The following is a 218,556-nucleotide window of genomic DNA, read 5'->3' on the forward strand; positions in this document are numbered from 1 at the left end:
CGTTTAATCTGTCTTGATGGCCTGATGGTTAACGATTGAAAGGTCTCTGTTGCTGCCGGATCGACTTTCAACTGGCAGGCCATTGCGTCTTGTTGTTCTGCAGACGTATGGGCTACGATCAGGGCACAGAGCCCGTCCAGAATTTCTTCTACATCCCATTCCGGAGATGAACTTTGATAGTAGAGTTTTGCTTGCTTAAAGATTTTCGGGTCAGAGGCTCTGGCCAGTGGCCAGAGGTTCTGCTTTACAAACTCTCTGTTTAACTGCGGGGCACTATTGATGACTTCATTTAACTGGTCCGGATCTACCGAGGCAGTTTGATCCTCATCCGGCTTCCTGTGAGCATCTGGCGTCCTATCCGGTAACAACTGCCAACAAACCACCTTCATAAAATCACGGACGGACGGATTCTGCCGGGTGCCATGGGTGATGACACTATTGATGGCCTTGCGCCAGTGGCGGGGCAGGAACTCTGGGGACTGGTCAACCTGCTGTGCCCGTCGGGCCGCCAGTATCAGGTTATTCAATAACCCTTCGGTTATTTCAGGCAAAGGGTTACACAGGTGGGCGGGTACGGTTTTAAAGGCTTCGTAAAGTTCATTAAGTGCTTGTTCAGGCAGTTCAGTCCGCGGTATCTCATACCTGGAGGCAGTGATATCCCAGAGATCGATCTCGGGGCAGGGCTTACCTGTGGCAAGCATCAAGTTCAATACTGAAGAGGGGCTTTTTGCAGACTCAGGCCAGAGCAATGTGACGCGAGCTTTTGGGTAGGCCTGTAATTGACCATTCACCAACAGAGGTTGTCCCACAACCAGAGGTTCCAGCAGTTGCTGAAGCGCTGGACTACGCTCGAGTCCCAGGAATACCACAGGCTCGCCAGCGGTTAATGCCTCCTGCAATTTACTCTGGCGTCGTCCAAAATACGCCTTTTGTTCCGAGGTGATATGGATATTATCAAATAGCTGGCTGAAGCCTGTCTGTTCATTGACCTGGATGACCAGAGGTGTTTGCGGCTGCTGATTGATCCAGTGTCTGACCTGGGCATGTTGCTGATAAGTAAAGGTGTCAATGGCTGCCTGATCGCTGACTTTTTTCGGTAACTGAACGCTCCCGGGTATAGGGTGCTCAACGTTTTCTATCAATCCCAGGGCTTTTGGCTGCCGTCCTGAATGAGCCACCCGAAGTCGGGGCTCCAGGCCAGTGGTTTCGCGAATAGTCTGCAGTGAGCCCAGCAAACGAAACCAGTTTTCCTCATTGAGGGGAGACGTAACAGCGACGGCACCGCCCGCCTGAACCTGTTCCAACAGACAGCTGTTAGGGACTGCATAACCCTCCGGGGCGATGGCAATCGGGCTCAGCCATTCGCTGATATTACTCTCGTTAATGATGACCGGATTTTGTGGTGGTTGCTCTTGATCAAGTCCATTGGCGCCTTGTTTGTCATTTTGTTTTTCAAAAGAGCAGGACAGGCTTTGAAACAGTGAACTAAGCTCGTCATTCCCTACCGGCATCTGATAAAAGTGAACATTGTCGGGTAGCCGACAGACCTTGCCATTGCTCTCAAAGCATTGCTGCGCCAGCATTTGCCGAATCGTCTGTTCAAAGGCCAGATCCTGCCAGTTGGCCCCTTTCAGAATCACCCGTTGACCGACCTTCAATAACTCGAGCCTGCCGGGGAGGTGCTGGATTCGTCCCTGTTTATCTACGCCAGGGCCACCCAGCAGCAACTGTCGCCAGTGACTGTGCAGATGACAGTTGATAACAAGGGTATTGCCATCATCCATGGCGCTTTCAGCGGAGAGTTCCGCCAATACCGGAGGCACCTGGTCGATGTCCATTGCCGAAGCATTGCCGGTCTGTGCGTCGAACTGCCAGGTATTGCCCGGGCGATTAATTCGCCGCCAGAAATCAGCACCGGGTGCATCTTCGCGTTGGCCAACCGATGCCAACTGTTCAGGATCTGCCACCACCATTAGAGCAACATGTTCGCCCAGAGTGCGTTTCTGCTGGCTGACTTTGTCGTACAGACAGGGGTTATCAGGGTCCAGCAGGTCGTTAAATTTTGGCAGATCCTCGCTGTTGAGATTTCGGATATCCAGCACCAGAGTCATGGGCTGTGAACCTTCAAACAGCTTGCCCGAACCCAGCGTGTGGCCACCGTCGCCGGAAATGCTCAAGCGGGTCACCAGGTTAGCCTGTGACAGGTCATCGGGGTGGGAAATAAGGGTGACATCCCGATGTTCATTGCAGGTCCGGGCAACCAGAAGCTGTCGAATCTCATCATCACTGGCGACAAAACGAAAATCGAAGGAACGAGAAGCCTTTTGGAGCGAGGAATCCGTTGAGGATACGGTTCTCACCTGATGAGGCGACGAAATCAGTGGTGACGATACCTTGAGCCTGGCAGTGACATCAGGGCAGACTCCTGCAATCTCCGACGTTGATGCATCCCGCTTTGCTTTCTTGGCCGGTACGCCACAATCAAGAAAGGTTTTTTTTATCTCAGAACCATCAATCCGACCGTCCATAGTCAATATCTCTCCTGCCATCTGCATGACTGCATTGAAGTTGTTTGGTCATTTGACCTTCAGACAGGAGGAAAGTTCGATTTCAATGGTTACCCGTGACCATTGAAGGGAATACCGATCTCGAAAAACTTACTATGGTCAGGCTGTTATCGCGTATCTAATGAGTTATAAAGCGAATTCAAATTCATGCTGTTCAAAAACTCTTTGGCAATTTTTGTCAGTTCAGCGTTTTTGAGCACCAGAGCGTTGCTGGCGTCCTGTGCCTGTTTTAAGTAGGCATCATTAACAGAGCGCTGAAAATCGGAAGAGCTTGAAATAGCAGACATCATGGTATATAGCTCTTCTGGTGAGGACGGTTCGTGAGAGCCAAAGGCTTGATTGCTGACAAGCTCACTCACCCCGTTAGCATCGCCCCAACAATAGGTTAAGCGACCACCTTTTGAGTGTGTCAATTCATAGAGGTAATGACTAAAGGCCTGCCGAATCAATTGATTGCAGTTACTTTTTAAAGTAACCCCAAATTCCACACCCTTTTTCAACTCTTTAACAGAGTCTTTTATGTTTTTGTATCTCATTTCGATATCAGATGTTTTTTCGTTATAGACTTCTTCTGCAAGCCGACGTTTTTCATGAAGAGGTAATGAACCAGTGCAACCTGCAGGATCATCTGCAGTATGCAATGCTTTCATATATTCGTCTTTCAATTTTCGCAGTGCTTTCTCTCTGGATGCACTGAGCTCTTGCAGTTCATCGTCGAACTGTTCTAACCTGGCCCTAGATATACTGACTATTTCTAATAACTGCTTTAAGTACGGGGTGTTCTCAACTTTTAGTTGAAACAGTTCTTCGGCCTTCTCCTCAACCAGTGTGTTGCTCCAGACAGGTTGCCCCAGGATAATCACCGGACGGTGATTATCCTTGCCCGAGGCTAATTTCGGAAACGCAGGCTGGTGCACCAGCATTCGTTCTATATTCGGCGTGCCGTCAGGTTGGTTTGTCCAGGCATTCTTTAACGATGTGCAGAGAATGTTAGCTTCCAGAAATGGCGAAAACCCATCATGGCTATGGGTGGCGAAAAAGTCATTGCCTTTTATTATATGGTGGTATTTACAAGCCGACTGCCAGAACTGAATATTTTTTTCTCTGGACAATAACTGCTTATAAAACTTTTTCAGACAATGGGTGGCTTTGGCCCTCAGCTCATCGACATCTTTCAGACGCATCAATAGCTCATAATGATCTGTGGCCGATACAATAATAGTTTCGTATTCTGGCATTGGATCCAACCAGCCCGATGCCAGTGCTTCATGGGCAAAGCGAACAACCGAAGCTCTGTGAAAGTTACATTTTGCCAGTATATCCACTATCGAACCCAACCATTGTCGAGAGTCTGCTCCGGCCTGATCAATCATTTTTGAGTACAATAATTTGAGTTGCTGAGCGACCTGATCTCCTTCACCGTAGTAGTTCAACATCGTACATACTGCCTCCGACATCGGTTTACGAAGCCATCGACCATCGAACACTGTTCCGATTAAACTCTTCTCCTCTTCGCCCAATGCTTCTGTGTCCATCGACACTAACATTGAGACACCCATGGAAAAAGGGCCTAAAGTTTTTATCTTCCAGAGCTCCAGTACCCTTTCATAAGGACTTGGATCGGTTTCTGGCAATGCACTCTTTGTCTCAAGTGTGTTGTACTGTTCTCTGGAGTTCACAACAGAGGCCTCAGCCAGAGTTGGCTGTTTTGCTAAATCAGCACCTTTAAGGAGATTCTTGACCGTTTCTAACTCAGTGTCGGGGGCACCCACCTTCCTGTTGTGTTGGAAGTCAGGTCTGATTTCTATTGGCAGCACTGGAGCTCCGCCCAAATCCGCTGATTGCCAGGTTTGGCGGCCATCCAGGGAGTACTCGGCAAAGCTGTGGATGAGGTTATTAATTTGTCGGCATGGAATTCCGAAATAACGGCAAAGAGCCACAAAAACAGGCACACGATGACGACAGCTACCTTGCCGCTTTTTTACCAGAAATTGAAAGAAGTTTTCACTGGGCGCTGGTTTAGCCTTACCGGAAAACTGTAGACAATAGTCCTTAATCGCTTTAACTCGTTGCGTCCTGTTTTCTGCGTTTTTTATTGTCTCCAAAGGCTGCTGTATTTCAGATGGCTGGTCTTCAATGGTCATAAACATTTTTTTTAGTACGGTTTTCATACCTTCTGAGCAGTGGGCATCAAAACGTACTGATCGATCTGATCCTTCTGATTGGGGTTCTTCAGCCGTTGTTTTTTTCCCCGGTTTTTTGGGTTCTACGACATAAGCACACAGAATTTTCTGGTTGGCTTTGGCTTCTGGAATAGTCAGTGTGTGAAGTCCGGTATATCGGTCCCTGACCAGGGTAAATAGCATATTCGGTTCTATGCGCAGGGCCACGATATAGTCGTCAGGCGTCAGGCTGGGCAATGCATATTGGCCATTCTTCGATGACAATTCATAGGTCGCCAGTGTTTGATTTGTGGCTAATGTTACTGACTGTTCACGCCCCGGTAACGGGGCCGGTGTGAGGGCTTCGAACCCCTGAATGTGTCGATCATTAATAACGAACTGATTGATCTCACCCTCGGCAGTGACATCAAAATCACTTGCCCAGAAGCGATACATTCTGGAAGTAATGTACTTCGTATCAAAAATTTTACAATCGTTGACCTGTGGCTTCTTCAGGCCCTCGTAGCCGGTCCTCCGATCCAATGTCTTGGTCTGTTTCCCTTCGTTAACGTAGTTGTCCAACCCACGTTTCGGCAGATCACTTATCTGATGCCAAAACGCACGACACCATTTAACTGAATTGGAGTTCCATAACCCTATCTGTCGATCAGCCTCCCGAAGATAAGGCTGGGAAGCGGGTGTTTTCAGCATTTGTCTCTCTTCTTTGGTCAGGGGGAAGACGCTATTGACGTCTACCCCCGTCCGTCCATACACACGATTAAACCAGCCTTGCTGCCAGTGTCGGTAAAGTGTCCGGGTGAGAATATCGTCCGACTGATTCGGCTTGAGAGAAAGGCCGGATGCCTGCCACCCGGTCTGAGCCATCATCTTGATGATTTCCGTTTTGGTTTCCTCTTTAGTCAAGCCAGGTTCAAAACGAATTTCATGGTGTTTTTCATCAATACTGTTGCCATCACCGGGTCGTATCAACCACGGACGACTAATGTCCGATACCGTCAGGTTGAACCATTTGCAAAGCCCGGAATCCAGCTCACTTTTATCCATGGCAAGAGCCGATGATTCTGGCAGTTTCTCCAGGGATAGGTCGGCTGCCATCAGGTAAAGCCGGTAGTGCTTACCGAGGCATTGATTAAGGCTGTCTTCGCCAAAATCGCCTTCTCTGATAACAGCCCTGGCAACATTCTGCAGATCAAGGCTGGTCGGCTGCAACGGCAGGTTTTTTCGTTGCAGGTAAGCCCTTAAGCGACAGTGTTTCTGAGTCAGCTTTTCAGCCGCAGCTTTCCCTTCTGGAGTCAGTGGCAACACTTTCTCGGCAATGGTCTGCAATTCGGTCTGGTTGTACTGCCGGATCGGCAAATGTCTGAAACGCCCTTTCAAAGCCGGTGATAAGGGTTTTCGCCCGCTGTATTCTGGCGGGTTGATGGTGGCGAACAGGTGGAAGCCCGGATGAGCATCGCCGGCCAGAATATCGTTCAACTCACCTTCCAGATGCTGGCTGTCGATCAGGTTCATTTCTGAAATCACCACGATGCCGCCTTCCACTTTTGCTTTCCGGATCGCTTCACACACTTTATCCCAGGAACAATCACAGGCATTCAGGAGAAATATCTCTGGCATGGTTTCTCCCTTTGTCTCAGCCTGCTGTTTGACACTGTTGATCATCAGATTCAGCGTCGCATCCTTACCCCGTCCAGCCGGGCCTTCAATCAGCGTTGCCTGACGGCCGCCGTGTTTTATCTCGCGATGATTAGCCTGCTGACAGCGACTTAAATCCTGTCCCAGCCCTTGTACCAGCTCAATGACTGCTGATCCGGAGGTATCAAACTCAGGTCGGAATTCTTTGGTGAATGCTTCGAAGTCCCGCTGAATATCTGGCAAGGTGTGGTTATGAACTTTGTCACGCAGGGTGTTGTCCAGTTTGTAACGGGCGGCAAACCAGATTTCCAGTGCCGAAAGGGCATCCTGTTGAGTCTCGCTGATTTCGGGACCCAGTACATCCCGGAAACTTTGCCGGATCAAACTGTTCATTTGCTCACAGCTAACACTCTCTCCTTCGGATAACGCACGATCCAGATACCAGCCCACCCAACTGCAGATATCGGTTAAATCCCTGGGAGTAAACTCATGCTCGGGCAACAGTTCCTGATAATATTGCCACAGTGCCATCACGCTCCCGGTAGCATCGGGTAGAATTTTGTTTATTTGAGGTCCTGTCAGATGCCGTTGTAACTGATTGAGCAGCGCCGGTTCCACCACTCTGTCCCGAAGGAAAGCCTGGTCCAGACGAGGGTAGTAAGCTCTGGGCAGTTTCTCCTTCAGCGCCGGGTCAAGCTGGCGCCCGGAGTAATGATCCGGGTTGCCGGTGAGAATTACCCGGTGTTTTGCGCTGACTTTGACAGGATGAGCATTCACATAAATGCAGGGTTCCGGTTCCCACAAGCCGTTCAATGACGACAGCAATCCGGCTCTGGCCAGGTTAGCCTCATCCAGCACCAGGGTTATGTATTCTCCATCTTTGTCGGATTCGGTATTGGCCCATTCCATCAACGTCCGGTTTTGCTGCACCATAGAGCGGTCGCCATCGGCGTGTTCTTGCCACTGCCAGCGTTTCATCAGGGTCTCTTCACTGTCAGAAGGTCCGAGGGAAATGACTGAAGCTGGTCCTGAAGCCTTCGCCATTTTGGCGGAAAAGTAACTTTTCCCGGTGCCGGTTTCGCCCTGCAGAAAGATAACGGGAGAGTCGCTAAGCCGGTCGTGGAGTCGGGATAATCGACGGCTTTCACGATCCTTTTGACTCATTTCGCCGTGATAAAGATCCCTGGCCAGTGCTGACAGGGGTTGATCAGTGCAACCCGGCCATTTCAGTGATTCAGACAGACGATTTTCTATGCGTTCAATGCGTTCTGCGACGGGATTCTCTGTGACATATTCTCCCCTGGCAATGTGGAAACAATCGCTGGCCAGAGCGTGAATGGCGTCGGATCGGGTCTGACCTGATGGAAGCTTTAGCTGCCAGCCAGAAGCCAGTGCATCCTGCAAACGTTTAATCTGACTTGCTCGCCTGATGGCTAACGCTTGATACTGCTCTGCCGCCGCCGAATCAACTTTCAACTGGTACGCTATCGCCTGCCTTTGTGCTTCAGGCGCATGGGCCACAATTATGGCGCAAAGCCTGTCCAGAACTTCTTTTTCAGCCCGCAGTGACAATGGATTTTCATAGGACAGTTTTAATTCGGTGCCTTTAAATACTGCCGGGTCAAAGGCTCGGGCCAGTAGCCACAGATTCTGCTTCACAAACTTTCTATCCAACCGCCGGGAACGGTTGATGATGACAGTTAACCGGTCCGGGTCTACCGAGGCGGCTTGATCCTTATCCGGTAACAAGTGCCAACAAGCCACTTTCATAAAATCACGCACGGGCGGACTCTGCCGGGTGCCGTGCGTGACGACGCTATTGATGGCCTTGCGCCAGTGGCAGGGCAGGAGCTGCAGGGAATGGTCAACCCGCTGTGCTTGTTGGGCAGCCAGGATCAGGTTATTCAGCAAACCTTCGGTCATTTCTGGCAGGGGGTTACAAAGACCGCCAGGTACGGTTTTAAACGCTTCGTAAAGTTTATTAAGTGCTTGTTCTGGCAACTCAGTCCGAGGGATATCATGCTTGCGGGCATTGATATCCCAGAGATCAACTTCAGGACAAGGCTTCCCTGTGGCGACCATCAAACGAAATACTGGCGATGGGCTCTTCGCAGACTCAGGCCAGAAAAGAGTGACATGAGCCTGCGGATAGGCCTGTAATTGGCCATTCACCAACAGATGCTGACCAATAGCCAGGGGTTCCAGAAGTTGCTGAAGTGTTGGATTGCTCTCCAGCCCCAGAAATACAACCGGTTTGCCAGCGATTAATGCCTTCTGCAACTCGCTCTGACTTCGTTCAAAATGGGCCTTTTGTTCCGAGGTGATATGGATATTATCAAACAGCTGGCTGAAGCTGGTCTGGTCATTGACCTGAATGACCAAAGGGGCTTCCAGGTGATCTTTGATCCAATGACTTACCTGGGCATGTTGCTGATAAGTGACGATACTAAAGGAGGTCTGGTCCCTGTCTTTTTTATCTTGCTGATGGCTCCCGGGCAGAGGGCACTCATTATTTTCTGTCAGTCCCAGCGCTTTCGGCTGCTGTCTTGAATGAGTCACCTGAAGCCGGGGCACCAGACCTGTCGTCTTGTGAATAGTCTGCAGTAAACCCAGCAAACGAAACCAAAGTACATCATTGAGGGGGGACGTTATGGTGATGACACCACCCGCCCGAACCCGTTCCAACAGACAGTTGTCAGGGACGACATAACCTTCCGGGTTAATGGCAATCGGGCTCAGCCATTCCCTGATATTACTCTGGTTAATGATGACCGGGTTTGGTGGTACGTTGTGGGAAAGTCCTTCTGCATCAGAGTGGGACAGACTTTGAAACAGTGAATGAAGCTCGTCATTCCTTACCGGCATCCGATAAAACTCAACATCGTCCGGTAACTGACAGACTTTCCCGTTACTCTCAAAACACCTTTGCGCCAGCATCTGTCGAATCGTTTGTTCAAAGGCCAGGTCCTTCCAGTTGGCCCCTTTCAGAATCACCTGTTGGCCGGGCCTCAATGACTCAAGCCTGCCGGGTATGTGCTGGATACGTCCCTGTTTATCGACTCCGGGGCCACCCAGCAGTAACTGTCGCCAGTGACTGTGCAAGTGGCAGTCAATTAAAACGGTATTGTCGCCATCCTCAGCACTTTCGGCACAGGAGAGTTCAGGCACTACCGGAGCAACCTCGGCGACGCTCATTAATGAGTCATTGCCGGTCTGTGCGTCGAACTGCCAGGTATTGCCCGGTCGATTAATTCGCCGCCAGAAATCAGCTCCTGGTGCCTCATGATTGCTGCCAACCAATGCCAACTGTGCCGGGTCTGCCAGAACCAATAGAGAAACATGCTTGCCCAGAGGGCGTTTTTTCTGGCTGACTCTGTCGTACAGACAGGGGGTATCCGGGTCCAGCAGATCGTTAAATTTTGACAGTTCAGCACTGGTGAGTTTTCGGATATCCAGCACCAGGGTCAATGGCTTCGAACCTTCAAACAGTTTGCCCGGATAAAGCGCGTGCTGACCCTCTTCGGAAATGCTCAACCGGCTCATCAGATTAGCCTGTGAGAGGTCATCGGGATGGGAAATAAGGGTGACATCCCGATGTTCATCGCAGGTCCGGGCAACCAGAAGCTGTCGAATCTCATCATCACTGGCGACAAAACGAAAATCGAAGTCACCAGGAGCCCCGGAGAGCGAGGAATTCGTTGAGGAGACGGTTCTCGCCTGGTGAGGCGACGAAATCAGTGGTGACGATACCTTGAGCCTGGCAGTGACATCAGAGCAGATCTCGACATCATTTGCCGGTAATGCCAGCTTTGGATTTTTGGCTGGTACGATATTGTCAGACGCGCCACTATCAAGAACCGATTTGTTTATTTCCCTGATCTGAACATCCACTATTAATCTCCTTTCCTGATGTCCCTTGAAGGATTGCATTGAAACTGATTAATCGTTTGACCTTAGGATGAGATTAAAGTTCCATTTTAACTGTTACCCGTCTGCAGGGTTGTCCAGCCTGATGTTCGCGAAGGAAGTCGTCATTCCCGCGAAGGAGGGTGTCGCAAAACTCTGATTCCCATGCTCTGAGGTCGTCATTCCCGCGAAGGCGGGAATCCAGCGCCAACGGTGGATCTCTGTCTTCTTGGGGATGACAAGGCCAGGGGGGCATCGGGCAGTATGGTTCTGGTGGTGAGTCACTGTGGATTCCCGCCTTCGCGGGTGTCGCAAAAGGTCAATTAAAACGCTTCAAGCTTCAAACCGTCATCTCCGCGAAGGCGGAGATCCACTGTTCGTGGTGGGTTCCCGCCTGCGCGGGAACGACGATCTTGATATATCCTGCTGACCATACCCTTTTGCGACAGCCTCCTTCGCGGGAATGACGAGAATGAAGCCGGGAGTGTCGGGAGTGAAGCACTCAACATGACCAAACGGTTATCAGGTATCCAAAGCATCACAAAGCGAACTCAAATTCAGGCTGTTTAAAAACTCTTCGACAATTTTTGTCAGTTCATTGGTTTTGAGAATCAGGGCGTTACTGACGTTATGTGTTTGCCGCAAGTGGTCATCCCTAATAGCTTCCTGCGACCAGTCAGAGCTCTTGATTAAAGACATCATGGCATACAGTTCTTCTGGTGAGGATGGAGCATGAGCACCACAGTGGCCATCATCGTCTTCCGCCAGGATGAAAGCATCGGCCCAACAATAGGTTAAGCCCCCCCCTTTCGAATGTGTCATTTCATACAAGTAATAAATGAAGGCCTGTTGAATTGCTTTCCGGCATTGGTTTTTTAAGTCAAACACCAGGACTTTGTCCCTGGATGGTACCTCAAGGGACTTCAGGGTGGATTGGTACTTGCTGATGATATCAAGCCTTTCTTTCTGACTATCCGTTGCTTTCAGAGCATTAAAGCATCGTCGATCCATTGCTTCATATTGATTGATTTTTTCCAATATCTGCCTCAAGTACGGGTTGTTCTCAAGTTTCCGTTGAAGTAGGGCTTCGGCCTTTTCATTAATCACTTTGCTGTTCAGTGAGATGTTCCCCAGGATAATCACCGGACGGTAGTTGCCTTTGCCCGAGTTTAACTGCACAAAGGCAGGGTTGTGCAACAGCAGTCGTTCTATATTCGGAACGCCCTCGGGTTTGTCCGTCCAGGCAATCTCGACGGATGGACTGGCCATTATATTTTTAAGGAATGGCGAATGCCCGTTATGAGGATCAGTGATGAAGAAGGCATTCTCTTTTCCCTCCTGGAAGGTTTCATAAGCCGATTGCCATTGCTGGTTATTTTTTTCCCCGGACATCACTTCCTCATACCACTTTTTCAAGCAATGAGCGGCTTTAATGTTCAGTTCATCGACAGCTTCCAGACGCATCAATAATTTATGATGTTCAACGGTCGTCATAACATATTTGCCATAGGTCGGCACTGGATCCAGCCAACCCGATTCCAGGGCTTCACGGGCAAAGTGAATAACTGAAGGACGGGTCAAATCACTGTTTGCCAATACGTCCACTATTGAGCACAACCACTGGTCAGGGCTTGTTCCGGCCTGGTCGATCATTTTTGAATGGAGTGACTTGAGTAGTTCAGTGACCTGATCTTCATCACTGTTGGACAATATTGGTTTGAGTGCCTCCGACATTGGTTTATAGGGGGGTCTTCCGCCTCCAATCACTTTACCGACCAATGCCTTATCGTCCTCGCTCAATACTTCTGTCTCCAGCGACTGCAAGATTGAGACGCCCATGGCAAAACCGGTTAACTCTTTTTCCTCCCAGAGGTTCTTTACTATTTCGAAAGTACTCAGATTTTTTTTTGGCAAGGCATGGTCTGTCTCAAGGGTTTTGTTCAGTTCCTCGAGGCTTATACCATAGGCTTTGGCCAGAGTTTGTAGTTGTGCTAAATCAGCGTCTTTCAGGACATTCTTAAGGAGGTCCCTGCTCTTCTTCAACTCAGTGCCAGAACCTCTGAGCCGACGGGTGAGCTGGAATGCAGATGTGTGTTTTGTTGTATCGGCAGGCGCCCCGCCCAAGTCCACTGACTCCCAGGTTTGGCCTTGATCCGGGGAATACTCCGCAAAGGTGTGGAGAAGATTAGATATTGTTCGACATGGAATGCCAAAATAACGACAAAAAGCCATAAAAACAGGCGCACGATGACGACAGCGCCCTTGTCGCTGTGTGACGAGAAAGTGAAAGAAATTTTTATTGTGCTCTGCTGGTATGGCAACACCGGTGAACCCTCGGCAATAGTCCCTGATTGCTTCAATGCGTTGCGTCGTGTCTATAGCACTTTTTATTCTCTGCAATGGCTCCTGCACTTCGTGTGGTTGTTCTTTAATGTTCGTGAGCACTTCCTCCAGTACTGTTTTCATACCTTTTGAACAGCGAGCGTCAGAACGTTTTGACTGTGCTGGTTGGGCTTCTTCAGCAGGTTTTTTTTTGCTCGCTTTTCTGGACTCTACGACATAGGCAAATTTAATACTCTGATTGGCTCTGCACTCTGGAACAGACACTGTATGAAGACCGGTATAGCGATCCCTGAGCAGAACAAAGGACAACCTGGATTCCATGCGCAGGGCTACGATATAGTCGTTGACCGTGAGGCTGGGTAAAGCATACAGACCATTGTTTGGTGTCACCACCAAGGTCGCCAGTGTTTGATCGCTAGCTAATGTTACTTCCTGGTCATCCTGTGGCAATCGGGCAGGTATGAGAACTTCGACCCCCTGTACGTGTTGATAATTAATAATGGTCCGTTCGATATTGCCTTCGGGAGAGATATAAATATCCCTTGCCAACCAGCGGTAATTCCAGGAAGGAAAGTTCTGGTTATCAAAAACTCTATAATCGTGAAAGTGTCGCTTCTCATGGTTTTCATAATCTGTTTCCCAGTCCAATGCCCTGGCCGACTCTGGCTTATGGTTCTTTCTCTGAGCCAATGCTGGTGCCTGTTTCTCGTGGACTTTTGGCAGGGATTGCCCGGGAGCCATATCACCAGCAACCACTGAGGTTTTGTTAATATAATCGCTAACAAAATGGTTTGGCAGATCCCTGATCTGATGCCAGAACTCAGGCCAACACCGAACGTCATCGGCTTTCCACGCCCTTATCCGCAGATCAGCCTCCTGAAGATAAGGCTGGTTAATTGATATTTTCAGCGTGTGTATCTCTTCTTCGGTCGGGGAAAATACGCTACTGGCTTCCACACCCATCTGGCCAAACACACGATCAAACCAGCATTGTTGCCAGTGTCGGTAAAGTGCCCGGTTGAGAATATCGTCCGACTTATTGGGGTTCAGGGAAAGACCGGATGCCTGCCACCTTGCCTTAGCCACCATCCTGATTATTTCCGTTTTGGCTTCCTCTTCAATCAGATCAGTGTCGATATGAATTTCATGTTTTTTTTCATCAACACTGTTGCGATCACTGCTTCTTATCAACCATGGACGACTAATACCAGGTACCACCTGGTTGAACCATTGGCAAAGCCCGGAATGAATTGCTCCTTTGCTCATGGCAAGAGCCGTTGACTCGGGCAGTTCCTTCAGCGATAGGTTGGCGGCCATCAGGTAAAGCCGGTAGTGCTGAGTAAGACATTGATGAACGGCTTTTTCGGTAAAATTACCCCCTCTGTTGATAGCCCTGGCAACATTCTGTAAATCGAGGCTGGTGGGCTGCAATGGCAGGTTTTTCCGTTGCAGGTAAGCCCTTAAACGACAATGTTTTTCAGTCAACATTTTAGCCACGGTTTTTCCCTGCTCGTTCTCTGGCAAGACTTTTTCGGCAATGGTCTGCAATTCGGTCGAGCTGTACTGCCGGATCGGCACATGTCGAAAACGTCCTTTCAGTGCCGGTGATAAGGGTTTTCGCCCGCTGTACTCAGGCGGGTTAATGGTGGCAAACAGGTGGAAGCCCGGATGGGCGTCTCCGGCCAGAATATCGTTTAACTCCCCTTCCAGGTGCTGGCTGTCCATCAGATTCATTTCTGAAATGATTACGATGCCGCCATCGACTTTTGCTTTCTGGATCGCTTCACACAGTTGCTCCCAGGAACAATCACAGGCATTCAGGGGAAAGACCTCTGGCATGGTTTCTCCCCGTTCTTGAGCTTGCTGTTTAACACTTTTGATCAGCAGGTTCAGCGTGGCATCCTTACCGCGCCCAGCCGGGCCTTCAATCAGCGTTGCCTGACGACCGCCGTGTTTTATCTTGTGATGATAAGCCTGCTGACAGCGGCTTAAATCCTGTCCCAGCCGTTGCACCAGCTCAATGACTGCCGAACCAGAGGTGTCAAACTCAGGTCGGAATTCTTTGGTGAATGCTTCGAAGTCCCGCTGTATATCTGGCAGGGTGTGGTTATGAACTTTATCGCGCAGGGTGTTGTTCGGGTGGTAGCGCGCAGCAAACCAGATTTCCAGTGCCGAAAGGGCATCCTGTTGAGTCTCGCTGATTTCGGGACCCAACAGATCCCGGAAACTTTGCTGGATCAAACTGTTCACTTGCTCACAGCTAACACTGTCGCCTCTGGGTAACGCACGATCCAGATACCAGCCCACCCAGCTGCAGATATCGGTTAAATCCCTGGGGGTAAACTCATGCCCGGGCAACAGCTCCTGATAATATTGCCACAGTGCCATCACACTCTTGCTGGCCCTGTGTGCAATGTCGTTTATTTGCTGCTCCGGCAAATGCCGATGTAAATGCCTGACCAGAGCGGGTTCCACCACCCTGTCCCGAAGGAATGCCTGGTCCAGGCGTGGGTAGTAAGCTCTGGGCAGTTTCTCTTTCAGGGCCGGGTCCATTTGGCGCCCGGAGTAATGATCGGGATTGCCGGTGAGAATCACCCGGTGTTTTTCGCTGACCTTGACAGGATGGCCATTCACATAGATGCAGGGTTGCGGTTCCCATAAGCCGTTCAATGATGCCAGTAATCCGGCTTTGGCCAGATTGGCTTCATCGAGAACCAAGGTTATGTATTCTCCGTCTTTGTTGGATTCGGTACTGGCCCATTCCATCAGCGCCCGGTTTTGCAGGGCCATAGAGCGGTCGCCATCGGTGTGCTCCAGCCACTGCCAGCGATTCATCAGGGTTTGTTCGCTGTCACAAGGCCCAAGGCAAATGACCGAAGTCGGTCCTGAAGTTTTCGCCACTCTGGCGGAAAAGTAGCTTTTCCCTGTGCCGGTTTCCCCTTGCAGGAAGATAACGGGAGAGTCTGTAAGCCGGTCGTGGAGTCGGGATAATCGACGACTTTCACGATCCTTCTGACTTATCTCGCCGTGATAAAGATCCCGGGCCAGTGCTGACAAAGGCATATCAGCGGAACCCTGCCATTTCAGTGATTCAGACAGTCGGTGTTTTATATGTTCAATGGGTTCTGCCTCAGAATTCGCTGTTCTGGCCCTGTGAAAACATTCGCTGGCCAGCGCGTGAATAGCATCGGATCGGGTCTGCCCCGGTGACAGAGGTAAATGCCAGCCAGAAGCCAGTGCGTCTTGCAAACGTCTGATCTGTCCTGTTGGCCTGATAGCTAACGATTGATAGAGCTCTGCTGCCGCCAGATCGACTTTCAACTGATACGCTAAAGCATCTCGTTGTTCTTCAGGGCCATGGATCACGACTATGGCACAGAGTCTGTCCATAACGGCTTTTTTCCCCCGCTTTGGAAACGGACTTTCATAGGACAGTTGTAATTCGATACCTTTAAAGACTGCCGGGTCAAAGGCCCGGGCCAGTGGCCACAGGTTCCGCTTCACGAACTTTCTATCCAGTCGCGGGGCACTATTGATGATGGCAGCTAACTGATTCGGGTCTACCGTGGCGGTATGATCCTCATCCGTTGTCTTATCCGGTAACAAGTGCCAACAGGCCACTTTCATAAAATCACGCACGGACGGATTCTGCCGGGTGCCATGGGTGATGACGCTATTGATGGCTTTGCGCCAGTGGCGGGGTAAAAGCTGTGAGGAATGGTCAACCTGCTGTGCTCGTCGGGCAGCCAGTATCAGGTTATTCAATAACTCTGCGGTTATTTCCGGCAGGGGTTTACACAGGTAGCCAGGTAAGGTATCGAAGGCTTTGTAAAGTGAGTGAAGTGATTGTTCTGGCAGCTCAGTACGGGCGATATCATACTTGCGGGCATTGATATCCCAGAGATCGACCTCAGGACAGGGCTTACCTGTGGCGACCGTCGAATGAAATATCGAAGATGAGCTTTCCGTCGACTCAGGCCAGAGTAATTTGATATGAGCTTGTGGATAGGCCTGCAACTGGCCATTCACCAACAGAGGTTGCCCAATAATCAGGGGTTCCAGAAGCTGCTGCAGCGTTGGATTACTCTCCAGCCCCCGGAATACGACCGGCTTGCCAGCGGTTAATGCCTCCTGCAACGCAGTCTTGCGATGTCCGAAATGAGCCTTTTGTTCCGAGGTGATATGGATATTATCAAATAGCTGGCTGAAGCGGGTCTGTTCACTGACCTGAATGACCAGAGGTGAATCCAGCTGCTTATTGATCCAATGACTGGCCTGGGCAGATTGCTGATAAGTGAGGGTACTGAAGGCGATCTGATCTTTGTTTTTTTCCTGTGGGCAGGACAGAGAGACTTCATCGTTTTCTGTCAATCCCAGGACTTTCGGCTGATGTTTTGAATCAGTCACCTGAAGTCGGGGCTCCAGGCCGGTGGTCTCGCGAATCGCCTGCAGTGAACCCAGCAAGCGAAACCAGAGCGCCTCAGTGAGGGGAGACGTTACGGTAACTGATCCCCCCGCCCGAACCTGTTCCAACAGACAGGTGTTAGGGACTGCATAGCCTTCCGGGCTAATGGCAATGGGACTCAGCCATTGGGCAATATTACTCTGGTTGATGATGATGGGGTTGCGTGATGCTTGTTCTTTGTCAAGTGAAGGGTACAGACTTTGGAACAGTGAACGAAGCTCGTTATTCCCTACCGGCATCTGATAAAACTGAACATTGTCGGGTAATGGACAGGTCTTGTCATTGCTCTCAAAACGCTTCTGCGCCAGCATTTGTCGAATCGTCTGTTCAAAGGCCAGATCTTCCCAGTTGGCTCCTTTCAGAATCACCCGCTGTCCGGCCCTTAATGATTCAAGCTTGCCGGGGATGTGCTGGATTCGCCCCTGTTTATCTACCCCGGGACCACCCAGCAGCAACTGTCGCCAGTGACTGTGCAGGTGGCAGTCAATTAAAACGGTGTTGTCGTCTTCCGTAGTACTTTTGGCACGGGTGAATTCAGGCACTACTGGAGGAACCTCGTCGATGCTCATTGATGAGTTATTGCCGGTCTGAGTGTCAAACTGCCAGGTATTGTCCGGTCGATTAATTCGTCGCCAGAAATCAGCGCCAGGCGCGTCGTCACGCCTGCCAACCGATGTCAGCTGTGCAGGGTCTGCCACGACCAGCAGAGAAACATGTTCACCCAGAGGGCGTTTCTCCCGGTTGACTTTGTCGAACAGACAGGGGTTATCCGGGTCCAGCAGATCGTTAAATTTGGGCAGTTCATTGCCGGTGAGTTTTCGGATATCAATGACCAGGGTCAGTGGCTTTGAACTTTCAAAGAGCTTACCTGAACGCAGACTGTGGTGACCCTCTTTGGAAATGCTCAACCGGGTCACCAGATTAGCCTGTGAGAGGTCATCGGGGTGGGAAATAAGGGTGATATCCCGATTTTTATCGCTGGTCTGGGCAACTAAAAGCTGTCGAATCTCATCATCACTGGCGACAAAACGAAAATCAAAGGCATAAGGGGTCTTTGGGAGCGAGGAATCTGTTGCGGAAACGATTCTTGCTTTGTCTGGAAAGGTTGTCGAAGGTAATGATTTATTGAGTTTGGAGGCGATACCAGGGTAGACCTTTACAACCTTTAACGGTAAATCCTGCTCTGCTTTCCTGGCTGGCTCGACACTCTTTTCGTCGCTCTTTTCGCCGCTCTCAGACACGGCAATACCAAGAAAAGAGTTGTTGTCAATTTTCTCACCAATACGACCATCCATAGCCAATCTCCCAACTGCCATCTGAAGAACTGAATTGAAGTTGTTTGGTAGTTTGACCTTTAGACAATACGAAAGTTCACTTTTGACAGTCAGCTGTGATCATTGAAGGAAATCACCGATCTCGAAAAACTCATCATGACCAGATTACTATCAGGTTCACAACGCGTAAGAAAGTGAAACCAAATCCACGCTTTTCAAAAACTCTTCGGCAATCTTTGTCAGCTCACCGGCACTGAGCACCAGTGCGTTACCGGCGTTCAGTGCCTGCCGTAGGTAGTCTTCCTTTGGGTCCACAGACAATTCAGAGTCCTTAATTTCAGACATCATGGCATACAGTTCTTCTGGTGAAGATGGGTCATGAGCACCATAGGAGTGAAGCTCGCCGCAACATTGGATGGAAGCATCGCTCCAACAATAGGTTAAGCAGCCGCCTTTTGTGTGTGTCAATTTATACAGATAATGACAGAAGGCCAGCTGAATCGCCTGCGTGCATTTGTTTTCTAAATCCTCCACATCTATCTGCTGTTCAGGTTTCAAAATGTCACCATATTTAGCTTGAAACAGGAGTTCGGCCTTTATGTCAATCCATGTGTACTCCCAATCAGGTGCTCCCAGGATAATCAACCGACGGTGGTTGCCACTGCCCGAGATTAACCTCGGAAAAGCAGGCTGCTGCGCCAGCATTCGTTCTATATTGGGAATGCCCTCAGGCTCGTCTGTCCACGCGTTCTGTAATAATTGATTGGTAATTTCATACTCAAGGGATGATGAAAAACCGTCATAACAATGACTGACGAACGAGGTATCACCTTCTCTCTGTTGGAATCTTTCATAGGCCTCCTGCCATAACTGACTATTTTTTTCCCTGAACAACTGCGTATACCACTTTTTCAGGCAATGAGTGGCTTCAACCCTGAGCTCATCAACGCTTTCCAGACGCACCAATAGCGTATGATGTTCATCGGCTTCTTCTATATATTCCTCATCGTTCAGTACTGGATCCACCCAACCCGATTTCAGGACTTCAAGGGCAAAGCGAATAACCGATGGCTTGGTCAGGTCACTGTCTTCCAGTATTTCTACCATTGAACAACACCAATGGTGAGCGCTCAGGTCATCCTGATTAATTATTTTTGAATGGAGTAACTTGAGTTGTTCAATGACCTGCCCTTCATCACCGTCGGACAATATTTTTACCACTGCCTCCATTATCGGTTCAAGTTGCTTCTTGTAATCGCCCGATGCTTCTTTCCCCTGCGACACGATGATTGAGACGGCCAGGGAAAAACTGATTAAATCTCCTTTCTCCCAAAGGTTCCCGATTATGTTGGAAATAATTAGCTTGGCTTCTGGCAATGCACTGTCTGTCTCAAGGGCATTTTTCAGTTCCTCAAGGCTCATACCACAGGCTTCAGCCAGAGTTTGCTGTTGTGACCAATCAGCACCTTTCATGAGATCTTTCAGGAAAGCCTTATGCTTCTTTAACTCAGTGCTGGAATGACTGGCATTTATGGTGGGCTGAAAATAAGATTGGATGTCTGTTGACGAGACAGGCGCCCCGCCCAGATCCACTGACACCCAGGTTTGGCCTTCATCCACAGAATATTCAGCAAAGCTGTGGATTTTGCTATTCACTATCCGGGATGGAATCCCGAAATAACGACAGAAAGCAACAAAAACAGGCGTACGATGAGCGCAGCTCCCCTGACGTCGTGTTACCAGAAATTTAAAGAAATTGTTATGGCTCTTTGGTTTGGCTTTACCGGAAAACTGTCGGCAATAGTCCATGATTGCCTCAATTCGTTGCTCTGTGCCTTTGGCGTCTTTTATTTTCTGCAAAGGCACCTGTATTTCGGTCGGTTGTTTTTCAATGGTCTTGAACAGCTTGTCCAGTACGGTTTTCATACCTTTTGAACACTGGGCGTCAAGCTGTGTTAATCGTTGTGGCCGGGCTTCTTCAGGAGGTGTTTTTCTGTTCGGTTTTCTGTGTTCTACGACATAAGTATATGTAAAAACCTGATTGTCTTTGGCCTTCGGAATAAAGACTGTGTGAAGCCCGGTATATCGATCCCTGACCAGTATAAATGGCAAAGCGGGTGTTATACGCAGGGCAACGATATAGTCATTAAACGTCAGGCTGGGCAATCGATTTAGACGACCATCCAACAATGTCATTGAACAGTTTGCCAGCGTTTGATTGCTGGCTAAGGTCACTTGCTGTTCATGCTCTGGTAACGGGTCCGGTATGAGGGTTTCAACCCCCCCAATGCATTCAGTCTCCAGATTGCTCAGTTCGACGTCACCCCAGGCAGTCACATTAATATCCCGCGTCTCACAGCGATACATAGAGGAAGGATGGTGATCCGTCTTAAAAATTTTAAAATCATTAACTTGTTGCAGCTCCAGATTTTCATAGTTCGTTCCCCGGTCCAATACCTCGGAATAAAACTGGTTGATAGGAAGATTACTACTCACCGGGCCTTTATTGTTCGTTTTCTGGCCCAATGCCTGACGATCAGTCCGATTGCTGGAAGGCGTTTTGCTGACCGGGCCTATATGGCTTTTTCTCCATTTCAATGCCTTAGCCAGCTTCGAGCGGATTTTCGGACGGTATTTTTCAGGAGCGTTATCATTACCAACCGCTAAAGCTTCGTTACTATGATCGTTAACCTGATGGCTCAGTAGATTACTTATCTGATGCCAGAACGCAGGCCACAATTGAACTGCATCGGAGTTCCATGCTTCTATCCGCCGATCCGCCTCTTGAAGATAAGGCTGGGAAGCCGTTAATTTCAGGGTTTGTTGCTGTTCTTCCGTCAGTGGAAATACGCTATTAGCGTCCATGCTCATCTCGCAAAACTTATGCGCAAACCAGCGTTGCTGCCAGTGCCGATACAGTGCCTGGATGAGCAAATCGTCCGACTCATCCGGCTTCAGGGAAAGACCGGATGCCTGCCATCTGGCCTGAGCCATCCTTTTGATGATTTCCGCTTTGACGTCCGCTTTATTCGGACGAGCCTTAACACGAATTTCATGGTTTTTTTCATCAATACTGTCGAGGTCACCGGCTCTTATCAACCAGGGACGATCAATGTTCGGTACCGTTTTGTTGAACCATTTACAAAGTCGGGAATCAAGTGCTCCTTTAGCCATGGCAAGAGTCGATGATTCGGGCAGTTCCTCCAGGGACAGGTTGGCGGCCATCAGGTAAAGCCGGTAGTGCTGATTGAAGCATTGATGAAGGGCTTTTTCGCTAAAATCGCCTCCTGTTTTGACAGCCATGGCGACATCCTGTAAATCGCGACTGGTGGGCTGTAACGGCAGGTCTTTCCGTTGCAGGCAGGCTCTTAAACGACAATGTTTTTCAGTCAGCTGTTTGGCGACGGATTTCCCTTTTGGGGAGTCTGGCAACACTTTCCCGGCAATGGTCTGCAATTCTGCCGAGTTATACTGGCGGATCGGCAAATGTCGAAAACGTCCTTTCAGCGCCGGTGATAAGGGTTTTCGCCCGCTGTACTCAGGCGGGTTAATGGTGGCAAACAGGTGGAAGCCCGGATGAGCGTCTCCGGCCAGAATATCATTTAACTCACCTTCCAGATGCTGGCTGTCGATCAGGTTCATTTCCGAAATCACTACGATGCCGCCCTTTACTTTTGCTTTCTGGATCACTTCACACAGTTGCTCCCAGGAACAATCACAGGCATTCAGGGGAAAGACCTCTGGCATGGTTTTTCCCCGTTGCTTAGCCTGCTTTCTGACACTTTCAATCAACAGGTTCAGCGTGGCATCTTTACCCCGTCCGGCCGGGCCTTCAATCAGCGTTGCCTGACGACCGCCGTGTTTTATATCGCGATGATAAGCCTGCTGACAGCGGCTTAAATCCTGTCCCAGCCGTTGCACCAGCTCAATGACTGCCGATCCGGAGGTATCAAACTCAGGTCGGAATTCTTTGGTGAATGCTTCGAAGTCCCGCTGTATATCTGGCAGGGTGTGGTTATGAACTTTGTCGCGCAGGGTGTTGTCCGGGTGGTAGTGGGCAGCAAACCAGATTTCCAGTGCCGCAAGTGCATCCTGTTGAGTCTCGCTGATTTCGGGACCCAACACATCCCGAAAACTTTGCTGGATCAAACTGTTGATTTGCTCAGGAGTAACACTGCCAACTGCTGGCTGAGCACAATCAAGATACCAACCCACCCAACTGCAAATGTCTGTTAAATCCCTGGGGGTAAACTCATGCTCGGGCAACAGCTCCTGATAATATTGCCAGAGTGCCATCACACTCTTGCTGGCACTGTGTGCAATGTCGTTTATTTGATGCCGTTGTAACTGATTGAGCAAAGCGGGTTCCACTACTCTGTCTCTAAGGAAAGCCTGATCCAGACGTGGGTAGTAAGCCCTGGGCAGTTTCTCTTTCAGGGCCGGGGCCATTTGGCGCCCGGCGTAATGATCGGGGTTGCCAGTGAGAATCACCCGGTGTTTTTCGCTGACCCTGACAGGATGACCATTCACATAGATGCAGGGTTGCGGTTCCCATAAGCCGTTCAGTGATGCCAGCAATCCGGCTTCGGCCAGGTTAGCCTCATCCAGAACCAGGGTTACGTATTCTCCGTCTTTGTCGGATTTGGTATTGGCCCATTCCATCAGCGCCCGGTTTTGTTCCGCCATAGAGCGGTCGCCATCGGCGTGGTAATGCCACTGCCAGCGTTTCATCAGGGTCTGTTCGCTGTCGGAAGGTCCAAGGGAAATGACTGAAGCTTGTCCCGAAGCCCTGGCCATCTTCGCTGAAAAATAACTTTTCCCGGTGCCGGTTTCTCCCTGCAGGAAGATAACGGGAGAGTCCATAAGCCGGTCGTGGAGCCGGGATAAACGACGGCTTTCACGATCTTCCTGACTCATCTCGCCATGATAAAGATCCCTGGCCAATGCAGACAGGGGCTCATCAGCGGAACCCTGCCATTTCAGTGATTCAGACAGCTGATTTTTTATACGTTCAATGCCTTCTGTCTCAGAACCCGCTGTTCTGGCCCTATGAAAACAATCGCTGGCCAGGCCGTGGATGGCATCGGATCGGGTTTGCCCTGAGTGCAAAGGTAACTGCCAGCCACAAGCCAGTGCATCTTGTAAGCGTTTAATCTGTCTGGCTGGCTCGATAGCTAAGGATTGCCAAGGCTTTGTTGCCGCCGGATCGACTGCCAGCTGATAGGCTATAGCATCCCGTTGTTTTTCAGGCGCATGGGCCAGGATCATGGCACAGAGCCTGTCCATAACGTCTTTTTCACCTTGCTCTGGAAATGGACTTTTATAGGACAGTTGTAATTCGATACCTTTAAAGACTGCCGGGTCAAAGGCTCGGGCCAGTGGCCACAGGTTCTGTTCCACAAACACTCTATTCAATGGCAGGGCACTGTTGATGATGGCGTTTAACCGATCCGGGTCTACCGAGGCGGCTTGATCCTGGTCCGGCGTCTTATCCGGTAACAGGTGCCAACAGGCTACTTTCATAAAATCCCGCACTGAAGGATGCTGTCGGGTGCCATGGGTGATGACGCTATTGATGGCCTTGCGCCAGTGGCGGGGCAGGAGCTGCAGGGAGTGGTCAACCTGCTGTGCCCGGCGGGCAGCCATTATCAGGTTATTCAGCAAACCTGCGGTCATTTCAGGCAGAGGGCTGCAAAGATGGGCAGGTACAGTTTTAAAGGCTTTGTAAAGCTGTTTAAGCGCATGCTCTGGCAGCTCAGTACGGGCGATATCATACTTGCGGGCATTGATATCCCAGAGATCGACCTCAGGACAGGGCTTACCTGTGGCGACCGTCGAATGAAATATCGAAGATGAGCTTTCCGTCGACTCAGGCCAGAGTAATTTGATATGAGCTTGTGGATAGGCCTGCAACTGGCCATTCACCAACAGAGGTTGCCCAATAATCAGGGGTTCCAGAAGCTGCTGCAGCGTTGGATTACTCTCCAGCCCCCGGAATACGACCGGCTTGCCAGCGGTTAATGCCTCCTGCAACGCAGTCTTGCGATGTCCGAAATGAGCCTTTTGTTCCGAGGTGATATGGATATTATCAAATAGCTGGCTGAAGCGGGTCTGTTCATTGACCTGAATGACCAGAGGTGAATCCGGCTGCTTATTGATCCAATGACTGGCCTGGGCAGATTGCTGATAAGTGAGGGTACTGAAGGCGATCTGATCTTTGTTTTTTTCCTGTGGGCAGGACAGAGAGACTTCATCGTTTTCTGTCAATCCCAGGACTTTCGGCTGATGTTTTGAATCAGCCACCTGAAGTCGGGGCTCCAGGCCGGTGGTCTTACGAATCGCCTGCAGTGAACCCAGCAAGCGAAACCAGAGCGCCTCAGTGAGGGGAGACGTTACGGTGACTGATCCCCCCGCCCGAATCTGTTCCAACAGACAGGTGTTAGGGGTTGCATAGCCTTCCGGGGTAATGGCAATGGGACTCAGCCATTGGGTAATATTACTCTGGTTGATGATGATGGGGTTGCGTGATGCTTGTTCTTTGTCAAGTGAAGGGTACAGACTTTGGAACAGTGAACGAAGCTCGTTATTCCCTACCGGCATCTGATAAAACTGAACATTGTCGGGTAATGGACAGGTCTTGTCATTGCTCTCAAAACGCTTCTGCGCCAGCATTTGTCGAATCGTCTGTTCAAAGGCCAGATCTTCCCAGTTGGCTCCTTTCAGAATCACCCGCTGTCCGGCCCTTAATGATTCAAGCTTGCCGGGGATGTGCTGGATTCGCCCCTGTTTGTCGACTCCGGGGCCACCCAGCAGTAATTGTCGCCAGTGACTGTGCAAGTGGCAGTCAATTAAAACGGTATTGTCGTCATTCATAGCACTTTCGGCACCCGTGAATTCAGGCACTACTGGAGGAACCTCGTCGATGCTCATTGATGAGTCATTGCCGGTCTGTGCGTCAAACTGCCAAGTATTGCCCGGTCGATTAATTCGTCGCCAGAAATCAGCCCCCGGTGCATCGGCTGCGGGCACATCTTCATGCTGGCCAGCCGATGCCAGCTGTTTAGGGTCTGCCACGACTAATAGGGAAACATGCTCTCCCAGAGGGCGTTTCTTCTGGCTGACTTTGTCGTACAGGCAGGGGTTATCCGGGTCCAGCAGATCGTTAAATCTGGGCAGTTCATCACTGGTGAGGTTTCGGATATCTATCATCAGGGTTAATGGCTTTGAACTTTCAAAGAGCTTGCCTGAACGCAGAGTGTGGCGACCCTCTTCGGAAATGCTTAACCGGGTCACCAGATTAGCCTGTGAGAGGTCATCGGGGTGGGAAATAAGGGTGACATCCCGAGTATCACCGCCGGTCTGGGCAACTAAAAGCTGACGAACTTCATCATCACTGGCGACAAAACGGAAATCGAAGGCATGAGAGACCTTTTGGTGTGATGAATCTATTGGGGATACGCTTCTCGCTCTGTCGGGCAACGTCCTCGAAGGAAAGGATTTATTGAGTCCGGGAGTTACAACAGAACAGGTTTTTGTTTTCTTTGACGATGAATCCAGCTCTGCTTTCCTGATTGGCACGCTGCTCTTTTCACCGCTCTCAGACAGGGCAAAACCAGGAACAGGGTTGTTGTCTATTTTCTCACCAATACGACCATCCATAGTCAATCTCCCAACTGCTATCTGAAGAGCTGAATTCAAGTTGTTTAATTATTAGACCTTTAGATAGTACGAAAGTTCCTTTTTGACGGTCAGCCGTGACGCTTGAAGGCAATCACCGATCTCGAAAAATTCATACTAAATCCACGCTGTCCAAAAACTCTTTGGCAATGGTTGTCAGCTCACGGGATTTGAGCACCAGTGCGTTATCGGCGTTGAGTGCCTGCCGTAAGTAGTCATCCTTTAGAGAGTTCTCAAGAGATTCAGAGCTCTGAATTTCAAACATCATGGCATAGAGTTCTTCTGGTGAAGATGGATCATGAGCACCATAGGAGTGTGGCTCTTTGCAACAGTCGATGAAAGCTTCGGTCCAACAATAGGTTAAGCAGCCGCCTTTTGTGTGTGTCAATTGATACAGATAATGACTGAAGGCCAGCTTAATCAACTCCAGGCATTTGTTTTCTAAATACTCCAGAGCTCCTGATTCTAATCCACTACGTCTCAACATTTGCGCATATCGATTATAAAACAGCTCTGAGGCCTTTTTTTTAATCGATGTGCACTTCCAGGAAGGTTTCCCCAGGATAATCACCGGACGATGGTTCCCCCTGCCAGAGACTGACCTCGGAAAAGCGGGCTGCTGCGCCAGCATTCGTTCTATATTGGGAATGCCTTCAGGTTCGTCCGTCCAGGCGTTCTTTAAGAGTCGATGGGTAATTTCATATTCAAGGAATGATGAAAACCCATCGTAATGATCGACGAACGAGGTGCCTTCTCTGCGTTGGAAGTCTTCATAAGCCTTCTGCCATAACTGAGTATTTTTTTCCCTGAAGAACAACTGCTTATACCATTTTTTCAGGCAATGAGTGGCTTCAACCCTGAGCTCATCGACGCTTTTCAGACGGACCAATAGGTCATGATGTTGGGCGCATATAATGGAGTACTCATCGGTCAGCATTGGATCCAGCCAACCCGATTTCAGGACTTCAAGGGCAAAGCGATTAAACGATGGCCTGGTCAGGTCACTGTCTTTCAGTATTCCTATCATTGAAGAAAACCAATAGTGAGCGCTCAGGTCGTCCTGATTAATTATTTTTGGATGGAGTAGTTTGAGTTGTTCAATGACCTGCCCTTCATCACCGTCGGACAATATTTTTTTTACTGGCTCCGATATCGGTTCAAGTTGCTTCTTGTAATCGCCCGATGCTTCTTTCCCCAGCGACACGATGATTGAGACGGCCAGGGAAAAACTGATTAAATCTCTTTTCTCCCAAAGGTTCCCGATTATGTTGGAAATAATTAGCTTAGCTTCTGGCAATGCACTGTCTGTCTCAAGGGCCTGGTTCAGTTCCTCACGGCTCATATCGCAGACTTCAGCCAGAGTTTGCTGTTGTGACAAATCAGCACCTTTCATGAGATCTTTCAGGAAAGCCTTATGCTTCTTTAACTCAGTGCTGGAATGACTGACATTTGTGATGGTCTGGTAGACAAACTCGATCTCTGTTTGCTCGACGGGCGCACCGCCGAGATCCACAGGCACCCAGGTTTGACCTTCATCCACGGAATATTCAGCAAAGCTGTGGATATCACTATTCACTATCCGGGATGGAATCCCGAAATAACGACAGAAAGCAACAAAAACAGGCGTACGATGACGGCAGCTCCCCTGCCGTTGTGTTACCAGAAATTTAAAGAAATTCTTATGGCCCGCTGGTGTGGTTTTACCGGAAAACTGTTGGCAATACTCCGTGATCGCCTCAATTCGTTGCTCTGTGCCTTCGGCGCCTTTTATTTTCTGCAAAGGCACCTGTATTTCGGTCGGTTGTTTTTTAATGGTCTTAAACAGTTTGTTCAGTACGGTTTTCATACCTTCTGAACACCGGGCATCAAGGTTTGTTAATCGTTCTGGCCGGGCTTCTTCAGGAGGTGTTTTTTTGCCCGGATCTCTGTGTTCTACGACATAAGTAAAGTTAAAGTGTTGCCTGTCTTCGGCCTGCGGAATCAATAATATGTGAAGCCCGGTATATCGATCCCTGACCAGGGTAAATGACAAACCGGGTAATATACGCAAGGCAACGATATAGTCGTTAAACGTCAGGCCGGGCAATACAATTAGACGATCCTTCATCAATGGTCCTCCAAAGGCTGCCAGCGCTTGATTGCTGGCTAAGGTCACTTCCTGGTCGCACTCTGTTAATGGATCCGGACTGAGAGTTTCGACACCCTCAATGTATTGAACCTCAAGAAAGGTCAGTTCGACATCACCCCAGGCAGTCACTTTGACATCCCACACCGCCGAGCGATACATATGGGAAGGCTGGTTATGCGGTTTAAAAATTTTATAATCGTTAACTTGTCGCAGCCCCAGATTCTCATAGTTCGTTATCTGGTCCAATACCGCAGGAGAAGACTGGTCGGTTGGAGGAGTGCTGCTCACCCGGCCTTTATCGTTCGTTCTCCGGTCCAATGCCTGAGGATCAGGCTGTCTGATGGGAGATGTTCTGCTCACCAGACCTTTATTGTTCGTTCTCTGTTTCAATGCCTGGGGATCAGACTCTTTGATGGGAGGCGTTCCGCTTACCGGGCCTTTATGGCCTTTTCTCCGTTTTAATACCTGAGGATCAGGCTGTCTGATGGGAGATGTTCCGCTCACCGGGCCTTTATGGCCTTTTCTCCGTTTTAATACCTTAGCCAGTTTCGAGCGGGCTTTCAGACGGTATTTTTCGGGAGCGTTATCATTACCAACCGCTAAAGCTTCGTTACTTTGATCGTCAACCTGCTGGCTCGACAGATTACTTATCTGATGCCAGAACGCAGGCCACAATTGAACTGCATCGGAGTTCCATGCCTCTATCCGCTGATCGGCTTCCTGAAGATAAGGCTGGGAAGCCGGTAATTTCAGTGTTTGTTGCTGTTCTTCCGTCAGTGGAAATACGCTATTAGCATCCACGCCTGTCTCGCAAAACTTATGTGCAAACCAGCGTTGCTGCCAGTGTCGGTAGAGTGCCTGGATGAGTACATCGTCCGACTCATCCGGCCTCAGGGAAAGACCGGATGCCTGCCACTTGGCCTGAGCCACCCTCTTGATGATTTCCGCTTTGACTTCCTCTTTATTCGGACGAGCCTTAACACGAATTTCATGGTTTTTTTCATCAATACTGTCGAGGTTACCGGGTCGTATCAACCAGGGACGATCAATGTCCGGTAGCGTTTTGTTGAACCATTTGCAAAGTCCGGCATCAAGTGCTCCTTTAGCCATGGCAAGAGTCGATGATTCGGGCAGTTCCTCCAGCGACAGGTTGGTGGCCATCAGGTAAAGCCGGTAGTGCTGATTGAGGCATTGATGAAGTGCTTTTTCGCTAAAATCGCCTCCTTTTTTGACAGCCATGGCGACATTCTGTAAATCGCGACTGGTGGGCTGTAACGGCAGGCCTTTCCGTTGCAGGCAGGCCCTTAAACGACAATGTTTTTCAGTCAGCTGTTTGGCGACGAATTTCCCTTTTGGGGAGTCTGGCAACACTTTCCCGGCAATAGTCTGCAATTCTACCGAGTTATACTGGCGGATCGGCAAATGCCGAAAACGTCCTTTCAGCGCCGGTGATAAGGGTTTTCGACCGCTGTACTCAGGCGGGTTGATGGTGGCAAACAGGTGGAAGCCCGGATGAGCGTCACCGGCCAGAATATCGTTTAACTCACCTTCCAGGTGCTGGCTGTCGATCAGGTTCATTTCCGAAATCACTACGATGCCGCCCTCTACTTTTGCTTTCTGGATCGCTTCACACACTTTGTCCCAGGAACAATCACAGGCATTCAGGGGAAAAACTTCCGGCATGGACTCTCCCCGTTGCTTAGCCTGCTTTCTGACACTTTCAATCAACAGGTTCAGCGTGGCATCCTTACCCCGTCCAGCCGGGCCTTCAATCAGCGTTGCCTGACGGCCGCCGTGTTTTATCTTGCGATGATAAGCCTGCTGACAGCGGCTCAAATCCTGTCCCAGATGTTGCACCAGATCAATGACTGCCGATCCGGAGGTATCAAACTCAGGTCGGAATTCTTTGGTGAATGCTTTGAAGTCCCGCTGAATATCTGGCAGGGTGTGGTTATGAACTTTGTCGCGCAGGGTGTTGTCCAGTTCGTAACGGGCAGCAAACCAGATTTCCAGTGCTGAAAGGGCATCCTGTTGAGTTTCGCTGATTTCGGGACCCAACACATCCCGGAAACTTTGCTGGATTAAACTGTTCACTTGCTCACAGCTAACACGGTCGCCTTCGGACAACGCTCGATCCAGATACCAGCCCACCCAGCTACAGATATCGGTTAAATCCCTGGGAGTAAACTCATGCTCGGGCAACAGCTCCTGATAATATTGCCACAGTGCCATGACACTCTTGCTGGCCTTATGTGCAATACCGTTTATTTGATGCCGTTGTAAATGATTGAGCAAAGCCGGTTCCACCACCCTGTCCCGAAGGAAAGCCTGATCCAGACGTGGGTAGTAAGCCCTGGGCAGTTTCTCTTTCAGGGTCGGGTCCATTTGGCGCCCGGCGTAATGATCCGGGTTACCGGTGAGAATCACCCGGTGTTTTTCGCTGACCTTAACAGGATGACCATTCACATAGATGCAGGGTTGCGGTTCCCATAAGCCGTTCAATGACGCCAGCAATCCGGCTTCGGCCAGGTTAGCCTCATCCAGCACCAGGGTGATGTATTCTCCGTCTTTGTGAGATTCGCTATTGGCCCATTCCATCAATGCCCGGTTTTGCTGCACCATGGAGCGGTCGCCGTCGGCGTGTTGTTGCCACTGCCAGCGTTTCATCAGGGTCTGTTCGCTGTCAGAAGGTCCAAGAGAAATGACCGCAGACTGTCCTGAAGCCTTTGCCATCTTCGCTGAAAAGTAGCTTTTCCCGGTGCCGGTTTCCCCCTCAAGGAATATAACGGGAGAGTCTGTCAGCCGGTCGTGGAGTCGGGATAATCGACGGCTTTCACGATCCTCCTGACCCATCTCGCCGTGATAAAGATCCCGGGCCATTGCTGACAATGGCCTATCAGCAGAACCCGGCCATTGCAGTGAATCAGACAGTCGATTTTCTATGCGGTCAATGCGTTCTGCGGCAGAATTTTCTGTGACATATTCTCCTCTGGCAATGTGAAAACAATCGGTAGCCAGGGCGTGAATGGCATCGGATCGGGTGGCCTGCCCCGGTAGCAAAGGTAACCGCCAGCCACAAGCCAGTGCATCTTGCAAACGTTTAATCTGTTCTCTTGGCTCAATGGCTAAGGATTGCCAGGGCTTTGTTGCCGCCGGATCGACGGCCAACTGATAGGCTATAGCATCTCGTTGTTTTTCAGACGCGTGGGCCAGAATCATGGCACAGAGTCTGTCCATAATTTTTTTTTCACCCCGCTCTGGAAACGGACTTTCATAAGACAGCTGTAATTCGGCATCTTTAAACACGGCCGGGTCAAAGGCTCGGGCCAGTGGCCACAGGTTCTGCCTGACAAACTTTCTATCCAAAGGTTGGGCGCTATTGATGATGGCAGCTAACTGATCCGGGTCTACCGAGGCGGCTTGATCCTCGTTCGGCGTCTTATCCGGTAACAAGTGCCAACAAGCTACTTTCATAAAATCCCGCACTGAAGGATGCTGTCGGGTGCCGTGGGTGATGACGCTATTGATGGCCTTGCGCCAGTGGCGGGGCAGGAGCTGCAGGGAGTGGTCAACCTGCTGTGCCCGGCGGGCAGCCATTATGAGGTTATTCAGCAAACCTGCGGTCATTTCAGGCAGAGGGCTACAAAGGTGGGCAGGTACGGTTTTAAAGGCTTTGTAAAGCTGTTTAAACGCTTGTTCTGGCAGCTCAGTCCGGGCGATATCATACTTGCGGGCATTGATATCCCAGAGATCGACCTCAGGACACGGCTCACCCATGGCGACCCTCCCATGAAATATTGAAGAGGGGCTTTTCACAGGTTCAGGCCAGAGTATTGTCACACGAGCTTGTGGATAGTTTTGCAACTGGCCATTCACCAACAGAGGTTGCCCAACAATCAGGGGTTCCAGAAGCTGCTGAAGCGTTGGATTACTCTCCAGCCCCCGGAATACGACCGGCTTGCCAGCGGTTAATGCCTCCTGCAACGCAGTTTGACGGTGTCCAAAATGGGCCTTTTGTTCCGAGGTGATATGGATATTATCAAATAGCTGGCTGAAGCGGGTCTGTTCATTGACCTGAATGACCAGAGGTGATTCCGGCTGCTTATTGATCCAGTGACTGGCCTGGACAGATTGCTGATAAGTGAGGGTACTGAACGCGATCTGATCTTTGTTTTTTTCCTGTGGGCAGGACAGAGAGACCTCATCGCTTTCTGTCAATCCCAGGACTTTCGGCTGACGTTTTGAATCAGTCACCTGAAGTCGGGGCTCCAGGCCGGTGGTCTCGCGAATCGCCTGCAGTGAACCCAGCAAGCGAAACCAGAGCGCCTCAGTGAGGGGAGACGTTACGGTGACTGATCCCCCCGCCCGAATCTGTTCCAACAGACAGGTGTTAGGGGTTGCATAGCCTTCCGGGGTAATGGCAATGGGACTCAGCCATTGGGCAATATTACTCTGGTTGATGATGATGGGGTTGCGTGATGCTTGTTCTTTGTCAAGTGAAGGGTACAGACTTTGGAACAGTGAACGAAGCTCGTTATTCCCTACCGGCATCTGATAAAACTGAACATTGTCGGGTAATGGACAGATCTTGCCATTGCTCTCAAAGCACTTCTGCGCCAGCATTTGTCGAATCGTCTGTTCAAAGGCCAGATCTTCCCAGTTGGCTCCTTTCAGAATGACCCGTTGATCGGCCCTTAATGACTCAAGCCTGCCGGGGATGTGCTGGATTCGCCCCTGTTTGTCCACTCCGGGTCCACCCAGCAGTAACTGTCGCCAGTGACTGTGCAAGTGGCAATCAATTAAAATGCTATTGTCGTCTTCCATAGCACTTTTGGCACTGGTGAATTCAGGCAATAAGGGAGGAACCTTGTCGATCTCCATCGATGGGTTATTGCCGGTCTGAGTGTCGAACTGCCAGGTATTGCCCGGTCGATTAATTCGTCGCCAGAAATCAGCGCCCGGAGCGCCGGCTGCGGGCGCATCTTCACGTCGGCCAACGAATTCCAACTGTGCAGGGTCTGCCACGACTAATAGAGAAACATGCTCTCCCAGAGGGCGTTTCTTCTGGCTGACTTTGTCGTACAGGCAGGGGTTATCAGGGTCCAGCAGATCGTTAAATTTGGGCAGTTCATCACCGGTGAGGTTTCGGATATCTATCATCAGGGTTAATGGCTTTGAACTTTCAAAGAGCTTGCCTGAACGCAGAGTGTGGCGACCCTCTCTGGAAATGCTCAACCGGGTCACCAGATTAGCCTGTGAGAGGTCATCGGGATGGGAAATAAGGGTGACATCCCGATTTTTATCGCTGATCTGGGCAACTAAAAGCTGTCGAATCTCATCATCACTGGCGACAAAACGAAAATCGAAGGCATAAGGGGTCTTTTGGAGCGAGGAATCTGTTGCGGAAACGATTCTTGCTTTGTCTGGAAAGGTTGTCGAAGGTGACGATTTATTGAGTTTGGAGGTGATACCAGAGCTGACCTTTGTAATCTTTAACGGTAAACCCTGCTCTGCTCTAATGGCTGGCATGTCACTCTTTTCAGCACTCTCAGACAGGCCAATATCAAAAACAGGGTTGTTGTCAATTTTCTCACCAATACGACCATCCACAGCCAATCTCCCAACTGTCATCTGAAGAACTGAATTGAAGTTGTTTGGTAGTTTGACCTTTAGATAGTATGAAAGTTCATTTTTGACAGTCAGCCGTGACGCTTGAAGGCAATTACCGATCTCGAAAAATTCATCATGAACAGACTACTACCAGAAATCCATCACGCCTCAAAGCGAATCAAAATTAGCGCTGTTCAAAAACTCTTCGGCAATGATTGTCAGCTCATCGGATTTGAGCACCAGTGCGTTATCGGCGTTGAGTGCCTGCCGTAAATAGTCACCCTTTAGAGAGTCCACAAACAATCTGGATGGAGAGTCCATAAACCATTTAGAGCCGTCAATTTCAGACATCATGACATACAGCTCTTCTGGTGAGGATGGATCATGAGCACCATAGGAGTATCTCTCGTTGCAACATTTGATGTAAGCATCGGCCCAACAATAGGTTAAGCAGCCGCCTTTTGAGTGTGTCAATTGATACAGATAATGACTGAAGGCCTTTTGAATCAAATCCTCGAATTCTTTATTTAAAAGCAGCGGGTCTTTTATCCCATTACGTTTCAAAATGACCGCATATTGACTTTGCAAGAAATCTTCGGCCTTTTTGTAAATCGATGTGAACTCCCAGGAAGGTTTCCCCAGGATAATCACCGGACGATGGTTCCCCCTGCCAGAGATTGACCTCGGAAAAGCGGGCTGCTGCGCCAGCATTCGTTCTATATTGGGAATGCCCTCAGGTTCGTCTGTCCAGGCGTTCTTTAAGAGTCGATGGGTAATTTCATATTCAAGGAATGATGAAAACCCATCATAACAATGATCGACGAACGAGGTACCTTTTCTCCGTTGGAAGTCTTCATAAGTCTTCTGCCATAACTGACTATTTTTTTCCCTGAAGAACAACTGCTTATACCACTTTTTCAGGCAATGAGTGGCTTCAACCCTGAGCTCATCGACGCTTTTCAGACGCACCAATAGCCTATGATGTTTATCGGCGTTTTTTATATATGTCTCATCGTTCAGGATTGGATCCAGCCAACCCGATTTCAGGACTTCAAGGGCAAAGCGAATAACCGATGGCTTGGTCAGGTCGCTACCTTCCAGTATTCCTGCCATTGAGGAACACCAATGGTGAGCGCTCAGGTCATCCTGATTAATTATTTTTGAATGGAGTAACTTGAGTTGTTCAATGACACGCTGTTTATCATCGCGGTACAATATTATTCGTTTCACTGCCTTCGATATCGGTTCAAGTTGCTTCTTGTAATCGCCCGATGCTTCTTTCCCCAGCGACACGATGATTGAGACGGCCAGGGAAAAACTGATTAAATCTCTTTGTTCCCAAAGGTTCCCGATTATGTTGGAAATAATTAGCTTAGCTTCTGGCAATGCACTGTCTGTCTCAAGGGCCTGGTTCAGTTCCTCACGGCTCATATCGCAGACTTCAGCCAGAGTTTGCTGTTGTGACAAATCAGCACCTTTCATGAGATCTTTCAGGAAAGCCTTATGCTTCTTTAACTCAGTGCAGGAATGACTGACATTTGTGATGGTCTGGTAGACAGACTCGATCTCTGTTTGCTCGACGGGCGCACCGCCGAGATCCACAGGCACCCAGGTTTGACCTTCATCCACGGAATATTCAGCAAAGCTGTGGATATCACTATTCACTATCCGGGATGGAATCCCGAAATAACGACAGAAAGCAACAAAAACAGGCGTACGGTGACGGCAGCTCCCTTGCCGTTGAGTTACCAGAAATTTAAAGAAATTCTTATGGCTCGCTGGTGTGGTTTTACCGGAAAAGTGTTGGCAATACTCCGTGATCGCCTCAATTCGTTGCTCTGTGTCTTTGGCGTTTTTTATTTTCTGCAAAGGCACCTGTATTTCGGTCGGTTGTTTTTTAATGGTCATAAACATTTTGCCCAGTACGTTTTTCATACCTTCTGAACACCGGGCGTCAAGGTTTGTTAATCGTTCTGGCCGGGCTTCTTCAGGAAGTGTTTTTCTGCCCGGTTCTCTGTGTTCTACGACGTAATCAAAGGCAAAACTCTGGTTGGCTTCGGCCTCCGGAATCCATAATATGTGAAGCCCGGTATATTGATCCCTGACCAGCGTAAATGACAATCCGGGTTTTATACGCAAGGCAACGATATAGTCGTTAAACGTCAGGCTGGGCAATACTGCCAGACGATCCTTACACAATGATACCGAAAATCTTGCCAGCGTTTGATTGCTGGCTAAGGTCACTTCCTGGTCGCAATCTGTTAATGGATCCGGTCTGAGAGTTTCGACACCCTCAATGTATTTAACCTCAAGAAAGGTCAGTTCGACATCACCCCAGGCATTCACTTTGACATCCCACACCGCCGAGCGATACATATGGGAAGGCTGGTTTTGCGGTTTAAAAATTTTATAACGATTAACTTGTCGCAGCTCCAGATTCTCATAGTTCGTTCTTTTGTCCAGTACCCCAGGAGGAGACTGGTCGGTTGGAGGAGTGCTGCTCATCGGGCCTTTATCGTTCGTTCTCTGTTTCAATGCCTGAGGATCAGGCTCTTTGATGGGAGATGTTTTGCTCACCAGACCTTTGCCGTTCGTTCCCTGTTTCAATGCCTGAGGATCAGGCTCTTTGATGGGAGATGTTTTGCTCACCAGACCTTTGCCGTTCGTTCCCTGTTTCAATGCCTGAGGATCAGGCTGTCTGACGGGAGATGTTTTGCTCACCGGGCCTTTATTGTTCTTTCTCTGTTTCAATGCCTGAGGATCAGACTTTTTGATGGGAGGCGTTCTGCTCTCCGGACCTTTAAGGCTTTTTCTCCGTTTTAATAACTTAGCCAGTTTCGAGCGGGCTTTCAGACGGTATTTTTCAGGAGCCTTATCACTACCAACCGCTAAAGCTTCGTTACTATGATCCTCAACCTGTTGGCTCGACAGATTACTTATCTGATGCCAGAACGCAGGCCACAATTGAACTGCATCGGAGTTCCATGCCTCTATCCGCTGATCGGCTTCCTGAAGATAAGGCTGGGAAGCCGGTAATTTCAATGTTTGTTGCTGTTCTTCCGTCAGTGGAAATACGCTATTAGCATCCACGCCTGTCTCGCAAAACTTATGTGCAAACCAGCGTTGCTGCCAGTGCCGATACAGTGCCTGGATGAGCAAATCGTCCGACTCATCCGGCTTCAGGGAAAGACCGGATGCCTGCCACTTGGTCTGAGCCATCCTTTTGATGATTTCCGCTTTGATTTCCTCTTTATTCGGACGATCCTTAACACGAATTTCATGGTTTTTTTCATCAATACTGTCGAGGTTACCGGATCGTATCAACCAAGGACGATCAATGTCCGGTACTGCCTGATTGAACCATTTGCAAAGTCCGGCATCAAGTGCTCCTTTACCCATGGCAAGAGTCGATGACTCCGGCAGTTCCTCCAGCGACAGGTTGGCGGCCATCAGGTAAAGCCGGTAGTGCTGATTGAGGCATTGATGAAGTGCTTTTTCGCTAAAATCGCCTCCTTTTTTGACAGCCATGGCGACATTCTGTAAATCGCGACTGGTGGGCTGTAACGGCAGGTTTTTCCGTTGCAGGCAGGCTCTTAAACGACAATGTTTTTCAGTCAGCTGTTTGGCGACGGATTTCCCTTTTGGGGAGTCTGGCAACACTTTCCCGGCAATGGTCTGCAATTCTGCCGAGTTATACTGGCGGATCGGCAAATGTCGAAAACGTCCTTTCAGCGCCGGTGATAAGGGTTTTCGCCCGCTGTACTCAGGTGGGTTAATGGTGGCGAACAGGTGGAAACCCGGATGAGCGTCTCCGGCCAGAATATCATTTAACTCACCTTCCAGATGCTGGCTGTCGATCAGGTTCATTTCCGAAATAACTACGATGCCGCCCTTTACTTTTGCTTTCTGGATCACTTCACACAGTTGCTCCCAGGAACAATCACAGGCATTCAGGGGAAAGACCTCTGGCATGGTTTTTCCCCGTTCTTCAGCTTGCTGTTTAACACTTTTGATCAGCAGGTTCAGCGTGGCATCCTTACCCCGCCCAGCCGGGCCTTCAATCAGCGTTGCCTGACGGCCGCCGTGTTTTCTGTCGTGATGATAAGCCTGCTGACAGCGGCTTAAATCCTGTCCCAGCCGTTGCACCAGATCAATGACTGCCGATCCGGAGGTATCAAACTCAGGTCGGAATTCTTTGGTGAATGCTTCGAAGTCCCGCTGTATATCCGGCAAGGTGTGGTTATGAACTCTGTCGCGCAGGGTGTGGTCCGGTTGGTAGCGGGCAGCAAACCAGATTTCCAGTGCCGAAAGGGCATCCTGTTGAGTCTCGCTGATTTCGGGACCCAGTAGATCCCGGAAACTTTGCTGGATCAAACTGTTCACTTGCTCACAGCTGGCACTGTCGCCTTCGGACAACGCTCGATCCAGATACCAACCCACCCAGCTGCAGATATCGGTTAAATCCCTGGGGGTAAACTCATGGTCGGGCAACAGCTCCTGATAATATTGCCACAGTGCCATCACACTTTTGCTGGCCCTGTGTGCAATGTCGTTTATTTTGTGGCGCTGTAAATGATTGAGCAAAGCCGGTTCTACTACTCTGTCCCGAAGGAAAGCCTGATCCAGACGTGGGTAGTAAGCCTTGGGCAGTTTCTCTTTCAGGGTCGGGTCCATTTGGCGCCCGGAGTAATGATCGGGGTTGCCGGTGAGAATTACCCGGTGTTTTTCGCTGACTTTGACAGGATGACCATTCACGTAGATGCAGGGTTCCGGTTCCCATAAGCCGTTCAGTGACGCCAGCAATCCGGCTTCGGCCAAGTTAGCCTCATCCAGCACCAGGGTAATGTATTCTCCGTCTTTGTCGGATTTGGTATTGGCCCATTCCATCAATGCCCGGTTTTGTTCCGCCATAGAGCGGTCGCCATCGCCGTGTTGTTGCCACTGCCAGCGTTTCATCAGGGTCTGTTCGCTGTCGGAAGGTCCAAGGGAAATGACTGAAGCTTGTCCCGAAGCCTTGGCCAATTTGGCAGAAAAGTAACTTTTCCCTGTGCCGGTTTCCCCCTGCAGGAATATAACGGGAGAGTCTGTCATCCGGTCATGGAGCCGGGATAAACGACGGCTTTCACGATCTTCCTGACTCATCTCGCCATAATAAAGATCCCTGGCCAGTGCAGACAGGGGCTCATCAGCGGAACCCTGCCATTTCAGTAATTCAGAGAGTCGATGTTTTATACGTTCAATGCCTTCTGCCTCCGCATTCGCTGTTTTGGATATGTGAAAACAATCGGTGGCCAGCGCGTGAATGGTATTGGATCGGGTCTGCCCCGATGGCAGAAGTAACTGCCAGCCAGAAGCCAGTGCATCTTGCAAACGTTTAATCTGTCTGGTTGGCTTGATGGCCAGGGATTGCCAGGGCTTTGTTGCCGCCGGATCGACTGCCAGCTGATAGGCTATAGCATCCCGTTGTTTTTCAGGCGCGTGGGCCAGGATCATGGCACAGAGCCTGTCCATAACGTCTTTTTTCCCCTGCTTTGGAAACGGACTTTCATAGGACAGTTGTAATTCGGCATCTTTAAACACTGCCGGGTCAAAGGCTCGGGCCAGTGGCCACAGGTTCTGCCTGACAAACTTTCTATCCAAACGTTGGGCGCTATTGATGATGGCAGCTAACTGATCCGGGTCTACCGAGGCGGTTTGATCCTCATCCAGCGTCTTATCCCGTAACAAGTGCCAACAAGCCACTTTCATAAAATCCCGCACGGACGGATGCTGTCGGGTGCCATGGGTGATGACGCTATTGATGGCCTTGCGCCAGTGGCGGGGCAGGAGCTGCAGGGAGTGGTCAACCTGCTGTGCCTGCCGGGCAGCCAGTATCAGATTATTCAACAGCCCTTCGGTCATTTCTGGCAGAGGGCTACAAAGGTTGCCAGGTACGGTTTTAAAGGCTTCGTAAAGGGAGTGAAGTACTTGTTTCGGCAGATCAGCCTGTGAGATACGATGCTTGCGGGCATTGATATCCCAGATATCGAACGCAGGACAGGATTTTCCCCTGGCAACCATCGAGCTCCATACAGAAGATGAGCTTTTTGCAGACTCAGGCCAGAGTATTGTCACACGAGCTTTTGGATAGTCTTGCAACTGGCCATTCACCAGCAGAGGTTGCCCAATAATCAGGGGTTCCAGAAGCTGCTGCAGCGTTGGATTACTCTCCAGCCCCCGGAATACGACCGGCTTGCCAGCGGTTAATGCCTCCTGCAACGCAGTCTTGCGATGTCCAAAATGGGCCTTTTGTTCCGAGGTGATATGGATATTATCAAATAGCTGGCTGAATCGGGTCTGTTCATTGACCTGAATGACCAGAGGTGAGTCCGGCTGCTTATTGATCCAATGACTGGCCTGGGCAGATTGCTGATAAGTGAGGGTGCTGAACCCGATCTGATCTTTGTTTTTTTCCTGTGGGCAGGACAGAGAGACCTCATCGTTTTCTGTCAATCCCAGGACTTTCGGCTGATGTTTTGAATCAGCCACCTGAAGTCGGGGCTGCAGGCCGGTGGTCTTACGAATTGTCTGCAGTGAACCCAGCAAGCGAAACCAGAGTGCCTCAGTGAGGGGAGACGTTACGGTGACTGATCCCCCCGCCCGAATCTGTTCCAACAGACAGGTGTTAGGGGTTGCATAGCCTTCCGGGGTAATGGCAATGGGGCTCAGCCATTGGGCAATATTACTCTGGTTAATAATAATGGGGTTGCGTGATGCTTGTTCTTTTTCAAGAGAAGGGGACAGACTGAAAAACAGTGAACGAAGCTCGTTATCCCCAATCGGCATCTGATAAAACTGAACATTGTCGGGTAATGGACAGATCTTGCCATTGCTCTCAAAACACTTATGCGCCAGCATCTGTCGAATCGTCTGTTCAAAGGCCAGATCTTCCCAGTTGGCTCCTTTCAGAATCACCCGCTGTCCGGCCCTTAATGATTCAAGCCTGCCGGGAATGTGCTGGATTCGCCCCTGTTTGTCCACTCCGGGGCCACCCAGCAGTAACTGTCGCCAGTGACTGTGCAAGTGGCAATCAATTAAAATGCTATTGTCGTCTTCCATAGCACTTTTGGCACTGGTGAATTCAGGCAATAAGGGGGGAACCTTGTCGATCTCCATCGATGGGCTATTGCCGGTCTGAGTGTCGAACTGCCAGGTATTGCCCGGTCGATTAATTCGTCGCCAGAAATCAGCACCCGGAGCGCGGGCTGCGGGCGCATCTTCACGTCGGCCAGCGAATTTCAACTGTGCAGGGTCTGCCACGACTAATAGAGAAACATGCTCACCCAGAGGGCGTTTCTTCTGGCTGACTTTGTCGTACAGGCAGGGGTTATCCGGGTCCAGCAGATCGTTAAATTTGGGCAGTTCATCACCGGTGAGTTTTCGGATATCCATGACCAGGGTCAGTGGCTTTGAACTTTCAAAGAGCTTACCTGAACGCAGAGTATGGCGACCCGCTTTGGAAATGCTCAACCGGGTCACCAGATTAGCCTGTGAGAGGTCATCGGGATGGGAAATAAGGGTGACATCCCGATTTTTATCGCTGGTCTGGGCAACTAAAAGTTGTCGAACCTCATCATCACTGGCGACAAAACGAAAATCGAAGGCATGAGGGGCCTTTTGGAGTGATGAATCTATTGGGGATACGCTTCTCGCTTTGTCAGGCAACGTGCTCGAAGGAAAGGGGTTATTGAGTTCGGGAGTTACAACAGAACAGGCTTTTGCTTTCTTTGATGATGAATCCAGCTCTGCTTTCCTGATTGGCACGCTGCTCTTTTCACCACTCTCAGACAGGGCAAAACCAGGAACAGGGTTGTTGTCTATTTTCTCACCAATACGACCATCCATAGTCAATCTCCCAACTGCTATCTGAAGAACTGAATTGAAGCTGTTTAATTATTAGACTTTTAGATAGTACGAAAGTTCCTTTTTGACAGTCAGCCGTGACCCTTGAAGGCAATCACCGATCTCGAAAAATTCATCATGACCGGACAGCAATCAGATTTTCAACAGGTTACAAAGCGAAAACAAATCCACACTGCGCAAAAACTCTTTGGCAATAGTTGTCAGCTCACGGGATCTGAGCACCAGTGCGTTATCGGCGTTGAGTGCCTGTCGTAAGTAGTCATCATTCAGAGAGTTCTCAAAGTCTTCAGAGCTCTGAATTTCAGACATCATGGCATAGAGTTCTTCTGGTGAGGATGGGTCATGAGCACCATAGGAGTGTCGCTCGTAGCACGATTCGAAGGAAGCCTCGGCCCAACAATAGGTTAAGCAGCCGCCATTTGTGTTTGTCAATTGATACAGATAATGAGTGAAGGCCTTCTGGATCGCCAGCGCGGATTGGTTGCGTAAAGAATCACGTTTTCTCCGACTTAATTCCCGATTGCCCCTGTCCCTGGTTTTTTGATCAATCATGAATCCGGCATGTCTATTAATCTGTGCGCACTGCCAGGAAGGTTTCCCCAGGATAATCAACGGACGGTGGTTCCCCCTGCCTGAGGTTACACTCGGAAAAGCGGGCTGGTGCGCCAGCATTCGTTCTATATTGGGAATGCCCTCAGGCGTGTCGGTCCAGGCGTTCTGTAAGAGTCGATTGGTGATTTCATATTCAAGGAATGATGAGAAGCCATCATAACAATGATCGACGAACGAGGTACCTTCTTTCCGTTGGAAGTCTTCATAAGCTTTCTGCCATAACTGACTATTTTTTTCCCTGAAAAATAACTGTTTATACCACTTTTTCTGGCAATGAGTGGCTTCAACCTTGAGTTCATCGACGCTTTTCAGACGCACCAATAGGTTATGATTTTGGGCGTACATAGAAGAGTACTCATCGGCCAGCATTGGATCCAGCCAACCCAATTTCAGGACTTCAAGGGCAAAGCGAATAACCGATGACTTGGTCAGGTCACTATCTTTCAGTATTTCTACCATTGAAAAAAACCAACTTATAGCGTCCAGTTCGTCCTCATTAATTATTTTTGGATGGAGTAACTTGAGTTGTTCAATGACCTGCCCTTCATCACCGTCGTACAATATTTCTTTCACCGCCTCCGATATTTGTTTAAGTTGTTGCCCTTGGCAATTGTCCAATACCTCTTTCCCCAGCGACACTATTATTGAGACAGCCAGGGAAAAACTGATTAAATCTCTTTGCTCCCAAAGGTTCCCGGTTATGTTGGAAATAATTAGCCTGGCTTCTGGCAATGCGCTGTTTTTATCAAGGGCTTTGTTCAGTTCCTCAAGGCTCATATCACAGGCTTTAGCCAGAGTTTGCTGTTGTGACAAATCAGCACCTTTCAGGAAATCTTTCAGGAAAGCCTTATGCTTCTTTAACTCAGTGCTGGTACTACTGACATTGGTACTGGGCTGGACGTCAGGTTTGAAATCTATTCTCTCGACAGGCGCCCCGCCCAGATTCACTGACACCCAGGTTTGGCCTTCATCAACGGAATATTCAGCAAAGGCGTGGATTTGGCTATTCACTTGCCGGGATGGAATCCCGAAATAACGACAAAAAGCAACAAAAACAGGCGCACGATGACGGCAGCCCCCTTGCCGTTGTGTTACCAGAAATTTAAAGAAATTCTCATGTCTCGATGGTTTAGCCTTACCGGAAAACTGTCGGCAATATTCCCTGATCGCCTCAATTCGTTGCTCAGTGTTTTTGGCGTCTTTTATTTTCTGCAAAGGCTCTTGTATTTCGGTCGGTTGTTTTTTAATGGTCATAAACAGTGGGTCCAGTATGGTTTTCATACCTTCTGAACACCGGGCGTCAAGCTGTGTTGGTCGTTCTGGTCGGGTTGATTGCGGAGCTGTTTTTCTGCCCGGTTTTCTGGTTTCTACGACATAATCAAATTTAATTTTCTGGTGGGCTTTGGCCTTTGGAATCAGCACTATGTGAAGCCCGGTATATCGATCCCTGAACAGGGTGAATGGCAAATCGGTTGATATACGCAGGGCAACGACGTAGTCGTTAAACGTCAGGCTGGGCAATGAAAAAAGATTAGCTTTCGATGATAACAAAATGCTTGCCATCGTTTGATTGCTGGCTAGTGTCATGTGGTAACGTCCTGGTAACGGGTCCGGTGTGAGGGTTTCGAACCCCTCAAGGCATTGCACCCCAAGAAAGGCCTTTTCGACATTACCCTTGGCAGTCACATCAATATTCAATACTTCCCAGCGATGCATAAAGGAAGGATACTTCTGTGTATTAAAAACGTTATAGTCTTTAACTTCTGGCAGCTTCAGCTTCTCATAATTCGTTGTACGGTCCAATACCAGAAGATCAGACTGACCGGACGCTCTGTTCAGCGGGCCCTTATCGATAGTTCTCCGGTCCAATGTCTGATGATCAGGCTGGCTGACAGGAGATGTTCCACTCACAGGGCCTCTATTGTTTGTTCTCCGGTCTAATGCCTGATGATCAGGCCGGTTCCTGGAAGGTGGGTCTATATAGCTTTTTATCCATTTCAATGTGTTAGCCAGGTTCGAGCGGGCTTTCGGACGGTATTTTTCAGGAGCGTTATCATTACCAACCGCTAAAGCTTCTTTACTATGATCGTCAACCTGATGGCTCGGCAGATTACTTATCTGATGCCAGAACGCAGGCCATAGTTGAACTGCGTCAGAGTTCCATGCCTCTATCCGCCGATCCGCCTCTCGAAGATAAGGCTGGGAAGCCGGTAATTTCAACGCTTGTTCCTGTGCTTGCGTCAGTGGAAATACGCTATTAGCATCCACACCCGTCTCGCAAAACTTATGTGCAAACCAGCGTTGCTGCCAGTGTCGGTAGATTGCCTGGATGAGCAGATCGTCCGACTCATCCGGCCTCAGGGAAAGACCGGATGCCTGCCATCTGGCCTGAGCCACCTTCTTGATGATTTCCGCTTTGACTTCCTCTTTATTCGGACGAGCCTTAACACGAATTTCATGGTTTTTTTCATCAATACTGTCGAGGTTACCGGGTCGTATCAACCACGGACGATCAATGTCCGGTAGCGTTTTGTTGAACCATTTGCAAAGTCCGGAATCAAGTGCCCTTTTATCCATGGCAAGAGTCGATGATTCGGGCAGTTCCTCCAGCGACAGGTTGGCGGCCATCAGGTAAAGCCGGTAGTGCTGATTGAGGCATTGATGAAGTGCTTTTTCGCTAAAATCGCCTCCTTTTTTGACAGCCATGGCCACATTCTGTAAATCGCGACTGGTGGGCTGTAACGGCAGGCCTTTCCGTTGCAGGCAGGCCCTTAAACGACAATGCTTTTCAGTCAGCTGTTTAGCGACGAATTTCCCTTTTGGGGAGTCTGGCAACACTTTCCCGGCAATGGTCTGCAATTCTGCCGAGTTATACTGGCGGATCGGCAAATGCCGAAAACGTCCTTTCAGCGCCGGTGATAAGGGTTTTCGCGCGCTGTATTCAGGCGGGTTGATGGTGGCAAACAGGTGGAAGCCCGGATGAGCGTCACCGGCCAGAATATCGTTTAACTCACCTTCCAGGTGTTGACTGTCGATCAGGTTCATTTCCGAAATAACTACGATGCCGCCATCGACTTTTGCTTTCTGGATCACTTCACACAGTTGCTCCCAGGAACAATCACAGGCATTCAGGGGAAAGACCTCTGGCATGGTTTTTCCCCGTTCTTCAGCTTGCTGTTTAACACTTTTGATCAGCAGGTTCAGCGTGGCATCCTTACCCCGTCCAGCCGGGCCTTCAATCAGCGTTGCCTGACGGCCGCCGTGTTTTCTGTCGTGATGATAAGCCTGCTGACAGCGGCTTAAATCCTGTCCCAGATGTTGCACCAGATCAATGACTGCCGATCCGGAGGTATCAAACTCAGGTCGGAATTCTTTGGTGAATGCTTCGAAGTCCCGCTGAATATCCGGCAAGGTATGGTTATGAACTCTGTCGCGCAGGGTGTGGTCCGGTTGGTAGCGGGCAGCAAACCAGATTTCCAGTGCCGAAAGGGCATCCTGTTGAGTCTCGCTGATTTCGGGACCCAGTAGATCCCGGAAACTTTGCTGGATCAAACTGTTCACTTGCTCACAGCTGGCACTGTCGCCTTCGGACAACGCTCGATCCAGATACCAACCCACCCAGCTGCAGATATCGGTTAAATCCCTGGGGGTAAACTCATGGTCGGGCAACAGCTCCTGATAATATTGCCACAGTGCCATCACACTTTTGCTGGCCCTGTGTGCAATGTCGTTTATTTTGTGGCGCTGTAAATGATTGAGCAAAGCCGGTTCTACTACTCTGTCCCGAAGGAAAGCCTGATCCAGACGCGGGTAGTAAGCCTTGGGCAGTTTCTCTTTCAGGGCCGGGTCCATTTGGCGCCCGGAGTAATGATCGGGGTTGCCGGTGAGAATTACCCGGTGTTTTTCGCTGACTTTGACAGGATGACCATTTACGTAGATGCAGGGTTCCGGTTCCCATAAGCCGTTCAGTGACGCCAGCAATCCGGCCTGGGCCAGGTTAGCCTCATCCAGCACCAGGGTAATGTATTCTCCGCCTTTGTCGGATTTGGTATTGACCCATTCCATCAATGCCCGGTTTTGCTGCGCCATAGAGCGGTCGCCGTTGTCTTGTTGTTGCCACTGCCAGCGTTTCATCAGGGTCTGTTCACTGTCAGAAGGTCCAAGGGAAATGACCGCAGACTGTCCTGAAGCCTTTGCCATTTTGGCGGAAAAGTAACTTTTCCCGGTGCCGGTTTCTCCCTGCAGGAAGATAACGGGAGAGTCTGTCAGCCGGTCATGGAGCCGGGATAAACGACGGCTTTCACGATCTTCCTGACTCATCTCGCCATAATAAAGATCCCTGGCCAGTGCAGACAGGGGCTCATCAGCGGAACCCTGCCATTTCAGTAATTCAGAGAGTCGATGTTTTATACGTTCAATGCCTTCTGCCTCCGCATTCGCTGTTTTGGATATGTGAAAACAATCGGTGGCCAGCGCGTGAATGGTATTGGATCGGGTCTGCCCCGATGGCAGAAGTAACTGCCAGCCAGAAGCCAGTGCATCTTGCAAACGTTTAATCTGTCTGGTTGGCTTGATGGCCAGGGATTGCCAGGGCTTTGTTGCCGCCGGATCGACTGCCAGCTGATAGGCTATGGCATCCCGTTGTTTTTCAGGCGCGTGGGCCAGGATCATGGCACAGAGCCTGTCCATAGCTTCTTTTTCAACTTGCTCTGGAAATGGACTTTTGTAGGACAGTTGTAATTCGATACCTTTAAAGACTGCCGGGTCAAAGGCTCGGGCCAGTGGCCACAGGTTCTGCCTGACAAACTTTCTATCCAATTGCGGGGCGCTACTGATGATCGCAGCTAACTGATCCGGGTCTAACGAGGCGGCTTGATCCCTGTCCGGTAACAAGTGCCAACAGGCCACTTTCATAAAATCACGCACGGACGGATGTTGTCGGGTGCCATGGGTGATGACGCTATTGATGGCCTTGCGCCAGTGGCAGGGCAGGAGCTGTAGGGAGTGGTCAACCTGCTGTGCCTGCCGGGCAGCCAGTATCAGATTATTCAACAGCCCTTCGGTCATTTCTGGCAGAGGGCTACAAAGGTTGCCAGGTATGGTTTTAAAAGCTTGGTAAAGTGAATGAAGCGCTTGTTCTGGCAGGTCAGTCCGGGCGATACCATACTTGCTGGCATTGATTTCCCAGAGATCGACCTCAGGGCACGGCTCACCCCTGGCGACCATCGAATGAAATATTGAGGATATGCTTTTTGCAGACTCAGGCCAGAGTATTTTGATATGAGCTTTTGGATAGGCCTGCAATTGGCCATTCACCAACAGAGGTTGCCTGATAATCAGGGGTTCCAGAAGCTGATGAAGCGTTGGATTACTCTCCAGCCCACGGAATACGACCGGCTTGCCAGCGGTTAATGCCTCCTGCAACCCAGTCTGACGATGTCCAAAATGGGCCCTTTGTTCCGAGGTGATATGGATATTATCAAATAGCTGGCTGAAGCTGGTCTGTTCATTGACCTGAATGACCAGAGGTGAGTCCGGCTGCTTCCTGATCCAATGACTGGCCTGGGCAGGTTGCTGATAAGTGACGGTACTCACCGGGGCGTGATCTCTGGTTTTTTCCTGTGGGCAGGACAGAGAGACCTCATCCTTTTCTACCAAACCCAGGGCCTTCGGCTGATGTTTTGAATCAGTCACCCGGAGTCGGGGCTCCAGGCCGGTGGTCTCGTGAATCATCTGCAGTGAGCCGAGCAAGCGAAACCAGAGTGCCTCAGTAAGGGGTGACGTTACGGTGACTGATCCCCCCGTCCGAATCTGTTCCAACAGTCGGGTGTTAGGGACTGCATAGCCTTCCGGGGCAATGGCAATAGGGCTCAGCCATTGGGCAATATTACTCTGGTTAATGATGATGGGTTTGCGTAATGCGTGCTCTTTGTTACCTTCTTTGTCAAGAGCACGGGATAGACTTTGGAACAGCGAATAAAGCTCGTTATACCCAACCGGCATCTGATAAAACTGAACATCGTCGGGTAACGGACAGACCTTGCCATTGCTCTCAAAACACTTCTGCGCCAGCATTTGTCGAATCGTCTGTTCAAAGGCCAGATCTTCCCAGTTGGCTCCTTTCAGAATGACCCGTTGTCCGGCCTTCAATGATTCAAGCTTGCCGGGGATGTGCTGGATTCGTCCCTGTTTATCGACTCCGGGGCCACCCAGCAGCAACTGTCGCCAGTGACTGTGCAAGTGGCAGTCAATTAAAATGCTATTGTCGTCTTCCATAGTACTTTTGGCACTGGTGAATTCAGGCAATAAGGGAGCAACCTTGTCGATCTTCATTGATGGGTTATTACCGGCCTGTGCGTCAAACTGCCAGGTATTGCCCGGTCGATTAACTCGTCGCCAGAAATCAGCACCCGGTGCGTCGGCCCCCGGTGCGCCGACTGCGGGCGCATCTTCATGCTGGCCAACCGATGCCAGCTGTTTAGGCTCTGCCAGGACTAACAAAGAAACATGCTCTCCCAGAGGGCGTTTCATCTGGCTGACTTTGTCGTACAGGCAGGGGTTATCCGGGTCCAGCAGATCGTTAAATTTGGGCAGATTCTCGCTGGTGATTTTTCGGATATCTATCACCAGGGTTAATGGCTTTGAACCTTCAAAGAGCTTACCTGAACGCAGAGTGTGACGACCCTCTTCGGAAATGCTTAACCGGCTCACCAGATTAGCCTGTGAGAGGTCATCGGGATGGGAAATAACAGTGACCTCCCGATGTTCATCGCCGGTCTGGGCGACTAAAAGCTGTCGAACTTCATCATCACTGGCGACAAAACGGAAATCGAAGGCATGAGTGACCTTTTGGAGTGATGAATCTATTGGGGATACGCTTCTCGCTCTGTCAGGCAACGTCCTCGGAGGAAAGGGTTTATTGAGTTCAGGAGTTACAAAAGAACAAGCTTTTGCTTTCTTTGATGATGAATCCAGCTCTGCTTTCCTGGCTGGCACGCCGCTCTTTTCACCACTCTCAGACAGGGCAAAACCAGGAACGGGGTTGTTGTTTATTTTCTCACCGATACGACCATCCATAACCAATCTCCCAACTGCCATCTGCAGAACTGAATTGAAGTTGTTTAGTTATTTGACCTTTAGATAGTACGGAAGTTCCTTTTTGGCGGTCAGCCGTGACGATTAAACGCTGTCAACGATTGCCAACAGTGGTGGTGAGTCAGTGTGGATTTGCGCCTTCGCGAGAATGACGGGGGTGAAGGCGGGAACCAGAGCTTTGCCACACCCTCCTTCGAGGGTGTTGGGGAGGGTGTCAACATGGTCATCAACATGGTCAAACGGTTATCATGTATCCAATGCGTCACTCATCGAATTCAAGTCCAGGCTGTTCAAAAACTCTTCGGCAATTTTTGTCAGCTCATCGGATTTGAGCACCAGAGCTTTGCTGACGTTGAGTGCCTGCCGCAAGTAGTCATCCTTAATGGATTTCTCAAACAAGGGAGCGTGATTCGTTTCAGACATCATGGTATCCAGCTCTTCGGGTGAGGAGGGATCATGAGCGCCATAATTGCCTCTACTAAAATAGATATCCCAGAAGTTTGAATTGGCCCAACAATACGATAAACAACCCCCTTTCGAGTGTGTCAATTCGTACAGAAAATAACTGAAGGCCTGCGTAATTGCTTCCTCGCACTTGTGTTTTAAATTATCCACAAGTTTTTCCTCCTCCTCTGATATTTTATGGGACTCTGCAATGGATTTGTATTCGCTATTAAGCTCAGCCTCTTTTTGCTCAATTAGATTGTTAATTGCCTCTGGAGTTAATAGGCGACCGGAAAGAAAAAGCGTCTTCATCTGATTTTGCACATCATTCAGAAATTGCTTGCGATGGTGGGTTTCTTCTTTTTTGAGCGCTTCATATTGATTGATTTTTTTCGATAACTGCTTCAAGCCCGGGCTATTCTCCATTTTATGTTGGAGCAGGGCTTGGGTCTTTTCAGCAAATGCTGTGTCGTCCCAGAGAGGTTTCCCAATGACAATTACCGGACGGTGGTTCGCCTGGCCCGAGATTAGCTGCTTAAATGCAGGGTTGTGCAACAGCATTCGTTCTATATCCGGAATGCCCTCAGGTTCGTCCGTCCAGGCTTCCTGTAAAGATGAATCGGCAATATTACGTTTAAGGAATGACGAACATCCATCATAACCCTGAGTGATGAAAAAGTTAGTGGTACCACTTCTTGCCTTTTGTAACCCTTTATAAAACAACTGCCATTCCTGGCTATTTTTTTCCCTGGACAAGAACTCCGTATACCACTTTTTCCGGCAGTGGGCGGCTTTGACCTTCAGTTCATCGACGTCTTCCAGACGCACCAATAGCTGATGAAGCTCACGGGGCAGCGAAAAGTTCTTCTTATCGATTGGCAGTGGGTCCAGCCAACCCAATTCCATGGCTTCACGGGCAAAGTGAATAAACGAAGGTTTGGTTAGGTCACTGTCTTCCAGTATTTTCACTATGAATCTGTGCCACTGGTGTGGGTTTGCTCCGGCCTGATCAATCATTTTTGAGTGGAGCGACCTGAGCGGTTCAGTGATCTGATCTTCATCGCTGTTGGACAATATCTGTTTGGCCGTCTCTGACATCGATTGATAAATATACCAATCGTTGTCAATCACATTAAGGTCCCACGGCTTCTCGAAATAGCTCAGTGCGTCTGTCCCCAGCAGCTCTATCAAGGAGACTCCCATGGAAAAGCCGGTTAAATCATTTCTCTCCCAGAGGTTCCTGATGATGTTGGAGAAACTCAGATTTGCTTCTGGCCAGGCACTGAGGTTATCAAGGTTTTTTTTCAGTTCCCCGAGGCTCATAACACAAGCCTTAGCCAGAGCTTGCTGGTGTGCTGAATCAGCACCTTTCAGGAGAGCTTTCAGATGTCCTTTAATCTTTCTTGAAACAGCGCCGGGATCATCGACCTGCCTGGTGAGCTGGAAATTATAGGTGATTTTTGTCGTAACCCCTTTTGCCCCGCCCAGAGACACCGATTCCCAAGTTTGGCCTTTATTCAGGGAATACTCGGCAAAGCCGTGAGTGTAGTTTCTAACATACCGACATGGAATTCCGAAATAACGACAAAGAGCTACAAAAACAGCCGTACGATGACTACAGCGACCTTGCCGCTGTGTTACCAGGAATCGAAAGAAATTTTCATTTTCCTCTGGTCTGGCCTTACCGGAAAACTGTTTGCAATACTCCTTGATTGCCTTAATGCGTTGTTTCGTGTCATGGGCGTCCGCTATTTTCCGCAATGGTTCACGTATTTCGGATGGTTGTTGGTCAATGGCCGTAAACACTCCGTGCAGTACTTTTTTCATTCCTTCTGAACAGTGGGTGTCAAACCTTGTTGGTGGATCTCTCAGGGCTTCTTTAACCGATGATTTTTTGTCCGGTTCTCTGGTTTCTACGACATAAGCCACCTCAATTCTCTGGTTGGCTCTGGCCTCCGGAACGTACAGTGTGTGAAGTCCGGTATAGCCACCCCTGACCAGAGTAAATGCCATATCGCCTTCGATACGCAGGGCGACGATATAGTCGTCAGGTGTCAGGCTGGGCAATGCAAATTCGCCATTCTTCGATGACCATTTAAAAGTCGCCAGCGTTTGATTGCTGGCTAATGTCACTTCCTGATTATGTCCCGGCAACCTTGCAGGCATGAGGGTTTCAATCCTCTGCATCTGTTGATCACTGATCTCGAGCTTTTCGATGTCGCCCTTGGCGGTCACATTAATATCATCTAACCAAAAGCGATACATATCGGAAGAAGTTTTCTCCGTGTCAAAAACTATATGGTCTTCATGATGTCTTGGCTCGCAGTTTTCATAGTCCGTGTCCCAGTTCAACGGTGAAACGTGTTTCCAGTAGACTGCCGGATCGTATTCTTCAGAATCGTCAACCCTGTGGTTCCGCTGACCACTTATCTGATTCCAAAACGCAGGCCACAATTGAACGACATCGGATTTCCATTTGCTTATCCACTGATCAGCCTTTTGAAGATAAGGCTGGGAAGCGGGTAATTTCAGCGTTTGTTCTTCTTCTGTCAGGAGAAATACGCTATTGGCGTCAATGCCAATCTGGTCAAACTCATGAACAAACCAGCCTTGCTGCCAGTGTCGGTAAAGTGCCCGGGTGAGAACATCGTCCGACTGATCGGGGTTCAGGGGAAGGCCGGATGCCTTCCACCTGGCCTGGGCCACCCTCTTGATGATTTCCGTTTTCGCTTCCTCTTTGTCCAGAAGCCTGTTAATGCGAATTTCATGGCGTTTTTCATTAATGCTGTTGCGGTCACTTTGTCGTATCAACCAAGGACGATCAATGCCCGATACCGTTTGGTAGAACCATTCGCTCAGCTCAGGATCAAGCGCTCCTTTAGCCATGACAGGAGCCGATGATTCTGGCAGTTCCTCCAGCGAGATATTGGCGGCCATCAGGTAAAGCCGGTAGTGCTGATTAAAGTATTGATGAACGGCTTTTTCGCTAAGGTCACCACCTCGGTTGATAGCTCTGGCAACATTCTGTAAATCAAGGCTGGTGGGCTGCAACGGCAGCTTTTTGCCTTGCAGGTGAGCCCTTAAAAGACAATGTTTTTCTGTCAGCTTTTTAGCGACGAATATCCCTTGTGAGGACTCTGGCAACACTTTTTCGGCAATGGTCTGTAATTCTGCCGGGTTGTACTGCCGGATCGGCAAATGTCTAAAACGCCCTTTCAGCGCCGGTGATAGGGGTTTTCGCCCGCTGTACTCAGGCGGGTTGATGGTGGCGAACAGGTGGAAGCCGGGATGGGCGTCACCGGCCAGAATATCGTTTAACTCTCCTTCCAGATGTTGGCTGTCGATCAGATTCATTTCTGAAATCACCACGATGCCGCCTTTAATTTTTGCCGTCTGTATCTTTTCGCACAGTTTGTCCCAGGAACAATCACAGGCATTCAGGTAATAGACTTCCGGCATGGACTCTCCCCGTCGCCTGGCCTCCTTTCTGACACTTTCAATCACCAGGTTCAGCGTGGCATCCTTACCTCGTCCGGCTGGGCCTTCAATCAGTGTCGCCTGACGACCGCCGTGTTTCCTGTCGTGATGACAAGCCTGCTGACAGCGGTTTAAATCCTGCTCAACCTGCTGCGCCAGTTCACGGACTGCCGATCCGGAGGTATCAAAGTCTGGTCGGATTTTTCTGCTGACTGTTCCGAAGGTCTGCTGAATATCTGACAGGGTCTTGTTGCGAACGCTTTCGCTCAGAGTGTTCTTCAGGTCGTAACGGGCAGCAAACCAGATTTCCAGTGCTGACAGGGCATCCTGATGAGTTTCGGCGATTTCGGGACCCAGTACATCCCGAAAACTTTGCTGGATCAAACTGTTTATTTGCGCACAGGTCACACTGCCGCGTGCGGGCTGAGCACGATCCAGATACCAACCCACCCAGCTGCAGATATCGGTTAAATCCCTGGGGGTAAACTCATGGTCGGGCAAGAGTTCCTGATAATACTGCCAGAGTGCCATCACACTTTTGCTGGCAATGTGTGCAATGTCGTTTATTTGATGCCGTTGTAAATGCTCGAGCAAAGCCGACTCCACCACTCTGTCGCGAAGAAAAGCCTGGTCCAGTTTTGGGTAGTAAGCTCTGGGCAGTCTCTCCTTCAGGGCCGGGTCCATGTGGCGCCCGGCGTAATGATCCGGGTTGCCGGTGAGAATCACCCGGTGTTTTGGGCCGACCTTGACAGGATGACCATTCACGTAAATACAGGGCTCCGGTTCCCATAAGCCGTTCAATGATGCCAGCAATCCGGTTTTAGCCAGGTTGGCTTCATCCAGAACCAGGGTGACATAGTGTCCATCCTCGTTGGACGGAGTCTTGGCCCATTCCATCAACGCCCGGTTTTGCTGCACCATAGAGCGGTCGCCATCAGCGTGTTGTCGCCACTGCCAGCGTTTCATCAGGGTCTGTTCGCTGTCGGAAGGACCAAGGGAAATCACTGAAGCTTGTCCCGAAGCCTTCGCCAATTTGGCGGAAAAGTAACTTTTCCCGGTGCCGGTTTCCCCCTCAAGGAATATAACGGGAGAGTCTGTCAGCCGGTCATGGAGTCGGGATAAACGACGGCTTTCACGATCTTCCTGACTCATCTCGCCATAATAAAGATCCCTGGCCAGTGCAGACAGGGGCTTATCAGCGGAACCCGTCCATTTCAGTGATTCAGACAGGCGATGTTCTATGCGTTCAATGCCTTCTGCTTTAGAGTTTGCTGTTCTGGCTATGTGAAAACAATCGCTGGCCAGGCCGTGGATGGCATCGGATCGGGTCTGCTCTGAGTGCAAAGGTAACTGCCAGCCGCAAGCCAGTGCATCTTGCAAACGTTTAATCTGTCTTGTTGGCTCAATGGCTAAGGATTGCCAGGGCTTTGTTGCCGCCGGATCAACTGCCAACCGATACGCTATAGCATCTCGTTGTTTTTCAGGCGCGTGGGCCAGGATCATGGCACAGAGCCTGTCCATAACGTCTTTTTCACCTTGCTCTGAAAATGGATTTTCATAGGACAGTTGTAATTCGGCATCTTTAAACACTGCCGGATCAAAGGCCCGGGCCAGTGACCACAGATTCTGCTTCACAAACGTTCTATCTAACTGCGGGGCGCTATTGATGATGGCAGCTAACTGATCCGGGTCTACCGAGGCGGCTCGATTCCTGTCAGGTAACAAGTGCCAACAAGCCACTTTCATAAAATCCCGTACTGACGGATGCTGCCGGGTGCCATGGGTGATGACGCTATTGATAGCCTTGCGCCAGTGGCAGGGCAGGAGCTGTGGGGAGTGGTCAACCTGCTGTGCCCGCCGGGCAGCCAGTATCAGGTTGTTCATCAACCCTTCCGTCATTTCTGGTAGCGGGTTACAAAGGCCGGCAGGTACAGTTTTAAACGCTTCGTAAAGTTTATGAAGCGCCTGTTCTGGCCGATCAGCCCAGGAGATATTATGCCTGACGGTACTGATACCCCAGAGACCGACTTCACCACAGGTCTCACCGGTGGCAATCATCGAATGAAATACTGAAGATGGGCTTTTTGCAGACTCAGGCCAGAGTATTTTCATACGGGCTTTCGGGTAGGCTTGTAATTGGCCATTCACCAGCAGAGGTTGCCCGGCAAACAGAGGTTCCAGAAGTTGCTGAAGGGTTGGATTCGTTTCCAGCCCCCGGAATACCACCGGCCTGCCAGAAATCAATGCCTTCTGAAAGTCACTCTGACATCGTCCAAAATGCGCCTTTTGTTCCGAGGCGATATGGATATTATCAAATAGCTGGCTGAAGCGGGTCTGTTCATTGACCTGAATGACCAGACGTGTGTTCCAGTAACGATAAACCCAATAATTTGCCTCGTCAGGTTGCTGATAAATGAGGGTATTAATGTCAGTTTGAGCCCTGATTTTTTCCTCCAGGTGACGTTTACTGGCCAGAGAGTCTTCATCGTTTTCTGCCAATCCCAAGGCTTTCGGCTGCTGTTTTGAATGAGCTACCTGAAGTCGGGGCTCCAGGCCGGTGGTCTCGCGAATCGTCTGCAATGAACCCAGCAAACGAAACCAGAGAGCCTCAGTAAGGGGAGACGTCACGGTGACGGCAGCACCGGCCCGAACCTGTTCCAGCAGGGAGGTATTGGGTACTGCATGGCCTTCCGGGGCGATGGCAATCGGGCTCAGCCATTGGCCAATATTACTTTGGTTAATAATGATCGGGTTGCCAGGTGCCTGTTCTTTATCAGATTTTGTGACACCCTGTTGTTCACGAGGGTGAGACAGGCTTTGAAACAGTGAATGAAGCTCGTCATTCCCTACCGGCATCTGATAAAACTGAACAGCGTCCGGTAACTGACAGATCTTGCCATTGCTCTCAAAGCACTGTTGCGCCAACATCTGTCGTATTGTCTGTTCAAAGGCCAGATCTTGCCAGTCGGCCCCTTTCAGAATCACCCGTTGTCCGCTTCTTAATGACTCAAGCCTGCCGGGGATATGCTGTATGCGTCCCTGTTTATTCACGCCGGGGCCGCCCAGCAGCAACTGCCGCCAGTTGTTGTGCAAATGACAGTCAATAAGAAGGGTATTGTCGTCGTCCATTGCGCTTTCGGCATAAGGGAGTTCAGCCAGTAGCGGAGGAACTTCGTCGATTTCCATCGCTGGGTCATTGCCGGTTTTTGCGTCGAACTGCCAGGTATTGTCCGGGCGATTAATTCGCCGCCAGAAGTCAGCCCCCGGTACGCCGGCCGCCGATGCGTCGTCAGGGCTGCCAACCGATCTCAACTGTTCAGGGTCTGCCAGCACCAACAGAGCAACATGCTTGCCCAGAGGCCGCTTCTCCTGGCTGACTTTGTCGTACAGACAGGGATTATCCGGGTCCAACAGGTCGTTAAATCTGGGCAGATCCTCGCTGGTGAGATTTCGGATATCGATCACCAGAGTTAATGGCTGTGAACCTTCAAACAGTTTGCCCGGATAAAGGGTGTGGCGACCCTCTTCGGAAATGCTCAGCCGGCTCACCAGGTTAGCCTGTGAGAGTTCATCGGGATGGGAAATAAGGGTGACATCCCGACGTTCATCGCAGGTCTGGGCAACTAAAAGCTGACGAACCTCATTATCACAGGTGACAAAACGAAAATCGAAGGCATGAGGGTTTTTGTGGAGTGAGGAATCCGTTGCGGATACGGTCCTCGCCCGGTCAGGTGACTTAATCCGGGGTGAGGATACATTGAGTCTGGCAATGACATCGGAGCAGATCTCGACATCATTTGCCGGTAATTCCAGCTTTGGTTTTTTGGCTGGTACAACATCGTCAGACGCGCCACTATCAAGAACCGATTTGTTTATTTCCCTGATCCGACCATCCATAGTCAATCTCCTTTCCTGATGTCCCTTGGAGGACTGTATTGAAATTACTTAATTATTTGACCTTGGGATGGGTTTAAAGTTCCATTTTAACTGTTACCCCTCTGCAGGGTTGTCCAGCCTGCTGTTCGGCTGCACTGAATCAGGTGCTCAGTTAATGTTTCCATTCCCGCGAAGGAGCTCGTCATTCCCGCGAAGGAACTCGTCATTCCCGCGAAGGCGGGAATCCAGGGCCAACAGTGGGACACCGCCTTCTCGAGGATGACAAGGCCAGGGCGAGTGCCGGGCAGTACGGTTCTGGTGGAGAGTCAGTGTGGATTCCCGCCTTCGCGGGAATGACGGGAGTGAAGCCGGTAATCATTCAGATATCAAATGCGTCACGGAGCGAATTCAAATTCACACTGTTCAAAAACTCTTCGGCAATTTTTGTCAGCTCATCAGATCTGAGCACCAGAGCGTTACTGACGTTGAGTGTCTGCCGCAAGTAGTCATCCTTAATGGATTTCTCAAACAAGGGATCGTTTATCGTTTGAGACATCATAGTATGCAGTTCTTCTGGTGAGGAGGGATCATGAGCGCCATAATTGCCTCTATGATGAAGATCTCCCCAGAGGCAGGAATTGGCCCAACAATACGATAAACAACTCCCTTTCGAGTGAGTCAATTCGTACAGAAAATAACTGAAGGCCTGCTTGATTTTTTTCTCGCACTGGTGTTTTAAATTATCAACAAGTTTTTTCTCCTCCTCTGATATTTCATGGGACTCTGCATTGGATTTGTAGTCTCTAAAGAGACCATTCTGTTTTTGCTCAACCATATTCATTATTGCGTCTGGAGTTGATGGGCCACCGGAAAGAAAAAGTGTGTTCAGCTGATTTTGCAAATCATTAAAAAATTGCTCACAACGGAGGTTATTTTCTTTTTTGAGCGCCTCATATTGATTGATTTTTTTCGATAACTGCTTCAAGCCCGGGCTATTCTCCATTTTATGTTGAAGCAGGGCTCGGGTCTTTTCATACATTGCTGTGTCATTCCAGAGAGGTTTCCCCATGACAATTACCGGACGGTGGTTCGCCTGGCCCGAGATTAGCTGCTTAAATGCAGGGTTGTGCAACAGCATTCGTTCTATATTCGGAATGCCGTCAGGCTCTTCCGTCCAGGCTTCCTGTAAAGATGAATCGGCCATTTTACGTTTAAGGAATGGCGAACATCCATCATGGCCCTGAGTGATGAAAACGCCATAGTTACCACTTCTTGCCCCTTGTAAGGTTTTATAATACAACTGCCAATCCTGACTATTTTTTTCCCTGGACAAGAACTCCTGATACCACTTTTTCTGGCAATGGGCGGCTCTAACCTTCAGTTCATCGACGTCTTCCAGACGCACCAATAGCTGATGAAGCTCACGGGGCAGTGAAGAGATGTACTCATTGATCGGCAGTGGGTCCAGCCAACCCGATTCCATGGCTTCACGGGCGAAGTTAATGACCGAAGGTTTGGTTAAGTCACTGTCTTCCAGTATCTTCACTATTGATCTCAGCCACTGGTGGGGGTTTGCTCCGGCCCGATCAATCATTTTTGAGTGGATCGACCTGAGCGGTTCAGTGACCTGATCTTCATCACTGTTGGACAATATTTGTTTGACCGCCTCCGACATCGATTGATAAATATGCCATTCGTTGTCAGTCACATTATCGCGCCATGGCTTCTCGAAATAGCTCAGTGCGTCTGTCCCCAGCAACTCTATCAACGAGACGCCCATGGAAAAACCGGTTAAATCATTTCTCTCCCAGAGGTTCCTGATGATGTTGGAGAAACTCAGATTCGCTTCTGGCCAGGCAGTGTGCGTATCAAGGTTTTTTTTCAGTTCCCCGGGGCTCATAACACAAGCCTTAGCCAGAGCTTGCTGTTGTGTTGAATCAGCACCTTTCAGGAGGGCTTTCAGGTGTCCTTTAATCTTCCTTGAAACAGTGCCGGGATCATCGAGCTGGATGATGGGCTGGAAATTGTAGGTGATTTCTGTTTTCTTTGATTTTGACCCGCCCAAAGACACCGACTCCCAGGTTCGGCCTTTATCCAGGGAATACTCGGCAAAGCTGTGAATATAGTTTCTAACTTTCCGACATGGAATCCCAAAATATCGACAAAGGGCTACAAAAACAGCCGCACGATGACTACAGTCACCTTGCCGCTGTGTTACCAGGAATTGAAAGAAATTTTCTGTGCGCTTTGGTTTAGATTTACCGGAAAACTGTTTGCAATACTCAGTGATTGCCTCAATGCGTTGTTTCGTGCCATGGGCGTCTGCTATTTTCCGCAATGGCTCACGTATTTCGGATGGTTGTTCGTCAATGGCCGTAAACACTCCGTCCAGTACTTTTTTCATCCCTTCTGAACAGTGGGTGTCAAACCTTACTGATCGTTCTCTTCGGGCTTCTTTAACCGATGATTTTTTGTCCGGTTCTCTGGTTTCTACGACATAAGCCACCTCAATACTCTGGTTGGCTCTGGCCTCCGGAATATAGAGTGTGTGAAGCCCGGTATAGCCACCCCTGACAAGGGTAAATGCCAAATCGGATTCGATACGCAGGGCGACGATATGGTCGTTAGGCGTCAGGCTGGGCAATGCAAATTCGCCATTCTTCGATGGCCATTTAAAAGTCGCTAGTATTTGATTGCTGGCTAATGTGACTTCCTGGCCATACTCCGGCAACTTTGCAGGCATGAGGGTTTCAACCCTCTGTAGCTGTTGATCACTGATCTCTAACAGTTCGATGTCACCCTCAGCAGTCACATTAATATCATCTAACCAAACGCGATACATAGTGGAAGAAAGTTTCTTCGTAGCAAAAACTATATGGTTTTCATGATGTCTTGGCTCGCAGTTCTCATAGTTCGTGTTCCACTTCAATGTAAAAACATCTTTCCAGTGGACTGCCGACTGGTATTCTTCAGCATAATCAACCCTGCGGTTCGGCTGAACACTTATCTGATTCCAAAACGCTGGCCACAATTGAACGACATCGGATTTCCATTTGTTTATGCGCTTCCTAGCCTCCTGAAGATAAGGCTGGGAAGCGGGCAATTTCAGCGTTTGTTCCTCTTCTTCCGTCAGGGGAAATACGCTATTGGCGTCAATGCCAGTCTGGTCAAACTCATGAACAAACCAGCTTTGCTGCCAGTGTCGGTAAAGTGCCCGGGTGAGAACATCGTCCGACTGATCCGGGTTCAGGGGAAGGCCGGATGCCTTCCACCTGGCCTGGGCCACCCTCTTGATAACTTCTGTTTTGGCTTCCTCTTTATCCAGAAGGGTATTGACACGAATTTCATGGCGTTTTTCATTAATGCTGTTGTGATCACTTTGACGTATCAACCACGGACGATCAATGCTCGATACCGTTTCGTAGAACCATTGACTCAGCTCAGTTTCAAGCGCTCCTTTACCCATGACAGGAACCGATGATTCTGGCAGTTCCTCCAGCGAGATATTGGCGGCCATCAGGTAAAGCCGGTAGTACTGATTGAGGCATTGATGGAGTGCTTGTTCGCTAAAGTCGCCACCTCGGTTGATAGCCCTGGCAACATTCTGTAAATCGAGGCTGGTGGGCTGCAACGGCAGCTTTTTGCCTTGCAGGTGTGCCCTTAAAAGACAATGTTTTTCTGTCAGCTTTTTAGCGACGAATGTCCCTTGTGAGGACTCTGGCAACACTTTTTCGGCAATGGTCTGTAATTCTGCCGGATTGTACTGCCGGATCGGCAAATGTCGAAAACGCCCTTTCAGCGCCGGTGATAGGGGTTTTCGCCCGCTGTACTCAGGTGGATTGATGGTGGCGAACAGGTGGAAGCCGGGATGGGCGTCGCCGGCCAGAATATCGTTTAACTCTCCTTCCAGATGTTGGCTGTCGATCAGATTCATTTCTGAAATCACCACGATGCCGCCTTTAATTTTTGCCGTCTGTATCTTTTCGCACAGTTTGTCCCAGGAACAATCACAGGCATTCAGGTAATAGACTTCCGGCATGGACTCACACCGTCGTTTAGCCTCCTCTCTGACAGTTTCAATCAACAGGTTCAGCGTCGCATCCTTGCCCCTTCCCGCCGGGCCTTCAATCAGTGTTGCCTGACGGCCGCCGTGTTTTTTGTCGTGATGATTAGCCTGCTGGCAGCGGCTTAAATCCTGCCCAAGCCGTTGCGCCAGTTCACGAACTGCCGATCCGGAGGTATCAAAGTCTGGTCGGATTTTTTCGCTGACTGTTCCGAATGTCTGCTGAATATCTGACAGGGTCTTGTTACGAACTCTGTCGCTCAGGGTGTTCTCCGGTTGGTAACGGGCAGCAAACCAGATTTCCAGTGCCGACAGGGCATCCTGATGAGTTTCAGTGATTTCCGGCCCCAGTAGGTCCCGAAAACTATGTTGGATCAAACTGTTTATTTGCGCACAGGTCACACTGCCGCGTGCGGGCTGAGCACGATCCAGATACCAACCCACCCAACTGCAGATATCGGTTAAATCTCTGGGAGTAAACTCATGGTCGGGCAAGAGTTCCTGATAATATTGCCAGAGCGCCATCACACTTTTGCTGGCACTGTGTGCAATGTCGTTTATTTGCTGCTCCAGCAGATGCCGTTGTAAATGATTGGCCAGAGCGGGTTCCACTACCCTGTCCCGAAGGAATGCCTGATCCAGGCGGGGGTAGTAAGCTCTGGGCAGTTTCTCTTTCAGGGCCGGGTCCATTCGGCGCCCGGCGTAATGATCCGGGTTACCGGTGAGAATCACCCGGTGTTTTGGGCCGACCTTGACAGGATGACCATTCACGTAAATGCAGGGTTCTGGTTCCCACAAGCCGTTTAATGATGCCAGTAATCCGGTTTTGGCCAGGTTGGCCTCATCCAGAACCAGAGTGACATAGTGTCCATCCTCGTAGGATGGAGTGTTGGCCCATTCCATCAACGCCCGGTTTTGCTGAAACATAGAGCGGTCGCCATCGGCGTGTTGTTGCCACTGCCAGCGTTCCATCAGGGTTTGTTCGCTGTCAGATGGTCCAAGAGAAATGACCGCAGCCTGTCCTGAAGCCTTCGCCATTTTGGCGGAAAAGTAACTTTTCCCAGTGCCGGTTTCTCCCTGGAGGAAGATAACGGGAGAGTCCGCAAACCGGTCATGGAGTCGGGATAAGCGACGACTTTCACGATCGTTCTGACTTATCTCGCCGTGATAAAGATCCTGGGCCAGTGCTGACAAAGGCATATCAGCGGAGCCCTCCCATGCCAGTGATTCAGACAGTCGATGTTTTATGCGTTCAATGCCTTCTGCCTCAGAATTCGCTGGTCTGGCCTTGCGAAAACAATCGCTGGCAAGGGCGAGGATGGCATCGGATCGAGTTTGCCCCAATGGCAGAGTTAACTGCCAGCCAGAAGCCAGTGCCGCGTGCAAACGCTTAATCTGTGCCGTTGGGCGGATGGCCAAACAGGGCGTTGCTGCTGCCGGATCGATTTCCAACTGATAGGCTATTGCCTCTCGATGTTCTTCAGGTGCATGGGCCATGATTATGGCACAGAGCTTGTCCAGAGCTTTTTCTTCAACCCATCCTTGAAACGGACTTTTATAGGACAGCTGTAATTCGGTACCTTTAAATACTGCCGGGTCAAAGGCTCTGGCCAATGACCACAGGTTTTGTTCCACAAACGCTCTATCCAACGGCAGGGCACTATTAATAATGGCATTTAACCGATCGGGGTCTACCGAGGCGACTTGATTCTCATCCGGCGTCTTATCCGGAAACAAGTGCCAACAGGCCACTTTCATAAAATCCCGTACTGATGGATTCTGCCGGGTGCCATGGGTGATGACGCTATTGACAGCTTTGCGCCAGTGGCAGGGCAGGAGTCGTAAGGACTGGTCAACCTGCTGTGCCCGCCGGGCAGCCAGTATCAGGTTGTTCATCAACCCTTCCGTCATTTCTGGTAGCGGGTTACAAAGGCCGGCAGGTACAGTTTTAAACGCTTCGTAAAGTTTATGAAGCGCCTGTTCTGGCCGATCAGCCCAGGAGATATTATGCCTGACGGTACTGATACCCCAGAGACCGACTTCACCACAGGTCTCACCGGTGGCAATCATCGAATGAAATACTGAAGATGGGCTTTTTGCAGACTCAGGCCAGAGTATTTTCATACGGGCTTTCGGGTAGGCTTGTAATTGGCCATTCACCAGCAGAGGTTGCCCGGCAAACAGAGGTTCCAGAAGTTGCTGAAGGGTTGGATTAGTTTCCAGCCCCCGGAATACCACCGGCCTGCCAGAAATCAATGCCTTCTGAAAGTCACTCTGACATCGTCCAAAATGCGCCTTTTGTTCCGAGGCGATATGGATATTATCAAATAGCTGGCTGAAGCGGGTCTGTTCATTGACCTGAATGACCAGACGTGTGTTCCAGTAACGATAAACCCAATAATTTGCCTCGTCAGGTTGCTGATAAATGAGGGTATTAATGTCAGTTTGAGCCCTGATTTTTTCCTCCAGGTGACGTTTACTGGCCAGAGAGTCTTCATCGTTTTCTGCCAATCCCAAGGCTTTCGGCTGTTGTTTTGAATGAGCTACCTGAAGTCGGGGCTCCAGGCCGGTGGTCTCGCGAATCGTCTGCAATGAACCCAGCAAACGAAACCAGAGAGCCTCAGTAAGGGGAGACGTCACGGTGACGGCAGCACCGGCCCGAACCTGTTCCAGCAGGGAGGTATTGGGTACTGCATGGCCTTCCGGGGCGATGGCAATCGGGCTCAGCCATTGGGCAATATTACTTTGGTTAATGATGATCGGGTTGCCAGGTGCCTGTTCTTTATCAGATTTTGTGACACCCTCTTGTTCACGAGGGTGAGACAGGCTTTGAAACAGTGAATGAAGCTCGTCATTCCCTACCGGCATCTGATAAAACTGAACAGCGTCCGGTAACTGACAGATCTTGCCATTGCTCTCAAAGCACTGTTGCGCCAGCAGCTGTCGTATTGTCTGTTCAAAGGCCAGATCTTGCCAGTCGGCCCCTTTCAGAATCACCCGTTGTCCGCTTCTTAATGACTCAAGCCTGCCGGGGATATGCTGTATGCGTCCCTGTTTATTCACGCCGGGGCCGCCCAGCAGCAACTGCCGCCAGTTGTTGTGCAAATGACAGTCAATAAGAAGGGTATTGTCGTCGTCCATTGCGCTTTCGGCATAAGGGAGTTCAGCCAGTAGCGGAGGAACTTCGTCGATTTCCATCGCTGGGTCATTGACGGTTTTTGCGTCGAACTGCCAGGTATTGTCCGGGCGATTAATTCGCCGCCAGAAGTCAGCCCCCGGTACGCCGGCCGCCGATGCGTCGTCAGGGCTGCCAACCGATCTCAACTGTTCAGGGTCTGCCAGGGCCAGCAGAGCAACATGCTCGCCCAGGGGGCGCTTCTTCTTGCTGACTTTGTCGAACAGACAGGGGTTATCCGGGTCCAGCAGGTCGTTAAATCTGGGCAGATCCTCGCTGGTGAGATTTCGGATATCGATCACCAGGGTCAATGGCTGTGAACCTTCAAACAGTTTGCCCGGATAAAGGGTGTGGCGACCCTCTTGGGAAATGCTCAGCCGGCTCACCAGGTTAGCCTGTGAGAGTTCATCGGGATGGGAAATAAGGGTGACATTCCGACGTTCATCGCAGGTCTGGGCAACTAAAAGCTGACGAACCTCATTATCATTGGTGACAAAACGAAAATCGAAGGCATGAGAGTTTTTGCGGACTGAGGAATCCGTTAAAGATACAGTTCTGGCACGGTCAGGTGACTTAATCCGGGGTGACGATACATTGAGTTTGACAATGACATCGGAGCAGATCTCGACATCATTTGCTGGTAATTCCAGCTTTGGTTTTTTGGCTGGTACGATAGCGTCAGACTCGCCACTATCAAGAACCGATTTGTTTATTTCCCTGATCCGACCATCCATAGTCAATCTCCTTTCCTGATGTCCCTTGGGGGACTGTATTGAAATTACTTAATCATTTGACCTTGGGATGGGTTTAAAGTTCCATTTTAACGGTTACCCCTCTGTAGGGTTGTCCAGCCTCCTTTGCGGGAATGACGGGAGTGAAGCCGGGAATCATTCAGATATCAAATGCGTCACAGAGCGAATTTAAATTCATGCTGTTTAAAAACTCTTCGGCAATTTTTGTCAGCTCATTGGATTGGAGTATCAGAGCGTTAGTGGCGTTGAATGCCTGCTTCAGGTAGGTAACCTCAATACATTCATGTATGAGGGAATTGGCATCTATTTCTGACATCATGGTGTAGAGCTCTCCCGGTGAAGAGGGATCGTGAGCGCCATGGTTGCCTCTGTCCAGGGTCCCCCATTTGAAAGCATTGATCCAGCAATACGTTAAACTACCGCCTTTCGAGTGCGTTAATTCATACAGATAATGACTGAAGGCCTGCTGAATCGCTTGCCTGCACTTGTTTAAATTATCCATAGGTGTTTCCTTCTCTAGCGGCTGCAAGTCTGGGCGTTTATTAACTTTTTGTTTAAGAAGAGCTTCGACCTTGTAATGGATCACGTTGTTGTACCACTCAGGTTTTCCTATGATAATCACCGGACGATGGTTTGCCTTGCCGGAAATGAACTGCGCAAATGCAGGGTTGTGTACCAGCATTCGTTCTATATTCGGAATGCCCTCAGGTTCATTCGTCCAGTGCGTCTCTAAAGAGGAGTTGGCAATTTTACCTTCAAGGAATGACGAAAACCCTTCATGACCGTGAGTGATGAAAAGGGTAGCGGTATCACTTCTTTTCTCTTGTAAGCTTTTATAAAAGAATTGCCATGACTGGCTGTTTTTTTCCCTGGACAAGAACGCCTGATACCACTTTTTCAGGCAATGGGCGGCTTCAACTTTCAGTTCATCGATGCCTTTCAGATGCACCAATAGCCGATGAAGATCAGAATCCAGATGAGAATAATTCTTATCGTTCGGCAGTGGGTCCAGCCAACCCGATACCATGGCTTCACGGGCAAAGCGAATAACCGAAGGTCCGGTTAAGTTGGTATTCAATATATTCAGCATTGACCTCAGCCATTGGTGTGGGCTCACTCCGCTCTGAACAATCATTTTTGAGTGTAATGATTTGAGTGATTCAGTGACCTGATCTCCATCATTGTTGGACAATATTGCTTTTACTGCTTCCCACATCTGACTTCTGGTAAATAAGTTTTCAGACCCGGAACAGGCCAATGCTTTCTCGTCAGCGCCTAATTCTTCTGTATCCAACGACTCCACCATTAACACGCCCATGGAAAAACCGGCTAAATCTTTTTGCTTAAAAAGTTTACTTACCATTTCGGAAACAGTCAGATTGGCTTGCGGTAATGCACGATTTGTCTCAAGGGATTTTTTCAGTTCCTCAAGGTTCATCTCAAGGGCCCTGGCCAGAGCTTGCTGTTGGGCTAAATCAGCACTTTTCAGGAGATCCTTAAGCTTCTCTGATTTAATGCTCCAATCATTGAGCTTCCTGTAGCGAGGTATAATTACTGTTGCCTCCACGGGCGCCCCGCCCAAATCCACTGACTCCCAGGATTGGCCTCCATCCACGGAATACTCGGCAAAGACGTGCGTGAGGCTCTCTATTTGCCGACTGGGAATCCCGAAATAGCGACAAAAAGCAACAAAAACAGGCGCACGATGACGACAGCTACCTTGCCGCTTTGTTACCAGGAATCGAAAGAAATTTTCACTCTCTTCCGGTTTAGCTGCACCGGAGAACTGTTTGCAGTATTCCGTGATTGCGCTAATTCGTTGCCTGACGTCTTTAGCGTTTATTATTGTGTGCAACGGTGCCTGTATTTCGGCGGGTTGTTCGTTGATGTTATCAAACAGCTCCTTCAGTACGGACTTCATGCCTTCTGAACACTGGACGTCAAAAAGGGCTTTTTTAGCACCCGTTTTACCGCTCGGCTTTGCGGGTTCTACGACATAAGTACATTGAAAACTCTGGCCGACTGCGGCCAGAGGAATAAACAGTGTATGAAGCCCGGTATACTGGTCCCTGATCAGTTTAAATGGTAAACAGGGTTCTATATGCAGGGCCACGATAGAGTCACTGGCCGTCAGGCTGGGCAATGGACATTGACCGTTCTTTGGTGATATCTCAAGGGTTGCCAGCGTTTGATTTCTGGTTAATGTCACTTTCCTGTCATTCCCTGGCAACCGCCCAGGTGTGAGGGTTTCGACTCCCAGAAGGTGCTTACCATCAAGATTGATCTCTTTGATTTCACCCCTGGCAGTGACACGAATATCCCATGCCTCCCAGCGATACATCTTAGGGTGATGCAGCGAATCAAAAATTTTACAATATTCAACCTTTGTTATCTCCTTATCCTCATAGTTCGTGCTTCGGTCCAATGCCGGGGCTTTTTGTTCCTCGACTTCCGGGTCGTATGGTTCAGGAGCGTCGTCACCGCTAATAGCGGATGCTTTGTTAATAAAATCGTTTACCCAACGGTTCGGCAGATCACTGATCTGATGCCAAAATGCGGGCCAGCATTCAACGTCATGGGCATTCCATACCTGTATCTGCTTATCGGCCTCCTGAAAATGACGCTGGTAAGTCGGCATTTTCAGCGTTTGCGCCTGCTCTTTCGTCAGGGGAAATACGCTATTAGCGTCCACGTTCGTAAGGTCAAACACACAAGCGAACCAGCATTGCTGCCAGTGTCTGTAAAGTGCCTGTGTGAAAATATCGTCCGACTCACGCGGCTTCAGGGAAAGACCGGATGCCTGCCATCTGGTCTGGGCCACCCTCTTGATAAGTTCTGTTTTTGCGTCCTCTTTATCCAGAAGGGTATTAATACGAATTTCATGGCGCTTTTCATTAATGCTGTTGAGGTCACTTTGTCGTATCAACCAGGGACGATCAACGCCCGATACCGTTTGGTAGAACCATTCGCTCAGCTCAGGATCAAGCGATCCTTTGCCTATGGCAAGAGCCGATGATTTTGGCAGTTCCTCCAGAGAGATGTTGGCGGCCATCAGATAAAGCCGGTAGTGCTGATTGAGGTATTGATGGAGTGCTTTATCGCTAAAATCCCCCCCTCTGTTAACCGCTCTGGTGACATTCTGTAGATCAAGGCTGGTTGGTTGCAACGGCAGTTTTCTCCGTTGCAGGTAAGCTCTTAGACGACAATGTTTCTCAGTCAACCATTTAGCCGCGATTTTTCCCCGCGGTTCCTGTGGCAACACTTTCTCAGCAATGGCCTGCAATTCTGCCGGGTTATACTGCCGGATCGGCAAATGCCGAAAACGCCCTTTCAGTGCCGGTGATAAGGGTTTTCGCCCGCTGTACTCAGGCGGGTTGATGGTGGCAAACAGGTGAAAACCCGGATGGGCGTCACCGGCCAGAATATCGTTTAACTCACCTTCCAGATGCTGGCTGTCGATCAGGTTCATTTCCGAAATCACCACGATGCCGCCTTCAATTTTTGCCGTCTGTATCTTTTCGCACACTTTGTCCCAGGAACAATCGCAGGCATTCAGGTAAAAGACTTTCGGCATAGACTCTCCCCGTCGTCTGGCCTCCTGTCTGACACTTTCAATTACCAGGTTCAGCGTGGCATCCTTGCCCCGTCCCGCCGGGCCTTCAATCAGTGTCGCCTGACGACCGCCGTGTTTTCTGTTGAGATGATAAGCCTGCTGACAGCGGCTTAAATCCTGTCCAAGCCATTGCACCAGCTCACAGACTGCCGATCCGGAGGTATCAAAGTCTGGTCGGAATTCTCTGGTAACTGTACAGAAGGTCTGCTGAATATCTGACAGGGTCTTGTTACGTACTCTGTTGCTCAGGGTGTTCTCCGGTTGGTAACGGGCAGCAAACCAGATTTCCAGTGCTGACAGGGCATCCTGATGAGTTTCGGTGATTTCCGGTCCCAGTACATCCCGAAAACTGTGTTGGATCAAACTGTTTATTTGCTCACAGGTCACACTGCCGCGAGCGGGCAGGGCTCGATCCAGATACCAGCCCACCCAACTGCAGATATCCGTTAAATCCCTGGGGGTAAACTCATGGTCGGACAAGAGTTCCTGATAATATTGCCAGAGCGCCATCAAGCTGTTGCTGGCTCTGTGTGCAATGTCGTTTATTTGATGCTCCAGCAGGTGCCGTTGTAAATGCTTGACGAGAGCTGGTTCCACCACTCTGTCCCGAAGGAATGCCTGGTCCAGGCGAGGGTAGTAAGCTGTCGGCAGTTTCTCTTTCAGTGCCGGGTCCATTTGGCGCCCGGCGTAATGATCGGGGTTACCGGTGAGAATCACCCGGTGTTTTGGGCTGACCTTGGCAGGATGACCATTCACATAGATGCAGGGTTGCGGTTCCCATAAACCGTTCAATGATGCCAGCAATCCGGCTTGGGCCAGGTTGGCTTCATCCAGAACCAAACTAATGTATTCAGCGTCTTTGTCGGATTCGGTATTGGCCCATTCCATCAACGCCCGGTTTTGCTGCACCATAAAGCGGTCGCCATCGGCGTGTTGTTGCCACTGCCAGCGTTTCATCAGGGTTTGTTCGCTGTCGGAAGGTCCCAGGGATAGCAACGAAGCCTGCCCTGAAGCCTTTGCCAGCTTCGCTGAAAAGTAACTTTTCCCGGTGCCGGTTTCCCCCTGCAGGAAGATAACGGGAGAGTCCTTAAGTCGGCCATGGAGTCGGGATAATCGACGGCTTTCACGATCCTCCTGACCCATCTTGCCATGATAAAGATCATGGGCCAGTGCTGACAGAGACTGATCAGCGGAACCCTGAGATTTCATTGATTCAGACAGTCGATTTTCTATGCGTTCAATGCGTTCTGAGTCAGAATTTTCTGCAACATATTCTCTTCTGGCAATGTGAAAACAATCGGTGGCCAGGGCGTGAATGGCATCGGATCGGGCGGTCTGCTCTGGTAGCGAAAATAACTGCCAGCCAGAAGCCAGTGCATCTTGCAAACGTTTAATCTGTCTTGATGGCCTGATGGCTAAGGATTGCCAGGGCTTTGTTGCCGTCGGATCGGCTGTCAACTGATACGCTATAGCCTCCCGTTTTTCTTCATGTGCATGGGCTACGATCATGGCACAGAGCCTGTCGAGAACGTTTTCTTCGCCCCATGCTGGAAATGGATGTTCATAGGCCAGTTGTAATTCGATGCCTTTAAATACTGCCTGATCAAAGGCTCTGGCCAGTTGCCAAAGGTTCTGCCTGACAAACTTTCTATCCAACCGCCGGGAACTGTTGATGATGGCATTTAAACGATCCGGGTCCACCGAAGCCGTTTGATCCTCATCTGGCGTTTTATCCGGTAACAAGTGCCAGCAGGCCACTTTCATAAAATCCCGTACTGATGGGTTCTGCCGGGTGCCATGGGTGAGGATGCTATCGATGGCCTTGCGCCAGTGGCGGGGTAAAAGCTGTAAGGACTGGTCAACCTGCTGTGCCCGCCGGGCAGCCAGTATCAGGTTATGCAACAACCCTTCGGTCATTTCTGGTAGCGGGTTACAAAGGTCAGCAGGTACGGTTTCAAACGCCTGGTAAAGTTTATTAAGCGCCTGTTCTGGCAGCTCAGCCCGGGAGATTTTATGCTTGACGGCATTGATCTCCCAGAGATCCACCTCAGGACAGGGCTTACCCTTGGCAACCATCGAACGAAATATTGAAGATGGACTTTTTACAGACTCAGGCCAGAGCATTGTGACATGAGCTTGTGGATAAGCCTGTAACTGCCCATTGACCAACAGAGGTTGGCCAGCAACCAGAGGCTCCAGAAGCTGCTGAAGAATTGGATTGGTTTCCAGCCCCCGCAATACCACTGGCTGGCCAGCGGTCAATGCCTCCTGCAATTTACTCTGACGGCGTCCGAAATAGGCCTTTTGTTCCGAGCTGATATGGATATTATCAAATAGCTGGCTGAAACTGGTCTGTTCATTGACCCGAATCACCAGAGGGGCTTCCGGATGATTATTGAGCCAGTGACTGGCCTGGGCAGCTTGCTGATAGGTAAAGGTATTAAAGGCGGAGCGAGCCCTCATTTTTTCCTGCAGGTAAGACAGAGGCTGCTCATTATTTTCTGCCAATCCCAGAGCTTTCGGCTGACGTTTTGAATGAACTACCTGAAGCAGCGGCTCTTCGCCGGTTGTTTCGCGAATCGTCTTTAATGAACCCAGCAAACGAAACCAGAGAGCCTCAGTCAGGGGAGAGGTGACGGTAACTGCACCACCAGCCCGAACCTGTTCCAGCAGGCTGCTATTGGGAACTGCAATGCCTTCCGGGTGAATGGCAATGGGGCTCAGCCAGTCCCTGATATTATTCCGGTTAATGATGATCGGGTTTTGAGGTGCGTGCTTTTTATCAAGTTCTTTTTCACAGTTTTTTTCATGAGAGTGTGACAGGTTTTGGAACAGTGAATAAAGCTCGTCATCGCCAACCGGCATCTGATAAAACTGAACATCGTCGGGTAATGGACAGATCTCCCCATTACTCTCAAAGCACTGGTGCGCCAGCATCTGTCGAATGGTCTGTTCAAAGGCCAGGTCTCCCCAGTCGGCCCCTTTCAGAATCACCCGCTGTCCGCTCCTCAATGACTCAAGCCTGCCGGGGATATGCCGGATTCGCCCCTGTTTATCCACACCGGGGCCGCCCAGCAGCAACTGTCGCCAGTGATTGTGCAAGTGGCAGTTAATTAGAAAGGTATTGTCGTCCATGGCAGTTTCGGCAGAGGGGAGTTCAGCCAGTAGCGGTGGAACCTCGTTGATCTCCAACGATGGGTCATTGCCGGTTTTTGCGTCCAACTGCCAGGTATTGTCCGGTCGATTAATTCGCCGCCAGAAGTCAGCCCCCGGTGCGTCGTCAAGCCTGCCAACCGACCTCAACTGTTCAGGGTCTGCCAGCACCAGCAGAGCAACATGCTCGCCCAGGGGGCGCTTCTCCTTGCTGACTCTGTCGTACAGACAGGGGTTATCCGGGTCCAGCAGGTCGTTAAATTTGGGCAGATCCTCGCTGGTGAGCTTTCGGATATCGATCACCAGGGTGAGTGGCTGCGAACCTTCAAACAGTTTGCCCGGATAAAGGGTGTGGCGACCCTCGTCGGAAATGCTCAAACGGCTCACCAGGTTAGCCTGTGAGAGGTCATCGGGATGGGAAATAAGGGTGACATCCCGATGTTCATCGCAGGTCCGGGCCACTAAAAGCCGACGAACGTCATCATCATTGGTGACAAAACGAAAATCGAAGGCATGAGAGGTCTTGCAGAATGAGGAATCCGTTGAGGATACGGTTCTTGCCGTGTCAGGTGACTGAATCTGAGGTGATGATACATTGAGTTTGGCCATGACATCAGAGCAGATCCCGACATCATTTGCTGATAATTCCAGCTTTGGTTTCTTGGATGGTACGCCAGTATCAGAGCCACTATCAAAAACCGATTTGTTTATTTCCCTTATTCCACCATCCATGGTCAATCTCCCTTCCTGATGTCTTTTGAAGAACTGTATTGAAACTGATTGATTGTTTGACCTTAGGATGGGATTAAAGTTCGATTTTGACTGTTACCCCTCTATAGGGTTGCCCAGCCTGCTGTTCGGCTGTACTGAATCAGGTGAGGCCGTCGCATCTGCCATGGTTGCGGCTCTCTATTTAAATGGAACTTACGTTTAATCTTAAGGTCAAATTATATAACAACTTCAACTTGGTTCTTCAGATCGCAGTAAGGAGATTGACTATGGATGGTCAGATTGATGAAGGTACAAAAAAACACGCTCTGGATCCTAACCTTCTTGATCATGGCGGGCATGGCGTGGCAGCCAAGAGAGCAAAGCTGGATTTATTATCAGAACAAGAGAAGACTGTAAGAAGCTGCTCTGAAGTAAGGTCCAAACTAAAAAGATCGCCATCTTTGGAGACGGTGCCTGACAAAGTCAGAACCGTTTCTTTAACGGATTCCTCGCTGCCAAAGGCGACTCATTCCTTCGATTTTCGTTTTGTCGCCAGTGATGATGAAGTTCGGCAGCTTTTGACTGCCATAACCTGTAATGAAGATGTTACTGTTATTTCCCACCCCGATGACCTCTCACAGGCTAACCTGGTGAGTCGGCTGAGCATTTCCGAAGAGGGTCGTCATACTTTGCGCTCGGGCAAGCTGTTTGAAGGTTCACAGCCATTCACTCTGGTGATGGATATCCGACAGCTCACCAACGAAGAACTGCCCAAATTCAACGATTTACTGGACCCGGATACCCCCTGTCTGTACGACAAAATCAGCCAGAAAAAACACCCCCTTGGCGGGCATGTTTCTCTATTGGTCCTGGCAGACCCTGAACAGTTGAGGTCGGTTGGCAGGCTTGACGGCGCATCGGCGGCCGGCGCTCCGGGTGCCGATTTCTGGCGGCGAATTAATCGTCCGGGAAATACCTGGCAGTTCAAGGCACAGACCGGCAATGATCCATCGATGGATATCGATAAAGTTCCTCCGGTATTGACTGAACTCCCCTCTGCCGAAAGTGCTATGGAAGACGACAATACCGTTTTAATTGACTGTCATTTACACGGTCACTGGCGACAGTTGCTCCTGGGCGGTCCCGGAGTGGATCAAGAGGGGCGAATCCGGCACATCCCCGGCAGGCTTGAGTGTTTGAAAGCTGGACAACGGGTGATTCTGAAAGGGGCCAACTGCCGTGATCTGGCCTTTGAACAGACGATTCGGCAGATGCTGGCGAAAAAGTGTTTTGAAAGCAATGGCAAGATCTGTCCGTTACCCGACGATGTTCAGTTTTATCAAATGCCGGTAGGAAATGACGAGCTTCATTCACTGTTCCAAAGTCTGTCCCACTCTCGTATCAGAGAAGGCGCCAAAGAAGATGACAATAGAGAGAACGCACCAGGAAAACCGATCATTATTAACCAGAGTAATATTGCCCAATGGCTGAACCCCATTGCCATTGCCCCGGAAGGCTATGCAGTACCTAACACCTGTCTGTTGGAACAGGTTCGAGCGGGTGGTGTCGTCACCGTAACCTCTCCCCTCACTGAGGCACTCTGGTTTCGTTTACTGGGCTCATTGGCGACTATTCGCGCGACCACCGGCCTGAAGCCCGGACTTGAGGTAGCCCACTGGAAACAGCAGCCGAAAGCCCTGGGATTGACAGAACAAGATGAGCGCCCTTGGTCCGGGAGCCAACAGCAACAGAAAAAAATCAAAAATCATGATGCCTTTGAAGCAGTCACTTATCGGCAACATGCCGAGGCAAGCCAATGGATCAATGATCACCGGGGAGCACCTCTGGTCATCCGGGTCAATGAACAGACTTGCTTAAGTCAGCTATTTGATAATCTCTATATCACCTCAGAACAAAAGGCGTATTTTGAACGACGCCAGAGTAACTTGCAGAAGGCATTAATTGCTGGCAAGCCAGTGGCATTCCTGGGGCTCGAACAAAATCCATCCCTGGCGCAGCTGTTGGAACCTCTGATGATGGGGCAGCCTCTGCTGGTCAATGGCCAATTACAGGCCTACCCCCGGGCTCATGTCACCCTGCTCTGGCCTGAGTCTGCGATAAGCCCATCGCCAGTATTTCGTTCGCTGGTTGCTGCGGGTAAGCCGTGTCCCGAGGTCGATCTCTGGGATATCAATGCCCACAAGCATGGTATCTCTCGGACTGAACTGCCAGAACAAGCGCTTAAGCAACTTTACCAAGCGTTTGAAACCGTCCCTTGCGGCCTTTGTAACCCTTTGCCTGAAATGACCAAAGGGTTGTTGAATAACCTGATACTGGCAGCCCAACGAGCACAGCAGGTTGACCATGCCTCACAGCTTTTACCTCGCCACTGGCGCAAGGCCATCGATAGCGTCGTCACCCATGGCACCCGCCAGCATCAGTCCGTGCGTGATTTTATGAAAGTGGCCTGCTGGCAGTTGTTACCGGATAAGATGCCGGATGCTGATGAGAAACCGGATAAGGATCAAACCGCCTCGGTAGACCCGGATCGGTTAAACGCCATCATCAACAGTGCCCTGCCATTGAATAGAGTGTTTGTGGAACAGAACCTGTGGTCACTGGCCAGAGCCTTTGACCCGGCAGTATTTAAAGGTAACGAATTACGACTGTCCTATAAAAGTCCATTTCCAGAGTGGAGTGAAGCAGACGTTCTCGACAGGCTCTCTGCCATAATTCTGGCCCATGTGCCCGAACATCAACGAGATGCCATAGCGTATCAGTTGGAAATAAGTCCGGCGGCAGCAAAGCCCTGGCAATCGTTGGCCATCAGGCCAGCAAGGCAGATTAAACGTTTGCAAGATGCACTGGCTTGCGGCTGGCACTTACCTTTACTACCGGGGCAGACCCGATCCGATGCCATTCACGCCCTGGCCATCGATTGTTTCCACATTGCCAGAGGAGAATATGTCACAGAGAATCCCGCAGAACGCATTGAACGCATAGAAAATCGACTGTCCGATTCGCTACAGCCGGGTTTTGCTTATAGGCCATTGTCAGCACTGGCCCAGGATCTTTATCACGGCGAGATGAGTCAGGAGGATCGTGAAATCCGTCGATTATCCCGGCTCCATGACCGGCTTACGGACTCTCCCGTTCTATTCCTTGAGGGAGAAACCGGCACCGGGAAAAGCTACTTTTCCGCCAAAATGGCAAAGGCCTCAGGACAGGCTGCGGTCATTTCCCTTGGACCTTCCGACAGCGAACAGACCCTGATGAAACACTGGTACTGGAAAAAGTACGCCGATGGCGATCGTTCTATGGCACAGCAAAACCGGGCTCTGATGGAATGGGCCAATACCCCGTCCGACAAAGACGGACACTATGTCACCCTGGTACTGGATGAAGCCAACCTGGCCAAAGCAGGGTTGCTGGCATCATTGAATGGCTTATGGGAACCAGAACCCTGTATCTATATAGACGGTCAACCTGTCAAGGTCGGCCCAAAACACCGGGTGATTCTCACCGGTAACCCGAATCATTACGCCGGGCGCCAGCTCGACCCGGCCCTGAAAGAGAAACTGTCCAGGGCTTACTATCCCCGCCTGGACCAGGCTTTCCTTCGGGACAGAGTAGTGGAACCGGCTCTGGTCAGGCGGCTACAACGGCATCTGCAGGACTACGACCAAATCAACAAGATTGCACATGAAGCCACCGAGAGTGTGATGGCACTTTGGCGGTACTATCAGGAACTGTTGCCCGAGCATGAGTTTACCCCCAGGGATTTAACGGATATCTGCAGTTGGGTGGGCTGGTATCTGGACCGTGGATTATCTAAAGGAGACAGTGTTAGCTGTAAGCAAGTGAACAGTCTGATCCGGCAAAGTTTTCGGGATGTGCTGGGTCCTGAAATCACCGAGACTCATCAGGATGCCCTTTTGGCACTGGAAATCTGGTTTGCTGCCCGTTATCAACTGGACAACACCCTGAACGACAAAGTTCGTACACAGAACCTGAATGATATACAGCAGCCCTTCATGGAATACACCGACAAAAACCGACCTGAGTTTGATACCTCCGGATCGGCAGTCATTGAACTGGCGCAACAGCTTGGACAGGATTTAAGTCGCTGTCAGCAGGCTTATCATCGCAAGATAAAACACGACGGCCGTCAGGCGACCCTGATTGAAGGCCCGGCCGGACGGGGTAAGGATGCCACGCTGAACCTGGTGATTGAAAGCGCCAAACAGCGGGCCAGACTAAGGCAAGAACCCATGCCAGAGGTCCATCTACTGAATGCCTGTGATTGTTCCTGGGAGCAACTGTGTGAAGTAATCCAGAAAGCAAAACTGGAAGGCGGCATCGTGGTGATTTCAGAAATGAACCTGATCGACAGCCAACATCTGGAAGGTGAGTTAAACGATATTCTGGCCGGTGATGCCCATCCGGGCTTCCACCTGTTCGCCACCATCAACCCGCCAGAATACAGCGGGCGAAAACCCTTATCACCGGCGCTGAAAGGGCGTTTTCGACATTTGCCCATCCGGCAATACAACCCGGCAGAATTACAAACCATCGCCGGGAAAGTGTTGCCAGAGTCCTCAGAAGGGACATCCGCCGCTAAAAAGCTAACAGAAAAACATTGTCTTTTAAGGGCTCATCTGCAAGGCAGAAAACTGCCATTGCAGCCGACCAGCCTCGATTTACAAAATGTCGCCAGGGCCGTCCTCGCAGGAGGCGATTTTAGCGAAAAAGCCGTTCATCAATGCCTCAATCAGCACTACCGGCTTTACCTGATGGCCGCCGATATATCACTGGAGAAACTGCACGAGTCACCGGCTCTTGCCATGGAGAAAAGTGAATTTAGTTCCGGACTTTGCCGTTGGTTCAATCAAACGGTATCGGGCATTAGTCGTCCGTGGCTGATACGAAAAAGTGATTGCAACAGTATTGATGAAAAAAACCATGAAATTCGTATTAAGACCCAACTGACTCCGGAGGAAGCCAAAACGGAAATCATCAAGGGGATAGCTCAGGCAAAATGGCAGGCATCCGGTCTTTCCCTGAAGCCGGACGAGTCGGACGACATTCTCACCCGGGCACTTTACCGACACTGGCAGCAATGCTGGTTTGATCGTCAGTTTGGCCAGTCGGGCGTGGACGCCAGTAGCCTATTCCCCCTGACGGAAGAAGAGTCACAAACGCTGAAATTGTCTATTAACCAGCCTTATCTTCAGACAGCTGATCAGCGGATAGAAGCATGGGAAGCCGGTGAAGTTCAATGGTGGCCTGCATTCTGGCGTCAAATCAGTGGTCTGCTGAACCATTTGGTAGACGATTTTATTAACGAAACTCCAGCTGTTAGCGCTTATAAAGCGCCTGAACAAAACTTGCCAAAAATTCAGGAGCAACAGGCTTCGGCACTGGATCAGAGAACGAACCGTGAGCCACAACCCGTTAATGAAGTATCGACTATCAGCTCTGATAAAGCGCCTGAACAAAACATGCCAAAAGTTCAGGAGCAACAGGCTCCGGCACTGGATCAGAGAACGAACCATGAACCACAACCTGTTAACAAAACGTTGGCTGCCAGCGCTGATAAAACTCCTGAAAAATACCTTCCAGAGGCCCACCTGGAAAAGGCTCCGAAATTGGACCAGAAAACGAATTATGAGAACCAGGAAAGGCCAACCGTTAAGGAATATAAAATTTTTGATACGACGCAGTTTCCTTCCGCAATGATGCGCCTGTGGGCAGAGGATGTTTATGTGTCTCCTGAGGGCAATGTCAAACAGATCAGTATTAATGATCAACACATACAGGGAGCCGAAGTCCTCGTACCTGCAAGGTTGCCAGAGCCTGACCAGGAAGTGATATTGGCCAGAGATCAAACGCTGGCAACTTTTACCTGGCCATCAAAGAATGGTCAACTTAAATTGCCCAGCCTGACGACTAAAGACTATATCGTGGCCCTGCGTATAAAACCCGGTTTTTCATATACCCTGCTCAGGGATCGATATACCGGACTTCACACACTGTTTATTCCGGAAGCCAAAGACAACCAGAATATTGAATTGGCTTATATCGTAGAATCCAGAAAAGCGGGCAAAAAAACACCTGTTGAAGAAGTCCGACCCGCACAATCAACACGTTTTGACACCCGCTGTTCAGAAGGGATGAGAAGCGTACTGAAGGAAGTGTTTGATAACATTAAGGGGCAACCAACCGAAGTACAGATACCTTTGCAGAACATAAAAGACGCCAAAAATACAAAGCAACGCATTAAGGCGATCAGGGACTATTGTAAACAGTTTTCCGGTAAGGCTGAGCCGAAAAAAACGGAAAATTACTTTCACTTCCTGGTAACACAACGGCAGGGGCGCTGTCGTCATCGTGTGCCTGTGTTTGTTGCTCTTTGTCGTTATTTTGGGATTCCATGTCGGAAAATTGAAAGCTATACCCATGCCTTTGCAGAGTTTTCCGCAGATAGAGGCCAAACCTGGGAGTCAGTGGATTTGGGCGGAGCGCCTACTCGGGATATAAACATCCTGTCCAAGTTCCAGCCTCGCAGGCAGGTCAGTGGTTCTGGCACTCAGTCGAAGAAAATCAAGGATATCCTGAAAGATGCTGATTTAGCACAAAAGGCAGCTCTGGCTCAAGCCATTGGTTTGAGCCCTGAGGAATTGAGCAAAGCCCTTGAGCAAGACACTACATTGCCGGTATCCCAACTAGACACTCTCGAAGTACTAAAGGAACTTTGGAGGCGAAAAGATTTAGCCAGTTTTTCATTGGGCGTCGCAATGATTGAGTCGCTGGATACAAAAGAATTGAGCGATGTCAAGCATGAATTGCTCAGTAGTGAGACTCACCCCAATCGCAAGAATGGATTTCCCGATAGTAAGCCTTGGTTCGACTACGACGATAAATCTCTCATTAATAGTCTTTGGACTGGTCACGAGGATCTGCCTCCCAGTCATATTATTCGCGGCGATAGGCATAACCCTAAACCTGTGTCAGAAGCAGTAAAAAGATTATTGATCTACAGGCATGAAGATCAGGTCACTGAACCACTCAAGTCACTCCATTCAAAATTGATTGATCAGGCCGGAGTAAGCCCACAAAAGTGGTTGAGTGCAATAGTGGATATACTGAAATTCCCTTGTATAAATAGTTCGACTATTCGCCTTGCCCATGAAGCGCTGACATTGGGTTGGCTGGATCCACTGCCGACCGATATGGTGGGGGCTCATGAACATCACGATCTGTTGGTGCGTCTGCAAAATATCGATGCACTGAAGGTTAAAGCCACCCGTTGCCTGAAAAAGTGGTATCAGGAACTTTTGTCCAGGGAAAAAAATAACCAGGTATGGCAGTTAGCTTATAAAGACTTCCTGGAGAGAGAAGGTGATGTCATGTTCGTCGAACATCGTCATGGCGGGTTTTCGCGACTGCTTGAAAAGAACATTGCCAGTCAATCTGTAAAAAGTGCCTGGACGGAACAACCTGAGGGAGTTCCTGATATAGAACGAATGCTGGCGCAACAACCCGCATTTTCGAAGTTCATCTCAGGGCAGACAAACCACCGTCCGGTAATTATCCTGGGGCAACCTTCCTGGCGAGACAGTGTGAGTAATGAAAAAATCGAAGCCCTGTTTCAACTAAAAATCAAGAACACCCCCGATTTGAAGGCGGCATTGGAAAGAATCAATAAAAATCATGCAAACCGTGATCAATGCGCCCATAACCTGCAAGCATTGGGCAAAGCATTCAGGGAAGCTGGGGGCAATACGCAATCTCAGGCTCAAAAAGAGGAATATGAGAAAAAACGGGATGAACTCATGGATAAATACACCCTTAGCTTAAAGACCCTTAATTCGTCATCAAAGGACGAAGAACTTTTGAATCATTTAAAAGACAAATGCAAGAAAGCGATTCAACAGGCCTTCTGTCATTACCTGTATGGAGTAACACACTCGAAAGGCAGTAGCTTAATGTATTGTTGGGCCGAAGCTCGCGTAGGGTCTGAGACTCAGGAGAGCGACAACTATGGCACTCATGCTCCATCCTCACCAAAAGAGCTATACGCCATGATGTCTGAAATTGATAGCTCTCGCGAATGTGAGCACAGGTTTAAAGATGCCTACTTAAGGCAAGCACTCAACGTCAGTAATGCTCTGGTGCTCAAACCCAGTAAGCTGGAAGCCATCGCCAAAGAATTTTTGAGCAGCGTGAATTTGATCTCGCTTTATGAGTCATTAGAGACCTGATAAAGAAAAAAAGAGAAAAAAAGACACCCATAATAAAATAAAAAAAGACACCCATAAATTTTTTTTACCATCAACCTGGTCTACTTTTTCACCCATCACTGATTTTTTACCCAGACAGGTGAGTTCATGGCTCAGGCCCGCAATACTCTGATTGACCCCGGCTCAACGCCTTATTACCACTGCATGGCAAGATGTGTTCGTCAGGCTTACCTCTGTGGAGAGAACCACCTGACTGGCAAGAACTACGAGCATCGCCGCCAATGGGTGGTGGATAAACTCCGGGAGTTGGTTTCAGTCTTTGCTATCGAAGTCTGCGCTTACGCTGTCATGTCGAATCATTATCACGTGGTTTTGCACATCAATCAGTCATCTGCCAGGAGCTGGTCACGGAATGAAGTGCTGCATCGTTGGACGACCTTGTTCAGAGGTCCACTTCTGGTGCAAAGGCATCTGGCCGCTGACAAACTGGGCAGCGCTGAATTGGCCCGTATTGATGAATATGCTGAGGAATACCGGCGTCGTTTAACGGATATCAGCTGGTTTATGCGCTGCCTGAATGAACATCTTGCTCGTGAGGCCAACAAAGAAGACCAGTGTAAAGGACGCTTCTGGGAAGGTCGTTTTAAAAGCCAGGCATTGCTGGACGAAGCAGCCTTACTGACCTGCATGACCTATGTTGACTTGAATCCGATTCGGGCTGGAAAGGTGGAAACACCGGAAGAATCAGACTACACGTCGATTCAGGAACGCGTGGAGCAGGTTACACATTCTGAGACTAAAAAGCAGCCGCTGACCCTGAAACCTTTTTGTTCGCAGGGCCAGAATACGGACGTTGCCCTTCCCTACCTTCTTCACGACTATCTGGAACTGGTTGACTGGAGTGGCCGCATTGTCAGGACAGATAAGAAAGATTCCATCCCGTCGCATATCCCTCGTATTCTTGAAAGACTGGAAATTGATCCGGATGAGTGGCTGAAAACCATGCAATGGAATAATCGTTTTTATCGGGCAGTTGGCCGTCTGGAGGCGATGAAGGCTTATGCATTTGAAGCCGGAAAGAAGTGGCTTCGAGGTTTAAATGTCTGTAGTCGTTTGTACCTGACAGGTTAGTGTAGAAGGCAGTTAAGAAATTAAACACTTTCTCTTCATCTCTCTTCGACTTTAAGTCGGAATAGGTTTGTGTTGTCTGAATCATGGCCTGAGCAGCCTCTGTTCTTGGGATGCTTCTGTATGGCTCGCTGATAGGCTATTCGAAGATAGGTTTTTAGATCCTTTTTTGGGAATACAGTTTTTAGATGTCTTAATTATTTAATGGGTGTCTTTTTTTTTTCATTCTTTTTGGGTGTCTTTTTTTTCGTGGGTGTCTTATTTTTTTTGAACTCTCATCCTGTCTGAAGGTCGAATGATATAACAATTTCGATGCAGTCCTTAATTTGACAGGAGGGAGTTTGACTATGGATGGTTATCCTATTGATAGAAAAATTGATGCCAATGCTCTAAAAATTAGCGAAATTAGCGTGCCAGCCAAGAAAACAAAAAAGCTGGTTGATTCATCTTCAAAGATAATAGCCATCTGCTCTGGTCTCAATGAGCAACTCAATATATCGTCAACTCAAATGATGAAGCCAGAGAAAGCGAGAACCGTATCCTTGACGGATTCCTCGCTGCAAAAGGCTTCCCATGCCTTCGATTTTCGTTTTGTCGCCAGTGATGATGAGGTTCGACGACTTTTAGTTACCCAAACCTGCGATGAACATCGGGATGTCACCCTTATTTCCCATCCCGATGACCTTTCGCAGGCTAATCTGCTGAGCCGGTTGAGCATTTTCGACGATGGCCGCCAGGTTCTGGGTTCAGGCAAGCTGTTTGAAGGTTCCCAGCCACTCACTCTGGTGATCGATATTCGAAAGCTCACCAGCGAGGAGTTGCCAAAATTTAACGATCTACTGGACCCGGCTAACCCCTGTCTTTACGACAAAGTCAGCCAGAAAAAGCGCCCTCTGGGAGAACATGTTGCTCTGCTGGTCGTGGCAGATCACAGACAGCTGGCATTGGTTGGCCAGCGTGATGACGCCTCGGGGACCAATGCTCCGGGCGCTGATTTCTGGCGGCGAATCAATCGACCTGGAAATACCTGGCAGTTCGACACAAAGACCGGCAATGATCCATCGATGAAAATTGACAAAGTTTCCCCGGTATTGACTGAACTGCCCTGCTCTGAAAGCGCCATGGATGACAAGAATACGGTTCTTATTGACTGCCACTTGCACAGTCACTGGCGACAGTTACTTCTGGGCGGCCCCGGTGTGGATCAACAGGGGCGAATCCGGCACATCGCCGGCAGGCTTGAATCTCTGAGGGCCGGACAGCGGGTGATTCTGAAAGGGGCCAATTGGAAGGACCTGACCTTTGAACAGACGATTCGGCAGATGCTGGCGCAACAGTCCTTTGAGAGCAATGGGAAGATTTGCCCGTTACCCGATGATGTTCAGTTTTACCGGATGCCAGTGAGGAATGACGAGCTTTATTCACTGTTCCAAAGTCTGTCTCACTCTTCTGACAAAGAAAGTGACAAAGAACTTGATAAAAAGCAGGCACACGCAAACCCGATCATCATTAACCGCTGTAATATCTCGCAATGGCTGAGCCCTATTGCTATTGCCCCGGAAGGCTATGCAGTCCCTAACACCTGCCTGTTGAAGCAGGTTCGGGCGGGGGGGGCAGTCACCGTAACGTCTCCCCTCACTGAGGCACATTGGTTTCGTTTGCTGGGTTCATTGCAGACTATTCGCGAGACGACAGGCCTGAACCCGCAACTGCTGGTGGCTTATTCAAGACGGCAGCCGAAAGCCCTGGGATTGGCAGAAAACCATGAGCAATCTCTGTTCAAGAGCCTTCAGCTACAGAAAAAAGTCAGAGATCACGCAGCCTTTGATACTGTCACTTATCAGCAACATGTCGAGGCAAGTTATTGGCTAAATAATCAGCAGGAAGCACCTCTGGTGATTCGGGTCAGTGAACAGACCGGCTTTAGCCAACTCTTTGATAATATCCATATCACCTCGGAACAAAAGGCACATTTTGAACGCAGTCAGAGTGCGTTGCAGAAGGCATTGACCGCTGGCAAGCCGGTTGTATTCCTGGGACTGGAGACTAATCCAACGCTTCAGCAGCTTCTGGAGCCTCTGTTTGTTGGCGAACCTCTGTTAGTGAATGGCCAATTGCAGGCGTACCCACAAGCTCATGTCACAATACTCTGGCCGAGGTCTGCGAGAAGTCGATCTTCAATAGTTAATTCGATGGTTGAAACGGGCAACCCGTGTCCTGAGGTTGGTGTCTGGGATATCAATGTCCTCAGGCATGATATCCCCCGGGCCAAGCTGCCAGAACAAGCGCTTCACACACTTTATAAAGCATTTGAAACCGTACCTGCCGACCTTTGTAAACCCTTGCCTGAAATAACCGAAGGGTTGTTGAATAACCTGATACTGGCTGCCCGGCAGGCACAACAGGTTGACCATTCGCCACAACTCCGCCCCTGCCACTGGCGCAAGGCTATCAATAGCGTCATCACCCACGGCACCCGGCAGTGTCCACCAGTGCGGGATTTTATGAAAGTGGCTTGTTTGCTCTTGTTGCCGGATAAGACGCCGGATGCCCATAACAAGCCGGATAAGGATCAAGCCGCCTCGGTAGATCCGGATCGCTTAACTGCCATCATCAACAGTGCCTTGTGGGTGGATAGAGGCTTTGTAATACAGAACCTCTGGCAACTGGCCAGAGCTTTTGACGTGGGATTATTTAATGAAGAATTAGAGTTGTCCTATGAAAGTCCATTCCCGGAGTTTGGTGCAGAAGAATTTCTGAACAGGCTCTGTGCCATGATCACGGCCCATGCACCTGAAAAACGACGAGATGCCATAGCCTATCAGTTGCAAGTCGATCTGGAATCAACAGAGCCTTACTCACTATCAGCCATCAGGCCATCAAGACAGATTAAACGTTTGCAGGATGCACTGGCTTCTGGCTGGCAGTTACTTTTGCCATCCGGGCAGACCCGATCCGAGGTCATTCACGCTCTGGCCACTGATTGTTTTTATAGAGCCAGAACAGCGAATTCTGAGGCAGAAGGCATTGAACGCATAGAACACCGATTGGCTGAATCACTGCAATGGCAGGGTTCTATCAGTTCGCCCTTGTCAGCACTGGCCCGGGATCTTTATCACGGTTTGATAAGTCAGAAGGATCGTGAAAGTCGCCGATTATCCCGACTCCACGAACGGCTCGCGGACTCTCCCGTTATATTCCTGCAGGGAGAAACCGGCACCGGGAAAAGTTACTTTTCCGCCAAAATGGCAAGAGCTTCAGGACAAGCTTCAGTCATTTCTCTTGGACCTTCCGACAGCGAACAGACCCTGATGAAACGTTGGCAGTGGCAAGAACACGCCGATGGCGACCGCTCTATGGTGCAGCAAAACCGGGTGCTGATGGAATGGGCCAAGACCGAATCCGACAAAGACAGAGGCTGTATTGGAGGAGAGTACATAACTCTGGTTCTGGATGAAGCCAACCTGGCCCAGACCGGATTGCTGGCTTCATTGAATGGCTTATGGGAACCGAAACCCTGCGTTTATGTGAATGGTCATCCTGTCAAGGTCGGCCCGAAACACCGGGTGATTCTCACCGGTAACGGGGGTCATTACACCGGGCGCCAAATGGACCCGGCCCTGAAAGAGAAACTGCCCAGAGTTTACTACCCCCGCCTGGATCAGGCATTCCTTCGGGACAGGGTGGTGGAACCGGCTCTGGCCAAGCATTTACAACGGCATCTGCTGGAGCAGCAAATAAACGACATTGCACACAGTGCCACCAAAGCTGTGATGACACTCTGGCAATATTATCAGGAACTGCTGCCCGAGCATGAGTTTACTCCCAGGGATTTAACCGATATCTGCAGTTGGGTGGGTTGGTATCTGGATCGTGCCCTGCCCGCTTGCGGCAGTGTGACCTGTAAGCAAATAAACAGTTTGATTCAACACAGTTTTCGGGATGTACTGGGGCCGGAAATCACCGAAACTCATCAGGAGGCCCTGTCGGCACTGGAAACCTGGTTTGCTACCCGTTACGAACCGGAGAACACCCTGAGCGACAGAGTTCATAACAAGACCCTGTCAGATATTCAGCAAACCTTCAGTGCAGTCACCAGAGAAATCCGACCAGACTTTGATACCTCGGGATCGGCAGTCCGTGAACTGGCACAACGGCTTGGGCAGGATTTAAACCGCTGTCAGCAGGCTTATCATCTCAAAATAAAACACGGCGGTCGTCAGGCGACACTGATTGAAGGTCCGGCCGGACGGGGCAAGGATGCCACGCTGAACCTGGTGATTGAAAGTGTCAGACAGCAGGCTGAAAAACGGCAAGAATCCATGCCGGAAGTCTTTTACCTGAATGCCTGTGATTGTTCCTGGGACAAAGTGTGTGAAGTGATCCAGAAGGCAAAGCTGGAAGGCGGCATAGTGGTGATTTCAGAAATGAATCTGATCGACAGCCAGCATCTGGAAGGTGAATTGAACGATATTCTGGCCGGTGAAGCCCATCCGGGTTTCCACCTGTTTGCCACCATCAACCCGCCTGAGTACAGCGGGCGAAAACCCTTATCACCGGCACTGAAAGGGCGTTTTCGACATTTGCCCATCCGGCAGTACAACGCGACCGAATTACAGACCATTGCCGAAAAAGTGTTGCCAGAGTCCTCACAAGGGACATTCGCCGCCAAGATTCTAACAGAAAAACATTGTCGTTTAAGGGCTCACCTGCAACTCAAAAAACTGCCATTGCAACCGACCAGCCTTGATTTACAGAATGTTGCCAGGGCTATCACCAGAGGAGGCGATTTTAGCGAAAAAGCCGTTCATCAATGCCTCAATGAGCACTACCGGCTTTACCTGATGGCAGCAGACCTGTCGCTGGAGAAACTGCCAGAGCCATCGGCTCTGACCACAGGTAAAGGAGAGCCTGCTTCTGAACTTTGCAATTGGTTCAACCAGACAGTAAAGGGAATTAACCGCCCGTGGTTGATACGAAACTCTGATCACAAAAGCATTGATGAAGAGCGCCATGAAATAAGTATTGAGGCCAATCTGAATGAAGCCGAAGCCAAAACAGAAATTATCGGGATGGTGGCTCAGGCAAAATGGCTGGCATCCGGTTTTTCCCTGGAGCCAGACAAGTCGGACGATATTCTCACCCGGGCACTGTACCGACACTGGCAGCAAAGCTGGTTTGATCGTGAGTTTGGCCGGACGGGCGTGAAAGCTAATCTTATATTTCCCCTGACGAAAGAAGAGGAACAAACCCTGAAAATGCCGGCTTGCCAGCCTTATCTGCGCGAGACTGATAAGCAGATAACGGCATGGAAAGCCGATGAAGTTCAATGGTGGCCTGCGTTCTGGCATCAGATAAGTGATCTGCCAAACCATTGGATGGACAATTCTGAAAAATACAATCCAGAAGTCCTCGAGAAAGAGGCTAAGACACTGGACCAGATAACAAACTATGAATGTCTGGAGAAACCAAAAGTTGACGTTTATGAGGTTTTTAATTCGCGCTGCCATTCTGCTGCGATGTATCGCTGGCGGGCAGTGGATACCTACGTAACTGCTGAGGGTAATATCAAACAGATCAGTCTTGATGGTATACACATTCTGGGGGTCGAAACCCTCATACCTGCGCGGTTACCGGGGCCTGACAAGGAAGTGACATTAACCAGCAAGCAAACGCTGGCGACCTTTACCCTGTCATCAAAGAATGGCCAATTTGCATTGCCCAGCCTGACGCCCAACGACCATATCGTGGCCCTTCGTATAGAATCCGATTTGCCATATACCCTGATCAGAGACCGATATAACGGGCTACACACACTGTTTGTTTCCGGGATGTCTGTTTCCGGGATTAATGCTGAACAGAGTATTCAATTTGCTTATATCGTAGAACCCAGAGAACCGGGTAGAAAAGAAGCCCGGCCAGAACAATCAACATGGTTAGACACCCACTGTTCAGAAGGTATGATTACTGTACTGGAGAAACTGTTTAAGAGCATTGAACAACAACCAATCGAAATACAGGAGCCTTTGCGGTCAATAGAAAATGCTGGAGACACCAGGCAACGCATTGAGGCAATCACTGAGTATTGCCGACAGTTTTCCGGTGCGTCTCAACCAGAGAGTGCTAAAAATTTCTTTGCATTCCTCGTAACACACCGGCAAGGTAGCTGCCGTCATCGTGTGCCTGTTTTTATTGCTTTTTGTCGTTATTTCGGGATTCCATGTCGGCAAATTAATAACCGTATCCACTGCTTTGCCGAGTACTCGGTGGATGAACGCCAAACCTGGGAATCAGTGGATTTAGGCGGAGCGCCAATACGGCCAAAAGCAATCACTCCTCAATTCCAGCTCATCAGGAAGGTCCGTAGTGCCAGCACTGCATCAAAGAAGATTAAGAATCTCCTGAAAGGAGCTGATTTAGCACAACAGCAAACGTTGGCTGCAGCCTCTGGAATAAGCCTTGAGGAACTGAAAAAAAACCTTGAGACAGACAGTGCATTGCCAGAAAGCAATCCAGGTATTCCCGAATTATTAAATAACCTTTTTAAGGAAAAAAGTTTATCCGCTTTTTCCATGGCTGCCTCAGTGATCGAGTCACTGGGGAGAGAAGAGTTGGATCATTTCAATTTGAAATTTAAACCCATATCGGAGGCAATCCATCAAATATTGTCCAACAGTGATGAAGATCAGGTCAGTGAACAACTCAAGTCACTCCATTCAAAAATTATTCTTCAGGTCGGCCTCCCCCCTTACAATTGGCTGACTACAATGGTTCATCTACTTCATGAAAGTGACCTGACCAGGCCTTCGATTCTTCAATTGACCCGTAAAGCCATGGCATGGGGTTGGCTGGATCCTGTGCCGGACTACGATAGCAAGATTATGGGAGCCAATATACACCACGACCTTTTGGTGCGTCTGGAAGGTATCGATGAATTGCAGGTCGGCGCCACCCATTGCCTGAAAAAGTTGTATAAGCAGTTATTTTCGTTGAAAAAAAATAGCCAGAAGTGGCGGATGGCTTATCAACGCTACCAGGAAAAAAATGGTAATGCCTTCTTGTCCATCACTCATTGTTATGAAGGTTTTTCAGCATTTCTGGAAGATAAAATTGTCAGCTCATCTCTACAGAACGCCTGGACAGACGAACCTGAGGGCATTCCGAATATAGAACGAATGCTGGTGCATCATCCTGCGTTTGTGAAGCTAACCTCAGGCAAGGCGAACCACCGTCCGGTGATTATCATGGGGCAACCTCGCTGGGGCAATACGGTGTTTAATGAAAAGGCTGATACCCTGTATCAACGAATAATCAATAACAGCCCTTACCTGAAACCGTTATTGGAAGAAATCAAACTAAATCCCCACGGGGTGTCGTGGGATGACCAAAAGCTTCTGGATGATATAAAAACTAAATCCAAGCCCATGATTGAGCAGGCTTTCATTCAATACCTGTATTCAGTAACACACTCGAAAGGTGGTTGTTTAACCTATTGTTGGGGAGATGCTCTCTTCGGGGACTGCGAGGATCAACGTTACTATGGCGCTCATGATCCGTCTTCACCAGCAGAGCTGTTAGTCATGATGTGTAGTTTTCATAGCTCTTTAACGTTTCAGAATTCTGTTAAGGATGCCTACCTGCGGCAGGCACTCAACGCCAATAACGCTCTGATACTCAAATCCGCTGAGCTGACAGCCATTGCCGAAGAGTTTTTGAACAGCGTGAATTTGAATTCACTCTCTGAGTCACTGGATACCTGATAACCGTTTGGTCATGATCAGTTTTTCGAGATCGTTAAAATGGAACTTTAATCACACCTTAAGGTCTAACCACTAAACAATTTCAATAACTTCAAATGACAGTTGAGAGGGAGATTGACTATGGATGGCCAGATTGCTGGAAGTACCAAAAAACGCGTTTCTGATCCTGGCCTGCTTGATGATGGCATGGCAGCCAAGATGGCAAAGCTGGATGTATCGTCAAAGGAAAAGCAGGATGTAGAAATCTGCTCTGAAGTAAGGTCCAGACTAAAGAGATCGTCCTCTTCGGAGACTTTGCCTGACAAAGTGAGAACCATCTCTGCGGATTCCTCGCTCCAAAAGGCGACTCATTCCTTCGATTTTCGTTTTGTCGACAGTGATGACGAGGTTCGACAGCTTTTGGTTGCCAGAACCTGCGATGAACATCAGGATGTTACGGTTATTTCTCACCCCGACGACCTCTCACAGGCCAACCTGGTGAGCCGGTTGAGCATTTCCGAAGAGGGCCGCCACACTCTGAGTCCGGGCAAGCTCTTTGAAAGTTCACAGCCATTGACCCTGGTGATCGATATCCGAAAGCTCACCAGTGAGGAACTGCCTAAACTTAACGATCTACTGGACCCGGATAACCCCTGTCTGTTCGATAATGTCAGCCAGAAGAAACGCCCTCTGGGCGAACACGTTGCTCTGCTGGTGTTGGCAGACCCTGAACAGTTGGCATTGGTTGGCCGGCGTGAAGACGCACCCGGTGCTGATTTCTGGCGGCGAATTAATCGACCGGGCAATACCTGGCAGTTCGAAGCACAGACCGACTATGACTCATCGATAGAGATCGACGAGCTTCCTTCGCTATTGGCTGAACTCCCCTCTGCTGAAAGTACCACGGATGACGACAATACCGTTCTTATTGACTGCCACCTGCACAGTCACTGGCGACCGTTGCTGCTCGGCGGCCCTGGCGTGGATAAACAGGGGCGAATCCGGCACATCCCCGGCAGGCTTGAGTCATTGAAGACCGGGCAACGGGTGATTCTGAAGGGGGCTGACTGGAAAGATCTGGCCTTTGAACAGAGCATTCGTCAGATGCTGGCGCAACAGTGCTTTGAGAGCAATGGGAAGATCTGTCCGTTACCCGACGATGTTCAGTTTTATCAGATGCCGGTAGGGGATAACGAGCTTCATTCACTGTTCCAAAGTCTGTCCCACTCTTCTGTCAAAGAGGGTGACGATAGCGAGTGCACATCAGAAAAACCGATCATTATTAACCAGAGTAATATCAGGGACTGGCTGAGCCCGATTGCCATTGCCCCGGAAGGCTACGCAGTCCCTAACATCCGTCTGTTGGAACAAATTCAGGCAGGTGGTGCAGTCACCGTAACGTCTGCCCTCACTGAGGCAGATTGGTTCCGTTTGCTGGGCTCACTGCAAACTATTCTCGAAACAACAGGCCTGAAGCCCCGGCTTCAGGTGGCTGATTCAAAACGGCAGCCAGAAGCCCTGGGATTGGCAGAAAACGATAAGCACTCTTCGTCCAGCAGCTGTCAGCTGCAGCAAAAAATCAAAGATCAACGCGCTTTTAGTACCCTGACGTATCAGCATCATGCCCAGACCAGTCACTGGATAAATAGTCAGCAGGAAGTGCCTCTGGTCATTCAAGTCAATGAACAGACCAGCTTCAGCCAGCTATTTGATAACATTCATATTACTTCCGAACAAAAGGCGTATTTTGGACAACGTCAGAGTCAGTTGCAGAAGGCATTAACCTCTGGCAAGCCGGTTGTATTCCTGGGAATGGAGACTAGTCCAACACTTGCGCAGGTTCTGGAACCCCTGATTATAGGGCAACCTCTGTTAGTGAATGGCCAATTACAGGCGTACCCACAAGCACATGTCACCCTGCTTTGGCCTGAGTCTGCGAAGAGTCCGTCTTCAGTAGTCAATTTGATGGTCGCCATGGGTAAACCCTGTCCTGAGGTCGATCTCTGGCATATTAATGCTCGCAAGCATCAAATCCCGCAGACTGAGCTGCCAGAACAGGCAATTGCTAAACTTTACGAAGCGTTTGAAAGCGTACCTGCCCACCTTTGTAACCCTCTGCCTGAAATAACCGAAGAGTTGTTGAATAACCTGATACTGGCTGCCCGCCGGGCACAGCAGGTTGACCACTCCAAACAGCTCCTGTCCTGCCACTGGCGCAAGGCCATCAATAGCGTCATCACCCATGGCACCCGACAGCATCCTTCAGTGCGGGATTTTATGAAAGTAGCCTGTTGGCACCTGTTACCGGATAAGACGCCGGACCAGGATCAAGCCGACTCGGTAGACCCGGATCGGTTAAACGCCATCATCAACAGTGCCCTGCCATTGAATAGAGTGTTTGTGGAACAGAACCTGTGGCCACTGGCCCGAGCCTTTGACCCGGCAGTCTTTAAAGGTATCCAATTACAACTGTCCTATAAAAGTCCATTTCCAGAGCAAGGTGAAAAAGACGTTATGGACAGGCTCTGTGCCATGATCCTGGCCCATGCGCCTGAAAAACAACGGGATGCTATAGCCTATCAGCTGGCAGTCGATCCGGCGGCAACAAAGCCCTGGCAATCCCTGGCCATCAAGCCAACCAGACAGATTAAACGTTTGCAAGATGCACTGGCTTCTGGCTGGCAGTTACTTCTGCTATCGGGGCAGACCCGATCCAATACCATTCACGCGCTGGCCACCGATTGTTTTCACATATCCAAAACAGCGAATGCGGAGGCAGAAGGCATTGAACGTATAAAACATCGACTCTCTGAATTACTGAAATGGCAGGGTTCCGCTGATGAGCCCCTGTCTGCACTGGCCAGGGATCTTTATTATGGCGAGATGAGTCAGGAAGATCGTGAAAGCCGTCGTTTATCCCGGCTCCATGACCGGATGACAGACTCTCCCGTTATATTCCTGCAGGGGGAAACCGGCACAGGGAAAAGTTACTTTTCTGCCAAATTGGCCAAGGCTTCGGGACAAGCTTCAGTCATTTCTCTTGGACCTTCCGACAGCGAACAGACCCTGATGAAACGCTGGCAGTGGCAACAACACGGCGATGGCGACCGCTCTATGGCGGAACAAAACCGGGCATTGATGGAATGGGCCAATACCAAATCCGACAAAGACGGAGAATACATTACCCTGGTGCTGGATGAGGCTAACTTGGCCGAAGCCGGATTGCTGGCGTCACTGAACGGCTTATGGGAACCGGAACCCTGCATCTACGTGAATGGTCATCCTGTCAAAGTCAGCGAAAAACACCGGGTAATTCTCACCGGCAACCCCGATCATTACTCCGGGCGCCAAATGGACCCGACCCTGAAAGAGAAACTGCCCAAGGCTTACTACCCGCGTCTGGATCAGGCTTTCCTTCGGGACAGAGTAGTAGAACCGGCTTTGCTCAATCATTTACAGCGCCACAAAATAAACGACATTGCACACAGGGCCAGCAAAAGTGTGATGGCACTGTGGCAATATTATCAGGAGCTGTTGCCCGACCATGAGTTTACCCCCAGGGATTTAACCGATATCTGCAGCTGGGTGGGTTGGTATCTGGATCGAGCGTTGTCCGAAGGCGACAGTGCCAGCTGTGAGCAGGTGAACAGTTTGATCCAGCAAAGTTTCCGGGATCTACTGGGTCCCGAAATCAGCGAGACTCAACAGGATGCCCTTTCGGCACTGGAAATCTGGTTTGCTGCCCGCTACCAACCGGACCACACCCTGCGCGACAGAGTTCATAACCACACCTTGCCGGATATTCAGCGGGACTTCGAAGCATTCACCAAAGAATTCCGACCTGAGTTTGATACCTCCGGATCGGCAGTCATTGATCTGGTGCAACATCTGGGACAGGATTTAAGCCGCTGTCAGCAGGCTTATCATCACGACAGAAAACACGGCGGCCGTCAGGCAACGCTGATTGAAGGCCCGGCTGGACGGGGTAAGGATGCCACGCTGAACCTGCTGATCAAAAGTGTTAAACAGCAAGCTGAAGAACGGGGAAAAACCATGCCAGAGGTCTTTCCCCTGAATGCCTGTGATTGTTCCTGGGAGCAACTGTGTGAAGTGATCCAGAAAGCAAAAGTAAAGGGCGGCATCGTAGTTATTTCGGAAATGAATCTGATCGACAGCCAGCATCTGGAAGGTGAGTTAAATGATATTCTGGCCGGTGATGCCCATCCGGGTTTCCATTTGTTTGCCACCATCAACCCACCCGAGTACAGCGGACGAAAACCCTTATCACCGGCTCTGAAAGGGCGTTTTCGACATTTGCCGATCCGACAGTACAATCAGACCGAATTGCAGACCATTGCCGAGAAAGTGTTGCCACTGACTCCAGAAGGGAAAACCGCAGCTAAAAAGCTGACTGAGCAACACTGTCGATTAAGGGCCTGCCTGCAACAGGGAAACCTGCCGTTGCAGCCGACCAGCCTTGATTTACAGAATGTCGCCAGAGCGGTTGACAAAGGGGGCGATTTTACCGAAAAAGCACTGCTTCAATGCCTCGATAAGCACTACCGGCTTTATCTGATGGCAGCCGAACTGTCGCTGGAGACACTGCCAGAACCACCCGCTCTCGCCATGGGTAAAAGTAAGTTTGATTCCGGACTTTGCGAATGGTTCATCCAAAGCGTACCCAACATTGATCGGCCGTGGTTGATACGAAAAAGTAACCTCGACAGTATTGATGAAAAAAACCACGAAATTCGTATTAAGGCGCGTCCGAATGAAGAGGAAGTCAAAGCGGAAATCATCAGGAGGGTGGCTCAGGCTAAATGGCAGGCATCTGGTCTCTCCCTGAAGCCGTATCAGTCCGGCGATATTCTCACCCGGGCACTTTACCGACACTGGCAGCAACGCTGGTTTAATGATGAGTTTGGCCGCACCGGCGTGAAGGCCGATGATGTATTCTCCATGACGAAAGAAGAGGAACAAACCCTGAAAACACCGGCCTGCCAGCCTTATCTTCGGGAGGCTGATAAGCTGATAGAGACATGGAATGCCCGTGACATTCAATTTTGGCCTGCATTCTGGCATCAGATGAGTGACCTGCCGAACCAAATGTTGAACGATTCTATTAACGAAGAGACGCAGGTTAAGGCATTGGCTGAAGAAACGGACTTTTGCGGCCTGGCTGCGAATGATGGTAACAAAACGACGGTGAATCGGGCATTGGGTCGGGAAACGGACTTTGAGAGACTAAAGAAGCCAACAGTGGAAGAGCATAAAATCTTCAATACTGAGAACCCTCCTCCCAGTATGTATCGCTACGAGGTGATAAATATTCGTGTGACTGCTAAGGGTGATATCGAATGTATCGATATTAATGATCAACACATTAAGGGAGTCGAAATCCTCACACCAGCCCCGTTACCCGGGCATGACCAGACAGTGACATTAACCAGTGATCAAACACTGGCAAGCTATAAAACACCACCACAAAGAGGCCAATATGTATTGCCCAGCCTGACACCTGACGACTATATTGTGGCACTGCGTATGGAACCCAATTTGCCATATAAACTGATCAGGGATCGGTATACCGGGCTTCACACAGTGTTTATTCCCGGCGCCGGAGCCAATCAGAGTATTCAGTTCGACTATGTCGTGGAATCCAGAAAACCGGGCAAAAAAACATTGGCTAATGAAGCCCAATCCGAAGGATCAGATCCATCAGCACGTTTTGATGCCCACTGCTCAGAAGGTATGAAAACCGTACTGAACGAACTGTTCAAGACCATTGCCGATCACCCGCCGGAAATACAGCAGATTTTGCGGGCAATAAAAAACGCAGAAACCACAACACAACGAGTTAAGGCGATCTCGGACTATTGCCGACAGTTTTCCGGTAAAGCTAAACCGAAACGCAAAAAAAATCTCTTTCACTTCCTCGTCACGCAGCGGCAAGGCTCCTGTCGTCATCGAGTGCCTGTTTTTATTGCTTTTTGCCGTTATTTCGGGATTCCATGTCGGCAAACAAATAGCCTCAACCACGGCTTTGGTGAGTATTCAGTGGATGGAGGTCGAACCTGGGAGTCTGAGTCTTTTGGCGGGCAACCTGTAGAGGAAAAGGAAATCAAACCTGAATTCCAGCCTGTCAGGAAGGCAAATGCTCCCAGCACGCCCGCCAGAAAGGGTAATCCTTCCGGTACAGGCACCAGAAAGGAAAATGCTTCCGGCACGCCCACCAGAATGGCAAATGCTTCCGGCACTTCCACCAGAATGGCAAATGCTTCCGGCACGCCCACCAGAATGGCAAATGCTTCCGGCACTTCCACCAGAATGGCAAATGATTCCGGCACTTCCACCAGAATGGCAAATGCTTCCGACACTTCCACCAGAATGGCAAATGCTTCCGGCACTTCCACCAGAATGGCAAATGCTTCCGGCACTTCCACCAGAATGGCAAATGCTTCTGGCACGCCCACCAGAATGAAAAGTGCTGTCAGCGCTGCGTTAGCGAATTTTATAGGTCTTTTGAAAGATGCTGTTATAGCAAAACATCAAAGTGCCTATGCTGAGAGCCTCGAAGAACTGGACAACGCCGATGAGGCAGACTGTGAATTGCCGGAAACCAATCCAGGCACCGCCGAAATGGTCTTGAAACTTTGGAAACAAAAAGATCTAACCAGTTTTTCCATGGGTGTCTCAATGTTACTGGAGCAAGAAGCATTGGGCGATGCAGAGAAGAAATTGATCGAAGAGTTCTATTTTTTAGCCCGGATTGAGTCCCCGATGACGGCGACAGTCAGAGAAATATTGCTCAATAATGATGGAGATCAGGTCACTGAACAACTCAAGTTATTGTACTCAAAAATGATTGTTCAGGGCGGTGCAGACCCTTACGAATGGTTTAAATCAATAGTGGAGATTCTGAAACGCAGGATCTTGACCGACCCTGCGGTTATTCACTTTGCCCATGAAGCCCTGAAATCAGGTTGGCTGGACCCAGTGCCGACCAATGGGGGCCATACTGAACAGGCCAGTTATTATTATGATCTATTGAGGGAGCTGGCAAAGTTCGATGAACTGAAGGTCGAAGCTACCCATTGCCTGAAAAAGTGGTATAGGAAATTATGGTCCAGAGAAAAAAATAGTCAGGTATGGCGGTTGGCTTATGAGCACTTCCGGGAGAGGGAAGGTTATGGCTTTTTCATCACTCATTGTCATGACGGGTTTTCACGATACCTGGAAGATAGCATTATCAGCTCATCTATACAGAACGCCTGGACAGACCAACCTGAGGGCATTCCCAATATAGAACGAATGCTGGCACACCGTCCCGCGTTTCCACAATCAGTCTCAGGCAAGAAGAATCACCGTCCGGTGATTATCATAGGGGGATCTTTCTGGTGCGACACAGTGATTAAAGAAAAGGTCAAGGCTCTGTTCCAACAAAAAGTTAAGAACAATCCGGACTTGAAGGCAAAATTGGAAAGAATCAATCAATATAAGGAAACTGCGGCAGCGCTTGAAGATTACACCAACTCTGAGCGAAATAGGATTGAAGAGCTTGAAACATCCATGGATCAACAACAAAATCAAGCTCAAAAAGAAGAATATAGGAGAAGAATGCTTGCTATCAAAAGAACGCACGAATCCATTCGCAGAAGTTACCAAGCTAGCCTGAAGTCATTAGAGCTGTCGGATGAAGAGAAAAATCTTCCTGACATCTTAAAAGACAAATGCAGGCAAGCGATTCAGCAGGCCTTCAGCCATTACCTGTATGAATTGACACACTCGAAAGGCGGCTGCCTGACGTATTGTTGGGACGATGCTGCCATCATGCCCAAGAATGATTACCACTGTGGCTCTCATGCCCCATCTTCACCAGAAGAGCTCTGTGCCATGATGTCCAGGGTTCAAGGCTCTTCCGCAAACTCTTCTATTGAGGACTCCTACTTAAGGCAGGTTCTCAACGCCAATAACGCTCTGGTACTCAGATCTGATAAGATGACGATAATTGCCGATGAGTTTTTGAAAAGCATGAATTTGAGCTCAATTTATGACTCATTGAGCCTGTCATAAAAAATAACGAGGCTTTAACATGAGGCAACAGAGTCAGCTGGCACTGCTGGATAAAAGACGCTTTCTACCTTTTTTCCTGACCCAGTTTCTGGGTGCTTTTAACGACAACCTCTATAAAAACTGCCTGTTACTGATGGCGGCATTCGCTGCAGCAGAAAACCTGCCACTTAACTCAGATCTATACATCAACCTGGCTGCTGGCCTGTTTATTCTTCCTTTCTTTCTTTTTTCCAGTGCTGCCGGGCAGATCTGTGACAAATATGAAAAGTCGATGATTATCCGCCGGGTCAAACTGCTGGAAATTGTCACCATGGTGGTCGCTTCCGGCTTTATCATTACCCAGAACTACCTGATCCTGTTGGTTCTGCTGTTCCTGATGGGGGTTCAAAGCGCTTTTTTCGGGCCGGTTAAATACGCCATTATTCCCCAGCACCTGAATGAAAATGAACTGATTGGCGGCAATGCTCTGGTAGAAATGGGTACTTTTGTTGCCATACTGTCGGGTACGCTGGGTGCAGGTATTTTGATTGAACAGACTGATGCTACTGCCTGGGTGGCCGTTTCTGTCGTTCTGTTTGCCGTTCTGGGTTATTTGGCGTCTCTATTTATACCCGGGGCTGCAGCGGCTGATCCCGACCTGAAAATCAACTGGAACCTCTTTCAGCAGACCCTGACTATAATCCGGAAAACCCGATCAAACGACAGCGTTCACAAATCCATTATTGCCATTTCCTGGTTCTGGGCTCTGGGGGCTGCTTATTTGACACAGCTTCCCAACCTGGCCAGCGAGACCCTGAAAGGCAGTCCACAAGTCGTCAGTGTCATGCTGGCGATATTCATCATTGGCGTCGCTGCCGGTTCGCTGTTCTGTGGACGACTTTCCAAAGGTCATATTGAGCCGGGTATTGTACCCATTGGTGCCCTGGGTCTGAGCCTGTTCGGAATTGATTTGTATTTCGCTGTCACTCCTGCCACAACGACAAACTTACTGACCATTGATGCCTTTATGGAAAACAGTGAGAATCTGAGAGTTTTGCTGGATCTGGGCATGATTGGTTTTTTCAGCGGCCTGTTTATCGTTCCTCTGTATGCCATGGTTCAGCAGAGAACACCTGCGAACCGTCGTGCACAGACGATTGCTGCCCTGAATGTTCAGAATGCACTCTATATGGTGGTCAGTGCCTTGTCTGGCATGGTATTCCTGGGGTTCCTGGAGCTGTCCATTGAACAGTTTTTCCTGACACTTGGTGTACTCAACCTGCTGATCTGTGCCCTTATTTTCAGAAAAGTGCCGGAATTTATAGAACGTTTTGTCGCTCGCTTCGTTAAGAAAGTCGCCAGTGATTGAGTTCATTGTCGGTACTGCCGTATCGTGACATGAAACGACAACTATGTTGTAGCGGGGGGCTGCATAATGCTCGCACATTCATTATTGATCCTGTGCATAACCATTGGCAGTCCGCTGGATTTTTTTTGTTATGTTTTCTGGAATTATGCAAATTCTTTTTTACAATGAATTGCATTCGAAGTAATGAGGTTTATTTATGATAAGAATCAAGCTTCTTTCTATATTGATCTTTTTGACATCGGTTTCTTACGCCAGACCAACCATTAATTATTTTGAGTTATTGGGCTCATGGAATGGTGAGAGTGCCAGCCTTGACCATATCAATCTGGAATTTCATGGACTAAACACCTTCGCTTCTGAAAAACTGTTCATACTCTACAGAACTGAAGAAGATGAACGTACCGAGATCGGCCATGTAATGAGAGATGGTAGTTATGGGACCTACACTATGAATGTAACAACAGATGAGGGAATCTTAAGTCATAGCGCCTTATGGATTTCAGCTTCTCCCCCTGAAAATCCCGACTTGAATGGTGTTTTTTTAACAAAAGAAACCAATCTGGAAGAATTAAGAAAAATGCCTGGAAGAATGACCGCTTACATACGGTTAAAAAAAATTGCTACTGGGAAATTAGTCATTTGCTGGGAAGATTTTGATTACTACCTTCACAATCAGAGATTATTTTTTAGAGACTCCAATTTAAAAGAAAACAAAAAAATTTGGCCCTCGACAGATTCAAGCATTTGCTCAAGTGAAAGAGATATAATACTAAGAAAAGATGAGCTATGAAAACTCAATGTCAGCTTTCACTTTGTCGGGCAGAGTCCTTAAGCTGGATACTACGAGCGTAGGCTTTACCGGTGGTGACAGCAGCAGTGATTAGAAGTCTTACTTTTCATCCCCCCCTCAATCCCTGCATAATGCCCGCACATTCATTATTGACCTTTTTGCATGACCTTTATTGCGCCTCACTGTCAGGAACCTTTGACTGAGCTGTACCGTGACTCCGAACTGGTGGTTGTTGTTAAACCTGCGGGATTGTTAAGCGTTCCCGGTCGTCCACCCAACGATAACGACAGCGCTCATGCGCGCCTGCTTGCCATTGAGCCGGAAACCCGGGTGGTCCACAGGCTGGATATGTCCACATCCGGGCTCATGGTGTTCGGCCTGAATGCAGCCAGCCACAGAGAACTGAGCCGACAGTTCCAGGATCGGGAAGTGGAGAAAGGGTACATTGCAGAAGTCTGGGGAACGCCGGAACAAGACTCCGGAGAGATATCCCTGCCATTGATTTGCGACTGGCCTAACCGACCCAGACAAAAGGTGGATCATGAGCAGGGAAAAAAGGCCCTGACCCGGTATTACTCCATGGCCGGTGATGGTAAACACGGCAGGGTCTGGCTGGAGCCCGTGACAGGCCGGTCTCACCAACTCAGGGTTCACCTGGCTGAGCTGGGACACCCTATTCTGGGCTGTGAGTTTTACGCTCATGATGAAGCCAGAGCAGCGTCTGACCGTTTGCGCCTGCACGCCAGCCTTCTGACATTCAAACACCCTGCCACGGCAGAAACCATGAGATTTGAGAGCCAGCCTCCTTTCTGAGGGCTGGCGGAGTTGAGTTTTTACAGGAAAAAAGTAAACAAGGGATTCATGCCCATAGCGGGAGCCAGAACAACAGGGTAACGGGCGAAAACGCCTATTGATGAATGCGTTCACCCATTAAAGCGGCCACATGATACAGACGTGCAAATGTTAGAAAAGCAGAATTATTGCTTACTGATATATAAAAATACTGATAGATGGATTTTGTTCTAAGTAGAAACCTCGGAAAGAACAACCGATTGTACGAAAGTCCACATTCGATCACTTCGTTTGTTCCCTTTTTATTTTCCTGTCCGATGTCGGCCTGGTAAAAATCCCGATAGCCAGTGTTATCGCTTATCCTGATCACAGACCTATTAAGGAGAAGCCTCCATAGTCCACTTTTTCGAGGGCTGTGATACTGCCTGCAGTTTTCCACAGGGGGTCCTGATGAATGCCTGCCAATTCATTTTATAAAGCCTGCACCAGACTGTTTGACAGGCCTCATCGCTCGACCAGCAAATCATTCACCATCAAAGTCAGACGCAGTTTGCCTGCCGCTCTGATACTTTCAGTGTCTTTCTCAAAGATTGCTTTTGCTCATTCCACTGACAGGCATGAACCCGCTGCTTTTGAACTGTTCAAAACTTTTACCGGCGAAATTCAGGGGAGCCTTTACCGGAGTGCGCGAAAAGCGGGTGTTTCAAGCTCATTCATTCATAAGTTTGCGGCCATTTTCCGATATAAGATTGATTTCAGTAAAGATCTGAAGGCTGGTGATCGCTTTAAACTATTGACTGACAATTCCCTGAAAAACAAGAAGGGAGCTGGCGGTGTCATTCTGGCTGCCCGACTCTATCAGAAGGACGAAATCCACACGGCGGTTCGCTACAGCGATGGGAAGTACTATACACCGGAAGGAAAAATACTCGGCAGCTCTTTCTCCCGGTACCCTCTGGGTAAAAAGGGCCGGGTCAGTTCCGGTTTTAATCCAGCCAGGAAGCATCCCATCACCGGCCAGATTCGCCCGCACAATGGAACAGATTGGGCTGTGCCCGTAGGAACTGCCATTTATGCTCCAGCTGACGGCGTCATCGTCAAAGCAAAAACCAATCACCCGGCAGCCGGTCACTTTATCGAAATGCGAAACGGCAGTCGCTATGTCACCCGGTACCTTCATCTGAGCAAACTGCATGTGAAAGAAGGGCAAAAGGTTCGCAAAGGCGATTTGATTGGTAAAACCGGAAATACCGGTTTGTCCACTGGTCCCCACTTGCATTACGAACTGTTTATCGATGGCAAGGCAGTGGATCCTATGACCGCGAGACTGCCAACCGGTGAACCTTTGCAAGGTGATGCATTGAAGCGATTTAAAAAGACCACACAACCGTTGATCGCAGCCATGAATCAGAATCAGCAGGAAACACTCCTTGTCAGTAAGGCAAGCAGTGCTCCTGATAACTGGCTAACTCTGAAAAACACTGACGCATTTTAAAATCATTGTGAACAACTCCATGGTGCGAGGTATCATTGACATGCCTGCCACTGGGTTCAGTAGCAGGCATTACGCAGAATAAAGACAAGAATAACAAAAACGCTGCTTTAGCAGGTTTCATTAGAATGAGGCCCCCTATGCAAATACGACCCCTGACTGAATGGCTCGAAGCCTATGGTGAAAGTCACCAGGACCCCACCAACAAACAGATTCACTGGATCTGCGTTCCGGCAATCATGTTCAGTATTATTGGCATTGTCTGGTCTTTCAGCCCTGCTGCGGTCATTGTGGTCATGGCCATGACCCTGATTTTCTACTTTATGCTGTCTCTGCCTTTATCTCTGGCCATCATTGCCTTATACGCAGTTATGAGTTGCATCGCCGCCAGCCTTGGTGAGTATTTACTGACCCTGAGCATTACTGTTTTTGCGGTGTCCTGGATCTTCCAGTTTATCGGCCACAAGATAGAGGGCAAAAAACCCTCTTTCTTTGAAGACATTCAGTTTCTGCTGGTCGGGCCACTCTGGTGTCTGAATTTTCTTTTTAAGAAGTGGAATTTAAGGGTCTGACAGGGTGTTTTTATCGGTAACACCCTCTAAAAACCCAAAACATTCTTTGCAGTCCATTGAGTGGCTATTCCATGGTAAGAAAAAACAACAGGGTCTGGTGCCGGATTTAGCCAATAGTACTCAAATTAACTCTGGAATTGCTGACCTCAGGCAGATCCTCAGTGCAAACTACTCGGGAGCATGAGATCGCTTGAGCTATTATGATGTACCCTTTACCGTGAACCTTAGCAGCCTGTCGGACTTAAGACTGTCCTACTGCGGTTGCAATAAATTGGTCTAAAAATCCCTGTTTCTTCGTCAAATAGCTCGCTATTCTCCTCAGAAACAGAGATTTTTATCCTCAATTTCTTGCAATCCTCGCTACGGACGCTTAAGTCCGACAGGCTGCTTAGAGAACAAAACCTGGAAGCCAATGAAAAAACTCAAAAATGAAAGCGAACTGGTCAAAGAAGCTCTGAGAGTCGGAGCCATTTATGCCCAAAAACGCAAAGTAGCTCAGTTTGAACCGACAGATTCCGCCAAGCAAAAAATTGAATATCTATACCGCCTGCTGGTTCATGACAAGTTGATACAACCTCTGGTGAAAGGGGAAGAGTCAGAACAAAGCATGAAGCGCAAACTGGCGCTGTGGATATCTCGCCAACTGCCAGAAAATCATCCGCTGTTGAAATAAGCGCCCTGAATTAGGCCATTAGAAGTCATAGCTGATTTAATGTTCGGCGCTGCGGACATTTTTTTCATGGCAAAAAGCAGTAATTACAGTAAACTTCCCGGCTCGAGCAGCTCTGAGCTAAATCCAGTTCCCAGCAAATCGTGGAAGTGGCTTAAAGGTCCGGATGCGCTGCATTTGCATTATCAAAAAAACCTTTACTGGTAATCATGACCCTGACTCTGCGCTGCCCCGTCTGCCACGAATCTCTGGCACAGTCATTCCATACCTCCGGTGCGGGTCTGGGCTGCATCCGGAATCACCAGTTTGATCGAGCCAGACAAGGGTATTTCAATCTTCTTCCGGGGCATAAAAAACGCAGCAAAAACCCCGGCGATGACAAAACAATGGTTCAGGCCCGAACCCGTTTTCTGGACAAAGGCTACTATCAGCCGGTGGCTGATTCACTTGCCAAAACTCTGGACAGCCTTGAGAAATTTTCAGAAAGTAATCGGTCTATTCTTGATGCCGGTTGCGGTGAAGGCTATTACACAGAAAGGCTGCAACAGGCGTTTCCGGGAGCCGCAGTAGTCGGCATTGACATCTCCAGGCCTGCCATAATGGCCTGCTGCAAAAGAAGCAAAACTGTCCAGTGGCTGGTTGCCAGTGTTAATGACATTCCCGTTAAAGACCATGAAGTTGACGTCATTGTAAGTGTATTTTCACGATGCGACTGGAACGAATTTGTGCGACTGTTAAAGCCTGACGGGCATGTTTTGGTGATGTCTCCCGGAGAGAGGCACTTGCTGGAACTTCGTCAGGTTATCTACGAAACGGTCAGACCTTACCCTGTGGATAAACTGCTTGATCAACTTCCTGAAAGTTTTAACCTGACAGAAACAAAAGCGGTTCAGGGCATTATGCAGCTGAACTCAGCAGAAGATATCATGGACTTACTGGCAATGACCCCGCATTACTGGCATGTCAAACCTTCCCAGAAAGAAAAGCTGGCCAGCCTGGGTGCTCTGCAGTGCCGCTTTGATATGAAACTCTATGTGATCCAACGCGCATCACACAAAAGATAGAAATCTGAGCTGATTTCGTCGGGGTCTTGCTCTATTATCCGTCTCTCCCTTCCCCGAGATTGTTATACGATATGGCCAGCCCCCGGAAGAAAACCGATTCATCCAAAACCCGTGAAGAGGCTATGTCTGTAGCCAGGGCCACCCGGCGACCCGGCCAGAGCAAAGAGCAGACCAGGCTGATCGCCCAGGGCATCCAGAAAGGCATTGAGCACTATAAAAAGCAGCAAAAAGCCAAAGCCAGAGAACTCGACAAACACCTGAAAAAAGTTAAAAGGCAGGTAGAGAACCCTGCCGCAGAAACTGAAACCATCACTAAGGAATTGACCCGCTATAGACAGCATTGGCTGCCCTGGCTTTTACTGGCTCTGAGCTGGGCAGCATTTACCGCTTACCTTTTTGCGTCTGAAGTCTAAAACTTCAGATTTTCTGGCTAGAAGACCCTGTCCACCAGCAGAGCGCACAAAACAGTAATAATCACGATACCCGCCAGATTCAGAATCAGGCCACTTCGAATCATCTGACGAATCGATAACAGCCCCGAACCAAACACGATTGCATTGGGGGGAGTGGCAACGGGCAACATGAAGGCACAACTGGCGGCTATGGCTGCCGGAATAGCCAGAACTTCCGGGTCCAGGCCAAGGGAGACAGCCAGCGCACCCAGAGGCGGCAGGAAGGCAGCCGTAGTCGCTGTATTACTGGTAATTTCAGTCAGGAAGATAATCACAGAAACCACCAGGGCTATGGCGGCAATGGTAGGCAGTCCATCCAATACCTGGAAGTTGCTGGCAATCCATTCTGCCAGCCCTGTTTTACGGATAATTGCCGCCAGACTCAGACCGCCTCCAAACAGCAGCAAAACATCCCAAGGCAACCTGCGAATATCTTTCCAGTTAAGAAGAAAGTCGAGCTTTTCACCCCAGCGGACGGGAATGATAAACATCAGCAGCCCACCAGTAAGGGCTATGGCAGTGTCAGTGAGCTTTATGTCTGGTAAAAAGCCGGACAGCCAGGGTCGGAAAACCCAGCATAATGCGGTCGTAGTAAAAATTACTGCCACCCATTTTTCAGCCCTGCTTAAGGAACCCATTTCAGCTAATTGCTCTTTTAAAGACAGGCGTACAGATTCATTTTCTCCCGGACGAAGCTCATAGCCCCCGGAACTGAGCCACCAGCCCGTGACCAGCAGCATTAACAGCGTCGCAGGCATACCTACCAGCATCCATTGAGCAAAGCCAATTTCAATGCCGTATTGTTCGCTGAGAAAAGCTGCCAACAGGGCATTGGGTGGTGTTCCGATCAAAGTGCCAAAGCCGCCGATGGAGGCGCCATAGGCAATAGCCAGAAGCAGAGCCGCAGGAAAGTGTCCGTGAGAACCCCGTTCTTCTTTCATCATTGCGATCACTGACATACCAATGGGTAACATCATTATGGCCGTTGCAGTATTGGACACCCACATACTGATAAAGGCGGTGGTAAGCATGAACCCTATGACCTGCCGGCGTTCACCGGTGCCAGAAGCCAGCATGGTCAAAAGCGCAATCCGCCGATGCAGGTTCCAGCGCTCCATAGCCAGACCCAGCATGAAGCCTCCCATAAACAGATAGATGACAGGGTGTGCATAAGCCGAAGCAACCTTATCCAGAGATAACAGGCCAACTAACGGAGCCAGCAGAAGAGGTAACAGTGCGGTCACTGAAATAGGGAGTATTTCCATGGACCAGAAGACCGCCATCATCAGTGCCAGACCAGCACACTGCCAGGCAGCAACAGGCATATTCTCAGGTGCAGGCAGCACCAGGGTCATCACAAACAATGCCCCCCCTGAGATCAGCCCAGTCAGCCAGATGTAAGGGTTAGCCCCCGCTTCCAGCTCTGTTGAGGAGGGTTGTTTGCTCATGGTCTGTTCCTTGGAAGTATTCTGTTTATAAGTCGGTCAATTCCCTGATTTATTCACCCGTCTACCTCCAAAAATCCAGATACCGCCCTCTTCCATAGTGTGCAAACGGTCATTCTGACCAATTTTTACCTGAGCAATATGACAATTTTTATTCTACGCTTTGTCGGATTATCAAAATAAAATTATGAATGACTACGGCAATGGACTCCTTATTTTCTGTCAAACTCTTTTCAGTCAGAATTGCTTTCTTTATGAGCTTTGTACTGATGCTGTGTTTAGCGGCATCAACGTATCAGGCAAAAGCAGCTGACAGGCCCTCCTGTGACATGCCTGTGTGTTCGAAACACAGCATGGCTATGGAACCGGACGGCAGCGGGGGGCACTTCTGTCTTCAGTGCATGTCAGATGAAATCAATAAGTTGGAAGATGATATGGAGTTTCAGCTAACCTATGGCTATGCTGCTGAAACGGTTTCGACAGAAGCTGAACAAAGCCCCTATTACAACGTTAGAGATCATACCTCTTCACTGGCGGACCTGATGGAAAGGGCCCGTTTGTTACTCGATCCGGGGCAGGCAACAGGCGGCTATATTTCTTCTTCTGCCATGGTGAGTTCACGTTCCGGTTTATCGCTGCCAGCCACTGCCAAATACAGCTTTGAAGGGACGGCAGAGCACAAGACCAGCTTACCCACTCACGATGACCCCCGCGAAAATCTGGCCGTCGAATCATTGCCTGCTGAAATGATAACGACAACCACTCCATCTGTTGCTCACAATATTATTGAACCCGCCGAACAAGGAGGTCATGAAGAGTTTCAAACCGTGCGGACTTCTGTGCAGGATTCAGAAGGTTCATCTATTGCTTACAACCTTATTGAACGACTTGAAAAGAGAGGTTATGGAATATCAGGCACTCATGCTTCAGCCCTTCCACCCGGGGAAGCCATGTTGCTGCTGAGAGACAAGGTGGAACTGCCTGTCCTGCTCCCACTGTTGTCGCATTTTAATATCGAATTTGCAGCTCAATCCCTGTTGAATCTCAAGTCGCTTTTGCTTTCAAGTAAATACCTTATTATCCGGATGACCCAAAAAGATGGGATGATCACGGTTATCCATATTCACCCTGTAGAAAACCAGCAGGCTCTGATTATTACAGAGCTGGGTCTGCAGAGTTCGCCCATTTGTATCGAAAACCTGCCCCTCCTTCTAAGTGCTTTTGTGTACCATGAAGGGGTGACAGAACTGGCTGTTTTTACTCACGAGGCTGTCCCAGACGATCCCGCCCCGTCATCAGAAGGCGCTACTGCCGGGGCTATACTGACTCAATCTCTAACAGTCGCCATCATCGAATATATCCAACGACTGGGGGTTTCTTCACAAGAATATCCTCCTATCGAACATACCGGCGCTATACGGGAACTTAAAAAGACTCAGGATCAGGCCAAACTTGCGCTATCAATGCCAGATTATGGCTTCCAGCAAAATCCAGCTGAAGGTGATGCTTTGCAGAATGTCGAGGCTCTGACCGAAGCACAAACCCCCTTTATCGCTCAATTGATAACCCCGGACCAACAGGTCACTGTGATTAACTTTCAGCCTGAAGCATCGGGCGATGTTATGCTGAGCCTGTCAGGACAGCACTTCCTCATAGACAGGAGAGAGATAGGTGCCTTGTTTGACTGGATCATCAACCAGTTTAAGCCGCTGATACAGATTTTTATTCTGGCACCTATCTATCTCTAAGCCCACGTCCGCGCTTTTTCCTCAGCTCTGTTATAATCCGGGCCCAAACTGCATTGCCGCACAGATTTGAATGATGCAGACTTTTCACGGTAGAGAGTAAACCTTGAGTACACAACCTTTTTCCGACTTGCCGCTGCCCGAAGCGCTGCTGCACAACCTGGAGCAGATTGGCTACCGGGAAATGACCCCTATCCAACAAAAAAGCTTACCTCTGGCCATGGCTGGCAGAGACCTGATTGCCAAAGCCAAAACCGGCAGTGGTAAAACGGCAGCCTTTGCCATTGCTATGCTACTGGGCATTCATCAACGCTTTTTTGGTTGCCAGGGACTGGTGCTGTGCCCGACTCGTGAACTGGCAACCCAGGTCGCCAACGAGATTCGAAAACTGGCTCGCTACCGCCAGAACATCAAGGTCGTTACCTTGTGTGGTGGGCAACCTATTGGTCCACAGATCAACTCACTCTCCCATGGTGCCCATATCGTCGTCGGTACACCGGGAAGAATTCAGGATCATTTGCGTAAGCGAACACTGACTATCGAGCATCTAAAGACGGTGGTATTGGATGAAGCCGACCGTATGCTGGATATGGGATTTATTGATGCCATTGAAAACATTCTGGATCACACCCCGCCAGACAGGCAGACGCTGCTTTATTCAGCCACCTACCCCAGACAGATCAGGACTTTGAGCCAAAAGTTCCAGTCTGAACCTGAAGAGGTCACCGTTGAGTCAGTGCATACTCACCAGCACATTCAACAGTTTTTCTATCAAGCTGAGAATAGTGATAAATCAGAAACCCTCCGCAAACTGCTCAACCATCATCAGCCCGCTTCTACTGTTATCTTCTGTAATACCAAACAGACCTGTAAAGAAGTTGGAACATACCTTTATGATCAGGGTTACAAGCCACTGGTACTCCATGGTGATATGGAACAGCGAGAACGAGACCAGATGCTGGTAAGATTTTCAAACCAGAGTGCCGACATTTTGATTGCTACTGATGTCGCAGCCCGGGGTCTGGATATTGATGATCTGGCCGCCGTCATCAATTATGACCTGAGTCGGGATCCGGAAGTCCACATCCACAGAATCGGGCGAACAGGTCGTGCCGACAAGGAGGGGCTGGCCTTAAACCTGCACACCTCCCGTGAGCAATACAAGCTGGATGCTATTGCCGATATCTTGCGGACGAAACTGACTTTTGGTGATCACAGAGCACTGAAGCCAGCAACACAGCCACCCTCAAAAGCCCCAATGGTGACACTGGCTATTGACGGAGGAAAAAAGAACAAGGTGCGCCCTGGTGATATTCTGGGTGCTCTTACTGGTGACGCTGGCATTCCGGGAGATCAAGTTGGCAAAATCAATATCTTTGATTTTGTCGCCTATGTGGCCATTAAAAGAGAAAATGCCCGAAAAGCCTTGGCTCGCCTTGAACAGGGCAGAATTAAGGGCCGGAAGTTTAAAGTTCGCAGACTCTGATAACTCCCGTGTTTTAAGTGCTCACGGCCCATAACACATCCAATTTGTGTTATGAGCCGGGATCTTTGGAAACCGCCTCCTAAATCAAGGGGTAATACACTTGACCTTGCTCCAGTCCAGTTTTTTCGCTTCCTGAGTTATCTGTTCATTGCAGACATAACAGTAGTTGCGGTTGTGATCACTATCGTGTTTGACTTTTCTGCCAATAATGCAGTGACCCTTCATATCCATGCAGAACCTTGGTTCGTAGTTGAAACGGGCACACTCACCCAGATCCCTGGCAGAATGCTTCATTTCCTGACCGTCCCGAATCCAGTAATGGCCGTTATGAGTCCCTATATCAAACTTGCAGACATCAATGTTGCCTTTAACATATTCAGGGAACCTGCATACCTGATTTTCCGATGCCAGGTCTGAGAAAACCTGATTTTCGTAATAACGAGACTCACCCAGCTCACAGCGCTCGCCATCGGCTGATTTAGTACCAAAAGAGAAGTAACGGCGCTCTTCTCCACGAACTTCTTCAGTTCCGCTACCCGTACAGAACCTGAGTCCCTGCGTGGCAGGCTCGTGTTCCTGGGTAGGTTTGTCTCCACCACCGGGGGTTGATTCTCCCTGATACTCTCCATCCTTAGCATCAACCTCGGGCTCACCTGTCGGTAGATCACAAAACTCAAAAACACGTTTTGATAGAAAAAGTTCAGTACTAATTCCCGCAGGGTCCTTCAAATAGGGATTAGAGGTTTCTGCTTCCTGTAACTGAGTGTAATTGGCCAATAGCCACTGAAACTCATAACCGTAAGAGCTATTTCCGTTGGAATCCATATACAAGCAGGCCAGAACCTCGCCGCCTTCTACCCCCTCAAGAGACACATGCCCAACCTCAATACCAGAGCGTGTCGGCGAATTCGTCACACAAAGTGGCACATCGTCAATAGACTCAATGATTTCAGAGAGGGCATCGACGTTATACGAGCTGCTGGAATAGGTAGAAAGCCAACACGCTTTATTTGCTTCCGCATGTGCCATAGACAGTGAAAGGAAAGCCCCAGTCAGACTGGATAAAGCCATTCGAACTAAACGCATCAGAGTTCACCACTGCTAAAAATTGATAATTCAGAATCGGCTGCCTTAGAACTTTTGGAGTTATCTTTTTCTAGACACAGTTATATAGACGAAGTTAGGATTTATCGCCACATCCTCTCCCTCAGGGACATGAAATATCACTGAGCATTGGCTATAGGTAAAAGTCAGCATGGGAGCCAGTGCTCACAAACGGTAATTTTGTTATTTTTATCTAAGCAATAACGACAAATGAAAAAATCGATTCTGACGGCTGTCATCCTGGCGGCCAGCTCTACCCTTGCCCAGGCAGATATTATTGGCGCAAAACTGGGTTACAACTATTGGAATACTGCCGATCACGGTGACTTTCACACTGTTTACGGACAGATAGAGCACCCCATCCCACTGCTCCCCAATCTCGCGGCAGGTTACAGCAAACTCAATCATGACAAGCTGAAATTCGACAGTTACGATGCCTCCGGCTACTACGAAATTCTGGATAATGGCAATATTGCCCTGGACCTGGGTCTGGGGGTTCGTCGCTTTGACAGCGGTAAATACCGGGACGCCTCATTCAGCGATACTATCCCCATGTTAACTGCCGATGTGGAGCTGTTTCAGGCCAGCACTATCAGCTTTTACAGCAAGCTGTTCGCAGGTCGCTCTGAAGATACTGACTTTAACGATCTGGAAGTGGGTGCCCGTTTTTACCTGTTTGTCGGCCTGAAACTGCAGGCTGGCTACCGCCTCTACGAAATCGATATGGATGGCACCAAGGGCATCTATAACGATGAAAGCATCAAGGGCTTTAATCTGGGTCTGCACTGGGATATCTGACCTATCCCTCACGTAAAGCTGGCTCCTGTGAGCCAGCTTCCTGCCTATTCTGACAAATCTGCTAGACTTTCCTGATTGAAGAAAACTAACTAACAAAATGGCAGGTTACGGTGGACGGAACAAGCCGGGGTGAGCCCTCTCCCCAAACAGGGAATATTCCCCCTCCTCAATCTTTAATGGGCTCTGAGCAGGAAAGCGAAGTCACAGGTGAACATCATCATCGTGCTATCACTCCCACCAGCGGCGAAAATCTGGTAGCCAGAGCAGCTGTTGCAGCTGGCAAGGACGAGCAGTTGTCGCAACGAAGCGTCAGCAGGAAGAAATACACTCCGGATGAAATGGCCGAAATGGGCTATAAGGTCGAAAAGTCCCGGAAAGCCATTGCAGCATTTCTAATAGAGAATGGCTTAAATGAAGGGGTACCCGAACTTAAATGTGAACTTTACGATGGCTACAAAGAGTCCACTCAGGTCCTGTTCGTAGAGATGAAACGATTACTGGATGCGCATTTTTCTAATGTGAACCGGATGTACCAAGTGCTCCAGTCGGATTACAGAGCGTATGGAAAACTGGAAAGCACCGCCAGAAGAGCTGCCAGATCGCGACGGGTCAGCGAAGAGGAACAGAATCTCCTGAAAGACCTCGTCATTCTGGGAAATTCTGACAAACGCTACAAGGAGTACTGGCAAGAGAAAAAACGGATACTCCTTTATGCCAGTCTTTGTGGAATACGCCTTAGCACAGCTCTCAAAGTGATTCCTAAACTTGATGCCATACGAGGGAGCGAAACCTTCCGCCAAAGAATAGAAGACTTTTTGCCCCAGTCCATTGAATGCATGAAAATGTACCAGGAAGTCATTCAATGTCAGCTGGGGCTTGAACAATATTCAAAACTTGAAGAAAGCCTTAATGCCCACGATAGAGCGGCCTTCGGGGCAGCCATGCTGGCTGATCTGGCCATGGATGACTACATGCCCACTGATGACGGTAAGGATAAACTTCGTCAAATGCTGGCGACCCATTCCTGCTGCTTCATCCAGTGGCTGACTGACTTCGACCCGGAGCAGCCACAAGTAGTGAAGCTGTGTAGCTGGAGAGTCAAGCATCTGATCAATGCCGCCATTCTGGCAGACAACCCCAAACAAGCTGAGCGCTTCTTACAGTTCTTCCGGAAACAGATGGAAGCAAATAATCCTGACTTTGCCCCACAGGATGTCTTCTCACTCTGCCATTCCCTAATTACATCGCTAGCCTATCTTTATGACCGTCCTGAACCACTGGCCCACTTTAAAGCACGGCTGCAAGGGACTTTAGCTCCGTTAACTGAGTTAGTAACCCTGATCAGAACCATTAACAAGAAAAAAATGCTAACTGACAACCTATGGGCTGCGCTGGTGTACCTTTTTGAGCGGATCAACAACGACTACCAATTAGTAATAAAGGATCTTCGTGAGCGCGAAGCAGGGGTCGTTCAGATAGCTTCCGACCTGATTAGAGAAGAAGAAGAGGAACAAAAGCAGATCAAAGAAAAACTGGAGGCCAGAGCAAAAAAACGTCGGGAAAAAGAAGAACAGAGACAGGAGGCCCAATGGCAGAAAAAGCAGGCCACACAGGCCGCAGCCGCAGAGAAGAAGCCGGAGCCCCCTGAGCCAAAGCCCTATGACCTGGAAAGTACTCTGAGCAAGGCTACCGAGGCGTTTGCCCGAAAAGAGCCTATTGGCGTTCTGAACAACATCTTCAAGAAAGTGATTCAACATCCCCGGGTCAGCGGCTTTGACAAGGCTCAGGCTCACTACAGTTATGCAGACATGGTGACTTCCAGGCTTCGGCGTCAACTGGAGTCTGTTCACAAAATGATTGAGCCCGTTTATGCCTTCAGTGAAGCTCTGGAAAATCAGGGTCCGCCTGAGCTGGAGAAAGACATCAAATTCAGGAAAGCACTGAGGCAGTTCAAGCTTAATATGCAGAAAATCAGTATCAACACCCTGATCATGAATAAGGCCGTCACAGAAGCACAGGAGATTTTCTTTAGCCTTAATGAAGATCAGCCAGAGTTTGTTGATGCACTGGTGGACCTTCACAATGACATGGAGTACCTGGTTGCACAGGGAAAAGCCGTCATTCAATGCTGCAAGGACATTCCAGATATTTATGCCCGACGGGGTCAAATGATTCAGCATTACAAGCTGTCTAAAAAAGTTGGCTCACAGCGGCGCAGCGAGTTAAGAAGTGACTCAGAACGACATCGCGAGCTAAGCGATCACATCAAGGATCTGGAAGCACTCGGCAAAAAGCTCGATACCAGTATGGGAATGCTGGAAAAAACCCTTACATGTGAACAGGCGGCTCAATTCCGACAGACGCTTTCAATCGCGAAAACAAACACCCCGACGCCGGATGAAAAAACCAGCCCTGGTTCCATTGAAGACAAGCAGCAGACCCTGAACCCTGATGATCCGGGCCCTGCGCCTGAAATTAGTAATGATTCTGCACAGGGCTCTCTGCCCGAACCGGCAACCTCATCCATGGCAACCCCTCCGGTAGCTACTGCTGAGTTTTCAAAGGACTCCGACGAAGGGGAGATAGAAACCCCATCAGTTGCTGATATTGAAGAAGCTCATGGGGTTTTGCTACCCCTGAAGCTGCCTATTCCCGAGAACATGATGGTCGCCCTGGGCTTTTCGATCATAGAGCACAAGCTCATTGCACCCATGAAACTCTACGATTCAGAAAGCGTTCAGGAAAAAAATCTGACCGCTGCAAAATCCAGAAAAGGCAAAAAAGGGAAGCGGCAGGGGCAAAGAGAAAAAGCTCCAACAGAACCTCAAGCCACCGCTGTTAAAGAGGAAAATGCCGATCCCGGTGAATTGGGCCTGAAACTCCAGACAAGGCTCTGTGACTATCTTGAAGTGCTCAATGAGACCGGAAAAACACCTGATGGCAAAGCTGTGCCTGAGAAGCTGAATGTAAAAGCAATGCTGGCAAGAGTGAAGCAGGGTACTTTTCTGAAAGACTCCGGGTACTTTGGCGTTGACTTTACCTTTCTGTCAGATGCTCTGAACATTCCTGTTCAGGCTAACCTGCCATTGAGCAACAGGCTCTACTTTCGGCCAGGTCTGGTTAGGCCCCAGCAACTCGACCTCTGGACAAACCCGGAACCCCACCTGCATCTGGAATACCCCACTTATTCCGGAGAAAAACACCAATGGTTTGCTTCTATGGAGCATTACTTTCAATCCGGTTTTGAGGAGGATTACCAGTTGTTTACCAAGGAAGCCAAACCCAAAAAGGCAGGCAATAAGTCCAAGAAAGGATCGTGAACCACTCATTAGGCCTTTTTATAACTTTCGTCTTCACAGGCAGGAGTCTCCTGAAAGCAGATGCTATACCTTTAGAAACAGTCATTTGAAATACCAGCAAGGATGCCGTCGATGTCGAAACAGCTCTTTCAGGCCCCTCACAGTCAGGAACTGGCCACTATCACCGAATACCTGCTCACTGGAGGAACACTGGCAGAAGCCAACCAGATGAGTGAGAAGGCCCTTGAGTCCATTTATTCCCATGGCTACAACCAGTACCAGAATGGTCATTTTGAAGAGGCTGCCAAAATCTTCCAATATCTCTGCTTTTATGACCACTGGAATGCCCGCAACTTTCTTTGCCTGGGTTCCTGTCAGATGATGCTGAAAACTTACGGTCAGGCCATCAAAACCCTCGAATACGCCGCGCGAATGGATATCAGTAATCCACTGGCCAAAGTCTATATGGCTGATTGCTACCTGGCTCTGAAGGAAGGAGGCATTGCTGAAGTGATTTATAAAAGCGCCCTGAAAGATGCCAGAAAACATCAGTTTAATCATCTGGAGCTGAAAAGAGTCGAGAATCTGCTCCAGACCTTTGAGGACGAAAAGGGAGGGCAGTCCTGATGGTCGATTCAGTTAATCGCAATGAAGCTATTTTAGTCCCAACGCAGGCAGAAGCTCTAAAAGAGATTGAGAAGACTAACACGGTCTCACAGGGCTATGAGTACAAGAACTCGGCATCAGTCAGAACCGGGGAAGGTCAGGTTGATCTGCCTCCCGGTGGTTCAGAGGCTCCTTCCATTCCAGAACCCGACTCAATGAATGCGGGCCAACTGGATGACCTTGAAAAGCATTTAACCCAACAAACCACAGCCAAACTGCGAGGCGAGATTGGCGGCATGTTTGGTGAAAGCCCGAACTCAATTACCAGTAGCCGACCAGAGTTAATGACTGTGGCGGTATCTGAGACTGTTCTGGATACCGAAGCCAAACTGTCACGGGTGGCGGAAGCCCCTCCTCGGGTCATGCAGCACATTGGTGATTCCGTAGATCAACTTCAAATGGAGCATATTGAGGGCACACTGACCGCCGACAAGCTCGAAGAAATACTGGCTCAGATCAATGCTAGCCTGGAAGACAGCTCGGTTAAATACGCTGAAAACAAGATTGAGATGGCTTCCCTTGATGCTCAACAGCGGCATGATAGTAATATCGAGCGTATTCGGGAACACATTGAAGAGGCTAACAGCGCCAGTGCCGAAGCTACAGCCAATCCTGACAATATTTTCCTGAAAGCCCTGTCTTTCCTGTTCCCGCCTGTCATGCTGTGGGAAACCGCACTGATGATTGACCGGGAGGTCAACCCCGGCAAAGACAACTCTCATCTAAGTATATTTTCTAAAAATGAAATCGACTTTATGCTGCAGCAGACCGGGGAGGCCGATGCGAGTTTAATCAGACATGCAAGCCCCATTATGCCAGCTTCCATGGTGGAAATCGGCAACTCTGAACGAACCGATAATCACCCATCAGAAACGGATGATACCCAAGAGCGCAAAGAAGCCTTTGATGAATCGGGCTCTCCAGTGAGCGATGCCACTGAAGGCCTTCAGATTGCCAGCGAAGGTCTTGATCACTTTGAGAGAAGAAAGGCTCTGCTCCAGACTCTCCAGCAACAGGCTGAATCGGAAGAAGCCAAGAAAAAGCTTGAGGCAGCTATCAACGCACTGCAAGGCGGAGACCCTGCTCTGGCAGAAGAGATTCTGGGCTCTCAGGGACTGGATAGCAGTATCGGAGACAGCATGAGTGCGTCAACCGGTGATAAAGAGCTTACAGAGGCAAAGGATATTAAGAGGTTTGTCGATGACATATCCGGTGTTCCTGACGAGGTGCTCTCTTCCATGAAGGATGCAGACGGTGAACTGAGCCTGATCAAGCGCTTCACCTCTGTGTAAGTACCTGACCACCCTGCCTTTGCCATGAATCAATGATGTTCATACCGAGGCAGGGATGGTTTATCACCACATCACTTCGGTTTCATCTCATCCCCTGGCTGCAATTCGTGCTATCAAAGCAACGCATTTTTTGAAAAAATAGTGCCCCTTCAGAAAGAGCAGATAAAACCAGAACATTCATGAGTCACTCCTCCCTGCAGCAACCGTTGCCTGCCAAGGAACTGTTTTCCTACCCAAAGTATTGGGCTGAATGCTATGGCACAGCGCCTTACCTCCCCATGACCCGAGCAGAGATGGATGAGTTAGGCTGGGATTCCTGCGACATTATCATTGTCTCAGGCGATGCTTACGTAGATCACCCCAGCTTCGGTATGGCAGTCATTGGCCGTTTCCTGGAATCCCAGGGCTTCAGGGTGGGCATTATTGCCCAGCCAGATTGGAGCAACACAGCAGACTTTATGCGTCTGGGTAAGCCCAACCTGTTTTACGGTGTCACCGGTGGCAACATGGACTCCATGATCAACCGCTACACCGCCGACCTGAAAGTTCGAAATGACGATGCTTATACACCGGATGCAGAGCCGGGCAAACGGCCTGATCGCTCGGTGATTGTTTACAGTCAGCGTTGTAAAGAAGCCTATAACGATGTGCCCGTCGTTATTGGCGGTATTGAAGCCAGCCTTCGCAGGATTGCCCAGTATGATTACTGGAGTAATGAAGTGCGCCGTTCTGTTCTGATGGATTCCACTGCAGATATCCTCCTCTATGGCAACGCTGAGCGAGCCATGGCCGAGGTGGCGGACAAACTGGCTGCGGGCGTTAATATCAAAAATATGGATGATATTCGCGGTACGGTTGTCGTTAAGCCTGGCACACCAGAAGGCTGGACCGAAATAGACTCTACCCGTATCGACTGGCCAAGAGATCCGGGATCTCTGGAAGAAGCCTATGGCACCAACCCATACGAATATGTGCAAGAAGAAGAGTGCGAATCCAAAAAAAGACAGGAGCCGGATATTCAGCCTGTCCGCATTGTTCCACTTCCGCTGCACCGCAAGACTGACTTTGATACCAGCAAAAGCTGTATTCGTCTGCCGTCGTTTGAAAAAGTGCGTAAAGATCCCGCGCTATACGCCCATGCCTCCCGAGTGCTGCACCAGGAATCCAACCCCCATAATGCCCGGGTGCTGGTGCAGAGACATGGCAACCGGGAAATCTGGGTAAACCCGCCTCCCATTCCTCTGGAAACGCCGGAGATTGATGGTGTCTTTGCCCTGCCTTATCAGCGCAGGCCACACCCATCCTATGGTGATGCAAAAATTCCGGCCTACGACATGATCAAAACGTCCGTGAATATCATGCGGGGCTGCTTTGGTGGTTGTACCTTCTGCTCCATCACCGAGCACGAAGGTCGGGTCATCCAGAGTCGTTCCCAGGAATCCGTCCTGCAGGAACTGGAAGAGATCAGGGACAAGGTGCCTGGCTTTACCGGTCAGATTTCTGACCTCGGTGGCCCAACCGCCAACATGTATCACCTGAACTGCAAGAGTGCAGAGATTCAGGCCAGTTGCCGCCGTCTTTCCTGTGTGTTCCCGGGTATCTGCAAAAATCTGGAAACCTCACACAAGCAAACGACAGAGCTGTACAGAAAAGCCCGTGCCATTCCCGGCATCAAGAAAATCGCCATTGCTTCGGGTCTTCGTTATGACCTGGCAGTAGAAGATCCGGAATACGTCCGTGAGCTGGTCACGCACCACGTCGGTGGGTATCTGAAGATTGCGCCGGAGCATACCGAGAAAGGTACTCTGGACCTGATGATGAAACCCGGCATGGGCACCTACGACGCTTTCAAGAAAATGTTCGACAAGTTCTCCAAAGAAGCCGGAAAAAAGCAGTATCTTATTCCTTACTTCATTGCCGCCCACCCGGGTTGTGAAGACGAAGATATGATGAACCTGTCGCTTTGGCTGAAACGTCACAAATTCCGTGTCGACCAGGTACAAACCTTTTATCCGTCGCCTATGTCTCTGGCAACGGCTATGTACTATTCCGGTCGTAACCCGCTCAAGAAGCTTAATTACAAGGGTGACAGACTTTATATTCCCAAAGAGCTGGAACAACGTCGTCTGCAAAAAGCCTTCCTGCGTTATCACGACTCCAGAAACTGGGATGTCCTCCGTAACGCCCTGAGAAAGATGAACCGCTCCGAACTGATTGGCGATGGCCCCAATCAACTGGTACCTGCGGAAGAACAGAGCAAAGACAACCGCCGACCATACAACAAAAAGCCTGCGGGAAAATTCCAGAAGGCCCGTGGTGGTCAGTGGGATAACCGAGCACCCCGCAAAGAGCCGGTAGCCCGGAAAAAGCCTTCAGCTAATAAAAAGTCCAGATAACCCCTAAAAAAAAGCCCCGAATTCTTCGGGGCTTTTTTATTGACCCTTGCTCGGTTGATGGGGATGGCAAAAAGTGGCCTTGCCAATATTTGCTACATATAGCCAATATTTTTTTAACCGCATCACTGGCGCTCATGCCGCTCAAGGTTCCGGTAGAAATTTTCATGGGAGCCAAAGGAGATCAGCTCCAGTAACAGCTTGCCGTCGTCAAAATAATAAGCCAGCAGGGTCAATTGTTTTGCCATCTTGAATTTATAAACCTGAAGGTGGCTCAGGACGCCTTTCTTCTTATCGCCAATATCGGGATTATTGGCTACGGCTCTGATAGCTGTATCAAGATCCGCTTTCTGGTTGGGCTTGAGTTTTTTCACGGCTCTTGCAAACCGGGCTGTCTGGAGTATCGTTTCTGCTTTAGCCAAAACGGTACTCCGAGACCAGTCCCTGTTTGCGCTCTTCTTCGGCTTCCAGAATATCTTCAATGAAATTAATGGGCAGATCAGGGTTTTCCTTGGCAATCTTGCCAAGGCAGGCCCAATATTCCACCTGTTTTGCCGCCGAGCGTTTTTTGACCTTGCCAACAAGGGTTGCAGCGGTCACCAGCTCTTCATCCAGTCGTAAGGGTCTGCTTGGCATGTTTCAAAACCTACTTTTTGTAACAAATTGCTACAAATATAGTCATATGCATCAAGCCTGTCAAAAGCCCTGACCCTTTTCGTGAAGTCACGAAAAGTGTGCTACCTCTGGTGGTTTATTCCAAGCCAATCTTGCAGCTTAGAGATGGTGCGATGGTGCCGGAGCTGGTAGCAATAATCGGGAAGAAAGCCCCGAAGATTCTGGGGCTTTTTTATTGACCCACAATTTCTTACACTGCCTGACAACCTTATAAGGAAGATGTGATGAATACACAGATTGATCAGGAAACTCAGGACAAACTCGACGCAGCTACTTTTCGCCGCCTGCTGAAGCACCTCGATGATCATAAAGAGGTGCAGAATATTGACCTGATGATTCTGGCGAACTTTTGTCGGAACTGCCTGGGCAAGTGGTACAAAACGGCTGCTGACGATCTGGGTGTTGAAGTGTCCGACAATGAAGCCAGAGAACGTATCTATGGCATGCCCTATTCCCAATGGAAAGAAAAGCATCAGCAGCCCGCATCGGAGGAACAGCTGGCCGCTTTTGAAGCCAGACAAAAGAAGTAGTGCTCTGAATACTGACTGAATACCCAACAAACAGCCATAGTAATGCCAACACAGCCATGAGTTTTTCCGAACAGCCTTGAGCTGTCCGAATAGTCCTTAAGAAGGGAGCTGAGTATGAATCGTTTCCCGCTTCAGATTCACATTCCTAAAGCCAGCCGACTGATTTATGGTTGTATGGGCCTGGGAGGTGAGTGGAACAATAATCCTATTTCCGATCACGACCACACTCTGGCCCATAATGCCGTGAATACAGCACTGGAGTGTGGCATTAACTTCTTTGACCATGCTGATATCTATACCATGGGCAAAGCAGAACAGGCATTCAGCAACGTTATTAAAGCGGAGCCAAAACTTCGCCAGGACCTGATCATCCAGTCCAAATGTGGCATTCGCTTTGCCGACGACGACAACCCCGGTCGATACGACCTTTCTCCCCAATGGATAGAGTTCAGTGTCAATGGCATTCTCGAAAGGCTGGGTACAGAGTATCTGGATATTCTTTTACTGCATCGCCCTGACCCGCTGATGGAACCCGATTTAATCGCCGAAGCGTTTACTCGCTTATACGACAGCGGAAAAGTACGACACTTTGGTGTTTCCAATATGAACCAGCATCAAATCGCCTACCTTCACTCCTGCATCGAACAACCTTTGATCGTCAACCAGTTGCCCATGAGTCTTGCCCGTTGTGACTTTGTGGAAGACGGGATACTGGTCGCCATGAGTGAGAGTGCCGACACTGGCTTTACGCCGGGAATGATTGATTACTGTCGTAAAAATAACGTTCAGCTTCAGGCTTGGGGCTGTCTGGATCAGGGACTGTTCATCGGAAAAGATACCAGTAAGGAACCAGCGGCCGTTCAGGCCACTGCAAAACAGGTTGCCGAGATGGCTGAAGACTATCAGACTTCCGGAGAAGCCATTGCTCTGGCCTGGCTGATGAGGCACCCGGCCAGCATCCAGCCTGTGATTGGCACAACGGATAAAGATCGTATTCGTGCATGCTCTCAGGCGATGGAAGTTCATCTAAGCAGGGAAGACTGGTACAAGCTTTATATCGCCTCCAGAGGGCGGTCTCTGCCTTGATTTGAAAATGACTCAGTAACTCTGACATCGACGAACAATTATTAGAAAACGGGGATGAAGTTATTATGAACCAGAAAGCAACCAGATATCTGGCTGCCACACTCATAGCTACCACTCAGCTGACGGGCTGTTCAGGTCCCTGGAATAATCCTCATCAGGAAAGTTCTGGTCATCAGAACCAGACTGTCTACTACACCAATTTTCAACTCCCCCCCCAGCACTTTGATCCGGCTATTTCGTACAGCACTGATGAAAGTATGCTGATCGACCAGATCTACGAGCCTCCTCTTGGTTATCACTTTCTGAAAAGGCCTTATGAACTGCAACCTCTGGTGGCTGAATCCATGCCAGAGGTTCGTTTTCTTAACGCCAACCACGAGGAGACCACTTTTGATAGCCCTGACATTGCCTTCAGTCGATACACCATCACCCTCAGGGAAGGTATTGTTTATCAGCCTCACCCGGCGTTCGCCAAAAACGGTAAAGGCGATTACGTCTATCTCTTTAACGATGAAAGTGAAACCGTAAACTACAAAGCTCTTTCCGACTTTGGTCAAACAGCAACTCGGGGGCTGGACGCAGACGACTTTCTCTATCAGATCAAAAGGATTGCCGACCCTCACAATAAAGCACCCTTAATTGGCTTCCTTGCTCAGTATATAGACGGCATGAGTGAAGTGACCGAGGAATTAAAAACTGTTGAAAGAGACGGGTGGCTGGATCTTCGTGAATTCAAAATGAGGGGACTGGAAAGAGTTGATGAGCGGACTTTCTCTATTACTATAAAAGGCATCTACCCCCAGTTTTCTTACTGGCTGGCCATGCACTTTTTTGCACCTGTCCCCTGGGAGGCGGATCGCTTCTATAACAACCCCGGGTTCAAAGACAACAACCTGACTCTGGACTGGTATCCAGTCGGCACAGGTGCCTACATGATGACCAGAAATGACCCTAACAGGGAAATCATTCTGGAACGAAATCCTAACTTCAGGGATGATTTTTATCCCACTGAAGGAGCCCCCGGTGATAAAGAGGCAGGGTTGCTTGCTGATGCCGGAGCAAAGGTACCTTTCATAGATAAAGCCATTTTCAGCCTGGACAAAGAAGTTTTGCCTATGTGGACCAAATTCCTGCAGGGATATTACGATCGCTCAGGAGAAAACCACGGCAACGTCACCCAAAACTTTGACCAGGCCTTGACCATCGGCCCCGAGGGTGTAGAGCTTACCGACGAAATGCAAGACAGACAGATCACTCTGTCCCAGGATGTTAAGCCTGCGGTCTACTATATGGGCTTCAATATGCTGGACAATGTGGTGGGTGGTTACTCCCCGAAAAAGCAAAAGCTGCGTCAGGCCATCTCCATTGCCTGGAATTCTGAAGAATATATAGAAATATTCCGAAACGGCTCCGCCATTCCTTTCATGGGGCCCATTCCTCCCGGTATTGAAGGTTCTCTGAAAGCAGAGGCAGGCATCAATCCCTTCACCCACGACTGGAAAAATGGCAAGGCCGTTCGCAAAGACCTTGAATACGCCAAACAGCTTTTGGCTGAAGCGGGCTACCCCAATGGTCGTGATGCTGAAACAGGTAAGCCTTTGAAGCTCTATCTGGATGTCCAGGCCCAAGCCACCAGCAAAAGCCGTGAAGACTGGCAAAAACGCCAGCTCAAAAAACTCGGCATAGAGTTAGAACTCAGAGCGACAGACTGGAATCGCTATAAAGAGAAAATGAGCACAGGGAACCACCAAATGTTCTCCTATGGCTGGTTGGCCGATTACCCTGATCCCGAGAATTTTCTGTTCTTGCTCTATGGCCCTCAAAGCCCTGTCGCCTGTCAATGTGACGGCAACAACAATGCCAACTATAACAATCCTCGCTATAACAGGCTTTTCAAGCAGATGAAGACCATGCAGCCCGGTCCTGAGCGAAATCGGTTAATCGCCGAAATGTTGGATCAGGTTCGCGCTGATGCTCCCTGGTTTACTGGCGAATACCCGAAAGAGTATTACCTGAATAACCAGTGGGTTTCTAATACCAAACGTCATGGCATCTCCAAGGCTACCCTTAAATACCTGAAGATCGATTCAGAAGTGAGAAAACAAAAACAGGCTGAATGGAACCAACCCAATCTTGTCCCTCTGGTGGCAGGCATGGGGGTTTTTGTCGCTTTGTTTATTCCTGCGATTCGCGCCTATAGACGACGCCAGAAGCTGGTCATAAATACCGACAGCTAATAAAAAGCTGAAGAATAATTTTCAGGTTTAAGGACGTTCTACCATGCTTGCTTATATTATCAGACGACTGATTTACGCCATTCCTATTCTTATTGGTGTCAATCTGATTACTTTTTTACTCTTCTTTGTGGTGAACAGCCCTGACGATATGGCACGAGCTCAGCTGGGGGATAAATACGTCACCGAGGAAGCCATTGAACTCTGGAAAGAGACGAATGGCTACCACCAGCCACTGTTTTTCAATCACGAAGAAGAAGGTCTGAAAGCACTGACAGAAACCATCTTTTTCAACAAATCCATCAGTCTCTTCAGCTTCGACTTTGGACGGTCGGAGAGCGGTCGGGATATTACCAGCGATGTTTCCCAGCGCATGTGGCCCAGCGTCATGTTTGCCCTGCCAACACTGCTCATCGGACTCTGGGTCAATATCAGCATAGCCCTTTTAGTGGTTATGATCCGCAATACCGGACTTGAGAAAGTGTTTGTGGTCTCTTTTGTTGGCTTGATGTCTGTCTCTTACCTGTTTTACATCATTGGTGGCCAGTATCTGGTCACCCGTTTGTGGAACCTGGTGCCTGTGTCGGGTTTCCAGCCCGGACTGGGTTCCTTCAGGTTTCTGATTCTTCCGGTTGTTATTGGTGTCATTGCCGGTACCGGAGCCGGAGTCCGACTCTACCGGACACTGTTCCTGGAGGAAGCGAATCAGGATTACGCCCGCACGGCCAGGGCAAAAGGGGTAAGCGAAGTCAGCGTCCTGTTCCGGCACATTCTGCCCAACACCATGATCCCGATTCTGACCAATATCGTGATTGTCATTCCAATGCTGTTTATGGGCAGCCTGGTGATGGAATCCTTCTTTGGCATCCCGGGCCTGGGCAGTTACATGATTGATGCCCTGAAATCCCAGGACTTCGCCATTGTCAGAACAATGGTGTTTATTGGCTCAGTACTCTACATCATAGGCCTGATTGCCACTGACATTTCATACACACTGGTCGATCCCCGTGTCAGGCTGAATTAGGAGAACATCCATGAAACCGGTTATTTTATGGAGTGATGCATTGCTGTTTATCCTACTGGCAGCCATGATCGCATTCATTGTCAGTATCATTCGCAACAACGAGAGTCGTGAACGCTGGAGCAGAGTTTTTCGTTCCCGACTGGGCATGTCCTGCTTTCTGATTATTCTTACCTACATTGTCATAGGTGTTCTGGATTCACTGCATTTTCGCAAGGCGATCGAACCTCTTGAAGGTCAGTATAAAAGTGACGTTTATTACTCCAGTCATATAAACAGTGTTCTGGATCTGGTGCTGGGCGAAATGGGGGAGGACAAGGAAAAAACCTATTCAGCCCCCTTCTCACTGAAATCATACTCCAAGGAAAATATGCAAGATGAACAAGGCAATACTTACCGGGATTATGCCAGCTTGAAACATGCAGGTAAGCATCTGGAATCCTCTGATGACAGGCTTGTGGATATTGCCCTGCAATCATTTCAGGCGCTTCTCACTGGCCTGTTGTTCAGTGCTCTTCTGATTGCTGCCCATGCCTATTGGATGAAAGGTAAAAACAGCATCTACCCGTGGAAAACGGCCTATATAACCCTGGCAATTATTATTTGCCTGCTCACCTGGATGATTCACATCGGCTGCCTTTATCACATCCTGGGCACAGATAAAGGAGGTAACGATGTTCTCTACAAATGCCTCAAAGGTATTCGCACCGCCATGTTGATTGGCACTCTGGCTACTCTGATCATGATGCCTATTGCCATTTCCCTTGGAATAGCCGCTGGTTATTTCAAAGGCTGGGTAGACGACATTATTCAGTATTTGTATACCACTCTCAGTTCTATTCCGGGTCTTCTATTGATTGCAGCCTCCGCTCTGCTGTTCCAGATATGGATTGACCTGAACCCTGATTACTTTAGTACCGGACTCGAAAAAGGTGATGCCAAATTCATCGGCCTATGCTTTATTCTCGGAGTTACCAGCTGGGCCACCCTCTGTCGTCTGCTCAGAGCGGAAACCTTGAAAATCAGTCAACTTGACTATGTCCAGGCTGCCCATGCTTTCGGCGTCAGTCATGCCAGAATCATCAGCAAACACATTCTGCCCAATGTTACCCATATCATTCTGATCATATTTGTTCTCGACTTCAGTGGTCTGGTAATGGCCGAGGCAGTGCTTGCCTACATCGGTGTGGGAGTCGACTCTTCAATGCACAGCTGGGGTAATATGATCAGCACTAGCAGCGCAGAACTCAGTCGGGTACCCGCCGTCTGGTGGAACCTTGCAGGCGCTTTTACCCTGATGTTTGTTCTGGTGCTGGCAGCCAACCTTTTCTCGGACCTCGTCAGTGACGCCTTTAACCCCAAAACCCATTTGGAGGCTGCCTGATATGAGCATTACAGAATCCTCAGGGGAGAACATGGCCAAAACGGCCGAGAGCAAAGAACCGGCACTGCAGGTATCCAATCTTAATGTTGTCCTCAGACATGAACCCGATACCCGGATTCTAAAAGGCGTCAGTTTCCAACTGAACAAGGGTGAAGTCTTTGCATTGGTTGGCGAGTCAGGCAGTGGCAAGTCGGTAACATCGTTGTCAATCATGCGTCTGCTGCCCGATGCTCTGAAAATCACTCAGGGAATAATCCGGCAAGATGATACCAACCTGTTTGCCCTGACCGAGCAGGAAATGGGCTCCGTTCGTGGTAAAAAGATCGCCATGATCTTTCAGGATGCATTGACCTCTTTGAATCCGGTTCAAAAAGTGGGTGACCAGATTGCAGAAACCCTGAAAATACACACCAATCTGACCGGTGACGAGATCAGAAAACGCACTGTCCAACTGTTTGAAGAAGTCGGCCTTCCTGACCCGGATAAACGTGTAGACTGGTATCCCCACCAGATGTCCGGAGGTCAGCAGCAGCGGGTTATGATTGCTATGGCTCTGGCCTGTGAGCCGGATATTCTGCTGGCGGATGAGCCCACCACCGCCCTGGATGTCACCATTCAGAAGCAGATTCTGGAGCTGGTAAAAGCATTAACCATTAGCCGTGACCTGGCGGTATTGTTGATTACCCATGATATGGGCGTAGTTCGTGAAACCGCTGATCGTGTTGGTGTTATGTATCAGGGTGAGATCATTGAGGAAGGCAGCTGTGATGATTTCTTTGAGAATCCTCGTGAAGAATACAGCCGTCGTCTGATTAACAGCCTGCCTGACATGGACGCTTACCGGCCTCAGACCCATCCCACTCCCTTGTTGAAGGTAGATAATCTGGAAGTTCACTTTCCCATTCGTAAGGGAATCCTCCAGAGAGTTCACGATTACACCAAAGCGGTTAATGGCATCAGCTTCTCCATCGCCAAAGGTGAAACGCTGGCCCTGGTAGGCGAATCGGGTTGTGGCAAATCCACCACTGGTCGTGCCATTCTTAACCTGGAAAAAGCGACCGGTGGTGAGATCTGGTACAACCACCGGAAAATTCACGCGCTTTCCCGCAGGGAAATGTTGCCCCTTCGCAAAAAAATCCAGGTCATCTTCCAAAGCCCTTATTCTTCCATGAACCCACGTATGACGGTGGGTGACATTATCGAAGAAGGTATGATTAGCCTGCAGATGGGTCTGAGCAAAGCTGAAAGGGAGCAACGTGTTGAATCGCTTTTAAAGAGGGTCCAGCTGGAGCCTGAGCACCGCTATCGCTATCCCCACGAGTTCTCTGGTGGTCAGCGTCAGCGCATAGCCATCGCCCGGGCGCTTGCGGTTGAACCTGACCTGATCATTTGTGATGAACCTACCAGCGCACTGGATGTATCTATCCGCTCAGAAGTCATGGATTTGTTGCTGGAGTTGCAAAGAGAGCTGCAAGTCTCGTACCTGTTTATAACTCACGATCTTTCAATCATTCCTCATCTCGCTCACCGGGTCGCGGTGATGAAGGGAGGCAAAATTGTCGAACAGGGCCATACCGAAGATGTAATGACCAGACCTCAGCATGATTACACTCGTAAGCTGCTCAGCGCTGTTCCGGAAGTGCGTTAAGCGCCATTCCCCGCCCATCACGCTTAGTTATGGGCGAGCAGCCTGTCGGACTTAAGACTGTCCTACAGGCTGCGAGGGTTCTGGCTCGTTATGCATCCGTGAAGATAATCAGGCTCTACACCCTGAAGAAATGAACCCGATAGTGAAAAACTGTCCGGAATGTTTGAGACTCAAAGTTCATTATTCTGAGGCTCGTTTTGAGCTATCGGGGACAGGGTTATAACCACATCACTGCTATCTGAGAAAGGTACTCTCTCAAAGCGAGTGGGAGACCAGTTACTCTCCCTGTTTGTTTTCACTGGACCGTAATCCCTTCCATCCACTGACAGTGTAATCATATACGGCTGCTCATCAGGATAATAAAATATGCCACCTGCAAAAACAGAGAAAGTATAGGTGGGCTTATAAACATCGGGGCTATCAAGGGACCAGGCCACAGTCCCCTTGGGATACCTGGCATCAGTGGGATGAAGGTCATTGTTCACATTCTGGAGACTGATACTGGTACTGATGGGAAGATAAACACCAGACTTAATAAAACTGTCCAAAGTGGCCTTCAAGCCACCCACCTTCCTGAAATATCTAAAAGCATTATGTTGAAAACCTGCAGCTACTGCACTAAAGCCATAGCCTAACCCCACCGTTTCATCTCTGAATGTCACTTCTGCTGCCGATGCTGTGGACAGGAAACCGGAAAGGAGTAAACCAACAGGAATAGCCATTAAAACTTTCATAACTAAAAAAGCCTCTTCTGATGTTATAACCCGGGAATATCATGAAGCTGCTTTAACCAGACCAAGGTCACATAAAAAATTCCAGTCACCATTTATCCATCTGTAGAAAAACAAACGAACGTCACCAGTCGGATTTTTACCAGCTCACTCGACACTAACGACAAGATGTCGTCAATCAGATAGCAGAAGAAAGAGAAGTACTCCGCTTTATCAGATTCCCGAATTAACCCAACGCTCAAGTATAGATACTCATTTCCATCACTGCTTTTTTTACTGTGACACCCTCTTATTATTTTGGGAGGCTTCCTGGCAACCTGTTTGATGATCAAAGCATCTCAATCCCAGCTGGTCAGACTAAACCGCGCATAAACCCGAAAGTCATTCCCTGAGACACCCACCGGCTCAAGCGTCTGGGCGGCGCTGATTTCCAGAGCGCCCCATTCGGCAGAGACTTTTGTCCCCAGGCCAGCGGAGGTGAGTTTTTCGTGGGAACCGGGCATCCTTGTCTCGCCATGATCAAGAAAGACAAAAGGTTCGATTGCGCTCTGTCGATAGGACAGGCCAGAGTAGTGCAGCTCTGTCTGCTGACGCCAGCCTTTGTCGCCGGTCACAGCACTGTTGTTATAGCCTCGAATGCTGTACAACCCTCCGAGAGCAAAGCCAAGGCTCGAAGGCAGAGTTGCTTCACTGGCCCACTGAGCCTCCCATGAAGACAGCACATAGAGTGGCGAGTCAAAGTTGTAGATCAGTGTCAGGCTCGGGTTCAACAAACTCAGGTACCGCACATCGTCATTCAGAATGGACTTGCTGCGCAGTCTGCTTAACAGCAGTCGGCCATTAACCTGCCAGTTGTCGTCCGAAGTCAGTCAGGACAGCCTGCCAATGGCTTACGCAGACACTGTCTCAAAAGACGGAATAGCCAATTATCAGTTAGCAGCAGACTGTGAATACCGCTTTCGGTTTCTCAGCATTGGCCCGGAGGAAGCAGTGTCGGTTTCTGTGCTGGAGTCCTGAGATTCTGGCACTTAGCAACGGAGGCATGTAGGTCAGCGTGTTGGTTTGTTATGCTCAAAATTCAGTAAGTTGGCATGGATACAGGGTCAAATGGCTTGCCACATTGTTGAAAGCGCCCCCAACGCCTAAAATTACCGAAAAATCACAATAAATGGAGATACAACGTGATTGACAGTAACATCTGGATTGTATGCAACCCTGAAGTCATGACAGGCAAGCCCTGCGTTAAAGGCACCCGGATCACTGTAGAAAGCATTCTTGAAATGCTGAGTTCCGGCATGTCCTTCGCCGAAATCATATCGGACTTTCCCAGCCTGAATGAAACCAAGATACGAGCTGCCCTGGGTTATGCCGCCCAAAATCTGGCTAAGGGGGATGCTGCGTAGTGATATTGATTGATGAAAACCTGTCTTACAAACTGGCAGCAAGAATAGAAGCTGATTACAAAGGGACGCAGGCTGTCTCAAGAGTCGAATCACTGGGTGAAGGAGCCCCGGATCGGCTGGTCTGGGAATACGCAAAAGCACACAATAAGGCCATATTAACCAAAGATAAAGACTTCGTAGATTTCTGGAGTCGGTTCGGGCCACCGCCTAAAGTCATCCACATTAAAATCGGTAACGCTCGTCTACCCGCTCTTGAATCCCTGATCAGTAATAACAGGAGTCGTATCAATCAATTTCTGACAGAGACTAATGATGGATTGCTGACCATTCAGTCATAATGGCTCGCTCCCATGCTCAAGCGTGGCAACCTCGTGGCAACCTGTTTGATGATCAGAGCACCTCAATCCCAGCTGGTCAGACTAAACCGCGCATAAACCCGAAAGTCATTCCCTGAGACACCCACCGGCTCGAGCGTCTGGGCGGCAGTGATTTCAACAGCGCCCCATTCGGCAGAGACTTTTGTCCCCAGGCCAGCGGAGGTGAGTTTTTCGTGGGAACCGGGCATCCTTGTCTCGCCATGATCAAGAAAGACAAAAGGTTCGATTGCGCTCTGTCGATAGGACAGGCCAGAGTAGTGCAGCTCTGTCTGCTGACGCCAGCCTTTGTCGCCGGTCACAGCACTGTTGTTATAGCCTCGAATGCTGTACAACCCTCCGAGAGCAAAGCCAAGGCTCGAAGGCAGAGTTGCTTCACTGGCCCACTGAGCCTCCCATGAAGACAGCACATAGAGTGGCGAGTCAAAGTTGTAGATCAGGGTCAGGCTCGGGTTCAACAAACTCAGGTAGCGCACATCGTCATTCAGAATGGACTTGCTGCGCAGTCTGCTGAACAGCAGTCGGCCATTAACCTGCCAGTTGTCGTCCAGCAGATTCAATTCCTGCCCGAACTGCAGCTGATCATTACGGTAGTCCGACAAAGGTTCATCCGCAACAGCGTTTTCCGAACGAGTACTGCTGGCTGAAAAAAGCAGGTTCAGCCAGCCATCAATGTCGGACCAGAACAGGTAACTGGCATCCAGAGTGTAACGTGTCGTGTCACCGGTAACGTCGACGTCAACTGTCGTGATTTCCAGCTCGCTGTCGGTGTACTGGAAACTGCCTCCCAGTCTCCAGCCCTCTTCGCCCAAGACCCGGTTGTAGCTGGCGCTGAATGACTTGAGTCCATCAGACGTCAGACCATAGCCCAATAATTTGTCGCCGTGGCTGAACACCGACGTTTTCTGGTAGAGCAGACTTAACTGCTCTTCTCCGGCGTTTTCAGTGCCGTGGTTATCAAAATAGAGCGACGCTCCTTCTTCCGATTCAGGAATCTGAACAACGACATCGGTCAATCCAAACGCCTGACCGGCCTTAAGCTCTGACTGCAATCTCTGGCCGTGAACCCGGTTATAAAACAGGATATCCCGCTCCAGCGCTTCGACATCGATGGAGTCTTTCTGCCAGTCTGTATTGATCCACTTCTGAAAATACGCTCTGTCATCCTCTTCCACTTCGCCAGAAAAAACCAGTTCACCAAAGCGACCTTCCACCAGTCTGATACTGACCAACCCGTTCTCTATTTTCTGTTCCGGAAACACTGCAGCAGCCGTGTAAATGCCTTTGCTCTTGTAGAGTGTATTGACAGCTCCAAGCAGGGTTTGCAAATCCTGATAATTGACTTCTTTGCCCAGCCAGGGCTCCGCCAGCGACTGCAATTCCTCTCGGGACAGGTGTCTAGATTCTGTGAAGCGAATGCCCTGCAAAAGAAGCATTGGACCACCGCTTTCCTGAACCGCTTCCGGCTCCTGATCCTTCTTCACAGTTGGCGTCTTTTTTCTCAGTTCAGGCTCAACCAGGCGCTCTTTCTGCTTCTCAATGTCTCTGCTGAGATTTCCCGAAGGATCTGGCAGCGGTAGTTGTGTGGCCAAAGTGACCGTTGATTGCAGCCAGAGACTGCATAAAGCCAGTCCGGCTGCATTCAACGAGAAATGGAATTTAGAGAAAAGTCGCTTTCTGCAAGCATTATTTTTCTTGTTATACCCGTCCAAGTACATCTACTCCCAGGCCTGCCCATCACTGGACAGGCCAATTACACCCTAGAAAAATCTCCCCCATCCCCAACTGCGGCTTTCAGAGGCAGGCTTGATATACGCATAGTGCTGTGTATCGACTTCCGTGCTGGTGCCCTCGTCATCGACCTGAGTCACCCGGATATCAGGTGCGTAAAAGCTGACGCCATGCCTGCCAGTCAGACTGAGTTCTTCAACCTCCACGCCATTTTCAGCACGAATCGAGCCACGCTCCATGGTCATTTTGCCGGCAAACAGGAGATCACCCACCACCAGCCAGGCGTTACCTTCCAGTTCATCAATGGACAGTGAGCCCAGAGTTGTCATGTAGATATTGCCACCAGTCGTCTTAAGCAGACTGGCCTGAAGATCGGCACGGGCCAGAATGTTGATATTGCCACTCTCAGTTTCTGCTGAAAGCCATGGCAGATCAACCACCAGCGGATGCCCGATACCTGTAGCAGCCTGAAGAACAGCCTCTCCGTTGCTGGCTGTCAGGTGACTGGCATCACGCCACTTACTGAATCTGTATTCATTGTTTCCGTAAATGCCGCCTTGTGCAGAGGTGAGAGCAAAGGCCAATCCATCAGCGTGGGATGTCAGACTGCCGAGATACTGGTTACCGCGGGTATGAATGGTTACCGCGCCACTGGCTTCAATGGAACTCTCATAGCCCATTGAGAAACGATCAGCTCCGTAATGCTCAGAGGAACCTATTGTCAGTGAGGCCGCCTTAAGGTCTGTCCAGCCCGAAAGACTAATGTCCCTCTCGGAGAACAAGCTTACAGCACCTTCAGCAATGACTGATCCACCCAGGTCAATATCTCCCCATCCTGCCCTGGCGGTGAAGTCGCCTCCTGCAGTCAGCGCACGGTAATTCTGGGAAGACGTGGTGCTGATGAAAAGATCACCGTCGGTTTCTATAACACTGTCATAGCCCGTGCTGAAGCGATAGGCACCGACCGAATCTTCTGAACCAACGGTAAGGGAGCCTGCTTTCAAATCAGTGTGTGAAGCCTGATGGATATCCCTTGCGGAATAAAGATTCATCGCTCCTGCGACGTTTACATCACCATTGAAATTGATCCAGCTATGTGCAATGGCGTCAAAATCACCGCCAGCCGTCACATCACGATAAGACTGGTAGTTTGTGGTGTGTATGAACATGTCGTCAGCAATCTCAATACGGCTGTCGTACCCTGCATAGAAGTTGTATGCCCCGGCCTGCTCCTGACTGCCAATGGTCAGAGAGTTGGCGCTGAGGACACTACGGCCTGAAAGGTCAATGTCACGTCCTGCCTGCAGTTGCATATCCCCTGCAGCAATCACGGAGTCAGCAAAGTAAATCCGCCCTTGCTCAGCCACAGCATTAACACTGCCACCGACGTTTGTTGCCTGATACTGCTGATCGTGTCTGGTATGAACCAACAGGTCACCATCAAGTTTGATGGTACTGCTGTGACCAACCGAGAAGTTGTAGGCTCCCACCTGTCTCTCTGACCCTACGGAAAGAGAGGTCGCTGTGAGGTCATTGTGGGATGACAGGTAGATATCCCTTCCCGAGTGGAGGTTCACAGCACCACCTGCCGTCACAGAGTCCCGGAAATGGATAGAGCCATATTCAGCCCTTGCCGTGAAATCACCGCCAACGATCAGTTCCTGATAGTCCTGGCTGTAGGTGGTGTTCACCAGCAGGTCGCCCTCTGTCTCGATGGTGCTGCCATACCCCACCGAGAAACGATAAGCTCCGGACTGATTGGCCGTTCCCACAGCGAGAGAGCCCGCAGTGATGTCTTTCCATGACGAGAGATAGACACTACGGTCAGACTCAACACTCATGTCTCCACCTGCTGTGACAGACTCCTTGAAGTGAACATCACCGTATGCACTGTCAACAGCGAAATCACCACCGGCGCTGACGTAGTAAAAGTCGAGTCCATCCCGGGTAGACACAGAAATATCATCCCCGGCCGTCAGGCTGCTACGATAGCCGGTGTAATAACGGTCAGTACTGAGACTGATATCTTCTCCAGCGACCAGATTCCTGCGGTATTGCTGATAAATGCGGTAGCTGGTATCAAGCTCGATGCTCTCGCCGGCATTCAGATCCTGATAGAGATACAGTTCATCGGTGCGAATCCGCAGAGAGCCGCCAATATCACCAATGGTACCGGTCAGATAGAGCCTTCCATCGGTCTCAAGCTCAAGATCGCCACCCGCGCTGATCTGCACACTGTCAGGCAGTGACAGCGTATTATTAATAAGCGCCAGGTTGCCACCGGCATCAAGCACAGTGTTTCGTCCCAGATACAGGCCGTCGGACTCAACCCGCAGGTCCTCTCCGGAAATCAGGCTGCGACCCACTTCCAGATAAACATCTTCAGGCGTAGTCAACAGAATATGTCGACCGGCATTGATGTCCTGCTTAAGCTGGATGTCACTGTCAGTGTTGACCTGGAAAGAGCCTCCTGTCTGCTGCACCTGACCATTCAATCTGACCAGACCACTGGTCAGCAATGCCATATCACCGCCCGCTCTCAGGCTGGTCGTGTCAGGCAAGCTCATACCATTATTGCTGAGTGTCAGGTTTGCCCCTGCGTGCAGATTGTTATTGCCCTGCAGATCCAGCCAGTCAGAAGTCACACGGATGCTGCGTCCAGCCAGCAGGTGTTTTTCGGTAGGCAGAACCACGGTTTCAGGAACAGTCAGAACAATATCCTGACCCGCATTGAGGCTGTGCAGAATATCGAGACCTTCAGCGCCGGTAATTCGAATGGAACCCGCGCTGGAACTTACCGGGCCATTCAGAACGACCTGACTTTGAACCGTCATGTCGATGTCATTGACAGCAGAAATTTCCACATCGTCGCCCATCTCAAAAGTGTTGAGCAACACAGTGACGCCATCCCCGGAATTCAAACGACTGTTGTCACCCAGCACCAGAGTGTCTGTGTCTATTGAGATGCCACCGGCTGAGGTAATGCTTTCTCCCGCTGCCAGATTCACTGCGCCTGGCTCTGAAAACGCAGACAGTCTCAAGACAACCGGGCTGCCTGTTCTGATGTTGGTATGTCCACCAGCAGTAACAGACTTGTTGAACAGAATCGGTCCAGATCCACTGAACAGGGTCAGATTACCTCCTGCCACCAGTTCGGAAAGATCCATCAGACCGTTGGTGGTCAGTTGCATGTTGCCGCCGGAGAGAATTCTGCTACTTGCCATCTCGAGGAAAGCAGCCTTGAGATCAAGGTTGCCACCCGCGCTCATGCTTCTGCCTGAAGCAATCAGGACACCCTCAACCGCTTCTATATTCATATTGCTGGAAGCGCTGATATCCCCCTGAACATTCAGCCCCTTGCCCATCTTCAGCGTCATGGCGCCTGCAGAAGCACTGATAGAACCACCGGCAGTCAGATCACCTGCGGTTTCTATTTTCACGTCCGCTGCAGCCAGAGAGCCGGACAGTGTCAGGTCGCCACTGGACAGTACATCAACGGTTCCCGCAACTGTGGCAGAATCAATGGCAAGCACGGAGCCTGATTCAATATCGACATCGAGATTACCGCCTACTTCCAGAACGCCAAGCAACATGGAGCCCGGTGTGTAGAGTTTCATGTCAGCACCGGATTTCATCAGACTGTTGTCGCCCATATCGATGAAGGCGGCATTGATGTCCATGTAGCCACCAGCGGTAATGCTTCGGCCAGAGGCCATTGTCAGCCCATCTGCAGCAACAATGTCGATATCATTGAAGGCACTGATATAACCCTGAACATTCAGCCCCTTACCTACCTTCAGGGTCATGGAACCAGCTGAAGAACTGAGGGAACCACCGGCAGTGAGTTCGCCTGCGGTTTCAATGGTGACGTCACTGGCTGCCAGAGAGCCGGACAGATCGAGATCACCGCTGGAAAGAATGTCGACGATACCCGCAACCGTCGCACTGCTGATAGCAAGCTCGGCACCCGACTCAATATCGATATCCAGGTTACCACCCACTTCCAGAGTGCCCAGCAGCATGGAGCCCGGTGTATAGAGCTTCATGTCAGCGCCGGATTTTATCAGGCTATTGTCGCTCATATTGATGAAGGCGGCGTTAATGTCCATGTAACCACCGGCGGTAATACTCTTGCCGGCTGCCATAGTGACACCTTCAACGGCAACAATATTCATGTTGCTGAAAGCACCGATGTCACCCTGAACGTTCAGACCTTTGCCCATCTTCAGGGTCATGGAACCTGTTGAAGAGCTGATGGAACCGCCAGAGGTCAGGCCACCGGTTGTTTCAATACTCACATCGCTCGCAGCCAGAGAACCGGACAGCGTCAGGTCGCCACTGGAGAGAATGTCGACAAGCCCGGCAACAGTAGCAGAGGCAATACTAAGGGTTGAGCCGCCTTCCAGATCAATATCCAGGTTACCGCCAACCTCCAGAGTGCTCAGCTCCTGGTTGCCTTTGGTGGTGATCTGAAGATTCTGGCCAGACTTTATACGACGAGTGGCATACAGTCCCTTCTGTCCATCGAGAATAATGGAGCCCTGGTCACTGGTGATATCCGCATTCAGGAACATATCGCCACCTGAGGTAAGCAATATATTGCCTGCAGAGGTTGCGACTGTGTCAATCAGAGTCAGGTCAGCCTGGGTTTCGATGTCTACCTCACGGGCATCCAGACGAGTCGCGGTAATTGAACCCAGTTGAGCATCAAAGCCGTTGCTGGCAGTCAGGTCAATCACACCATTGCGGGCTGTCAGATTAAACAGGCTCATGCTATCCGACGCCGTCATAGTGATATTGCCGGAGCTGGTCACAGAGGCCAGAGAATCCATTGCAATCCTGTTGGCGTCAGCCAGAAGATTTCCACCCTGAGTGACAATGTCACCATTCAGGGTCAGCTGACCATTAGCCAGCAGCGTCAACAAACCTTTGGATGCAGTGACATCACCCAGAGTGAGGCCGCCAGACTGGGCGTAGATATTAGCACTGCCCACTCTGACGTTCATGGCGCCCAGGTCAATGCTGTCGGCATCTATGTCAGCGTCATTCCCAACGGTCATTGTGTAACCACCGCTGGTCAGAGCGCCATCCACATCCAGAGTCAGGTCAGTAGCGTCAATATTCCCCTGCAGAGCCAGGGCGCCCACTGCGCTGAGGGACAAGGTTTTGTCGATATCAACCTGCCCCAGCGTGAACAGGCTGGAGTCCTTCACGTTCAGCCAGGCATTGCCTGCGTCAGCACGGAAAGTTCCCGTACCTGTCATAATCAGATTCAACGCCCCGGAACTGCTGCCCAGATCGTGGCTGTTGACGTCCAGATTGAATGACTCAGCAGCAAGGAAGCTGTCGTTGTTGTACGACAGAAGATCATTACCGTTGGCTATGGAGAGCAGGCCACCAGCACTGATTGATCCCAGATAGAGATCACCACCCACACCCTGAAGGTACATATCCGATGCAGCACCCGCCTGCCTGAGCGCTCCTGTGAGATTGAGCTTCACGGCATTGCTTTGCGAGCCAATATCGCCACGGGTATTAGCGATAAACAGGTCACGAGCAGTTATATTGGTCAGCCCTGATTTAGCTTCAATGGCACCATCCACCACCAGACGAATGTCGTTACCGGAAGAAGCCAGACTGCCCAGGGTCAGGCCGGATTTGGACTCGATGTAGATCTCTTTGGTGGCCGATGCGTAGAGCTCCCCGGACATATCGATCTTGATCGGGTCAACCTGCTTGACGTTGAACGTTACATTGTTCTGGGTCACTGTCGTTGAAATATCACCGGCACCGGCAGCCAGCAGAGCGGCTTTCTGGGCGTCGGTAATGGTTCCGGAACCATCACGGCTGACAGTGAAGACCAGGTCATTCAGGTTTTCACCGACACTGCCGCCATTGGCAATCAGGTGAATGTCGGAAGCCTTGATGTTGGCCTCCCTGTTGGTCAGCTGGCTTGAAGCGTCGCCATTCAGCGCTGTTGCAGAGATACTGATATCCAGCTGGCTCTGCTTCCACTTTGCACCATCCACCATGCCGGTGTACCAGCTCGAGTCTTTCGCCAGAGTCAGGCGATAGCTCTGATCGTAACTGCCAGTGAGCAGATTGCCATAGTCATAACCGAAGAGAGTACCTTTCTGCTCAATGCCAATGGCGTCTTCAGCCTTGTCGTAAACATCAGCGGCAGCAACCTGATCTGCGAACCACTGTTCAAGTCCCTGATAGTCGGCCTTCACCAGACTGGTCAGTTCCACTTCGTCAGTGGTGTTGTAACGCACTTTCAGGGCTTCAACAAAGGCGGGATCGATGGTGAAACCGGCATCGCTGTCGTCAGACAGACGTTGCTTGATCATCCAGTAGCTATGGTACTTGTGCGTGAACTGGTTTTCGTAAGACGACACAGTCACAGCACCGGCGTCATCATCCAGCAGGTTCAGGCTGTCCCATACCGCAGCATCATAAGCCAGCTCTTCATCGGTCTTGTCCAGTCGGCCAATACCGTTGGTAATCCGGCCATTACCCAGCTTGATTACCACTTCTTCGTTAGCATTGGCGCTGTAAAGCTCAAGGTCGCCACTGGCCTGATTAACAGCAATATCAGTAGCGGCATTCAGTTTCACTGTGCCGGTGGTGGAAATATTGACGAACTGGTAGGTACCGGTATTGCCAATGGTTCCGACCTTACCAATACCACCGGTTGAGCTGGTCAGATCCAGACGGTCAGATTGAATAATCGTACTGCTGTCTTTGGCCACAATGCCTTTGTCAACAACACCAACAATGTCGTATTTGGCTTTCAGATGTCGAAGTTCGACATCACCATCGGCGCCTGTCACGTTGAAGTAAAGAGAACCATGACTGGAGCTCAGGCCCAACTCGTCGGTAATGATCGCCAGTGCATTATCCTGGCTGCCAATGCTGCCTCTGGCCGCAATGGTGGTCACGTCAGAGGTAATCGCGGTGGACCCCGAAGTGATCAGATTATTGAGCGTGCTGATATTCGTGGTGCCACTGGGGTTATAAACGTTACCGGTCAGCTCTATAGAAGATTTTGAGGTCAGGTCAATAAAGCCATTAGCCGAACCAGTGAACTGGAAGCTGATCGCGTTGTCCGCCTTCACATAGGTGTGGGCGTCCATCCACATACGATAGGGAACGTAAACCACAGGATCGACATTGGTCATGTTACTGCCGTAGTACTTGTCGTAGCTGAGGCCCCACTTCACTCCCCAGACATACTCACCACCACGGTCATAGACCTGGGTCAGGTAATTACTGGCTGTGCCATTGGAACAGGCTTCCGGCTTGTAGGAACAGGTGGTGTAATAGCTGGTTTCAGTGTTCCAGTTGGTTTCGTAATACCAGTCCCCCAAGGTGTTCGGGTACTTCGCGAAGTAGCCATCGATAGACTTGCCATCATAAGGCGCAGAGCTGTCTCCGGGCGGATCGAAGCTACGCACCACTGTCGCCCCTTCACGGATATAAAACAGCTGTCCGGCCATGGGGTTGTAGGTCATGGTCGACGTTGTTCCGGTGCCGCCAAGGCTCTTCACATAATTGGATTCGTCATAACTGACCGCCCAGGCGTCGGTCTCATACTGTCTGATTTTGTTGCCGGGCGAGTGAACGAACCATTCACTGTAATAGCTGCCATTTTTTCTTTTGTTCAGGTCGGTAATGCGGATAACACCAGTGGCATCGTCTCCGGCACTGATAGTACCGAGCACCAGCTGCTTGCTGGAGTCGTTATTGATGTCAATCTGGCCAAGACCGTCCTTAACGGTAATATTACCTTCTTCGCCGGTTGAGGAAATTCTGGCCCTGATAGCCACATAGCCACCGCCGCTGACCGGAATATCATCAGCCCTGAGCTTGCCGGTAGCAACATCATAAGTCAGGCCGATGCCGGAGGTACCATTACTGGACGACACATCAAAGTTATAATACTTCAGGGTTTTAAGGCCGGGCAGAGACGAACTTCTAACCCAGAGAGTCTTGGTTTCACCGGGCCTGATATTGACCACATCGCCGGCAGAAAGCCCGGCATCCCTGACGTAATCGGCGATAGTCGCATCAAAGCCTGAACCAACATCTACAGACCAGGAGTTGTCGGTACCGACAATGATCTTGCCGTTGATATCCAGACGCTCGGCATTAATAACAACCTTCTCACCAATAATCGAAGTGCCGGTGCCGCCGAGACTGCTTTTTACCTGGGAGTAGGTCGCGCTCTGCTCAAGTTTGGACTGTAAATTCTGAACAGGCTTGAACTTCCACTTGCTACCGCCACGACTGCTGCTGTTGGTGCGCATTTCGAATACTACTGCATCGCTGCCGTTGTATTCTTTACTGTCGCTGAAGCCCCAGTTGAAGTAGATGTTCATCTCGTCGTAGCCGTAGCTACCGCCCTGGTAATAACTCTTCTGGTCGTCGGTATGACGGATTGCACGGCCTGTAAACCAGTTATTGAAGTCATTAATACCAGTAGCATTGATGGCTGTGCTGTATTTGTCGTTGAGATAAAGCTGCACAAAACCTTCAGCGGAGGGTTTCCAGCCAGCAGTGTAGTTGACCAGCGCCTTGGGATCACGACCGTAAGTTTGTGGCTTGTTGGAATTCAGCAGCAGGCTGCCGTTCTCTACGTTCAGGTTAATGGCGTTAGCTTCGATGGTAGCCTGCTGAATCAGATCGCCTTCTGCCACATCAATATTGACACTGGACAGCAGGTTAGAGATATCACCATTAATAATAACGTCAGAGTCCAGGTAGTTGGCGCCGGTTGGTGCATGACTGATATCAATGCCAGTCTTCGACGTAAAATCACTGCCGGACTGCTCAAAGATGTAATTGCTGCCCAGCGAGGCACCGCCAGTGACAAACACGTTACCGCCGGTCTGATTGGTAATGCTCAGGTTTTCCAGCAGCAAATGTTCATCGGTCTTGTTCTCCACTTTGATGTAGGCGTCGCCTTTGGCAGTAAAGTCAGGTTTGTTACTGCCAGCCAGTGTAATGGTGTCTGCCACCAGGTTGATATTCCCTGCTGTAGCCTGAACATCCGCCACCCTGATGGCATCGTTCGGATTCGCAGACAGATCATTGACGATAGCCGACAGCAGTACAATTTCTGACTTCAGCTCATTGATCTCATCCTGGTAAGGGTTTGTGCCACCATCGACGATGCTCTCGGAGCCGGTGCCGGATGAGCTGCCGGTATCTTCGCCATCGCCATCACTCACTGTAATCCCATCGATAAGGATGCTGGAACCGTCCCAGGACTCCAGCAGGTCAACGCGATCCTGAAGACCCTTGATGTAGGCTTCCAGTTCTGCCCGGCTGGAGTACTTCTCATTCATCCGGGCTGCCGTACCATAACGGTAGAGCTGCTTATTAATGGTGCCGTCGGACTCTATTTCCACCCACTGATAGGCGTACTGCCCGGCAACTACCTTACCATTGCCGTTAAAGGTCAGAATATTACTGGAGCTGGAGTCACTGCTGCCAAAGCTGGTTTCAGAACTGAACAGCTCCAGGTAGGGATTCTTTTCAATGCCACGGTGCGTGGAACTGACCTGCCCTTCATTGGCTTCAATAAACACATGGCTGTCGGAACCAATGTCAAAACCATCAGCAAAGTTCACCTTGTTATTCAGGGTGATGTTGGATTTTGCCTTGTTGCCAGCCGGAATAGGAATAGCCGTCCAGTTATAGACGTTGGCCAGGGCATTACCTGTCAGTTGATTCTCCTGAAAGTAATTACTGCCACGGCCGCTGTAGATTCCGACATTACCATAACCATTGATAATGGCATTTTTACCAATATCAATCTGGTTAAGAACATCCAGATCAACGGTACTGACACCACCGGCAACACCCGCTGCCGCCCAGACGGTTACATTGGCCTGGGACACGGCACTGCCCCGGGAGTAAGTGCCGATACCAATCTCTCCCCTTGGGTTATAAAGTTCAGCCCCTTCACCCAATGAGATTTTGTTGCGGGTTTTGACATCCACATCGGATTCAGCGCCTGCCCCCTGCAAGGCACCACCGATTTCCAGCTTGGATTCGTCGTAGACAAAGAAATCCGTGTTGGCGTCCAACATAATGTTGTGGTCGTAAGTGCTGTCCATCCAGGCCAGGTCAGAAATCTTCAGCACAGCGTTTTTACCCACCACCACTTCGGCGGCGAGGTTTTTCAGATCCTGGTAGGAAAGCCCCGCAGTACCGTTGGCGGCACCACCGCCCGCGCCGTGAATAGAAGAGGTAAAGCCATTGAAGTAAGGATTCTGAATCTGGTAAGCGCTGTTGAAGGCGTCAATATCAATATCCAGCGCCGAGAAGCTGACATTCTCGCCCAGCTCCACCCTGGCATTGGTATCCACCTCGACCAGAGAAGTTGCGCCTGAACCACCCACTACAGAAACGGTGGTAGCATCGGTTCCGGCAAAGAACTCCGTCTCACTGCTGGCAGAAATATAAACACCACCGGCATCGACAGGAACAATCCGATAGTTGCCAGACCAGTCATCAATCTTGACCGCAGCGGACTCATTGCCATTGCTGTGATCACCAGCATCCATAACCGATTCTGCAGCACTGCCAGAGTAATAGCCGCCACCGCCTGCGGTGGTAAAGCTCTGGTTCTGGTTGTAACTGGTGGCGTCCAGAGTCAGGTCACCCGGACGTTCCAGGGCAGCTATCGGATTCTTGCCAAACTCAACCCGGCTTGAGCTGAAAGATTGAGCAACACCTGTCTGATAGCCTCCGGCCACCAGACCAACAAAGTAGCCGTCGGCATCAGCAATCTGCACCCCGGTATGACGGGCATTCACAGTGAAGTCAGAATACGGCAGATAAACACCATCGCCCACTCTGGCAATGGACTGAGACTTATTAGTGGCCCTGGCTTCACTGCCTGCAATACCAAGGAGCAAACCACCGGAAGCTGCAAAGGCTGCAGCATAGGCACTTTGATAACCGTCAGCGCCGCTGCCAGTTTCTGAGCGAACAATAACTTCACCACTGCCGTTAAATACCGTTCCGTCAGCCACTTCGGCTTCCGCTTTAGTATCAGCAATGGCATAAGCAAAAGAGCCGCCCATGGAACCACCCGCCGCAACGGTGACACCATAAGCACTGGAGTAAAGTTCCGATGCAGACTGGGCATTGATATTAACGGCACTGGAATCAGAGCCGGTATCAATGGTGCCGTAAACTGTCGCTTTTACATCGGAATCATCGCGGGCGTCAGTCACAACCCCCTGAACTCCTGCCAACAAACCGCCTGCCAGAGCGAAGCCTGTGCTCTTCACCATACCTTCGTTGAGGGCAGAAACGGTGATGTTGTTATAGCCGTCTATCAGCTTGCCTGTTTCACCCACCCAGGCATCAATGTCACTGTCCTTTTCTGCATAGCCAATGCTGACCCCAAGAGCCCCGGCGCCAATATTGATGTTCAGGGAACCATCGGTAACCGATGAGGGCTTACCGCTGCTGACATCCCCAAGACGAATATCGGTGGAATCGGTAGCGGTAACTTCAAGATCTCCGGTGTCGTTACCCTCTGCTGAGTTGATTCCGGCCACAACCCGGTTTTCACTGCGCGCATCGGTGTAGTTAATAACGACGCTGGTTCCACCCAGGCCAACAATAAAGCTCTTCATTTCAAGAGCGCCGTCATCGCTGCTGGCATTCTCCAGGCTTGCGCCGATCACCGCATTGTCTGCCTTGACATTGCTGTCTACGGTGGCGATGTTCATTTCATAGGAACGACTGATACCCACCACGCCTGCAATACCCACAGAACTGGCCTGAGCTGCGCCCAGCCCCTGGTAGCTGTGCTGCAGCGTACGACCGTTGACGTTAAGCGTATCGACATCAATCTTGCCGCCACTGATCCGGGCAGCAGTGACACTTTCACCACTGAGCTTGAGAGACTTACCTGATTCTGTCGTCGTTGAAGTAGAAGGCGTCTGACTGCGGGTTATGGTGACATTGTTATCGGCTTCCAGCGTAGCGATCTCTTCATCAGACAAATGTCTGTTATAGCTGGCAGTATCCGTAGCCAGAACCGTGTTGGCTTCGTTTCGGCTTGGATCAAACTCATCTTCAGCGTTGGTGCCATCTTCGGCTGTCGTATCACCCTGACCATAAAGAGCAAGACCGATACTGACCGCTGCGGCTGCGTTAGTGGATGCAGCACCAGCAACACTGATCAGATTGGACTGGCGCTGGGCATTGGCGTCAATATCCAGTGTGCCCGCTTCAATGTCCGAGCCAACCGCTTCACTGTAGACCTGGGAACGTCCCAGCACCACATTCGCCACAGCACCCACACCCAAACTGGCGCCAGCACCGATACCCGCAGCCCACTGATCAGCATCCTGAAGTTCTTGAGCATTAACGGTCACGTTAGTGGCGGCAGAACTGCCGTCACTGCCACGAATGTCTGTGGTGAGGTTGCTATTCTTGAGATAACCATGAATTGCAGCACGTGTTTCGCCACGGAATTCCGTAGTATTGATCATCGCTGCGACACCATAGCCGCCACCCAGTCCAGCACCAAAGACATAACTTTTTGCACTGGAAACCCGATCAGCATCCACTGTAACCGTATCTGAGTTCACTGCGGTAGTCAGGGTATCGCCGTTATCGTCCAGATCATTGCCAATAATGGCTTTCGAATCACCACCCACAATATTGACGGCCAATCCAATACCAACGCCCACTGTCGTACCGATACCGGCTGCACCGGCGGCGACATTGGCTTTCTGACGTCTGTCGGAGACAACCACTACCTCTCTGGCATTGGTTGTGCCTCCTCGTAACCAGGCACGCGTGTTACCGGCCTGTTCAGTGATAACCACTGAAGCAGCGCCACCCAGGCCACCGGTTGCGCCTAACCCGGCTGCCACACCCGCTGAAACGGCCTGAGCCAGTTTCGAGGTATTGGCGTCAATGGTTACTTTATCCGCATTAACAGTGCTGTTTTCAATCGTGGCTTCACTGGAACGCTTCTGGTCATTGGTGGCAAAACCACCGACTCCCGCGCCAGCGGCTTCACCGCCACCAGAAACGGCAACACCTGCAGAAACAGCCAGTCCCGCTTCATGGGCATTGGCGCGAACATAGACATCTGCACCATCTTCACCGGAAACGCCGGAGTTAATGGTGGCATCCTTGATATAAGCCCTGGTAGCGTTATAGGTGCCGTTAGTTGCTACATTGATATTGATAGCAACGGCCTTGCCACCAGCACCGCCGACAGTAATCGCGCGCTGCTTGGTTCTGGACGTTGCATTAACAACAAGACCATTGACCGATTCTTTGGTGCGCTCCACAGATAACGTGTTGAAGCCGGAAGTCAAGTCACCCATGGAGACAGCATCCGGATTGGAACTGTCACCGGCAGTAGAAAGATCCGGCAGATCACCATAGCCCTTGAGATCACCGGTATCCACCTGCATAGTGCTGCCCTTGCCTCTGGCAATCACAACTGCATCGTCAATGTAGGCTTCTGTTTTTCCGTATTCCATCGCTGTAGAGATGGCGACAGCACCAGCGCCTGCATCGACACCAATGCCGACAGCACCACTGCCCACCAGATTGACGCTCATCGCATCAGCATTGACCAAGACATTGTTCCAGGCATCTATTCGGGCATCGTCGGCAATTCTTGCTGTCACATTGCCGTCTATAACGCCGGTTCCCACTGAGCCCGCCAGGGATACCTGCTTGGAAGCCGCAACACCGGCGTCGATGGTCAACAGCCAGTTACGGCGGAAAGCGTCAACAGTAACGTTCTGCGCCTTGAGCGTTGTACTGCCAGGGTTGCCTTTGTTACCCAGCACTTCTGCCGTGACATCTGAATCGACACGGTTGGTAGCAATGGCGACACCACCGGCGGAACCATTGCCGGAGCCAGCACCCATCCAGGCTGTGGCTACGCTATCACTGTAATCCTGACCCTGGACAACGACATCACCGCCACTGGTTGAAGATGCTGCGCTGGAACGATTGGTGGCGGTGTCTTTAATACCGACTTCGATGGATTGATCGACATTGTTGGTAGAAATTGCGCCGGCAAAGCCAATACCACTCTGCCCAAGATTGGCACCTATAGCGATGGCGTTGCCCACCAGCAGATTATGATCATTGGATGTTCCGCTGAGCGCCCTGACGGTAAGATCCTCATCCACCTTAAGGCTGGTGTTGCTGACCCTGGCTTTTGTTGAATGCTCGTCAGTACCTACAAGATTCAGGGCTACTGCCAGACCTCCGGCAATAGCGCCACCCTGACCACTGGCCACCGCTACTGAACCAGCGACGTTAATCAGATCCATGTCATTCTGGGCGACCACAGACAAGTCACTGGCGTTGATGGTCCCCTTATCGGAACCGTTCCAGTCACCAATTTCAGCCAAGACCTGGTTATTCAGGCGGTTAACCGCAACAGAGCCGACACCGGAGAAGCCGCCAGTGCCTACACCCACACCAATGGCAACACTGTAGAGCAGGGAGTTGTCACGGGCATTGATATTAACGTCTGCCCCGGCTCCTGACTTATTGATATTGACGTCTTCCATGCGGGCTTTGGTTTCACTTTTCACATCCGCATGGGCGTAGGAAATACCCAGATTCTTCTTACCAGCTTGAACAGCACCGGCCACAGCAATGATGCGCTTGCCTTCTGAGGAGTAGTTGTAAGTCGAGCCGCTACCGTCTTCACTGGTGTGGACGTTGGTATTGTCCATGGCTTCAGCACCGCTGAAGTCGTAATCCTTGTTAGTATTGCTGGAGCCGAGGTCACTGAGAATCTTGTCAAGATCGCCGTCTTTCTCACCACTGGCATTAAGATTAACGACACCCGCCCCAGTGATGTTGGTGCCTTTCATCAGCGCCTTGGTGTCCGCACCGATGGAACCTATGGCAAAGCTGCCCTGGAAGCCCAGGGAATCTTCCTGATTATTGTTATAGCCAATACCTGCGGCGCCAATACCGATCCGGTTCAGGCTGCGGGCACTGATGTCGACCCGGTCAAAGTTATTGAGATAAGACCGGTTGGAACCACTGAAGTCAACGATGGCTTCGGTGGCTGCACCGTCATAAACATCCTCATCATAGGCGGTACTGAGAACATTATTGCCATCCGGGTTGGCGTCTCCGGGAATGGCGGACGGATCATTAATCTCGGCAAAGGTAATGGCCAGACCGGCCCCCTGCTTGCCGCCGCCGTAAAGGGTACCGCCCCCTACGCCAACATAACTGTTGTTATAGGCGGAGACTTCAAGATCATTATTCGCCCCCTGATTTGAGCTGATGGACGAACCTTCAATCCGTGCTGATGTGCCGTCGTATATCTGGGCACCCGAGATGGACAGCGCACCATTACGTGTCTGGCCAGAGGAAGAGTCCGGCCTGGTGACAGATAGCGCCAGGGCGACGGAAGTCAGTTCACCACCGTGCAATGCCTGAACATTTACGTCATCGGCATAAGTGATGACAGAGTCTTTAATCCAGGCCAGGGCATCATTGAAACTGATCTGATAGGAGATAGCCCCGGCAATAGTATCCTGATTGGTAGGCGAATTTGCTCCCAGCATAGACAGCGCTGCTGAACCTGTCGCAGAAGCCGAGATCACTTTTTCCAGAGCCTGAACGTCAACATCGACATCGTTGTAGCTGTTACCGTTCTGGTGACCGCTGATGGCAGCGCCATCAATAATGGCCTTGGCGTCCATATTATTGACGGAGACAGTAAAGCTGCCCGCCCCTGTCAGGCCCAGCTGCTCCTTGGAGACTTCCGCAGAACTTTTGCCAGAACCTGAGCCACTGTCGTCGTTCTTGCCGCTTTCTGAAGATTTGCCTATCGATGAATCACTGCTGCTTCCGGTAGCGCCGGTGTAATTCGCAGCCAGCTTTGAAGACAAGCCGTTGTACCAATTCTCGAACCTGGCGCCAATGCCGGGCTCATCACTGGGCTCTGTGGTTAATGCTCCGGCAACTGCCAGAGATCCGTTGGTGCCTGTTGAACGGGCACGCACGCTTACCGAATTAACGACGATGCCTTTTGTTGGATCAGGTGCCGTTGGCGAACTTGGGGAAGGTTTATCGGTCTCGTTATTGTTCTTGTCCTGGAACTTGACCTTATTGTATTCCTTTGAATTGTCACCAATAAACGCCTTGGTATCGCCCTGGGAAACGTTCGCCGCTATAGCGATGCCAACCGCTGACTGGTCTGACCAGCTGAAGGCACCAGCCGCCGCCCAGTTGCCAAATTCATGATCAGCAATGATAACGAGATTATCAGCGCTCAGCTGAGCCTGATTGTGCAGGGATGCGTGAGTCAACACTTCCGAATTGAGAAAACCAAGAACGCCGCTGAAGCCAATACCACTGGACTGCCCGGAGGAAGGCGTCACCAGGAAGTGACGTTCGTCCGTTTCTGCGTACACCCCCACATTGCCACTGGCATTGACCGTGGCTTTGCCAATACCCGCCACGGCTGAACCGGACTGCTGGATATAGGAAATGGAGCCGCCAACCGACTTACCTTTCTCATTGGTGCCGTTGGCGTTCGGTATCAGCCCCAGACTACCGAGATTACCAGCAACAGTAGCGGTTTCCATCAGGTTATAGGCCCTGACCGCTACCGAATCATCAAAAGAGAAGGTATAGGTGACGTCTTTAAAGACCTTGCTGCTACCCAGAATTCCGGGAACTTCACTGTTGGCCTTCAGTTCTCTGCTCGCACTCCAGTTGCCCGTACCGGTCGTCGTTATTTTGGCTTTGTCGCCTACCCAGGCCTTGGTGTCCATATCGTTCCACAGGACATTAAAGCTGCCGCCGTAGGCTTCCTTATCTGCAGCCGCAGCGGCATTGGCGAAACCGGTCAGAATATTGTTCTGTAACCCGCCGATACCGTTAAATTTGCCGACGACATCAGAGAAGGTGTCCCACTTGTCGTAGGTGGAGACAATAGGCATATGTTGCAGAGCAATGACACCGAGATTAGCCGCATCGATCTGTACCGACTGGCCGACTTCTGCTACCGCGTCACTGTCGTTAATGGCAAGGTTAAGGGCCAGCGCCAGACTTTTGTCCGATGCCGGAGTCTGGTTGCTGCCACTGGAATTCTCTTTGGGAGCCGATACAGCCGCTTCTGCCGAAGTTCTGTAACCGCCCTGGTCGCCTCCCAGGGCACCATTGTTGTTACCACCCGCAACGGCCTGATTATCGCTGCCCAGATCGGTCTGGCTGGCAACCAGAATATTGCCAGTCGCAATAATATGTGGTGCATCCGTCTGCCCTGATACATTGGTGCCGAGGAAACTGTAGGCATCGTGATCCGAAAGGTTGAGGGAAAATGCCAGGCCGCCTTTGAAGCTGACCTTGCCCGTTTCATCGGTGGGAGCAGAGTGCCCTATCGGGAGGTATTTGGTGGTGAAGTTGTGGACACCATTCTGCAACGCAGAAACCCCGCTGATGGCTTTGGAGCCGATGGTGCGCATGAACAGGTTACTGCCCACTGTCACACCGGAGTGAACCCTCTGGTTCAGAGTCCGGTCCAGGGCTGTGATGGTAACATTTCCCGTCTTATCCTGATCGGTTCCAAGGCTGCTGCCCAGCTCGGCCGTAGCATTGGTATCAAAATCACCCACAGCAACCGCAACACCATAGCGGGTTGCTTTCAGGCCATAGGCAGAAGCAGAGATATGGTAGTAATTCTGGTTCTCTGCGGCGACCACCAGGTTGTTGGCGTCCAGGGTAACGCCGCTGTCAATCTTGGCGGTTGCGTCAACATCGGATTCCCCGACGGCGGCAGCAATCACTACCTTGTTGGCATCTTCAGCAATAAGGTTAAATGCTGTGGCGGCCACATAGGACTCGTTGTGGGCAGAAACGTCCAGGTTTCCTCCCGCCTGAATCGTAGCCCCTGACTTCACGTGGGTGGTACTGGTTGCGTCACTGGTGGCGTAAACTGCCGCCAGTGCTCCGGGCAGAGCATTGCCCAGGGTAATGGCGGAAGCGTCGGAAACAGCATGGGATTCTGATGCCAGAGAAACATTACCACTGGCGTTTATATTGGCGCCGCTGTTGACGTTGACCGTTGCTTCAGCATCGGCGTCCATCAGGTAAAATGACGCTCCGGCAAGGGCACCACCCACCACCGAGCCCATGGCTACGCCAGGTTCCTCTTTGATGCTGCTGGCAGCTTTTGATTTGGCGCTTGCGGTCAGACTTCCGGCGTACACCTGACCACTGAAATCAATGTTGGTTGTCGCGCTGGCAGAAGCCAGGCTGACATTCTGGCTGGCTGAAGCCGTGAGCGTTACATCACCCCGGGCAGTGTCGCTTGAGTTTCGAGTATCGAGAACACTGCCGCTGTTCAGATCTATATCTTTGGAGTCAATACTGATGCCCGATTCCGCAGCCAAAGTGCCACTGACGCTGGCCTGAGTAGCAGCCGTGACCGTTACACTGCCCTCTGCATCCAGAGAACTGCCAGAATTCATCTGAACCTTGTCACCGGCAACTGTCACTGATCCATCAGAGAGAACACTGCCAATCAGGTTAATGCCGGAATCATTGGTTTCCGGAGAAGCGGCAGAACCACTCTGGAGAAGTACACGATTGCTACTGCCATTGAGAGTCAGTGTCGTAGATGTATTACCGTCAGCCTGAAACTGAATACTGCCGGACGAAGCCAGACTGGCGCCGTCTCTTGTATCCAGAGTGGAACCCGAGTTGACGGAAATTTTCTCAGCCGTGATGGTAAATCCACCATCGGCATAAAGATCACCGGAAAGGTTAATGGCAGCGTCTGCGCTGCTGGAAGCCTTGAGAACAATAGTGCCGCCATCGACCTTTAATTCGTTTGGAATAGTCAGGTCATCGACGTTAACCGCCGTGTAATCGTTGTTTTGTCCATAGTTGCTGACACCGCTGGCAGCCGCTGCATTGCCGGCAATGATGATAGCCTTTTCATCAACATCAATGGTGTTGGCGTAGATGTCTATGCCTGAAGCTGTGTTGATCTTGCCCTGGATTCTCACCAGGCCAGAGGAAGAGACGCTGAAACTGTTACCGAGGAGATCACTGACCTCACTGTCTACCGGCGCGCCATTGGACAGAAGCGCAGCGATTTCACTGCTATCGGGTGTTTTTATAGAAAGCTTGCCGACATTGACGACACCGGTCTCACCTACGATGAAGCCAGCTGAGCTGGCGAATACCACATTACCGCCGAGGGAGCCGTTCTTGTAGCTGTTCAGGATACCGTGTACTTCCGGCGCATCGGAGCCCCTGACGATATTGACCAGATTACTGGCGTCAGCAGGTACTGTCAGGTTAGCGGTATGGGAAGTGCCGACTACAAACTTGTCAAAGACATTGATGGCGGAAGCATTGGAGCGCTTTGTGGAAGTAATGGTATGGACATTACCGGAACTGGACACCGAGGTAATTCCATCTACGGCACGAATGTCGTTATCCACTGCCATTGCCGGCGCAGAAAACAGAGCACCGGTCACTACCGGCCAGGGAACCTTGTTGAATGTTGCCCTGTTAGCCAGGCCAATAGAGGTCGACAACAGCGTGCGATTAAAGCATGTCATAGAATCCCTTTCCTTTTTCTTTTTATTCCTGACGCTGTCCTTCAGGCGCCCCAGACGAAGAAGAGGGGGCAAGCCCCCGTCTGTTTTAACTCTCAATGACTGCAGTTTTACTGTTGTTTTTTCAGCAACCGCTTGAGCGCTCCCAGAGAGTGCAGGTGCGCATAGCTCCAGGCCAGCCAGCCAGCCTTGAACCAGTCGTTTATTTTTTCTTCCTGCAACCCGGCCAGCTTTTTCTCATCGATGACATACAGCCCTTCCAGCCTCAGGGGATTATCCTTATCGGCCATGACCTGAAGATTAAAAGGTGAGAACAGCTCCAGCTCACTGCATTCATCACAATAGGCGCGAGTATTTTTGTACTGCTGGTCGTAGTTGTTCAAAAACTGGATGATGTTGTTCAGGGTTTCAGAGTTTTCACCTTCGTCATTAAAGAGTGCCTCACCCTCTTCACCACCAATTTGAGCAGATTCCTTGTCAAAACAAACCGTTCCCTCATCGGTGAGAGCAAAAGGATAGCGTCTGACAAAGGCTGGAACATAACTGTCTTCCCAGCGTCCTTCGCCATCCAGTTGTTTATGGCCGGCATCCATCAGTGAAAGCAGCGCCAGAGGAAAAAAACGTCCTTCATCATCTTTGCTGAAAAGCACAGGCATATCTCGACTGGCTTCAAAAAACTCAATACCCGTCAGAGGTACAGAATTTACACTATCGGTAAATGAATAATCTCCGGAAGATTGGTATCTCAGTGCCTTGTGAAGATCACGATTGAGTGGTGCAGGGTCTTTATAGAAAAGTAATGCTGCCATGCTTGAAGTCCATTCTCGTATAATTCTTGTTTAATCTCATTGGCAAGAGCATTGTCGCACAAATCACGCGCTCTACTCAAACCGTAATACAGGTAGAAGGTCGCAAATACGACTGCAATTCCGTTAAAGACGATGAAAGCCGGACTGGATCAATAATCACAATAAACGAAGAGTCTACAACGGTAGCTCACAACTGGACTCAAAACATTTATTGAAAAACCTCGACATTATCCTCGCTTCTGCATTGGCTCTTGCTTTGATCAATGGCGTTTCAAACAATGCAGTTTATGGTATCTCACTTGAAGAAAATCTCATGGAGTCGGAATGGAATCTATGGAAGAAATTTTACGCTCCCCTGGATTACTTGCACACTCTCTTTAACTAACAGCCAGTTTAGATAAAAAGGGCAGAACTGGCGACTATACTGGCAAACACCGCTTTAGAGCTAACTTTGGTTTACCAGTGTTTTAAGGTGCATCAAATGATAACCTGTCATACCCTGTCTGAGTCCGGCCACCAGCAGTTCCGACGCTTCTCGTGGTACCTGCTTTTAGCTCATTTATGTGTTTTGGGATTCCTGACCAAAGCCAATAGCAACGACCATGAGCAGATAGAAACCTATTATGGCCTGTTGGAGTTTAATCGTGCCCAGTTTCCTTTATTGTCAGAGCTGTTGAACAGTCAACCTGTTAAACGACTGAAGAACATTAACCAGTATGGAATTATTCAGCTGGTTGACTCTCAGGGGCATAACAATGAATCTTATACCCGTTATGACCATTCCCTTGGGGTACTTTATCTTCTGAATTATTTCGGGGCTCCCTTTGAGGAGCAGGTCAGCGGGTTGCTCCACGATATATCTCACACTACATTCAGTCATGTCTCAGATTACCTTTTTACTACAAGCTCTGCAGGGAATCCTGATTACCATGATTCGCTATTCAGAGGTTTTTTAGAAAAGCACGGGGTTGCCCTGATATTGAAAAATCATGGTCTAACGCCTGACGACGTAGCCCCTGAAAATATTCAATTCACAATGCTTGAAAGAGAGCTGCCGGATATATGCGCAGATCGGCTGGATTACATATTACAAGGCTCAGTCAGAAGGAAGACTTTAACCCGGGAACAGGTCGATCAGATCATAAAGTCCCTTCGCCATGATCCGTTAACTAACCACTGGTATTTTAGCAGTCAGGATTCAGCCCAGTTACTTGCAGATGCCAGCCTGGAGCTCAACAAGAATATATTTGTCACCGCCTGGGGACGGACACTTTATCAATGGACGACAGAGGCAATCAGACGCATGATATCTATAAATGAATTGACTTTGGAAGATATCAAATACCAGATGGGAGATAGAGAAGTATGGCAGTCCATGCTAAGCAGCGAAGATACAAAGGTTGCCGCTCTTGTCGAAAAAATAAAATCAGCCTGGTACCGGGTTTATGAGACGACTGATGCAAATGAGGCTAGCACAACCTTTGAAAATCTTCGTTGCCGGGTTGTTGATCCCAGAGTAATGGTTTCAGCGAGCTGGAAAAGGCTGTCAGCCCTTAGTCCATCCTTTAAAAGAAAATATCAGGCTGAAATGGAACGTTGTCGGTTCTTTTATGCAGCCATTAAGTCTCCATAAGGCGACAGCACCTCCGGCTGAAATCAGAAAATCCGGAAATCATAATCAAGCCAGACACGCAGATCGTTTTCTTCTTTGTGAATGGCTTTTCGTAATGCCTTATCATCTCGATAAAGACCGTATTTCAGTTTAAATTTCAACCCTTCCAATACAGTCTTCGGAAAGGCATAAACCAGATGAATGTCGTGTTCCTGTTCTGCGACAGCTATTTTTTGGCCGCCGGGGGTGATGACCTTCATGCCGGAGCCATAATGAAATGAATAACCTGCTTTCAGCCCTTTGAGCCAGGATTCTGAAAAATGATAAGTAACACCCATCATCCATGCGGTTTCACCGTCATACAACATATCTTCTGCAGAACCTGAAGTGTTAATATCCCAGTACCCATGGGTGTTTGCTCCGAAATCATAATAATAAGCACCGGGTGGAGTGTAAGCATTGCCTGAAGCTTTTACGCTGGATGGTGCCTTAAAATGACTGACTCCTGCACGAAAATGCCATGCACCAGCAGCCAAGCCCCCGTGAAGGTTGATAACACTGGCTTTATCGTCAAATAATGGCGAGCCACCCCAGCCTGCACCCTGCCAGAGACGACCACTTTTTTGGGTTTGATAATAACTACCCCCCAGGTTAATTTTGAGATTCTGTCCTGCGTATGTGGTAAACAAGATATCGCCATTGTGTGCCTTTAAAAATTCTTTGGCAAAAGCATTGCGATATTTAAGCTGCAATTCACGCTCTTTGGAAAACTGAAGTGTATAGATCGCTTCAGCACCTATGATGTAATCAATTTTTTCACCGGAAAAGTTCATCAGACTATGAAAACCTGCCTGATTTCTAAGTGACATTTGATCAACCAGAGCAAAACCGATTTCCAGGTTTTCAATCGTGCCTTTGAGATTATACCCATTCCAGTTGCTGGGAACGGTTCTTGAGCTGGAGCCGGAAATCAGTCCGGTACGTAAATTCTGTCGTCCCGCCTTAAAGCTGAGTGATCGGTTTTCGAACGTTGACGGTAATTTTAGTTCGACATAAGCTTGCCCCAGCTTACTGAAGCCTTCGTTAGCATTATTCAACAATTGATATGAATTAGTATTCTCTTCGGGCATGTACAACTTGACCGCGCTATACAAACTGGCTCCTATTCCTACCATTTCACCCAAACCGGAACGCAAATCAAGCGATAAGCCTCCCGTCCAGGCTCCTGATGTCGAGTCTTTTACCGTGTTGTGTACATCGTAATAGACAGTCCGAAGCTTTCCGCCCAGTGTCGTATTATTAATAAAGCGCGAGTTATCTGATAATGATTCACCCGATAAAACTGCAGTATTCCAAAATCCTGAAGCAAAAAGCATTAATGGCTGCAAACCTGATTTTAAGTGCATATAAAAACCTGCTATGTAGCCACTGTGGATTGCACAATAGCTACCTTTTGACATTTTGATTACGGTCATACCTGCTTAATGGCAATACGGACTGACCGACCAGGATCAATTTCACCTTCGCCAAGATTGGTCAGGTGCTAAGGCACTCTGAAAGATGCCTCAGTAATCAGCCGGACCCAGTTTTTTGCCCAAAGGTGCTTGCGAGCTGGGGGCAGCTTCCTGAGATTGCGCCTCAGGCGGCTTTTTCTTCGCCCTCGAGAGTTCATTAAATTGGCGCCCTAATGAGCGGGCTGCGGCAATCCATATAGCAAAAAAAAGCAGAACGATAACAGCTACGTAAGGAGCAATAGCCGCCAGTGAACCCAAATAAATTATTAATATTTGCTGTATGACTGAGCCTGTTGATTTACCGGTCGGATTGCCAATAACATCAACTGCCGCCTTACCTTTCACTTTCTCTTCAGGGTCAAGTGGGATGTAGCTCATTTCCTTGGTGGGATCGAACAAGGAGTACTTGGTCGATTTACTCATGATATTTTGTACACCCCCCAATATGACGGTTAGCATCAATGGAGTGGTGCCCAGCGCCAGAAATAAAATATCGGGTACGATATCCCTGAATAAAACAAAACAAAAAAACAAAGTTCCGGTAATTAATAAAACCACCGGAGTGCAAAGTGCAGCTATTGTCCAGCCAAAGCGACGGATAACATTGTTAGTAAAAAACAGCATCATGGAAATAGTCACAATGCCTGTGCAGGTGGAAAATAATCCCATGAACTGATTGTATTCATGGGGGTTTGGATATTGCATGCGTAGCTGGTTTTTCCAGGTGACTTCAACAATATTGATACAGACACCATATCCAATAACCAAAAGGGCAATACAAAGCAGATATTTTGAATTGATAATATGCATAAAACTTTCTTTCAGGGATAAGGATAATTTTTCCTTATTGGAGCTTGCTATCTCATCAGGTTTATAAAGCCTTGGATCTGTCATCACATACCGGTTGATCCACCAGTAAGTCGCCATAATCAAAATGCCACCAATAGTAAGGACACCCGTCATTAAATTCAGGGAGTAACCCCAGGGGTCAACACCTTCAGCAAGGTTTTCACGAGTCTGTGAAGCAAAGTAGACAAACAGTCCTGCCGTTGGTAATGCCAAATTACCCATCATGCCGAAAAGCGCATAAAATCGTTTGGATTCTGAGACTCGGGTAATATGGTTGGCAAAGCCCCAGAACATCAGAGAGAGGCAGACACTTCCCCAAAGCTCAGACATGACGTAGAAAAGAGAAAACGTCCAGTTACGCATAACAGCGATCAATCCCATAAATCCGGGCGGCAAAATACTCTGCAAGTAATCTGCAAACTCTGTTGGATGAAGCATATCCCGAGCGGGATAAAGAACCAGAGAAAAAAAACAGAAAAACAACAGAAAGCTGGATATAACTAAATAAAATAAAGTTCTCCTCTCAAATATATTACTCAGCTTTGCGTATGTAACTGTGAATATTATTGCAAAAGGTACATTCACCCATAATTTTAAAAAAGGTATTATCTCCGCTCCTGAACCAGCACCAGTAACTACCAGAGTGTCTTTCGTGTCTCGCAATATGGTGTAGTTAAAGAGTATCAGGTAGAACATCAGGATCATCGGAAGTAGCTTTTTAAGCTCATAAACGTAGACGGGCCAAAGCCTCGCTCTCCATTTACTGAATTCAGTATTATCTGACATTTTATCGCCTTGTGACTGGTGAATTCTGAGACAAACTCACTTTATCTAGACGAAAAGGTTAAATACGACAACTTTTTTCTAACTATAGTTATTGCAAAAGTGCCGTAAACCCTCGCTCAATTGAGGTTTTCGCAAAAGTTCGAAAACTCATTAATATGATCTCTGTGGGAACGCATTTTTTATTCCTTTCAGTGAAGGTATGGGCTTCCCCGATGGAACCCACAGGGCTTGAAAGCATGGGAACCAGAACTTACGCAACACTTTCGAGAGGGTAGGGGGGCAGTCACGTTACTATGAATATCAACAGCCAATGGTTAAAACTGGTTTTTTCAACCTATCAGGTGACTAATGAACAAAATCACGGTGAACTTGATCATCACGTTCGTGCTGTTTGGTCAATCTGCTTTAGGCACAGAGAAGCAGGATGATGACAATCATCAATTTTACATAACAGATCATTTAAAGACAGGTGTCGCCTGGGGGCTGGTCCCCCTTGGCTCAGAGGTAGCGATCACTTCTCTTGATAAGTATCTGGATTCTAAAGGCTATAACTTTCTCTATAAGCTACTAAAGATTCACAGCAATAATGTACAAAGAGCTATGAGCCAACACCTCACTGATAATATCAGTGCCCGCCTCGAAAGTATCAGCTATAAAGCTTTATCGGACAGTCATATAACTAAAAAGACAGACGAACTGCAATCTGATTTGCTCTACCGCTCACTATCAACATTTTCAATATTGAGCCTTCATGCGCAAAAGGCCAGAAAAACCTATTTCCGGCTACTCGACATTATTGATACAGTGTCTTCTTCTGCGAGCCTGGCTATGTCCAGAGGCGATGAAGATCACGCTGCAGCATTGATGGCATTTAGTGCTCTATCTATGGTTTACCTTCATCCGGAGGCGACAGCCCTTGATGTTTTCGACAGTGTTTACGCCAGCTTCAGCCGGGCGATTGACTGGCGTCAGCATCCTGGCTTCAGATCTCGAGTAACGCACTACCTGAAGGTTATGGATCCACTGATGGAACATTCGGCCACTATGGGTCTCAGGTATTGCGATATGCTGAATCAGTGGAAAGTTGGGAGTATTGATTGCCTTCAATATGAAAACGATGCGATAGATGAGTTAAAAGTGCTTGCCTCTCATTCTAACCTTGAGGAAACAGGGCTTATTAAGTCATTGCTAAAAAGTGTTTCGAAGGATCAAATCAGAACAAGTATTTTTATTTTAGGGGTTTCTGTACCCGGAACTTTCCTTTATTTCGCTGATAAAAAACATATCGCTATTCAGGTGATAACTAAACATTTTTCCAAAATAGTCGGGCTGTCAACCACAAAAGAAAATATGGAACGCTTTGCTTCCCAATCAAGGCGCTCCCTTGAAAACTGGGGTGCTATTAATACCGGCTCATCGGTCAACAGAACATCCGGCATCGCCGATTATAGCAACCAGTATTTCAGTACCCTGCAAAAAAAAGCGGGGATGATTCTGGCTGAGCAACCCAATTTCGCCCGATCAAATAGTCAAAGGGCAATGGAGTTACTGATTATTCACTTTGCGGATGCCTACAGAACCCCCTCTGAAAAAGCCCCTATTTTAGCCGGTGCCCTGGTGCAGAATTATCGGGAGATCGTTGAAGTCAACGCCCAGGACACACTTATGAGAAGCCTTTTGATAGCTTACCAGCCCATTAAATCGGTATCAGAGGTTAACAAGATCTATAAACAGGTTATAACTCTCGACCCTGCCTGTTCTGATTGTGAAGGGTACAAGGAACTCAGCGAAAGCTGGGCAAAGATTTCTTTGGATGGCGCAAAACCTGTTACATCCCATTCAGTGGCAACCAACAACCAGACTGACATTTGCCCTGCAGAAGAGTGTCTACCCGAGGGATTGACTGAACCCGAAGAAGAATCTCCATTTTATTACCAATATTTGCCCAGCAGAGAGACCGTGACTACCGCAACAATACATGGTGCCGCTCTCGGGTACTCAATGATAATGGGGCTAATCAAACCTTTAACCATTGATAAAGTTGATCCAAAGAAAACCGGGCAAAAACATTTCTGGCGACTGGTTAGTTATTATTTCCTGTTCTCAATGATAGAGTTCGGACTTCGTTCAGTGGGTGAACCTGCCATTGTGCATCTGCAAACTGTCGTTAAAAACGGGATAGGCAGCACAACCGGCATTCTTGACCCGGAAGATCAGGAGATTCAGAGCGAGCTTGCTGCCAAGGTGAATGTTGTACACCGGAAACTCAGTATTGAAGCCCAAACCAGTCGCTCCTATAAGATGACGATGGAAGCCATGCTGGTAAAATGCTGGTTACTGGCGAACACCCTCTTGACGGATCAGGAGAAAAATTACACTGACTCAGCCAGAGTTGTCGCATACTCTGCTTACGCTCTCAGATATTATCATCCGGAATTTAAAACCAGCAGTAAGGTCATCTCTGCCCTGGCCAACGCACGATTGGGCAATGCTCTGAACATGTTACAACAAAAAAATCTGATGCCCCTTTATGCAAGACAGGTTTTACTTCATCTTGCCGAGCTGGATTCAAACTATGGTGACAAAGCCATTAAGGATAGTTATCTGGATATATTAAATAACTGGGGTATTAAATGTGATCAGGAAGATACAGAATATGCTCAGGATGTCCTGGATTCCTGGGCAGTTTATGGTGAATATATGCTTGGTATAGCAGGCTTTGTAGTGCAGGCGTCCATTAAAGCTTATTTCCACAGCATGGATCTGGTTTCGCGGTCTATAGCTAACTTTTTGGCCAATGTTTTTGAATTCGGAACAACAGATCCTCTCAGAAAAAGAATTTATGCCCATTCCCGCAAGGCCATGTTGAATGTTGCGGCATCCCATAGCGAGGATGAGCAAATGGCAGCAGATTCTGCCAATGAAGAGTTAACGCAGTCTTATCGACGTCAAAAATTCTACTTTGGAAAACCAGAGCTGGATGCCCGCACCCAGCTCGTACAAATTATTACATCTGTCATTCATTGTTTTTCAGAAGCCCGTTTTTTAATGGCTGACAAAGAAACAGACAAAGCGGCTGACCTGATCGCTTCAGCACTGGTTAGAATCGTTTTATACGCTCCGGATTTATCTGGAAATGATATCCATCTGAAAAATGCATTTAAAACCCTGACAGCTTCCTATCGTGATGACTTGAATGCTTTGAGCGACAATATTCTCAACAAAGTCAGTGAGCAATTAAAAAGTAAAGCTCCCGTGGAAAGCGATATCTATTCTGATGGGATGATTAAGGTAAAAATGATGCAACAGGCCTGGTCAGAACCCGTGGAAGGTGAAAGTTGACAGAGTAGGTCTTTGGATTATTTTCAAACAGGCAAGGAGCCGTAAAAATCACTCCATGAACCACAAAAAGCCCTATAAAAATAGGGCTTTCTGAAGATGGCGTGCTCAGTAGGATTCGAACCCACGACCGCCTGGTTCGTAGCCAGGTACTCTATCCAGCTGAGCTACGAGCGCGTAATGCTAACTTGTTCACTGGCGGTGGGTGGGGAACCGCCAGCGAATTTTTCTGATAAAAGCACCCAAGACTACGGACATTTGACCATGATAATCCAAGCAATATTGGTCAGCTAATATGAATTCATAACTCGACGACCTATATCCCGAGACTCTGGTATACCCATATAGAACGGTGGCCAGGATTTTAGGTTATCAACCGCAAAATCGACTCGAATCTAAAAGGTAACTGTTGAAGGTTTCCTGACCGAGTGACCAGTTTATGCAGTCATATCAAGAGGCGAGGAGCTTCCCCACCTCCCGAAGTGTTTACTTCGCCATTGAGACCGAAGCTATCTGTATAAGATTCCCCTTACCGCAACCATAATAACTGATGTTGACTGCTCTATCTGAAGTAAAAGCGGTCAACAAAATAGAAAGCCTTGCTGAGTAATTTGTTGACTCTACATCATCCATCCAGAGTATATTAGTGTGCTTGCACACAATATCACTGCTTTGATTTTTAAACCCCTCCAGGACAAGATAGACTCCATCGGTTTTAGCCTTAATTTATTTAATCTTATGAGCGCCGGTCCATTCGGCATTCACCACTAATGAATAAAAACCCATTAATAGAGCTATAACCAACCTTACCTTCATCCTTTATTATCCTTCAGTTAACGTTTTAGTCGCAGGTATTCTCCAGGGCAAGCTGAAGCAAATAGAACCCAGAGCTCAATACTATAAACTCTGAACTCTCTTTCCTTGAACGCCATTCATTAATAAATAAACCCGTAACTCCAGTCTTCCATCACACCATAGGCGTCACACTTTCCGGTACCTACTGCTTTGATAGGACTGCCTGATGCTTTAGCTGCCAGAGCCAGAGATAAAATGGCCTGCCCTCCTGGCGTTGAGGTATTAAAAGCCAGTGAATTGGTATAGGTGGTAATACATTCAGCAGGTTGACCTATCAGATCTCGGTCAAAAACAACATACCCTTTTCCACTTTGGTCAACACGAACGGCTGTTACATTGAATTTTTCAGCCACACCTTTTGCAAAAGATTCAACCGAAATAATTGAAACAAAAACCAATAAAACAATAGACTTCATACTATTTTTATATTCCGAGCTTATTTTAAATACACACCAACAACGTTGCCTTGTTCACCATTTGTCACACAGCCATCGTATCGCAGTACTACACTTTTACCTGCTGTTTGAGCGGCCAACAAAATAGAGACAATGGTGTCCAGAGCCGGGTGGCTTTTATCAACAATATAGCGACTCGATGAACAAGCCCCAGGAAGGTGGTCCACATATATATACCCGCCTGTACTGTACACATGGAGGTTTTTAGGCACAGCTGCTTCGGTAAACTTAACTTCAGCATTAGCGGATAAAACTGGAAACGCAAAAGAAAAACACATTAATCCTACAGCTTTATTAATAATATTTTTCACTCTTCTCTCCTTGAAATAAAAAATCACTTAACCAGATGAATAAATCTGCCAGAACAAGCGTCATCGCCCTCATTAATATACAACCTGATACTTTTGTCACTTACTAAAGCTGTCATCAGTGTTGAATAAACAATCTTGTTGCTCTCATCATTTTTTTCCCATTTTAGCCACTTACTCGAGGGGCATACAGAATGACCAGTTTCCATCTGAAAAGTCACTTTACCAGGCAAGTAGGAGGCCTCAACTGCGGTTACTTTACCAACAATATTAAACGTGCTTTCAGCCAATACCACTGGGGAGGCTAGAAACAAAAATACAGCAATAACTTTTTTCATGGCTTGCATTCTAATTACTGTTTAACTCTGACACCTTCAACCCAAGGAAAGCCATCATCACCACAATTGTATGATAGCGAAACTATATGACCTGCAGCATAAGCTGTATAGACTAAAGAAATATGATTGCTCTTGTCTGGTTTTATCAGATAACGGGTTTTTAAGCCTCCCGTACACTGATGTTCCTGATTATTTTCATAATAGAGATCAATTTTGGTGGTCCAGGCTTTTATTTCGCGTAGCTTTGCATAGCTGGTGTCTTCTGCGTAAGCGGTTATTGTAAAAATTGTAAGTACTACTGTTGGAATTATTTTTTTATACATGTTTTAAATATTTTTACGACAAATTTAAAATCTAGAATAAGAGAAACTTCTGGCTCAATATAAGTTAAAAGTGAAGACTCCTATGTCACGACATAGGAGTCCGTACTAAACATTCTAGTTCCTCATCAACCTTATGCATTCGAGTCTATGGGGCTTACGACGATTTATATCTACTTTATTCGCCCCACCAACCAAGAGGTTCGCCAGTTACTGTATCGTACACATTTGCATATTGCCACTGAGAACCTGGACACTTTTCTACCGCCATTTCAAACACCTTTTCAATTGCTTGAAACCCTGAAACTGCGGGAATAGTCAATGAAAACAATCCCGCTGTAATGGCATCAATTCTGCCGTTTAATGGCTCAATAAGTACTCCCACATCCTCGGCGAGGTCTGAAGTAAATTGAGCATCATCTCCTTTATCTTCACACAGATAAAACTGTATACAAATATTGCCGCTCCGCCTGATTATTTCAAAACCACCCGTTTCAGCATTGGTGACTTTGATAACATCCCCTGAAGCAACCTCTGTAGCATAAAGTGGAGAACGAATAATCTCCCATTTTTCATCATCAAGTCTTCGAGCTGGCACATTCTCCCCCCCTGGCGGCTCAGCATCGATTACTGATATAAGTACATGATCATGACTCATTTAATCGGTTCTCCCATAAGGTGCTCCACAACTACCACGTGCAGCGCAATCCCTAACAAGCAATCTCTAAGTTATTAGTTGGTATAAAAACTCATCTCCATTTTTATATTTATAATTTTTAATATAACTTTCTGCTTCTTTACAAGACTCAAAAACATTAGAGCCTTCGTAAGACCAGTTATCATAAGTTAAATCATATTTATTTAAATCGACTATTTTCAGTACATCACCACCTAGTATGACAGTAGACTCTTCTCTAAATAGCTCTATTAATTTCAATGCGATATCTGCTTTGAAGGCATAGCCGTTGATACCAATACCTGACAAGTCAACCCCGTCAGCTGCAACAATCGATTTTAAATTATTCATAGACTACTTACTTCCCTTATTTTCTCTAAAGAAACGATGATTTATCTTTCCATCAGACTCTTTCATGAACTCAAACTTTCCTTCAACCCAAGTTTTAGATTTATCTTTATGAGTTTTATAATATGAACCAGTAAAAAACAGGACATCCATATAAAATAAACCCTAATAAGTACGGCCCAAAAGCCGCGAGCCCAGCAGTCCAGTAAGCCCTGACAGCCACTCAAATGAGGATATTAATCGTTTGTCATAACAAACAACAGCGAATCGCTCAAAAAGGGGAAAAGTCAGAAATAGCAAAGCTCCCCAGATGACAGGAGCAACAAATAACAATGGAAAAATCAGGCAATCAACTTACACAGCGAAATAAACGACTACATGTAAACAACCCCTGTACCCATTGCTGCCCCATTTCCCGAGCAAAGGTTTTCATCGCTTCCAGCCTGCCCACTGCCCGATAAAAGCGATTATTCCATTTCATGGTTTTGAGCCATTCATTTGAATCAATTTCCAGTCGGGTCAGAATGGGTGGGATATCTGAAGGGATTGAACCTTTCTTATCGGATCGGACTGCACGTCCACTCCAATCAACCAGCTCAAGGTAATCGTGAAGAATATAAGGCAATGCCTTATCCGGATTTTGCCCCTGTGATCGAAAAGGCATAAGGGTGATTGGCTGCTTTCGGGTATCAGAACCTGACAAATTTTCTATTCGTTCCTGGATCGACGTGTAGTCTGATTTTTCTGGAGTTTTCGCCATTTCGGCACGGAGCGGATTCAGGTCAACGTAGGCCATGCAGGTCAACAACGCAGCCTCATCCAACAGCGCCTGACTTTTAAACCGCCCTTCCCAGAAGCGACCTTTGCAGCCATCTTCCTGGTTAGCCTCACGAGCAAGATATTCGTTCAGGCAACGCATGAACCAGCTGATATTCGTTAAACGATTTCGATACTCTTCAACAAATTCGTCCACGCGAGCCAGTTCCGAATGACTCAGCTGGTCAGCAGCAAGATACCTCTGAACCAGAAGCGGCCCTGAGAAAAGTCTTGTCCATCGACTCAAAATTTCATCTCGTGTCCACTCTCTGGCAGGTTTCTGATTGATATGCAAAACCACATGGTAGTGATTCGACATAACAGCATAGGCGCAGACTTCTATAGAAAAGATTGAAACCAGTTCCCTGAGCTTATCTACAACCCACTGCCGACGGTGCTCGTAGTTTTTGCCCGTTAAATAATCCTCTCCACACAAATACGCTCTGCGCACACATCGAGCTATACAGTGATAATAAGGCGTGGAACCTGGGTCGATCAAAGAACTTCGTGCACGGGTCATAACCTCTCCTGCCGGAACTAAATATCAGCGACAGGAAAAAAATAGACGAACTGGTTTTTTTGTCAAATATAAGGGTGTCCTATTATTCTGTTTTTCAAATATAAGGGTGTCCTATTATTCTTACGTGATACGGTTCTTTTCTGAAGACAACTTGTCAAGCAAAGCCTTTGACTGAGCCGTATCCAGGTTCTCCGAAAAGCTTCTGGCCTCATCCAGTCTTCTGAGATGAATACCGTAGATTCGGGTATCCCCCTGGCCATTACCATCGGTGTCATTCCAGTTACTGGCATAGGCAATCTCAAAATAAGCACTGGCCCAATCTCCTTCATCCATGGCCTTGCTCAGGTTGTTGCCAATAATCGCCGGGCCACCGTTATAAGCCAGGGAGAGCAGGGAAGCCTTGTGGGCATTGGACAGGCCATCAAACAGGTTCTGGGCATTTTGCTGGCTTGTACCCAGCTTAACCTGAAGACGGTTGACCACATCGTCTTCAATAAAAGCAATGGCCGTATCGAATACGGGCTCCATATCCGTGGTGGTGTTTTCAAAGGTGAAGGTGATTCTCGGGCTGCTGCCGTCTGTGACCTTGGTCGCGTAGTCCGACAGGATTTGGTTGACCTGGGTAGTGTATGTGGCGGTGTTTTGTGGGGTCCAAGTTTCTTCAAATACATTAAATAAATCTCTCGAAAGATAGCTGAATTCAGTGATTCCAAGAGATTCTCTAGTGTAACCAAATTGTTTAAGAACTGACTCAAGTACTTCTCGTTCCTGAAGATTGTAACCCACTCCTATTGTTGGAATACCCTTTGAATCAGCGTAAATAGACAATTTTGCATCTTCAAGTCTTTTTATTTCTTCATATAAGCTCATGAATCAAATCCCTTTATTCCTTGTTTTTCTATTATTTATTCAGCCAGTACTTACAGGCGTTACGCCCTTTGATACGTTTTATTTTTCTATCCTTGTAAATTTTTTCAAGAGTTATCCAATTTCTACTCCCCCATTCTTTATCAAAATTCCTAAGATCTAATTTATACATATCAAATGAAAAAAAGTGACCTTGATAGCTGATAAGGTTGTCTACTAGAGATATATGTTTTTGTTCAGCATTTGATGAAAAAATACTGTAAAATTTTTTAAAACCATACTCCTTTGAAGCTCTATATTTCACCTTATTACTTAGAGTCTCCCATTTCTTTTGGATACTAAGAGCCTTTCCTGGAATGGATGGTATGCAATACTTTTGTGGAATTTTTTGCTCAATCACATGCTCTTTAACCCCATCCCCATCCAGATCCAGAAAAGCTTCAGAGAGTTTGCTGTAGCCTGTCAGATACTCTTTTTCTTTCTCCGGCCAGGCATTCCGGTAGGCTTCTGTGCCATTGTCCCGGTGGTAAAGGATCTTTCCGTATTCAATCTGTCGCTTACTGTCCAGTGGAGTAAAAGGCACCAGGGTAAAGGGGCTATCACTGAAATCAGGGGTGTGACAAGGCAACAGCTTTTCTTCTGGAATGCGGTTGATAACCTCCAGAAAAGCCTTACAGACGTTTCCTTCAATACCCTCTACAAAACTGGAGTGGTCTCGGGTGATCCGAAAGTTGTCAGTTGGTTTTGATTCTGCCCAGAGGATGGTTGGTGACAGTAAAATCAAACTGACATATTGGATTGATTTTTTCTTTCTCATAATGCTCACTGATAATAAGGCTATCTTTCTCGAATACTCTCCTGCTTAAACCTCAAAAGCGGACTCAAAAAGTATTCTATCAATCGCCGCTGCCCGGTTTTAATTTCCACAGCTACACTCATGCCAGGCGACAGATTCACTTTCCTTTTCTCTACCAGCATCCAGTCTTTTTCTATCTGGACATTGGCCAGGTACCGCAATCCTTGCTTTTCATCGGGTACAGCGTCGTCGGAGATATTGATCAGCTCACCCCCAATCAGACCGTATTTGGTGAAGTTGAAGGTGTCGATTTTCACCTCTGCCCGCTGGCCTTCCTGCACAAAGCCGATATCTTTGTTCAGCACCCAGGCTTCAACTTCCATGGTTGCTTCTTTAGGTACGATCTGCATCAGTGCCTGTGCAGGCTGGACGACACCGCCAATAGTGTGGATCTGTAGTTGCTGCACTGTGCCGTCTATGGGCGAAACAATCTTCTGCTGGTCATGCAGTTCCTGGGCCTTGATGCTTTCCTGCTTCAGGCTGGTCAGCTGGCGACGAACCTGCTCCTGTTGATCCAGGCTCTCCCGGCGTTTCTGGGCATGGAGGCTGTGCAGCTGGTTTTGAGTCTCTTCCTGTTCTGCGACCAGCTGCTGAACCGACGCTTTTTGTGCCTTGATATCTTCTTCCAGCTCTATGCGTTGCTGTTCCAGTTCGAGATACTGAACCCTTGAGCCGAAGTTCTTTTTGTAGAGCCCCTCCAGTGCCAGTGTTCGCTCTTCAATGATCGGTAAAATCCGCTGGAGCTTGCTGACGATAGCTTCAATAGTCCGCTGCTCAGCCACTTTACTCTTAAGCTGGCTCTTTAGGGTGTCTGAAGCCGTTAAGTAGTCTTCTATCTGCTGGGCAAGCAACTGTTCTTCAAAAGCCAGTGTTTCCTGTGTCGGCGAGCCACTCGAGTACTGGTCAGCTGGCTTATATTGGGGTACCCGGATACTGTCCGGCTGGTCTTGGGCTGGTTGATCAAGATAACTAACAAACGCCCGTTGTCTGGCCAATTGCAGCTCAAGAGCGATTATTTCTTTTTTCAGCCTGACCAGTTCTGCCTCGGTCACAATGCCAACCAGAGAAACCAGTGGATCGCCAGCTTTCACCTCATCCCCTTCCCGAACGTGAATGGCCTGTACTTCACCTATCACCATCGGCTGAATGGTTTTTACGCGCTCGCCCGGTACGATTTTGCCCTGTGCCGTGGCAACAATATCAATCCTGCCCACGCAAGCCCACACAATGGCTGTTGTGAATAACAGGATGATGGTTTTTACAATTATTCGGCTGGTCGGGTTCGCCGGTGTTTCCTCCACTTCCAGAGCTGCCGGTAGAAATTGGCGTCGTGTATTGTGCAATGCTTCCTGCTTTTCTGTTCTGGACAACAGGAACCTGGTCGCTTTTTCCCAAACTGGTCTGACCATTAGATAGCCTCCCGCAAACCATGTTGATGGGCATTCAGTCGGGCGTAATGTCCGCCTTGCTTAACCAGTTGATCATGAGCGCCTTCTTCCACGATACGTCCTTTTTCCATGACAATGATGCGGTCAGCATCCCGCACAGTTGAAAGACGATGGGCAATAATAAAAACCGTCCTACCCCGGCTGATCCGCTTCATATTCTGTTGGATGATATGCTCGGACTCATAATCCAGCGCACTGGTGGCCTCATCAAATATCAGTATTTTCGGATTGGTCAGTAATGCCCGGGCTATGGCAATACGCTGTTTCTGCCCACCGGAGAGGGAGCTGCCCTGTTCACCAACCTGAGTGTCATAACCTTCAGGCAATTCAAGAATAAAGTCATGGGCACCTGCCAGCTGGGCGGCAGCAGTGACCCGCTCAATAGAAGCACCCGGATCAGCCAGTGCTATGTTGTCGCGAACTGAGCGGTTAAACAGAAAGTTTTCCTGAAGCACCACGCCGACTTGCCTTCTCAACCAGGCGGGCTCGACTAACGCAAGGTCAATGCCATCGACCAATACTCGACCAGACTCAGGCACATAAAGTCGTTGTACCAGTTTGGTGAGTGTGCTTTTACCTGAACCCGAGCGACCGACAATACCAATGACTTCACCCGGTTTGACGGCGATGGAGATGCCATTCAAGACAGCAGGACGATCGGGTTGATAGCGGAACGTGACATGTTCAAACTTGACAACACCCTTCAGTGTTGGAAGTGTCGTACGATTTGGGTCATGTCCCGGTTCTGTGGGTGTATTCAGAACATCGCCCAGCCGCTGAACGGAAATACCTGCCTGCTGAAAGTCCTGCCAAAGTTGAACCAGTTTCAAAATAGGTGCACTGACTCTGCCTGCAATCATATTGAAGGCAATCAGCATACCGACCGATAGCTCACCATTGATCACCAGGGTGGCGCCAACCCAGAGAATCAGCACTGTGACTACCTTGTTGATTAGCCCTGCAAACTGGCTGGCAATATTACCCAGGTTCATCGCCCGGAACGTGGCAGAGACATAAGCTGCAAGCTGATCTTCCCAGACTCGTTGCATCTGAGGCTCAACCGCACTGCTTTTAATGGTTTCCATCCCGGTGACAGACTCCACCAGAAAGGACTGGTTTTCTGCGCCTCTCTTGAACTTTTCATTCAATCGGGCACGAAGAACAGGCGTTACTATCAGGGACAGAATGATATAGAAAGGAATAGAGCCGAGAACAATCCAGGTCAGTGTCGGGCTGTAGAAGTACATTACTACAAAGAAAATGATAGTAAACAACAGATCAATACACAGCGTCAGCGCAGAACCGGTAATAAACTCCCGAATTGTATCCAGCTCACGGACACGGGCTACCGTGTCACCGACTCTGCGGGCATGAAAGAAAGCAACGGGCAAGCGGAGCAGGTGATTAAAAAGCCGGGAACCCAGCACCACATCTACCCGATTGGTAGTATGGCTGAACACGTAGTTCCTGAGTCCATTCAGCACAATATCAAAGACTGACAGCACGAGCAGACCAAAAGCCAGTACATCCAGTGTCGTTAGTGCCTGATTGACAAGAACCTTGTCAATAATGACCTGGAAGAACAGAGGCGTAATCAGGGCAAAGAGCTGAATAAAGAAGGATGCCAGCAGCACTTCATAAATCAGTTTTTTATGCTTGAGTATGGCCGGAATAAACCAGCTGAAGTCGAATTTTGCCATTCCCCCTGGTAGCAATGATCGCTTGGTGAATAGAAAGAGTTCACCAGTGAACAGGGTTTCCAGTACATCCAGTGATACCGTTTCAGGCCGGTCTTTCAAAGGGTCCTGGATCAGTGCTTTGCCATCATGAAAGCGGGCAATGATAAAGTAATGGCCATCAGAGTGACGGGCAATGGCGGGTAGAGGCAGATCTTGAAGTTTTTCACACTGAACTTCTGTACGACGTGCCTTGAGCTTTAAAAATTTTGCGGCTCTTAAAAGGTCTATCCCTTCAACAGGTCGATCGGAATCACCAAACTGGTGTTTGATCTGCTCCGGCTGAGCGGCCAATCCATGAAAACGGGCCAGCATCACCAGACAGGTTACGGCTGAATCCGAACTGCGTACACCATCCATCGGTACTGCTCCTGTTTTTCCTATTATTCTGTTTTTCTTTTTCTTCACCAACCTTGGCAGCACTGGTTTTACCGGATCAGCCATTAATACGTCAAGTGACATGTAATACAGAAGGATTAAAATAGCGATAGCGCAGAGCCCCTCTATAACCAACATCTCACAGGCTCAAGGTTGCTGTTTATCAATAAACGCAAAGGAGTAGTGCTTATCGCTGATGAGGTGGTGTCCATCTTGCACAAACTTCAGCATAAAGAGCTGGCCGACAAATACATGCTCAGAATTCTTCGATCACTGACTGACCCTGAGTTATCCAATCTGCTACGACGTTATGGCCAAAAAAGTAGAGGGGTCAGCCGTCACGATAAGATAGCCTTTGTTATGCATGCTGGCATTCCAGTATCCAATATTCTGCTTCGGGATATTTTTGAAGCAACAGACAATCAGGGCCAGCGTAAAGACAGAGTCAAACTGCTGATGGAAGATCTTGGTCTGAATGTTTCACGACTGGGCACCACCCTTCAGAACAGGGTATCCATATTGATGAAATCGATGCAAAGTAACGCTGAAGCTGAGTTTGAGTTGCTGAGTGTCAGTGGCTTCAAGGAACTTATCGATTCACTGTCTGATACCATTCCACCTGTTCTGGAAAGGCTGCGTGATGAGTTTGAAATTGAAGAAAGTGAAGATCTTGAGCCTGAAAGGCTGAGGGCGCTGGGCATTTCACCTCTGGACATCCTATACGTTTATACCAATGATGAGGTCAAGGCCATCAGAGATGCCATGGGACTGCCCAAACGCAATAATCCGCGTCTAGCCATACTGAACAGCTTTGCCAGTGCTAACGACAAGCTGCTGGAGCATTACGAGTTACTGGCTTCCCGAGATCTAGCGGGGCTCCAGGCAGTGGGTATCAGCATCAAAGAAGCTGAAATCGGTGCGAAGTTTGAGGAAATCACAAAAACCATCTTTGAGCAGCTTGGACTGAAAGTGGATGAAGAGCTCAGAAAGCAAGTCAGTGCCAAGAAAGACCGACCGGATGTCATACTCTCCCTCGGCGATGAAGACGTAATTATTGGGGAGGTTAAATCCTACAAGAATGGTGATTTTGCCAAATACTCATCAACATCCAGACAGGTAAAATCTTACGTCAACCGATGTGAAGGCAATGGTAACCGGGTATCCCAGGTATTGATTGTCTCTCCAGGATTCTCGCCGGATTTTATTGAGTCCGCCGAGATGGATACGGAAGTGAATATTTCCCTGTTGGAATCAGCAGGGCTGAAAAAAATTCTGGAAGCGTACAAAGCCAGACGTAAGCCTAAGTTTTCCGCCAGGCTTTTGACCAAGGGTGGGTTGCTGAAATCGGACTTGATTGCTAAATCTATCTGATTACACAGAATTAAACCTCAGCTTCATACTGCGCCAGTTCTGGCGCAGAGCCTTGAATAGCACCTCCCTGGATAAATGCCTTCTGCCCAACACCGACAGACTCCCCCTGTACAGAAATTACAGAGCCATCTCGCAGGCGAACTTGACTAATGCCGTTGCCGTTTTTGGCCATGATGGTTGCGACTGTTCTACCATCTTCCGGGATCAGTGATTTGAACTGCTGCCAGATGTTGGTGGTGGCCATGTTTTTCTCCGCTCAGTAATGACGTTCTAACTCGATGCTCTGACTGACTTTTCCCTGTCTGGTACTGATGCTGGTGGACAGGCATAAAGCTCTCCAGTTGCCCGAAATATCCTGAACCTCTACCAGCTGACCCGGTTCAATCAGCCCGGGCACAGTTGTGCTCTCTGTAAGAGGCATCTCCAATGTGGTGATACTTTGAAGGCCACTTTTGGCCAGTTCGTTCCTGCCTCGCTCAGTATTCACCTGTGTTTCCGTCAGCCAGTCTTCCAGAATATCCGGTGCTGGGTTGTCACCTGCAGTGCCCTGGCGTTTAACGTTGACTGCGACTCCTGTGTGGGTGCCCGATACATAGACGGCATTGTATTCCGGCTCTGGCCTCCAGCTGGCGCTGAGGTTAATAACCATGCTGGCCGGTATGATCTTGTCCATGGTGGCGCTGTTCCAATTCCAAGGGCTGGCCGGATAGCGAGGCTTGATGTTCAGCTGGTCTGCATCCCGAGAAGGGATCACTACAGCACCGGCTGTGCTGGCCAGTCGAGCAACGACGGTCATGGCGGTTTCGCTCTGATAGCTGAAGCTGCCACCAGGGATGATCCAGTCAGGTGTGCTGTAATCATCCAGTTCCGGATAAAGTGCAGAGAAGCCGGTGTTGGCCAGCTCTTCAGTGATCGCCTGTTTTGCGTTGAGGCTGCTGCTGTTGGACTTGCTACGCTTGGGTGCATAGGGTGCTGCCAGCAGTTGTGTACGACTGGTTCCGTAGATGGTGTATTGTTCTTGTCCGAACGCCCTTGAGCCGGTGTAACGTTCTACGATAAAGATCCACTTCCAGCCATTGATGTCGACTTCGATCTGTTTGGGGCCGTCCTGATCCGGTTCCACCAACGCCAGACTGCTGGCTCCCCAAAGCTCACCACTGAGTGCCCAGCTGAAGCTATCAATGTCGAGGCTGATGTCCATGTTGCTCATCTCGGTCGGTGTCCTGTCGGGCAGCGTCACCACACTGATGGTGTTCATAAGCAGATAAGTCTCCCTGATCTCTGGTTCTTCGGGTTGTGGCTTTTCGATGACATCGATCTCACCGCCATAGTCACTGTCGACTGTGTCATCTTTGGCTTTTCTGCCGGGTCCCCACGGGATGATGACGGGTTCATCCTGAGTGCGGTTACTGCTGAAGGCTGACTGCTGCACAGAGTCTCTTGGTTGAATGGCTCGATTCGGAGTACTCTCGCCCAAATTGAAATACACATCAGGAGTGGTCAATGGTGAGTAACGTTTGGCTGCAAAGGTAAAGTTCAGCAGTGCAGGTGCAGGTGCTGGTACCTGGTAGCCATTGATCGTGCTCTGATGTGCTGAGCCATACTCATCACTGCGATCAAACCGCTCTGTGTTCTGCCGATCTCTCTGCGTACCTTGCTGCCACTGTTCAGAACTTTGTTGCTCTCTTGGCTGGACACTCTGATCCCTGGACTCATCAATGCTGAGTTCTTTGGCAGGCGGTTGCTGCCAGAGAGCCTGTTGCTGACTCTGGAGATCACTGGTTTGCTGGTGACTGATTCTGACGGCTTCTTCCAATTCAGGCACCTTGCCCCAGAACAGTCCTAACTGCGAGCTTTCCAGAGTGTTGGCCTGATGACTACTTTGCTGAACACTGGCCTGAATCGCCACTGAGTTCTGGAACGTTCCCCGGGCAGATACCTGGCAGGTGTTGCCTGTCTGCCACTGGCTCTGGCAGGCACTGACGACAGTGGGCGGTGGAATAAAGGCATAGGTAGGCTGCGGATAAAACTCAAAAAGGGAGGCGGGTTGATAAGCCTCCCGGGTAAAGTTGAAGTCTTGAGTCTTCTCAGGAAAGTAGGCCACTTAACTCTCCGGTACGATCTCGGGTGTCACCGGGCCATGGGCCAGAGGCCGAGTGTAGGGCTTGGCTTTGAACTGAGCTGTGCCGATAGCCTGAACACTGTCGTCAAACCACCAGGTGGGTTCGGTACCGTCACCTGTACCAGCCACAGTGCAGATATAAACGTAGCCCCGGAAGCTGGCCGGACGGATTACATTGCCCACATCATAGGTGCTGTTGGCCAGCCAGACTTCGCCATAGTCATCCATGGCCACCACAATCACGGCTCCTTCATAGGGGCTGGTGTCCAGGGAGTAGCTGCCACTGATGCTGTCGCTGAGCACACTGTTCAGAACCGCATGTTTTGTTTCCTGGCTGCCATCGACTTCCAGTTGTGCCTGAGTGATGGCAAAGACCCGGCGAGCCACGGGCAGATCGTCTTCCATGACGGTGCCCTGGATGCGGGTGGTGTTGCCGTTTCCCGGGATGATGATGCCGCCACCATTGCCTGAAGAAGGTGGACCGTTGGTGTCGCTCCAAACGACAGTGGTGTCGTCAGTGTTAGTCCACTGCAGTTCAGAGGCAATATTGTTACGGCTGGTGATGATTTTCAGTGGGTTGCCACTGTCTTCAAAGTCCCAATGCCAAACGGTTACATAATCACTGGCGGAAGAACTGATGGGTGTGGATGAGTTGTTATAGCCATTGGTCAATGTTGCACTTGCTATGAACAATGCTTTTGCACTGCCCAGCTGGGCACCATCATTTCCCAAAATAGCTCTGGTATAGGCTGTAAAAGTATTAGCTTTGGTATTGGCATATAAGGACAGAATGTTTTGGCTAGTTCCGTTGATAAAAATTCTAACTCTATTCGATGCGGTATTTTGCGAAGGACTCACTGTCACAACCACTTCAAAGAGTTCATCAAAGGGAACACTGCCTTCAGAATACCCTCGATAGGAAAGCCCACCGTTGTTATAGCAAGTGACTTTTACTGATCCACTGTCTACCCAGATCAGGGTCTGGTAACCGGTGCCCGTTGCACTACTCGAGTCCGAATAAATTCTGAGAAGCGGGACGTATTGATCTGCTTGACTGGCACTGACTTGTATCAGTGCATGAAAGTACATTTCTCTGCCTGGATAAAATCCGGTACTGTCATTCCAGCCGTTTGTTGCAGGACTCTCCAGCCTTCCCTGAACGTTCTCTTCAGAAAACCATATACCGGCCATCAGTCAGCATCCCCCCGAATCTGCAGTGTGAACTGATCACTGGTTTCGGTGCCCTGTCCGGCCAGCACAGTTCGACAAATCCACACCGGAGCCAGACAACCGTCTGTATCAAAACGAATAACATTGCCCACAGCCCATCCGGTTCCCCAACCCTCAGCTTTGATGGTGAAGTAAGGTGTACCAGTTTCCGGATTAATCGGCGCTGCATCAGCGGCAGTAGTGGCCGTATCAATAATCCCGAGCTTCTCTTCCACAATCTGGAAGGCGGAACCGGACGTAAAAATAATTGCCCACTTGCCGAAGATGGCTCCCTTGTTGGTCACCACCAATGGATAGTTAATGCTGTTGTACTGGGCAGTGGTGTTATCACCGATGCGCTCATCGGTCCAGTTAGGATCGCCACCGTCCCAAACTTTCTGACTGAAGAAGTTGTGAACCCTGGCTTGCAGGTCACCATAAACCACAGCACTGCTGACTTGGGTTTCATTGGCTGGTAAGTTCCAGGGCACCGGAGCGATGATGGTGATCTCGCCATTTATCTGCACGTCGCTGGCCACGCTCATATGCTCGACCCGATCCTTGATGGTAAACGGCGCTGTCAGACTGTTGCTCTCTGCATCTTGTAGTAGGAGTGGATCGGCAAAGGTGACGGTGCCTGCTTCACGATCCGTCGTGTATTGGGCTGGATCGAGGGTTTGGCCCTGGCTGTCCTCCACAGTGATCTCTGCCTGATGATCCCGGTTCAGGGTGACCAGTTGGCCCGCTGTAGGTGTGCCTGCATCGGTGTTTTGGCGATGACTGATGACCACAATATCCCCCGGTCGATAAATCGGCACCTGGCCATCGGGTGGCAGACGTACCGGGTCCAGACCGATCAGCTCGGCATCCAGTGGCAGGCTGGTTTCCACTATGCAGTTGTAGCGCACACTTTGAGGGATGACATAGATAGAATCGGTGCCGTTTGTGAAGGTCAGCTCACACCAGCCGGTGGTGGCATCCATGGTGCCCTGGACCTCTGAGGTGTTGATGTCGCCGTTAGAGTCTGAGGTGGCGGTGATGATCTCGGCATTATCCACACGCACTGCAGTGAGCTGAAGGCTTCCGGTCCGGATGGGTGCACCTGGTGTTCTAAAGGCGACCGCATCGACTTTAAAGCCACCGGAGATGGTGGCAGCCGCCTGCACTGTTGCCGTGTTGACGGTGCCAGAGGGATAGACGTCCAGTGTCGCCAAGCCTCCTGTGTAATCTATGGTTCCCACAGATGATCCGGCATTCGTCTGACTGCTGACGTTTTTGTACAGAACACCGTCACGGTCAAAGTAGAGCTCGCCATTCCACTCCAGAATGACACTGCCGGGCAGCAGTGGATCTTCAATCAGTGGCAGCAGGTCGATAGTCAGCTCTGGCGCACTCAGGGTATCGGTATTCGCCTGGTGGCTAAGGCTGTTGCTTTGCGCCTTGCTGGTCACTGTGCTGCCTGAGAAAACTTCGGTCTTGGTGGTGTTGGTGTAACTCAGTCTGTATTTGTAGGACTCTCTACTGAGTGTGTACTCCGGATAGCTGTAGTTTTCTGTCGCCTGCAGGGTGAAATTCCCCGTCTGATAATCAATCGTGCCGGCAATATCACGCCAGTTGCCATTGCCATCATCACCGTAGCTTTTAAATCTCTGGGAGGTGGTCTGGTAAGTGGTGTAGTCACTGCTGCGACTGCTGGCATGCTGTGGCACATTACTTTGTCGATCCACCGAAAACTGAACCTGAACGGAGCCTGGCAAGAGCGGTGCACCCGCAATGGTGCCGGTTACTAAACCGGAACCATCCACTGTCACATCCACAATGCCACCGGCTACTGCGCCTTCTTCGTACTGAATCTCGATCTCGGTGCCCTGGTCTGGCAAGGCATTCAACACAAAGCCCAGCTCACCCGAGGCGTAGTAGACACTGCCTGAGCCATCGCCCGTCAACAGGCCGTTGCCCTGATCGGTCAGGGTCTTGGTTTGCTCACTGGCCAGATAGGTGATGACGACACTGCCCGGCTTGATACCTGGCTTCGCAGTGGTGTGCCGAAACGAAAATTTATCCACCGCCACCGAGCCAGTTCGCAGAGTGATTTCGTCATCCGCCTGGGCGATATAACTGAACACCAGCTTGCTGTCGGGATCGGGCAAACCGTCGAGAGTTACCGCCACGCTGCCAGTGCTGAAGTCCATAGTGCCCGAACCTGAACCAGCCAGCAGGCCATTGCCCGGATCGCTCAGGTCTTGCCACTTGCCCAGAGAGATATAGCTGACCACCAGAGTGCCGGGCTTGGGCTTGGCCTCAGCAAAGTTGAAGGTGTAGTTAAAGCCCCGGTTCTGGGCGGTGATGTCCAGAGTGCCACTGATGGCGGCTCCGGTGATGCCAGTGGCAGGCTGGTATAGGGCAGTAGCCGTACTGGTATAGTAACTGCTGTTGCGCCAGACGTTCAGCTCACCACTTTCATAGTCAATCGTCAGGTTGCTGTAGTTATTGGACCCGCTTTTGTGTACCAGCTGGCCGGTCTTGTCGTCCTCAAAGGTGCCGCCTTCTAACGACAGCGTCACGGTTCCCGGCAAGACTCCGGTCTGCAAAAAGGCCCGACTTTGGTTGCCGGAAAGATGCACAAATGAAAGGCTGACATTGCGCTGGCTGGATGAGGTAGCCACCATTCTTTTAGCGGTATAGCCGCCGTACTGATCCACCACCGGACTTTCAACCCGGGCGCTGGGCACCAAAGGTGAATATACACTGCTAACCTTCAGGGTCAGATCACCCTGTTTAATGGCTGCTTTTGTTGGCTGGATGCCGTAGTAGCGAGAGGTGTCTGCAATCTGTGTCGACTGTACTGAGGTCTTCGCTTCACTGGCTCCTTGCCCGTCCACTGGCATGACGGTCCCCGCAGGTGTCGCAGTGCCACCGGCAAAGCGATCAATCAGGGCCGCACTGATCTCCATATCCAGCCGCCGACGTTCAAAGTCGACATAGCTGCCTTCGCTGTAGGCATAGGTGAAGGTTTCGATGCGGTGTTCTACTTTGGTGATGCGGGCGTACTGCTCTTTTTTACTGTCACTGTTGTACAGTCGATAAACTTCACCTATTTCCGGCAGGGCTTTTTCTTCTCGCTGAATGCCGACGATGCTGCGCTGGCCTACCAGCTGATAACCCAGCAGTTCAAAGCTGGCTGATGTGCCCGGCACCACATAGGCTTCGATCCGATCCCGGGCGGCATTGCGCTCATCGGTCTGGCTGTCGGTGTTGAACAGCAGCACACTGACATTGTCGTCATCCGGTGCATCGGTGAGGATGATATGACTGCCCAGATAAGCATCGTTGTTGTCGGTGCTGATGCCTATGTAGGCTTTACGCAGGGCGACATCGCCGATGGTGCGGTCAATCCGGGAGATGTCCTGAAAGAGGTTATTCACATTTCCGTCGATCACCACAGTGCCAGTGGCCCGGCCACCGCCGTCCTCCTCGTCACTGAGACGCTGGCTTTCAAAGAGTTTCACGTCTTCGTTGTTGATGGGCATCCCTTGCTCCTCTTAATAGTTTCTTGCTTATTCCACGGTCAGCAGTCGGATTATCAGGCTGTATTGATAGTTGTCACCCGGATAGGCATAGGGCAGAACCTGTCGGGCTTCGACGGGCGCACCCGAGCTGCGATCAAAGATCACGGAGTACTGTCTCAGGTCCGGCAAGGTCAGAGTCATGACTTTGTTGGCGATCTGGCTCAGGGCCAGCAGGTTGACCACTACGGAGCGAGAAACCCAGGCGGCGTCTTCGCCACCATTCAGCTCGATCGATCGGCCATAGCTTTTGCTTTGCTCCTGAATCATCAAGCCTCCGGTCAGGCTGCGGTCCTGGCTCTGGGCCACCGGGTTCCAGTCGAACTCATTAATCCATAACAAATCGTCGGGCAGTGTGATGGTATCCAGTGTCATCAGGCAGACCTCATTCCGGCATTTTTCAGAGCTTCCAGCAGTCGTTTTTCATCACCCGGCTTAACGCCCACATCCACCTGGCCTCCTGGGTATTCCAGACGAATGACTTTCTCTGGTGATCTACTTTGGGTGGGCTGCCGTTGGCTTTGAATGCGTGATTTTTCCTGTTGAGCTTGCTGCTCCCTTTGCTTTTGCACTTTCTCTTGCTGCTGAAGCTCATACTGGCGCTGCTTCTCGGTCCGGATGGACTGATTAAGTGTGAGTGCTTTCTGCAAGTTACTCACTGCCTGTGAGTCACCGTCTTGTTTGGCGATGGCCAGCTCCAGCTCGAGGTCTTTCTTTCGGGCTTCGTAGCGGCGTTGCTCGATATCGCCCTGCCTACCCTGAAGGCGATCCAGTTCATCCTGAAGGCTGTTCAGTGTGCCTTGGGTGCTGTCTGACAGCCGTTGCATACTGTCGTTGGCTTGTTCGATGGCTTGATTCAAACGATCCAGGTCTTGCTGGTTGAGCAGGTTCAGTTTGTCAGCCAGGTATTGACCATCGCTGGCCATCTGTTGGGCCGACACAGAGCCGTTTTCATAGCTCTGCACCAGGTCTTCCAGGGCGATCTTCTGCTCATAAAATTCAGCTCTTACTGAAGCGGCATTGGTCGCTGTATCCTTCATCCAGTGTCCGATGCCGGTGGTATCCAGTCCGACATTGGCAGTGGCCAGAGCCTGGACTTCCTCTTTGGTTTCAGCCAGTGTCGCTTTCAGCTGTCCCAGCTCACCCAGAGTGTCAGTGGTATCGATCTGAGTAGCGCCTTGCATGTTGAGGAAAGTGTCTTCTGCCTGGGCGCTCAGACCGTAGAGTTCGGAGGTGATGTTGTTGTAAAAACCCACTAAACCATTGAGTGTGCCGGATGCACGTTCTGCCCCCTGTGCCTGTTTATCACCGGCCTCATCCACGGCATCACCCAATGACCGGGCAGCCCCTGCTGCAGACCGGGCACCGTCTTCCAGCTCGGCCAGCTTCTCTCTGCTGGCCGCTAATGCTTCGTTGTATTGTTCTTGGGTCAGGGTACCGTCCGCGAAAGCTTGAGACAGTCTTACGGCCAGATCAGCCAGCTCTGTGCGGGTTTCGGCAGCATTGATCTGTTTCAGGGCATCGGCGGCATCGCTGAAGGCTTTCTTGGCGGTTTGACCGGATTCAACGTAGACCGAGTTAAGTTTAACAACGTCTTCCTCGACGGACGCTGTCGTTTTCTGGCTCTCATTACGGATAGCTTGCTGGGTACTTTGGCTGGATTGAACAATCGCTTCACCCAGCGACTGCCAGCTGTTGTTAATATCCTGCACATCTTCTTTCACCGCTTCCCTGAAACCCGCTGACACCGCTTTCAGTGACTCACCAAAAGACTGGAGTTTTTGGGCCGACTCTGTCGCACCTAATGCATTCAACAGACTGCCCATCCCCCCGGAAACGGATGAGATAACTTCACTGAACACCAGACCAAAAGACTTAACAGCCAGGGTAAAGCCATTAAACAACAACTGGACAGCATTACCCGTCAGAGTAAAGGTATTGTTGAGACTGGCCAGGGTGGAAGCAATACGCTGGCTGGCAGACTGAATGCTGGCCACCACGCCTTCAAACGTCAGGCCAGTGAAGTTGGCCTTGGTGGCCTCCCCCATCTGCACAAACGCATCGCTGATAGACTGAGCCAGTCGAGACAGACGACCATCTTCAGACATAATACTGATCTGGTCCGAAAGACTTTTTAGCTGATCCTTGGCATAAGACAGTGCGCCACTCTGGGCCACTTCATCCAGAAAGTTCTGCCAGCTGTCTTTCAGGTTGCTGACGTAACCGGACAACAGGGAAATATTCTCAGCGGCAGCCCCGGCAGAGCTCTTGCCAATTTCCTCGATCAGCAGGGCAATGGTATCCCGACCCAGTTTGCCCGCTGTGGAGAGCTTCTGCAGTTCCTGAACATTTTTACCAGTGGCTTTTTCCAGCAACTCCCAAACCGGAACACCCCGCTCTACCAGTTGCAGAATCTCTTCGCCCTGCAACTTCTGCTTGGCCCAGGCCTGCCCAACCGCCAGGGAAATCCCATTCAGACGCTCCATGCCACCGCCCAGCTTGGAAGCCTGATCCACCATGGCCTGCATACTACCGTCCATGGGATCAAGACCGAACGCCTTTAGTCGTACAAAAGCCTCCGCCACCTGCTCCAGCTGATAAGGGGTTTCACGGGTAAACTGCTTGATCCACTGAATGGCTCGTTCACCCTCAGCCACCGAGCCCATCACAGCATTGAGTTGCACCCTCAAGCGTTCAAACTGATCCCCCGTGGCAAGCAGTCCCTGAATGGCCCGTTTGATGGTATATAAGCCAACACTGGCCGCCACCAGAGCGCCCAATCGCTGCGACAAACGCCCCATACTGCCAGATGCCCGATCTGCATCTCGGGCTAACTGCCTGAAGCCGGAACGTTTGAAGGAGTGAGCGGAACTCTTGGCTTTGGCATCCACTTTCTGCAAAGCAGAAGCCGTCTCTTTTAGCTCCTTTTGCAGACGCTGCTGCTGAACAGAAAGGTTTCGATTGGAAAGACCTGCCTGCTCCAGACTGCTGCGTAACCCGGCCAGTTTCTGGCGCTGAGCCTGATAAGCTCGACTGGCTGAGACCATGGACTTACGAGCCGACTCCAGGGACCGCTGAAGGGATCGGGAAGGCTTCTCAGTCTGTTGAAACTCCCTGGCCAGTTTCTCAACCCTGGCTTCCGCTTCCCGGTAAGCTTTGCCTGTATCTAGAACGGCTGCTGTCTGTTTTTGGAAAGACGACAGAAGACGATCTTGCTTCTGCAAATCAGACAGTTTTTGTTTGAGGGTTTGGGCTTCTTTGCGGAGGGATTCGAGGGAGGTTGCTGACTGGAGGACGGTTTTGGATAGGGTGTCTTTGGTTTTGAGGACCAGCCGAAGGGCGGATTCCTTAATGGATGACATGGTTATCTCCATGGAATAAAACTAAAACAGTTGAGGAGCGACATCAGTGTTGTGAAAAGGTGGTGGGTGTGGATCTGGCAGACTGATAGCCGTCTTACGCCTGAAATGTTTCAGAGATATCCTGTCTCCCCATAATCCGAACAATCAGGACATAATCTTCCTGAATTTGGTAATAAATTGAGTGAGAACCGTACACACTCATACGGTATCCCTCGCGGATATGCTCCACTGACGGGTAGTGAAGTGGAAAATTCGCTAATTCTGTCAAACGGGCCTGCAAGCTATCGTGGTAATGAAGTGCCTGATCCAGACCAAAGTTATCAATGCCAAACTCAAGGATACGCTCTATATCCAAAGCAGCTTCATTTGATAGCTTATAACTCGCCATTTTTAGGTTTTCGCTCCAGTACCTGGGTCACTATGTCTTCAGGAGTCAATTCGCTGATACCACTGTTTTCTCCTTTGATCAGTGCTTCACGAATCGCTTCAAGTTCACTTTTTCTGGATCGGGCTTGTCTGATCAGGTCATTAATGACATCGCTTTTACTACTGTACTCTTTGCTGTCAACCTGAGCCTTGAGCCACTCATCGTTGGGCTCGGTAAACGTGATACTTTGTCTGGGCATGAGACTCTCTCCTTGGTTCATATATGCACCATATTAGCACCAAAAAAGAAAAGTGCACCTCGTTTATCGCACAGATTTTGTATTGCCCATCAAAAAGGAACACGTGGGAATTTTAGCGACTACCCCGCCAGATCCAGTTGCATGAAAGAACTCAGCCCATTCCCTGAAATCGCCGTATCCGCCAGCACATCGACTTGTAGGGGAATGCTGGCGAAGTCATCTGAGATAAAACCCAGATTCTGTACCGGAGAGAACTTCACCCGATGCACCCGGATATTGAAGGGCAAGCCCTCCTGAGCATCATTCAATCCTTCCATAAACAAGGTAAACTCCCGCCCGGACTCTACGAGTGCTTGAACCATATTAGCCTTAAGTGGGGTGTAGCTGACCTTGATGCCCTGATCATCAATACCTCCACCTTCAATGACCTGAATGCCAGATTTCATCAGTTGGTAGTCATCACCTTCTACCAATACGGTATCCAGACTGTCTTTTACCGTAATGGTCTGATCCAAATCAGGTAAATGCCCGAAAGGAATCAATTCACCTGCCACACCATAGGTTTCTTGCGCTTCATCAGTCACCGGGGTGATCGCAGCCTCTGTGACACTGCCTCGTAGTGCCAGGGAGATATTGCTGGCGGTAAAATCATGAGCTACCAGATTGGCAGTAATACCCGACACTCGGCTGATAACATTGCGATTGCCACCACCGCCCAGATAGTTTTTCAACTCTTTACGATCTTCTTCAAAGCTAAAGTTAAACTCACTGACATTGCCGATGGGCAAGAGTGGTGCGGATTTGTCGTAGGGTTGAATATGGATACTGCCTGCGCCGATAAAGCTGCGGTCGATAGTAGACATAGAATTCTCCTTCCTTGAAGAGGATTTAAAAAACGGTTTCGAGAGTCAGGGTGATATCTGCGAAGGACAATTGTCCCTGGCTGGGGGCAATATCAAATTGGGTTTCAGAGAAGGTCAGCTTGCGACAATGTTCTGACAGGGCTTTATCATTGCTCAGGGCTTGGCGAATCGTTCTGGAGAGCTCCAGCAAGGCATAAGTTGCCCGGTCATTGGTCGGCACCACAGCGCTGAGATTAAAAAGCCATTGATCTTTACGACGGCTGCCCTGTTGTTGTAACTCACTGATTGATTCCAGTTGCACCAGTACGGCTGGCGGCTTCAGATCCTGTTCAATGCCGGTGGCAGCATAGCCCAACAATACCTGATTACACACTGTCTCCAGAACACCTACCAAAAGGCTAACCAGTTGTTGTTCTGGGCTAAGCATGACCGGCTCCGTTGATAATGAAATTCAGTTCCTGTTGCATCAGGGTGGTAAACCGCTCCAGTAAAACGGGCTGAAGCTTTTCCAGTACCTGAATGGCGCTGTTTAGGATCGGCAGTGTCTTCTTTTCCAGGGGCAAGCCCATCCACATCATGCGACCGGATTTTTTGGAGCGCTGGTATTTATGCCGCCAGTTGGCTTTTCGCCTGAAGACCATCGAGTGTGTAGCATTGACCGGCTGCATTAAAAAAGCCCCTTTCCAGAATTGCTTGCCGGTTCTGACGCCTTGTTTTGTCTGTCTAGGTTTGCCCAGATAATGAGCCGGTATAACCCAGGCACCGATCCAGATCACCAGACTGTAGCCTTCACTCCCTCGCTCACCCGGTTGCAGGAGATTGACCTTGACCCGGCCCAGCTCTTTTAGCTTCTTTTGAGTAATGCCTTGCTCTCGAGCTAATGCTCTCAGGGTTCGTCGTTCAGCAAAACGGGTTAACTTCCTCAATGATCTTCGAATGGCGAGCTGGAGAGTTTCCGGAGTGTTCTTGAAGTAATGGATCAACTCATCAATGCTGTCATTCAGCTCAAGCTCCAGCTTCATGGAGTGACCACCAGTTCATCTGACCATCGCCTTTCAGTTTCCGCTCTACTGTCCAGCGTTGTTCTGCTGAAATCACCTCATCGCCCCGGCTCACCCTTACATCCGTGGCCAAGGCCAATGTGGTGACCTCTTGCAACACCTGTTCATAAGGACCGGTAGGCACCAGCTCCCGAGTCAAAATGCCCGTCACTTCCAGCCTACTGTCATCTGACTTTTTCAGTGTGACTGCCTCTCCAAAGGTAGCCAGTAACTGCCGTTTCAGATCACTTAGCTCATCTTGCATTTGATCACGGCTCTTGGCTTAAGACAGATGGGCAGTGGGTTGGACTGAGTGTGGACCTGCACGCCTTTATCGAAGTCGAGAATTTTCTGTTTCGCGTACCGTGGCAGACCAATGGTATTCACGGTTTCGATAAAGTCCGCTGGGGCAAACCAGGTGCGGAAGATGCCGGTGCCTTCCGGGATCACGTAAGCTTCATCCGGTTTAATGAAAGGAATATCGCCTACCTGTCCACGATACTCTTCCCAATTGATATCACCGAACCGGAATCCGGTCTTGGGATCATTGCGCAGTAAAACGCTGTCCTGATAGCGATGGTAAGCATCTTTGACGTAATCGTGTCCGACCAGAGCATCATAAAAATCAGCACCACAGAAGGCCCTTAATCCAGTGTAAGGCTGAGCGCCCAGAGCCGTGTCTACCTTCCTGCGAAGAGCCACACACTCTAACCGGATATCCGTTTCAGCCGCACTGAATTTAAAGGTATGGTTTTGCTGGGTGACACCGAATTCCTGAAATAGGTCGTAGATCACACTGGAGCCATCGGCATCGAGAATCTGTCCCTTGATGGCTCCCAGTCGCAAGTGCTCCAGGGTCACTTCATGGTTAGCATTCATGGACGACAGTCGATCATTAACCACCGTTTTCACACCTTCCAAAGCACTCTCAGAACCAAAGGCCCGGACATTGCGCACCTCATCAGCAATGATGGTGGAGTCATAGGGAATATGAGGGATCACAAAACTGCGTACCTTCCGCTTGCCTCCCCGAGCCTGGGCAGCCGGAGCACCGCGCTCGGAAGTGGGCAGCAGGATCAGCTCACCATTCCGTGACTCTACAATCGCCGTGGTGGTGTTAATGCCACTTTCAGTAAACAGCCCCAGTTCACCGATACGCCCTGGCTTATAGGGCATATCGTTCAGAGTGGCAGTCAGACTGGTAAGACTGAAGGCATCGTTGTTAAAAATATCCAGCAAGTTCATCCCTGTTCTCCTGTCCTGAGAATGATATCCAGTGTCGACAGCTCTTCGACCGCCGTCGTTTTTTCTTCGTCAGTGATGCCTTCAGGCCAGACCAGTAACTCCTGATCCACTTCTGCCAGTCGCGCAATGATGACACCCTCACCGCCTGTGGCATCGGTAATGACATGGTCCCAAAGCACTCCAGCGGCCATTTGCAAGCCTGTGTCAGCGGCCGGATCAATAGGACCATAAACACCTGTGGAGGTATTCTTGCCAAGAATGGTGCCGGGCATTAGCGCCAGATCCGGAGCCAGTTCGATCAGCTCCCGGCTGATACTGTTGTTTCCTTCGGACACAATGAATTCGCCAGCATTCACCGGCTCTGTCATCACAGGCATGGTTCAGTTCCTTTGAGTGAGAAAGGGAAAATTAAGAAAGGGTGAGTGGTTTCAAGCAGCCGATTGACCGTTACGCTTGCGGTAAACGGCCTGGGTATCCACCAGTGGCTGAATTTTTTTATCCTGCTGATCGGGTGTCAGCTGGTTATTAATGCTGTCGTCATCCTGCAAGAGCAGATCAAACAGTTCAGTGCGTACCTGAGCTTCCGTCTTGCCAGACTGAATATACTGTCCGGCCCGATCTTCACAGTGCGCTGCTGCACACAGGGATTTGATTGTTTCACATTCCGTCAGACGCGCTTTGACGTCTTCGATCCCCTGTTGCTGGCGGACAAAAGCTTCTGCCATCTCCGGGTAACCGGCCTGATTACACAAGGTCATTACTGCCAGGGCATGAGCGCCTTTATCCCCATTTTCAGATTCAGAGTTTGCGGGCTGAGGTGGATGCATAAAGCTGGAAAGGTCGAAATGAGCTGCCATTTTCACCGGTGCTTCCACTTCATCAATCAGGCCATGGCCTTGGGCTTCAGTGGCGGTGAACCAGGTCTCCTCGTCCATCAGTTTCAGCATGGCTTTCAGATCTAATTCACAGCGATTGCAGTAGGTCTGGGCAATCACCTCGGTGGTTTTGTCCAACATATCCGCCATTTTGCGCAGCTCACCGGCATCACCTCCGACCCAGCCGAAAGGATTGTGAATCATTAGCAGGGCATTTTCAGCCATATGTATGGTATCACCTGCCATAGCGATGACACTGGCGATACTGGCCGCCAGCCCTTCAATCCGGACATGGATGTTAGCCTTGTGGTAACGCAGGGCATTGTAAATGGCGACTCCGTCAAACACTGAGCCACCGGGGCTGTTGATCCGAACGGTAATGTCATCCGTGTCCAGATCTTTCAGGCTGCTGACCAGTTGCCGGGCAGATAAGCCTGCCCAATCGCCAATCACATCATAAATCAGCAACTCCGCTGGTTGGCCTGACTGATTCTTAAACGTGAACCAGGCCCGGTTCTTATTGAGCGGCTTTTTGTTCATCGTTTTCAGGTTCCTCTTCCATGATGGTGTTGTTTATTTCCCGAGTTCTGGCATCACTGTCGTATTGCAGCTCCAGCTCATCGGCTCGCTGGTTATCTGCTGCGATCTCATCGTCAATCTGTTCACTGTCGTAGCCTTGTTCAGACACCACTTCCGAGCGAGATTTAAAACCGCTGCGGACTGCCAGATTCTGGGACTGCACATCCTGGACCGGATGAATATAAGCCCAGCCCTGGGGAATCCATTTCACTTTGCGATAGTGAGCCGGATTACGATGAAAGTCCGGGGATGAAATCGCCCCACTGAGTACGGCCAGTTCCAGCCATCGTTTCCAGACCGGGCGACAAAGTTGGAACACCATCAGATTATGCTGGATCTGTTGAATACGACGACGAAACTCATTAAGCACCACCCGTAAAGCGCGGTCACTGACGCCTTTCATATCGCCGGACAGGATCTCATAAGGCAGACCAATACCCGCTGATACCGCCATCAGCTGTTGGCGGATAAAGTCCGGGTAGTTACTGGCCGCTCCTGGTGGTGTGTTAAACGTTATCTCCTCACCCGGTGATAGCTCCTGCATAGTGCCCGGCTCCATTGCTACCATAGGAACACCTTGCAGGTCATAGACAATGGGCCGACCGGTTAAAGGATCGACCTTTTCCGTTTCCGGAGCCGGTTTGGTGATAAAGCCGGTGAACAGGTTGGCGATTTCCTGCCGAAGCAGCGTGGCATCATCGAATTTGTCCAGGTGATACATTCGAAGCAGCACCTGGCTCAACAAAGGTTGCCCACGCAGCTGACCTGGCCGCAGCGGTTCATAAAGATGCAACACCTGATCGGCAGGCACCCGTCGCAGGTCGGCAGTATCCAGTGTGGTGTAATCCGAAGGATGCTGCTTGTGCATCCAGTAAGCGACACGCTGCCCGATGGCATTAAACTCGATACCGGCCCGGATCTTGTGGCCCTTTTTCAGTTCTTCGTTGTAATCCCAGGGGACAAACTCCGCTTCCAGCAATTGCAGCTGCAGCGGCACACTCAAACCATCGCCGGGTTTGCGGGGACGGAATCGAACAAAACACTCTCCAGCTTCAAGCACTGATCGCATGGCCAGAGCCTGCTGCCCGTAAAAATCGAGCTGACCATCGGCATCGGACTCATCGGTCCAGTCCAGAAACAGGGCCTGTAACTCTTTACGAAACCCATCATCACGGGCTTCTGACTTGGGCTTGATGCCGGTGCCGACAATATTGGCGACCAGCTTTTCCAGCCCGGAAGCGGCCCAGGGATCATTACGAATCGCTGCCCGGGAGCGGTTGATCAGGGTTCCAAGGTTTCCGGTCAGTGAATTATTGGGGCCGGTAGAAGGCGCAATCCAACTCTGGCTTCTTCGCCCCTGACCTGCCGAGGTATAAGCCAGGTTTTTCAGTTCGGGCAGTAGCCAGCCTGCAATACGTTGTTTCAAGCCCATTCAGTCATTCCCGAAAGCTGTGCTAATGTAGAAATCACTATGAAAAAGAAAACAGACACCGACTGGAAACGCTTGGAAGCAATGTCAGATGAAGACATTGACACCTCTGATATCCCTGAGCTGGGCGATTATTTCTTTGATCACGCTGAACAACATTCCTTCCATGATGAACCGCTGACGTGGAGGCAAAGGTTCTGCCTTTCACTTCGCCTATGGTTTATGTGGCTACCAGCTCTCATTGTATTTTTAGGAACCTGCTACTTTCTGTGGGCCGAATCCACATTATGGTTAACAGACCCCATACTGGCTTTTGCTTGTGCAGCCTTCATAGCTCTTTTTGCCACCGTCATTTGGTTTTGTATCCTTTTCGGCTTGGAAAATTAAATACCCTTTGACGAATAGACCCCATATTGCCGGGGTCGCTTCTGTTGCTTGATCAATTCCCGTTCGATAGCCTGCAGTCGTCTTTCCATTTCGGAGAAGCTGGCGTATTCCACCTTGCAACCTTCAAATTCTACGGTGCGGGTTTCTCTCAGTAACACGGCTCGTTTCAAAGCCTGATATTCAGCTTCTGTGATCATGCGTTATCCATTCAGGTAGCTGCTGCGAGAAAATCGTCGGGATCGGGCTTGAGTCAGAGCGTCTGGTTCAGACGCTTCTACCCTAATTTCTGGCTCAGGACGTTGAGCAGCCAACTGCTCCAGATCCAATCCACGGTGTTGCTGCAGAATACGCACCGCCGTCAGGGCATAGACCCGACAGTCCAAAGCTTCATTCCGCTTCTTGCGGGCATCCCATTCAAAATAAGCGACCCCGTGTTTGTATTTGCGCACCTTTTCTTCTGCGGTTGCTTGCTCAAAGTAGTCTTCGTCAAAGCAGTCCTTAACCGGCCAGTGGCAGTAACCTGCGCCAGGCTCCAGAATTCTGTAACGCTGATAGATCAGTTCTTTGGCCGTGTCGGTGCCCACCAGAGTCAGGTAGACGCCTTTCTTATTGCGAGTTTTCGGGAAGGTGGCGATGGGTTTACCAGACTGGGAAGCCCCCTTGATTGGAATCAGCCAGTCGGTCCCCTGCTTACGGGAAAAGGCATACACCTCATCGGTAAAGTGACCACCGGAGTCCATACAAATCTGGGCGAGGTTCATCAATACCCCATCCTGCCGCCGATAAGTCGTCCTCAGTTTATCTGCCAGAATCTTCCAGATTTCCGGGCGACTCAGATCGCCATAGAGCCGGATGTAATCAATAGACCAGCTCTCTTCACCGGCACCCCAGCCCACTACTTCACACTCCACCCGGTCATCTTGAACATCGATACCGCAGGTCAGCACTTCTACTGGCCAAGGTACTTCAGCAACATAGTGCTCACGACGCTGGTAAAGTAATTCGTAATCGACGGTTTCTCCGGCTTCCTGCCAGGTCTGGCCCAACACGGTATTGGTCCAGTCTTTCAAGAGAACCGGATCATCTTTGGCCGCCAGAAAATCTGCCACGGCATCTTTCCAGCTGTACCAGCCATTAGGGCTGTACAGTGAATTCAGATGGTAGCCCCGTATTTTGCCGTCACTCTCTGGATTCTGAGGCTCCCACTGCCCATTCTCCAGTAATTTGGGTTTGTCATGTTCCTGCATTTGGTTCTGACACTGGATGCATTCAAAACAAGCCGTTTCCGGGTTCTGGTTTTCAAACTTTATTTGCTGCCACTCAATAGGCTGCATGTGCCCACAGTTCAAACAAGGCACGTAGTATTGCCGCTGGTCGCTGGCCTGATAGGCCGATTCAACCTTGCTGGCCCCGGCAATATTGGGTGTCGACACCATCAGGATTTTTCGATTACGGGAAAACGTCGCTGTACGTTTAATCGCCAGGTTGATAGGGCTGCCTTCCCCATCTACATCGTCTTCGTAGGCATCCACTTCATCCAGAAACAGAAAGCGGGCAGGCATGGAACGTAAGCCCGTGGCGGAGTTGGCTCCGGTGATGATCAATACACCGTTAGGGAACTCCTTCACCATCTGAGTATTACCAGAATCCCGGGAACGAGGGTCTTTCACCCGCTCCCGCAAAATCGGCATCTCTTCAATCATCGGCGCTATGAGCTGCTTGGAGGTTCTCTTGGCCATATCCAACGTCGGCAGCACATACATCATGGGACCGGGCGTATGATGGATCACATAGCCCAGCCAATTATTGCCACATTCGGTGCCACCGACCTGTGCACCTTTCATAAAAACGACACGTTCCACATCCGAAGAGGGTGACAGACAATCCATAATTTCTTTGAGGTAAGGCGTCCGAGCGGTTCGCCAGCGACCGGCCTCTTTGGCCGCTTTCATGGGCAGAATGCGGTATTCATCGGCCCACTCTGAAACGGTCAGTCGTGTGTCAGGTTTCAGGCCTGCAAAAAAACCGTCAATATAAGGGCTGGACATAAGAAAAAAGGACTCTATCCATGGCTAAGTCACAACTCCAAAGATTGCTCTGGTTGCAGGGAAACAAGTGCTTCTACTGTAAAAAGTCACTCAAACCCGCTGATGCCAGTATTGATCATGTCATGCCCAAAAGTCTGGGGGGTAAGGATATAGTCGAAAACAAGGTGGTCTGCTGTAAAACCGTAAACCAGCTATTTGCCGACATGCCAATGAAAGAGAAACTGCGATGCCTGATTCAGTGGGAAGGAGTGCTACCCTGTCCCAAGCCACCCAGTGATTAAATACTACTCAGCTCGGAAAGGATTGCTTCAAGTTCATCCATCAACAGTTGACGTACTTTGCGAGGATCGGTTTCTGCCGCCAGGACATCCGCCTGTCGGTCCGGGATGCCTAACAAAGCATCCCTCAGCATTCTTCCCGCCCGGTAAGCATCTTCACGCACCTTGCTGGCTTCGGTGAGCTTTCCGGCCTTTTCCTCATACTCCATCTTCGCCATCTTGGCTCTGAAAGCTTCCCGCATGGTGCGAGCCGTAACGAAATCCACCGCCTGTCTTGAATCAGTGGGGGCCACTGGCAAGTGGTCTTGGGAAGCAGGTTTCCTCAGCACAGTCGAGGGCTCAGCCTGGGCCTGGATCGCCTTCAGGGCCTCATCCGGATTGACCTTGCCCTTCTGCAGACGAATCTTGCCGGACTTGACCAATTTGGCCACATATTGGCGGCTCCAGCCTTGACGTTTGGCGAATTCCGATTGCGAGATGAGTGTCATAGCGATTTGTATAACCTCCCCTGTCCCGCCGTGGCCGGATACGCCTCCTACTTCTACAACCTATTGATTATTAATAGTTTTTTCCTTGATAACCACCGGTTATGGAGCCTTACTGTACATAACGCAAACAAGCATCAAAAAGGAAACAGGCCATGAATAAGAAGACCGAACAAGCCCTGGAAAACATCGCCCAAAAGACCCTGCTAATGGACACCCTCAAAACCCGAAACACTTCGGAAGACTTCGAGGAAGTCGCCGTCTGGCAAGTCAAAAAGGCTTTGGAACAGGCTTATCAATTGGGCCTGAAACAAGGCCAAAAACAATAACCCCAAAAGGAGAAGCACCATGAAAACGACAAAACTCACTGCTACCCAAGAGACTGTTCTGAAGCAAGCCGCTGAGACAGGAACCCTTGACGCTAACAAGCTCACCCTGAAAGGAGGTGCCCGGAAAAAAGTGCTGGACAGTCTGACCAGCAAAGGCTTTCTGATCCCCATGAAAAAGGCTGACACCTACGACATCAGCCCCCAGGGCAAGACAGCCATCGGCCTTACGGTAGACGACCAACCTGCCCGGAAAGGCAAGATCCGCACCGGTACCAAACTCCACAGGGTGATTGAGCTGCTGAGCCGACCCGAGGGCGCTGAGATCCACGAAATCATGCGCGAGACCGGATGGCAACAGCACACGGTTCGCGGCACTCTGGCCGGAGCCTTAAAAAAACGACTGGGACTGACCATTGAATCGGAGAAGCCTGAAGGCAAGGATCGCATTTACCGGATCACCGCCGGACTGGAAGCGCTCTTTCAGGGTGAGACTGCATAAGTAACCGCTCTCGCATTGCAAGGCGGCTGGCTGACGGCCGCTATTGCTCCATTCTACTGGCCATTGAACTCAAGTTTTAGTGGCACCTCAGAGCTGTCAACCAGGTTGACAACCTTGGCCGCAAAGGCTGACAGTTTGGTTGACAAAATCCCTGGCTGGTTGACACCGGAAAGCCCCGCCATTACTGGGCTTAAGCCCAACCTGTCAACCTGAGTGTCAACCCCGATTTTCACTCTGTCGCTGGTGCTATTCCGCGCTGATGCATACCCGCACTAGAAGACGCCTCCCAGGGACCCCGGAACAGCCGTCAGAAGACGCTTATCAAGCGTTCTCTTCGATCCCGAGACGCTCCCTGCATTTAAAAAGAAACGCTCAGAGCGGCTTAAATTAAGCCTCAGCCTTTCCATGTTCTTGTCACTTTCTCCAGCCCACGGCTGGCAATGTATCCGCCAATACCCAACTGAATAATATTGAACAGTTTCAGTTCCACTGCCTCAGTAAGATTTGGTGCTGACCAACCCATCCAGCGACACACGACTAATGCCGTAAAGACCAGCATCACCATGGGTCTCCAGTTCCTTTGCAGCCAGCTTTCACCCTGAGCTTCGGCTTTAACAACGCCAGCCTTTTGCTTCAGTTCATTCAGCTCACCGTTGAGCAGCATCTTGCTCAGTTCAGCTCTGGCTTCCCTGGCTTTGTTCGCATCAGGAAAAAGCTTATCGATGACCTTTCCTATCACCGGGATGGCAGCCACCAGACTCACCGTTTGCCCCCCAGCAGTCCTTCCTGTCTGAGCCACTGGTGCACATCAAAGTTGGGACAGGTCTTCACCTTACTAAAGTGATGATGACCATGCACGACAGCGTTTGAATAAATAGCTTGATGGCCAGCCACCAGAAGCTTCAGCATTCGCTTCTGTTCCGGAGTGAAGTTATCTTCTGGCTCATTGTGTTCATTCAGGCCACCCACCAAGCAGATGCCAACACTCTCATGATTGTGGTATTTGACATGAGCACCCCAGTCTTCAATAGGGCGACCCTGCTTGACGGAACCGTCCCGCTCAATTACCCAGTGATAACCAATATCCAGAAAGGCCCGTTCCATGGTGTGCCAGCGTTTGATGTCTTCAAAAGTAACGTGTTGGTTAGCTCGGGTGTCCGAGCAATGAACGACGATGTAATTGGTTTCCTTACGCTTGCCCATTACTCATCCCCTGAGTTTATGTTTTAAGAAAGTAAGCCAACAGGCCAATAGCAGCGGTCAGCACGATCCAACCGAAGCGTTCGATATAGCCCAGCATCACACCCCGGCGACTGGCCTGAAACTCCAGTTTTCGGATGCGTTTCTCCTGCTCGTCCAGGCGTTCATCCTGACGGGTGAGGTTGTTGGTCTGGTGAGTGATTCGTTCCTCGATCATGGACAAACGGGAAACGGCATCGCTCAGTTTGTCGAGTTTGGAATCAATCTGATCCAGTCGCCTTGAAAGTTCTTCCATGTCTTTCTTCTCTGGTTTGTTCAAAGGTCAGATGATTGGATTCAAGATAGGCTTCCTTGCCTGTGTACTCCTCCCATCGACGCACAATGACATCCACGTATTTGGGGTCCAGTTCGGTGAGCCGGGCACTGCGGTGTGACTTTTCGCAGGCAATCAGTGTGGAGCCGGAACCGCCAAACAGATCCAGCACAATGTCGTGGGTCTTGGAAGAGTTGCGAACAGCTCGCTCTACCAGCTCCACGGGTTTCATAGTGGGATGAAGGTCATTCCTGGCAGGCTTGCTGAAGAACCAGACATCACCCTGATCTCTGGCTCCACACCAGAAATGTTCATTGCCTTCCTTCCAGCCGTAGAGGATTGGCTCGTACTGCCGTTGATAATCTGAACGACCCAGGGTGAAAGTATTCTTGGCCCAGATGATAAACGTGGACCACTTGCCACCGGCTTCCCGGAAAGCTTTCTGGAGCGTATCCAGCTCAGACGACGACATGCAGATATAAATCGCCCCCTTGCAGACCCCTATCAGGTTGGTCATGGCGGCCAGCAGGAAAGCGTGGAACTCAGAGCCGAGATTATCGTTTTTGATCCGGCGATCTTTTTTGGCTTGGGTGTTTTTCTCAGGGTTAGCGTAGTCAACGTTGTAAGGTGGATCGGTGAACACCATATCCGCCAGCTGGCCTGCCATCAGGGTTTCCACATCGGCCTGTTCGGTAGCACTGCCGCACAGCACCCGATGGCTTCCCAAAATCCAGACATCACCCAGCTGGCTGACGGGATGCTCTTCCGGTTCAGGAATTTCATCATCATCGGTCTGCCCTTCAGGCTCGTCCACCAGCAACAGACCTTCCAACTCCTCATCGGAAAAGCCCATCAGATCCAGGTCAAAATCCAGAGCATCCAGTTCTGCCAGTTCCTGCTTGAGCAGTTCTTCGTCCCAGCCTGAGTTGGCCGTGATCTGGTTGTCGGCTATGACCAGCGCTCGGCGCTGGGTTTCACTCAAGTGCCCCAGCACAATCACCGGCACAGTTTCCATGCCCAGCTGCTTCGCCGCCATCAAACGACCATGACCGGCTACGATAACATCGTCACTGCCCACCAGCACCGGATTGACAAACCCGAACTCCTCGATTGACCGGGCAATCTGGTCCACCTGCTCATCGGAGTGAGTCCGGGCATTGTTGGCGTAGGGCACCAGGGTGGCGACGGTGCGATGTTCTATGGCTTCGACAAGGATTCTGGACATGGTTCTTCCGTGATTTCCAGACGTAAAAAAACCTCAGACCGGGGAGGTGTGAGGTTCAGGTGCACTTCGCTTCGAGCTTAGCGTTAATTCTTGTCAAATTTGGCGAAAGTGTCCAATCCTCCATATACGGACTTTAAGCGACAACGACAGACAAACACCTCTTTAAACACTCTACATGGGTCAAATTACCCTGAATTTTTTTGTAAAATGTGGATAGAAATCCGGTTTATGGCCTTGCACCAGTGCCCATAGGCTGTTTTTCGATTCACCCCGAGGTCGTCAGCAATCACTCGCCAGGGCAATCCCGAAGCACGAAGCCAGATCAGCTTGCGTTCCTCCTCGCTGACCCATCGCAACCAGCGCATACACTTCACCATGCGATCCACTTCGTCTTCCGAGGGCTCAGGCAGTCTCAGGATTTTGTTTTCTCCCTGGTAGACCTCCCAGCGGTTGGGATTACTCTCCGGCCAGAAAGCGGAGTACCGGAGATTAATACCTGACGACACTCGTCGTGCCACCAGCCAGGCTTCCCGATAGCGATGGGCCAGTTCATCCTTGCACTCCATGACTTCAGCTCCTGTGGTTTTGTTATACAGGCGAGGCCGACCTGAAGGAGGCTCGCCTGTATATATTTATATATACGGTGTTGTTGAATTCTGAAAACTAGAAAATATTGCTTAATAAACAATCACTTACAAACTTCGGATTCCAGAATTCGGAAAACCTGAGTTGAATTCTAAAAAGCCTGCATAACCGTTTGAAATCCTTTTAAAAATAAGTTCTCAACCAGATTTCAATTTTTTTGAATTCTGCGAATTCTGAAATCTGGCCGAATTCTGAAAGGCCATTTTCAGTCGGTTTCTGACTTCTACAGGGCGTCCTGGTAAACCCACACATCCGGATTTTCGACAGGCAGCAATGTGCCGGTATTGGGGCATTTGAAATCCGTTGGCCTGATGCTGCACAATGCCTCGCCATCCACGCCATAGGCCATGCCATCAACACATAAATACCCCAGTTTGCTGCGCTTTGGAGCAGGCAAATTATACTCGTCATAATCCCGGAAAAACTTGATATAACCTTTGGTAGCCAGCACCTGAATTCGATCATAGATGGTCGTTTTGCCACCCAGGCCCAGCTGGTTTTCAAACTGCTCAGAGAACTGGTTAACGGTGAACACCCTGCCTTTCAGTGCTTCCTGGTAGAGCAGGTTGACGATCACTTCCCGCTTCCTGATGCGCTCTGCATCGTGCTTCTTGCCTAACTCTTCACCCGCCAGACGCATACTGTTGGGAGGTGCTTCCCGCCATTGTCCATCTCTTTTGATGATCCTCTGAGCTTTGGGTGAAGGGCCGTTTCTCAGCTCGTAATAGAGCATTCGTTCAGGCTCCAGCTCTTCCGGCCTGAACAGCAACATCCCGGAGGTGTAGTAACCTCTTAGGCTGCCAGCCCCGGAAAGCGCCTGAAAAGGATCTTCCTCAAGCTGTCGTTTACTCATCTTTCGGGTGTGGTGAACGAGCACTATGCCTGCGTCCGGGTTAACGATATCCCGCAGTTGCTCCACTCGCTCCTTGAGAAAAAACAGCATAGCGTTGTTATCATTTTCGCTGCTGCCGTCCGGCCCCGGATCGAACACATTCCTGATGGGGTCAATAACAATGACATCAGGTCCTTCAGAAAAAGCCTGCTGAATCGCTCTGGCGATGATGGGCAAGCCCACCGCATTAAGGATCAGTTTTAACCGGGCTGTCATCACCAGGTTCTCTCGAACCCGGTTAAGCTGGAAGTCCTTGAGGGGTAATTGCTTCACCCGCTCACGCAGATAGTGGTATTGCACCTCGGCCTGTAGATAGAACACCTTCAGGGGACGACTGGGGCGCATATCCAGGAAGGTCAAGCCTGCCGACATATGCGCGAGAAGGTTAAGCAGGAAGTCACTCTTGCCTACCTTCGGAGCACCACCCAACACCAACATGCCACCAGGCGTCAATATCCTCGGAGACAGCAAATCCTCTGGCATGGGGGATTCATCATCCAGCAACTCACCAAAACGATAGACGGGTACAGACTCCTTGATCGTCTTTCGTCGTGTGGTAATCATCCATTGACGAATATCGAATGCCTCTGCCACAGCATCTGCTGCGTCCCACTTCTCAGGTTGCTGCTCAGGTGGTTTTAAGATAATGACGGAGGCCGCCCCCGCATCAGAAATAGCCTGTGCGGCCTGCTGGGCGTAAAGCAATCCAGCCTCATCATGGTCGGGCCACACCAGCACTCGTTTGTTTTTAAGGGGAGACCAGTCCGTTTTATCCGGTGGAGCCTTGGCACCGTTCATGGCAGTCGTAGCACAATAGCCAGTATCAATCAGTGCCTGAGCTGCTTTCTCACCCTCCACCAGCAGTACTTCGTCCGCTACCTTGATGCCCGGCTGGTTATAAAGCGGTCTCGGATTGGGAGCTTTGGTTTTACGGGTCTTCACGTCCCAGGGTCTGAACTCCTTTCCATCCGGTGTGTCATAACGGTAAACACAGGCGATCAAATTGCCTTCGGCATCGTGGTAGTCCCACTTGCCTGTGTGATGACCCAAGTCTTCATATTCTTCCTGGTGGCTAACCGAAGCTGGTGGCGTGAATGACGGCATGCCGAGCCACTCCGCCATGAGCTCTATGATTTCTGGAAAGTCCCTTTGAGCATCAAGAGACTGATGCGCCGCAGTCAGACTGATAATGTCACCGCCTTCACCGCTTTCAAAGTCGTGCCAAAGTCCACTGCCCAGCTCCACTTCCAGGCTCTTGCCCTTCTTGCCCTGGACGTTGCCCAATACAAACTTCTGACCTCGTTTTTTGCCATTGGGAAAGAGCCAGGCCAGGTACTCTGGCATTCGTTCCTGAATACGACGCTTAACGTCTTCTGCATCCCGTTTCTGTGTCGTGCCCTGCTCTTGGGCATCGTTAAAATCAAGCCATTCGTTTTTCATTGTCACAGTCCCTGTAGGGAAAAGCCCACCCGCAGGTGGGCGTGAGGGCCTTAATCCCACTGGTTGTTGTAGCTTTCAGCCGGGTGAGGCGCTGAGTCCGGAGGACTGTAGAGCTGGGATTGCAGTTGAGCCTGAGGGTGGCCACCCAGCTGATTAGCAGGTGGATTCCCCTGAGGAGCAACCTGACCAAACATCAACTGGGCATATTGCTTGTGCTCCGGTGTGATGGCCTGCTTGATGACATTTTTGGGCTCGTCATACTGATCCTTTTCAGTACTAATTTTGGCGACGAACTCAATACCATCCAGCTCTGACAACGATTTCAACTGTCGGGCTTTATAAGCCGGTGGACTGTTATCCTCGGCCTTGATATTGCGGGCGGATTGCAAAACACCCCGGACAAAAGACCGGCCCATGTTTTCCCACTCCGGACCTTTGGGGCTGTGCATCCCGATCAGTGACCAAATCTTGCGCCTGGCGTACTGGCCTTCCAGCACCGTGAACTCGGCATTGAGGTAGATGGCTCCGGTATCGCCACAAGTGGCGTAACCACCGGTCCAGCCCATTTCGGGCTTGTCGTAGCCTCCCGGCTTAAGGGTCATACGTACCTTGACCAAGGTGCCTGAAGGAATGACATCGTAGCTGCCCTGATCGGTAGCATCGTTAAAGTCGTTCCAGCGTGTCATGGCTCTTTGTTGGCTCATGGTTATTTCTCCGTTCCTTGAGGTTGAGTTTCAAACTGGACAGGCTGTCTTGAACCGGTACGGATCTTAGTAAACAGCTGTCCGAGGTGGGGCGGCTCGTATACATCCAAACGACCGCTGCGATCCTTGGCCGGGTAGCCGTAAGGGTTAAGGGTTTGGCAGACAAACGTGCGACGCAGGTTGCCCTCTTCATCGGGCAGACTACCCAGGGTGATCACTTGGTCAACGATGCCGGGAAGCTCCAGACCGGTTTTACTGCCTTCAATCTGTGGCTGGTGGAGCTTGCGGTTAAAGTCGTCCACCCGCTCCTCGAGGATGGCGACAAAGACCACATTCTTACCCCTTGCATGTTGCAGGTGGGTCAGGGCTGCAATCATCTCCTGACCGTGGAGGCCATAAGCGCCCCGAGTATCCGGCTTGCCGGTTTTTTCGGAGAACGCCTGGGGCTGGCCTTTGCACCACTGGAAGCAGAGCCTTCCCAACACTGTGATGGAATCTATGAAGTAGGTGTCGTACTTCTCCAGGGATTGAGGATCACCATACTTACGACATACCGCTTCATAGTGGGCTTTCGAGTACACCTGATCATCCCGAAGCGCTGGATTAGGTCCTGCCAGATAGACGGCAAAGTTACGGAACTCCGGCCAGGTGGCTGGACGCAGGGTGTCGCCGGGCCACTCTTGCACCGCCAGATCGCCTGCTTCCAGATCCACAAACAAAGTGGTGTCCGGATTGAGACTCAGCAGCTGGGTGGTTTTACCCACCCCACTGTTGCCCAGCAGCACGCACTTGATGCCCTTATGCTCCTCGCTGCGCTGGTCTGCATTGAGAATGGGAAGGCTCATTTCACACCTCCCACCAGCCGGTAAGTGCAACGACCTGGCTTCACTTGCAAGGCTGGCTCGAAGGATCGACGAATCTCTTGGGGCCAGAGATCAAACTTCTCCTGAGGCACCGAGTAGTGAACATCCAGAAACTCAGATGGGTCTTCACCCTGTTCCTGAATGCGCTGGGCGATGGTCTTTAGTTTCTGCTGATCCCAGCTGACTTCTCTGGGCAAATCCACCAGCACACGCGTTCCTTCGTCATCAAAACTGATGGTTCCGAAGTCCTGCTGCAACTGAGCTCGAACCTGGGAAGCCTTGTAGACATACTTGTAGGCGATCACTGACTCCAGCCAGTCTTTTTGCAGCTGGAGTTGCGCCAGGGCTTTATCCGTATCCCTGACCAGCGTCGCCAACTCCGCTCCGGAACGAGCTGCCAGTTCTGCGATTCCCATATTCTGGATGTTTTCCAGCTCACTGCTCATGACTCACCCTCCTGTTCCATCACCGGTGAGCCCACTGCGTTATAGAGCCGGGATTGCTCGTACTCCAGAACATCCGACAGGCGATACAGGATTCTGGCTCCGATCCGCATAAAGCGGGGACCGGTGCCGTCCTGACGCATTCTGGCCAGAGACTTGATGCTGATATTGAGGCGTTTGGACAGCTGGAGTGAGTCCAGATGAACCACCTGATTTTCAGGTGTAGGACAAAGTGTAGGAGCAACGGCTCCCGGTAGTGTGTCTTGCATGATGACCTCCGTGCTTTTCGTGTTCATGCAAGACTGATAGTGGGGGAGTTACTGTAGGAGAAGTGTAGGAGCTGTAGGAGAAACTGTAGGAGGAGGTTTTTTGCTGAAATTAATGCAAAAAAAACCGGCTCATTGGCCGGTATTAATGTCATTGTGATTTATTGATCAAGCTTCAGATGTTTGAAACATCTCCAGTTCTTCAAAAGCCTTTAACCAACATCGTCCTGAAGCTCCTGGCTCGTAGCCGATAAAATCTCTCCAGCGAGGTTCCTTGTGGAAGAACTGGCTAAGATTACTGGAACTGGACTCTTCCAGGAGTAACTGGGTCAGAATTCGAGGAGCCCCTCTTTTACCGGCCTGCACCAACTGATCCACCAGCTGGCAACGGGCTGGCCCACCTTTCAGTAGCCAGGGATCAAGGCCCAACACTCTCAGTATCCCGTTATGCTCATCCCAGATAATGCCTTCCCGCTCCAGTCGTGCCTGATCCGGATCAACATACGAAAGAAAGCGATTATAGTCGACAGCGACCGGACCTTTTGGCAATAACTCACCCAGAGGCAGCAACTGAAACCCAGGAGGTAAAATCATATAGCGGGACTTGGGCTTTTGGCTGGAAATCACTACACAGGAGGATAAGGATTGAGCAAACAAACAGTCAGCAATGTCATCAAAATTCGGGTTCAGCTCTCGAACCAGTAATACAGTGACGCCTTTGATCTCTCCCAGCTTCCAGACCCGGTCATCCAGTATGGGTTCTGCCTGATCCAGATTGAGCTTTTCAGCCAACCATTCCGGGAACCACTCCATTCGGAATTTGTACATCCTTAATTCATCGTCCGTGACCTTGTGGCAGCCGTTGTAATAGTAGACAAACTCATCCTTGACCCTGTGCACCTGGCGATAGCCGTCCTGCAAGTCATCAGGATAATCCACCATGATCAGCCGGTCATCGGCAGGGCCTTTCGGGATAAAAGCATTATTGCCAATGATGTCTTGCCAGCACTCAGGGTAATAGAACTTCAGCTCACTGATTCGCTCTCTATCCGTAGCTGCCTCAAAACAACTTTGTAAAAAATCAAACGCTTGTCGCTTCATCATCCTTGTCCTCCAGAAGAACCCCCATCTGCACCAGCAGATCATGATTCAAGTAGCGTTCTCGTTGAGACAGATCCCGTAATGAACAACCGTTGGGGGCTCTCAACTTAACCGTGATCGTTTCTTTCGGCAGGCTGCCCACAGCTTCACAAAGGAATGCCAGAGTCACGCCCCGAATATGGAGCCTGTTCGGATTCAGAAGGTTGATCCCAAGGTCTTCGATGGTTTGATAGGCATCCTTGTCAAAGAATTTTCTTGAAGTGGCTTTTAAGATCGCACCACCCCGCCCGGGCAATGTCTGAATGTCAATATTCTTGACTGTCACTTCCATGACTCCGTGCTTAAGATCAAAGCTATCTTCAAAATCAGGTCGCTGGCGAAAGATCTCGAGGTTGATCTGCCTAAGCTTCAGCTTTTCAGGGCTGTCTTCCTGTTCCAGAACCGACTCACAGAAGGCTTTCTTCAGCAGATTACGAATGGCTACCTGTTCTGCGTAGAGCTCAATAACACCGGTCTCCGGCTCATACGTCACTGCGTACTCGCGAGCGGGGTGGATGGTTTCCAGTACTACATCCTTGCCTTCTTCATCGAGCACTTCAAAGCTGACCGGTAAGCCTTCCCGGTAAATCATGAACTGCAACACAGTGACCAACCCCTGATGATCACTATGACGCTGTCGCTTCTGCCGCCTGATCACCAGCTTGTCATTGTTGAACTGATCTCTGAGCTTCTGCACAAAGTCAGTCAGATCAACGTCTTTATCCAGAGGCACCGGAGTGGGAAGGTAATAGCCATCCCACATGCGACCATGATGTCTGTGATACTCCACATAGCGGATCTCTTCGGCTTTCCTGAAGTCGCTTTCATTCGCTGCCAGAAGCCGAAGGGCATTGTCGTATGGATTGCTGGTGAAATTATGAGATAAGTCACTCATAACCTGTTGTCCGACCTCACAGGCCAGATCAACAATCCGGATAGCCACATACTCCAAACGAGCCTGGTCTTGCTCATCCAGCGTCAGAATATTTTTGTAGACTTCTTTGGGAGTAATGATGCGGGTCGTACCCGGAGAGACGGCGTTGAGGTCAATCTTGCACAGTTCAAAAAAGGTATCTGACTCCAGATCAGCGCCTTGCAGTACTTGTTGGACTGCTTTCATACTGGCTCCTTGCCATGGCGTGAGTTAACCCTTAACTTCGTACGGATTAAACACTGTATAAATAATCAGCTATTCGGTCAATAGAGTACATTCAAAGACAGGGATAACAGATAGCAGATCGGAGGGTACAAACGGGGTCAAATTGCCCTTTTACAAAGGCTTCAGAGCTTCCGACAATAATCAATAAATCCGCACCACCCAGGGATGGGAGCCGACCATGAACAAAACCCCATCAAGCCACCAGCCGCACCCCAATACCCTGGCTATCTGCCAGATTCTGGCTGTCGGTATTGAACGTCGCCATATGAAGCAGCAAGAGCGGGAAAACACCGAAAGAGAGAAAGATAACTGGACTAATGCCGGAACCAGAGCCTGTATGTCTCATAGGGTTCAACGACAGGAGTCCAACAATGAAGAATGAATTATCGGAACAGTCAAGCCTGGCGGCCAAGGTAGCTGCCATTCAGAAGATGTCCACCAAGGCACTGCTGGAACTCTGGCCAAAGCTCTATGGCACCAAAGCCCCCAGGCTCAATAAACGACTGCTGCGACAGAGATTGGCCTTCCGGGTTCAGGAGCTGGAACTGGGCAGCCTTTCCGAGAAGCACAAGAAACAATTACAGCGACTGCAAAAGCCATCGACTAAAGACAAAGCTGTGCCCAAGGCCAGGGTCAATAAGCCACCAGCAGGTACCCGGATTGTTAAGGAGTATGAAGGTGAAACCCACGAGGTGATTGTCACCAGGGAAGGTTTCGAATACCGGGGCCAGATATACCGGAGCCTTTCCGGGATCGCCAAGCTGATTACTGGAAGTCACTGGTCTGGGCCGGTGTTCTTCGGACTGAAGGGTAGCAGCCATGAGCGGGGAAAAAGCCATGGGCAGAAATAAAAGCAAGATTAAGGATCTCAAGCGCTGTGCAGTCTATAGCCGCAAGTCTTCGGAAGAAGGTCTGGAGCAGGAGTTCAATTCACTCCACGCCCAAAGGGAAGCGGGTGAAGCGTATATCACTTCCCAGAAACAGGAAGGCTGGATTCTGGTTCCGGACGAATACGACGATGGCGGCTTTTCTGGTGGCAATATGGAACGGCCTGCGCTTCAGCGACTGATGCAAGATGTGGAAGCCGGAAAGATTGATGTGGTGGTGGTTTATAAAGTGGATCGTCTCTCAAGGTCGCTGGCTGACTTCGCCCGGCTGGTGGAGGTGTTCGACAAGCATCAGGTGTCATTTGTCGCCGTCACCCAGCAGTTTAATACCACCAGCAGCATGGGACGACTGACGCTTAATATTCTCCTATCCTTTGCCCAATTTGAACGGGAAGTGACTGGGGAAAGAATCAGGGACAAGTTCCTGCTCTCCAAAAAGAAAGGCAAGTGGATGGGAGGGACGCCACCGCTGGGTTATGACGTGGTGGATCGCAAGCTGGTCCCTAATGAGGGGGAAGCAGTAATTATCCGGGAGATCTTCAAGACTTTTATTGAAACCCGCTCTCAGATTGAAACCGCTGAACGGATTAATGAGATGGGCTTTCGAACCAAACGACTGCCGCGCAAGGGTGGCCAAGTCGCCGGTAGCAAAAAGTTCACTCGCACTGCCATATACAAGCTGCTGAAGAGCCGCCTCTATAAAGGTGAGATCGGACACAAGGGTGAATGGTACCCGGGTGAGCATAAAGCCCTCATCAAACCGGAGGTCTGGGCGAGGGCGGAGGCCATTCTCCAGGGCAACAGCTCGACCCGGCAGTCAGACAGCCGACACCGCAACACACGTTCCTTTCTGCGGGGTTTTCTGTTCGGTCCTGAACAGGAAGCCCTGATCCCCACGGCCAGCCGCAGCAAGGGCAAACTGCACCGTTACTACGTCAGTAGCACGGCCCGGAAGCATGGTCATAAACACTCGCCCCTGCCTACCCTCCCAGCCAGAGAAATCGAGTTTCTGGTGGTTGAACACCTCCGGGATTTACTCAAGCAACCAGAGATCATTTTCACCACCTGGCAGATGCTGACGGATCAAGACACGTTCAATGAAGATCAGGTTCGAGAAGCCCTGAACGATCTGTCGGACATCTGGAACCTGCTGTTCCCGGAAGAACAGCGCCGTTTAATGAAACTACTGGTCAGTCGTATAGACGTCCACCAGCAGGGCATTGAGATTCGCTTCCACCAGGAAGGGATACCCACCATTACCCATGAGCTACAAGGAGAAGTGACATGGCCATAAAAGTAACCGGCAAGGCGACCCGCACCTACCTCGAAGACGAGAACTGCATTCTGGTGCATATCCCCATTAAGTTCATCAACCGCAAGGGCAAGAGCCAGATCACCACACCGGATGGTCGTCCGGCACTGGAAGAGGTCGACCCGGCTTTGAGGAATGCTCTGGTCAGGGCGCACCGATGGTTGAAGGCATTGGAAACAGGGAAAGAACAGCATCTGAAAGTGCTGGCTAAAAAGGAAGGAATCAACAGCGAAAGCTATGCTTCGAAAATCCTCCGGCTGACCACCCTGTCGCCAGAGATTCAGGAAGCCATTATTGATGGTCGCAACCTGGGAGGTTTGGTACTGGCTGATTTTATGAAGCCTTTTCCACTCTTGTGGTCGGAGCAGAAGAAGGCATTGGGTATACCAGAGGATTGATGTACTCCCTCCTTTTTACCCCTCGATTTTTAATCATAAAGTTCGCCGACCGTCCCCCACACATATCGCTAATAAAGTGCAAACCCAACACCCGTACAAACAACCTGAAACCACTGATAACCAACTGTTTTTAAAGGGAAAATCAAAGTACGCACACGAATTTTGAAAAGTGCGGATTTAAGAGAAGAGAAAGAGAAAAAGGCCCCAAAATGGCCAAAAATGGGGATTTTTACGGTTTTTGCCAGTGCGGAAATTAGACGACCAAAAAATAATAAAAGGCGAGACAGGCAGGACGAAACTCATCCCCATAACGACAAAAAGCCCTATAAAAATAGGGCTTTCTGAAGATGGCGCGCTCGGTAGGATTCGAACCTACGACCGCCTGGTTCGTAGCCAGGTACTCTATCCAGCTGAGCTACGAGCGCGTAATACTAAATTGTTCACTGGCGGTGAGGGAGGGATTCGAACCCTCGATACGTTTCCGTATACACACTTTCCAGGCGTGCTCCTTCGGCCACTCGGACACCTCACCATTGTTGTCGCCCGCATCTGTTGCTGCGAACGGAGCCGTACTTTATAGCAGGACCGTCTGAAAGGCAAAGCCAAAATGCACTTTTTTTCTACTTTTAGGACAATTAATTAACTGTTAAACGGCTAAGTCCGAACTTGCGTCTGAGAATAGCCTCAAACCATGAAACAGGCAGACATCTTTTGAGCCCGGGCAGCGCCCTACTGCCATTGCCCACTCTTAAAATGCCCTGCTGGCTTGATGACTCCAGCCATGCAGCAATCTCTGATGCTACTTTTTTGGCAGGGGTGGGCCTATCCTGAGAGGCATTCGCTCGTGCTCTGACTCCCTCTTCGATAGGAAAATACAGAGAGCCTTCTGAAAAAACCCGGTCAAGAGCTTCATTGGCATTCTCTGCAAAACGGGATTTGATGGCTCCGGGCAATACGGTCAGAACTCTTATGCCAAACGGCTGAAGCTCCATCCTCATAGCATCTGAAAAGGCGTTGAAGGCAGCTTTTGAAGCACAGTAAAGCCCTGAGAAGGGCGTGGTAACTTCTCCTGAAACACTGCCAATATTAATGATTGTTCCTTCCTTATTAGTGCACATTTCCTTGATAACTTTATTGGCTAACAACACCGGAGCAAATACATTGGTCTCAAATTGCTTCAGAAGTTCTTCTCTGGGTAACTCAGCCACTGCTCCCATTCCGCCATAGCCTGCATTATTGATCAGAACATCCAGCTTACCTTCTTCATCCTGAATCTCTGCCAGTATCCTGCCAACCTGGTCTTCATCGGTAACATCCAACTCTGCTGTCCTGATACTTTTATCTGACAGATGTCTGATTGATTCCAGCTTTCTTGCTGTGGCCCAGACCCTATAACCCCTCTGATCCAACTCCAGGGCCAACGCCAGACCAATGCCGGATGAACAGCCGGTAATCAGTACATTTTTCATTGCTTCACTCCATAAACCGGGGCTTCTGGTCTATTAAACGGCTGTCGGCCACAGGAAAACAATCATCTCGGGCAGGTCATCTATAACAACTTGATGTCATGACCGAACAAGCCTGTCTGGTCGTGCCTGCAAACTTCCAGCTTAAGGAATATGAACAGTTGCAGACATTGGGCATTTTCGAATCCGGTGTCGATGCAGAAAACCGATAAACAGTTTCATCAAAGTTCATCACCCTGAATAGATTGCTGATCAGACTCAATGACTCTATCGCTTCCCAGGTCAGCTGTTTCCAGCGTCTGTCTGGGCAGCTCTTTTTTAACACGCACTCCCAGGGTTAGGAACTGATCCGCCTGAGATATCAGATTCCCCCGACCATGCTTCAAGTTTCCCATAGCGTCATCATAAGTGCTTCTGGCACTGGTCAGTTGTTGATCCAGCTTTTCCATCTTTTCAACAAAAACACGAAGTTTGTCGTACACCTGACGAGCCTTGTCAGCCAGTTTTCGGGCATTGGCATTCTGTCTTTCTATCGTCCAGAGATTAGACACTGTCCTGAGCGTGGCCAGCAGCGTGGTGGGTGTCACAACCACAATACGCTTCTCAAAAGCCTCATTGAATAGTTGCTGGTCATGCTGGAAGGCCACCATGAAAGCGGGTTCAACAGGCATGAACATAAAGACGAAGTCAGGAGCTTTAACCTCTGGCAGCGAGGGATAATCTTTTTCGTTAAGACTCCGGATGTGATTCCGGATGCTTTGTATATGTCGCTTCAGAGCAACTTCACGCTCAGCATCGGTTTCGGCATTAACATAACTCAGATAGTCCACCAGCGAAACTTTGGAGTCAATGATCAGATGCTTTTGTTCCGGTAGATAGACGATAAAGTCAGGCCGCTTGTTCTGGCCTTCTTCATCCTTGAAATTGGCTTCCCGCTCGAACTCCTGCCCTCTAATCAGGCCACTGCTTTCCAGAATCTTTGCAACCTGCAATTCCCCCCAGTTGCCCTGCAACTTTTTATCACCTTTAAGGGCTCTGGCAAGGTTGCCTGCTTCATTGGTGATCTTCTGGTTCAGATTATGCAGAGTTTCCAGCTGTTGTTTGAGCGCAGCGCGACCTTCATTATCCGCTTTTCTGGCTTCTTCGACCTTGTTGCGAAACTCACCCAGTTGTTCTTTAAAAGGTTTTAGCAGATTTTCCAGACCTGCCTGATGCTGCTGTGAAACCGATTGACTCTTGGCTTCCAGAATCTCGTTAGCCAGATTGCCAAATTCTTCCTTGAGCGCCTGTTTATTGTCTTCCAGCTGCCGCAATGACTTTTCATTTTGCAACTGCTGCTCCTCCAACCTGACCTTCAGCTCCCTGACCTGCTTTTCTGCACTGAACCGGGCCTCCTGCTCATCCTGCTGTTTAAGCAGACCTTTCCTGAGCAGCTCTTCCTTTTCTTCAGCTCTGCGCTTTTCATTACTCAACAGAGTTTCCAGTTTTCCTTTTAAAATGTGCAGGTCACGATTGTCCTGTTGCAGCTTTTCTCTCGCAATGGAATGCTGTTCCTGCTCTGCGACAAGTTCAGAAATTCTGTGATCCTGCTGCTGCATTTGTGCAGCCAGCTTTGCCAATTCGGCAGCCGCTCTCTGTCTGGCAAACAGCCAGGATAATGCAGAACAGATCAGGACCAAAAGAATGGCCACAGCCATTTCACTTGCAGACATGCACGCTCTCTCATCAGCACAGGTTAGATAATTACTGGTCAACATTACGGTATTTTTACTGAAATCAACAGCGCAGCACTCTTGTCTATCCCTGCCACTTTCGTGCTCCGAAACGCGCTTTCTGCCATACTTCGTAACACATTAACCCGGACTTCACCTTATGAGTAAAGAGATTGAAGCAGTCAGCCAGTGGCTTAAAGAGGTAGTGATCGGCCTGGATCTCTGCCCCTTTGCGGCCTGGCCAGAGCAGCACAACCAGATTCGTATCACCCTCTCAAGGGATACCTCGGAAGAAGCCCTGCTGGAGACGTTGCAGTCTGAACTGACGCTGGCCGCCGAAACACCGGCCAGTGAACTGGAAACCACCCTGATTGTCATTCCGGACATGCTTCAGGATTTTGATGACTATAACCAGTTTCTACATCATGTGGATGCCCTGCTTCGCGGCTTCCACTGGGAAGGTCAGTTCCAGATAGCTAGTTTTCACCCAAACTACTGCTTCGCCGATACCGACCCGGATGATGATGAGAACCTGACCAACCGCTCACCCTACCCTCTTCTGCATATTATCCGGGAAGACAGTCTTGAAAAGGCCCTGGCCAGCCACCCGGACCCCGATGGCATTCCCGATAGAAATATTAAACAGATGAATAACCTGACTGCCGATGAGAAATTAAAGTTGTTTCCTTATCTTTTTGTTCGCAAAACTTGCTCTTAGACTTGCTTTTAAAAAGAATACCGAGAGATAAGATAACTGGAAAAGTTTTTGAGTCTCTCGGGTACCTGTTCGTGCCCGATGGAGGCTACTGATTTAATACTGGATGAAAAACAAGGTGTCGCTGATTAATTCGGGGGTTTTCCAGAACCGTCCTGGCTGAATAAGGCTTTGGCCAGTCAATGACTAACCGATCTACCTTTTCTAATTGTTTTAATCCAAAGTGCTGCTGCCTGGGATTGGTAGAAACGAAGTTATTTTCAAAACGGACTTCACGGAACTGTGTTCCATCCTGACTATACAGCCTTATTTTAGCCCCAAGCGCTTCCGTATTACCGGGAGGGCCGATGAGTCGCACAGAAAGCCAGTGATGATTGTCCGGATTTGAATTGACAAAAAAATCGGGAGAACCTTCCCAGTTACTCACTACGATATCAATATCGCCATCTTGCTGGTAATCAAAACAACTGATTCCCCTGCCATCTATAGCCTTTTCAAGCCCGACTTCCAGAGCCTGTTCTTTAAAGGTCATCTCACCCAAATTAATAAATAGTCGTGCTCTGGATTGTTGAAATTCACTGTGGTTATTCAGAATTTGCGTGGCCAGTGTCTTATAATCTTGGCTGGGATAGGTCGCTGTTTCCGGAATATTACCGTAGCCAGTGGCATGAAAGATATCCAACAGACCATCATTATTAAAATCCGCCGCACAGCTTCCCCAGCCCCAACCACCTTCGCGAAGGCCGGAATTTTCCGTGACATTCCGGAATTGATAGTCACCTTCATTCTGATACAAGCGGTTGCCCGTATAACTGCTGCTTTGACTAAGGCTGAAAATACTGCTTTCAAACCAGTCCAGATCGCCATCATTATCAAAATCCGCAATCGCTGCTCCCATACCAAAACTACCATGGACCTCCCTGATATCGGTGACATCCTGCAACTCAGTGCCGGTATTCTTCCAAAGCTGCGTGGTAAAAAAGTCGGCTGTCATCAGAATATCAGAAATACCATCCTGATTAACGTCAGCAAAATTAGGGGTAAAGGTAAAGTCGTCCCCACCGAATACTGGCGCTTCATGTTTCTGATGAATCAGACCATCATTTAAAGTAATCGGCCCATAACTTTCTCTTAATTCAGGAACTTTAGAATCAGCGGGCTGCATCTGACGATAACCAGAATTGCGCCATATTTGCGGTTGCCTGACCGACTTGTAAGTGCGCCAGAATGCCATCACGGCATCCAGATCACCGTCCTGATCCAGATCACCAAAACTGGCATTCAGTGTCGGTCCCGAGACGTCAGAAAAGACCAGAGACTCAGGGGCTCGAGTAAAATCATAAACCACCTGTGGATAAAATCGTCCATCATTACCCAGGAAAAGATCCGGTTGGTAATCGCCATCAAGATCCCCTACCAGTGGAGTAATCACACCCTTAAGCTCTGCCCCCTTCAAAAGAATGTTTTGCTGCTTGAACTGGCCATTGGACTGCTGGTAATAAACCCAAACTCTATTATCGTTATCAGCGAAGACCAGATCATCCAGACAGTCTCGATTCAAATCTGCGGCGCTCACTCCTCCCCAGTTAATCACATCCATGATCCATCCAGGCTTTATCAGACCGACTTTGCGCCTGTGGTCAATGCCCTTTTCAGCACCTGCTTCTCTGAACCAGAGTCTGTTCTGATTAGTTTTTGCTACCGGGATAACCGCCGGAGTGGCAACACACTTCTCAAACGACGGAGTACGAATTTCGATTTTCTCAACGGTCTGTCTGGGTAAAGCTGATAACTTTTCTGCTGAAGACTCTTCTAAAGAAACTGGCCTGGTAAAAGGCGTCACGATCGGCTGATCATCAATAAACACCTGAAAGCAGGACTCATAGAGCAAACAGGGGTCCGTCAGCGTCTCCAGGAAGGCTGATAGTTGATCTACTTGTTGATCGGAGAGCGCTTCGGGTAAAAGCTTCTGAAAGGGAGATTGCGCTGCTTTTTCCCGAATCGTCGTCAATGAACGCTTCATATAAGCGACATCACTCCTATTACTGTCACCCTTATTGCTGTCAGACAAGCTCTTTTCAGGCTTGTTTCTGATATGAGCTTTAATGGCTTCAGAGAGGGTCGCTGCACTGCCGTTGTGAAAATAAGGGGCTGTCCGTGAAATATTCAAAAGGCTCGGCGTCCTGAATGAAAAAGTGTCAGTGTCAGGTTCGATATTGCTTCTACCGTAGTCCAATCCCCTGCCATTCACCCCAGGACCTGAAGGTTCTATGCCCAGATTGTAGAATTGTTCATCCGAGAAATGACTCCCTGAATGACAGCCTGAACAACCAGCCCCACCCTCACTGACCGCTGTGAAGAACAGTCGGGCGCCCTTCATTTCAGATTCTGACAGCTTATTTTTATTATTGAGGAATCCAAAGAAGCGGTTTTCAATCAATACCAAGTCTGCCTGAAAAGCCGCCAGAGCCTCTGTCAATGTGTCAATTTGAACCACCGCTTCACAGGAAACATTGGCGTCTTGCGGAGAAAAAACGCTTTTGAATTGTCTGCACCACTCATCACTTGAAGCCAGCCGACTCACAATGAGCTGATGTATCTCCAGGTTATTATGACTGGCATCGGACAGCCCCTTCATTTCAAAAGGTGACACCATCGGCAGCCTGGCCTGAGCCTGAAGCAGGCTATGGGTCTGATAACGACTGGTGGGAAGTTCGGAATAACCACCACCGACTTTTATCTTTCGACTGGAAACGTCAGAATCCACATACTGGACCCTACCGTCCCAGAACAAATTCTTTCGATAAAGAGAGACATTGAAAACCGTAGGAGAATTACGTGGAATCAAATGACGAACATAGTCGTCCGGGCTGAGCTTAATTAATTGATCCAATCTCTGCTGCCCGGTCAGAAAAGGATCATCAACGGTCACTCCAACGGGCAGAGCCAGACTGTCTGCCCCAGCCAGCCTCGGGTGATGACAGGTCGAGCAAGCCACTTTGCCATCAAGGCTGAGATCGGGGCTGAAGAAAAGTTTTTTCCCAAGTTGACTGAGGTCTGAATGAATCCCGGGCCCTTCAATATCCGCAATGGGTCTGTCTGATAGCTGATAAGTTTTAAGCCAGTCTTTGAGTACCTCGCCAGGTTGATGATCTTGAGCACCGAGTACGCTTACTGATCCCAATATCAGCGTCAACATGCATCCCTGTCGCACCATAGCCTTCCCTGAGTTGTTTTAAATCGACTCCTTCAAAGATACTGGAACGGGCGAAGAAATATAACCCGCCAGCCGTATAATAGATTAAGACTATTAACAAAATTTGAATGATTAATTATACCAATCAATCAGATCAACATATTCTTTCCATGTCGCCACCGAAAACGGCTGACTAAAAAACAAAATGACTATCAGTAAGAAGGAATAAACCATGTCTCTCATTAATACTCAAATCAAGCCGTTCAAAGCCACTGCTTTTCACAATGGCGACTTCGTTGAAGTGACCGAAGAGAGCCTGAAAGGCAAGTGGTCTGTTGTCTTCTTCTACCCGGCAGACTTCACCTTTGTTTGCCCCACTGAACTGGGCGACCTGGCCGACCACTACGAACAGCTTCAAGCCATGGGTGTTGAAGTTTACTCTGTCTCCACAGACACTCACTTCACTCACAAAGCGTGGCACGACAGCTCTGAGACCATCAACAAGATCAAATACCCAATGATCGGCGACCCAACAGGTCAGATCACTCGCAACTTTGAAGTCATGATCGAAGAAGAAGGTCTGGCTCTGCGGGGCACCTTTGTTATGAACCCCGAAGGTGAAATCAAAGTCGTTGAAACCAACGATTCAGGTATTGGCCGTAACGCTGGAGACCTGGTTCGCAAGATTCAGGCGGCTCAGTTCATCGCAGAGAACCCTGGTCAGGTATGCCCGGCTGCATGGCAACCAGGTGAAGAAACACTGGCACCTTCCCTGGACCTGGTCGGCAAAATCTAAAACGCCCGGGCTCCCTGCCATCACTCAACAGAGGGAGCCTGAACCCAATCGAAACGATCAAGCGAGTCAATCATGTTAGATGCAAATATCAAAAAGCAATTGGAAGCTTACTTTCAGAACCTGAAAACGCCTGTTGAGATCGTTGTGTCTCTTGATGACTCTGCGAAATCACAGGAAATGGCTTCACTGGCTAAAGACCTAGAATCACTCTCCAGCCAGATCACGTTAAGTAAAAACGACAACGATCTGGTAAGAAAACCTTCCATGGCCATTCAAGGTCAGGACAATCGCCCTGCAATCCGCTTTGCCGGGCTACCAATGGGCCACGAATTTAACTCATTGATACTGGCGATTCTGCAGAGCGGCGGTCATCCAGCCAAGCTGGAAGCTGATTTGCTCGAGCAGATCAAACAATTGCAAGGCGATTTCAATTTTGAAACCTATATTTCCCTCTCCTGCCAGAACTGCCCTGAGGTCGTGCAGGCTCTCAACCTGATGGCTGTGCTGAATCCTGGTATCCAGCACACCATGATCGACGGAGCCTTGTTTCAGGATGAGGTGGATGGAAAACAGATAATGGCCGTACCTGCTGTATTTGTTAACGGCGAGCCATTTGGTCATGGTCGTATGAGTACCGCAGAAATCGTTGCCAAACTGGACGTGAACGCTGAAAAACTTGCAGCAGAGGCCATCAACAATAAAGATCCTTATGACCTGCTGATTGTAGGCGCCGGTCCTGCCGGAGCGGCTGCCGCTATCTATGCCGCTCGCAAAGGCATTCGCACCGGTCTGGTGGCCGATCGCTTTGGTGGGCAGGTTATGGATACCATGGCCATTGAAAACTTCATCTCCGTTAAGGAAACAGAAGGCCCGAAACTGGTGGCCAATCTGGAGCAGCACGTTCTTGACTATGATGTGGATGTTATGAGTAACCAGCGCGCCAGCGCCCTGATTGAAAACAACCGCAGTGCCGGAGAACTGGTAGAAATCCAACTGGAAAGTGGCGCAAGCCTGAAAAGTAAAACGGTACTGATGGCAACCGGTGCCCGCTGGAGAGAAATGAATGTGCCCGGCGAGCAGGAATACCGAGGCAAAGGAGTCGCTTACTGCCCACACTGTGACGGACCTCTCTTTAAGAGCAAACGTGTTGCGGTGATTGGCGGTGGTAACTCAGGTGTTGAAGCGGCTATTGATCTGGCAGGCATTGTTGCCCAGGTCACTCTGATTGAGTTTGACAGCCAGTTAAGAGCTGACGAAGTACTCCAGCGCAAACTGCGTTCTCTAAAGAATGTCACTATCATTACCAGCGCACTGACGAAAGAAGTACTGGGCGACGGTAATAAAGTAAATGGCCTGACTTATAAAGATCGTAATACTGACGACGAAGTCAGTTTAGAACTGGAAGGTATTTTTGTTCAGATTGGTCTGGTACCCAATACCGAATTCCTTAAAGGAGCAATGGAATTAACCCCACGCGGCGAAATTGTTGTTGATGGCCGGGGCGAAACATCGATTCCAGGTGTTTTTGCGGCCGGTGACGTGACAACCGCACCTTACAAGCAAATTATTATTGCTATGGGCAGCGGCGCCAACGCCTCGTTGGGTGCTTTTGATTACCTGATCAGAAACAGTTTTGAAGGCGATGCTGCTGTGGCCGCATGATTGACTATGGATTAATCCATTCAATCACTTCTTGCCAGATCGGGCTTAAGCCCGACCGCCAACCTCGGGCTTCCTGATCTGGCACCTTAATCTTCTCTAAACCACCTTTGATGATGTAAGGCTTCTGACTGCTCTCAGGAAGCGTTGATGCCTCCTAACAGTACATATTTCATTTCCAGATACTCGTCCAGACCATACTTTGACCCTTCCCGACCAATACCTGACTCCTTGATGCCCCCAAACGGAGCTACCTCTGTGGATAACACACCCTCATTAACAGCCACCATACCATACTCCAGTGCCTCGGCTACCCTGAATACACGACTAATGTCACTGGCATAAAAGTACGCAGCCAAACCATATTGACTATCGTTAGCCATTTTGACCACGTCCTCTTCGTACTGAAACCGGAAGACAGGGGCTATGGGTCCAAACACCTCTTCCTGATAGCACTTCATCTCTATGGAAGCATCTGTGAGAACAGTTGGCTCGTAGAACAGGCCACCAAGATTATGAGAGCGACCACCTGTGAGCAATCGAGCTTTTTTGGCCAATGCATCATCGACAATACTCCTAATCTTCAGCATTGCAGCCTCGTTGATTAATGGCCCCAGATCAAAGTCTCCGTCCGTTGCGGAACCTACTGTAAGTCTGGAGACTGCCTCGGAAAACTTTTCAATGAACTCATCATAGATACCGTCCTGCACAAAGAGACGATTCATACAAACACAGGTCTGGCCTGAATTTCGATACTTGGAGGCTATGGCCCCCTGAACCGCCTGATCAATATTGGCATCATCAAAAACGATGAAAGGCGCGTTACCACCCAGCTCCATTGAGATTTTTTTAACAGAATCGGCGCATTGCTTCATCAATAACTTGCCCACAGCTGTCGAGCCTGTAAACGACAGTTTTCGTATTACAGAACTACCCGTTAACTCAGCACCAATTGCTTTGGCATCTCCTGTGACAATATTAATGACACCTGCTGGAATACCCGCGCGCTCTGCCAGTTCTGTCAGGCCAAAAGCCGAGAGAGGCGTCAGCTCGGAAGGCTTGATAATAATGGTACAGCCTGCAGCCAGGGCCGGAGCTGCTTTTCGGGTGATCATGGCATTGGGAAAATTCCACGGCGTTATTGCAGCGACCACGCCTACCGGTTCCCGTTTGACCATAATTCTCTGGCTGTTTTTGGTAGCAGGAATCAGATCACCATAAGCTCGTTTGGCCTCTTCGGCGTACCATTCTACGTAAGAAGCCCCGTACGCCACTTCGCTCCTGGATTCTGACAGCGGTTTACCCTGTTCTGCGGTCATCAATGTGGCCAGATCTTCCTTATTATCCAGAATCAATTGGTACCACTTGCGAAGTAAACCCGAACGCTCTGCTGCAGTTTTTGCTCGCCATTCAATAAAGGCTTTTTCTGCAGCCTTTATTGCACTTTGAACATCTGAAGCGCTCAGCATCGGAATGTGGGCAATCACCTTGCCTGTAGCCGGGTTATCAACGGGGAGCGTTTCTATGGCGCTGAGCCAATTTCCATTGATGTAAGCCTGCTGTTTAAAAAGACCAGAGTCGTTCAGGTTCATGGCTAACTCCTTGAAAGTGAATCGTACATCTAAGCACTGACATACAGACACGATCTTGATTGGGCGCTCTGATTATCCTTTCAGAGACCGGGATCTCAGCAACTCAGACATGGATGAACTGTTTGAGCGGAAAGAATAGCCAGACAATCCGTTTTTTTACGGATAGTCTGGCTCAGCTCAACTAAAACAGATACTGAATGGCAACCCAAATTTCTCTTCCGAACCCATTGATTTGCTTTGCACCGGGATAGAATGGATTATGACTGGCAAGGTTCACATGCTAGGAACAGGCTTTATCGAATAAACGAAAGCCCTTTACTTTTAAAAGGTGCCAACAAACAGGTTCTGAACACCGGCTTCCAGATTGTTCCCGACGATTATGTTACATGGGGAAGTCTCGCGCTACCATCGGTAATGCAGCCCGGGCATGTGTCGTTCAACGACCAGTTCTTTTGCAACTTTATAGGGCAAAGCAAAAACCCCAGCCGATCTCTCAACTGGGGTTTTGCTATATTCAATGCCTGGCGATGACCTACTCTCACATGGGGAAGCCCCACACTACCATCGGCGATGTGTCGTTTCACTTCCGAGTTCGGGATGGGATCGGGTGGTTCCAACACTCTATGGTCACCAGGCAAAACTGGTCGAGCCGTTGGCTCTCGAGCTGGAAGCTTTAAGCTGGAGGCTTGAAGCTGTTTCTCGAAAACTAAGGCTCTGGAATCCAAATCTCTTTTAAGCTGTGTCGTCTATTCTTGCTCAACACTCTCGTTCACTGTGTACGGCTTCAAGCTTCCAGCTTCAGGCTTCCAGCTTTTGCTGGCAGCTTCGCTGCGCAAATCGCTTTGGCGTTATATGGTCAAGCCTCTCGAGTCATTAGTACGGGTTAGCTCAACGCCTCACAACGCTTACACACCCCGCCTATCAACGTCATAGTCTTTAACGTCTCTTATGGGCCTTGCGGCCAGGGAAGTCTCATCTTGAAGGGGGCTTCCCGCTTAGATGCTTTCAGCGGTTATCCCGTCCGAACTTAGCTACCGGGCAATGCGTCTGGCGACACAACCCGAACACCAGTGGTTCGTCCACTCCGGTCCTCTCGTACTAGGAGCAGCTCTCCTCAAACTTCCAACGTCCACGGCAGATAGGGACCGAACTGTCTCACGACGTTCTAAACCCAGCTCGCGTACCACTTTAAATGGCGAACAGCCATACCCTTGGGACCGGCTTCAGCCCCAGGATGTGATGAGCCGACATCGAGGTGCCAAACACCGCCGTCGATGTGAACTCTTGGGCGGTATCAGCCTGTTATCCCCGGAGTACCTTTTATCCGTTGAGCGATGGCCCTTCCATTCAGAACCACCGGATCACTATGACCTACTTTCGTACCTGCTCGAGATGTACCTCTCGCAGTCAAGCTGGCTTGTACCATTACACTAACCGCACGATGTCCGACCGTGCTTAGCCAACCTTCGTGCTCCTCCGTTACTCTTTGGGAGGAGACCGCCCCAGTCAAACTACCCACCACACAATGTCCCCGATCCTGCTAAAGGACCTGGGTTAGAACCTCAATATTGCCAGGGTGGTATTTCAAGGTTGGCTCCATGCAGACTGGCGTCCACACTTCAAAGCCTCCCACCTATCCTACACAAGCAACATCAAGATCCACTGTGAAGCTGTAGTAAAGGTTCACGGGGTCTTTCCGTCTAGCCGCGGATAC

The 218,556-nt window shown here is 49.7% G+C and carries 110 protein-coding genes, 3 tRNA genes and 2 rRNA genes (2 of these 115 cut by a window edge); 42 read left to right on the forward strand and 73 right to left on the reverse strand.

Going from position 1 to position 218,556, the window contains the following annotated elements:
• From ACOJUN_RS04170 to ACOJUN_RS04220, 11 genes are all read right to left on the reverse strand, one after another.
• A protein-coding gene (locus ACOJUN_RS04170; protein ID WP_422135413.1) for an AAA family ATPase crosses the window boundary here: on the reverse strand, positions 1–2,528 show its 5' portion. The gene continues 4,963 nt to the left of window position 1, outside the view; 2,528 of the gene's 7,491 nt are visible here — the first part of the coding sequence; the start codon lies at positions 2,526–2,528; its stop codon lies off the left edge, out of view.
• A gap of 146 nt (positions 2,529–2,674) precedes the next feature.
• Entirely contained in the window at positions 2,675–10,276 is a 7,602-nt protein-coding gene (locus ACOJUN_RS04175; protein WP_422135414.1) for an AAA family ATPase, read from the reverse strand.
• Between the two features lie 73 nt (positions 10,277–10,349).
• Positions 10,350–10,547, reverse strand: a complete 198-nt coding sequence (locus ACOJUN_RS04180) for a hypothetical protein (RefSeq protein WP_422135415.1) — start codon at positions 10,545–10,547, stop codon at positions 10,350–10,352.
• A gap of 266 nt (positions 10,548–10,813) precedes the next feature.
• Complete coding sequence (locus ACOJUN_RS04185; RefSeq protein ID WP_422135416.1) at positions 10,814–18,394, reverse strand: AAA family ATPase; 7,581 nt, start codon at positions 18,392–18,394, stop codon at positions 10,814–10,816.
• 156 nt (positions 18,395–18,550) lie between these two features.
• Positions 18,551–26,032, reverse strand: coding sequence for an AAA family ATPase (locus tag ACOJUN_RS04190; RefSeq protein WP_422135417.1), 7,482 nt, complete (start codon positions 26,030–26,032; stop codon positions 18,551–18,553).
• 130 nt (positions 26,033–26,162) lie between these two features.
• Complete coding sequence (locus tag ACOJUN_RS04195) at positions 26,163–33,788, reverse strand: AAA family ATPase (RefSeq protein WP_422135418.1); 7,626 nt, start codon at positions 33,786–33,788, stop codon at positions 26,163–26,165.
• 168 nt (positions 33,789–33,956) lie between these two features.
• Positions 33,957–41,672, reverse strand: a complete 7,716-nt coding sequence (locus ACOJUN_RS04200) for an AAA family ATPase (protein ID WP_422135419.1) — start codon at positions 41,670–41,672, stop codon at positions 33,957–33,959.
• A gap of 150 nt (positions 41,673–41,822) precedes the next feature.
• Positions 41,823–49,379 carry an AAA family ATPase gene (locus ACOJUN_RS04205; RefSeq protein ID WP_422135420.1) on the reverse strand — a complete coding sequence of 2,519 codons (7,557 nt, stop codon included), beginning with the start codon at positions 49,377–49,379 and terminating at the stop codon, positions 41,823–41,825.
• Positions 49,380–49,643: 264 nt separating this feature from the next.
• Positions 49,644–57,215: an AAA family ATPase gene (locus tag ACOJUN_RS04210; protein ID WP_422135421.1), complete on the reverse strand. Its 7,572-nt coding sequence runs from the start codon at positions 57,213–57,215 to the stop codon at positions 49,644–49,646.
• Positions 57,216–57,573: 358 nt separating this feature from the next.
• Positions 57,574–65,166 (reverse strand): AAA family ATPase, encoded by a 7,593-nt coding sequence (locus tag ACOJUN_RS04215; protein WP_422135422.1) that lies wholly within the window; start codon positions 65,164–65,166, stop codon positions 57,574–57,576.
• 157 nt (positions 65,167–65,323) lie between these two features.
• Complete coding sequence (locus ACOJUN_RS04220; protein ID WP_422135423.1) at positions 65,324–72,682, reverse strand: AAA family ATPase; 7,359 nt, start codon at positions 72,680–72,682, stop codon at positions 65,324–65,326.
• Positions 72,683–72,948: 266 nt separating this feature from the next.
• Here ACOJUN_RS04220 and ACOJUN_RS04225 point away from each other — a divergent pair, with 266 nt between their 5' ends.
• The 12 genes from ACOJUN_RS04225 (at position 72,949) to ACOJUN_RS04280 (ending at position 104,985) form a co-directional block, all read left to right on the forward strand.
• Complete coding sequence (locus tag ACOJUN_RS04225; protein WP_422135424.1) at positions 72,949–80,925, forward strand: AAA family ATPase; 7,977 nt, start codon at positions 72,949–72,951, stop codon at positions 80,923–80,925.
• A gap of 126 nt (positions 80,926–81,051) precedes the next feature.
• Positions 81,052–82,035 carry a transposase gene (locus ACOJUN_RS04230; RefSeq protein WP_422135425.1) on the forward strand — a complete coding sequence of 328 codons (984 nt, stop codon included), beginning with the start codon at positions 81,052–81,054 and terminating at the stop codon, positions 82,033–82,035.
• A gap of 344 nt (positions 82,036–82,379) precedes the next feature.
• A complete protein-coding gene (locus tag ACOJUN_RS04235) occupies positions 82,380–89,792 on the forward strand; it encodes an AAA family ATPase (protein WP_422135426.1) in 7,413 nt (2,470 codons plus the stop codon).
• A gap of 120 nt (positions 89,793–89,912) precedes the next feature.
• Positions 89,913–97,844: an AAA family ATPase gene (locus ACOJUN_RS04240; protein WP_422135427.1), complete on the forward strand. Its 7,932-nt coding sequence runs from the start codon at positions 89,913–89,915 to the stop codon at positions 97,842–97,844.
• Positions 97,845–97,863: 19 nt separating this feature from the next.
• A complete protein-coding gene (locus tag ACOJUN_RS04245; RefSeq protein WP_422135428.1) occupies positions 97,864–99,192 on the forward strand; it encodes an MFS transporter in 1,329 nt (442 codons plus the stop codon).
• A 196-nt stretch (positions 99,193–99,388) separates the two neighbouring features.
• The gene (locus ACOJUN_RS04250) at positions 99,389–99,982 is read left to right on the forward strand and encodes a hypothetical protein (RefSeq protein WP_422135429.1); all 594 of its coding nucleotides are present in this window, start codon (positions 99,389–99,391) and stop codon (positions 99,980–99,982) included.
• A gap of 162 nt (positions 99,983–100,144) precedes the next feature.
• On the forward strand, positions 100,145–100,795 hold the full coding sequence (locus ACOJUN_RS04255) for a pseudouridine synthase (RefSeq protein WP_422135430.1): 651 nt from the start codon (positions 100,145–100,147) through the stop codon (positions 100,793–100,795).
• A gap of 433 nt (positions 100,796–101,228) precedes the next feature.
• Complete coding sequence (locus ACOJUN_RS04260; RefSeq protein ID WP_422135431.1) at positions 101,229–102,269, forward strand: peptidoglycan DD-metalloendopeptidase family protein; 1,041 nt, start codon at positions 101,229–101,231, stop codon at positions 102,267–102,269.
• A 137-nt stretch (positions 102,270–102,406) separates the two neighbouring features.
• Positions 102,407–102,838, forward strand: coding sequence for a DUF962 domain-containing protein (locus ACOJUN_RS04265; RefSeq protein WP_422135432.1), 432 nt, complete (start codon positions 102,407–102,409; stop codon positions 102,836–102,838).
• Positions 102,839–103,250: 412 nt separating this feature from the next.
• The gene (locus tag ACOJUN_RS04270) at positions 103,251–103,511 is read left to right on the forward strand and encodes a DUF5062 family protein (protein ID WP_422135433.1); all 261 of its coding nucleotides are present in this window, start codon (positions 103,251–103,253) and stop codon (positions 103,509–103,511) included.
• 206 nt (positions 103,512–103,717) lie between these two features.
• Positions 103,718–104,572 carry a methyltransferase domain-containing protein gene (locus tag ACOJUN_RS04275; protein WP_422135434.1) on the forward strand — a complete coding sequence of 285 codons (855 nt, stop codon included), beginning with the start codon at positions 103,718–103,720 and terminating at the stop codon, positions 104,570–104,572.
• A gap of 71 nt (positions 104,573–104,643) precedes the next feature.
• The gene (locus tag ACOJUN_RS04280) at positions 104,644–104,985 is read left to right on the forward strand and encodes a DUF2956 domain-containing protein (protein ID WP_422135435.1); all 342 of its coding nucleotides are present in this window, start codon (positions 104,644–104,646) and stop codon (positions 104,983–104,985) included.
• Between the two features lie 17 nt (positions 104,986–105,002).
• Here ACOJUN_RS04280 and ACOJUN_RS04285 read toward each other — a convergent pair whose 3' ends face one another.
• Complete coding sequence (locus tag ACOJUN_RS04285; protein WP_422135436.1) at positions 105,003–106,472, reverse strand: SLC13 family permease; 1,470 nt, start codon at positions 106,470–106,472, stop codon at positions 105,003–105,005.
• Between the two features lie 431 nt (positions 106,473–106,903).
• Between ACOJUN_RS04285 and ACOJUN_RS04290 the strand changes: the two genes are divergently transcribed.
• Positions 106,904–108,217, forward strand: coding sequence for a hypothetical protein (locus tag ACOJUN_RS04290; RefSeq protein WP_422135437.1), 1,314 nt, complete (start codon positions 106,904–106,906; stop codon positions 108,215–108,217).
• Positions 108,218–108,320: 103 nt separating this feature from the next.
• On the forward strand, positions 108,321–109,700 hold the full coding sequence (dbpA, locus tag ACOJUN_RS04295) for an ATP-dependent RNA helicase DbpA (RefSeq protein ID WP_422135438.1): 1,380 nt from the start codon (positions 108,321–108,323) through the stop codon (positions 109,698–109,700).
• An 84-nt stretch (positions 109,701–109,784) separates the two neighbouring features.
• Here the strand turns inward: dbpA and ACOJUN_RS04300 are convergent, their stop codons facing one another.
• Positions 109,785–110,786, reverse strand: a complete 1,002-nt coding sequence (locus tag ACOJUN_RS04300; protein ID WP_422135439.1) for a hypothetical protein — start codon at positions 110,784–110,786, stop codon at positions 109,785–109,787.
• 228 nt (positions 110,787–111,014) lie between these two features.
• Here ACOJUN_RS04300 and ACOJUN_RS04305 point away from each other — a divergent pair, with 228 nt between their 5' ends.
• From ACOJUN_RS04305 to ACOJUN_RS04325, 5 genes are all read left to right on the forward strand, one after another.
• Positions 111,015–111,602 carry a hypothetical protein gene (locus ACOJUN_RS04305; RefSeq protein WP_422135440.1) on the forward strand — a complete coding sequence of 196 codons (588 nt, stop codon included), beginning with the start codon at positions 111,015–111,017 and terminating at the stop codon, positions 111,600–111,602.
• 110 nt (positions 111,603–111,712) lie between these two features.
• Complete coding sequence (locus ACOJUN_RS04310; protein WP_422135441.1) at positions 111,713–114,922, forward strand: hypothetical protein; 3,210 nt, start codon at positions 111,713–111,715, stop codon at positions 114,920–114,922.
• Positions 114,923–115,033: 111 nt separating this feature from the next.
• Positions 115,034–115,528 carry a SycD/LcrH family type III secretion system chaperone gene (locus tag ACOJUN_RS04315; RefSeq protein WP_422135442.1) on the forward strand — a complete coding sequence of 165 codons (495 nt, stop codon included), beginning with the start codon at positions 115,034–115,036 and terminating at the stop codon, positions 115,526–115,528.
• Entirely contained in the window at positions 115,528–116,859 is a 1,332-nt protein-coding gene (locus tag ACOJUN_RS04320; protein WP_422135443.1) for a hypothetical protein, read from the forward strand. Before ACOJUN_RS04315 ends, ACOJUN_RS04320 begins: the two co-directional genes overlap by 1 nt.
• A gap of 179 nt (positions 116,860–117,038) precedes the next feature.
• Positions 117,039–119,255: a YgiQ family radical SAM protein gene (locus ACOJUN_RS04325; RefSeq protein ID WP_422135444.1), complete on the forward strand. Its 2,217-nt coding sequence runs from the start codon at positions 117,039–117,041 to the stop codon at positions 119,253–119,255.
• A gap of 122 nt (positions 119,256–119,377) precedes the next feature.
• Here ACOJUN_RS04325 and ACOJUN_RS04330 read toward each other — a convergent pair whose 3' ends face one another.
• Complete coding sequence (locus ACOJUN_RS04330) at positions 119,378–119,674, reverse strand: type II toxin-antitoxin system RelE/ParE family toxin (protein ID WP_422135445.1); 297 nt, start codon at positions 119,672–119,674, stop codon at positions 119,378–119,380.
• Positions 119,667–119,888, reverse strand: coding sequence for a TA system antitoxin ParD family protein (locus ACOJUN_RS04335; RefSeq protein WP_422135446.1), 222 nt, complete (start codon positions 119,886–119,888; stop codon positions 119,667–119,669). Before ACOJUN_RS04335 ends, ACOJUN_RS04330 begins: the two co-directional genes overlap by 8 nt.
• Before the next feature lie 263 nt (positions 119,889–120,151).
• On the opposite strand from ACOJUN_RS04335, the gene ACOJUN_RS04340 reads away from it, so the two are divergent.
• The 6 genes from ACOJUN_RS04340 (at position 120,152) to ACOJUN_RS04365 (ending at position 127,830) form a co-directional block, all read left to right on the forward strand.
• A complete protein-coding gene (locus ACOJUN_RS04340; protein WP_422135447.1) occupies positions 120,152–120,457 on the forward strand; it encodes a DUF1244 domain-containing protein in 306 nt (101 codons plus the stop codon).
• Between the two features lie 114 nt (positions 120,458–120,571).
• Entirely contained in the window at positions 120,572–121,543 is a 972-nt protein-coding gene (locus ACOJUN_RS04345; protein WP_422135448.1) for an aldo/keto reductase, read from the forward strand.
• A 65-nt stretch (positions 121,544–121,608) separates the two neighbouring features.
• Positions 121,609–123,780, forward strand: a complete 2,172-nt coding sequence (locus ACOJUN_RS04350; protein ID WP_422135449.1) for an ABC transporter substrate-binding protein — start codon at positions 121,609–121,611, stop codon at positions 123,778–123,780.
• A gap of 43 nt (positions 123,781–123,823) precedes the next feature.
• Complete coding sequence (locus tag ACOJUN_RS04355) at positions 123,824–124,801, forward strand: ABC transporter permease (RefSeq protein ID WP_422135450.1); 978 nt, start codon at positions 123,824–123,826, stop codon at positions 124,799–124,801.
• A 10-nt stretch (positions 124,802–124,811) separates the two neighbouring features.
• Positions 124,812–126,182, forward strand: coding sequence for an ABC transporter permease (locus ACOJUN_RS04360; protein ID WP_422135451.1), 1,371 nt, complete (start codon positions 124,812–124,814; stop codon positions 126,180–126,182).
• A gap of 1 nt (position 126,183) precedes the next feature.
• Positions 126,184–127,830, forward strand: coding sequence for an ABC transporter ATP-binding protein (locus ACOJUN_RS04365; protein ID WP_422135452.1), 1,647 nt, complete (start codon positions 126,184–126,186; stop codon positions 127,828–127,830).
• Between the two features lie 170 nt (positions 127,831–128,000).
• On the opposite strand, the gene ACOJUN_RS04370 is transcribed toward ACOJUN_RS04365, so the two are convergent.
• Complete coding sequence (locus ACOJUN_RS04370; RefSeq protein ID WP_422135453.1) at positions 128,001–128,564, reverse strand: hypothetical protein; 564 nt, start codon at positions 128,562–128,564, stop codon at positions 128,001–128,003.
• Between the two features lie 335 nt (positions 128,565–128,899).
• Positions 128,900–129,349 (reverse strand): ShlB/FhaC/HecB family hemolysin secretion/activation protein, encoded by a 450-nt coding sequence (locus tag ACOJUN_RS04375; protein WP_422135454.1) that lies wholly within the window; start codon positions 129,347–129,349, stop codon positions 128,900–128,902.
• Positions 129,350–129,362: 13 nt separating this feature from the next.
• On the opposite strand from ACOJUN_RS04375, the gene ACOJUN_RS04380 reads away from it, so the two are divergent.
• The 3 genes from ACOJUN_RS04380 to ACOJUN_RS04390 all read left to right on the forward strand — a co-directional run bounded on the left by ACOJUN_RS04380 (position 129,363) and on the right by ACOJUN_RS04390 (position 130,302).
• Complete coding sequence (locus ACOJUN_RS04380) at positions 129,363–129,578, forward strand: hypothetical protein (RefSeq protein WP_422135455.1); 216 nt, start codon at positions 129,363–129,365, stop codon at positions 129,576–129,578.
• 164 nt (positions 129,579–129,742) lie between these two features.
• Positions 129,743–129,964, forward strand: a complete 222-nt coding sequence (locus ACOJUN_RS04385) for a DUF433 domain-containing protein (protein ID WP_422135456.1) — start codon at positions 129,743–129,745, stop codon at positions 129,962–129,964.
• The gene (locus ACOJUN_RS04390) at positions 129,964–130,302 is read left to right on the forward strand and encodes a DUF5615 family PIN-like protein (protein ID WP_422135457.1); all 339 of its coding nucleotides are present in this window, start codon (positions 129,964–129,966) and stop codon (positions 130,300–130,302) included. Before ACOJUN_RS04385 ends, ACOJUN_RS04390 begins: the two co-directional genes overlap by 1 nt.
• 62 nt (positions 130,303–130,364) lie before the next feature.
• Here the strand turns inward: ACOJUN_RS04390 and ACOJUN_RS04395 are convergent, their stop codons facing one another.
• The 3 genes from ACOJUN_RS04395 to ACOJUN_RS04405 form a co-directional block, all read right to left on the reverse strand.
• Positions 130,365–132,050 (reverse strand): ShlB/FhaC/HecB family hemolysin secretion/activation protein, encoded by a 1,686-nt coding sequence (locus tag ACOJUN_RS04395; RefSeq protein ID WP_422135458.1) that lies wholly within the window; start codon positions 132,048–132,050, stop codon positions 130,365–130,367.
• Positions 132,051–132,098: 48 nt separating this feature from the next.
• Positions 132,099–151,679 carry a leukotoxin LktA family filamentous adhesin gene (locus ACOJUN_RS04400; protein ID WP_422135459.1) on the reverse strand — a complete coding sequence of 6,527 codons (19,581 nt, stop codon included), beginning with the start codon at positions 151,677–151,679 and terminating at the stop codon, positions 132,099–132,101.
• Between the two features lie 107 nt (positions 151,680–151,786).
• Positions 151,787–152,485 carry a SapC family protein gene (locus ACOJUN_RS04405; protein WP_422135460.1) on the reverse strand — a complete coding sequence of 233 codons (699 nt, stop codon included), beginning with the start codon at positions 152,483–152,485 and terminating at the stop codon, positions 151,787–151,789.
• 481 nt (positions 152,486–152,966) lie between these two features.
• Between ACOJUN_RS04405 and ACOJUN_RS04410 the strand changes: the two genes are divergently transcribed.
• Positions 152,967–154,118 carry an HD domain-containing protein gene (locus ACOJUN_RS04410; RefSeq protein ID WP_422135461.1) on the forward strand — a complete coding sequence of 384 codons (1,152 nt, stop codon included), beginning with the start codon at positions 152,967–152,969 and terminating at the stop codon, positions 154,116–154,118.
• Between the two features lie 23 nt (positions 154,119–154,141).
• Here the strand turns inward: ACOJUN_RS04410 and ACOJUN_RS04415 are convergent, their stop codons facing one another.
• Both ACOJUN_RS04415 and ACOJUN_RS04420 read right to left on the reverse strand, forming a co-directional pair.
• Positions 154,142–155,503, reverse strand: coding sequence for an OprD family outer membrane porin (locus tag ACOJUN_RS04415; protein ID WP_422135462.1), 1,362 nt, complete (start codon positions 155,501–155,503; stop codon positions 154,142–154,144).
• Between the two features lie 159 nt (positions 155,504–155,662).
• Entirely contained in the window at positions 155,663–157,246 is a 1,584-nt protein-coding gene (locus ACOJUN_RS04420; protein WP_422135463.1) for an NTP/NDP exchange transporter, read from the reverse strand.
• A 348-nt stretch (positions 157,247–157,594) separates the two neighbouring features.
• Between ACOJUN_RS04420 and ACOJUN_RS04425 the strand changes: the two genes are divergently transcribed.
• Complete coding sequence (locus tag ACOJUN_RS04425; protein WP_422135464.1) at positions 157,595–160,588, forward strand: hypothetical protein; 2,994 nt, start codon at positions 157,595–157,597, stop codon at positions 160,586–160,588.
• A 97-nt stretch (positions 160,589–160,685) separates the two neighbouring features.
• Here the strand turns inward: ACOJUN_RS04425 and ACOJUN_RS04430 are convergent.
• The 12 genes from ACOJUN_RS04430 to ACOJUN_RS04485 form a co-directional block, all read right to left on the reverse strand.
• Positions 160,686–160,762, reverse strand: a tRNA-Arg gene (locus tag ACOJUN_RS04430).
• A gap of 758 nt (positions 160,763–161,520) precedes the next feature.
• Positions 161,521–161,856 carry a hypothetical protein gene (locus tag ACOJUN_RS04435; RefSeq protein WP_422135465.1) on the reverse strand — a complete coding sequence of 112 codons (336 nt, stop codon included), beginning with the start codon at positions 161,854–161,856 and terminating at the stop codon, positions 161,521–161,523.
• A gap of 20 nt (positions 161,857–161,876) precedes the next feature.
• On the reverse strand, positions 161,877–162,206 hold the full coding sequence (locus ACOJUN_RS04440; protein WP_422135466.1) for a hypothetical protein: 330 nt from the start codon (positions 162,204–162,206) through the stop codon (positions 161,877–161,879).
• 23 nt (positions 162,207–162,229) lie between these two features.
• Positions 162,230–162,541 (reverse strand): hypothetical protein, encoded by a 312-nt coding sequence (locus ACOJUN_RS04445; RefSeq protein ID WP_422135467.1) that lies wholly within the window; start codon positions 162,539–162,541, stop codon positions 162,230–162,232.
• Between the two features lie 14 nt (positions 162,542–162,555).
• A complete protein-coding gene (locus ACOJUN_RS04450) occupies positions 162,556–162,864 on the reverse strand; it encodes a hypothetical protein (RefSeq protein ID WP_422135468.1) in 309 nt (102 codons plus the stop codon).
• A 175-nt stretch (positions 162,865–163,039) separates the two neighbouring features.
• Positions 163,040–163,519: a DUF4265 domain-containing protein gene (locus tag ACOJUN_RS04455; RefSeq protein WP_422135469.1), complete on the reverse strand. Its 480-nt coding sequence runs from the start codon at positions 163,517–163,519 to the stop codon at positions 163,040–163,042.
• 66 nt (positions 163,520–163,585) lie between these two features.
• Positions 163,586–163,888, reverse strand: coding sequence for an Imm40 family immunity protein (gene imm40 / locus ACOJUN_RS04460; RefSeq protein WP_422135470.1), 303 nt, complete (start codon positions 163,886–163,888; stop codon positions 163,586–163,588).
• Between the two features lie 346 nt (positions 163,889–164,234).
• On the reverse strand, positions 164,235–165,221 hold the full coding sequence (locus tag ACOJUN_RS04465; RefSeq protein WP_422135471.1) for a transposase: 987 nt from the start codon (positions 165,219–165,221) through the stop codon (positions 164,235–164,237).
• A 120-nt stretch (positions 165,222–165,341) separates the two neighbouring features.
• Positions 165,342–166,091, reverse strand: a complete 750-nt coding sequence (locus ACOJUN_RS04470) for a hypothetical protein (RefSeq protein WP_422135472.1) — start codon at positions 166,089–166,091, stop codon at positions 165,342–165,344.
• 31 nt (positions 166,092–166,122) lie between these two features.
• Positions 166,123–166,905, reverse strand: coding sequence for a hypothetical protein (locus ACOJUN_RS04475; protein WP_422135473.1), 783 nt, complete (start codon positions 166,903–166,905; stop codon positions 166,123–166,125).
• A 20-nt stretch (positions 166,906–166,925) separates the two neighbouring features.
• A complete protein-coding gene (locus tag ACOJUN_RS04480) occupies positions 166,926–168,353 on the reverse strand; it encodes an HlyD family type I secretion periplasmic adaptor subunit (protein ID WP_422135474.1) in 1,428 nt (475 codons plus the stop codon).
• On the reverse strand, positions 168,353–170,488 hold the full coding sequence (locus ACOJUN_RS04485; RefSeq protein WP_422135475.1) for a type I secretion system permease/ATPase: 2,136 nt from the start codon (positions 170,486–170,488) through the stop codon (positions 168,353–168,355). Before ACOJUN_RS04485 ends, ACOJUN_RS04480 begins: the two co-directional genes overlap by 1 nt.
• Before the next feature lie 231 nt (positions 170,489–170,719).
• On the opposite strand from ACOJUN_RS04485, the gene ACOJUN_RS04490 reads away from it, so the two are divergent.
• Positions 170,720–171,877 carry a hypothetical protein gene (locus ACOJUN_RS04490; RefSeq protein ID WP_422135476.1) on the forward strand — a complete coding sequence of 386 codons (1,158 nt, stop codon included), beginning with the start codon at positions 170,720–170,722 and terminating at the stop codon, positions 171,875–171,877.
• 10 nt (positions 171,878–171,887) lie between these two features.
• Here the strand turns inward: ACOJUN_RS04490 and ACOJUN_RS04495 are convergent, their stop codons facing one another.
• From ACOJUN_RS04495 to ACOJUN_RS04570, 16 genes are all read right to left on the reverse strand, one after another.
• Positions 171,888–172,121 carry a hypothetical protein gene (locus ACOJUN_RS04495; protein WP_422135477.1) on the reverse strand — a complete coding sequence of 78 codons (234 nt, stop codon included), beginning with the start codon at positions 172,119–172,121 and terminating at the stop codon, positions 171,888–171,890.
• Positions 172,122–172,133: 12 nt separating this feature from the next.
• Entirely contained in the window at positions 172,134–173,981 is a 1,848-nt protein-coding gene (locus tag ACOJUN_RS04500) for a hypothetical protein (protein WP_422135478.1), read from the reverse strand.
• Positions 173,982–175,190, reverse strand: coding sequence for a hypothetical protein (locus tag ACOJUN_RS04505; protein WP_422135479.1), 1,209 nt, complete (start codon positions 175,188–175,190; stop codon positions 173,982–173,984).
• On the reverse strand, positions 175,190–178,738 hold the full coding sequence (locus ACOJUN_RS04510) for a hypothetical protein (RefSeq protein WP_422135480.1): 3,549 nt from the start codon (positions 178,736–178,738) through the stop codon (positions 175,190–175,192). The genes ACOJUN_RS04505 and ACOJUN_RS04510 overlap by 1 nt, the downstream gene beginning before the upstream one ends.
• Before the next feature lie 27 nt (positions 178,739–178,765).
• Positions 178,766–179,149, reverse strand: coding sequence for a hypothetical protein (locus tag ACOJUN_RS04515; RefSeq protein WP_422135481.1), 384 nt, complete (start codon positions 179,147–179,149; stop codon positions 178,766–178,768).
• Entirely contained in the window at positions 179,149–182,136 is a 2,988-nt protein-coding gene (locus tag ACOJUN_RS04520; RefSeq protein ID WP_422135482.1) for a tape measure protein, read from the reverse strand. The genes ACOJUN_RS04515 and ACOJUN_RS04520 overlap by 1 nt, the downstream gene beginning before the upstream one ends.
• 94 nt (positions 182,137–182,230) lie before the next feature.
• Positions 182,231–182,524, reverse strand: a complete 294-nt coding sequence (locus ACOJUN_RS04525; protein WP_422135483.1) for a type II toxin-antitoxin system RelE/ParE family toxin — start codon at positions 182,522–182,524, stop codon at positions 182,231–182,233.
• Complete coding sequence (locus ACOJUN_RS04530; protein ID WP_422135484.1) at positions 182,511–182,762, reverse strand: ribbon-helix-helix domain-containing protein; 252 nt, start codon at positions 182,760–182,762, stop codon at positions 182,511–182,513. The genes ACOJUN_RS04525 and ACOJUN_RS04530 overlap by 14 nt, the downstream gene beginning before the upstream one ends.
• Positions 182,763–182,881: 119 nt before the next feature.
• Positions 182,882–183,625, reverse strand: coding sequence for a hypothetical protein (locus tag ACOJUN_RS04535; RefSeq protein ID WP_422135485.1), 744 nt, complete (start codon positions 183,623–183,625; stop codon positions 182,882–182,884).
• Positions 183,626–183,650: 25 nt separating this feature from the next.
• Positions 183,651–184,052 carry a hypothetical protein gene (locus ACOJUN_RS04540; RefSeq protein WP_422135486.1) on the reverse strand — a complete coding sequence of 134 codons (402 nt, stop codon included), beginning with the start codon at positions 184,050–184,052 and terminating at the stop codon, positions 183,651–183,653.
• Positions 184,045–184,647: a hypothetical protein gene (locus tag ACOJUN_RS04545; RefSeq protein WP_422135487.1), complete on the reverse strand. Its 603-nt coding sequence runs from the start codon at positions 184,645–184,647 to the stop codon at positions 184,045–184,047. The genes ACOJUN_RS04540 and ACOJUN_RS04545 overlap by 8 nt, the downstream gene beginning before the upstream one ends.
• The gene (locus ACOJUN_RS04550) at positions 184,631–184,930 is read right to left on the reverse strand and encodes a hypothetical protein (RefSeq protein WP_422135488.1); all 300 of its coding nucleotides are present in this window, start codon (positions 184,928–184,930) and stop codon (positions 184,631–184,633) included. The genes ACOJUN_RS04545 and ACOJUN_RS04550 overlap by 17 nt, the downstream gene beginning before the upstream one ends.
• Positions 184,915–185,910 carry a major capsid protein gene (locus ACOJUN_RS04555; protein WP_422135489.1) on the reverse strand — a complete coding sequence of 332 codons (996 nt, stop codon included), beginning with the start codon at positions 185,908–185,910 and terminating at the stop codon, positions 184,915–184,917. Before ACOJUN_RS04555 ends, ACOJUN_RS04550 begins: the two co-directional genes overlap by 16 nt.
• Positions 185,907–186,287 (reverse strand): head decoration protein, encoded by a 381-nt coding sequence (locus tag ACOJUN_RS04560; RefSeq protein WP_422135490.1) that lies wholly within the window; start codon positions 186,285–186,287, stop codon positions 185,907–185,909. The genes ACOJUN_RS04555 and ACOJUN_RS04560 overlap by 4 nt, the downstream gene beginning before the upstream one ends.
• Before the next feature lie 51 nt (positions 186,288–186,338).
• Positions 186,339–187,325, reverse strand: coding sequence for a head maturation protease, ClpP-related (locus ACOJUN_RS04565; RefSeq protein WP_422135491.1), 987 nt, complete (start codon positions 187,323–187,325; stop codon positions 186,339–186,341).
• On the reverse strand, positions 187,303–188,796 hold the full coding sequence (locus tag ACOJUN_RS04570) for a phage portal protein (protein WP_422135492.1): 1,494 nt from the start codon (positions 188,794–188,796) through the stop codon (positions 187,303–187,305). Before ACOJUN_RS04570 ends, ACOJUN_RS04565 begins: the two co-directional genes overlap by 23 nt.
• A 39-nt stretch (positions 188,797–188,835) precedes the next feature.
• Between ACOJUN_RS04570 and ACOJUN_RS04575 the strand changes: the two genes are divergently transcribed.
• Positions 188,836–189,180 (forward strand): hypothetical protein, encoded by a 345-nt coding sequence (locus tag ACOJUN_RS04575; protein WP_422135493.1) that lies wholly within the window; start codon positions 188,836–188,838, stop codon positions 189,178–189,180.
• Here ACOJUN_RS04575 and ACOJUN_RS04580 read toward each other — a convergent pair.
• Both ACOJUN_RS04580 and ACOJUN_RS04585 read right to left on the reverse strand, forming a co-directional pair.
• Positions 189,177–189,377: a phage head-tail joining protein gene (locus tag ACOJUN_RS04580; RefSeq protein WP_422135494.1), complete on the reverse strand. Its 201-nt coding sequence runs from the start codon at positions 189,375–189,377 to the stop codon at positions 189,177–189,179. The genes ACOJUN_RS04575 and ACOJUN_RS04580 overlap by 4 nt on opposite strands.
• A 3-nt stretch (positions 189,378–189,380) precedes the next feature.
• Complete coding sequence (locus tag ACOJUN_RS04585) at positions 189,381–191,228, reverse strand: phage terminase large subunit family protein (RefSeq protein WP_422135495.1); 1,848 nt, start codon at positions 191,226–191,228, stop codon at positions 189,381–189,383.
• 20 nt (positions 191,229–191,248) lie between these two features.
• On the opposite strand from ACOJUN_RS04585, the gene ACOJUN_RS04590 reads away from it, so the two are divergent.
• Positions 191,249–191,509, forward strand: coding sequence for an HNH endonuclease (locus ACOJUN_RS04590; RefSeq protein ID WP_422135496.1), 261 nt, complete (start codon positions 191,249–191,251; stop codon positions 191,507–191,509).
• On the opposite strand, the gene ACOJUN_RS04595 is transcribed toward ACOJUN_RS04590, so the two are convergent.
• Entirely contained in the window at positions 191,506–191,994 is a 489-nt protein-coding gene (locus ACOJUN_RS04595) for a hypothetical protein (RefSeq protein WP_422135497.1), read from the reverse strand. The two genes, ACOJUN_RS04590 and ACOJUN_RS04595, sit on opposite strands and share 4 nt — an antisense overlap.
• 152 nt (positions 191,995–192,146) lie before the next feature.
• Between ACOJUN_RS04595 and ACOJUN_RS04600 the strand changes: the two genes are divergently transcribed.
• Both ACOJUN_RS04600 and ACOJUN_RS04605 read left to right on the forward strand, forming a co-directional pair.
• Positions 192,147–192,320 carry a DUF6900 domain-containing protein gene (locus ACOJUN_RS04600; protein ID WP_422135498.1) on the forward strand — a complete coding sequence of 58 codons (174 nt, stop codon included), beginning with the start codon at positions 192,147–192,149 and terminating at the stop codon, positions 192,318–192,320.
• A gap of 19 nt (positions 192,321–192,339) precedes the next feature.
• Entirely contained in the window at positions 192,340–192,819 is a 480-nt protein-coding gene (locus ACOJUN_RS04605) for a DUF3489 domain-containing protein (RefSeq protein WP_422135499.1), read from the forward strand.
• Positions 192,820–193,213: 394 nt separating this feature from the next.
• On the opposite strand, the gene ACOJUN_RS04610 is transcribed toward ACOJUN_RS04605, so the two are convergent.
• From ACOJUN_RS04610 to ACOJUN_RS04665, 12 genes are all read right to left on the reverse strand, one after another.
• A complete protein-coding gene (locus ACOJUN_RS04610; protein WP_422135500.1) occupies positions 193,214–193,582 on the reverse strand; it encodes a 3TM-type holin in 369 nt (122 codons plus the stop codon).
• Positions 193,579–194,022: an N-acetylmuramoyl-L-alanine amidase gene (locus tag ACOJUN_RS04615; protein WP_422135501.1), complete on the reverse strand. Its 444-nt coding sequence runs from the start codon at positions 194,020–194,022 to the stop codon at positions 193,579–193,581. The genes ACOJUN_RS04610 and ACOJUN_RS04615 overlap by 4 nt, the downstream gene beginning before the upstream one ends.
• A 16-nt stretch (positions 194,023–194,038) precedes the next feature.
• A complete protein-coding gene (locus tag ACOJUN_RS04620) occupies positions 194,039–194,314 on the reverse strand; it encodes a flagellin (protein ID WP_257276409.1) in 276 nt (91 codons plus the stop codon).
• Complete coding sequence (locus ACOJUN_RS04625) at positions 194,280–195,557, reverse strand: site-specific DNA-methyltransferase (RefSeq protein WP_422135502.1); 1,278 nt, start codon at positions 195,555–195,557, stop codon at positions 194,280–194,282. Before ACOJUN_RS04625 ends, ACOJUN_RS04620 begins: the two co-directional genes overlap by 35 nt.
• A 185-nt stretch (positions 195,558–195,742) precedes the next feature.
• Positions 195,743–196,123, reverse strand: coding sequence for a DUF6362 family protein (locus ACOJUN_RS04630; protein ID WP_422135503.1), 381 nt, complete (start codon positions 196,121–196,123; stop codon positions 195,743–195,745).
• 302 nt (positions 196,124–196,425) lie between these two features.
• A complete protein-coding gene (locus ACOJUN_RS04635) occupies positions 196,426–198,534 on the reverse strand; it encodes an AAA family ATPase (protein ID WP_422135504.1) in 2,109 nt (702 codons plus the stop codon).
• A 50-nt stretch (positions 198,535–198,584) separates the two neighbouring features.
• Entirely contained in the window at positions 198,585–199,238 is a 654-nt protein-coding gene (locus ACOJUN_RS04640) for a hypothetical protein (RefSeq protein WP_422135505.1), read from the reverse strand.
• A 2-nt stretch (positions 199,239–199,240) separates the two neighbouring features.
• Positions 199,241–200,083, reverse strand: a complete 843-nt coding sequence (locus ACOJUN_RS04645; protein ID WP_422135506.1) for an ATP-binding protein — start codon at positions 200,081–200,083, stop codon at positions 199,241–199,243.
• A complete protein-coding gene (locus tag ACOJUN_RS04650; RefSeq protein WP_422135507.1) occupies positions 200,080–200,547 on the reverse strand; it encodes a hypothetical protein in 468 nt (155 codons plus the stop codon). Before ACOJUN_RS04650 ends, ACOJUN_RS04645 begins: the two co-directional genes overlap by 4 nt.
• Positions 200,544–200,813 carry a helix-turn-helix domain-containing protein gene (locus tag ACOJUN_RS04655; protein ID WP_317144893.1) on the reverse strand — a complete coding sequence of 90 codons (270 nt, stop codon included), beginning with the start codon at positions 200,811–200,813 and terminating at the stop codon, positions 200,544–200,546. Before ACOJUN_RS04655 ends, ACOJUN_RS04650 begins: the two co-directional genes overlap by 4 nt.
• Before the next feature lie 165 nt (positions 200,814–200,978).
• Entirely contained in the window at positions 200,979–201,914 is a 936-nt protein-coding gene (locus tag ACOJUN_RS04660) for a hypothetical protein (RefSeq protein WP_422135508.1), read from the reverse strand.
• A complete protein-coding gene (locus tag ACOJUN_RS04665) occupies positions 201,892–203,070 on the reverse strand; it encodes a hypothetical protein (protein ID WP_422135509.1) in 1,179 nt (392 codons plus the stop codon). Before ACOJUN_RS04665 ends, ACOJUN_RS04660 begins: the two co-directional genes overlap by 23 nt.
• Before the next feature lie 217 nt (positions 203,071–203,287).
• Between ACOJUN_RS04665 and ACOJUN_RS04670 the strand changes: the two genes are divergently transcribed.
• The 4 genes from ACOJUN_RS04670 to ACOJUN_RS04685 are packed head-to-tail and all read left to right on the forward strand — an operon-like array spanning position 203,288 to position 205,706.
• Positions 203,288–203,491: a hypothetical protein gene (locus tag ACOJUN_RS04670; RefSeq protein WP_422135510.1), complete on the forward strand. Its 204-nt coding sequence runs from the start codon at positions 203,288–203,290 to the stop codon at positions 203,489–203,491.
• Positions 203,481–203,960: a DUF2924 domain-containing protein gene (locus ACOJUN_RS04675; RefSeq protein ID WP_422135511.1), complete on the forward strand. Its 480-nt coding sequence runs from the start codon at positions 203,481–203,483 to the stop codon at positions 203,958–203,960. Before ACOJUN_RS04670 ends, ACOJUN_RS04675 begins: the two co-directional genes overlap by 11 nt.
• On the forward strand, positions 203,947–205,290 hold the full coding sequence (locus ACOJUN_RS04680; RefSeq protein WP_422135512.1) for a recombinase family protein: 1,344 nt from the start codon (positions 203,947–203,949) through the stop codon (positions 205,288–205,290). Before ACOJUN_RS04675 ends, ACOJUN_RS04680 begins: the two co-directional genes overlap by 14 nt.
• Entirely contained in the window at positions 205,281–205,706 is a 426-nt protein-coding gene (locus ACOJUN_RS04685) for a hypothetical protein (protein WP_422135513.1), read from the forward strand. Before ACOJUN_RS04680 ends, ACOJUN_RS04685 begins: the two co-directional genes overlap by 10 nt.
• Before the next feature lie 348 nt (positions 205,707–206,054).
• On the opposite strand, the gene ACOJUN_RS04690 is transcribed toward ACOJUN_RS04685, so the two are convergent.
• From ACOJUN_RS04690 to rmuC, 4 genes are all read right to left on the reverse strand, one after another.
• Positions 206,055–206,131 (reverse strand) — tRNA-Arg (locus tag ACOJUN_RS04690).
• A gap of 19 nt (positions 206,132–206,150) precedes the next feature.
• Positions 206,151–206,238 (reverse strand) — tRNA-Ser (locus tag ACOJUN_RS04695).
• 103 nt (positions 206,239–206,341) lie between these two features.
• The gene (locus ACOJUN_RS04700; RefSeq protein WP_422135514.1) at positions 206,342–207,175 is read right to left on the reverse strand and encodes an SDR family oxidoreductase; all 834 of its coding nucleotides are present in this window, start codon (positions 207,173–207,175) and stop codon (positions 206,342–206,344) included.
• Between the two features lie 218 nt (positions 207,176–207,393).
• Positions 207,394–208,884, reverse strand: coding sequence for a DNA recombination protein RmuC (rmuC, locus tag ACOJUN_RS04705; protein WP_422135515.1), 1,491 nt, complete (start codon positions 208,882–208,884; stop codon positions 207,394–207,396).
• A gap of 160 nt (positions 208,885–209,044) precedes the next feature.
• Here rmuC and ACOJUN_RS04710 point away from each other — a divergent pair, with 160 nt between their 5' ends.
• Entirely contained in the window at positions 209,045–209,602 is a 558-nt protein-coding gene (locus ACOJUN_RS04710; protein ID WP_422135516.1) for a DUF1415 domain-containing protein, read from the forward strand.
• Between the two features lie 85 nt (positions 209,603–209,687).
• Here ACOJUN_RS04710 and ACOJUN_RS04715 read toward each other — a convergent pair whose 3' ends face one another.
• The gene (locus tag ACOJUN_RS04715; protein ID WP_422135517.1) at positions 209,688–212,798 is read right to left on the reverse strand and encodes a cytochrome c peroxidase; all 3,111 of its coding nucleotides are present in this window, start codon (positions 212,796–212,798) and stop codon (positions 209,688–209,690) included.
• 229 nt (positions 212,799–213,027) lie between these two features.
• Here ACOJUN_RS04715 and ahpC point away from each other — a divergent pair, with 229 nt between their 5' ends.
• Together ahpC and ahpF are read left to right on the forward strand one after the other, a co-directional pair.
• Positions 213,028–213,591: an alkyl hydroperoxide reductase subunit C gene (gene ahpC, locus ACOJUN_RS04720; RefSeq protein WP_422135518.1), complete on the forward strand. Its 564-nt coding sequence runs from the start codon at positions 213,028–213,030 to the stop codon at positions 213,589–213,591.
• A 72-nt stretch (positions 213,592–213,663) separates the two neighbouring features.
• On the forward strand, positions 213,664–215,253 hold the full coding sequence (gene ahpF, locus ACOJUN_RS04725; RefSeq protein WP_422135519.1) for an alkyl hydroperoxide reductase subunit F: 1,590 nt from the start codon (positions 213,664–213,666) through the stop codon (positions 215,251–215,253).
• Positions 215,254–215,387: 134 nt separating this feature from the next.
• On the opposite strand, the gene ACOJUN_RS04730 is transcribed toward ahpF, so the two are convergent.
• From ACOJUN_RS04730 to ACOJUN_RS04740, 3 genes are all read right to left on the reverse strand, one after another.
• Positions 215,388–216,842 carry an NAD-dependent succinate-semialdehyde dehydrogenase gene (locus ACOJUN_RS04730; RefSeq protein WP_422135520.1) on the reverse strand — a complete coding sequence of 485 codons (1,455 nt, stop codon included), beginning with the start codon at positions 216,840–216,842 and terminating at the stop codon, positions 215,388–215,390.
• A 519-nt stretch (positions 216,843–217,361) separates the two neighbouring features.
• A 5S ribosomal RNA gene (gene rrf, locus ACOJUN_RS04735) occupies positions 217,362–217,477 on the reverse strand.
• 217 nt (positions 217,478–217,694) lie between these two features.
• Positions 217,695–218,556, reverse strand: a 23S ribosomal RNA gene (locus ACOJUN_RS04740) (it continues 2,605 nt past the right edge of the window).

It is taken from the genome of Endozoicomonas sp. ALD040 (assembly GCF_049275945.1).
Lineage (GTDB): Bacteria > Pseudomonadota > Gammaproteobacteria > Pseudomonadales > Endozoicomonadaceae > Endozoicomonas_A.

Coding starts and splice junctions, on each gene's coding strand:
- ACOJUN_RS04180 (WP_422135415.1), bottom strand. CDS start 10,547: ATGCCCCCCTGGCCTTGTCATCCCCAAGAAGACAGAGATCCACCGTTG.
- ACOJUN_RS04185 (WP_422135416.1), bottom strand. CDS start 18,394: ATGGATGGTCGTATTGGTGAGAAAATTGACAACAACTCTTTTCTTGGT.
- ACOJUN_RS04190 (WP_422135417.1), bottom strand. CDS start 26,032: ATGGATGGTCGTATTGGTGAGAAAATAGACAACAACCCTGTTCCTGGT.
- ACOJUN_RS04200 (WP_422135419.1), bottom strand. CDS start 41,672: ATGGATGGTCGTATTGGTGAGAAAATAGACAACAACCCTGTTCCTGGT.
- ACOJUN_RS04205 (WP_422135420.1), bottom strand. CDS start 49,379: ATGGATGGTCGTATCGGTGAGAAAATAAACAACAACCCCGTTCCTGGT.
- ACOJUN_RS04210 (WP_422135421.1), bottom strand. CDS start 57,215: ATGGATGGTCGGATCAGGGAAATAAACAAATCGGTTCTTGATAGTGGC.
- ACOJUN_RS04215 (WP_422135422.1), bottom strand. CDS start 65,166: ATGGATGGTCGGATCAGGGAAATAAACAAATCGGTTCTTGATAGTGGC.
- ACOJUN_RS04220 (WP_422135423.1), bottom strand. CDS start 72,682: ATGGATGGTGGAATAAGGGAAATAAACAAATCGGTTTTTGATAGTGGC.
- ACOJUN_RS04225 (WP_422135424.1), top strand. CDS start 72,949: ATGGATGGTCAGATTGATGAAGGTACAAAAAAACACGCTCTGGATCCT.
- ACOJUN_RS04230 (WP_422135425.1), top strand. CDS start 81,052: ATGGCTCAGGCCCGCAATACTCTGATTGACCCCGGCTCAACGCCTTAT.
- ACOJUN_RS04235 (WP_422135426.1), top strand. CDS start 82,380: ATGGATGGTTATCCTATTGATAGAAAAATTGATGCCAATGCTCTAAAA.
- ACOJUN_RS04240 (WP_422135427.1), top strand. CDS start 89,913: ATGGATGGCCAGATTGCTGGAAGTACCAAAAAACGCGTTTCTGATCCT.
- ACOJUN_RS04245 (WP_422135428.1), top strand. CDS start 97,864: ATGAGGCAACAGAGTCAGCTGGCACTGCTGGATAAAAGACGCTTTCTA.
- ACOJUN_RS04250 (WP_422135429.1), top strand. CDS start 99,389: ATGATAAGAATCAAGCTTCTTTCTATATTGATCTTTTTGACATCGGTT.
- ACOJUN_RS04255 (WP_422135430.1), top strand. CDS start 100,145: ATGACCTTTATTGCGCCTCACTGTCAGGAACCTTTGACTGAGCTGTAC.
- ACOJUN_RS04260 (WP_422135431.1), top strand. CDS start 101,229: ATGCCTGCCAATTCATTTTATAAAGCCTGCACCAGACTGTTTGACAGG.
- ACOJUN_RS04265 (WP_422135432.1), top strand. CDS start 102,407: ATGCAAATACGACCCCTGACTGAATGGCTCGAAGCCTATGGTGAAAGT.
- ACOJUN_RS04270 (WP_422135433.1), top strand. CDS start 103,251: ATGAAAAAACTCAAAAATGAAAGCGAACTGGTCAAAGAAGCTCTGAGA.
- ACOJUN_RS04275 (WP_422135434.1), top strand. CDS start 103,718: ATGACCCTGACTCTGCGCTGCCCCGTCTGCCACGAATCTCTGGCACAG.
- ACOJUN_RS04280 (WP_422135435.1), top strand. CDS start 104,644: ATGGCCAGCCCCCGGAAGAAAACCGATTCATCCAAAACCCGTGAAGAG.
- ACOJUN_RS04285 (WP_422135436.1), bottom strand. CDS start 106,472: ATGAGCAAACAACCCTCCTCAACAGAGCTGGAAGCGGGGGCTAACCCT.
- ACOJUN_RS04290 (WP_422135437.1), top strand. CDS start 106,904: ATGGAGTTTCAGCTAACCTATGGCTATGCTGCTGAAACGGTTTCGACA.
- ACOJUN_RS04300 (WP_422135439.1), bottom strand. CDS start 110,786: ATGCGTTTAGTTCGAATGGCTTTATCCAGTCTGACTGGGGCTTTCCTT.
- ACOJUN_RS04305 (WP_422135440.1), top strand. CDS start 111,015: ATGAAAAAATCGATTCTGACGGCTGTCATCCTGGCGGCCAGCTCTACC.
- ACOJUN_RS04315 (WP_422135442.1), top strand. CDS start 115,034: ATGTCGAAACAGCTCTTTCAGGCCCCTCACAGTCAGGAACTGGCCACT.
- ACOJUN_RS04320 (WP_422135443.1), top strand. CDS start 115,528: ATGGTCGATTCAGTTAATCGCAATGAAGCTATTTTAGTCCCAACGCAG.
- ACOJUN_RS04325 (WP_422135444.1), top strand. CDS start 117,039: ATGAGTCACTCCTCCCTGCAGCAACCGTTGCCTGCCAAGGAACTGTTT.
- ACOJUN_RS04335 (WP_422135446.1), bottom strand. CDS start 119,888: ATGCCAAGCAGACCCTTACGACTGGATGAAGAGCTGGTGACCGCTGCA.
- ACOJUN_RS04340 (WP_422135447.1), top strand. CDS start 120,152: ATGAATACACAGATTGATCAGGAAACTCAGGACAAACTCGACGCAGCT.
- ACOJUN_RS04345 (WP_422135448.1), top strand. CDS start 120,572: ATGAATCGTTTCCCGCTTCAGATTCACATTCCTAAAGCCAGCCGACTG.
- ACOJUN_RS04350 (WP_422135449.1), top strand. CDS start 121,609: ATGAACCAGAAAGCAACCAGATATCTGGCTGCCACACTCATAGCTACC.
- ACOJUN_RS04355 (WP_422135450.1), top strand. CDS start 123,824: ATGCTTGCTTATATTATCAGACGACTGATTTACGCCATTCCTATTCTT.
- ACOJUN_RS04360 (WP_422135451.1), top strand. CDS start 124,812: ATGAAACCGGTTATTTTATGGAGTGATGCATTGCTGTTTATCCTACTG.
- ACOJUN_RS04365 (WP_422135452.1), top strand. CDS start 126,184: ATGAGCATTACAGAATCCTCAGGGGAGAACATGGCCAAAACGGCCGAG.
- ACOJUN_RS04370 (WP_422135453.1), bottom strand. CDS start 128,564: ATGAAAGTTTTAATGGCTATTCCTGTTGGTTTACTCCTTTCCGGTTTC.
- ACOJUN_RS04380 (WP_422135455.1), top strand. CDS start 129,363: ATGGACTTGCTGCGCAGTCTGCTTAACAGCAGTCGGCCATTAACCTGC.
- ACOJUN_RS04400 (WP_422135459.1), bottom strand. CDS start 151,679: ATGACATGCTTTAATCGCACGCTGTTGTCGACCTCTATTGGCCTGGCT.
- ACOJUN_RS04405 (WP_422135460.1), bottom strand. CDS start 152,485: ATGGCAGCATTACTTTTCTATAAAGACCCTGCACCACTCAATCGTGAT.
- ACOJUN_RS04410 (WP_422135461.1), top strand. CDS start 152,967: ATGATAACCTGTCATACCCTGTCTGAGTCCGGCCACCAGCAGTTCCGA.
- ACOJUN_RS04415 (WP_422135462.1), bottom strand. CDS start 155,503: ATGCACTTAAAATCAGGTTTGCAGCCATTAATGCTTTTTGCTTCAGGA.
- ACOJUN_RS04420 (WP_422135463.1), bottom strand. CDS start 157,246: ATGTCAGATAATACTGAATTCAGTAAATGGAGAGCGAGGCTTTGGCCC.
- ACOJUN_RS04425 (WP_422135464.1), top strand. CDS start 157,595: ATGAACAAAATCACGGTGAACTTGATCATCACGTTCGTGCTGTTTGGT.
- ACOJUN_RS04435 (WP_422135465.1), bottom strand. CDS start 161,856: ATGAAGTCTATTGTTTTATTGGTTTTTGTTTCAATTATTTCGGTTGAA.
- ACOJUN_RS04445 (WP_422135467.1), bottom strand. CDS start 162,541: ATGAAAAAAGTTATTGCTGTATTTTTGTTTCTAGCCTCCCCAGTGGTA.
- ACOJUN_RS04450 (WP_422135468.1), bottom strand. CDS start 162,864: ATGTATAAAAAAATAATTCCAACAGTAGTACTTACAATTTTTACAATA.
- ACOJUN_RS04455 (WP_422135469.1), bottom strand. CDS start 163,519: ATGAGTCATGATCATGTACTTATATCAGTAATCGATGCTGAGCCGCCA.
- imm40 (WP_422135470.1), bottom strand. CDS start 163,888: ATGAATAATTTAAAATCGATTGTTGCAGCTGACGGGGTTGACTTGTCA.
- ACOJUN_RS04465 (WP_422135471.1), bottom strand. CDS start 165,221: ATGACCCGTGCACGAAGTTCTTTGATCGACCCAGGTTCCACGCCTTAT.
- ACOJUN_RS04470 (WP_422135472.1), bottom strand. CDS start 166,091: ATGAGCTTATATGAAGAAATAAAAAGACTTGAAGATGCAAAATTGTCT.
- ACOJUN_RS04475 (WP_422135473.1), bottom strand. CDS start 166,905: ATGAGAAAGAAAAAATCAATCCAATATGTCAGTTTGATTTTACTGTCA.
- ACOJUN_RS04480 (WP_422135474.1), bottom strand. CDS start 168,353: ATGGTCAGACCAGTTTGGGAAAAAGCGACCAGGTTCCTGTTGTCCAGA.
- ACOJUN_RS04485 (WP_422135475.1), bottom strand. CDS start 170,488: ATGGATGGTGTACGCAGTTCGGATTCAGCCGTAACCTGTCTGGTGATG.
- ACOJUN_RS04495 (WP_422135477.1), bottom strand. CDS start 172,121: ATGGCCACCACCAACATCTGGCAGCAGTTCAAATCACTGATCCCGGAA.
- ACOJUN_RS04505 (WP_422135479.1), bottom strand. CDS start 175,190: ATGGCCGGTATATGGTTTTCTGAAGAGAACGTTCAGGGAAGGCTGGAG.
- ACOJUN_RS04510 (WP_422135480.1), bottom strand. CDS start 178,738: ATGCCCATCAACAACGAAGACGTGAAACTCTTTGAAAGCCAGCGTCTC.
- ACOJUN_RS04515 (WP_422135481.1), bottom strand. CDS start 179,149: ATGACACTGGATACCATCACACTGCCCGACGATTTGTTATGGATTAAT.
- ACOJUN_RS04520 (WP_422135482.1), bottom strand. CDS start 182,136: ATGTCATCCATTAAGGAATCCGCCCTTCGGCTGGTCCTCAAAACCAAA.
- ACOJUN_RS04525 (WP_422135483.1), bottom strand. CDS start 182,524: ATGGCGAGTTATAAGCTATCAAATGAAGCTGCTTTGGATATAGAGCGT.
- ACOJUN_RS04530 (WP_422135484.1), bottom strand. CDS start 182,762: ATGCCCAGACAAAGTATCACGTTTACCGAGCCCAACGATGAGTGGCTC.
- ACOJUN_RS04535 (WP_422135485.1), bottom strand. CDS start 183,625: ATGTCTACTATCGACCGCAGCTTTATCGGCGCAGGCAGTATCCATATT.
- ACOJUN_RS04540 (WP_422135486.1), bottom strand. CDS start 184,052: ATGCTTAGCCCAGAACAACAACTGGTTAGCCTTTTGGTAGGTGTTCTG.
- ACOJUN_RS04545 (WP_422135487.1), bottom strand. CDS start 184,647: ATGAAGCTGGAGCTTGAGCTGAATGACAGCATTGATGAGTTGATCCAT.
- ACOJUN_RS04550 (WP_422135488.1), bottom strand. CDS start 184,930: ATGCAAGATGAGCTAAGTGATCTGAAACGGCAGTTACTGGCTACCTTT.
- ACOJUN_RS04555 (WP_422135489.1), bottom strand. CDS start 185,910: ATGAACTTGCTGGATATTTTTAACAACGATGCCTTCAGTCTTACCAGT.
- ACOJUN_RS04560 (WP_422135490.1), bottom strand. CDS start 186,287: ATGCCTGTGATGACAGAGCCGGTGAATGCTGGCGAATTCATTGTGTCC.
- ACOJUN_RS04565 (WP_422135491.1), bottom strand. CDS start 187,325: ATGAACAAAAAGCCGCTCAATAAGAACCGGGCCTGGTTCACGTTTAAG.
- ACOJUN_RS04570 (WP_422135492.1), bottom strand. CDS start 188,796: ATGGGCTTGAAACAACGTATTGCAGGCTGGCTACTGCCCGAACTGAAA.
- ACOJUN_RS04575 (WP_422135493.1), top strand. CDS start 188,836: ATGAAAAAGAAAACAGACACCGACTGGAAACGCTTGGAAGCAATGTCA.
- ACOJUN_RS04580 (WP_422135494.1), bottom strand. CDS start 189,377: ATGATCACAGAAGCTGAATATCAGGCTTTGAAACGAGCCGTGTTACTG.
- ACOJUN_RS04585 (WP_422135495.1), bottom strand. CDS start 191,228: ATGTCCAGCCCTTATATTGACGGTTTTTTTGCAGGCCTGAAACCTGAC.
- ACOJUN_RS04590 (WP_422135496.1), top strand. CDS start 191,249: ATGGCTAAGTCACAACTCCAAAGATTGCTCTGGTTGCAGGGAAACAAG.
- ACOJUN_RS04595 (WP_422135497.1), bottom strand. CDS start 191,994: ATGACACTCATCTCGCAATCGGAATTCGCCAAACGTCAAGGCTGGAGC.
- ACOJUN_RS04600 (WP_422135498.1), top strand. CDS start 192,147: ATGAATAAGAAGACCGAACAAGCCCTGGAAAACATCGCCCAAAAGACC.
- ACOJUN_RS04605 (WP_422135499.1), top strand. CDS start 192,340: ATGAAAACGACAAAACTCACTGCTACCCAAGAGACTGTTCTGAAGCAA.
- ACOJUN_RS04615 (WP_422135501.1), bottom strand. CDS start 194,022: ATGGGCAAGCGTAAGGAAACCAATTACATCGTCGTTCATTGCTCGGAC.
- ACOJUN_RS04620 (WP_257276409.1), bottom strand. CDS start 194,314: ATGGAAGAACTTTCAAGGCGACTGGATCAGATTGATTCCAAACTCGAC.
- ACOJUN_RS04625 (WP_422135502.1), bottom strand. CDS start 195,557: ATGTCCAGAATCCTTGTCGAAGCCATAGAACATCGCACCGTCGCCACC.
- ACOJUN_RS04630 (WP_422135503.1), bottom strand. CDS start 196,123: ATGGAGTGCAAGGATGAACTGGCCCATCGCTATCGGGAAGCCTGGCTG.
- ACOJUN_RS04635 (WP_422135504.1), bottom strand. CDS start 198,534: ATGAAAAACGAATGGCTTGATTTTAACGATGCCCAAGAGCAGGGCACG.
- ACOJUN_RS04640 (WP_422135505.1), bottom strand. CDS start 199,238: ATGAGCCAACAAAGAGCCATGACACGCTGGAACGACTTTAACGATGCT.
- ACOJUN_RS04645 (WP_422135506.1), bottom strand. CDS start 200,083: ATGAGCCTTCCCATTCTCAATGCAGACCAGCGCAGCGAGGAGCATAAG.
- ACOJUN_RS04650 (WP_422135507.1), bottom strand. CDS start 200,547: ATGAGCAGTGAGCTGGAAAACATCCAGAATATGGGAATCGCAGAACTG.
- ACOJUN_RS04655 (WP_317144893.1), bottom strand. CDS start 200,813: ATGCAAGACACACTACCGGGAGCCGTTGCTCCTACACTTTGTCCTACA.
- ACOJUN_RS04660 (WP_422135508.1), bottom strand. CDS start 201,914: ATGATGAAGCGACAAGCGTTTGATTTTTTACAAAGTTGTTTTGAGGCA.
- ACOJUN_RS04665 (WP_422135509.1), bottom strand. CDS start 203,070: ATGAAAGCAGTCCAACAAGTACTGCAAGGCGCTGATCTGGAGTCAGAT.
- ACOJUN_RS04670 (WP_422135510.1), top strand. CDS start 203,288: ATGAACAAAACCCCATCAAGCCACCAGCCGCACCCCAATACCCTGGCT.
- ACOJUN_RS04675 (WP_422135511.1), top strand. CDS start 203,481: ATGAAGAATGAATTATCGGAACAGTCAAGCCTGGCGGCCAAGGTAGCT.
- ACOJUN_RS04680 (WP_422135512.1), top strand. CDS start 203,947: ATGGGCAGAAATAAAAGCAAGATTAAGGATCTCAAGCGCTGTGCAGTC.
- ACOJUN_RS04685 (WP_422135513.1), top strand. CDS start 205,281: ATGGCCATAAAAGTAACCGGCAAGGCGACCCGCACCTACCTCGAAGAC.
- ACOJUN_RS04700 (WP_422135514.1), bottom strand. CDS start 207,175: ATGAAAAATGTACTGATTACCGGCTGTTCATCCGGCATTGGTCTGGCG.
- rmuC (WP_422135515.1), bottom strand. CDS start 208,884: ATGTCTGCAAGTGAAATGGCTGTGGCCATTCTTTTGGTCCTGATCTGT.
- ACOJUN_RS04710 (WP_422135516.1), top strand. CDS start 209,045: ATGAGTAAAGAGATTGAAGCAGTCAGCCAGTGGCTTAAAGAGGTAGTG.
- ACOJUN_RS04715 (WP_422135517.1), bottom strand. CDS start 212,798: ATGTTGACGCTGATATTGGGATCAGTAAGCGTACTCGGTGCTCAAGAT.
- ahpC (WP_422135518.1), top strand. CDS start 213,028: ATGTCTCTCATTAATACTCAAATCAAGCCGTTCAAAGCCACTGCTTTT.
- ahpF (WP_422135519.1), top strand. CDS start 213,664: ATGTTAGATGCAAATATCAAAAAGCAATTGGAAGCTTACTTTCAGAAC.
- ACOJUN_RS04730 (WP_422135520.1), bottom strand. CDS start 216,842: ATGAACCTGAACGACTCTGGTCTTTTTAAACAGCAGGCTTACATCAAT.